A 230,686-nucleotide genomic window follows, 5' to 3' on the forward strand; every position below is an offset into this window, starting at 1 on the left:
GAGTTTAGTTTAAAGAATACAACAACAGGTTCTAAATCAGGTCAAATCTGGATTATATCTATTGATATAACTTATGGTGGAACTGGCTCAGTTACACCAGGTGAAGATACAGTAGCACCTGTAATTAGCGGTGCTAAAGATATCACTTATGTAATCGGTTCAACAGCTCCAAACTACTTAGCTGGTGTGTCAGCAACGGATGATGTAGATGGTGTTGTTCAAGTAGCAGTTGATGCAAGTGATGTTAATTTAGAAGTTGCTGGTACATATGATGTTATCTACACAGCTACTGACTTAAAAGGTAATGTCGCTGAAGTTGTTGTTCAAATTACAGTAACCGATGGTGAAGAGCCAGTAGTTGGTGAAACTTATACATTTAGATTAACCCCAGAAAAGAATGTGACACCAAAAGGCACAAGTTACGTTGATGTTCTCTATTTAGAAAGCCATGGTCAATGGGACGGAAAAACCAATAAAGCTTCATCAACAACTTTTGGTACAAATGGTTCTACTAACGCATTAGAGTTTATTGCTAATGAAGGATATTACGTTTATTCTGTTCAAGTTCTAATGGGTTCTGCAAGTGGTAGTGACAGAACTTTAACTGCCATCAATCTAAAAAATACAAGTCAAACTAAAATTGTAGTAAGTGGAGTTTCAACATCATCTTCCCCTAAAGATAGTGGAATTGTGATATTAGGTTTTGAAAGTAATTCAGTGAAGTTCCAATCCAGTGGAGCGTTAACTTATTACTGGATAGAAGTTGTAGTTAAATCAAACCCCCAGTAACAAACCCTACTGAAGATAACGAATCGCCAATAATTACATTAGAACCGGGCGTAAGTCCGGTTCGACTCTCAGTAGGGGATTCATGGACATTACCTACTGCAACTGCAGTAGATAATGTTGATGGTGACATTTCATTTATAGATGTAGATACTACACTTATCAATCAATTCTATAATAGTACTACAAGTCAATATATATTCACGTCAACCGATACCTATGAAGTGGAATTCACTGCAGCAGATGAATCCGGAAATATAGCTACCAAAGTTATAACAATTATTGTGAGTGATGGTGTAGATGGTTATACAGGATATTATGAGTCTATTAATGGACTTAGTGGGCAAGCACTAGAAGATGAATTGTATACTGTCCTAAATAATACAGGACAATATACTACAACAACATATGGTGCGGCTAGATATCATCTAGAACAAACCGATGCATGGATAGGACGTAATACAGACTACTTATATTTAATTTATACAGATACTTTAAAGGGATCTGTAAGTAGTGGATATCCTGATGAAGGATATGCACTAGCAACATGGGATTATGGAGCAACTTGGAACAGAGAACACGTTTGGGCTAAATCTTTATTTGGTACAGGTAGTTATGATCCAGGAAATTCAACAAGAGGTATTGATGCAGACTTACATAACTTAAGAGCTGCCGACACAACCGTAAACTCTACAAGAAGTAACAACTTATTTATTAACCAAGTATATAATGCAGGTGGTTTTGGTAACTACAACTCAAAATGGTATCCAGGTGATCACCATAGAGGGGATGTTGCTAGAATCTTATTCTACATGGATATTAGATGGGGTAGTTTAACCAACTTATCTAAGATAGGTGATTTAGCAACACTGCTCCAGTGGCATGAACTAGATCCAGTAGATGATTTTGAAATCAATAGAAATAATCTAATATATGGATTCCAAAATAATAGAAATCCTTTTATTGATCATCCAGAACTTGTCGATAAAATTTGGGCATAATAAGTTAATAATCAATTATTAAAAGCAGCAATCACATATGAATGTGTATTGCTGCTTTTAATGAGTTTATGTAATCAAAATAGAATCATAGATAAGTTCATAGCGTTTTTATTAAACATAACTAGATTTATGTAGAGCTCAATACAGATAACCATTATATTAATCAACTTAAATATGTTACAATATGATGTTAGGTGTATAAAAATATATAGAGATAGATTAAATCTTTGTATAATAAAAATAGGGGATTTACAAAATGAAAAAAAATAATGATACTCATAGGTTTGTGCTTTCTATTCATATTAGTAGGTTGTACTACAAATAATAATCGTGACATAAGTTATAGTTATGTGTTTATTGGTGAAGATGAACGGACTTTCCAAACAACACTTACAACAAAGAATGAATTAAATTCAATTAAACAAAAAATCAATGTGATAGAAAAAAATTTAAAAGAGATCACACTGGATGAACCCGATTATAATCAATCAACAGTAAGTTCGTTTAGTTTTAGTTATAATGAGTATCGTGGTGGGAGATACTATTATTACACATTTACCTTACACTATAAGATTGTTGATTCAAAACTATAGTACACTATTCATAAAAATAAACAAGAGATGAGAGTTCGTGTACATAGTAAAGTACTCATGGAATATATATACTCAAGTAAAGAAGAAGGTACTTTAGTTAACTATACATTTGGCTTGTATTATAATGAAACTCCAAATGGTTTACAAACTCAAAAATATATACTAAAAATAAGTGAATCTGATGATAACTTGGTATATAAATTTGGTGGTTTTACTTCAACAAATAGTAATTATTAATAAGATTAAAAACAAGGATGGAATGATATGATGAAAAAACTTAGCTTAGTCTTAAGTGTTGTAATGATTCTTATATTAATTGGGTGTGTAGAAAATAAACCAACTACAAGATTGGAAACACCGACAAACCTAAAATTTGAAATTGCAACTTTAACCTTTGATGAAGTAGAGCATGCTACAAGTTACATTATTATTGCAGAAGGACTTAATGCAATTGTAAATACGAATAGCTACACCTTCCTACATGAAGGTGTATATAAGGTTCGTGTTGTTGCAAGAGCTAAAGGCTACCTTGATTCACTGTACTCCACGGAACTTGAGGTGGTTGTAAGTTTTACAGATCAAAAACCATACATGATATCAAGTAAAGATATAACAACAAACTTTAAGGATGACATAAAACTTTCCTTTGCTAGTTTAGGTTATACATTTAAAAGCCTTAATGGATATGCTATTACTTCAAGGGACTATACATATGTAAATGATGTACTCACAATCAAGGCTAGTTTTCTAAAAATAGCATTTGAAAAAGAAAGTGAAAGAACATCTTTAATATTTTCATATACATTTGAAAAAGATGATCAAACACACTTAGGTTTTATTACAATTAAAAACTAAAATACATCTTAAATTCCTATCAGATTTGATAGGAATTTTATTATATTGATGATGTAGATGCAGGTACTGAAATTGAACAAATCATTCAAGATAAAGCAAAAGCAATTCAAACAATGTATGACCTACAGTTTGAGACAAATGGTACAGGCGGATATTTAACCATTCAAGAGGTTTCTACAATTGTTATTAAACAACTTTACTATGATGTATGGGATGGTAACTTACCTACTGTAGTTACAGATGGATCAGGTATTATTATTCAACCATAATTAAATATACGTAACCATAATAACCCAATCACATTCATGTGATTGGGTTATTTCTATATATAGATAACTACTCATTACCATACATTTTATAAAATGTATCGGGAAATTATTTTCCGATATTGCATTAAAAAGTGGTCTACTATAAACTTTGTAGACCACTTAAATAACTTTATCTAAAATCAGTTGTTAAATACACTTTAACGTTGTTTACGTCTTTAATGAATACTTTGTCGTTATCTTGATTTAATGTGATATTAGCGTTATTTAAACGTTCTATTAAGGCATTATATTTATCTTTTGGTACATATAATGTGTAAGACTTCAAACCAATCGCGTTATCTGGGTTGTTTGGTATATTTTGACCATTCCATATATTAAAACCAATATGGTGGTGATAACCTAAATCACTTACGAATGCTGCTTGTGGACCATACTCCATAGTGTTTTGAAATCCTAATATATCAATGAAGAAAGTTCTTGCTGCTTTCATGTTGGCTACATGTAAATGGATGTGTCCCATGATGGTTTCATCAGGAATTTTAGTGAATGGTGTTTGTACTGCTTTATCAACTAAGTCTTGATAGTCCATTGGACTGTTTACAACATCATCAAATCTTGGCCATTCATTTTCCGGTTTATCTGCATAAATCTCAATACCATTACCATCTGGATCATCTAAGTAAAGTGCTTCACTAATACCATGATCAGCACCACCGGTTACAGGTGTTTTAGTTTCAATCATATGCTTAATGAATTGTCCTAAGTGTGCTCTTGAAGGAAGTAGTATCGCGAAGTGATATAGACCCGTTGTACGTTGTTTTGGTGTTGCTAGCGGATTATAGGTTAATGTAATTAAATGCGTATTTGTGTATGTACCTAATTTATAGTTGTTATCAATTTTTTCTAGTAGTTTAAACCCAAAGACTTCTTGGTAAAACTTTAGTGATGTTTCAATGTTTGAAACCATTAAAGTAACATCTGTTACTTGCATAAATTGATTAGAGTGAAAATTTTTCATAATATAACCTCCTAAAGTATTTCTTATGTTACGAGTTCATTATAACAGTCATAGTATCTTTTAGGAAGTAGGCACTTCTTGGTAACTATGTTACTTTACAACAATATCCCAAAATAAAATCCATTCAAGCAAATGACTTGAATGGATTGGTTACTTATTATTTTTTATAAAATGTCATCCCGATACCATAATCATGGATAAGGGTATCTGGACTATATTTAAGTAGTTTAAATATGACGTAGAAATCTCCTATACAACCGGATGTATGCATGGCTAACAATATATAGAAGCCTAAGGAATGTGTTGGAAATGAATAAATGGATGCAACAAGAAGCGGTGTAATAAGTATAAAAGGTGCTATGCCTGTTAGTATATAATGGTTTTTGTAAAAATAGATACCTTCTACGGATGCAGATGCTGCCCATCCGTGGAATTTATAACTAATCTTTTCTTTAGTACCTAGTTTAAAGAAGATACCATGTATAAGTTCATGTACGAAAATCATTATTAAAGCCATACTAACATACATCAGTATGCTTAACACTTCAAGTTTGACAGGTGATAAATCTGGATTAAGTTCAAGGTATATGATGTATGCTAATACGAAGGGTAGTATAAGTAAAACAGAAGCCACATTTAAGAAAACAAATATCTTTTTATTTCTTAGATTGATATTTAAGACTTCTTTGTATCCATCTGGTAAAGTATTATAACTTCTAATCTGCTTCATTGTAAGAACCTCTCTAGTAAGACCTATATTCGACTTTATTATAGCAGTATATTTTCTAAAAGTGTTGAAAGATTGTAAGATGATATGTTGCAAAAATTTCACAACTTTTTTAGTGTGTGTGAAAATGCGGAGACATCAAACTTTTCTTGTTGACATACACACTCAATAATGATAGAATATTCACGCGTGTAAACACACCATAGTGGGAGAAATATTCGTACCACATACTTATTACAAAAGAAGGAGGTCGTGTTATGGCAGAAAAGAAAAAAGTAGTCAAACAAGTTAAGTTGCAAATTCCTGGCGGTAAAGCAACTCCAGCTCCACCCGTTGGTCCAGCACTCGGGCAAGCTCAAGTTAACATTCCGCAATTTGTTAAACAATTTAACGATATGACTCAAAATATGGTTGGTTATATTGTACCAGTTGTAATCTCTGTTTATGATGACAGAACATTCTCAATTGAAACAAAAACTCCACCTGCTTCTGACTTACTAAAGAAAGCAGCAAATATCAAAGCTGGAGCAAGTAATCCAAAGAAAGATAAAGTTGCTACAATCACTAGAGCACAGTTAGAAGAAGTTGCAAAAATGAAAATGCCGGATTTAAACGCATACGATGTGAAAGCAGCATCTAAGATCATCGAAGGTACTGCAAAACAAATGGGCATTATAGTTTCAGAATAATTTAGAACTTTAAAGTTTCTAAATTGTGGGAGGATATCCCGTTATACCACATTTAGGAGGAATTTCATGAAAAGAGGAAAGAAATACTTAGAAGCAGTTAAGTTATACGATAAATCAGTTGCTTATACTGGTTTAGAAGCTGTAGAACTTGCTAAAAAAACATCTGTTGCTAAGTTTGATGCAACCGTCGAAGTCGCATTCCGCTTAAACGTTGACCCTAGAAAAGCTGACCAAAACCTTAGAGGAGCTATTAGCTTACCTCATGGTACTGGTAAGTCAGTTAGAGTTGTCGTTATTGCAAAACCAGAAAAAGCTAAAGAAGCTTTAGCAGCTGGCGCAATGGAAGCAGGCGATGTAGAGTTAATCGATAAGATTGGTAAAGGTTGGTTTGATTTCGACGTTATGGTAGCAACACCAGATATGATGGCTCAATTAGGTAAATTAGGTAGAGTATTAGGTCCTAAAGGATTAATGCCAAACCCTAAAACCGGAACTGTTACATTAGACGTTGCTAAAGCTGTAGAAGAAATTAAAGCAGGGAAAATCGAATATCGTACAGATAAAGTAGGTAACATCCATGCACCAATCGGTAAAGTATCATTTGATTCAAATAAACTACATGAAAACATGTTAGCTATTTACAATCAATTAGTACGTATTAAACCAGCTACGGTTAAAGGTACATATATCAAAAAAATCGCTCTTTCAACAACTATGGGCCCTGGCATCATGGTTGAAGAAGGCAATATCAAAAAGTAAGACAAACAATAAATTAAATATTTACCAAAGACAGTAGCTGTGGTATCCACTTAATTTGCTACCGAGGAAAAATAAACCTGGAACTTATTTTCTCTCTTTATATGTCTTTATATATTAAGAGGGATTTTATTTATTAAAAATGAAATCCAAAATCAAAACCTTACAAAAGGAGGCACTCATGAAGAAACAACTTCAACGTAAAGTCGATCAAGTGGCAACATTAACTGATAAATTCAAAATGGCTAAAACAATTGTTATGTTTGAATACAAAGGATTATCTGTTGCAAATTTAACATCACTAAGATCAGAATTACATAAAGAAAACATCGATTTAAAAGTTTACAAAAACAATATCACAAGACGTGCCGCAATCAATGCAGGATTCGATGCTTTAGAACCATCATTAACAGGTCCTTTAGCAGTTGCAATATCATATGATGATGTTGTAGCTCCAGCTAAGATCATTAATGAATTCGCAAAGAAAAACAAAACGGTTGTGATAACATCTGGTGTTATTGAAGCTAAAGTAGCTGACCAAGTAGCAATTATGGCACTTGCAAACCTACCATCAAGAGAAACTTTATTAACACAACTAGCGGCTGGTCTATTAATGCCAGTAAAAGAAATAGCTATTGGATTAAATATGCTATTAGAAACTAAAGAATAATTTAAGGAGAAATTACACATGGCTAAATTAACAAAACAAGCTTTCGTAGAAGCTTTAAAAGAAATGTCTTTATTAGAAATTAAAGAACTAGTAGACGGATTAAAAGAAGAATTTGGTATTGACCCATCAGCAGTAGCAGTAGCAGCAGGTCCTGCAGCAGCAGCTGAAGTTGAAGAAAAAACTGAATTCAACGTAGTATTAAAATCATTCGGTGACAAGAAAATCGAAGTTATTAAAGTAACTCGTGAAGTAACTGGATTAGGTCTAGTTGAAGCTAAGAAATTAGTTGAAACTGCTGACGCTGTAATTAAAGAAAACGCTAAGAAAGACGAAGCAGAAGCTCTTAAAGCTAAATTTGAAGCAGCTGGCGCAGTCGTTGAAATTGTTTAATTTAATTTAAATGATTGTTTAAAAACCTGAGGTTACTCGGGTTTTTTCACTTCTTTTTTATAGGTGAATTTATGTCGCATTACTTTAAAAATGATCCCAATTTAATCAGTGAAGAAACTACGTATCAAGTCGAAATGTTTGATCAAAAATTTACATTTTTATCAGATAAAGGTGTTTTTAGTAAAGGCCACTTAGATACTGGTTCATACGCACTTATAACCAATTTAGATATACCTACTCATGCAACAAGCCTACTGGATGTGGGTTCAGGCATTGGTGTGATAGGTATTATCTTAAAAAAAGTACATCCGACCTTGGATGTTACTCAAATAGATATTAATACACGTGCACTAGAACTTAATATTAAAAACAATAAACTCAACCAAGTTGAAACAAACGTGTATGAGTCAAATTTATTCAGTCATGTAGACAAAACATTTGATTGTATCGTATCTAACCCACCAATTCGAACGGGTAAAGCTACAATATACAACTTATATAAAGATGCCTATAAACATTTAAATACATCTGGACAATTGTGGATAGTCGTTAGAAAAGATCAAGGTGCTAAATCTACTATAGATTATTTATCAACAATTTATGAAGAAGTAGAACTTGTCAAACGACATAAGGGTTTTTATGTGATATGCGCACAAAAGAGATGAAAACCACCATTTATATTGACACTATTGTATACAATGTGGTAAAATTATAAAATGCATAGAAATGGGGTTTTTATATATTTATATATATAAATGAAGCCCAACACAAGAATTTTAAATAACGATAGGAGTGTGGATTCATGAGTTATAAAACCGTAAAATACGGAAAAAAAGCAGAACGACGTGATTATTCAAAAATGTTACATCAGGTTGAACTGCCGAATCTTATCGAGATACAGACTAAATCCTTTGAGGAGTTTGTAGAAACTGGTATTGATGAACTGTTAAAAGACATTTCACCAATTGAAGGACACAATGGTGACTTGAAACTCTACTTTGAGGAGAGTTCATTATCCGAACCAAAGTATTCTACTATTGAAACCAAAATTCGTGATCTAAACTATTCTAGACAATTATCTGCTAGAGTTAAATTAGAAAACGCAATTACAGGTGAAGTAAGAGAATCCACCGTATTAATGACAGACCTTCCTATGATGACACCATCAGGGACTTTTATCATTAATGGCGCTGAACGTGTAGTTGTATCCCAAATTGTACGTTCATCAGGTGTTTATTATACATCTGAATTGGATAAAAAAATAAACCAAATTAAGTACTCTGCACAAGTTATCCCAACACGTGGTGCTTGGATAGAGTTTGAACAAGGTTCTAAAGAGATTTTATATGCTAAACTTGACCGTTCTAAGAAAGTACCATTAACAACTTTCATTAGAGCATTAGGGTTTACTACTAAAAAAGATATTGAAGAAGCTTTTGGTCGCTCAAGCTTAATTACCAACACTTTTGAAAAAGATGAAACCAAATCACCAAATGAAGCGGTTATTGATCTTTACTCAAAACTACGTCAAGGTGAAAAAGTTCCAGCTGATGCAGCACGCGAATTCATTAGAATGCGCTTATTTGATGCTAGACGTTATGATCTAGCTAAAGTAGGACGTTATAAATTCAATAAGAAACTAGACGTATTAGCAAGAGCAGAAGGTACATACTTAGCAAATGATATCATCTTAGATGGTGAAGTATTAGTTGCTAAAGATACACACCTTACAAAAGAAGTCATTCAATTATTAGACCAAAACCGTGACGCTTTTAGAAAACAATTAATTACTAAAGAAAATAACTTACAAAACGAAACCGCTGATGAAATATTAGCAACTACTTTACCAGAAGGTGGTAACACACTTTATGCTAAAGAAAATGTTGTTAACTTAAAAACTGGTGAAATTTTAGTTAAGAAAAATGAAGCGATTACTGAAGAAGTTTTAACAAACTTAAGAAAAAATAGACATTCAATTGATGAAAAAGTAATCAAGTACTTCTTAACAGAAGATGTTTACAAAAAAGAATCATTACGCCAAGGCGTTATTTCTGAAATTCTTGATGTATATGTATATGATGATGCAGGCGATAAATCAAACGTTATCCGCATTATCGGTAGTGACCAAAGAGAAGATAGAATCTTTGTAGCAGTATCTGATATTGTTGCAAGTATTTCATACTTCCTAAATCTATATGAAGGTTTAGGGAATGTAGATGATATCGACCACTTAGGTAACAGACGTCTAAGATTAATTGGAGAACTATTAAAAAACCAATTTAGAATTGGTTTAGCAAGAGCTGAAAAGAACATCAAAGATAAGATGTCTACAACAAACTTTAATGATGCAACTCCTGCAAATGTTATTAACATGACACCACTTGTAGGTGCTATTAAAACATTCTTTGGTTCATCACAATTATCACAATTCATGGACCAAATTAATCCACTAGCTGAGTTAACTCAAAAACGTAGAGTATCTGCGTTAGGTACTGGTGGTATTGCAAGAGATAGAGCTGGGGTTGAAGTACGTGACGTGCATAACTCTCACTACGGTAGACTTTGTCCAATTGAAACACCTGAAGGTCCTTCAATTGGTTTAATCTCATCACTTGCTACATACGCTAAAGTCGATGAATACGGCTTTATTAAAACTCCTTTCTTAAAAGTTGTACAAAACGGAAATGAAACATCAGTAACTAAAGAAGTTATTTACTTAACTGCTGACGAAGAATCAGATCACGTGATTGCATCTGCTGCTACACCAATGGATGAACATGGTTTATTCATTGAAAATAGAGTTATTGCAAGACGTAATGGTGAAACTGGTATTTATGATGCTAATGAAATCACTGCAATGGACGTTAGTCCAAAACAGGTTGTATCTGTTGCGACATCATCTATTCCATTCCTAGAACACGATGATGCTTCTCGTGCACTTATGGGTGCGAACATGCAACGTCAAGCAGTACCTTTATTACAACCTACATCTCCAATTGTTGGTACAGGTGTTGAATACCGTGCAGCTAAAGACTCTGGTGCTGTAGTCATTGCTAAAAACTCAGGTTATGTAACCTATGTCGATGGTAAGAAGATTATCATTACACCAGAACCTACGGATACAATTAAGTCTGGATCTAAAACACTTTATAAAGTGGGTGGAGAATTTGATTACGGTATCGCTAAGAAATTATACGAAACCAAATCAGTCCAAAATGATCAATATGATTTAATTCAATTCTTTAGATCGAATCAAGATACATTAATCTTACAAAAACCAATCGTTATGCAAGGTGAATATGTTGATGCAGGCGATGTCATTGCTGATGGTCCTTCAACTGAAAAAGGTGAATTAGCATTAGGACGTAACGTAACCGTGGCATTCATGACATGGGAAGGTTATAATTATGAAGATGCTGTCATCATGAGTGAAGACCTAGTCAAACATGACGTATATACATCGATTCACATTGACGAATATGAAATTGAAACAAGAGATTTAAAACAAGCTAACGGTAAAGAAGAAATCACAAGAGAAATTCCTAACGTTGGTCAAGAAGCGATTAAATTCTTAGATGAGCGCGGTATTATCGTACCAGGTTCAGAAGTTAAAGAAGGCGACATCTTAGTTGGTAAAATCACACCTAAAGGTGTATTTGAACCAACGCCATCAGAAAAACTAATTCACGCTGTTATTGGTGATAAAGCTAAAGAATATAGAGATTCATCTCTACGCGTACCTCATGGTGGCGGTGGAGTGGTTCAATCTGTTCAATACTTCAGCAAGAAAAATGGCGATCAATTACCAACTGGTGTAAATGAGCAAATTAGAGTATATGTGGCTAAAAAGCGTAAAATCACTGAAGGTGATAAAATGGCTGGACGTCACGGTAATAAAGGTGTTATTTCTAAAATTTTACCAAGAGAAGATATGCCATATTTAGCAGATGGAACATATGTTGATATCATGTTAAACCCACTAGGGGTTCCATCACGTATGAACATTGGACAAATCTTAGAGATTCACTTAGGAATTTCTGCTCAAAAATTAGGTATTAAAGTTGCATCTCCAGTATTCGATGGTGTGACTAACGATGAGTTAGGCGCAATCATGGAAGAAGCTGGTATTGCACCAGATGGTAAGACTACATTATATGATGGTCGTACCGGAGAACCTTATAACAACCGTATTTCAGTTGGTGTAATGTACATGATCAAACTATCGCATATGGTTGATGATAAACTACATGCTAGAAACGTTGGACCTTATACATTAGTTACACAACAACCAATGGGTGGTAAAGCTCAAAATGGTGGACAACGTTTCGGGGAGATGGAAGTTTGGGCACTTTATGCATATGGTGCTGCACATACACTTCAAGAAATGTTAACAATTAAATCAGATGATATGATTGGACGTAATAAAGTGTATTATGCAATTACACACGGACAAGAAATACCAAAAGCTAGTATTCCTGAATCCTTTAGAGTATTAACAAGAGAACTTCAAGCCCTAGGCTTATATGTAGAACTTATTGATGCAAACAAGGGAGAAAATGAGGCGATCAAGTCTTTAGTAGACAACTCGTCCAAAGGTTTTAACAAAGGGAGGTTTTAATCATGGCTAAGAACGAAGTATTATCCTTACCTGTAGATTCTTTAAAATTAAGTCAAACTGCATTAGATAGATTAAAACTATCTGGTATTAGTCGTTTAGAAGATTTCAATACATTTAACTTAAAAGAACTTCAAATGTTATTGGGTGATTCTTTTAATGAAGTCCTTCCAACATTAATTTATTACAAATTACCAAGAGATGTAAGAGATTTATCATTATCAGATGAAGTTGTTTCCGTACTTGAAACAGCAGGTATTAAAGATTTAGAAGCATTAACAAAATATGACAAATCAACACTTTATCACGTGTTTAAAGACGATGAGTTCTTATTAAAAGAAATCAACGATTTATTTGAACTATATCGCGAAGAAAAATTATCAACTGAGAATGTATCAACAGAAGTTTTTGAGGAAGTTTTAATTCCTCAAGAAGTATCTGTTGAAGACAGAGTCAACAAGATAATTCAACCAATTCGTAAAACATATGGTTCTAAAGCATTTACACACTTTAAGGTAAGACTTGCTAGTCCTGATGAAATTAGAAACTGGTCTTATGGTGAAGTTATTAACCATGAAACCATTAACTATAGAACATCAAAACCTGAACCGGGTGGACTATTTGATGAAAGAATTTTTGGACCTACAAGAGATTATCAATGTGCTTGTGGTAAAAAACAAACTGTAAACAAAGGACAAATTTGTCCGAAATGTGGTATCGAAATTACTGAGTCAAAAGTACGTCGTGAACGTATGGGACATATTAACTTAGAAGCACCTGTTGTGCATACATGGTACTTAAAAAACTCTCCTTCAAGATTAGCAATCCTATTAGGTATTAAAGCTAAACAATTAGAAGAAGTTGTTTACCATGCAAGTTATATTGTTACTGACCCAGGTCAAAATACACCACTTGCTAAAAAACAAATCTTATCTGAACAAGACTATTCTTTACTAGTTGAAGAATATGGTTCAAGATTTACAGCACTTACTGGTGCTGAAGCGGTTAAAAAATTACTTCAAGATCTAGATTTAGATAAAGAAGTTAAGAGTTTAAGAAGACGCTTAAAAACAAGTTCTAAACAAAAACGTGATCGTATTATTAAACGTTTAGATGTAGTTGAAGCATTTAACCAGTCAGACAATAAACCTGAATGGATGGTTATGGATGTTATTCCAGTCATTCCACCAGATTTACGCCCAATGGTTCCACTAGATGGTGGTAGATTTGCAACAACCGACCTTAACGACTTATATAGAAGAATCTTAAATAGAAACAACCGTCTAAAGAAACAAAAAGAACAAATGGCTCCTCGTTTAATTACTAAGAACGAAAAACGTATGTTACAAGAAGCAGTAGATGCATTATTTGATAACGCAAAACGCGGTAAGAAGGCTGCTGTTGAACGTAACCGCCACTTAAAATCATTATCTGATTTACTACGTGGTAAACAAGGACGTTTCCGTCAAAACTTATTAGGTAAACGTGTGGACTACTCTGGACGTTCAGTTATTATTGTTGGTCCAGACTTAGAAATGTACCAATGTGGTATTCCACGTGAAATGGCAATCACTTTATTTAAACCATTTATTTTACGTGAATTACAATTAACACATGGTGCAGAAAAGAAAAATGCGAACGCTAAATACGAAAGACGCGATGATGATACATGGCGTGCTTTAGAAAAAGTTGTACGTGAGCACCCAGTATTACTTAACCGTGCGCCAACGCTACATAGACTTGGTATTCAAGCATTCGAAGTGAAGTTAATTGATGGTAAAGCGATTCGTCTACACCCGCTTGTAACGCCTGCGTTTAACGCGGACTTTGACGGGGACCAAATGGCAGTTCACTTACCACTATCACCAGAAGCTCAAGCAGAAGCAAGATTGTTAATGCTTGCATCTAATAACATCTTAAACCCTAGAGATGGTAAACCAGTTGTTACACCATCTCAAGATATGGTTTTAGGTAACTACTACCTAACTATTGAAGAGTCTAAAGATCGTGATTTTGGTGATGATCTACAAAGAGCTAAAAAACACCAAGAAATGCACCGCCATGAAGGTAAGTTCTTCTCATCTATTGATGAAGTTAAAATTGCTTATCAGAATAAAGATATTTCATTACATACAAGAATTATCATTAAACCAGAAACAGTTAAAGACACATTCACAGAAGAACAAAAGAACATGTATTTAGTTACTACATTAGGTAAAATTATCTTTAACGAAATCTTACCTGAAACATTCCCTTATGTAAATGAACCTACAATGTCTAACTTAAGTGAAAAGACACCGGACATTTACTTCATTAAAAAGGGTGTGAATCCAAAGGATGCACTAAAACATATTCCTACACCTGAGCCATTTAAGAAGAGATTCTTATCTATGGTTATTGCACAAGTATTTAAATTATTCCACATTTCTGAAACATCAAGAATGTTAGATAAATTAAAAGACTTAGGATTTAAATATTCAACTGTTGCTGGTATTACTATTTCTTATGCAGACATCAACGTATACTCTAAGAAAAAAGAAATGGTTGAAGCAACCGAAGCAGAAATTAATGAAATTGAAGAATGGTTCGAAGATGGATTACTAACAGATTCAGAACGTCGTAAACTTGTTATTGATAAATGGACAAATGTTAAAAACGATATTCAATCTGGTATTATGCAAGAATTCGACAAAGATAATAATATCTTTATGATGAGTGACTCCGGTGCACGTGGTAACGTATCTAACTTTACACAGTTAGTCGGTATGAGAGGACTCATGAGTAACCCTAAGGGTGAAACGATTGAAGTTCCTGTTCAATCATCATTTAGAGAAGGTCTAACCGTATCTGAATTCTTTATCTCCACCCACGGTGCGAGAAAAGGTTCTACCGATACCGCGCTTAAGACCGCAGAATCTGGTTACTTAACACGTCGTTTAGTTGACGTATCACAAGACGTTATTATTGTTGAGGATGATTGTGGTTCAAGCCACGGTGTTTATGTAGAAGCAATCAAAGATGAGTCAGGTAAAGAAATCGTTCCATTATACGATAGAATTTATGGCCGCTTTGCTGCTCATGACATAATAAATCCAAAAACTGGTGAAGTATTTGTGAAACGTAATGAACTGATTACTGAAGAAATTGGTTTAGCAATCGTTAAATCAGGTATGCAAAAAGTTGAAATTAGAAGTATTATGACATGTACATCAAGTCATGGTATTTGTGCGAAAGACTACGGTATTAACTTAGCTACAAACCAATTTGTTGAAGTTGGTGAAGCTATTGGGGTTGTTGCTGCTCAATCAATTGGTGAGCCTGGTACACAGTTAACCATGCGTACATTCCATACAGGTGGGGTTGCTGCTGGTGCCGATATTACTCAAGGTTTACCGCGTATTCAAGAGTTATTTGAAGCGCGTAATCCAAAAGGTAAAGCAACCATCTCAGAAGTTGAAGGTAAAGTTAAAGATATCTCACGTCGTGGTGGTTCAATTAGTATTACAATTAATGATGCTCAAGGTACTGAATACAAATACACGCTTGATCCAAACATTGAAGCTTTAGTTAAAAAAGGTCAAGAAGTTGTTGCAGGTCAAAAATTATCTAGTGGATCTATTAATCCAAAAGAATTACTACGTGTAACAGATGTTAAAACAGCATCTAACTACATTTTAGAAGAAGTTCAAAAAGTTTACCGCGCTCAAGGGGTTGAAATTTCAGATAAACACGTTGAAGTTATTATTCGTCAAATGTTACGTCGTATCATGGTTATTATTGAAGGTGATACAAACATCTTACCGGGTACAGAGGTATCTATTGATGAGTTCAAACGTGAAAATAAAGAAGTACTTAAAAACCGTGGTCGCTTAGCTGTTGGTCGCCCAATACTATTAGGTATTACTAGAGCATCTCTAAGAAGTGACTCCTTCTTATCTGCTGCATCCTTCCAAGAAACTACAAGAATCTTAACAGATGCTGCAATTAGAAGTAAGAAAGATGAATTACATGGATTAAAAGAAAACGTCATTATCGGTGGATTAATCCCAGCTGGTACAGGTATACTGCAAGAAAAATTCTTCCATTATGATCAACCAGAAGATAAAAAACCAGTATATGATGATTTCGAATAATATTTAAGTAAAAAACATTTTTAAAAGAGACTATTTAATAAAAATAGTCTCTTTTTATATCAAAATGCTAATAATTTCAATATTTTATACTTTCAAAGTATAATTAAGGTGTAATCTAATATATTAGTCAAGGCTGTAAAGACTCAAGGGGAGAAAGTTTTTACAGTCATAAAAATCATAAAGAGGGGTACTAAAAGGTACCCCTTTTTATCTTATAGGTTATAATAGAGCTATAAACTAAGTAGGAGGTAGACATATGATGTTCAAACAAGAACCCGGACGATTTTATTTAAATGATGAATCGGGTAAAATGATTGCAGAAATCACTTATAAATATATCGGTGAAAATATTGCAGCAACGCATACATTTGTTGATCCAGTATTAAGAGGACAAGGTATTGCACAAAAGTTAGTCGATGAAGTTGTAAGACTTTCTAGAAGTGAAGGGAAGAAAATAGATCCTGTTTGTCCATATATAGAAAATCTTTTCGAAAAGGATATGCAGTATAGTGATGTGTATTTAAAGCGTTAGATTATAGTGATTGACAGTTTTAAATGTAAGGTATGTTAAAATAATTGTTGTGTGATAAATAATTACATAGATTAGGGAGAAATCTATGCAAACTGTAAATATAGCTTTATTTGTTTGTCCAAAATAATAAAGTAAGATATGATCACTTAACTGGCATATTTAATAGAAGGCATATGGATTATTATTTAGATGATAAACTAATACGTGCAAAACGCGGTAAACTATTTTCAGCTATTTTATTTGATTTAGACGATTTTAAAGATATCAATGATAAATTTAAACTAAGTATCAGTCATGGTCATTATGTATATCAAACAAATTTGGACTTAACACGAGATCAATTCATTGATGTTGTAGATAGAAATATGTATGATAATAAAATAAACAAAAAGAAATCGAGTATATGATACAAAATACGATATTAAACCAATTAAATGAAAAGGGATTTGTTGTATCTAAAATAAGAGGGGTAAGTATGTGGCCCTTCTTTAATCAAAAAAACACACAAGTCTACATCAAGCGCACGCCTAATTATAAAAAAAATGATTGTATATTATTTTTAAGATTCAATGGCCAACTCATACTACACCGTATTTTAAAGGTAAAGGATGTCTACTTTTTAGTATCAGGTGATAATGAATCTGTCGTAGAAAAAGTTTATTTAGAACAGATAAAAGGATGTGTTTTTGAATATTATAAACACGGTAAGACAAAAACACTTACAGGTTTTAGATACCATGTATACCTTATATTTATGAAACTTTGTCGCCCACTTAGAGTCTTAAGAGACTTTATTAAAAAGTTCATTAAGAAATTAATTGGTAGAAAATAGCGCATTGATTACTTCATAAAAGGCAAATAGACCACAAAAATCGTGGTCTTTTTAATGTAAATATTGTGAAAACGTATTCATTATAGTTTCATTTGAATTAATTTTAAATTCATATAAAATAGAGCTATAAAACCAATTCAAATAACACAAGGAGAATTTAATATGGAAAAAGACACACTTATCTTAAACGAGGTAGATCTTTTAGTCACGTCCGCTTTAGAGGCGCTTGACGAATACATGGATTATACCCAAGAAAAGATTGATGAGATTGTAGCCAAGGTTTCTGTTGAGGCAATTGATGCACATGGTAGTTTAGCTAAGCTCGCTGTAGAGGAAACTAAACGAGGGGTATTTGAAGATAAAGCAACCAAGAATTTATTTTCAGTGGAATATGTCATCAATCATATGAGACACCTAAAAACTGTCGGGATTATATCAGAAAATACAGTAACAGGTATTACAGAAGTAGCGGATCCTGTTGGGGTAATTTGTGCAATTACACCAGTAACAAACCCAACATCGACTACAATATTTAAGTCGCTTATTGCACTTAAAACTAGAAATCCAATCGTCTTTGCGTTCCATCCAAATGCGCAAAATTCATCAAAGGAAGCAGCTAGAATTATTAAAGAAGCAGCGATTAAATCAGGTGCTCCAAAGAATTGTATTTCATGGATTGAACATCCTAGTTTAGAAAATACAAACAAGCTTATGAACCACCCAGGGGTAGCAACAATCTTAGCAACTGGTGGTAACGCAATGGTTAAGGCAGCTTACTCATGTGGTAAACCAGCTCTTGGTGTAGGTGCAGGTAACGTACCAGCATATATTGAAAAAACTGCAAACATTAAAACTGCAATCAATGATATTGTCATGTCTAAGTCATTTGATAATGGTATGGTGTGTGCATCTGAACAAGCAGCTATCATTGATAAAGAAATCTATAAAGAAGCTTTAGCAGAATTCAAAAAGTTACATACTTTTTTATGTAACAAAGAACAAAAACAAATGCTGGAAACATTTATGTTCCCAGATGGTGTAAAGCTTAATCCTTATGTTGTAGGTAAGGGTGCACATCACATTGCAGAACTTGCAGGATTTGAAGTTCCTTTAAATACGAATATTTTACTAGTAGAATGTAAGAGTGTTGGTAAAGAAGAACCACTTACAAGAGAAAAACTCTCACCAGTATTAGCAATCCTTAAATCAAATGATGAAGTGCATGGTGTAGCACTGGCAAAAAGTATGGTAGAACTTGATGGTTTAGGGCACTCTGCAGTGATTCACACTCAAAATGATGAACTTAAAAAAACCTTTGGTTTAGCGCTTAAAGCGATACGTATTATAGTGAATTCACCAGCTACTTTTGGTGGCATAGGTAATATATATAACAGATTTATACCATCACTTACACTAGGGTGTGGTTCCTATGGTAAAAACTCTGTTTCTGATAATGTAAGTGCAGTGCACTTACTTAATATCAAACGTATCGGTGAAAGGAAAAATAATATGCAATGGTTTAAGGTGCCATCTAAAATTTACTTTGAAAAAGATTCTATTGAATACTTAAGACAAATGAGAGATGTTAATAAGGTTGTTATCGTTACAGATAGAGTTATGGTTGACTTGGGTTATGTTAAAAAAGTAACAGATCAACTAAGTTCAAGACGTAATCATGTTGTATATCAACTATTTACAGATGTTGAAGCAGATCCATCGATTGAAACAGTTCATAAAGGATATGAACTGATGAAATCCTTCCAACCAGATACGATTATTGCTATTGGTGGAGGTTCACCAATGGATGCTGCAAAAGCTATGTGGTTATTCTATGAAAACCCTGAAGTAGACTTTAATGACTTAAAACAAAAATTCATGGATATTAGAAAACGTGCATTTAGATATCCTGATTTAGGTAGAAAATCTAAATTAGTATGTATTCCAACAACATCAGGTACTGGTAGTGAAGTGACTCCTTTTGCAGTTATCACTGATAATAAAGAGTCTAAAAAATACCCATTAGCAGATTACTCACTAACACCAACTGTAGCAATTATTGACCCTGCACTCACCCTTACTCAACCAAAAACTGTTACTGCAGATACTGGTATGGATGTATTAACGCATGCAGTAGAAGCTTACGTATCAGTACTTGCTAATGACTATACAGACTCACTTGCAATTCAAGCGGTTAAAATGGTGTTTAAATATTTAAAACGTGCATTTGATAATGGATTGGACTTTGAAGCAAGAGAGAAGATGCATAATGCATCTACCATGGCAGGTATGGCTTTTGGTAATGCATTCTTAGGTATATCTCACTCTATGGCACATAAGGTTGGTGGAAGATATCATATACCTCATGGTAGAATTAATGCAATCTTATTACCACATGTGGTCTTATATAATGGTACAGTTCCAGCTAAACTATCTACTTGGCCAAAATATACTCATTATGTAGCAGATGAAAAGTACATGGAACTTGCTAGAGCAATCGGACTTGACCCTAAATCTAAAGAAGAAGGCGTTAAGATGTTTGCTAAAGCATGTCATGACTTAGCAGTATCTTTAGGAATTAACATGAATTTTGCTAGTCAAAGCGTAGAAGAAAAAGACTTCTTAGAACATAGTGAATCATTAGCATATCTAGCATATGAAGATCAATGTTCAACAGCAAACCCTAGACTACCTTTAGTTGCGGATATGAAAGTCATCTTAGAAAATGCATTCTATGGAAAATTAGATATTTAATCAAAACAATACTAGTAAAAAGATATAAATGTGATATATTCAACATTTGTATCTTTTTTTCATAATAACAGACAAAAATATTTTGAAATGTAAGCGATTTATTATAAAATAACGTGTAATGAAAAACAGATAAGGAGTACTGGATGAAGAAAATATATACCCTATTCATATTGATATCAACACTACTTTTAAGTGGTTGTATCATATCAAAGGATGATGAACCAAAAAGCTATGAAGTAGGTCTTGATATACTATATGAACTAAATGATGAAGTAAGAGGTTTAGATATCATTGTTGATTTAAACATGGCATTTGATGTGAGTGAAGTGACTGACTTTTATATCACACTATCATACATGGTAAATGCTACAACTGAAGATTTAGACTATAAACTACAATTACCAAGTGCTACAAAAATCAACTTTTTTGAAGTCACTGGTAATCAAGCAGTTCTAACCTTAGAAGAAGTTATATTTGATTACAAAGGTGATTATATAAGTGCATATGCAACCGTTCAATTCAAAAAAGGTGTAACAAATTATATGTATGAATTGAAAAGTATTAAAACTACAAACCTTTATGAACTCGCTTTAGTATCAGAAGGTACATTTGCAACAGAAATTTTAGAATCACTAAAACCAAATACTGAGTTTCCTGAACTAGAAATTAGTTTAGCAGCGTCTTTAAACAATGAATTTAGAGGTTTTGATTTAAACGCTGTTGTATCATCTAATGACACATTAGAAAGTTTAGAAGTGACCTATGGGTTTATATATATACTTAATAGTGCTGAAACCATCTATTTAAACACACCTGGCGTTACAAACATTAGCATGGAAGAAGTGGCAACACTTGATTTATTAACGAACTTTAATACAAAGTTTAAAAATACTACATTAGATTATGTATTAGATAGAGTTTATGCAAGATCCTTTATTACAGTAACTAAAGAAGATGAAGCATATACATACTATTCAGAAATCATTAACTTTACTTTATATGAATTAGCACTTGAATCTACTGGTGCATTTGCTGAAGAAATCATTACCGAAGTAGAATATCAAGAACCAGATCAAACTGTATTAACACTTATAAGTGTAAGTGCAAATACTTCAAACTATACGATTACTCTAGTAAGTGATCATACAACTGCAACTATTTCAACTGATTATTTAAAAGTTACTGTTGTGGTTACACTAGACCCTGGATATAGTTTTTCTAATAGTGTTATCTTTAAGTTCAACAATAAGGTAGTAAGCGCATTAAATTACACAATAGTTAATGACAAATTAACTTACACATTTAATGATCCAAACTGGTCAGGTATCTACTAATGAACATATTAAATATAAAAAAAATTGTAGGCGTATTTGTTATGCTATCTTTAACATTTATGGTATTTGCATCTGCTCCAAAGCTTGCTGCAAATACACCGGTTATACAAAATAATACAAAACAAGAATTTCGTGCAGCATGGGCATCTCATCTCATTGGTAGTATGCCAGCATACACGTCAGAAGCACAGTTTAAAGCACGTGCAACAGAAATTCTTGATATACTTGAGTACTATAACTTTAACGCCATTATTATGCATTTACGTACGCATAATAATGCATACTATGTATCTGAGTTAAGTCCCAAAGCGGCAGCATTTGCAAGTGTTAATTTTAATACGTTTGACCCAATGCTTTGGTTTATCGAAGAAACACAAAAGCGTGGTATGGAATTTCATGGATGGTTAAACCCATACCGCTTAGGTACGAATTATGTGGGCACAATGCCTACAGAAAACCCTGCAAGTAATCCGGCAAACATTTTAAGTTATAATGGTGCATCTATTCTAAACCCCGGTTTACCACATGTAAGAGATTTTGTTTCTGACACTATTGTTGAAATATTAGAAAGATATCCGGTTGATGCGATTCATTTTGATGATTACTTCTATATTAATTTAGGAGCAAATGGTGCTACAAGTGGAGCAAATACTATTTTAAATGAACCAGACCAACAAACGTTTATAACTTATGGTAGTGGCTATAATACAGCTAGTGCAACATCCAAAGCAGACTGGCGAAGACAACAGGTAAACCTGATGGTTGAGTCTGTTTCAAACACTATTAAAAACTTTAATCAAGCAAACAACACCCATGTACAATTTGGTATATCACCAACGGGTATTTATAAGAATGGTAATGGTGTTGTCACATATAACGGTAATATTCCTATAACTTCAGGTTCTGATACCGGTGGTCAAACACACTATTCAAGTTATCTATTTGCAGACTCAGTTAAATGGGCTACGGAAGGTTGGATAGACTACTTACTGCCTCAAAGTTATTGGGCAAATTCACATCCTGTCGCAAGTTATAACAAAATTATGACTTGGTGGAATGATGTCTTTAAGTATTTAGATGTTAACCTATATTCTGGTATTGGTATTTATATGGCAGATGGAACTGGTAATACTTACGGCTGGCAAACTAATAACAATGAAATGAAAAATCAATTAGAGTTCATTAAGGGTCTAGAAAATGTTCAAGGTTCTAGTTTATATAGTTACAACTATGTAGATAGTGCTTATAAGGGTAGTAGTGCAAAATCAGCCACTCAAATGCAAAATGCTAAAAGTACTTGGTCAGACATCGCAGTCTTACCGGAGTTAAAAAGTATGGCACAGATAATACCAGGAAAGGTCACCAATTTAAAACATTTAAATGGTACCCTATCCTTTAATAAAGTAGCAGATGCCAAACAATACTATGTGTACCGTTCAAAAACGGCATTAAACTTTACGAATGCTGAAATTGTTGAAGTCATTCGTTCAAGCGATAACATAATTAATTACCAAACAGGTGATTTAGATAATGAATATACCTATGCAGTACGTGCATTATCATACTCTAATACACTAGGTGAAGCAGTTACGATATTAAATCCGGCAAACGATACAAAATTAAATGTTGTTGAAGGTGCATCGATTCGAACCGCAATAAACGAAACGAATCAATCACTTAGATTCTATGCTCAGTTTGACGAAGCACTTGGTCAAACTGAACAAGGATTTTATATTGTAGAAGGTGATGTATCGTTAACAGAACTGAAATCACGAGTTAACGTAGAAACAACCAATCAGTTTTCCATAAATGGACAAAGTGTTGTTAAAATACCGGTAAGTAATGTGGATAATACGGGTACATTTACAACCATTATTAACAACATAATGCCTGCTGATTTTAGTAAATTATATACAGTTTTCGGATACTATAAAAAAGGTGGTGTCATTACACTATCTAATAATAAAACTACAAGATCTGTATTAGAAGTAGCTTATAAAATGACCTATGATGGAAAAGCTGCACCACACATTATAAATTACACAAATCAATTAAAAATATTTGGTATGGATACATTTGGTCAATTAAAAGTTACTGATAAATTTGAGACAAATCATTTTGAACTGTCAAAAATTTTCTTAAATGACTGGAATACTAAATTCAGTTTGAGTTTAACTCAAATTGATTTAGAATCATTTTATAATAGTGCAGTCTATGGTAAGGTATCTAGTAATAATAGTCTAAGTGGTAGTAGAATTTATGAGTTCTTTAAAGATCAAACACTTAACTTAAAATGGGGCTGGTTACTAGATTATATTGAGTCGGTGGATACAAAAATTTGGCCATCTAGACAAGTGGTAGCACTCAAAGGAAATGGTACAAATCCAGAGTACTCAAATATCTATGAAGGTAGACACTTTATTACCTCACTAATTGGATTCTTTAATGGTACCTATGCATATGATGGGTATCCAACAAATGATTTTACAAATATATCTATGTATGATAATTTAGCAAATTTTGTTGACAGCATACTGGCAAAACCTAATGGATATCAATACTATGATGTAGGTAACGAAGTGAAACTACCAGTTCAAACGGACCCTGATTTTAGTCACTATCTCATTAATGATCAAATATATCATGAAGGTGATACATTAATCATTGGAGATAATCTCGTTATTAAACTCATATTTAATTAACATTTTTATATCACCCATCCTGGAAGTTTTATCTAGGATGGGTGATTTTTATTAAGAGAAATCAATGATGTCTAAGGTAAATAATGTAAAAAAATAACAAATTAAACATTAATAAGTTGACAATTATCTATCAAAAATATATAATATAACAGGTGTGAATATTTTATCGAAATTACACTTAACATCTCGGCTTCACAAAGCCAAAATAACAATTATGAAACACATGGACATGTGTTTTAGGAAAGGAAATTAGAATATGCCTACCATATCTCAATTAGTTACAACTTCTCGTCAAGATAAGAATTACAAATCTAAATCTCCAGCATTACATTATGGTTTTAACAGCCTTAAAAAAGAAGATTCAGAATATAATTCGCCTCAAAAACGTGGTGTTTGTACTCGTGTTACTACAATGACACCTAAGAAACCTAACTCTGCATTACGTAAATATGCTCGTGTTAGATTATCAAACGGTACAGAAGTAACAGCTTATATCCCAGGTGTCGGTCACTCATTACAAGAACACTCCGTTGTACTTGTTCGTGGGGGACGTGTAAAAGACTTACCAGGTGTACGTTATCATATCGTACGTGGTGCTTTAGACGCGACTGGTGTTGCAAACCGCATGCAGGGTAGATCCAAATACGGTGCTAAGCGTCCAAAAGCCGCTAAGAAAAAGTAATTCATAAATAAATTACAAACAATAAAACTCACATTAAAAATCTAGTAAAGGAAGAAGGTGAACAATATGCCACGTAAAGGACATATCGTAAAACGTGATGTATTACCAGATCCGATTTACAACTCCAAATTAATTACAAGAATCGTAAACACAATTATGGAAGACGGTAAAAAAGGAACTGCGCAAGGTATTTTATACGGTGCACTAAACCGTATTAAGGACCAAACAGGTCGTGAAGCTATTGATGTATTCAATGAAGCTTTAAACAATATCTCACCAATCTTAGAAGTTAGAGCACGCCGTATTGGGGGTCAAAACTATCAAGTACCAGTTGAGGTTAGACCTGAAAGACGTCAAGCACTTGCATTAAGATGGTTAGTTCAATATGCTAAGAAACGCAACGAGAAAACAATGGAAGAAAGATTAGCAAAAGAAATTTTAGACGCTTCTCAGGGCACAGGTGCCGCTGTTAAGAAACGTGAAGAAGTACACAAGATGGCTGAGGCGAATAAAGCATTCGCTCACTATCGCTGGTAAGAAGGGAAGATAAAACTATGCCACGTCAATATTCATTAAAAATGACTCGTAATATCGGCATCATGGCACACATTGATGCTGGTAAGACGACTACAACTGAGCGTATTTTATACCATACCGGTAAAATCCATAAAACAGGTGAGACACACGATGGTGCATCTCAAATGGACTGGATGGCTCAAGAACAAGAGCGCGGTATTACAATTACCTCTGCAGCTACAACCTCTGTGTGGAGAGATCACAGAGTAAACATTATCGATACCCCGGGTCACGTTGACTTCACAGTTGAAGTGTCACGTTCATTACGTGTATTAGATGGTGCTGTAACTGTCATTGATGCTCAAGCGGGTGTTGAACCTCAAACAGAAACTGTTTGGCGTCAAGCAACCGAATATAAAGTACCAAGAATTGTTTATGTAAACAAAATGGATAAAATTGGTGCTGATTTCAATAACGCTATTAAAACGTTACATAGACGTTTAGGTGTTAAAGCAAACGCTATTCAATTACCTATTGGTACTGAATTAGACTTCAGCGGAATTATCGACTTAGTTACTATGACTGCAGTTGAATATTCTGGTGATTCACTAGAAACAACAAAAGAAATTCCAATTCCTGCACATTTAGAAGAACAAGCAATCGATATGAGAAATGAACTTATCGAAGCTGTTGCAGAATTTGATGATGAATTAATGGTTACATACCTTGAAGGTGAAGAAGTTACGGTAGAATTACTAAAACGCGCAATCAGAAAAGGTGTACTAGCTGTTGAATTCTTCCCGGTTGTTGCTGGATCAAGTTTTAAAAATAAGGGTGTTAAAAAAGTATTAGATGCAGTTATCGATTACTTACCTTCACCACTTGATATTCCACCAGTAGTTGGTCATACATCAGAAGGCGTTGAAGTATTACGTAACGCAGATGATGAAGAACCATTTACAGCTTTAGCATTCAAAGTCATGACTGACCCATTTGTTGGTAAGTTAACATTCTTTAGAGTTTACTCAGGTAAAATCAAGAGTGGTTCATACGTACAAAACACAACAAAAGGTGAACGCGAAAGATTTGGTCGTATCTTACAAATGCACGCAAATACACGTCAAGAAATTGATGAAGTATATGCAGGTGATATCGCAGCTGCAGTAGGTTTAAAAGTTACTACTACAGGTAATACATTAGCATCGCAAAATGATGATATTATCTTAGAAAGTATGAACTTCCCTGAACCAGTTATTGAAGTTGCTGTTGAACCAAAAACTAAGAATGACCAAGATAAAATGGGTCAAGCTTTAGCAAAACTTGCTGAAGAAGATCCAACATTCAAAACATATACAAATACTGAAACTGGCCAAACAATTATCGCTGGTATGGGTGAGTTACACTTAGATATCTTAGTAGACCGCATGAAACGTGAATTCAAAGTTGAAGCAAACGTTACAGAACCTCAAGTATCTTACCGTGAAACATTAACTGTACCAAATGAAATTGAAGCTAAGTTCATCCGTCAATCAGGTGGTCGTGGACAATACGGACACGTTGTAATTGACTTTGAACCAAACCCAGGTAAAGGATTTGAATTCGTTGACAAAATTGTTGGTGGGGTTATTCCAAGAGAATATATTCCATCCGTACAAAAAGGTTTAGAAGAAGCTTTAGGTGGCGGTATCCTTGCAGGTTTCCCTGTTGTTGATATTAAAGCTACATTAAAATTCGGTTCATACCATGATGTCGACTCCTCTGAAATGGCATATAAGATTGCTGCAAGTATGGCATTAAAAGATGCTAAAAATAAAGCAAACGCTGTTATTTTAGAACCAATTATGGACGTTGAAGTTGTTACTCCAAATGATTATGTAGGTAATGTTATTGGTGATATCACAAGCCGTCGTGGACGCTTGGAAAGCCAAGAAGGTAGAGGAAATGCAATTTCTATTCGTGCCTTCGTACCACTATCAGAAATGTTTGGTTATGCAACATCTCTAAGATCTAACACTCAAGGTAGAGCAACATTCATAATGCAATTCGATCACTTCGACAAAGTACCTAAGAGTATTCAAGAAGAAATCATTAAAAAACGTGGTTCAAACTAATCCACTTCACAAAAAATTAGTAATATGATAAAATATCTAATGATAGGCTATTATATTAATTAAAAATTATAGGAGGCTTTTGCGTTATGGCAAAACAAAAATTCGAAAGAACAAAACCACACGTTAACGTTGGAACAATCGGACACGTTGACCATGGTAAAACTACATTAACTGCTGCAATTACATCAGTACTTGCAGGAAAAGGGTTAGCTACAAAAAGAGATTATAACCAAATTGATGGTGCACCAGAAGAAAAAGCTCGTGGTATAACTATTAACGCATCTCACGTTGAGTATGAAACTGCAACAAGACACTACGCTCACGTAGACTGCCCAGGTCACGCTGACTATGTTAAAAACATGATTACAGGTGCTGCTCAAATGGACGGTGCTATCTTAGTTGTTTCTGCAGCGGATGGTCCAATGCCACAAACTCGTGAACATATTCTTTTATCACGCCAAGTTGGGGTACCTAAATTAGTAGTATTCTTAAACAAAGCTGACTTAGTTGATGACGAAGAGTTATTAGACTTAGTTGAAATGGAAGTTAGAGAATTATTATCAGAATATGATTTCCCAGGAGATGATATTCCAGTAATCAAAGGATCTGCTTTAGGTGCTATTGAAGGTAAACCAGAATGGGTTGCTAAAGTTGAAGAATTAATGGATGCAGTTGATGCATACATCGATAATCCAGTACGTGCTACAGACAAACCATTTATGATGCCAGTTGAAGACGTATTCACAATTACAGGTCGTGGTACAGTTGCTACAGGACGTGTTGATCGTGGTATCGTTAAAGTTGGTGACCAAGTTGAAATCGTTGGTATTACTGATACTAAAACTACAACTGTTACAGGGGTAGAAATGTTTAGAAAATTATTAGACCAAGCTGAAGCTGGAGACAACATCGGTGCTTTATTAAGAGGTGTTGATCGTGAAGGTGTAGAACGTGGTCAAGTATTATCAAAACCAGGTACAGTTAAACCTCATGCTAAATTCACTGCTCAAATTTACGTATTAAGTAAAGAAGAAGGTGGACGCCATACAGCGTTCTTCTCAAACTATCGTCCTCAATTCTACTTCAGAACTACAGACATCACAGGTATCATCACTTTAGGTGAAGGTACTGAAATGGTTATGCCAGGTGATAACGCTGAAGTTACAGTAGAACTAATTCACCCAATCGCGCTTGAAGAAGGTACAAAATTCTCAATCCGCGAAGGTGGTAGAACAGTTGCTTCTGGTACAGTAGTTAAAATTCTTGCTGACTAATTAAAGTTATTAACTTATGGAACCTATCCTATTGGATAGGTTCTTTTTTTATTTAATATATGTAATTCTTACGTGAATCTTGCCACAAAACCCCACCTAAAATACTATCTATGATATAATTTATTAGGAAGAAATAAAAGGATTATTATATGATAGATACCCATGCACACATCAATACAAAAGAATTTGATAATAGATTAGATGAAGTTTTAATGAATGCCAAATTAAATGGTGTGGATAAAATAATAGTTGTAGGTATGGATACATACCATAACTTACGCGCTATCGAGCTTGTTTCTAAATTTGATAACCTTTATGCAAGTGTTGGTATACACCCGACAAGTTTAGGTGGAGATGTAAAAGATTTACTCCCGCTGTTTAAGCATAAAAGAGTTGTTGCTGTTGGTGAAACGGGTATTGATCTTTATTGGGATAAGTCAAATTTAGACCAACAAATAAAATACTTTACAGATCAGATTGAATTAGCAATTCATCTTAATCTACCAATTATTGTTCACACAAGAGCTTCATTTAAGGAAGCTTATGAATGTCTATTACCGTATAAAGGTAAGATTAAAGGTGTATTTCATTCCTTTTCATCTAATTTAGAGGATGCAAAAAAAGCGATTGAACTTGGCTTTTTAATAGGTATCTCTGGTGTTGTAACCTTTAAAAAGGCTACTGAACTTCACGAAATTGTAGAAAAAATAGATATATCTCATTTGATTTTAGAAACAGATTCACCTTATTTGGCACCTGTACCTTTCAGAGGTAAGACAAATGAACCGGGTTACACCAAATATGTATTAGAAGCTGTATCAATAATAAAAAACATGGATATCCATGAAGTAGATAAAATTACCACTCAAAATGCAATCAAGTTATTCCAATTGGAGGAAACACTATGAAAAAAGTATTGAATATCTTATTACTCTTAGTATTTGTTATTACCTTGAGTAGTTGTGCAGCACTTGAAGAATATGCAGATAATATTAGACCAACAACTTACGCGCCAGCTTTAACAGAATCTGAAGCGGGATTTATCGAGATGTTACCAGAATTAAAATTTGCTGGTATTGCAGTATCAAATACTGCAATATTTCAAGATGAGTCACAAACTAGAAAAGGTTCTGGCGTGATTATTAAAAAAGAAACTGGTGGGTTAAATACTGTATACTATGCACTTACTACACAATGGGTAGTTGAAAACTCACTAACAGTGACAATCTTCACTGAAAATGGAACAAGTATTTCAGCTCAAGTGTTAAACTCAAAATTAAGTTATGAAGTTGATGAAGATATTGCTTTAATTAGATTTTCATCATCAGAAGATTTACATGTTGTAGAACTTAAAAGAATTGATGAGGCTGTATTGCTAGATAATTTAACTATTTTCTCTATAGCAACACCCATTTCAACTGCTTACCTAAACTTTGTAACAAACCCTGCACTTATAATGGGGGTATATGATAACCGTATTGTACATGGTACCAATTTAAACCCAGGAACACTTGGTTCACCTCTTTATTTAAAATCAACTGGAGAACTCATCGGTATTAATGTAAAGTACTCATTTACCGCGGGTGGTCGTCCTGAAGTTTTAATTAATGAAGCAATTCATATTAATAGAGTTATAGATCTTGTTGAAGGGTACTTATAATTATATGAAAAAAGTATACGCATTTAGTTTAGTGCTATTACTACTTTTATTAACGAGTTGCCTACCAAGTGAAATAGAACATCCGATAAGGGATGTTCCTACAGAAGAAGAATTTCAAGCGTTAGTAGAAGATTTAAGTAATAGCACAGTCAATTTATTTGGCTATTATATGACATTTGAGGTGTCTTTAGGTTCAGGGTTAATCTTTGACAGAGAACCTTCAAATGATGATATGTATTACTATTATGTTTTAACTAACAATCATGTAGTCGATACGATGACTTACATGAAAGTTAAAACCAATCAAGGTAACATTGAAATTGGTGACATCTATGCCTTTCCTTTATCAGAAACTGATAATGATGACATCGCAGTCGTTCGTTTCGAATCTAGTTTTGATTATCCATTAATTGATATTAAGCCACTAAACACTGAAACGAATACACACATTCAACTATCCATTGGGCAATCTGTATTTGGAATAGGTACACCGGTATCTAAAGACAATTTTAATCTAGCAACTAACATGGGTATTATTTCTGAACTTAACAGTTACTACATTAGCCATACAGCAAATATTAATCCAGGTAACTCTGGTGGTCCACTATTTAGTTATGATGGTACATTTATTGGCGTAAATACGCAACGCGTTGAAATTATTGAAGGTGAAACAATTTATTTAATTGGTGATGCTATCCACGTTAATAAAGTGGCTGAAATTGTTCAAAAAAGACTAAATAGTGTGACACCTAAATTAGGTATTATCATCCGTCCATATGATGATTTTGTAAGTATGGAATATGAACAATATTTTGGTGATAAAGCAGCTGACTTCGATCCTTATGATTATGTACCTAAAAATTCTAGTGGTGTCGTGATTATTGAAGTCAATAGTACAAGAGCAAGTTCAGGAATTTTAGAAAGATTTGATTTAGTACAAAAACTAAATGGTGTTGAGATTAAATCTAATGAGGATTTAATTGCTGCAATCGGCACACTTCAAGTAGGTAATTCTTATATATTTGAAGTTGTTAGATTTAATGAAGATTTACAAATATTTGAAAACCTTGAAATGGAGGTAGTTATCAAATGAAGCTCGTACATAACTATTTAACAAAAACAAATCAAACCATAAGCTTTGCAGAATCTATGACTGGAGGACGCTTAAGCTACGAATTAGTAAAGTACCAAGGTGCATCAAAAATCTTTAAAGAAGGTTTCGTTTTATATAGTGATGAAGCTAAGGTTAGAACCTTAAAAATTGACCAAAAAGATATTGATGAATATGGTGTAGTTTCACATGAAATTGCATCCTTAATGGCTACCCAATTACAAAAGATAACAGGTGCAGATTTTGCTGTATCAGTGACTGGTTATGCAAGTGGAAAAGATAATAACATGGCTTATGTAGGCGTTTTACACAAAGGATTACTTTATGTAGATGATATTGTCTTCTACCCAGAAGATAGCCGTGAGCAAAACATTAAAACAACAGTTAGAAAAGCTGTGAAAATGTTACATGAAATTATCAAAAAGTAAGGTTGCTATTTCATTTATTTAGTGATATAATTAGAAAGCATGTAAAAATGCAAAAATATGATCCTTGTCAGAGATGACCAAGAAGTCCAAAAGGAGGAAAAAAAACGATGAGAAAGTACGAATTTATGTACATTGCTAATCCACAATTAGACCCGGAAAAATTAAAAGGTCTTGTTGCTAACCTATCAAACGTAATCACATCAAACGGTGGTTCTGTTTTATCTTTAAAAGAAATTGGGTTAAAAGATTTAGCATACGAAATCAACAAACATAGAAAAGGTTACTATGTTTGGATGTTGGTAGAAGCATCGCCAGAAGCGATTGCTGAATACAAACGTGTCGTTAATATTACTGAATCAGTGATTCGTAATATTGAAGTTAAAGAAGGCGAATAATTATGATTAATCGTGTCGTATTAGTTGGCCGAATAACAAAAGATGTAGACCATAGAGTGACCACCTCAGGTGCAAGCGTTGTGAGTTTTACATTAGCTGTGAATCGTAATTTCACTTCTGCAAGTGGTGAAAGAGAAGCGGACTTCATTAACTGTGTTACATGGAGAGCATCTGCAGATTTCATGAAAAATTATGTTAAAAAAGGTAACTTACTAGCTGTTGATGGTCGCATGCAAACAAGGAATTATCAAGATAATGATGGCCGCACAGTATACATTACAGAAGTTGTAGCAGACAGCGTACAACTATTAGAGTCTAGAAGTTCTAATCAAGGCGATAACTCTGGACAATATAGAAATAAATATGAGGAAAATCAATCAAATGATGCTCAAGATGAACTGTATGAAAGTACAAAAAACTTGATTGCTGATGATGATTTACCATTTTAAGAAAGGAATTTAACAATGCAAGACAGAAAATTTCGTGCTGGTGGATTTAGAAAACGTAAAAAAGTTTGTTTCTTTACACAAAATAAATTTACCCATATTGACTTTAAAGATACAGAATTGCTAAAAAGATTTATCACTGAACGTGGTAAGATCTTACCAAGACGTGTGACTGGTACTTCAGCAAAATGGCAAAGACCACTAGCTGTAGCTATCAAACGTGCTCGTCATATGGCATTATTACCATTCGTTAAAGAATAATAAAAAATAAAATTTAAAATTCAAAACAGAAACTAAATAAAGTTTCTGTTTTTTTTAACCGTAAATTAAAGTGTAAACAATCAAACATTCACCGCATAATCACTAAATTATGATATAATTTATTAAAGAAAGGGGCTTATATGAATGCGTAAATTAATCAATGGAATTTTAATCACCCTATGGGTATTGGCTTTTGCAATGTTTACCTTAGTAACCTTTACAGTTATGTTGGATCAAATTCCTAACATCAAATTCATATCTTATATTACATTTATACTTTTAACATTCTTAGTAGTGATCGTTTTAATATTTACCATCGTTAATAATTATAAACAGTATATAAAAAATCTACAAAATAGACTTGCAAGGTGGAGCAAATTATCACCACGTGTAAATCAAGTAGGTGATGATGCCTTTCATGAATTACCGATTGGTATTTTAGTACTGGATGAAAGTTTAAAAGAGATAAAATGGGTTAACCAGTATGCTAAAGTGATTTTTGAAGGTAGATTAATTGACCGACCTGTTGCAGAAATATCTGCATCTTTAGCAGATTATTTATTAAGTGATAATAAACAACCTATAACTATCTCGGTCAAAGACCAAAAGTATGAAGTACTATATAAAGATTCTTTCCAAGTTATCTACCTATTTAATGTCACATCAAGAGAAAATATAAAATTAGAGTTCATTAAGAACCTACCAGCAATTGGGATATTAAACCTAGATAACTTTGAAGATAATATGACAAACTTTGATATCTCTGAACAAACGAGCATCAAAGGTGAATATTTATCAGCAATAGCTGATTGGGTAGATGAGTATAATGGTTATTTAAAACCATACGGTGATAACCGAATGGTGATGCTCATTAAACGTAAAAGATTAGAAGATATGATGGCTAAAAAGTTTGATATCTTAGAACATATACGTGATATATCAACAAATTATGGTATTAGAGTAACCTTGTCAATTGGTGTTGCATCTTGGGATTTAGAATATGATGAATTATCAGATTATGCACAAAACGCCATTGAACTCGCTGAAAAGCGTGGTGGAGACCAAGCCGTTGTAAATATTCAAAATCAAAAGATAGCGTATTTCGGTGCGAAGTTAGAATCAATTGCTAGATCAAGTAGAACCAATGCTAGATTAGCAGCACAAATGTTGGGCGATACCTTAAGTAAAGCAGACCAAATCTATATTATGGGTCATGTTCAAACAGACCTGGACTCCTTTGGTGCAATGATTGGTGCACTTAAAATGGCACTTACAACACCGGATATAGCTGCATATTTAATTGTAGATATGGAAAAGTTAGATCCAACCGTTACCGATGTTTACAATTACTTACTATCAATGAACCACCCAGTAACCAAACATATTATTTCAACTCAAGAAGCATTAGAACGTAAAACTAAAGATACTCTGCTTATGATTCTAGATACTCAAAATCCACAAATAGTTCATAGTAAGGAATTGCTGGATTTAAAATTAAAAACTGCTGTCATTGACCACCACCGTGGTAATGAAACATCCATTCAAGGTGATTTTTCATTTATTGATCCAGGTGCCTCATCTACAGTAGAACTTATGATGGAGTTATTTAGTTTCTTCCCTATTGAAATACAATTAGATGCCCCTGAGGCTAGTGTCATGTATGGTGGTATCATCTTAGATACAAATACCTTCACGTACCGAACCAATGCTAGAACGTTTGATGTTGCATCTAAGTTAAAAGATTATGGTGCGGATACGATGATGGTTAAAACATGGCTTAGAAGTGATTTAAATAGAATTATTAAACAAAACGAATTACTTGGTAAGGTGGAAATTTTCTTAGATAGATTTGCTATTGTGAAAACGGAAGATGTGTTTAATGATCGTACGTTTATTGCACAACTTTCAGAATCCTTATTAGAAATTAAAAATATAGATGCCTCATTTACTATTGTTAATTTCTCAGATGGTACTGTTGGTATTTCAGCTCGAAGTTTTGGTGCAATTAATGTGCAGTTACTGATGGAAGAAATGGGCGGTGGTGGACATTTAAGTTCTGCAGCAACCCAAATAAAAGATGTAAGTGTGAATGATGCTTACCTACAATTAAAACATATATTAGAATTAGAATATGGAGGAGACAATACACCTATGAAAGTTATATTATTAGATGATGTTAAAGGTAAAGGAAAAAAAGATCAAGTGATTGAATTAGCAGGTGGCTATGCAAATTACTTAATTTCAAATAAACTTGCTGTTTTTGCTAACGAAGAAAACATCAAAAAACTAGAAGATAAAAAAGAAAAAGAACGTGAAGATGCTGCAAAATATTTAGAGTTAATGAAGAAGGTTGCTTCTGAAATTGAAGGTAAATCTATTACATTATCTATTAATGTTGGTGCGGATGGTAAACGCTTTGGTTCGATTACAACAAAGCAAATCGTTGAAGCATTCCATGAAAAACATGGTGTAATGATTGATAAAAAGCGTTTAGAATTAGCAAATGATATTGGGTCTGTTGGTATTTATCCAGTAACTGTAAGTTTAGATAAAGGTGTAAAAGCAACATTTGAAGTAAATATAATTGAAAGAAGAGATTAGTTATGGCCAATAAAATTCCTAACGCAGTAGATGCTGAAAAATCAGTATTAGGGGCTATTCTTTTAGATAGTCAAACTGCACCGAATATCTTTGATGAAATCTCTGAAAGTGATTTTTACTTAAATGCACATGCACTTATCTTTCAAGCAATGAAGGATTTGTATAATGATCGTAAATCAATTGACTACACATCATTAAAATCAATCTTAGAGCATAAATCTCAATTAGAAACTGTCGGTGGATTATCCTATATTCTTGATTTATCAGAATATACTGTATCCATTGACCATATTGATACCTATATTGAAATTGTCAAAGACTTATCCTTAAAAAGAGATGTAATTAGAATTACACAAGAGCTTGCTACTCAAGGTCTTACATCGGATATTAACTCTGCTGAATACTTAGATAAAGTTGAAGGTGCAATCTTAAGTTTATCTCAAAGAAGAAAAGTTGGAGCATTTAAAAATATCGAAGAAATTGTTGGCGATGTCACTGAAAAATTACATCACCTACAAAATCAAAAAGGTGATGTAACAGGTTTAAAAACTGGTTATGCTACATTAGACAAGTATACAAATGGTCTTCAACCAGAAGAACTTATTATCTTAGCTGCTAGACCGGCTGTTGGTAAATCCGCGTTTGCGATGAACCTGGCTTTAAATGCTGCTAAGTATAATAAAGGTGGTAAAGCAGGTGTTGCAATTTTCTCACTGGAAATGAGTAACGAACAATTAGTAACCCGTATGATAGCAAGTATGTCTCATATAGAAAATTCTAAATTAAGAACAGGGTTTTTAACACCGCAAGAATGGCGTAACTATGAGAATATGACAGGTATTTTAAATGACTACAATATCTATTTTGATGATTCATCTTCATCAAATATTAACGATATTAGAGCGAAATGCCGCCGTCTTGCTCAAGAAGGTAAATTAGATTTTGTTGTAATTGACTACCTACAATTAATTCATGCTGATGGCAATAACAGACAAGAAGAAGTTTCTAAAATCTCTAGAGCCTTAAAACAAATGGCTAAAGAATTACGTATTCCAGTACTTGCATTAAGTCAGCTTTCTCGTGATGTTGAAAAATCAACAGATAAGCGTCCAACACTTGCGCACTTAAGAGAATCTGGTTCGATCGAGCAGGATGCCGATATTGTTATGTTTATTCATAGAGAAGAATACTATGCAGCTTCAAGTGATGGTGCTCAAACTGGACAAACAGAAATCTTGGTCCGTAAAAACCGTCAAGGTCGTATTGGTGAAATTAACTTTATCTTCTCACCACAATACTCAAGATTTGATGAACAATCAAATATTGAAGAAGCCTAATCATTATAAAACTATAAAAAAAACCTGAAAATTTAAATTTTTCAGGTTTTTTGTTTAAATCAAGGCTATTTATTGAATGCAGAAAACATCCAAATATGTTTTTCAAATGATGCAACAGCACCAATTAACATATCTGCTGTTTGTTCATCTTCTTGTGATTGACTTTCCTTAGTTAATGCTTTAAATTCAGTAACTAATTGTTTTAAGTCATTAATCAGTTCATCCACCATTAATTTAGAATCTAATGTTTCTGTTTCTTTAAGTGTTGTTAGGTTTAGATAAGCACTTAAAGTGGATGCCGGTTTACCACCGATAATAATTAATCTTTCAGCAAACGCGTCATATAATTCATTGACCTCATCGTAAAGTGATTCAAACTTTTCGTGTAAAGTGAAGAATCCATTCCCTTCAATAAACCAGTGAAAATGATGTAGCTTTGTGAAAAGTGTTGCAAGATTGGCTACCTGTTGATTCAATCCATTGTGTAATTGATTGTTCATAAAATATACCTCCTTTGTATGACTATATCATATCAAAAATAGGGTGTTTTGTGGTAGAATATACGAGCATGTGGCAGAAAGTTGAGGCGTTTATGGTAAAAAATAGTTATTTCAATATATTTATTTCGTTTTTTAAAATCGGACTATTTACCTTTGGTGGTGGATATGCAATGATGCGTGTTATGGAACGAGAATTTGTAGAAAACAAAAAGTGGATGGATTCAAAATCCATGTTAGATTTACTGGCAATATCACAATCTACACCTGGACCGTTTGCAATTAATAGTGCAACCTATATTGGTTACCAACAAAAAAAGGTTGGGGGATCAGTTGCAGCAACTTTAGGTGTTGTATTACCTTCCTTTATGATCATTATATTAATTAGTATATTTTTAGAAGCGTTTAGTCAAAACATTCATATTCAAAATGTTTTAAAAGGTATTAATGCAGGTGTTGCTGTCTTAATATTTAACGCATGGTTTTCTTTATCAAAAAACTTAGGTGTTACTGTGATTAATGTCATACTTATGGCGATAGGTTTTTTAGTATCCTTATTTATACCTAGTTTTTCTGTTGTATACTTAATTATCATTACTGCAATATTTGCAATCATTTATGGACTATTCATGAATCGAGGAAAAGTAGATGCTAATTGAGTTAATACAGTTATTCTTAATATTCTTTAAAATAGGTTTATTTACATTTGGTGGTGGTTATGCAATGATACCACTTATCCGTAATGAAGTTGTCGGTGCAGGCTATCTATCGATTGTTCAAGTAGATCAATTTATTGGTATTGCAGAATCAACACCTGGACCATTTGCGATAAATATTGCAACCTTTGTAGGCTATAACTCATTTGGGGTTTGGGGTTCAATTCTGGCAACTTTAGGTGTTGTTTTACCAAGTTTTATCATAATTATATTAATTGCTATATTTAGTGCTAAAATATTAAAGTCTAAACCTGTTAGATATGCATTAAGTTGGATTAATCCACTTACATTAGGTCTTATCCTATCTGCTGGGGTATCCGTTGTAATTAATGCAATATTTGGTAACATGGAAGGTTTAGTAGCGTTTAATACTGACTATATTGCTTTAGCGATATTTGGTATCGTATTACTTGCTTCACTTGTTTTTAAAAAAATAAATCCAATTATGCTCATTATATTATCTGGTATACTGGGGTTTATTGGTTATACTATTTTCTAAGGAGAAAATTATGTTTGAAAGATTAGAAGTCATGAGAAAAACGTATTATGCGTTACAAGAAAAATTAGCATCAGGTATTAGTGATGTTAAAGAAATAACAAAACTCATGAAAGAACTTAAAGGTTTAGAAGATGCTGTTGTAGCTTATGAAAGATATTTAAGTTTAAAAGAACAATTAAAAGATTTAGAAGAACTACTTGAGTTAGAAACTGAAAGTAGTGTTTTAGAAATGGCAAAAGCTGAAGAAAAATCACTAGAAAGTGAAATTGAAAACTTAGAAGAAAGTTTACGTATTTTACTCTTACCTAAAGATCCAGATGATGACAAAAACGTCATCATTGAAATTAAGGGTGCAGCTGGTGGAGATGAAGGTAACATATTTGCCGGTGACTTATTTAAAATGTATTCTAAATACGCAGAAAATATGGGCTGGAAAGTAACACTTGTAAATACAACACCAGGTTCTAGTGGTGGTTTTGCAGGTATTGAATTCATCATTTCAGGTGAGAATGCATTTAGTTATTTAAAACATGAATCGGGTGTACACCGTGTTCAACGTGTACCCGAGACTGAAAGCCAGGGACGTATTCATACCTCAACTGCAGTAGTACTCGCATTGCCTGAACAAGAAGAGATTGAATATGACATCAAATGGGAAGATATCCGTTTTGATACATATAACTCATCCGGTGCTGGAGGGCAATCCGTTAACACGACCTACTCAGCAGTTCGTTTAACGCATATTCCAACCAATGTTGTTGTAACATCACAAGAAGAACGTAGTCAACACGCCAATAAAGATAGAGCTTATAAACTATTAGTAACCCGTATTTATGACAAAATCCAACAAGAGCAACTAGAAAAAGAAGGCGAAAGTAGAAAAGCTTTAATCGGTCGTGGTAACCGTAGTGAAAAGATTAGAACATATAACTACCCACAAAACCGAGTAACAGATCATCGTATTGGCTTAACCATTAATAGACTAGATGCAATTATGGAAGGTCGCATTGATTTAATTATCGAACCACTCATAAACGAAATCCAAAAAGAAGCATTAGAAGGACAATCAAAGTGACACTTCAAGACTTAGTAAAAACCTATGAAAAAAAGGTTATCAGTTTAGGTAAAGAACCACACGCAATGCGTTGGTTAATTACCGAATTATCAGGTTATTCACCAACCGAGTTTTATTTAAAAATGAACGCTAAGGTAAGTGAAGAACTTATTCATAAAATCGAAGACGGTTTTAAACGTTACGCAATAGAAGGTACGCCTGTACAACACATTGTAGGTTACTCCTACTTTTATGGTTACAAATTTAAAGTCAGTGATCAAGTATTAATTCCAAGAAGAGAAACAGAACAATTAGTGGAAGAAACACTACTTATCTATGACACTTATTTTGAAGACCAAAAAATTGATGTACTGGATTTAGGTACAGGTAGTGGAGCGATTGCGATTACATTATCTATTGAAGAACCTAATATGCAAGTAGATGCATCAGATATCTCTGTGACCGCACTTATGGTTGCAAGAGAAAACCAATTAAACTTAAGTAGTAAAGTGAATTTTATTGCATCGGATTGGTTTAGTACTATCGATAAAAAATATGATATAATCGTCGCAAATCCACCTTATATTCCAAATGATGAAGCCGTGGAAGAGGTTGTAACAAAAGAACCTAGTTTAGCACTTTACGGCGGTGTAGATGGACTTGAACCTTACGAGATCATTTTAAAAAATGCTAAAAATTATTTAAAAGAAAAAGCACTCATTGCTTTTGAACATAGTATGTATCAAAGTGAAAACTTAAAGGCATTAATCTTAAAATATTTTAAAGATGCTAACGTAAGACAATTAAAAGACTTACAAGGTAAAGATCGTATGACATTTGTTGGATTAGGTGGTGTATTTAATGACTAAGTTACTTATTTTCCCAACGGATACTGTTTATGGATTAGGCACACCTTATTTAGATAAGGAAGGCTTAAAACAAATTTATGAAATTAAAGGTAGAGACTTTAATAAACCAATCGCGATATTAATCTCTAACTTAGATCAAGTAAAAGAAATCGCTAAGGTCAGTGATAATGCATTCAAAGTAGCATCAAAATTTTGGCCAGGCGGGTTAACACTTATCTTTGAAAGTAGCGATGCTTACTATAAAAAAAGTGGTGAAAAAACAATTGGACTTAGAATGCCAAATCATAAGTTGGCTTTAAAATTAATTGATGAATTAGGTCCACTAAAAACAACCTCTGTAAACTACTCTAATCAAGCACCATTAAATGAATATGATGCAATCATGAAGGTATTTGGTGATAAAGTAGACAAGGTTTACCCAAATGAAGAAGTTTTAAGTGAAGTGTCATCCACAGTCATAGACTTTACACACGATTTACCATCACTTATTAGACAAGGTGACATCACACTCGATGTAATAATGAAAGTTCTTGAAAAATAGAACTTTTTTCATGAAAATTTTTCATTATATGATAAAATGATAAAGGCTTATAAAAGGAAGTATAAAATATGGAAATTAGAAACGTTGCCATCATCGCTCACGTCGATCATGGGAAAACTACATTAGTAGACAAACTACTACAACAATCAAGTGAATATCGTGAAAACTCACATATGCAAGAACGTGCAATGGATAACATTGATATTGAACGTGAAAGAGGTATTACAATTCTTGCAAAAGCTACCTCAATTGAATACGGTGATTATCGTATTAACATTATGGATACCCCAGGGCACGCCGATTTTGGTGGTGAAGTTGAACGTATTATGAAACTTGTTGATGGTGTATTACTATTAGTAGACGCTAAAGACGGTGTCATGCCACAAACAAAATTCGTTTTAAGAAAAGCTTTAGAAGAAAAGTTAAAACCGATTGTTGTTATCAATAAAATTGACAGACCATTTGCAGACCCTAAAAAGACTGTAAACCAAGTGTTTGACTTATTTATTGACTTAGGGGCAACTGATGATCAATTGGAATTTCCAATTATTTATGCTTCTGGTTTATTAGGGTTATCAAGTTTTGATGTTGAATTTGATTCAGCTAAAAACATGAAACCATTATTAGATACCATTGTAAACCATGTATCTAAACCTAATGTTAAACTTGATGGACCATTATTATTCCAACCAGCATTAATTGACTATAATGACTATGTTGGTCGTATGGGTATTGGTAAAGTATTCCAAGGCACTTTAAAAGTAAACTCATTTGTATCTTGTCTACGTCCTAGTGGAAAAGTAGATAATTTTAGAATTCAAAAACTATATCGTTATAGTGGTTTAACAAAAGTTGAAACTGCAGAAGCGCATGCTGGTGATATTGTTGCGATTGCTGGTTTAAGTGATATCTTTGTTGGAGACACCATTACTGAAGTAGGTGAAACTACAAGATTACCTTTATTACATATTGATGAACCAACTGTTCAGATGACTTTCTTAACAAATAGTTCACCTTTTGCAGGGCAAGAAGGTAAGTTTGTTACAGCAAGTAAGATTGATGAAAGATTAACTAGAGAAGTTCAAAAAGACGTATCCTTAAAAGTAGAAAAAGAACAAGGTTCTGAAAGTTGGTTAGTTTCAGGACGTGGAGAATTACACTTAGGTATTTTAATTGAAACAATGCGTAGAGAAGGCTTTGAATTTGCAGTATCTAGGCCTAAAGTTATTATTAAAAATATCGATGGTGTACTATGTGAACCATATGAAGAAGTTCAAGTGGATACGCCAAATGAATTTGTCGGTAGCGTGATGGAATTACTTGGTAACCGTAAAGGTGAAGTTATTAAAATGGATCAAGGTGTTAATGAAACAAGACTTGTTTATAACATGTCTTCACGTGGATTAATTGGCCTTATGACACAATTTTTAACTGCAACTAAAGGTTATGGTGTACTAGCACATAGTTTCTTGGAATATAAGAAAATGTTGAATGATAATATAGGTAGTCGCCAAAACGGAGCACTTGTCTCACTTAAAGATGGCCAAACAACAGCTTATGCTATTGGACACTTAGAAGATAGAGGACAATTCTTTGTCGAACCAAGAGTCAACGTTTACGAAGGTATGATTGTTGGTATGAATAATAAAGATAATGACTTAGTCATCAACGTTGTTGAAGAAAAGAAATTAACAAATATGCGTACATCTGGTAAAGATAATACAGTTGTCTTAAAAAGACCAATCGAAATGAGTTTAGAAGCATGTATGGACTTCATCAATGATGATGAATTAATTGAAATTACTCCAAAAACTATTCGTATTAGAAAAAAATATTTAAAAGCAAATGAACGTAAAAAAGCGAACTACAGTCAAAATCAATAATTGATATGAATATCAACCAATTAAACGATATTATTATGTTATAATAAATAAAAATGAGGATGGTGACATATGAAAATAGGCATTGGCGCAGATCATGCGGGTTTTAATAGAAAAACTGAAATCATTGAGTACTTAACTAAAAAAGGTTACGATGTTGTTGATTTCGGAGCACACTCAGTTGACCGAGTAGATTACCCTGATTATGCAAAAACAGTTTCAGAAGCTGTTGTAAAAAAGGAAGTTGAAGTTGGTTTATTAGTATGTGGTACTGGTATTGGTATGAGTATTGCAGCAAATAAAGTCAAAGGCATTAGAGCAGCTCACGTCTTTGATGAATTAACTGCTAGGCTTGCAAGAGAGCATAATCATGCAAATGTGATTGCTTTTGGCGGCAGAAATCAAACGACATCAGAATCTAAAATTATTGTTGATGCATATTTAAATGCAACAGAAGAAGTCCGTCATCAACATCGCGTAGATAAGATTGCAGCAATCGAAAATGGTGAGTAAACCATGGGAAAACTTGTTGTATTAAATCATCCATTAATTGATCATAAAATGGCACTTATAAGAGATAAAAACACCAGTACTAAAACATTTAGAGAAACTGTTGGTGAAATTGGTGCATTAATCACTTATGAAATTACAAAAGATCTAGAAACTGTTGAAATTGAAGTAGAAACTCCAATTCAAAAAACAATTTGTAGACAATTAAAAAAACAACTTGTTATTGTCCCAATCTTAAGAGCAGGACTTGGCATGGTTAATGGTATTCATGATATGGTACCAAGTGCAAAAATAGGTCATATCGGGTTATATAGAGATGAAAAATCTCTAGAACCGGTTTCTTATTATGCAAAATTCCCAACAGATATTTTAGATGGTGTAGTTTTAGTAGTTGACCCAATGCTTGCAACGGGGGGATCAGCTACAGCAGCAATCACTGAACTTAAAAATCGTGGTGCTAAAGATGTTAGATTTGTTGGTCTAGTCGGGTGTCCTGAAGGTGTTAAACGTCTTCAAATGGATCATCCAGATGTTCCAATATATTTAGCAGCATTAGATGAAAAACTTAATGAGGTTGGCTACATTGTACCAGGACTTGGAGATGCAGGAGACCGCCTCTTCGGTACTAAATAATGAACCCATATGTGACTTATATTGTATTTTGGTCTGTATTTGTAGTAGGTTTCTTCATAAGTTTTAGAATCCTACAGGCAATAGAAATAGAAAAATATTTCAAAAAGTATAGACTCTTTGAAATCAATGCGGCATATTTAATTCTTTCATTATTAACAAGTTACTTTTTAGCTAAAATGCTATTAGACATTATCGAATTATTTCCAAGGAACTAAAATATCTTTAGTTCCTTTTTCTTTTACTAATTTAAATATATGACGATGCTCTTCAATTAAATATAGATCATCAGTAAAAGAAAGTTCATATATGACATCACCTAAAAAATCTTTATGTGTAATAAAATCTTTAAAAAGGTGATCTATTAAACCAATTTGATCATATTTAAATGTGACTTCAAAATTCGTTGTAGTTATCTTTTTTAAGATAGGTGTATCAATTAATGCTTGTGAAATGGATTTTGCATATGCTCTAATTAAACCACCAGCACCAAGTTTTATACCGCCAAAATAACGCACTACAACAGCAAAACAATTATGTAGATTGTTTTTATTTAAAACCTCTAGCATCGGCACACCTGCTGTACCAGATGGTTCACCATCATCATTTGACCCTTGAGAGTTTTCAAAGACATATGCAGTACAATAATGTGTTGCTTTAGGATAAGCCTTTTTAATGCTTTTTAGTATTTCAGGCATATCCAAAATACTATCTATTGGTGTAAGGATAGCTATAAATTCTGACTTATCAATTATAATTTTATGATCAATTTGTTTTTCTAAATAATACATATAATCACCTTATATAAAAGTATATCATAAAAACATATAAGTTTTTCACACATTTATTGATACCTCCCTTTTTATAATGTGCTATTTTTGATATAATGTTTAAGGTATATAAAATAATTGGTAGGTTACAAAAAATATGAGTTTAAAATCAGCGAAAAATTTAATCAGAGATTTAAAGAAACAAGGCTATCAAGCTTACCTTGTTGGAGGCGTAGTCAGAGACTTTCTAATGAAAGCCAAGTTTAGCGATATCGATATAACTACCAGTGCCAAACCATTTGAAGTTATGAAGCATTTTAAAGCAGTACCTACAGGTATCAAATATGGTACGATAACTATCATGTATGACAATGTTTCTTTTGAAGTAACAACATTTAGAACAGATGGTCCTACATCAGACTTTAGACATCCAGATTCTGTCATTTATTCGGATAACGTTAATGATGACGTGATGCGTCGTGATTTTACGATGAATGGTATTCTAATGGATGAGTATCAAAATATCTATGACTACGTAGGTGGTCAAAGAGATATTGAACATAAAATTATCCGCGCAATTGGTGATCCTAACGAACGCTTTAAAGAAGATGCACTACGTATGTTAAGAGCATTCTATTTCCAATCTAAATTAGGCTTTGAAATAGAACCTGTAACCAAACAAGCAATTCAAGATAACACACATTTAATTAAAGAGTTAGCTATGGAACGCATTCATGCTGAGCTCATTAAAATACTTAGGGGTAAACACCTAAAAATGGCTTTAAACACTATGATTGAAACAGGTATACATAAAGTGCTACCCGGATTAGAAAAAGGGATTATACATACCGCTAAGTTAGAAGAAATGCCTTTTATTGATACATTCTTTGCTTTATCTTTTACTTTAAATAATGGATTTATTCCGGCTAAATGGACATTTTCAAATAGACACCGTCATAAATATCAAAAGGCGAGTGAACTTGCATTAATGCATCCTACAACAATTCCAGATACTGCTCTGTATCACTATGGATTAGAGATTTCTTTACTTGCTAATAAGGTAAACTTCAATTTAGGTAAACAAAGTTATCAAAATCAATCACTTCAAGATAGATTTAATAACTTACCACTTAAAAGCGAGTTAGACCTTGCACTGACGAGTCAAGAAATTATGGATATTGTAAATAAAAAAGCAGGTGCTTGGTTAGGTAAATTAAAGGCACATATGATCGATCTTATTCTAGAAAAGAAGTTATCTAACAATAAAGAAGCACTAACAAATTTTGTTAGCACATATGAGGTATAAGAGATGGAAATAATTATTGGTAAAGTAGAATCTATTAATAAAGGTGATAACTATTGTAATGCATCTTTATCCTTAGAAGATAAAAAAAATTTTAATGTAAAACTTAATATGGAAGATGATCAGTTGCTTGCTATTGGTAAAGTGTTTGTCTTTGAAGTAGAAGCTTTTTATAAAGAAGAAGTTAAACAATATAAGTCACTTAAGATAACACCCTTAGATGTTTCAGATTTACCGAAACAAGATAAGAACAGACTATATTCCTTATTCTATGATTATGCACCAATACCATTAAAAGATATTCGTGTAGGTATTGAATCATTCTTAAATAGAATAGAAAATAAGATTCTAAAAGATGTAACAACACTAGTATATGAAAAACATGAAGGTCAATACTACCTGCATCCAGCTGCTACTAAATTTCATCATGCCTATGTTGGTGGTTTAGCATATCATACATTTACAATGTTAAAATTAGTCGATGCGATGTTAAGTGTATATGACTATCTAGATAAAGACCTTCTTTATGCAGCAACGATACTACATGATATTTCTAAGATTGATGAAATGACTGGTGTTGATGGAGAGTATACTACAGAAGGTTTACTCATTGGTCACTTAGTCATGGCGAGTATTGAGGTTGAAAAAGCAGCAACAATTTTAGGAGTAGAAGATAGCGAAGAAGTACTTTTATTAAAACACTTAATCGTTTCACATCATGGACAACTAAACTTTGGTTCTCCTAAGAAACCTCAAACCGGTGAAGCATTACTTCTTTGGTATATTGATTCAATTGATTCTAAATTCACAGAGTTAAAAACAGCATTAGAAGGTACTAAAGCTGGTGAGTTTACTCAAAGTGTTGCGGTACTTGATAAAATGCGTTTCTACAAATCAAAATTAAAAAAATAATAAATTGTCCTTAGGTTTTATGCCTAGGGATTTTTTTATGCAGATATATAAAGAAAAATGCGACTATTTCTAGTCGCATTTAAACTTTTAATTTATGAATTAAGCACCTTGTAATACGTTGAAGAAATCACCGTATGAAGCTGCGTATGATGCGTTGTATGCACGATCATAGATTGTTGAACCATTACCATTGATACCATCAAAGTATGCATAACCGAAGAATTGGTTGAAGTTAGCATCTCTTAATACTTGTAATCTTGCATTTAAGTCTGCATTAGTTAATACGATATCGCCTTCAAAGATGTATTGGAAAGCAATTTCTAATTGAGCAAATGAAGAAGTATACTTAGTATTTGAGAAGATTGGTCCGAAATACTTAGATATTGTTGTTTGTAATGAAGTTGGTAATGTTGTAATACCAGTTTCTTCTTTAGCTTCTTCAATATAGATATATAATTGTTCCCAAGTGATTTCGTTACCATCGTTGTTGTAACCAACAACTTTTGTACCTGATACGTAAGGATTTTCTAATTTTGAAGTGTAATCTAATTTTTTAGATTCTGCAACTGCTTCTAACAATGCTGATTGTTGGTGTACAAATGATTTAGCAATAACTAAATGCCATCCAAAAGCTGTACGGACTGCTGCATTACCATCTGATTCTATCTTAGTATCTGAATCAATGTTAGATGGAGCATACATTGGAAGAAGTGCATTTGCACGGTTAACTTTTTCTTCTTGTGTAGGCTCAACACCATTATCAAGTGCATTTACTTGATCTTTAATGTATTGTGCCATGTTGATTGCATAAGCGTAGAAGTCTGCATCTAAACCGTTTTGTGAACCTGGGAAGTTAGTCTCATTTGAGATAGTTCCTAAGTCTTGGTAAACAAGTTTGATACCAGCTTTTCTAAATGGAACCCAAACGTCTTCACGGTTGAATGAGTTGATGTATTCATCAATTTCTTCTTGCGTAGCATCTGGACCTGGGTATTCAACAGTGGTTAATGTATAACGTGTTGAATTGTTGTATGATTGAACAACGTTTTGTAAACCTTGTGTAATAGATGGTGCTAATTTAGCACGTTTGTTTACTTGAACAATTAATTGTTGGATTAATAATTCTAATTCATCACGTTTAGCTTGATCTAATTCATTTGGATTGTCTGGTTGTCCATCACGGTCTAAGTCGATTTGGAATAATAAGTGTGAAGCATCAATTGCAACGTCATTAGCTTGTAATGTATTTGCAAGTGTTGCTAACTTAGTATAAATATTGTTGTCAACTGTATCGTGATCAAAGTGAACTGTTAAGTCTTCTTGGAATAACTTTCTTAACTCTTGTTGTACATAGATTTTATCTAATGCATCTTCAGTAGCACTTCTACCATCTTGTGCCCAAGCACCAAAACCTAGAAGTAAGAAGCTTTCAATACCCATAGTTGCTGGGAAACCAGCTGATTCGTATTGGTTTGCTAAGAATGGATTTACATATTGAGTTTCAAATTGTTTTCTGAAGTCTTTCATATCATCAGCTGTAATTTCATCTTCATAAGCATCTCTTAATTTTTCAATGAAAATAATGTCTAATGCTGTTGATAGACCTAATGTTTCTTCTACATAAGCGAAGAAGTCATTTACAGTTAATACTGTACCGTTTACATCTAATAATGTGTTGTTATCTTTATAACCTTTTGAACCTTTATATTCATTTTGATTAGCGTATAATTCACGAATAATTGGATCGTAGATGTTGATTTTAACATCTTCGTATTTTTCAGTTACTTTAGAAGTTACGTAAGTAGTAGTTAATCTTTGTTCAATTAATTTAGCATATGCTTCGTTTTTGTAAGCTTGAGCTTGTTCATTATCTAAGAATTTAACGTCTTCAGCATCTGTTTCATCTAAGATATCTTTATCTTCATCACGGTTGTCATCTAATAAGAATAATAGATATTGACCACCAGCTATTGATTGTACTTGACGTGAGTATGGTTTAGCGTAAGGTACATCATCTGCATCACGGCCATTACCACCATCATATAATACGTTTGAATCCATGTTGTACACTGTATTTCTTAAATCTGCTGCTGAAGCAAATCTTGGGTCAGTATATTCCATTGTGAATTCAGCGATTAAGTCATTCATTGAAATAGTGTTTGATGCTAAGTCAGTTGCATAAGTTGTATTATATAATTCGTCATGGATTTCTAAGAATACTTGTAATACTTGGTTATTACCTTGAGCATCATCTAATAATAAAGCTGCATCAGTAGTAGAATTGATTACATATTTGCTGTAGTATGTAGCAAAATCAGTATTTCTGTAGTCAACAGTCTTTAAGTTATCTGGATCTTGTTTAAGATCATTTACTAAGATGTCTAATGCTTTTTTATGATAACCATCTGCACTCCATTCAGGGTGAGATTCACCATCTTGTAAAATATCAATTAAATTTTGTTCAGCGATGTTTGGAATTCTATACCATTCACCGCGTGAGTTTGATTTAATAGAGTGTTTACGTAAAGCTGTTTCATACTCTAATACAGATTCGAATTTAACAATAACTACTGAAGTGTCATAACGACCAGCAATATTGTTCTTGTAGTAAGTAACTGCATGTGCTTCGGAAATGTAAGCTGCTGAGTCTTCATCGTTGATATCGCCTGTTTCAGCGCCGACTGTATCCCCTAATAAGCCATTTGCATAAACTTTCTTTTGAACTGGTAACTTGTATTGATCAATTAAAGCATCAATTATCCCTTGGTAAGCTGGATAAGCTGCTTTGTTTACATAACCAAAAACAAATGGAGCATCTTTATCAAAGTCAACTGCTTGACCTCTCGCGATCACATCTGCTACAACATCATCTAAGAAGTTGATTAAATCGTTTTTATCAACACCCGGATTAGTAATAATAAATGAGTCCACAAATGATAAGATTCTTTGTGCAAGCATACTATCTGGAAGATCATTTAGTTGCTCTGGTGTGATTGCTGCAGATGAGAAGAGTGCTGTATTGATTTCTTGTTCAAATGCTTTAACCTCGAAAACTGATAGATTTGCTTTGTCAATTTCTACATCAGCAAAAACTACCTCATCAATATAAGTGTTTAATCTATTAATTGAAGATGTTCTTAATTGATCGTATAATTGTTTTTCTGTTACAGTGTTACCGCCTATTGTTACGTAGGCATTATCTCCCAATGAACCATATGGAACCTTATTTGTTGGTCCACATGCCACCAAGATGAGCGCAGAAACTGCTACCATTAAAAAAATAGCGATTTTCCTAGCTGAGAATATTGTTTTTAATTTATTCATAAATGCGATTCACTCCTTAATTGTGTTGAAAAAATTACAGCACATATAATATAGCATTTTTTAGCAGTTATTGCAACCACTTTTTACCTGTTTTAACTTTTATATCGTGCTAAAAAATGCTCAAAACTATGCTACAATAGTTATAGGTGAAAAATTATGGAAGTATTTGTATTAGCCTCGGGCTCTAAAGGAAATATAACATATGTTAAAAACGAGGTTGTATCGTTCTTTATTGATGTAGGTATTAGTTATAAAAAGATAGTTCAAAAAATGAAAGCATACGGTGAAGATGTAAGCGCTGTACACACACTCTTTTTAACGCATGAACACTCAGATCACATATTTGGGTTACTCAGTATGCTTAAAGCTGGTCATTTAAAAGAGGTATATTTAACTCAAGGAACACTAGACTCTTTAAGTAGTGAAGTGAGAAATTTACTACCTAAAATAGTGATTATAAGAGCTGATGAATCCTTCGAATTTAGACAGTTTAAAGTACTGCCAATTTTACTATCTCATGATGCAAAAGAACCGGTTGGTTTTAGGTTTGATTGGAGAGAAAAAAGCTTTGTTTGCTTAACCGATACAGGGTATGTAGATCAGTCATATCATGAGGTCTTAAAAGATGCAGATCTTTATCTTTTAGAGTCTAATTTCGACCCTAAAAAACTACTTGGGTCAAGAAGACCTTTCGCATTAAAACAACGCATTTTAGGCGTCCAAGGACACCTATCTAATGAAGAGGCTGCAGTCTTAATGAATAAACTCATTAAAAATAAGAAGTCCAAATGGGTTGTGGCACATATTAGTGAAGAATGTAATGATGCCTTTGATATTGAAAAAGCAATTGTAGATCACATAGAAGACTTATTAAAGATTGATGTGATCTATGCATCTCAAGAATCATTACCGGGTATTAAACTATGAAAGTAAAAATCATTAGTGTTGGTAAAGTTAAAGATAAGGGTTTAAATGAATTAATCAATTACTACGCAAAACAAATAAAAACCATTGAAATGATCGAGATAACAGATGAAGCAAGTATTACTGGTATGGAAAAAGAAGGACAAAAAATATTATCTAAAATTGCTAAAGATAGTTATGTGATATCACTAGCAATTGAAGGAAAGATGTTAGATAGTGTTGGGTTTGCTGAAACCATCGACCATGTAACAACGAACTTTGGTCCCTCAATTACTTTCATCATAGGTGGTTCATTCGGTTTAAGTAATAACGTTAAGGAAAACTCGAATCTGCTATTATCTTTTTCGAAAATGACTTTCCCACACCAGTTAATGAAACTATTTTTAGTAGAACAAATTTTTAGAGCACAAGCTATTTTAAACAATCACCCGTATCATAAATAAAGGTGATTGTTTTTATTTGGTCAGATTTAAATGATTAACCAAGACTTTTAGTTTGATTGCTGGTAAAATTAACATAGGTATAAAATAAAAACTATATAGGAAAGGATATATATTATAAATAAAATCAGTTCATTTATAATATTGAGAAGATAAGTATGAGTAAACAAATTAAAATATCTAAGGAACAACGTAAAAAAGGTTTCTTAAGTGGGTTTAAGAATTTTATCATGCGTGGAAACGTTATTGATATGGCAGTGGGTGTGATTGTAGGTGGGGCATTTGGTAAAATAGTTACAAGTCTTGTCAATGACATCATATTACCGCCAATTGGTGTTTTATTAGGTGGGGTTGAGTTTAGAGACTTACAAGCACTGATTCATCAAAAACCAGTTTTAGATGATAACGGTGCACAAGTTGTAATTGATGGTATTGCACAGTTTAATAATGTGTATATTCGTTATGGCAACTTAATTCAAATCATTTTAGAATTCTTAATTATTGCGTTTTCTATTTATATAATCTTATATATCTTTATAAAACGTAAAGAACAAGAACAGAAATTTATTGCTGAAGAAAAAGCAAGACTAGAAAAACTAGAAGCCGAAAAAAATCCTCCAAAACCAGCACCAAAACCAGAAGATATTCAATTGTTAATTGAAATTAGGGATTTATTAAAGAAAAATGAAAAGTAAATTCAAGGTAATCGTCTGCTCTAACTCTGCAATAGATTATTTAGAGTACGATAAGCAAATTGATATATTTAGAAGTATGATTCACTTTGGAGATGAATCATTTAATGATTTTATTGATTTAGATGCTAAAACATTTTATGATCGCATTAAAAAAGAACCTGATAATTTACCTAAAACAAGTTATGTAGCTCCAGGCTATATGCTAAATACATTTGAAAAACTTTATGAAGATGGGTTTACAGATGTACTAGTTATTGTTATAGCCAAACCACTTTCAGGACTTCATGATGCCATTGTTCAACTGTCAAAGGAAACAAAAATCAAGGTTCACGTGTATGATTCAAAAACACTAGCATACCCTGAAAGTTATATGGCAATGACTGCACAAAAGATGTTTAACTTAGGCGCTAACCTTAAAGAGGTTTTAGGTGTCTTGGATTATATTAGAGACCATAATAAAATGTATTTTGCAGTAGATACATTACTGTATTTAGTAAAAAACGGTAGGTTATCTAAGTTAAGTGGTACGCTAGGATCTATTTTAAAAATCAAGCCAGTATTAACACTTTCTAAAGAAGGTAAAGTCGAAACTTTAGAAAAAATTAGAACTTCTAAAAAGGCACTAGAGCGTATTGTTGAACTGTATTTAGAAGATACTAAAGATAAAGATGTTATCACCTTTATATCACATGCACATCATGATGAAGGTGTGAAGTTGATTTCTGATATGGTGCATCAAATCTATCCAAATAGAGAGATTGTTACTAGTTATTTAACTCCAGTTGTGGGTGCACATTGTGGTCCTAAAGCAATTTCTATTGGATATATTATTAAACAATAAAAAAATTTTTGTTGTAAAGTTTTTGGAAGTATGATAATATACTATCAACATAAGAAAGTTGGTCACATTATGTTTATAAATCAAGCTTATTACTACTTTTATCAAATGTAAAAGGACTTGCAGCAAAGCGCATTCCTTTTTAAGTTATTAAAAGAAGTTAAGGAATGTGACCCCAGCATAAACAATTAATGATTATGACTCCTTAAGGGCTACAAACCTTTAAGGAGTTTTTTGTTTCAAAAAATAGAAAGAGAGATAAAAAGATGATTGTTCAAATGAAAAAAGGTGCAACTAAACAAGAAGTTAATCACTTGCAAAAATATTTAATCAATAAAGGTTTTGGTATTAAAGATGCTTCAAGTGATGAAGTGACACTATTTGGTGTTTTAGGAGATGTGAAATCTTTAGATGCTGCACAATTACGTGTATTTTCAGGTGTTGAGAATGTGACAAGAATTTCTAGTCCATTTAAGTTGGCTTCTAAAGCATTTAAAAAAGAACCAACCATTATCACCTTAAAAAATGGCGTTGTTATTGGTGGTGATGATTTTGTTGTTATGAGTGGCCCATGTAGTGTGGAAAGTGAAGAACAATTAAGAATTATTGCTAAAGCAGTTAAAGAAAGTGGTTCTAATGTTTTAAGAGGTGGTGTATTTAAACCACGTACTTCACCATATGCTTTCCAAGGATTAGGTATTGAAGGATTAAAAATGATGCGTAGAGTTGCGGATGAATTTGGTATGGCTATTATTACTGAACTTATGGGTACAGAGCACCTAGATGAATTCGTAAAATATGTAGATATCATTCAGTTAGGTGCAAGAAATATGCAAAACTTTGACCTACTTAAAGCTGTTGGTAAAACCAATATTCCAGTGCTTCTAAAAAGAGGTTTAAGTGCGACGATTGAAGAGTGGCTCATGAGTGCAGAATACATTATGGCATCCGGTAATGATCAAGTTATCTTGTGTGAAAGAGGCATTAGAACCTTTGAAAAATACACGAGAAATACACTGGATATTTCTGCTGTATTAGCAGTTAGAGAATTATCACACCTACCTGTAATTGTAGATCCGTCACATGCTGCAGGTAAATGGGAAATGATTGAATCTTTATCACTCGCATCACTTGCTGTTGAAGCAGATGGAATTATTGTTGAAGTACACCATGATCCAGAAAATGCACTATCTGATGGTGCACAAAGTTTAAAACCACAAAAGTTTGAACATATGATGGAACGTCTTGAAAAAGCTTCTACTGTATTTTCAAAACAATTGAAACGATGAAGATATTTATTGTTGGACTTGGTCTTATGGGAGCAAGTTACGCTCAAAAATTAACAAGTGTCGGACACGATGTTTTTGGTTTTGATAAAGATAATAACACCAACTTAAAAGCGCTTAATGAAGGTGTTATAAAGGGTTACGATTTAAAGGATATGAAGCATAGTGAACTTGTCATACTTGCTTTATATCCAAATCAGATATTTGAATTTATCAAAACAAATATATCTTATTTTGATACACAACTTATAACGGATATCAGTGGTACTAAAACTAAACTTCTAGATGAGGTGTTAAAATTACTACCTAAATCGATCAACTATGTCTCCCATCACCCGATGGCTGGTAGAGAAAAGTCGGGTTATGATCATAAAGATATAACTATGTTTAAAAATGCTAATTTTTTAATTATCGACTCACACCATTCAAAACCACATCACATTGAAACAATTAAAAAACTAGGATTAGATTTAGGTTTTAAAAGACAAATTGTTTTATCTGCTTATGAACACGATGAACTCATTGCACATACATCTCAGTTAACGCATTTAATTGCGGTATCGTTAATGCTTATGAATAAAAATGAACACACAAAAGATGCTACTGGGGATTCATTTAGAGATTTAACAAGAATTGCAAATATTAATGAAATCTTATGGACAGAACTCTTTTTAGATAATAAGGACGCACTTACCCAAAAGATAGATGAATTTGTAGATGTTTTAGGTCAGCTTAAACATGATATATTGACTTCAAATGAAGTGGTATTGAAAGAAAAACTTAAAGAATCTAAGAAAAGGAGAATTAGTTTTGATGAGACAAACACTCGATAATTATGAAGTAGTAGTTAAACAAAATTTAATGAATGATTTGGGTGGGGAGATAACTAGTGTATACCCTTATAAAGATATTTTTGTCATCACGGATCATAATGTATTTAAACTGTATGAAAACTTATTAACAGCTAAGTTAAATATGTTTAATTTAAAGTTTGTAAGTGTTGAACCAGGTGAACAGTCAAAATCTATAACTACCTATCAAGAAGTTGTTCAAAAATTACTTAAATTGGGTATGAGAAAAAATCATTTACTCATTGCCTTAGGTGGTGGTGTTGTAGGAGATTTAGCTGGATTTGTTGCAGCCACCTTATTTAGAGGTACACCATTTATTCAAATACCTACAACGTTACTTGCGATGGTAGATTCATCTATTGGCGGTAAAACTGGTTTAGATTTAAATGAAGGTAAAAATTTAATTGGTGCATATAAAAATCCACTTAAAGTTTTAATTGATCCTGCATTTTTAGATACATTACCTAAAGTAGAGTATAAAAATGGATTAGCAGAAGTATTAAAACATGGACTCATTGGTGATCCTAAATTATATGAATATTTAAAATTGAATGATAAATTAACGCTTAATGAAATCAAACGTGCAATTCAAGTAAAGCTCAATATTGTTAAGAAAGATCCTTTTGAACAAAACGAACGTATGTTCTTAAATTTTGGGCACACCTTTGGACATGCAATCGAGCGTCATTATGATTTTGCAATCAAACACGGTGTAGCAATTAGCTATGGTATGTTGATCAGTTTAGAATTAGGTATTAAAGCAAAGATTACACCAGCAAACTTATTTGATGACGTTAAAAATATTTTATTAAGATTAGAACTTGTTAAAGAACCTCTACTTGATAAAAAGTTATTTATAGAATACATAGGTTTTGATAAGAAAAACTTAGCGGATGGTTTACGTTTTGTTTATATCAAAAACATTGGTGAACCAATCATTAATAAAGGGGTTGAAATTTAAAGTGCTAGAAATTATTCCAACCAATTTATCAGGTGAAGTAAAGATTGTTTCTTCTAAATCTTTATCACACAGATATGTACTTGCAGCAGCACTTGCACATGGACAATCAAAGATTGATAATATTTTAGACTCTGATGATTTAATCGCCACACAAAGCGCTTTAAAAAGCTTAGGTGCAAGCATTAATCAGGGATTGATTACAGGTGGTAAGGTTCAAAGAGTACATGATACTATTGATTGTTTTGAGTCTGGTTCTACATTAAGATTTTTAATACCTGTAGCAATGCTTCAAGATAAACCTGTGACATTTACGGGTAAAAATCAATTACCATTTCGTACTCAAGAAATGTATGAAAACCTTTTTAAAGAAACTTATCAATTTGAGCATCCAACAGATAAGTGGTTACCGCTTACTGTAAGTGGTCCACTTAAAGGTGGCACATATCACTTAAGAGGTGATGTAAGTAGTCAGTTTATTACAGGCTTACTTTATGCTTTACCACTTGCACCAAATGATTCTGAAATTATTTTAACTTCACACTTAGAATCTGTTGGTTATGTCGATATGACTTTAGATGTATTAGACAAATTTGGTATTAAGATTATTAAAACTTCAAACGGTTATAAGATACCTGGGAACCAACACTATAATCCAGGTAACTATCGTGTAGAAGGTGATTTTAGTGGTGCAGCATTTTTTGTTGCAGCAGGATTACTTGCTGGACCAATCCACTTAACGAATTTAAATCACCATAGTTTACAAGGTGATAAGGAAATTATTGATCTTGCAATTAAGATGGGTGGAGATATTACGCCTACGAGTGAAGGTTATCTGGTTAAACCATCTAGATTAAAGGGTATTTCTATTGATGTTGGACAAATTCCTGATTTAGGTCCGATTCTTATGGTACTTGGTGCGCTTGCTGAAGGTACCACAATTATTCATAACGCATCTAGATTACGTATCAAAGAATCTGATAGATTAAATGCTATGGTAACAAATCTTCAAGCACTTGGTGCAAACATTAAAGAAATTGGAGATACTGTAGAAATTAAAGGGGTAAGTCGACTTATAGGCGGCACATTAGTTTCAAGTTATAAAGATCATAGGATAGCAATGTCAATGGCGATTGCCTCCATAATGTGTGAACAACCAATTACACTTGATGATGAGACCGTAGTATCTAAAAGTTATCCAAATTTCTTTGAAAGTTTTAAAGCATTAGGAGGTCAAGTGAAATGAGTTTAGAACCTTTAAGAAATGAAATTGATAAAGTAGATAAAGAACTTGTCAAATTATTAGAGCGCCGTTTTGAGTTAGTGAAAGAAATTGGCGACTATAAGAAGTTACATAACCTACCTGTACTTGATCTTGCAAGAGAACAACAAGTACTCCAAAAGAAAAAGAAACAACTCACCAATAAAGACTTATGGCCGCACTTTGAAAAGTTGTTTCAACATATTATGAATATCTCAAAAGAATTAGAAAAATGAAAGTATTTGGTTTAATTGGCCATCCCTTAGGGCACTCCAAGTCGCCTAAACTACATAAAATCATTGGTAGTTATTTTAGTAGACAACTAGCGTATCGATTATTTGATATAGATCATATCGATGAAGTAAAACCATTGATTGAAGGGTTAAAAAACGGCACATATCATGGCTTTAATGTAACAATTCCATATAAGGAAGCAGTGCTTCCCTTTTTGGATCTTATGACACCAAAAGCTCAAAAAATAGGTGCGGTAAACACCATCTATTTTAAAGATAATCAAGTCATTGGTGATAATACAGATTATGATGGTTTTTTATATTTAATGGAACAGCAACTTGCTATAAAAAAAATCATAAAACCTATTATATTAGGTAGTGGTGGTGCAGCAAAATCAAGTTATACAGTGTTAAAAGATCTTGGATTTGATACGGTTGTGGTATCAAGAAATCCAAAGGATAACCAGCACTTTAATCAAATTATAAGTTATGATAAACTACTAAGTTATTCATATGATTTGGTAGTAAATACAACACCGATCGGGATGCACCCAAATATTAACCAATCACCACTTGATGAAAGTCTAGTGCGCGATAAATTTGTTATAGATCTCATATATAATCCACTTGAGACTACATTAATGAAATATGCTAAACATAGCATTGGTGGACTTGATATGCTGATTGTTCAAGCATTTAAAGCTCAAAATATATGGTTTGGTGAAGAAAAAGAATTAAAAGATGATATATTAAATCATATCAAGGAGGACTTATATGAATAGTTTTGGCACTTTATTTAAAGTAACTTTATATGGTGAATCACATCAAGATGCTATAGGAATCGTCATTGATGGTGTAAAACCCGGTCTTAAAATTAACTGGGAGGATGTAGAACTTGATCTAGCTAAAAGAAGACCAGGTGCTGTAGGCACAACACCAAGAGTTGAAAAAGATAAACTAGAAGTTACATCTGGTATGTTTAATGAATATACTACAGGTTCTCCACTACATATAATGATTAGAAATGAAAATGTCATTTCTAAAGATTATAGTCATCTAAAAAGTCAACCAAGACCAGGGCATGCAGACTTTGTTGCTGGTATTAAATATCAAGGGTTTCATGACTACCGAGGTGGTGGTCGCTTTTCTGGTCGACTAACAGCACCACTAGTGGTTGCAGGTAGTATTGCAAAACAAATGTTACCATTTGAGTTTAGTCATGAACTGATTCAAGTTGGATCTCTTACAGATATGTCACAACTCGATGCATATTTACGGGAAGTACACAACCAAGGAGAATCTGTTGGTGGTATCGTTGAAGTCCGAGTAAAAAATATGGTGGTCGGACTAGGTGAACCTATGTTTGAAAAGTTAGATGCTAAAATTGGTCAAATGATGTTTTCTATACCTGCTGTTAAAGGTGTTGAAATTGGTACAGGGTTTAGTGGTGCAAACCTTTATGGTTCTCTGTTTAATGATGTCTATGAAGATGAAACTGGAAAGACTTTAACGAATCATTCTGGTGGTGTATCTGGTGGTATTTCTAATGGTAATGATTTAATCGTAAAGGTTTTTGTTAAGCCAACTAGCAGTATTGGTAAAGTACAATCTTCATTCAATTTAGAAAGCAAACAAAAACAGACTTTTGAAATTGGTGGTAGACATGATACTGCAATTGTAAGACGTGTAGGTATTGTATTAGAAAATGCACTAGCTATTTGTTTAGCAGATTTATATTTATGGAGTAAAATATACAAATGATGTTTTATAAACAAGTGTTACACACAACAATTAAATTAGTCGTTGTAGCAATCATATCCGCAACCATTGCCTATTTTGTAGGTATTAAAGACTACATACTTGTTGGTACAATAGGTATTTTATCTGTCTCACTTACGAAAAAGGACACCATCAGAGATAACATCAATAGATATCTAGATGTATTATTAGGTTTAGCACTATCTGCATGTACCTTCTTTATATTTGGTTTTAATTTATATGCGCTGATTGTATTTTTAATACTATTTATATTTGCATCATATGCCTTTAAAATAAACATTGGGTTAATTCCTGCACTTGTTTTAGCTAAACATTTATTTGATGCACAAAATATCGAATGGCTATTTATTTTTGAACGTGTTGTAATTATTACAATTAGTGTTGGTACAGCACTCATTATGAATATGCTATATCCTGAGTTTCATAATAAACGTATGATTTATTATGTTACTGAAGTTGATCAAAAATTAAAAGACCATCTGTTTATGTTAAGTATATATCTAGTTAAAAAAGAAGGCAGAAAAGATTTCTTAAAACATTACGATTTGTTAAATGATGAGATCAGCAAAATGATCATGCTTGCTGAAGCGAGTGATAAAGATAAGTTATTTGATAATGATCATAGATATCTTGCATATCTTTATATGCGACGTAATCAGTTAAACTATATTAACAATATGTATCAAAGTGTTAAAAGAATGCACATTTCACATCCGTATGAAAATATCATCTCAGACTATATTAGAGAACTTATTGCAGATATTGGTGTAGATGATAAAGCCACTAAACAATTAAATAAACTAGATAACATGAAAAAGGTGTTCAAAGAAGAATCTCTACCTCAAACAAGAGTTGAATTTGAAACGCGTGCATTACTATTTCATATGTTGGAAGATTTAGAAGAACTACTACATGTTAAGGTGAAATTTCATGAACGTTACCCTAACTTCATGTTAACACTTTAAAATAAATAAGGATAACTCATCAAATTTGATAGGTTATCCTTATTTATTATGATAGGTTCTTTAAAAAATCTTTTGCGTTTGCTACTGTAACTTCTTTACTATTGACTAAGTGGTTTACAACTTCATTAATATTTGAAGGTTGTGCACCAGCTTCAAGTGCAACGTTTCTAGCATGTAATCTCATATGACCTTTATTAATACCGTCTGTGGTAAGTGCATAAAGTGCTGCAAAGTTTTGAGCAAGCCCAAGACACGCTGCAACTTTCATAAGCTCCATAGCATTTTTAACACCCAGTATTTTATGTGATAACTTTACTTTAGGTAAGATGCCCATAGAACCACCAACAGTACCAAGTGCTAAGGGTATCTTTATTTCACCAACTAAAAAATCATCTTGGACATACCACTTGGTCAGTGGAATGTATTTACCACTAATTGAAGCATAGGCATGCGCACCTGCTTCAATTGAGCGGGTATCATTGCCTGTTGCAAGCATTAGGGCACTAATACCATTCATAATACCTTTATTGTGTGTTGCTGCTCGGTATGGGTCAATATGTGCATATGTAGAGGCTGCTGCAATATCTTTATGAATGACATCTGAGTTCTTTAAGTGTTTTGGATCAATTTTCACAGATGCAGATACTAAAGCATCCACAGCTAGGTTCGATAGAATACTCATTAAAACTTCAGTTTTATAATCAATGGTTACAAAATGACTTATGGCTTCTAAAATGGTATTGATGGTGTTTGCACCCATTGCATCCAGTGTATTGATGCTTGCATATAAACAAACAAAGCCTTGAGTTTTATCTTCCACTTTAAAGGATAATAAACCACCACCTAAATTATGAATTTGTGGGTGTGCTTTATAAGCAATATCTTTAAATGTTTCTTTATGACTATTTAAGTAATCAATAAGTGCTAATGGATCAGATACATTTTTAAATATAATTTGACCAATCATCACACGGTGTATTTCATCAATTTTAAAACCACCATTACGATAAATTATTTTAGCAGCATGAGCAGCACCAGCAATGACTGAAGGCTCTTCGGTTGCCATCGGTATATGGTAGATTAAATCATCAATTAAAAAGTCTGGAGCAACACCTAAACCCACTTCATAAGTCGTAATAAAGTTTTCAATTAAATGGTCAAAAACAACATCACTGGCTCTTTGATTTAGATTTGCATCAAATCTTTCAATGGATTCTAATGCTTCAATACGTTCTTCAATAGATTTTTTATAAAAGTTTTTTAGTAATTTATTCATAATTCACCTCTAGTCTATTTATTATATCACGCAAAATCCACAAAACCCTTCCTCTTGTGTTATAATTTCTTATACATGTTAAAAACATATTTAGGAGCAACGCATGAAAATTGGTATTCATAAAATGTCGTTTTATGTCCCAAAGTTTTACTTGGATATAAACACTCTAGCAAATGCTAGAGGTATTGACCCATTAAAATATACAAATGGCTTACTTACGCATAAAATGAGTGTAGCACCATTTAATCAAGACATCATCACACTCGCAGCAAATGCAACTTTAAACTATCTAACTAAAGAAGATATCAAAGCAATAGATTTAATACTTTTTACAACAGAAAGTGGTATAGATTATTCTAAATCAGCAGCAACCCATCTCATAAGCATTTTAGGCTTAAGAAATGATGTGAGAGCACTTGAGATGAAACAGGCTTGTTACGCGACAACTGCTGCCCTTTATTTTGCTAAAGGACATATTTTACAACATCCTGAATCTAAAGTATTAGTGATAGCTTCAGATATTGCAAAATATGGATTAAATAGTTCTGGTGAACCAACTCAAGGCGCTGGTGCAGTATCTATGATCGTGGCTAAAGACCCTAACATTATGGAGCTAGAAGATCAATACGGTATTCATTCTGAGGATATCTATGATTTTTGGAGACCAGATGGGTTTGATTATGCCCAAGTGGATGGTAAGTTTTCAAATGAAATGTATAAAAAGTTCTTCTTAAAAACCTTTGAGAACTATAAGATAAAAACAAAACATACACTCAATGATTTTGCTGCATTAACATTCCATATACCTTATCCAAAAATCGGATTAAGAAGTTTAGAGTTGGTTGCAGATAAAGCAAACAATCCAAACCTATTTGAAAACTTCTATACAAGTATTACATACAACAAAAACATTGGTAACATCTATACTGGTTCTCTATTCTTATCTATCATTGCTTTACTTGAACAAGGTAACTTAAAAGATGGTGAGCGTATTGGGATGTTTGGATATGGTTCAGGTGCTGTTGCAGAGTTTTTTACTGCAAAACTTATTAAAGGTTATAAAGCACACCTAAACAAAGAACTTCATGAGAAACAACTTTCAAATCGAAAAGAATTAGATATGGAACAATACGCTAAATATTTAACTCAAAAAGTTTCAAATGACACTGTGTTAGAAGATGATCTTGATGTCAAAGTTCAATTAAAATCTATAATCGATTATAAGAGAAATTATCAAACCAACTAATCAAAAAATACGCATATACTGGAGATGTATATGCGTATTATTATTTATATATTTAGGACATTAAATCATGTTATATTAAAAACTATTTTTTTACTGGTTTTTTAGGAGCAGGTGCTTGTTTAGCAGCTGGTTTTAGTGGAGCAGCCATGATTATTCCCCTTTCGTTGTTAATGATAAATAGCCGAATCTTTTAACTGATCTTTCCATCTCCACTTAGAAATTAAGTCAATCGATTATGTGTATTTAGAGTTAACCAAAATTACCACTTCATATATATAATACGCTTATAAAAATTAGATTACATGTAAAATAATCAAAGAAAATATGAATAACGATTCATGGTGATAAATGACTGATTTTAGATATGAAATTTACCTCTTTTTTGGATAAAATTCCTTAAATAAAATATCTTACAATGATATGAACTTAAACTATACATGTTATAATTTAGTTATGATTAGAGATCTTAGTTTAATCCCTGGTGTGGGACCTAAAAACTTAAAAATATTTAAGGGTCACAGTATTTCAAATACCTATGATCTTGTAACTAATTTACCTAAGAAATATGAAAACTTTTCTCTGGTAGATGTAGAAAATTTAAAGCACTTAGAAGAAGCTACCATCATCGGTATAATTAGTGCACCTTTTTATACTGTAAAAAAACGTGTTGTCTTAACAACGACAACACTACTTGTACAAGATAAAGTGGTTAAGTTACTTATCTTTGGTAGAGACTACATTTCAAAAGAGTTTAGTCTCAATGATAAGGTCATCGTAAAGGGTAAGTATAATATGTTTAAAAACGAGATCAATGTCACATATATCTCAAAAAAAATAGATACACCCAATATTCAACCTATATATCAAATTGAACATATAAGTGACAGAACCATTCAAAAAATGATCGAATACGTATTTTCAAATAACTTGGTAGATGTTTTTGAAACACTACCAACTAAGTTTATTGAACATGAAAAACTTATGCATAGAAAAACTGCAGTTTTAACGATGCATTTTCCTAAAAATGAAACAGACCTAGAGATTGCACAATATAGATTTAAAGTAGAAGAAGCTTTCTTTCATCTGATGAAATATCATTTAAGTATGCCACCTAAACTCAAAAGAACACCACTATCATATGATATCGGTTGGGTTAAGGAGCAAATTAGTTTATTACCCTATCAAATGACACTGGAACAACAAGAAGCCGTAAATGATTGTTTTAGAGATTTTAAAAGTGATTACTCGATGTACCGATTAATTCAAGGTGATGTTGGTACGGGTAAAACATTTGTCACATTTATCGCTGCACTGGGTGCAATATCTGCAGGATATCAAGTAGCCTTTTTAGCACCAACAGAAATTTTAGCAAGACAACATTTTGAAAACTTCAACAAACATTTTGGTCATATACCAAGTGCATTACTTACATCCTCGTTAAAGGATAAGAAAGAAACGATGAATCGTTTAAATTCAAATGACGTGAGTATCGTTTTTGGTACCCATATCCTAAGTTCAGAATCCGTTATCTTTGACAAACTTGGATTAGTTGTGATTGATGAACAACATAAATTTGGTGTTGAAACGAGAGAAAACTTAATTAAAAAAACAGTTACAGGAGATACAATTTATCTTTCTGCAACACCGATTCCAAGAAGTTTATCACTGACATATTTTGGTAGTTTAGAAGTATCTAATATTAAACAAAAGCCAGTAAATAAAACACCAATTGAATCTTACCTATTAGATGACAAAGATATCTCTAAAATTATTGCAGCACTCAAGGTTGCAGGGCAAAACAATGAACAAAGTTTTATTGTAGTGCCTGCAATTTCAGAAGGGAATAAATCCCATTCCATACACAGTGTATTTTCAATTTTAGAGCCTCACTTTAACCCGGATGACTTCTATGTCATTCATGGACAGTTAAAATATGAAGAAATTGAACTTATTATGGATAGATTTATGCAAAACCCTAAAGGTATATTGCTATCAACAACCATTATTGAAGTTGGTATCGATGTTAAAAATGCCAGTACAATCATCATTATGGGTGCAGATAACTTTGGGTTATCTCAACTACACCAATTAAGAGGACGTGTTGGTAGAGGTTCTATTCCGGGTAAATGCTATTTTGTAAGTTCGAAAAAAGATGTTGAAAGACTAAACTTTTTACTAGAAACAACCGATGGATTCTTACTTAGTCAATATGACTTAAAACTTCGTGGACCCGGTGTTTTTTCATCGATTATTCAAAGTGGTTACACAAGGTTTGAATATCTAGATTTAAATACAGATTTAAAACTTTTACAAGGTATTGTAAAAGATGTAAAGTATTATGTAGAACACATTGAAAAATATCCGTATTTGAAAAAACGAATTTTCAAATCGAACGTGATATAATCAATATAGTAATTCTTTAGAAGGGATGATTTAATTTATGATAAAACTAGCAATTGATGGTATGGGTGGCGACAACGCACCTAAAGAAATAGTAGAGGGATCTATTTTAGCTTTAAAGCAATTTGACGACATTGAACTTACCATTTTTGGTGATCTTGACCAAATGAAACCATATTTAATTGAACATCCAAGATTAAAGGTAGTTCATACACCTAAATATTTTGATATGGGTGTAAAAGATATTGGAAGACATACCTTAAGAGATGATAAAGATACATCAATGTTAATGGCGATTAATCATGTAAAAGAAGGTTTAGCGGATGGTGTGGTATCCAGTGGTCCTACACAAGCGCTTATTTTCGCATCGTTTTTTATGATTCGTCCAATGAAAGAAATGAAACGTGTAGCAATTGCACCGATGGTACCAACCGTGATTGGAAAACCTACAATCTTACTGGATGCAGGTGGAAATATTGATGCGAAAGCTGAACATCTTTTAGACTTTGCAATATTTTCAACAATTGCTTTAAAAGAAGTATATGGTGTTAAATCCCCTAAAGTTGGATTGATTAATATTGGAACAGAACCTGGTAAAGGTAGAGATATTGATAAAGAAACTTATGAGTTATTAAGTAAGCATCCACTTATTGATTTTTATGGTAATTTAGAGCCTAAAGAAATCTTAACATCTGATGCACAGATCTTACTTTCTGACGGTTTTACTGCAAACATCGTTATGAAAACCATGGAAGGTACAGCAAGTGCCTTAGGTAAAATTCTAAAAAGAGAAATTAAAGCAAGCTTCTGGGGTAAACTCGCAGCAGTTTTATTCTTGAAAAAACCATTAAAGAGATTTAAACAATCGATGTCTGCTGATGAAGTTGGTGGTGCATTAATTGCAGGACTTGATAAAGTTGTAGTTAAAGCACACGGTTCTAGCGAAGCTTACGCATTTATGAATGCGATTAGACAAGCTAAAACAATGGTTTCACATGACGTGATTGGTAAAGTAAAAAGCGTATTGAGGGGTCAAGATGAATGATTTATTGAAACAACTTAATATTGAAACTAAACATATAGATTTATACCTTCAAGCATTAACGCATACATCTTATGCACATGAAAACCAAACAGAACATAATGAACGACTAGAGTTTTTAGGTGATGCAGTGATTGAATTAATGATGAGTACATACCTATTTACTCATGATCAATCCAATCAAGGTGTTTTAACTAAAAGACGTGCTCAAGCAGTTCGTGAAGAGGCACTTGTTTTGTATGCAGAAAAAATGGATTTAGAATCCAAGATGCGTTTAGGTAATGGTGAACAAACAGCAAAACCAAGTATGATCGCAGATGCATTTGAAGCTTTTTTTGGTGCGTTATATATGGATCAAGGTTTTAATAAGACTTATGAAATATTTAACAAGGTAGTTATACCACACCTAAACTTAGTGGAGCATATTAAAGACTATAAAACTCAACTTCAAGAATTTATTCAACTTGAAAGAAAGAGTTTGTCTTATAAAACAGTTAAAGTGGGTGGACCATCACATCGCCCAACATTTAGGTCTGAAGTATTTTTAGAAAATAGTATTATGTTGGGAACAGGACAAGGTGGTTCAACTAAAGAGGCTGAACAAAATGCTGCAAAAGAAGCATTAAGTAAAGTAGTAAAGGAGCGTAGTTTATGATTAGAAAATTATATGAAGAACATTTTTTAGAAATTGATGCACTATTAACTAAAGAATGTAAGCGACTTAAATTAAGTCCTAATGAAGTGGTTGTCTTAAAAACATTATTTCAAAACTACAAAAAACGCACCTTTTCTATATTAAGTATTACAAGAAAAATTGAACTCTCAAGTAATGATGTTGGAAAGTGTGTAGATAAACTTATTAACAAAGGTTTTATATCTTTAGGATTAGAAACTAGAAATGATAAAGAAGTTGAAGTGTTTGACTTGTCCGGTACGTTTGATAAAATCACAGAACTTTATGAATCTGACATGGAAGCTATCAAACGTGAACGTTATGAAACACAAATTTCACATGCAATCGAACTTTTAGAAAAACACTTAGGTAAGGCATTATCTAGTTTAGAACTTGATATAGTACGCTCATGGTATGACGAATCTTTATATACGCATGATGCAATTATTTCTAAAATTGAAGAAATAGGACCATCTGGAAAGTTTTCACTTAAGTTTTTAGAAAGAACATTAAATAGAGAAAAATATATTGCAGAACCACTTGATGATGAAGCAGAACGTGCTATTGATGAAATATTTAAGGCTATCTAATGACTAAAAGTCAACGTATATTTTTCAGTCACTATTTAGAAGAACTTTTCCCAGATGCAAAAGCAGAATTAGATTTCACAAATAACTTTGAACTCATTGTTGCGGTTGTACTGTCTGCCCAAACAACAGACATCGCGGTCAACAAAGTCACAAAGGATTTATTTAAGAAATATCCGACTCCAAATGATCTGATGCATGCAGATGTTGAAGATGTTATGGAAACAATTAAAACAATCGGCTTATATAAAACAAAAGCAAGAAACATCATCGGTCTTGCTAAAAGATTAGTTGAAGATTATGGTGGACTTGTACCAAGTGAACGAAAAGATTTAGAATCATTACCAGGTGTTGGTAGAAAGACAGCTAATGTTGTATTATCTAACGCATTTGGTATACCAGCACTTGCAGTAGATACGCATATCTTAAGAATTTCTAAAAGGCTAGGGCTTGCAGACGAAACAGACGATGCACTCGAAGTTGAAATGAAATTAAACAATCAATTTCCTAAAGAACTGTGGCATAAACTTCATCATCAACTTATCTTTTTCGGACGATATCATTGTATTGCTAGAAAACCTAATTGTGATACGTGTAAGATGCAAGATATTTGTCCGTACTTTAAAAATGTAATTTCTAAACAATAAAAAATCTCAAATAATAAAAAAATAATCTACATTTTTCTTTTAAAAGATGTAGATTTTTATTATAGTAAACACTATAATCAAGCCAAAAAGGAAGGTTTACAATGTATATAAATTTGGGATACTTACGAGGGCAGATAAGACTACGAAACCCAGAGATAACAAACAATAATGACAACATAGGTTCTATGTTAAAACACCACCGGTTAAAACTTAATTTGACGCTTGAAGATAGTTCCGATGGTATTTGTAGTGTGAGTTATTTATCTAAAATAGAAAACAGTCTAATTAGACCAAGTGAAAAATACATACTACAACTTGAAGAAAGATATAATACTAAATTCTTTAACGTAGGCAATCAACAAAATGAGTTACTACATCAACTCATAGAAAATATATTCCATAATCAAGAGGAAGTCATAGATGAAAGATTATTTACGGAAGATAACTATCAATCTAAATTAAACAAAACAGGTTATTTGATCAGTCAAAATAAATTTTTAGAAGCTAAAATAAACCACCAAGAACTTAATCCTTATATTAAAAATTTAAATGGTATTGAACTCAAATTTTATATATTTCTAACATCTAAACTACTTAGTTTTGAAGGTAGACTAAAGGATGCTTTTTCTGTATTAAATATAGAAACAAATCATTATCAACTACTACACCTAGATATCTTAATAGCATGTGAAAGAATTTATCTTGCGACTAAAATGAATCATCATCCATATATCGTGCTTACCTATGAATCATTAATTGATCAATGTATAGAAAATGAATTTTATCATAAAGTACATGACCTAAAATATTACTATCTAACATACATGGTTCAATTCATTAATGAACAGATTCTTAATGAATTATTGGATAAATCCAAAAACCTTAAACCTTATCAAAAAGCGTTTGTAAAATCTAAATATCACTTTATCAATATGGACTATGAACTAGCTATAGAAACACTTAATAGTGAACCTCTAATCAGCTTAGAGGCACATGAATTAAAACTTCTTATTCTAAACAGAATAAACCAAACTAACGTGATGAAGGATTCACTCAATTCATTCCCTAAATTCGAGAATAAGCAACTTAAACTAATACATACATATTTAGTTCTTAAATATTCTAAAGCGCCTAATATTGAGTCATTAGTTCAATACATACTTACAGAGGTTTTAAAATCAAATGACTTACCAGATGACATCTTATATTTAAACTTTTGGTACGAAGAAGGGTTACAGTGTTTAAAGAAAGTAGGCTATTATAAAGACGCAACCAAGTTAGGTAGATTAATTTTTAGAAAAATTAAAGATTTAACGACTATTTTTGATTAATTAATTAAATAATGTGATACACTATAAATAGTTTAATAAACTAAAAAAGATGAGTGGGAGGTTTACATGGTTATAAAAAAATGTACACTATTCATTATAGGTAACAATAAGTAATTTATTTGTAGGACTTATAATGAAGGCTTATTTATTTATCAAATACCCTTCATTCAGATATAAAAGCTTTTTTTATATGTATCTTTAAGAGGGGAAACCCTCTTTTTATTATCTAAAAAACACGACGAACAAGGAGAACATCATGAAATTTAAATCCCTTATGAAACTAGCCAAAGGACACTTGTGGGGCTATATTATCTTAATTATATTAACGATATTCCATCGCTTCTCATACTCCTATGTGCCTTTATTCACTCAATATATTATTCGTACTTTAACACTTCGTTTAAGTACTGACCCATTACCACCTGATTTACAAACGGTGAATTTACCATCATTTGTAGTAAACTTCTTTGAATCTGGTGAAACGATTTTAATGATCGTGTTTTATGTTGCGATTACACTAGTTTTCTATCAAGCATTTAGATACTTGATGATGTATTTTGAATTAAGTTTACGTGGTCGTATTCAAGAAAGTATTTCTAAAAAATTACGTAATAGATTATATGATCACATTCAAAACTTAAGTTATAAATATCACAATAATGCAGATAGTGGTGACTTAATACAAAGAGTTACATCAGACGTTGAAACTACAACAGGTTTTGTTGTATTACAGTTTATGCAACTCATTGGACTATTCGCATCACTATTTAGTGGTGTATTCCAAATGTATCATATTAATACCACCATTATGTGGGTGTGTTTAGCAGTTATTCCTGTTTATGCCATCTCATCTATTTTCTACTTTACGAGAATTGAAAAAATATTTGAAAAAGTTGAACATGATGAATCAGAGATGATGACAGTCATTCAAGAAAACGTTAGTGCTTCTAAAGTTGTTAAAGCATTTGCTAATGAACCATTTGAATTAGAAAAAATGGAAAAGAAGAATAAGCAATACACCAACAGCAATATCCGTGCAAACAAAGTAGTAGCGATATATTGGGGAAGTATGGACTTTATCTCAATGGCACAATATGCACTTGTTACTGTATTAGCAATCCACTTTGTAAGAACTGGTGAAATGGATGGTGCAAGTTTTGCTGCATCATTAATGCTTATTGGCTTATTAGTATGGCCAATCCGTGGTCTGGGTCGATTAATTAATGAATTTACTAAAGCTTTTGTTGCAATTGGCCGTATCAATCATATATTTGAAGAAAAAACGGAATATGAACAAGACGGTACTTTAGAACCAGAAATTAAAGGTCATATTATCTTTAATGATGTAAGTTTTAAATTTGAAGACGATACTAACTATCTATTAAAAAATATTTCATTTGAAATTAAACCAGGTGAAACTGTTGCGATTATAGGAAAAACTGGTAGCGGTAAAACAACAGTAATTAACTTGTTAATGCGTATGTATGAATATGAAGGGTCCATCACAATCGATGGTGTTGAGTTAAGAGATATTAAAAAACAACACATGAGAAAATCAATTGGTGCAGTGCTTCAAGATCCATTCCTCTATTCTAGAACGGTATATGAAAATATATCGATTACTAACAAAACAGCAAGTAAAGATAAAATTATTACAGCAGCACAAACAGCAGCACTTCAAAATGATATTCACACCTTTAAAAACGGTTATGAAACGATGGTTGGAGAAAAAGGTACTACCCTATCTGGTGGACAAAAACAAAGAGTTGCGATTGCGCGTGTACTAGTAAGTGATAAACCAATCCTTATCTTTGATGACGCACTTTCTGCTGTAGATAACAAAACAGATATGATGATTCGTGGAGCTTTAAGTCAAAAAGAACATCAATCAACAAATATCATTATTACACACCGTATCACTACAGCCAAAGAAGCGCATAAGATTATAGTCATTAATAATGGACAAATTGAAGACATCGGTACACATAAAGAACTCGCACATAAAGATGGTCTTTATAATAAACTATGGGGTATTCAAGGTAAACTTGAACAAGAATTCCTAGACTTAATTGAGGAGGGTGCTTAAGATGCAACATCAAGAACAAGAAAACGAAATTAAAAAAGTATCACTTCCAGTTTGGGGTAGATTATTCAAAATCATATTAAAAGATAAACGTAGTTTTATCATCATGATTTCTATTGGTGTATTTGTTGCACTTTTAGATGCACTGACTGTAGTCATTCAACAATATGCACTAGATACATTTATTGAAAAAGGAGATTATACATTCTTTACTGAGTATACAATTCTAAATATCATGGTTGCAATTGGATTTGGAATTGGGATTTGGGGCTTTATCTACCAAAGTGGAAAAATTGAGGCTAATGTCAATTACCTATTAAGAAAAGAAGCATTTAGAACACTTCAAAGATTACCATTTTCATACTATGATAAAACCCCACAAGGTTGGATCATGGCACGTATGACAAGTGACTCGAAAAGGCTTGCTAATATCATTTCATGGGGTATAGTTGATGTCATTTGGTCACTACTACTCATGATATTTACGCTAACTATTCTTTATTTTTATTACTGGAGATTAGCAATTATTGTGACACTTGCAATACCAATGATGTTCTTGGTTACATTGCTTTTTAGAAAACGTGTATTAAAAAGACACCGTCAAGCAAGACACTATAACTCTGAGATTACTGCAAAGTATTCCGAAAGTTTTCATGGTGCAAAAACATCTAAATCACTTGTGATTGAAGATGAAAACCTAAACGAATTTAAGCAGACGACGCATAAAATGTATAGGGCTAGTGTTAAGGCTCAAAGTTTATCAGCGATGTATTCTTCTGTATTATTGCTTGCTTGTTATATCTTTGTAGCGATTGTAATGTATACCGGTTCAAGCTTTACCATCGAAGGTGCAATCACCATCGGGGTAGTTTACTTATTCATTAGATCAACAGTGAGTTTCTTTGATCCAATTATTAACTTATCTAACTTTATTTCCCAACTCCAACAAGCACAAGCCAGTGCAGAACGTATCTTAGAACTTATTATGACTGAATCTCAAATTAAAGACAGTGATGAAGTCGTATCTAAATACGGGGACTGGTTTAATAAGAAAAAAGAAAATTGGGAACCTCTAAATGGTCATATTGAATTTAAGAATGTTACATTCTCATACAATGAAAATGAAATCATCTTAGACAACTTTAATATAAACATTAAAGCGGGTATGAGTGTTGCATTAGTTGGACATACTGGTAGTGGTAAGACAACCATTGTAAACTTAATCTCAAGATTTTATGAACCAACTCAAGGTCAAATCTTATTAGATGGCGTAGACTATAAAGATAGAAGTATTTCATGGTTACATGAAAAATTAGGTTATGTATTACAATCACCACATTTATTTTCAACAACTATCCTAGAAAATATCCGTTATGGTAGGTTAGATGCAACAGATGAAGAAGTCATTGAAGCCTCTAAAGCAATCGGATTACATCCGTTTGTAGAAAAATTAGAAAATGGCTACCAAACACATGTAGGTGAAGGTGGTGGCTTGCTTTCTATGGGACAAAAACAACTTATCTCGTTTGCTAGAGCAATCCTTGCAGAACCAAGTATCTTAATTCTAGATGAAGCTACTTCATCGATTGATAGTGAAGCAGAATCATTAATTCAAGATGCTACTAAGAAATTATTAAATGGGCGTACCAGTTTAATCGTTGCTCATAGATTATCAACGATTGTAGACTCCGATTTAATTGTCATGTTAGATCAAGGTAAGATTACCGAACAAGGTACTCACCATGAACTGTTATTAAAACAAGGTGCTTATTACGATCTTTATAGAAATCAATTCTTAGAAGAAAAATCAAAAGTTTATGAAGCTGAAATGAATAAACTATAAAATAAAAGTTAAAAGACAGTATGTTTTCTACTATATAATAGGAGGTAAAAAACATGTTGTCTTTTTTTAATCTACTTATGAATATTGCTGTTCTTTGGACCAATGAAGTGATTGTTATACCAATTGGAGAATCACTTGATAAGTATAAGAGCTTTCCCGAGGCTACCTTATATATAAATGATGAAGTGGTAGAAGATAAATTAATGTTTTATGAATATGAAATCAACTATACAAGCTTTAATGTCATTAGAACACATGTAGTAGGTAGTTATACGGTTTGGTACCGAGCTCATTTTCCTACCTTAGGTTTTGAAAGCGAGGTAGCTGTTACATTTATTGTCAAAGATACTATTTTACCAACGATAACGGGTCCGAAGGATTTTTATGTGGATGTAGGAACAAAATCAATAGATTATAAAACACTTATTAGCTATACAGATAACTATACTGTGGATAAGGATTTAATTTTAAATATCTATGCTGGTCAAGTGAACTTAAATCAATTAGGTAGTTATCAGGTGACATACAGTGTAAAGGATAAAGCATTTAATGAATCAATTTGGGTAACAACCATCCATGTAGTAGATAACGTAAAACCCGTTATCAAGCAAAAAGGAAGTATCACAATTTTAATCGGAGATGTCTTAAATTTAGATAAGTTTTTTACCTTTAGTGATAATTATGATACTGCACTTGAAGTAAGTTATGATGATAAATTCATTCATTATGAAAAGCCTGGAAGTTATCCTTTATCAGTTACATTAAAAGATCAATCGGGTAATGAAGTCACTGTCAATGTTCAAGTTGAAGTGGTAGATACAACAAGTCCGGTTATCATTTTAAAAACGAACAATATAAAGGTGAATTACTTAACTGACCTCACTACAGATTACTTAAGATCCTTTATCATAGATGTTAAGGATAATGTGGATATTTTAAACATAGAAGATGTCTTAATAACAAGTTATATTGATACACATATACTTGGTAAATATGAAGTGATATATTCCATAAGAGATTCTAATAACTTAATAGGAAAAGCTAATCTCGTTGTTGAGGTCATAGACGCTGAAGCACCTAAAGTAAGTATGAAAGAAGATATTTATGTTGATGTTCATAGTTTAGAGCCTTATATTTATGACTACTTAATCATTGAAGATAACTACAACAAACTAGAAGATTTAACAATCACTAAAACAGGAAGTATTTCAATGTCAAAGGTGGGTGCTTACAGGGTCATTGTAAAAGTAGTTGATCAAGCAAAAAATGCGGCCGAGTATCCAGTAATTGTACACGTTATTGACCAACAACAACCTACTTTAAAAGTTCCTAGTGAAATTGTAATAACAAACTTTTTAAGACCAAATTATATCGGTATGATAGAAGTAAAAGATAATTATGATAAGGATTTAGTAATTATCATCGAAGACGGTGATATTAATTATAATGAACTTGGTGAACACCAAATCATAATACGTGCTATTGATAGTTCTTTAAACGAAACAAAAGAATACATACATATTAAAATCATTGATTTAAGCTATCCTGAAATCATTCTAAAAACACATCAAGTATATCTTGCTTATGGTGTAGATAGTGTTGATTATCTATCCTATGTAGAAAGTGTGTTTGACAGTTATGACAAAGATTTATCTATCTTTGATATAAGATATAAATCTACTTTGGATTTTAATAAAGTGGGCTTATATCAAGTAATCTATGAGTTATTAGATAAATCGAATAATATTGGTACACAACTACTTTATATCTATTTAACTGATTTTGAAAAACCAGTGATTGAAGCAACACATATCACCATCAAAAAAGGTGCATACTTTAACTATAAAGAATATGTAACTGCTTATGATAACTATGATGGTGATATTTCATATCTTGTTAAAATGAATCCCCAATTTGTACCCATCCAACAAGTTGGATATTATGAAATACTATTTTATGTACATGATTCATCTGGAAATTACTCAGAAATTAAAGTCTTACTCACAATTGAAGCGGCAAATGATGTAATGGATTACATATATTATATCGTTGGTGGTGTAATTATTTTAGGCAGTATCATAATTTATTACATATACATCAAAAAACATGAAAAAATCTAGTATATTTAGTATAATATGAACTAGTATAATAATGAATGTAGAAAGTGTGTATGATATGGCAATTTTAGTTGTATACTGGACCGGAACAGGGAATACAGAAGTCATGGCTAAGAATATCTATGACGGTATTATCGCTGCAGGGGTTGAAGCAGATTTAAAACAAATTGATGATTGTTTAGCAGATGATATTTTAAATTACGAAAAAGTGGCAATTGGTTGTCCATCCATGGGTATTGAAGAGTTAGAACCAGAAGAATTCTTACCATGGTATGAAGAAGTAGAACCTATCTTAGGTGATATGCCACTACTCTTATTTGGTTCTTATGGTTGGGGTGAAGGTGAGTGGATGGATTACTGGGAAGACCGAGTTCATGATCTTGGCTTAAACCTTTTTGAAAAAGGTATAAAAATTGCATCCATGCCATCAAGAAAAGAATCAGAAGAGATTAAAGAGATTGCTAAAAGATTTGCTCTAAGCTAAAAGGATTTTAATCCTTTTTTGCTTTTTTAGGTATAATAGTAATATGAGGTGTGACTAATTTGATTGGATCGCTATATACGCAAAGTTCATATTCTATTTTAAAGTCTACGCTCCATTTGGAGACTATTTTTAAGCATGCAAAACATGAAAACCTAGACTTTGTAGCAATTACTGATGATAATAATTTACATGCTTTATATAAATCTTTAGTCTTAAGTAAGAAATATGAAATACCTTTAATTTTAGGATTTCAAAAAACATTTAAAGTATTGGGCTATGATTTAGATTTACTCATCTATGCACATAATGATGAAGCATTAAAATCACTTATTGAATTAAACTCATTAACAGCTAGAACGCCGGATATACCTTTTGAATCCTGTGTTCATTTATTAAACAAATTGATCGTTGTTTTACCAAGTACTCAAAATTTTATCTACCAACATTATGAGATGAGTGAACGTGTCTATGAAGTTGTTTTTTCATTAAATAAAACACTAAGAAACTTCTATTTGGGACTGGGTAATGCAACAGAGTTTGAAGTTGATAAGATTACACCTATTTTTAAGAAAATCGCCTTAAAAGAAGATTTAATGTGTTTACCTACATATCAACAAAGTTATGAGGATGAAGAAAATAAAACTACATATGACATTGTAAATACAATTAAAGATAGTCAGTTTAAATCATTAAATGTTTCAATGCACTTATTAAGTAAAAATGAATTAGTTAAACAATATGAACAAGAAAAGAATATATTTAAAAATGTAGACACTGTCTTTGGTAATGTAAGCTACACATATTTAGATAAGACCCAAAGCTTACCAGTTTTTCCAACAAAGGATAAAGTTGAAAGTCATATTTATTTATATGCACTTGCACATAAAGGACTAGAAAAAAGGTTGGAAAATAGTGGTGTTAGAAAATCAACCGATTATATTCAAAGATTAAATGAAGAATTAGAAGTCATACACCAAATGGGTTATGATGATTACTTCTTAATCGTCTATGATTTTGTAAGATTTGCTAAAACAAACGATATTTTAGTTGGTCCTGGACGTGGTAGTGCGGCAGGTAGTTTGGTTGCATACTGTTTAGGTATTACAGAAGTAGATCCAATACAATATGATTTATTATTTGAGCGTTTCCTAAACATCGATAGAAAATCAATGCCAGATATCGATTTAGATTTTCCGGATGTTAAAAGAGATTTAGTGATTGACTATGTTAAAGAAAAATACGGAATAAACCATGTGGTTACAATGACTACCTTTACAAATTTAACAACCAAGACATCGATGCGTGATATTGCTCGGCAAATGAATTTAAGTCAAGAACGTATTAATGCAATTATAGCAAGTCATACGAAAGGCATTTTAGATGAAAGTGATAGAGAAGCTCAAAAATTAGTTAAAGTAGCATCTACAATTGAAGGTATACCTCGTCAAACAGGAACGCATCCGGCAGGTATCATTTTATCTAAACAAGATTTAACTACTTTAGTACCATTAATGAACGGTCCTAAAGATATATATCAATCTCAATTAGAGGCAAGTGATCTAGAGTCACTTGGATTCTTAAAAATAGACTTTTTGGGATTGAAGAATCTAACTATGATTGAAGATATATTAAAACTAGAACAAAATAAACTAAAATTAATAGATATACCTTTAGATGATAAGAAAACATTTGAATTACTATCTAATGCGGATGTAGAAGGTGTCTTTCAACTAGAATCTCAAGGTATGAGAAATGTAATTAGAAAGTTAAGACCATCTCACTTTGAAGATATTGTTGCATTACTGGCATTATTTAGGCCAGGGCCGATGCAGTTTATAGATGATTATATTAAAAGGCGACACGGTGCCCCATACGAGAAGTTAGATAGTGATATTGATGAAATATTAAAGCCTACATATGGTATTATCGTTTATCAAGAACAAATCATGAAAATCTTTCAAGTGTATGCTGGCTATAAACTAAGCGAAGCAGATATTATAAGACGTGCAATTTCTAAAAAGAATAGAGATATCATTGATAAAGAAAAAGCGCGTTTTATAGAGAAATCTGTCATGCTAAATCGTGATGCTAAGACGGCTGAAAGAATCTATAACCACATAGAAAAATTTGCTGATTACGGATTTAATAGAAGTCACAGTGTGGCATATGCATTTATCGCGTATTATATGGCATATTTAAAAACACACTATTATGCATCCTTTATTTCAGTTCTTATGAGTCAAAATACATCAAATACTGCCTACTTAAAAGAACTTGTACTTGATGCTCAAAATAAAGGTTTGGTTGTTTATCCACCAAACATTAATCTATCAAAACTAGACTTTATACCTTATAAATCTGGTATCCTAGCACCACTTACGATGATTAAAGGGATTGGTTTAACGATTGCTAAAAAAATAGTTGAACTTCAACCATTTGATTCGTATGATCACATTAAAGAAAAAGTGTATAAAGTATTAAATGAAAAAACCATTGAAATCTTAATTCATGCAAATGCCCTAGATGTTTTTGGACTTAACCATAAAGAACTATTAGATCAAAATAATTTAAGTCAAACAGGTTTTGAACAGTTTTTAGATGATTATAAGAAAAGTAAGTTAGAAGAACTGCCCTTTAATACACTAAAAGAAAAAGAGATTGAAGTCTTAGGATTTAATTTAAAATATTTAAAGGATGAAGTACTCATCCGTTTAAATGAAATACACAAATTAAAGCCATTATCATTAAAAGAACAGTCAATTCGCACCATTGGTATGATAGAAAGTGTTAAAATAATAACAACCAAAAAAGGTGATGAAATGGCATTTGTTACCTTTAGTAATGGTATAAGTTTAGATTTAACTGTATTTCCAAATCAATATAATTTATACAAAGAACTACTAAGTGATACCTATGTTTATATTGAAGCAACAAAAGATCAAAACCAAGCAGTAGAAAATAAATATATTATTAATAAAATAAAGAAAGTAAAGGTGTAGAACATGCCAAACAAAATATTATTAGAAAAATATGCAAGACTTGCAGTAGTTACAGGTGCAAACGTACAACCTGGACAAGTAGTTGTCTTACGTACATCAACAGAAGCTGTTGAATTAACAAGAGAAGTAGCAAAACAAGCATACATTGCTGGTGCTAAAAAAGTCCATATCATTTGGGGTGATGAAATTGTTTCTAAACACTCATATGATTATGCAACAACAGAAAATTTAAAAGAAATGCCACAATGGTCTATTGATCAATACAAATATTATGTAGATCAAAATGCAGCATTTATTTCTATTGTTTCACCGATTCCTAATGCATTAGCTGGTGTTGATAGCAAGAAAATGCAAGAAGTTATGATTGAATCTTCTAAAATGCTTAAGTTCTTCCGAGAACATACGATGGGTAATAAATCACAATGGACAATTGTTGCAGCATCCAACCCAAGTTGGGCTAAAAAATTATTCCCTAATTTACAAGTTGAAAATGGTATTGAAAAATTATGGGATGCAATCTTTAGTGCTTGTAGAGTGAGAATTGATAATGATCCAGTACAAGATTGGGTTAAACATAACGAATACTTAAGAAGAAACAATAAAATATTAAATGATTCAAACTTTAAATCTCTACATTTTACAAACAGTTTAGGTACAGACCTTGTTGTTGAACTTATTGAAGATCATGTGTGGGCTGGTGGTAGTGAAAAAGCTGGTAACGGTGTAGTATTTAACCCAAATATCCCAACTGAAGAATCATTTACAATGCCATACAAATTTGGTACTCAAGGTAAAGTAGTAGCAACTAAACCATTAAACAATTCAGGTGTAATTATTGAAGATTTCTGGTTAGAATTTAAAGATGGTAAAGTCGTTGATTTTGATGCTCGTGTAGAAAAAGATGCACTAAAGAATATCTTAGACTTTGATGCAAACTCAAGATATATTGGTGAAATTGCTCTTATTTCACATAATTCACCAATCTCAAATATGGATATTTTATTCTTAAACACTTTATTTGATGAAAACGCAAGTTGCCATATGGCACTAGGTCGTGCATATCCAATGAACATTAAAAATGGTAACCAAACATCAATTGAAGAACTAGAAAAGAAGGGTTACAATAACTCTATGACACATGTTGACTTCATGTTTGGTTCTAAAGACTTAAAAATTGTAGGTACAAAACAGGACGGCACTAAAGTTGTAGTCTTTGAAGATGGCAATTTTGTTATTTAACACATAAAGCAAAGTCTTAAAGCACATAGTTTGAATATATTTCGAATTCGTAATATCATAGATACATGAAAATAGATTATGAAGGAGATACAAAAATTATGAGTTTGAAAATAGGTATTATTATTGCTTCTGTTAGAGAAGGAAGAAACGGAAAAGTTGTCGCTGATTGGGTTTTAGAAAACGGACAAAAAAGAAATGACAAAGATGTTACGTATGAATTAGTAGATTTAAAATCATTTGATTTACCACTATTAGGTGCTACACCAACTGAAAGTCAAGGAATCGCTTTAAAGAACTGGAGCGAAACAATGGCATCATATGACGGTTACATCTTAGTAACACCAGAATACAACCACGTTGTACCAGGTGCATTAGTGAATGCATTTAACTTCTTAAATGCTGAAGTTAACAACAAAGCATTAGCATTCGTAGGTTATGGTTTCTTAGGGGCTGCTCGTGGTATTGTAAGCTTTAGAGCACACTTAGCATACCAACAAGTTGCTATGACACAACAACAAATCAACATTTCATTTGTATCAGACTTTAAAAATGCAATGACACCTGATCAAGAATTTGCACCAGGCTCATGGCATACTCCGGAACTAGAAGCGTTATTTACACAATTACTAGGCTGGTCAAAAGCATTAAAAGCTTTACGCAACGGCGAAATTAAATAATTTATATATTAAAAACGAATCCTAAAAATTTCAAGGATTCGTTTTTTTTATAGATGAAGTGCAAGTTTAATTATTTTTTCTATAAGTATAAGATCGAGTGGTTTAGATAATGGAAACTGGATTGTGCCTTTAGATACTTTATAGGATTGTAATTCCTCTTTAGAGCGTTTAATCACATCCGATATTGGTCCATAGATACCGACATGATTAGTAAATCCTCCAATATAGCAGGTATATCTATTTAGTTTATAAGCTAATAATCCGTAAGCTGAGTACTCTTGAATATTTGGATTTAAACTCAAAATAAGTGCACGCATTGTTTCGACATAGTCTAGAGATTTACCGCTAAGACTATTTAAATAACTTTCTACAGATTCAAAATTTGCCACAAAAACCACCTCTTTTACTGACATATTACCATATTTTTTAAAAGTATATAAAAAAACTCCTTTGGATTAAAAAGGAGTTTATAGGTATTATGTAGTAAATACAATACAACTTGGTTCTGGAATATTTATAGTTTTAAGAAATTTAAGTGCGCCTGTTTCTTGATTGCGTTCAAAGATAGCAACATTATTTGAATGCATATTACCTACCATTAAATGAGATTCATCTAATGAGATATTAAAATCTCTTGGATGTTTTCCGTTGGTATTATAAATACGTTTTTGACGTAATGAACCGTCTTCTAAAACTTCAAAGTGCGTGATAGCATCAAATCCTCTATTAGAAACATATAAGTGTTTACCATTTTCTGTAATACGAATAGCAGCACCACTAATACCTTGGAAATTTTTATCTAAGGTTTTATATTTTTTAACAAAATCTAATTTCTCATTAAATGCATAGATTTCACGAGAGTGTTCTGTTAAACAATAAACAAACCCTTTATCGGATACGACTAAGTGTCTTGGTCCTACACCTTTATGAAGCGTTAAATCTTTTTTAGGTACCAACTTTAGGTCACTACCAATTGTATAGGTAAAAATCGTATCTAAACCTAGATCACAAACAAATAATGTTTGGCTAGCACTGTCATAATAAGCTTGATGTGCATGAGAACCAGTTGGATAAATAATTGATTGGATCTTTTTGGTTAATGTACCATCAAATTTATAAGTAGAGATTTGGCCAGAATGATAGTTTGCTGTAAAGATCATTTCCAATGTAGGTTCATAAAACAAATGACAAGGACTACTATATTCAGTGTGATCTTCATATATTAGTGTATCGCCTTGATAAATCTCAATCCCACCATGTGCGATTGTAAATAAATAACCATCTTGAATTGTAAAATAGGTAGGGTTGAATAATTTTTGATGTAAAGAAACTTTGCCCTCATCGACTAGATATATACCCTCTGAAGTGTTTCTTGTATAAGTTCCAACTAAAAATTTCATAATCATCCTCAACTTTCAACAACTATTATATCACGTATTACATAGTGGATAAACACTAGAAATTCTTAATATTTTAATTAATACTTTGAAGTTAAAACTTTTTCGATATCAAAACACTAGACAATAGATATTTTGTGATATAATGAACTGTACAAATTAGGAAAACTGTAGGAGGTTTTTAATATGGATATTTTTGATAAAGTCAAAGGACTTATCGTTGATGAACTTGCAGTAGATGCATCTTTAGTAAATCCTGATGCTAGATTAGTAGAAGATTTAGGCGCAGATTCAATCGATGCTGTAGAGTTAATCATGACTGTAGAAGACGCATTCTCAATTGAAATTTCAGACGAAGTTCTACAAAATATCAAAACTGTGAATGATTTGGTTTCATATATCAAAGACAATCAATAGTAAAAATCATCTCCTCTATAGAGGGGATTTTTTTTACATTGAAAAAAGACCTAGAATTGTATATAATAGAGTGAATGAGTGAGGTTAAGAATATGCATAAATATGAACACAGAAAAATAGAAGAAAAATGGCAAAAACATTGGTTAGACAATAAGTTGTTTAAAACTAAAAACGATAGATTTCATGAGAAATACTATGTTTTAGATATGTTTCCATACCCTTCAGCCTCAGGACTACATGTAGGGCACATCGAAGGATATACAGCAACAGATATCATGTCACGTTTTAAACGTATGCAAGGATATAATGTGTTACATCCAATGGGGTGGGATGCATATGGGTTACCTTCTGAACAATATGCCCTTGCAACCGGAAAAGATCCGAAATCTTTCACATACCAAAATATTAGTAATTTCAAAAGACAAATTATTGAAATGGGTAAAGGTGTAGATTGGGATAAAGAACTAGCTACAACAGACCCTGAGTATTTTAAATGGACTCAGTGGATTTTTAAACGTCTTTATGAAAAGGGGTTAGCGGTCTTAAAAGATGTTGAAGTCAATTGGTGTGAAGGTTTAGGTACAGTACTTGCTAATGATGAAATAGAAATCATTAATGGACAAATGGTATCTGAACGCGGACACTATCCAGTTATTAAAAAGCCGATGCGCCAATGGGTATTAAGAATTACTGAATATGCAGATCGATTACTTGATGATCTTGCTTTAGTAGATTGGCCTGAAAATTTAAAAGAAATGCAACGCAACTGGATTGGAAAATCTAGTGGCGCCGTAATTGAATTTCAAGTGGCATCGACAGATTACAAATTTGAAATATTTACGACAAGACCAGATACCATTTACGGTGTAACTTACTGTGTACTTTCACCAGAACATCCGCTTGTAGAAAAAATCGTGACTAAAGATGAAGAAAAAGATGTTTTAAAATACATTGAACAAACGAAAATGAAGTCTGATTTAGATCGTATTGCAGATAAAACTAAAACAGGTGTTTTTACTGGTGCATTTGCAAAACACCCTCTAACAAACCAATTGATTCCGATTTGGATTGGTGACTATGTACTACCTCAATATGGTATGGGTGCAGTTATGGCAGTTCCTGCACATGATGACAGAGACTATGATTTTGCGATGCAATATGGTTTAAATATTATAGAAGTTATTAAGGGTGGTAGTGAAGGTGCGTATACTGGAGATGGTATTCATCATCACTCCGGTATCATTGATGGATTGTATAATGATGAGGCTATTGAAAAAATAACTAAACATTTAGAAGATCGTAAAAAAGGGTATAAACACCATACTTATAAATTAAGAGATTGGGTTTTTAGTCGTCAAAGATATTGGGGCGAACCATTCCCTGTAATTTATGATGAAGATGGACAAATTCATTTAGTACCAGATGACGAATTACCACTGGAATTACCTTATCTTGAATTTATTAAACCAAGTGGAACTGGTGAATCACCACTGGCTAACGCACATGATTGGTTATATGTTGATATTAACGGTAAAAAAGGTAGACGTGATACAAACACTATGCCGCAACTTGCAGGCTCAAGTTGGTATTACATTGGTTATATTCTTAAATCTAATTTAGGTTATATTCCATTAGATTCTAAAGAAGCTAAAGCAGTACTTGATCAGTTCTTACCAGTTGATCTTTATGTTGGTGGAACAGAACATGCAGTAGGTCACTTACTTTATGCAAGATTCTGGCATAAATTCTTCTATGATCTAGGATTTGTAAGTTCCAAAGAACCGTTCATGAAACTTGTAAACCAAGGTATGATTTTAGGTGCTGACCACTCTAAGATGAGTAAATCAAAGGGAAATAGTGTCTCACCTGATGACTTTATTCAAAGTCATGGTGCAGATTCTTTAAGATTATTTGAGATGTTCATGGGGCCTTTAGAAGCTGAAAAACCATGGAGTAATGAGGGATTAGATGGTGCTAAGCGTTTCTTAGACCGTGTTTGGAGAATGTTTGATTTTGAAATTATACAACAACCAGTAGAGTCACTACAAACCGTTTATCACCAAACTGTAAAAAAAGTTACAGAAGATTATGAAAAGTTAGCATTTAATACGGCAATCTCTCAAATGATGATTTTTGTAAATGAAGTCTATAAGACCAAAGTGATTGGTGCTGCTCAAGCAAGAGGGTTCTTAAAATTATTAAATCCAATTGCACCTCACTTAACAGAAGAAATTAACGAGACCGTGTTAAAACATCATGAAGATTTAGTTTATTCTGAATGGCCAACTTATGATGAATCATTCTTAATTGAAACAGAAGTTGAAGTAGCTATCCAAGTAAATGGAAAACTACGTGGTAGACTTCAAGTGAAAAAAGATATGGTGGAAGAAGATCTTAAAAAACTAGCGCTTGAACACGAGAATGTCATCAAGCACGTTGAAGGATTAACAATTGTTAAAGTCATTGTTATACCAAATAAGATTGTAAATATCGTTGTAAGATAAAAAACCAAGTGTGCTTCTATTTAAAATCATATTAAGTGATATAAATAGAAGCACTTTTTATTATATGAAATATAAAAAAATAAATGTTTATAAAGTATAATAGATTTAAAACGTAGAGTAAGGGGATTTGTATGGCAAAATTTATCTTAATTAGACACGCAGAACCAAGATATGATGAAGTAGACGAAAGAGGCTACTTTGGTATGGGTCACGAACTAGGCAGGTTAACTGAAAATGGTGAACAACAAGCCGAATTTAGAGGAAGTGATACCTCTTTATTAGGTGCAGATATCATTATTTCATCACCCTATACAAGAGCACTTCAAACAGCAGCCACCATCTCAAGATTAACAAATATTAAGTTAAGGGTAGAAAATGATTTACATGAGTGGATGCCCGATATGACACATACTTATAAAATTGATGATTTTAGAAAACTTTATCAAGAATACCGTGATTCAAAAGGTATTAGAAATGAATCTACAATATATAATTGGGAAACATATGAACACTTAAAGACTAGGTTATTTAGTGTTTTAGATAAGTATAAACATTTAGATAAAGTCATAGTAGTATGTCATGGACTTATTATGTCAGCCGCAGGTGAATTTGAGCAATTATTTGATTTTGTAGAAAAATTAGAAATTGATTATAAATAATAAAATTAAAAACAGAGACGATTTATCGTCTCTATTATTTATAGTGTATGTATTTAGTATGTATAAAAATAAATTAAGGGTGCATCTTTTTTAGTGATATGAGGAAGTCTTATGACTTCATACTTAATATCTTGTTTATCTAAAAAAGATTGTAGCGCAACTTGTTCAATAATGCCTTCAGTATGTCCTGGGTAAGCAACAATTAAGACAAATCCTTGATGCTTTTCATGTAAGGATTTTAAAGTGTTTACAGTAGATATGTGGTGCGTTGTAATACTTTTATCACCTTTAGGTAGGTAACCTAAATTAAAGATGACACCATCATAGTTTGAGATTAGTTTTGTTATATGCTCATGTGATGTATGGTGGAATGTGATATTGTCTAAATCTTTCGTGAGTTCTCTAGTATTATCTAGTGCCTCTTGTTGAATATCAAAGGCATGTACATGTTCTATTCTAGAAGCTAAAAACAAAGTATCATGACCATTACCACAGGTAGCATCAACAATCGTCATATGTGGTTGAATATGTTTTAATAAGATATTGTGTGCAAGATCAATTACGTTTGCTTTCTTCATAGTAAGCTCCTTGAAATAGCCCTAATTTTCTTAATCTCTTATCAATTTCATTAGCAACAACAAACTTCTTTTTTGTCCAAAGTGGAGCGATTAACATTTCTTCTGGTGCATCACCAGTGACACGGTGAACAATGATATCTGGTCTTAACCAAAGAAGTTGGTCAGTTGTAATATCAACATACTCTTCAAGTGTTAATAATTCCCATGGATTTTGAAGGTAATCATAACCCATCTTTGTTTTTTCCATTAAGTGAAGCATATGGATTTTAATCCCTTGAATCGGTAGCGTGTTTAAGTGTTTAACTGTTTCTAACATCATATTTTTGTCTTCTGTTGGAAGACCATTAATGATATGTACAACCACTTCAATACCACGTTTATGTAACCTTAAAACCGCATCATCAAAGGTTTTTAGGTCGTGAGCACGATTGATTAAATCACTGGTGGACTGATGTATAGTTTGAAGCCCTAGTTCAACTTGAACAGGCATTCTAGTGTTTAGTTCCTCTAAGTAGTCTAAAACATCTTCAGGTAATGAATCAGGTCTAGTACCTAATGATATCATCACAATCTTAGGATCAAGTGTAATAGCTTCTTCATATATTTCTTTTAATCTAGGCAGTGGTGCATGGGTGTTAGTGTTTGCTTGAAAGTAAGCAATATATAAGCCGTCTTTCCATTTTTTATGCATCTGTTGTTTGATGTTTTCAAATTGTACTTTTAAAGAATCTCTTTTATCTCCGGCAAAGTCACCTGATCCCATCCAAGAACAAAAGGTGCATCCGCCGGATGCAACTGTTCCATCAATGTTTGGGCAAGTAAAGCCTGCGTTTAAAGCAACTTTAAACACTTTTTGATTATAAGTTTTTCTGTAATAATTATTTAATGTATTGTAATGTTTTTCTTTTGTTAGTAAGTTCATAGTTTCACCAATATTAATTTTATCATAACTGTCCTATTATGTTATAATAATTTAAGAAGGAAGTATAATAATATGTACCAAAGATTTAAAAGAGCTCTGTTAATACCAAGTGAATTATACATATACCTAAAAGACTCATGGCTAAATGTTTGGGTTTACTTTTTTTTAATGCTCATGCTTACTGCACTACCTTTTATGATGATAACCTGGGCAAACACGGGATTTAGTGATCGTAATAAAATAGAAATTAAAGAGCAATTTGTTGAAAATTTAAGTGGAACACACAAAATAGTAGCTGGTGAACTTATCGTTGAACAAGAATTTTTAAATAGTGATAAATACATTAATCTAGATATCTATACGATTGGTATTGTAAATACACCAACAAGTCCAGAATACCAAGGTATTCGCATCATTTTAATTAAAGATGGAGTGAAGTTATATACGTTTGGTGTACTAGCTAAAACATATAGTTATGATGAGTTAGGTCTTAGTGATTTTGATTTCTCAGATTATTCTTTAACAAACATTGATAAATTCATCAGAGGTATAAATCGCATAGCCATAGAGTATAGTGCGCCAACAAAAGTGTTTAGTAGTTTTGTTACACTCTTGTCATCAGCTATAGAACTTATATTCTTTGTAATTATTTCGGCTACTTTTTCTAGAACACTCATTCCATTTAAATTTAAATTTAAAATAGCTGTTTATGTGTTAACACCATATGTGGTGATGAGTTTGTTTGCATTATTTTTAGGTAGTGGATTATTTATATTTTTAGGCATCATTTTAATGATGATTTATATGCGTATAGCTTTTTTAAAGCTTAAAATGATATAGGAGTGAAATCATGTCAACCAAGTTTGATCTATTCTTACAACAAGCCCAATTAAATACACACCCATTATCTACTGCATATTTAAATTCAGTAACTGTAAAGGTACGAGAAAAATCCTTAATATTTGATATAACATTTGATGAATTGATGTTACCAAGTGAAATGAGTTTATTTACAAACCAACTACAAACATTATTTTTAAAAAAAGATGTAGTTTCACATGTAGACTATCAGTTTACATTTAAACAAGCAGATTTATCAGCACACTATAAAACTTATTATGAAGCTTTAATCCACAAAGCTTCTGAAATTTTTCAACCAGTCCTTATCTTTAAAAATTACACAGTGGAATTTGAAAACAACGTCTATACAATTCTAATTGAAAAAGATAGTAGAGGGTTAAAAAAATATTTACCAGACTTAAAGAAATACTTTAAAAAACATGGGTTAGATGTTGATTTTACACTTAAAGTCAATGAGGATTTAATCCCTGTTGCTGAACAAGTAAGACAAACCATTGAATCTCAAAAAGAGAGTATGGAGCGTTTAGTTAAAACATCTGATGCTGTTATTCTAGATAAAAAAACAACATTTAATAGAAAATCTAGTCCATCTGCTGTATCTATTAGTGAAATCCCTAAGAGTGCCTATGAACTTGATAAATACCAAAATGAAAAAGGCGATGTAAACTTTTTAATTGAAGGTGAAGTGTTTAAATCTGAGGTTAGAGAGCTTAAAAATACAAACCTTTTAACCATGTCTATTTTTGACAAGGATGATGCAATTACAGTTAAAAGATTTATAAGAGCACCTAAAGATGTTGCTTTAGCCAAAGAGGTTAAAGTCGGGGATATTATTCAAGTATCTGGCCGTGCAGAATATGACACTTTCCAAAAAGAAGTCACTATTATGGCAACAGCCTTTTATCAAATAGAGCGTCCTAAAAAGTTTGAACGTATCGATAAAGCAAAAGAAAAGCGTGTTGAGTTTCACATCCATACCAAAGCATCACCTATGGATGCAGTCACCTCAATTACTGATTATGTGGAAACCCTAGAAAGTTGGGGACATAAAGCTTTTGCTATTACAGATAGAAATGGGTTATATGCCTACCCTGAACTACATAAAGCAATTAAAGGTAAAAAGATAAAACCAATATTTGGAGTCCAACTAGACTATGTCGATGATGAAGCTTTTTGGGTTGCCAAAGACTATCATGAAGATATTCTACTTAAAGAAGCAGTCTATACCGTTTTTGACATTGAAACTACAGGTTTTTCATTTACAAGAGATAAAATTATAGAAATTGCTGCATATAAAGTCAGAGGTGGATTTATTGCAGAGCGTTTTGAAGTTTTAATTAACCCTGAAGAGCAGTTAAGTGAAACAACAAAACGTATTACAAATATTACAGATGAAATGGTTGAAAATGAAAAAACCATTGAAGAAGTATTACCTACCTTCTTAGAGTTTATTAAGGGAACTGTTTTAGTTGCTCATAATGCATCTTTTGATATCGGATTTATTTATGAAAAATCTAGATTACTTGGCTTAGAGCATGAACCGTTTGCTGTCATTGACACTTTAAACATTGCAAGATACTTCTATAACAACACAAATAAAGAAAAGAATCATGCAAGATTCTATGTGAATGATGCTGGAAATATTCCTGATCTAAAAAGATTTAATTTAAAAGCTTTAACGAAGTTCTTTAAAGTCAATCTAGAAGCACATCACCGTGCTATCTATGATGCCTATGCAACTGCAGAAGTGTTTTTAAACATGTTACAAGATTTCTATAAAGAAGAAATTTATAGTTATTTTGAATTACAAGCATCCCTTGATATGAATGAAGTATGGCGTCATCCAATTCCTAAATACGCTACAGTACTTGCTCAAACTCAAGAAGGCTACAAAAATCTCTTTAAATTGGTATCCGATGCCCTAACAACGCACTTTGACGGTGGACCAAGGTTATTAAAATCTGTCTTTCTAAAATATAGAGAAGGTTTATTAATTGGTAGTGGTACCGAGCGTAGTGAAGTGTTTGAAGCTGCACTTAATTTAAATGATGAACAATTAAAAGAAGCAATCTCATTTTATGACTATATTGAGGTACAACCATTAAATGCATACCTCCATCTAGAAAATGAAATTGGTGCACTTGGTAGAGAAGTGATTCAAGCAGCAATAAAAAAGATTATTACGTATGCAAAAGAGCAAAACAAAATAGTAATAGCATCTTCTAATGCGCACTATTTAAATCCGGAAGATAAGAAATATAGAGAAATATATATTCAAACAAAATCTGTTGGTGGTGGTTTACACCCACTTGCAAATTATGAAAAATCACCAGACCAACATCTATTAACAACCACTGAAATGTTGGAAGCATTCTCATTTTTAGATCAACAAACAGCTTATGAGATTGTAGTTACAAATACAAACAAGTTAAGTGATATGTTTGATAATGTACGAGCTTTTCCTAAAGAATTATACTCTATTAAAGATCACGCATTTAAAGATACATTAGGTATTCCATCGATTAAAGAACATGTTGAAGAGATGGTTATGAATGAAGCAAAAAGATTATATGGTGATCCAATACATCCATATGTGTTAGGTAGAGTTAAAAGAGAATTAACCAATATTATTGATAACCAATTCGCACCAATTTACTTTATTTCTCATTTATTAGTTAAAAAATCATTAGATGATGGCTACTTAGTAGGTTCTAGAGGATCTGTTGGATCTTCACTTGTAGCAACCTTAATGAATATTACAGAAGTAAACCCTTTAAGACCACACTATCGTTGTAAGAAGGGTGAATATGCAGTATTTAAACTGACAGATGAAGAAATCTATGAACAAGGTGTTGATGCTAGAGATGAACCATTCATCGAAGTATTAAAACATGTTAAATCAGGTTATGACCTACCAGATATGAATTGTCCTATTTGTGGGGAACCCATGCATAAAGATGGTCATGATATCCCGTTTGAAACCTTCTTAGGTTTTGATGGGGATAAAATTCCTGATATTGACTTAAACTTTAGTGGAGATTACCAGTCTAAAGCACATGACTATGTTAGAGAACTATTAGGTGAAGAATATACCTTTAGAGCAGGAACCATTCAAACGGTTGCTGAGCGTAACGCATTTGGTTATGTTAAAGGTTATTTAGAATACCTAGGTAAAGATGCAAGAAGTGCGTATATTGAGCGTCTAGCTAAAGGTATTGAAGGTGTGAAACGTTCGACGGGTCAGCACCCAGGTGGGATTGTTGTTGTACCAAAGGATAAATCCATTTATGATGTAACACCAATTCAATATCCAGCAGATGATGTCAATAGTGCATGGAAAACAACACATTTTGATTATCATGCCTTTGAAGATAACTTACTAAAACTAGATATTCTAGGTCACGATGATCCAACCATGATTAAGTTTTTAATGGACTATGTTAAAGAGCATCCTGAGGATTTCCCTTTTGATAATGCACAAGACATTCCGCTAGATGATCCAAATGTCTACCGCTTATTCCAAAATACCTCTGTAATTGGATTAAAAGATAAAGATGATGTTTATGGTGACATTGCAAGTTATGCAATCCCGGAATTCGGTACACCGTTTACAAGACAGATGTTACAACAGACAAGACCTTCAACATTTGCAGGGTTGGTTAAAATATCTGGTCTATCGCACGGTACAGACGTTTGGTTAAAAAACTCTCAAGAACTTGTATTAGGTTCTACCCAATTTGGTAAAATTTCATTTGATGACATCATTGGTTGTCGTGATGATATTATGGTGGAGTTATCTAATCGTGGTATGAAAGAGGCTAAAGCATTTGAAATTATGGAGTTTGTTAGAAAGGGTAGACCTTCATCAAACCCTAAAAAATGGGCTGAATATGAAAGTGAGATGAAAGCAAGTAAGATACCTGATTGGTATATATGGAGTGCATCTCAAATTAAGTATATGTTCCCTAAAGCGCATGCGACTGCATATGTTATTATGGCAATGCGTATTGCATGGTTTAAGGTCTATAGTCCACTGTTATTCTATTCAAGTTTCTTTAGTAAACGCGCTGTACAATTTGAACATGATATTATGGTTGCAGGTACAAATGCAATTAGAAATAGAATTAATACATTAAGAAATGATAATAATATAACTGCGAAAGACCAAGATGTTATTGTGACACTTCTAGTCGCACTTGAAATGACTAAACGTGGATTTAAATTTTTACCTGTCAATATTAAAAAATCACATGCTAAAGAGTTTGTGATGGAAAACAATGGATTACGTATGCCTTTTTCAAGTATTGATGGCCTTGGATTACAAGCGGCAATCAATATTGTTGAAAATAGAGAAGAAAAACCTTATAATTCAAAAGAAGATGCAAGAGTACGTGGAAAATTAAACAAGACAGTATTTGAAAGATTAGATTTAGCTGGCGCATTTGATGACTTAGCAGATGTAAGTAGTGAACTTGATCATGGGTTATTTGCTCATAAATACTAATTGTATAAAATTACACATATTAAAGACTTATTTAATTAAAATGTTAAAATAAAGTTATAATAATCTTGAAAATGATGAAGAGGTGAAACGAATATGCGTAGTTCAAATCCAGTATTTACAAGCTTGGAAAAACAAGCATTTACAGATAACGTAGAAGTTGCAACTAAATCAGGTATTACATTAAAAACGATTACTCTTGTAGTCATATCCTTAATCACAGGTTTTGCATCCATCTTCTTAGCACAAGTGATGCCTGAAGGTTTACTATTTGGTATTTTAATTGGTTCAGGAATCTTTGCATTCATATCAGTATTACTTGCAATGTTTGTACCTAAACTTGCTGCATCTATGAGTATTTTATATGCAGTACTACAAGGTTTTACATACGGACTTTTAACTTGGGTATTAGAAATGTACTTCCCAGGTGTTGCATCGATTGCACTCCTTGGCACAGCACTTGTATTTGGGGTGATGTTCACACTATATAATACAGGGTTATTAAGAGGGTCTAACCTTTTAAGATCAGTTGTATTTGGTGCATTATTAACTGTATTAGTTGGATCTTTAATCGTCGGTATTGTAGGTTTAGTGAATCCTGAATATATTAATGGATTCTTCTCATACGAAGTTACAATAGCAATCAGTTTAATCTTAATCGTTATGGGTGCATTAATGTTAACTCTAGACTTTGATCGTGCTGAAAGTGTTGTAAGAATGGGACTTCCAAAACACTATGAATGGACCGTTGCTTTAGGTTTTATGGTAACATTAATATGGATATACTATAATATCCTAAGATTAGCAGTTACAGTTATGGGTAGAAATAATAATTAAAACGTTGATATAACAGTAGTAAAGTATATTTAATTCTTAACCAGCGATAAAGTGGGATAGTGGAAGCCACTTAAGAAATATATATTTGAATTCAGTTATGGAGTGAAGGGGTAAAATCCTTTCCGTAGATCTTACGTTACAAGAAATTAAGTGCCAAGATTTTTCTTGGAACTAAGGTGGTACCGCGATTGATCGTCCTTAGCGTATATTTATACGTCTAAGGACTTTTATTTTAAATATGATAAGGAGAAATATGGAAAATGAAGGAAAAAATAGATTCGATTGTTACATCATTAAATGATAAAATCCATCCGGATTTAACATTAAATGATTTAGAAGCATTAAGAGTTGAGTATCTAGGGAAAAACGGTATTTTAACATCTCAGATGTCTTTAATAAGAACATTACCAAATGAAGAAAAACCAAAGTTTGGTCAATGGATCAATGATGCAAAGCTTTCGATTGAACATGTAATTACAGAACAAAAAAATATATTACTTACAAAAGCAATGAATGAACAACTAAAAAAAGAAACACTTGATGTTACAATGCCAGGGTTAAACTTTAAAAAAGGTAGTTTACATCCATTAACCTTAGTAACTCAGGATTTAGAAGATTACTTTATTGGTTTAGGCTATAAGGTGGCTGAAGGTCCAGAACTAGAGTTAGATAAATATAACTTTGAAATGATGAATCTAGCAAGTGATCACCCTGCTAGAGAAATGCATGATTCTTTTTATGTGACTCAAAATACATTATTAAGAACACACACATCACCAATCCAAGCACGTTATATGGAAAAATCAAAGGGTCAGCCGATTGCGATTATTGCACCAGGTAAAACCTATAGAAGAGATCCAGATGATCGTACACACTCACACCAATTTATGCAATGTGAAGGTTTAGTAATCGATAAGAATGTTACATTTGCACACCTTAAAGAAACACTACTAGGTATGGCACGTCATATCTTTGGTGAAGAAAGAACGATTCGTTTAAGACCATCATATTTTCCGTTTACTGAACCATCTGTAGAAGTCGATGTATCCTATGTGGATAGTGATGGTAAAACAGAATGGATTGAAGTGTTAGGTGCTGGTATGGTACACCCGAATGTGTTAACTATGGGTGGATATGATCCTAAAGTATACCGTGGGTTTGCTTTTGGGATTGGACTTGAACGTATTGCCATCTTAAAATATAAGATTGATGATATCCGTCAATTCTATACGAATGACTTACGCTTCTTAAATCAATTTAAAGGAGTCTTATAATGTTTATTTTAGATAATATATTAAAACAATTTATTGAAGTACCGAATGATTTATATGAAAAGACAAATCAACAAATCATCGAAGTCGATGATTATTTAGCATTAAACTCATCTACTAAACTTGTAGTAGGTTATGTTGAAACATGTGTTAAACACCCAAATGCCGATACTTTAAGCAAAACTACAGTTAATATTGGTAGTAAAGTTTTAGACATCGTTTGTGGGGCACCAAACGTGCGCAGCGGGCAATATGTTATTGTTGCTCAAGTAGGATCTGTACTACCTGGTAATTTTGAAATTAAAGCTGCAGTGGTTCGTGGTGAAACATCAAATGGTATGATTTGTTCATTAAAAGAACTAGGATTTGATGAAAAACATGTACCTGCTCAGTATAAAGATGGCATTTATAATTTTAGCCATAAAGTAACACCTGGTGAGGATGCACTTAAAGCACTTGGTTTAGATGGTATGAAACTACTTTTAGGGTTAACACCAAATCGAGGGGATTTACTATCTCACCTAGGGTTTGCTTATGATTTAGCGTCAATGACTAATAAAAAGGTCCATATTCCAAAACCAACATTTAAAGAAGTAGCACATAAAAATGATGTCCAAGTAGTACTAGATACTAATAACTGTTTAACGTATGATTTAAGAGTTATGGATGTTGTGGTTAAAGAAAGTCCATGGTGGTTAAAAAACGCTCTAATTCAAAGCGATATTCGTCCGATTAATAACGTAGTAGATATTACTAACTATATCTTAATTACTTATGGTACACCACTACATGCATTTGATGCAAACAAAGTAAATTCAAATACAGTTTTAGTACGTCAAGCACATGAAGGTGAAGAAGTTGTTACACTAGATGAAGTTACACGTGTATTAGAACCGTCAGACATCGTAATTACAGATGGTAATAATGCAATCGCACTTGGTGGTGTGATGGGTTTATTAGAATCTGGTATTGATGAAAGTACAACTAAAATTATGCTTGAAGCAGCTCAATTTAGTCCAAGTGTGATTGCTAAAACATCTAAACGCTTAGATTTAAGAAGTGATTCATCACTACGTTTTGAGCGTGGAATTGACCAGAAAAGAGTACGTATTGGTTTAGAAGCAGCTACTCAACTCCTTGTTGAGTTAGCAGATGCTAAAGTTTATCAAGGTATTTCATCAAAAACAAATGTAATAGAAGAAAACCCATGGATTGAATTATCACTAGAACATGTAAATGGTTTATTAGGAACAACACTAAATGACACTGAATTACATAAGATACTTGCACAGTTAAACTATCAAACAAAATTAGACAACAACACATTACTTATTCAAGCACCAGGGTATAGAAAAGATATCTTAATTGAAGCAGATGTTATCGAAGAAGTCTTACGTGTTTATGGTTATCACCATATTGAAGGTAAAAAACTTCAACCAAATTTATTAGGTGAACTATCCTACAGTCAAAAAATGAATAGAGCACTTAAACATACATTAGTAGGTTTAGGCTTAAATGAAGTGATTAACTACAGTTTAGTATCAGAATCAGATATTGAGTCATTCCCCAAAGTCGGTGAATCAGTAAGTATTTTAATGCCGTTAAGTGATGATCGTAAGATTTTACGTCAATCATTAATACCAGGTTTATTAAAAAACTTAAACTATCATCTATCAAGACAAATGTCACATATTACGCTATTTGAAATGGGTCACGTCTTTGCAAAAGATGTTGAAAAAAATCACTTAGCAGTGTTAATCAATGGTAATTTACTAGATTCTAACTACTTAAAACGTGATATTAAATCAGATTTCTATACATTAAAAGGTATCTTAGAACAAATCGGTGTGACATTAAATGTCTCATTTGATGTTAAACAATCCTCCCGTGTAACTGCCCTACACCCTGGTATCCAAGGCGATATTTATGTAGGAGATTTATTTGTTGGGGTCATTGGTAAAACACATCCATTAACTGATGAAGCTTATGATATTAAAGATACTTATGTATTAGAATTAGATTTATCTAAACTCATTACAACAAAATCACCAATGATTTTTGAAAGTATTTCTAAATACCCATCGATTCAAAGAGACATCTCGTTTGTCGTATCTAAAGACTATCCAATTAGCGATATTTTAGGTATTATTAAACAAACAGCTAGAAAACTATTAACCAATATTGAAGTGTTTGATGTCTATAGTGGATCAAATATTGAAGAAGGATTCCACTCACTAGCAATTTCAATGACATTCAATAACAAAGAAAAAACACTAGAAAAATTAGATGTTGAAAAAGCACTCAAATCCATTCAAAACAGATTAGAATTCAATTTTAAAGCAGTATTTAGAGCATAACTTGATTTCTATTTCACCATATGAAAATTTATCAAAATCTTGTATAATAACAAGTGAGGAATAATATTATGCTAATTTATGATTTAACATACGAAGAATTAGAAGAATTCATCGTAGAAAACGGCTATAAGAAATTTAGAGCCGATCAAATTTGGAACTGGCTCTATAAACAAAAAATAGAGGCGTTTAGTGAAATGAATAACATCCCAGAGGACATCATTAAATTATTGAATGATAATTTTACCTTTGCAGGACTTGAGACGGTCATTAAAAATACAAGTGCAGATGGTACAATTAAGTTTTTATTTGACTTAAAAGATGCGAATCTAATTGAAACGGTATTAATGAATCACAACTATGGCATGAGTGCCTGTGTGACCACTCAAGTAGGATGTAACATTGGATGTAGTTTTTGTGCATCTGGTGTATTAAAGAAGAAAAGAGACTTAACAGCAGGAGAAATTGTTGCACAAATTATTCGTGCAGAAAAAGAATCAGGTGTGAGAGTGTCTAGTATTGTTATTATGGGTATTGGTGAACCATTTGATAACTATAAGAACTTTGTTAAATTTATTAGCATTGTAAATCATCCTAAAGGACTAGCCATTGGTGCAAGACATATTACAGTGTCTACATCAGGTTTAGTACCTAAGATTAAAGAATTTGCTCATTTAGGTATTCAAGTAAACTTAGCAGTGTCGCTACATGCACCGAATAATGAGATTAGATCTAAATTAATGAAAATTAATGATAGATTCAAAGTAGAAGAAGTCGTAGATGCAATCAAATACTACATTCATGTAACAAATAGAAGAGTTACCATTGAATATATTATGATTCAAGATTTAAATGATAGTGTAGAAACTGCAGTAGAATTAGCTAAACTCTTAAAGGGTATGAATGTCTATGTGAACTTAATTCCATATAACACCGTTAAAGAAGCTGATTATCAACGATCAAGTCTTGAAAATCGTTTAGCATTCCATAAGACATTAAAAGAACATAAAATCACAGCGATTTTAAGAAAAGAACAAGGTCATGACATTAATGCTGCTTGTGGCCAATTAAGAAGTCAAAATCTATAAGGAGATACTAATATTTTTGAGTAAAGCACGCGTAATTAAATTAATCGGAGGCTTATATAGCTTTAAAGACCTAAAGACACAAGCAGTGTATGAAGGTTATGCAAAGGGTAAGTTTAGAAAGGTAAGAGTCGATAAAAACTCAAGCTTTAATAAAAACATCACGAAAAGCACTAAAAAAGATGTCAAAGACATCGTTTTAAGTCCTAAGGTTGGTGATATTATCTATTATAGTTTTGAATCTGATCAGTACATGATTACTGAAGTGCTTGAAAGAAAAAATGAACTTATTAGACCGGATGTTGCAAATATTGATCAAGTATTATTGGTATTTTCAGCCATAAGACCTGATTTTAGTTTTAATTTACTAGATAAATTTTTAGTGATACTAAAACATCATGAATTAACACCGGTTATTGTTGTATCTAAAGTTGATTTAATGACGGATGAAAATTTAAAATCTCTAAAAGAAGATTTAAAATTTTATGAACCATTTTATGATATTCATTATGTCAATAGTAAGGCACGTATTGGTGTAGATTCATTAGATGGTATATTCGAAGACAAAATCACAATTCTAGCAGGTCAAACAGGTGCAGGTAAGTCAACGCTTTTAAATGCATTAAGACCTGAACTAGAATTAAAAACTCAAGAAATATCGGATGCACTTGGTCGTGGTAAGCATACAACTAGACATTCTGAACTCTATGAGTTTGGTGGTGGTTATATTTGTGATACGCCAGGATTTAGTAAAGTAGACTTTGAATTTCATGATTATACGACACTAAAAGACTACTTTGTAGACTTTTCTAAATATAGTGATCAGTGTAAGTTTGGTCATAGTTGTTTACATATTAACGAACCAAATTGCATGGTTAAAGAAAAGATTAAGTCTAAAGAAATACTGCAATCTAGGTATGATAGTTACTTGAATTTCGTAGAAATATTAAAAAATAGAAAAGAAAAGTATTAGGAGGGGACAAAATGAAAGTTGCACCGTCGATATTGACAGCAAATTTTATACGCTTGGAAGACGAACTTAAATCAATAGAGGAAGGCTCGGATTATATTCATGTGGACGTTATGGATGGCCACTTTGTACCAAACATTAGTTTTGGACCAGCGATAGTTTCACAAATTGGTGAACTCACTAAACTACCAATGGATATTCATCTTATGGTAGAACACCCATTAGATTGGATTGATAAAGTAATCTTTCCAACTACAGAATTTATTACAATCCATGCGGAATGTAATAGATTTAAAGAAAGTATTCGTAGAATTCTTTATTTAGGTAAAAAAGCAGGTTTAGCTATTAAACCAAGCACAGACGTAGACTTTATCAAACCTTATTTAAGTCAACTAGACCTCGTATTAGTCATGGGTGTTGAGCCTGGATATGGTGGACAATTATTTATCCAAAATCAATTAAGAAAAATTGAAGAACTTGCACAACTTAAAGAAGAAAATGGATATCACTACGAAATTCAAGTAGATGGTGGTATTAACGTTTCTACAGCAAAGCAAGTCAAAGATGCAGGAGCAACCATTGTTGTTGCAGGTACATTCATCTTTAATTACGAAGATCGTAAGGAAAGAATTGAATCACTTAAATAGTCATGAACGTCTATTTGATTGTACACCCTGTACCAAATAACTTAAATCAAATCATTAAAAAGCCCGCTTATGTGATCGCAGTCGATCAAGGGCTTTTTGATGCTTATAAACAGGGTGTTTTTGTTGATTTAGCGATTGGAGACTTTGATTCCTTAAGTGATATCAGCCTACTCGATAAAGTTCTTTATAAACGCTTAAATCCCGTTAAAGATATAACAGATACTGAAGCAGCGCTACAATATGCATTAAGTTTAAATCCGGCGCATACCTATATATTAGGTGGTATTGGTGGATCTAGACTAGAACATAGTTATGCAAATCTTTTATTGTTATTTGATTATGATAATGTAAGTATTATGACAAGTGAATCCGTCGTTGTTAAATTTAATGTAGGCATGCATAAAACTAAATTTAACGGTTATATTAATATCTTCAGTCAAAATCAGGCAGTCATCTCATTAACGGGTTTTAAATATGAATTAGATACTTATAAGTTAAAGATGTTTGATAGATTAGGTATCTCTAATGAATTAAAAGATACTGAAGGCACTATCAAAGTGCACAGTGGATCTATTCTTGTAGTATATACGAAAAAAGAGCAATAAAAAAAGGCATCTAGATGCCTTAGTTTATCTACAATATGTGGTTTGAATTAAACGCGCTCTAACTCTAATTTCTTTAAAGCTTTCGCTGAAATTTTAACTCTTTTGACATTTCCATTTTCATCTTTGATACGGACAGTCTGTAAGTTAGCCTTCCATGTACGACGGCTTGCGTTTAACGCATGACTGCGTTTATTACCAAATGATGTAGTTTTACCAGTTACATAGCACTTTGCCATAGTATCACTCCTTTTATTGCCTTATTAAGTTTAACATATTAAATTATAAAAAGCAATAAAAAACTTGATAAAATAAATAATGAAAATTTTAATACTATTTACACATTTAACGTAAAAATCTTAAACTTATAAATTATGATATAATATATAGGTAAATCGTATGTATTAGATTATGATTGCTTTTTAAAAAAAGTATGATATACTAAGTAACGTTCAAGACTGGTTTCTTACCATCTAGAAGAAAATAAAAACTTAATTAATCATTCATCGAAACATTTTGGTGAATCGGAGGAAAATTATGTCTAATAAAAAAATTAGCGGTGACCTGTTTAAAAAAATGGTTACTAATGGTGCAATCCACTTAAAAAATAATCACAAAGAAGTAGACCACCTTAATGTGTTTCCGGTACCAGATGGTGACACGGGAACAAATATGCAAATGACTATGATGGCGGGTGTTAAAGAAGTCTCCCAAGATCAGTCAAATTCTATCGTTGATGTATCAAAAATATTATCTAGAGGATTATTAATGGGAGCTAGAGGTAACTCTGGTGTTATCCTGTCACAATTCTTTAGAGGACTCTATTCTGAAATCTCTAAAATCAATAATGGCTCACTAACAATTAAAGAATTTATTCAAGCACTTGTTGGTGGCTACCAAATGGCATATCGTGCTGTTATGGATCCTGTTGAAGGAACCATTTTAACTGTGGTTAGAGAATCAGCTGAAAGAGTTTTAAAAGATCAAAAGAAATATACATCAATCGAAGACGTTTTAAAGGCTTACTTAATGCAAGCTAAAGAAACACTTATTAAAACACCTGAATTACTTCCTGTATTAAAAGAAGCTGGTGTAGTTGATAGCGGTGGTGCTGGCTTTATTAAGATTATTGAAGGTATGTTAATGGCGCTTGAAGGAGAAGTTCTAAGTGAGTTAGATGCTATTCAAGGTATGCCTCAAGCAAACCTTGATTATGTGGGTGCACATAACCTAGGTGAAGTGGATATCAAGTTTGGCTATTGTACAGAGTTTATCGTTCAATTATTTGATTGGGAAAACTTTGATATTAACAGTGTTAGAAATCCATTAGAACAAATGGGTGATTCATTAGTTGTAGTTACTGATGAAGATTTACTAAAAGTTCACGTTCATACAAACCAACCAGGTGTTGCATTAACACTTGCTCAAAAATTTGGTGAACTAAAAACAATTAAAGTAGATAACATGCGTACACAACATGGTAACATTACAGGTCAAGACCACTCAGATCATGATCATGCACAAGCCGTACCTGAACTAGCACCGGTGAAAAAACCAAGATCTAAATATGGTTTAATTGCTGTTGGTCAAGGTGAAGGTGTAAAAGCTGCATTTAAAGAATTGGGTGTTGATTTTATTATTGATGGTGGTCAAACAATGAACCCACCTACAGAAGATTTCATCAAAGCAATCGAAGCAGTTAATGCTGATAATGTCATTATTCTACCTAATAACTCAAATATTATATTAACAGCTGAACAAGCTGCAAGTTTAACTGAAAACCAAAATGTATCTGTATTAAAAACTAAAACTGTTGCTCAAGGTTACTCAGCAATGATCTCATTTGACCCAACTGCAACCATCGAAGAAAACACTGATGTGATGATGGATGTTGTGAATGAAATGAAATCAGGTGAAGTGACTTATGCAGTTAGAGACACTGAAATGCATGGTGTTCAAGTTAAAAATGGAGATTACATCGGTATTTCTAAATCTAAAATCATCGTATCTTGTAAAGATAGATATGAAGCAGTAACAAGTTTATTAGAATCAATGATCACTGAAGATTCAGAAATAGCAACACTGTTCATCGGTAACGGCGTTAGCGAAGATGAAGTTGAAAAGGTAGTTAAGTTTGTTGCATCCATTAATGATGACTGTGAAGTTGAAACTATTAATGGTAAACAAGATGTATACTCATACATCATTGCAGTAGAATAATTATTAATCTATTAATTAAATATAATGGAAGCAATTTAAACCAAAGTGAAAACTTTAAAGTTGCTTCCATTATTTTTATCATGATATTGATTTTCTTATCTTAAAATGATAATATTTATAGGGTATGCTCGGGTGGTGAAACGGTATACACGCTACCTTGAGGTGGTAGTGGGAGAAATCCTGTGAGGGTTCAAATCCCTTCCCGAGCACCATAAGATTATAGATGGGTCTAATACATTTATTGTATTGACCTTTTTTATTAGGTTTTGGGTAAAAATAATGTAATGTTGATATAATGATACATAGGAGTGAACGAATGAGACAAATTTAATATAGTGACTTAAGGGACTATGATGATTTAGATAATAAGTATCTCAGGGTTGCTTGCAGGGCTATCATTATTAAAGATAATAAACTTGCTATGATAAAAGGTAAAAAATTTAATGAACTTAAATTCCCTGGTGGTGGGTTAGAACAAGATGAAACACATTTGGAGTGTCTCATGCGTGAAGTAGTTGAAGAAACTGGTTTAATCATAGATGTTCTTACACAAAACCCCTTTGGACTAGTTACTGAAATTAGAAAATCCACAATTGAAGTGGACACTATTTTTCAAATGAATTCTTATTACTACACAGTAAGTCTGGATGATACGAAGTTAGGCAAGACGAATTTAGATCCATATGAAATAGAACATGGCTATGAACTTATCTGGGTTGACATTCATGATGCAATTACTACAAATAAGTTAGCACTTAGCCAAAGTATTGTGGATGCTACATGGATAAAAAGAGAACTCAAAGTTATGGAACTACTAAAGGTGGAAGCTTTACTTTACTAAAAATTATATAAAAGGAATTTAAAATGAGTTTAAAACTTATCAAACTAGATGAAACATACAAAAAGGAATTAGGTCAAATGATTGATGAATGGACATATGATCAAAAAGTGAATAAAACCAATCATTCACCTTGGTCCATTTTTAAAAATGATTATAAAGATTTTAATCATTATTTAAACAACTTGGAAGTATTGAATCCGGAAAACGAACGCGTCCCAGATTCTGTATTTTTTTTACTAGATACAAAAAGGTCTAGATTACTAGGTGGAGTCAATATTAGACATTACCTAAATGATAGTTTAACAAAAGTTGGTGGTCATATAGGCTTAGGTATCAGACCAAGTGAAAGAAATAAAGGATTTGCTACTCAACTGATTGCACTATCACTCATTGAATGTAAAAAGCTTGGAATTAAGCATGTTTTAATTACTTGCGATAAAGAAAATATAGGTTCTGCAAAAGCAATCATCTCAAATGGTGGCGTACTGGAAAACGAAGTAATGGATGAAAAGGGTAAAATGATTCAAAGATATTGGATTAAAATTACTTAAATATTATCAGGATTAAAAATTATAAGTATGACTACTTATATTTAAGGATTTTTCCTAAATATATTAGTATGGTAAAATGGTTTAATAAGTTATGTATTTTAAAGGGGGTTCACATGTCAAAGTTAAAGGTTAAAATCATAGATTCGCACACACTTATGCTTGAAGAAAACGGTCAAGCTGGAGACACGATAGACTTAAAATCACTTCATTCTGTAGATGAATCTTTCATCATGGAACGTATTAAATCTCAACAAGATGAAACTTATAATCGCTTACTACAGGGTGTTATAAAAGAAAACCAGTCACAAATTCAATTAAAACTAAACGAACAGTTAAGAAACTTTGAATTAGAAAAAAACAAACTCATACAGGACAAACTTAACCTAGAAGGTAGATTGTCTTCACAAGTTGAGTTAAGCAAAAAGAACGAACAAATTCTTACAAATACTTTAAAATCAGAATTTGAATTAGAACGTCAAAGACTAAATAATGAAATTCAAACAATTGAACTTAAAATTAAACAAAATTTAGAAAACACTTACAAAGAACAGATAAATCAAAAAGCTTCTTTAATACAGTCTCTACAAGCTGAAAAAGAAAAAATGATTATTGAACATCAGTTGCAACTGAACCAAAAACTTGCAAAATTAAATGATGATATTTCAATAAAAGAAAAAGAAATTGAAGCATTAAAGAGAGAAAGAAGTTCAAGGAATATTAAAACCATCGGTGAGAATTTAGAAATTTGGTGTGATGAGCAGTTCAAAAATGTTTCACTTTATGGATTTAAAACCTCTACATTTACTAAAGATAATTTAGTCATCAAAACGGAAGGTGACTCTAAAGGTACAAAAGGTGACTACATCTTTAAGGTATTTAATAATGAATCCCACGACATCCTTTTAACTAGTGCTATGATAGAAATGAAGAGTGAAGCATTAGAATCTGAAAATAAAAAGAAAAACTCTGATCATTATAAGAAATTAGATGATGATAGAAATAAGAAAAATCTAGAGTATGCAATATTAGTGAGTGAACTAGAATATAATTATGAATCGGACGCTCCTATATTTTCAGTACCAGGTTATGAAAAAATGTATGTTGTTAGACCTCATTTTTTCATCACGTTGTTAGGTATTTTAGAATCTATTGGTATGAAATATGCCGATATTATAACAAATAAAGAAATCCAAAAAATAGAGTTCCAAGAATCTGAGAAAATTCTTCAGGATTTTGAAAAGTTCAAAGAAGATATTATTGGTAACTCCATTAGACATATAACAACACAACTAGAGAACATAAAGACTAAAACAAACACGATTATTTCTAGTGTAGAAGCTATACAGGAAAGTGTTCGTATTATTTTAGATTCCCACTTAAATGCAGTTAGAAATAAAATAGAGGGTTACTCTATTAGACGTGTTGTCAAACATATCGAAAAAATTCAAGATTAATCATTTAAAACAGCCTAGTTTATTTAAATTGGGCTGTTTTCTTTATATATTCACCTATTCAAATTTTTTTTCATACTAAATTAAGTAAAATAAAATTGAAAGCGTTTTAATTACACAAAAAGAGAGGGATTTAGATGAAGAAAATGTTATTAATGATATTACTTTCATTTACATTGGTACTTGTAGCATGTACTGGTAATGACGAAGATGATAAGGAAGATGAGCCAACAGTTCAAGAAATTTTTGAACATAAATTTGAGTTTTTAGAAGCGAATAACTATGATCTAGAAATTAAAATTAGAGATCATCAAACACTATTGGATACAGTTGTTCAAATGTCTTTTGATGGCACTAAAATCAGATATGTAGATGCAGATTACATTGCATATTACGATAACTCTGGTGCTAAGTCAAAGATGTATGTGAAACAAGGTGATGAATATGTTGTAAGTGAATCAAATTTCAAATCTTCAAGTTTATTATTTTACGGTTTTGAATTTGACCAGTTTGATGCCAACGGGGATACAATGTATATTTTGAAGTCTGATCAATATAATACATTAGATACATTTATTGGATTAAATGACGAAGTGACAAGTATTTCAAGTCTTCAATTTAGAGTGGATGAAAATCATTTAACACAAGTAATATTTGATATCACAGTGGGTGATACTATTTATTTAGTGACATTGACTGTCTCAAATATTGGACAAGTTTCACTTGTCTTACCGGCATAAGTAGGGGGCTAACTATATGAAAAAATTATTAATCACAATATTTGTATCTATCATGCTTATTTTATCTTTTACACCCAATACTCAAGCTCAAGAACTTTTCAGATTTGAGCATGAACTTAGTGAAAGAAGATATGTAGATGGTATTGAACATATTAAACGTGTAGGAACAATGATTTATGGTGAAGAGATTACATCTCAACATTACAACTATTTAGGTGTTAACGTTAAAACAACTGACTATAATATCATAGCAAGTGATAACTACAGACCTTATGAATGGGGTATGTCTAATTTAGCTGGACATATTGAAATTGCTAAAGCAAGATTTCCTCATCTAGACTTTGTTGGTGGTGTCAATGGTGACTTTTATGATATCGAGAATACAGGCCGTGCATCGAATACCCATATTGTAAATTTTGAAGTTATACACCGTGGACCAACTGGTGGACGTAGTGCAGTAGGTTTTACAGATGAAGGTGATATGGTCTATGGTACACCATCATTTTTAGGACAACACTTAAATATATTAAATGAATATAAAGAACTTAAAATGAGATTAAAGATTGATCGAATCAATCAATTACCTCAAAATGATTTAGAAATTGCTATTTTCCACCAAAACTACGCATCTGAAATTCCTGCAGATTATCATAAAGTAATTGTTAAAGCTAGTGATTTAAAATCAGATGCAAGTGGTAACATTAACTACTCTAAGGGCGTATTAGATTCAAAAACAACAGATGCTCACACAATGGAAGAAAAGACTTTTGTTTTAGTGGGTAAAGCATTTCAAGATGATAACTTAATTACGAGTTCAGATACTGTTTTAGTTCAAGAACTATTAGGTAACGGCTTTGAAAATGTTAGAAACGCTATCGGAACAGGTCAATTACTTGTCAAAGATGGTGCTGTACAACATGCAGCATTTAAGAGTTTACCAAGTAATAATATGGCACACTTTAGACACCCTAGAACAGCAATCGGCCAAAAAGCAGATGGTACAGTATTCTTTATCGTAGTTGATGGACGTGATGCTTTATCAGGTAAATATGGTGTTAAGTATAGTGAATTAGGTGAACTTATGAAAATGCATGGTGCAGTTACTGCCTTCAACTTAGATGGTGGTGGTTCATCAACTATGTTACTAAGAAATAGTGAAACAGGTGAGTACGAGGGATTAAATACGTACTCTGATGGTCATATGCGTTCAATTTCTAATGGATTACTATTTGCAAGAGGAGACCTTGAACCTGTGTTTGTAGATATACCTTACCCAGATACAAGAACTCCATTTGAAGCACCAACTGGTTTATTTGTTGATTCTGAAGGTGTATTCCACTTTACTGGTAACAGTGAACATATGGAATATGTACTAAAAATTAATGGCAGAGAACAATATTTAACAAAAGAAACTATTTCTTTACTACTGGCACCTGGACAACATGAAATTCAAGTTCGTGTTAAAGGTAATGCTGAATATTCAACTTCTCCATTTAGTGAATCTTACACATACAACGTACATAAAAATGATGTAAAAATCATCCTTGATCTCATTAGAAACATCGCTCAAGGTAATTAATAATAGTCGTTAAAAACATATGGATATTTAAATTGATGTATGTTACACTTATGAAATAAACTATACAAAAATGTATCTTTAAACATATATGATGAATGAAACCGTTAAACCTCACATAACCACATTTTAAATGTCATTTACAAGAAAAAGTCAATGTGTAATTAATAAAACGGTTTCACTCATGTTATAATATATAAGAGGAAGATAAATGAGGTGTAGTGATAAATGAGTGTAATGTTAAACATGCTGAAAAATAAAGAAGCACTAAGTATGGCGGAACGCATTGTTCTTGACTATTTAATTGAGAATAAGACGTCACTTAAAGATTTTAGCGTGGAAAAAATTGCAGAGGCTGCTTACACATCTCCAGCATCCGTTGTAAGAATGTGCAAAAAGTTAGGCTATAATGGTTTTAAAGATTTTAAAATCGATTTTATTCTTGCAAACTCTAAAGTAGAGATTCCTGAGACAAGTGAATACACGGATGTTATTTTAATAAAAGATCAAAATAATGGAAAAAAAGCGATTGAGAATAATATTCGAGCACTTGAAGAAACTATTAATCTATATGATGAAAAAACCTATACTAAAGCGGCATCCTTAATCATGAATGCTAGAAAGATATTAATCTTTGGTAAAGGATCAAGTTTCTTAGTATGTAAAGACTTAGAAATGAAATTAAGACGTATTAATAAATTTTGTGTGGCACAAGGCGAATCACATGACCAATTAGTGGATGCATCCTTTATTAATAATAAAGACGTTGTAATTTTCATATCAAACTCTGGTAAAACTAAAGAAATTATTTCCTCAGCATTACTAGCTAAAGAAAATAAAACACCAATTATTAGTATTACAAGAATTGGTTCAAGCATCCTTGCAGATATATCAGATATAGTGTTATATACTTCAGCACTAGAATCAGAATTTAGAAGTGCTGCGATGACTTCGCGTATATCTCAAATGTCCGTGGTTGATGCACTTTATGCAAAATGTGCATACACAGATATTGATCGTTCGATTCAAGCACTTGAGACAACTTATAGAACGATTAAAAAATTTAAAAGATAATTCAAATGAGAGCACCTATAAAATAGGTGCTCTTTTTTTGAAAACATTTTTCTAAGTGTGAAAGAATTAGACGAAATTAAGCGCTTACAAAAATATGGTAAGACTTTACTATATAATGAAAGCGTAACCAAAATACGAGGTGGCATATGAACCAATCGAAACTTGCTTGCGGTATTATGAGTGGTACATCATTAGATGGTATAGATGTTGCAATAGCAACAATTTCAGGTACTGGTCTTAATACAAAAATTGAACTCATCGTAGCAGAAACCTTTCCATATCCCAAAGATATATTAGAAAGAGTTAAACTTGCTATTGATAATGAACTAAGGGTAAGAGACGTATCGAGTCTCAATTTTGAACTTGGTAGACTTTATGCAGATTGCGTCATTAAGTTATGTAAAGATAATAAGCTAAATCCTTCAAGTTTGAGTTTTATTGCATCGCATGGACAAACTGTGTACCACCAAGGTGCTACACAAGATGGAAGTAATCCAAACACACTTCAACTAGGTAGTGGATCTGTGATTGCAGGGTTAACCCAGACGACAGTCGTTTCAGATTTTAGGGTAGCAGATATGATTGCAGGTGGACAAGGGGCACCCCTTGTACCTTTTGTAGACTATATATTACTATCAAATAAAGATAAAACACGTATCATCCAAAACATTGGGGGAATATCTAATATTACGGTATTACCTAAGACTCAATATGAAAAAGATGTCTATGCCTTTGATACAGGTCCGGGTAATATGATGATAAATTATGCAATGGAGTATTTCTTTAATAAGCCATATGATGCATCAGGTGAAACTGCTAATAAAGGTCACCTTATCAAAGCACTATATGATGAAATACTTCAACACCCATTCTTAAAGCTACAACCACCTAAATCATGTGGTAGAGAAGAATTTGGTGTTGGTTTTACAAAAGAGTTAATTAAAAAATATCATAACCATACACCGGAAGATATTATACATACACTCACGATAGCAACCGCAGACACAATGGTGGATGCTATAGAAAAAATCGTTTTAAATAAACATGAAGTAGATGAACTTATCATCTCTGGTGGTGGCGTTCATAATACATTTTTGATGCAACATTTAAAGAAAAAACTACACCCAATAAACGTCTTATCCACAGATGATATTGGATTATCAAGTGATTTTAAAGAGGCTCTAGCATTTATTGTTTTAGCCAATCAAACAATGTATCAAGAACCATCCAATCTACCTACAGCAACTGGTGCAAAAAAAGCTGTCGTACTTGGAAATGTTTCTTACTACAGATAAAAAAAGGGGCTAATCATGAATAAAAAATTAAAATTAGTAATTATTGGTGCAGGATCAAGTTACACACCAGAATTATTTAAACACATCATATTAAATTATCAAGATTTAAAAGTAACAGAGCTTGCACTAGTTGATTTAGAAGATAATCAAACGAGATTAAATATTATGACTGAATTTGCATACAGAATGTTTAAAAAGCATAACATTTCAATAGATATTTCTCAAACAATAAATAGAAGAGAAGCACTGGTTGATGCAGACTTTATACTTATTCAAATTAGAGTGGGTCGCATGGAAGCAAGATATTTCGACGAAACTATTCCTGCACAATTTGAAATGTTAGGACATGAATCGATTGGTATTGGTGGCATGTTTAACGCGTTAAGAACTATTCCAGTGATTTATAAAATCATTGAAGATGTTAAAGAGCTGGCACCGAAGGCGTGGGTTATTAATATTAGTAATCCTACAGGAATCATTAGTGAAGCTGTATTTAGATTTGCTGAATTTGATCGCTATATGGGTTTATCAAGTAGCCCAAATCAAGCAACCAAAAGTATCATTGAAAGATTAGGTGCAAAACCTTCTGAAGTAGTGCCTTATTTTGCAGGTTTAAGTGAATTATCATTTATCTCTAAAATATATCATAAGAGTAAGGACAAACTACCTAAACTTTTAGAAGAAGACTTTTGTCCGTCTAAAAGATTTATGGCACAAGAAAATATAAAACAACTTAAATTATATCCCCATCCAAATTTAAGAGTGTTTTATCAATATGATATAGCAGTACCTGAGTTTTTAGAACAAATTAGAAATAACAACATTCGTACGAATGAAGTCATTCAAATAGATGAAGTATTATTTAAACAATACAGTGACCCCTCAGTAGATGAAGTACCTAAAGATATTGAAAAAAGACTTGGTCATGATTATGCACAAACAGCGATTCAAATCATTGATTCTATGGTGAATAATAAAAAGAACTATCATGTGATTAATACAGTAAATCGTGGTCATATCCAAGGACTACCTAATGAAACATCTATAGAAATCACTTCACGTATTACAAATAAAGGACCAATTCCTGTCCATATTGGTGAACTGCCACTTCAAATACGTGGTATCGTTCAACATTTAAAAGCTTATGAAGAATTACTATGTGATGCGATTTATGAAAAGAACTTAGATAAAGCACTACTTGCATATCAAGTGCATCCTTTATCTAAATCATTTATTACTACCAAACATGCATTTGATGCATTATATGAAAAACATAAAAATTTACTAACATACTATGGAGCGTACAACATATGAAACTAAACTATTTTGGAACTGATAAATCACTTAATTACTTTAATACAGATAAACAAGTAGTTATACCTGAAAAATTTAACTTAAAACCATTTAGAGCATTTTGGATTTCTAATGTGTTAAACATTGATTTACCCAATATGAAAGATCCATCTTATAAAGATAAAGTCATAGAAATGCTAGACACAGCTAAAGCATATAACATGACAGCAATCTTTTTTCAGGTACGTACAACAAATGATGCTTTCTATAAATCTAAGTTAAATCCATATTCTAGATTCTTAACTGGAAAAGAAGGAGAAGTTCCTTCATTTGATGTACTAGAGTTTGTTATTAAGGAAGCTAAAAAAAGAAATTTAGAAGTCCATGCTTGGTGTAATCCATACCGCGTCAGTATGAAAACTGAAATGACTAAAGCTGAATATTTAAATACGTTAGATGATTTAAATTTTGCTAAAAAACATCCAGAGTTTGTTGTAACTGACAAAAATGGTCAACTGATCTTAAACCCAGCAAAAGAAGAGGTGAAAACATTTATTATTGATTCTATGCTAGAAATTGCAGATAACTATGATGTACATGGAATTCACTTTGATGATTACTTCTATCCATATGCAGGTTTAAGCGATAGTGATAATGATACCTATGATTTTGAACAAAGAATAGATAAATCATTAACACTAGGCGATTTTAGAAGAAATCAAATTACAGATGTTGTAAGAAACTTAAATAAAACATTAAAAGAAAAACACCCTAACTTAAGATTTGGTGTATCGCCATTTGGTATATGGAAAACTAAAAAAAATGATGCATTAGGTTCGAATGTAGATCCACAATGTAGTCAATCTTATGATAATCAATATGCAGATAGTTACTTATGGATTAAAGAAGGAATAATCGACTACATCGTACCACAACTTTACTGGGATTTTGAGCACAAATTAGCACCATTTGCGGATTTAGCTTTATGGTGGGCTGATGTATGTAAGGGTTCGAATGTAGATTTATATATAGGACATGGTCCATACCGCTATGGTGAAAAGGGTGGCTATGAAAATCCTTATGAAGTCGTGAATCAACTTAAATTTACAAATCAATTTGAAAATGTAGTTGGTAATGTATTCTTTACATATAAGACATTTATCGATGAAACAAAACAACAACAAGGTATGCATCTTGTTAAAAAATTACTGAATGGAAGTGAGGATGTTTAATGAAGAAAGTAATTTTACTATTATTAACGCTCGTATTAACGTTAACTTTAATACCAACAAATGAAACACATGCTTATCCAGAACCTGAGGTTTTAACTTCACCCGGTGAATTTAGAGCAACTTGGATATCTCATTTAATTGGAAGCATGTCAGATTATACATCAGAACAAAACTTTAAAAATGAAGTTAATTCAATTTTAAATAATATGGAAGCAAACAATTTAAATGTTGCTATCGTACATTTTATAACACATAATAATGCACTTTATAAATCTGAAATCAACCCAGTTGCAAGTTGGTTTGCAAATGTTAACTTTGATGTATTTGATCCGATGGCATATTTCATCGAAGAAGCACACAAAAGAGGGATTGAATTTCATGCTTGGGTGAACCCATATCGCGTGACTGCAAAATCATCAGATTTAATGCAGAATAAATCTGGTAGTATACCCGCTCAAAATCCACAAACTAATCCAGCGAATCTCTTATCAAATAACACAGGTGATGGCAATATTTTAAACCCTGCATTACCAGTAGTACGTGAACATGTTGTAAATACGATATTAGAAATCATTGAAAACTATAATGTGGATGCCATCCACTTTGATGATTACTTCTATATGGAAATGAATAATGGTAGTATCTTAAATGACCCGGACCAAGCATTATTTTTATCTGATCCGCTAGGTCAACCAAATACAGCTGTTGGTAAAGCAAATTGGCGCCGTGCGCAAATTAATACATTCATTGAACAGGCATCTAACGCGATTAAAACTTTTAACCAAGCAAACGATCGTTATGTTCAATTTGGTATTTCTCCAACCGGTATTTATAGAAATGGTGATGGTGTTGTTACCTATGATCAAGACGGAAAACCTATTACAAATGGTTCAAACACACAAGGTCAAGAACACTATGCATCATATCTATTTGCAGATACCCTTCACTGGATAAGTGAAGGATGGTTAGATTATATTCTTCCTCAAAGTTATTGGTCAATAGATCATGATTTAGGTGGTTTTAATAATGTAATGAGTTGGTGGAACAAGGTGGTTAGGTTTTTACCTGTTAATTTATACTCTGGAATAGGTGTTTACATGCAAACAAATGGTTGGTTAAGTAATGTAAATGAGTTTTCTGATCAATTAGACATATTAATAAATTTAGAAAATGTGAATGGCTTTAGTGTTTACTCTTATAATTATTTAAAAGATGCATTTAATGGTTCAACAAATATGACTTCTCAACAAATCAATAAGGCTTATCAAAATCACTTGACTAATTTTGCTGTCTTACCAGAAATTAAAAGTATGTACCCTGTAAGATTACCTCAGGTTTCAAATGTTGTACATAATCCTACAAATGGGTTATTAACATTTGATGCACAAACTGATGCAAAATTCTACTATATCTATAAATCAAGTAATCCATTAAACTATGTGGATGCTGAGATTATCGATATCATCCCAAATGATGGTAATACTACAATCACTTGGGATTCTAATGATACAACCACTTCAAATAACTATGGTGTACGTTCCATTTCTTATACCAATCACTTAAGTCCTACATTTGAAAGTAGTATTGAAGCACCAACACATACCTTTACAGGTACATTTGATGGTGTTAGATTTACATCACAAGTAGAACTAGAATTTAGTAGTGAACATGATATTTACTATAGTTTAGATGGTAACACTTGGGAAAGTTATACAACACCGATTCATATTATTACAAACGGTCTAAATACAATCTACTATAAAGCAGTTGATAGTTTAGGCAATGAATCCAACGTAAAACTGCTTAATTTCTATACAGAAATTAAAAATGAAGTGCTACCAACAATTACAATTAATGGTACAGCATCTGGAACAAGTTATCTAGTAGGTACAAAAATTGAAATAGATTCACCAAATCATGATATTTGGGTCAAAATAAACCACGGTAGTCCGGGTACCTGGGTACCTTATGAAGGACCTATCACATTAACATCAACAGGTAACTATGCAGTGTTAGCTAAGACTATTGATAAAGGTGGCATTGAATCTGCTGAAGTTCAACAAAACCTACGTATTGTCTCAAGTTACACTACACCAACACTCGAAATTGCAGGTGATGGAGTTGATTCAAATTATGACTGGTTAGAAATTACTATTAACTTCGATCAAAATGCACCTGAACCAAGATATCGAATGAATGGAGGAGCTTGGATACAATATGTAGAGCCTATCTTATTTGAACAAGTTGGTCACTATACAATAGAATATCGTAATGGACCATTAGAGCCTATTTATAGTAAAACATTTAATATTGTAGAAGGTCCAGGAGAAGTTACTGTAGACATTCAAGGTAACTTAGTGGAAGGTACATATATTGGACCTGTCACAGTTACTTTAACGCCTAATCAATCAACAGATAAAATTGAATATCGACTTTATAATGGACAAAATTGGACTACATGGTCTAATTACACATCACCAATTACAATTTCAACAACAGCAAATCATAGAGTAGCTTATAGAGTAACATCTTTAGCAGGTATTGTATCTGATGATGTAGAAATAAGAATACCAGTATCCATTCCAATTACAGAAGACAATCCATTCGTCATTAGAAATGGACAAAATGTCTATTACTATCAAACAAATACACCAGTAGCACTACCAACAACATATACAGAAAAAGATAAAGAAATCCGTGCTGTTTGGGTTGCTACTGTAGCTAATATCGATATAACACAGTATGATAATGAAGAAAACTATAAGAACCAAATTATAAGTATACTAGAACGTATGAAAGAACTTAAGTTTAATACAATGTTCTTCCAAACAAGACCGATGAATGATTCATTTTATCCATCTGAATATGCACCAATGTCAAGATTCTTATCTGGCACAGAAGGTGTAGGTGTGGGTTGGGACGTCTTAGAATTCTTAATTGAGGAAGCACATGCACGTGGTATTGAAGTACATGCATGGATGAATCCTTACCGCGTAGCAAGTGGTTCTACAGCATCTATTGAAGATCAATTAGCACTACTACATGATTCAAACTTTGCTAAACAAAATCCAACTTATGTCGTACAAGATCAAGGTGGTGCACTTATTTTAAACCCAGGGATACCTGAGGTTAGACAGTATTTATACAATATCGTTGATGAATTAATGGAAAATTATGCAATAGATGGTGTTCACTTTGATGATTACTTCTATAGTTATAGTGGAACAGAAGACGGTCAAGATGCGGATGCATTCTTAAACTACAATCCAAACAATTTATCACGTGATGACTGGCGACGTGAAAATGTTAACATGTTTGTGAAAAATATCTTTGAACGTGTTGAGGCACATAATGAAGATAATGATATGCATGTGAAGTTTGGTATTTCTCCATTTGGAATTTGGAGAAATAAAACACAAGATCCACTAGGATCAAATTCACAAGGTTTATCTAGCTATTCAGCTCAATATGCAGACTCCAGAAAATGGGTTAAAGAAGGCTGGTTACATTATATTATTCCTCAATTATACTGGCAATTTGATCACTCAACAGCACGTTTTGCTGACTTAGTGGACTGGTGGGTTGATACAGTAAAAGATACAGGGGTCGACTTAATTATTGGACAAGGTTTCTATAGATATGCAGAAAGTTCAAATAATTGGACAAATGAATCTGAGTTCTTAGAACAATTAAGATATATGTCACAATATGATGAGATTATTGGAAGTTCTATATTCTCTTATAAAACATTAAACTCTAACCATGCGCTTGTTCAGGCTGCACTTACTAGATTAGAAGACCATTATTGGACTAAAAATGTAGAACATACATGGGAAACACATATGAATGATGAAGACCCAGCTCCAGAACCTACACCAGCAAACTTTGATATAGCTATATTTATATCAGCGGTTTCAACTTTTGTAGTACTGTTAGGTGTTGTAATATTCATTGTTGTAAAGAAGAAAAGATAATGGAAAGAATTAAATCATTTTTACAAAAAGGTGTGGATGAATCACGTTTTCCGGGCGCGCATTACGCACTTATTACGAAGGATAATTTAATCACTGATTTTGTTGGGTATAAACAAATATACCCAACAAAAGAGGTTTTAAGTGGGGATGAAATATATGATGTTGCATCCCTTACTAAAGTTATTTCAACCACAACACTTATCTTAAAGTTAGTAGATGATAAATTACTATCTTTAGATACAAAATTACATACAATCTTGGATAGATATAAACATCCACATACAACCATTAAAGAATTACTTATCCATGCTTCAGGATTACCTGCTGATGTATCTAAAATTAGAACAGTAAAAACTAAAGAAGCAGTGATGGATATTATTTTTAGTATGGATTTAATTTATGAACCAAATACTAAAGTTGTATACTCTGATGTTGGTTTTATCTTGCTTGGTAAAGTGATAGAAAAAATGTATGAAATGCCAATTAATGAAGCCGCACAAAAATATATCTTCAATCCATTAGGTATGCTAGATTCAGGGTATAGACCAGAGGCTTCACGAGTAGCACCAACAGAAAATCATGACGATGATTTTTCAAAAGGACTACTTAAAGGTAAAGTGCATGATGAAAAATCCTATTTATTAGAAGGACTAGCTGGTCATGCGGGATTATTTTCTACAGTGTATGATATCGGTTTATTTATTCAAAGTATCATAAATAATAGATTTGTACTAAGTAAAGAAATGACAGATAAAATATTCTTACCACAGATTACCGATGACTCTTTAGGTTATAAAGTAACTAGAACACTAGGTTACTTAAAACCCTATGAAGATAGTTTTGCAGGATCAAAACACAATTTTGAACATACCATAGGGCACACCGGTTTTACTGGGTGTCATATGTTTATTGATAAGCAAAATGAAATAGGATTTGTATTATTATCCAATGCTGTTCATCCAAAGCGTAGTTTAAATAGAATTATAGGTTTACGCAATGATTTAGGAAATATAATTTATGAAACGAAAGTAATTAGAAAAACGATTAAAAGGTGAAAATAATATTCAAAAAGTAAAAATATGGAAGCGTTGTCTTTACAAATACACGTATTAGTTGACAGCGCTTTCATAATGTAATAAAATTGAGTTGTATATTAAATATAAAAAAAAAGAAAAAGGGAGTAAAAAAAAGATGAAAAAAATTACAACATTATTATTGTTGTTGATTGCTGCACTAGTTGTCGTAATGCCAACATTTGCAGATGAGGATCCTGTATTAACTGATTTGTATCCTTATAAAGATCCAAATAGTATGACGGATAATCAACCGATGTTACCTGGCTCAATTAGAGTTGGTACTTCAAATTGGACTATGGAATTTCTTGGACATAGATATCATTTTGTGCGTAGTGCAGTACGATACGCACATATGTGGACTGATGCTAATGCTGATGGTAAATTTGCACCAACAGAATTTCCAACACTAAGTTGGAATGCATTTGCAGCTATGAATATTAATGATGGAACAGAATCAGTAGAAATCACAACTACTAATGATAGAACTGATACAACTTCAGTCGTTCATCGTCTATATTCCTATTTTAATGAAGATAATGAATTAGTAATGTTTGAAGACCATATCTTCCAATATTATATTCATAATGAGGGAACAGATTTTACTGATAATGCTGATTGGAGACTAGCTACTGTAGCTGAAACTGATGCATTTAAAGCTGCTGCAGATCCGTTAGTGGATACGCCAAATACAAGATATGCACATGTTAGAATCTTAAGAGATTCTGATGATGCAGATGGATATGTATTGGAACCTCTAACTTATCTTAAGTGGGTTAATCCAGATTTATCCGCAAAGCCAGTTGAACAACAATCATTATTACTTGATTACAATCCAATTAATGTAGTTATTCCTGCAGGTTGGAAGGTAGTATCTTTTGGTACGAATGATCGTGGAACGATTAATGCAGATACTACTGCTTGGATACAAACATTTGTAAGTACATTCGAATTAGAAGAAGTTCCAGTAATGAAAGCTGTTTACAATAATCCAGGGATTTCATTTAATAATTTAGCAGCTCATGATGATGACCTTACATCTGAAGGAATTCAAATAATTGTTGATCATCAATCTACAGGCTTTAACTTACCAAGTAACGTTAATGTTACAAGAGTGAAGATGTTTGATGAAACAGGTGAAATAATTAATTCAACCGAAAAACTATCTTATAAAGTTCATGTATATGATGCTGTTGATTATAATTCAGCTGAAGAAGAACACGTTCCAACAATTTTAGAGACTATTTCATTTGATTATGATGCTGAAGAAGATAAGTATACTCAAGACAAGGCATTGTCTGCTGTTGATTCTTCTGTTTTCGGAGCTGGATATATTGCGGTTTATACTGTAGATCATCCTGAAGACGGACTAACAGAAGTTGAAGTTGAGATTGCTGTTGGTGTGTTACCTCCTAAATTTGAAAATGTTAAGACTCGTTACGTTGACGAAAACGTCTTTGTAGATTTATTAGGTGAAGTTACAGCAAACGATGGTTATGGAAATGATAAGACAGATGATATTAAAATTGCTGCTCCAACTGGATTTAATATTTATAATCCAAAAGCTGGAGAATATACAATTAACTTAGAATTCACTCACACTGTTGAAGTTGCAGGAGATATAATTCCTGACACTGTTACACTTGCTGACGAAACTGTCATTACTGGTACTAGAAAAAATGTTAATTATCCTTCATACGGTCTAGAAACCACGATTTATACAGAACCATTCCTTTATACAAACACCGCATTCCAAGGTTGGATTGTAGTTGAATTTGATAAAGATGGTAAGATGATACAATCTGTTGCAAGAAATACATGGGAAGCATGGGGTGAATCCGGATCAATCTCTGGTATGTCTGATGCTGGTATTAAAGCTTGGTTAGAAGGTATTGACTTCTCAGAAGGCGGATTTGTTGTATTCTTCGGACAAACTGCAGATAGACCTAAAGCTCAATTATTAAGATTTGGAGATCAAGTAACATTTGTAGAAGGTTATCAAGAACCATCAACTTATGTTGATATTATTACTAAAACATCATACAAATTAGTTGTTGATGATAAAACAGCTCCTGAAGCAATCGTCGTTAATAATAACTTAACTATCGAAGCTGATGCATTCGCATCTGCTGAAGCAGCTATCTTATCAAACATCGTTGGTGTTGATAACTTCGATACAAGAACACAATTAAGTCTATTCGTATTAAATAACGGTGGTTTATCATTAACAAGTGGTAAATTATCAGTTGGTACTTATACAGTAACTGTTGGCGTTGAAGACCGCGCTGGTAACGCAAGCGAAGTTTCATACACATTAACTGTAAAAGCAGCTAAACCAACTCAAGAAGATGTAGAAGCACAAATTCCTCAAGACACTATCACACCTGATCAAGTAGAAGAAGCTATTCAAGATGCTTTAGATTCTTATGACGGGGTAAGCGTATTAACTGCAGTTCTTATGTCATTAGGTGCAGCATTAGTATCATTTGGTGGTGCAGCATTACTATTCTTCTTAAAGAAAAAATAAGACTTTAGTTTAATTCGAAAAGCCCAATAATAAATTGGGCTTTTTGTTTCATTGTGTGACAATATGTAAGCGTTTGAAAAAGTTTTTAATAATATGAAAATAAGTAGAAAAAATAGATAAAAAAAATCAAATCATACTATTTACATAGTATAATTTAAGTGAAGTTTAATTACAAAAAATACAAAGGAGCTTAAATATGAAAAAAATATTTAGCGTATTATTACTGTTAGTCGCAATGTTTGCTTTAGTAGCGTGTGACAATACAGAAGGTAATGGTAACGATAAAAATTCAGCTACAATAACAGGTGCAGCGGATGTTACAATCAACGTAGGTGATGAGTTTGATCCGATGAGCAATGTTAAAGCTGAAGATACAGTAGATGGAAACATTACTACACGTATCGAAGTAAGTGGTACAGTACTTACAAACACAGCAGGAACTTATACTTTAACTTATACAGTAGAAGGTTCTGATGGTAAAGTAACCACAGTAAAAAGAGTTGTAACTGTAGTACAAAATCATACTACACCTCCAACAGAAATCGTAATTATGCATGGTGCACCTTATGAGGTTGACCCATTCGATGCGGCTTTCTCTGGTAGAGAACAACAAGCAAGACAAACTAAACAAAGAGAAGTTGAATCAAGACTAAATGTTAAAGTAGTATACAAGGCATACCCTGCGGCAGCTGCTTGGGGACCAGACCGCATTACTGCAATTATTCAAGCATCAGTAGCGGGAGCTCCATTAGCAGATATCTTATGGACAACTTCTGACTGGACTGCTCAATTAGCTAACGCAAATGCAATTGTTCCTGTTGACAAATATTTAGCATCAACTGGTACAAACATTACAACAGAGGCGAAACAACTAGGAACATTCAAGAGTCAGTTCTATGCATTCTCAGCAAATAAACCTACTGTGGATGTTGGTCTATACTTCAATATTGAATTAGTTGATGACCTAGGTATTGAAAACCCAGCTGAGTTATATAATAACGGTGAATGGACTTGGTCTAAATTTGAACAATGGGCAGATGCTGCTAAAGCTGCGCTTCCAAGTTTAGGCGATGACTATAAAGTTCTAGGTGGTGTACGTGCTGTATATGCTGAAAATATGATTCCATTAAATGGTGGTTCATTAATTAACGCATTATCTGGTCGTGTTGCATTCCATCAAACACCAGCATTAGAAACATATAGTTTCTTACATGGTTTATATAATAAAGGACTATTTGAAGGTACAGGTACTTATGATGTTGGATCTCCATTATGGCAAGCAGGTAAAGTTGTTATTCATCCAGGTAGTTTCTGGTTCTTAAATGCAGAAAACAGATGGAAGAACTTATCATTTGACTTAGGATTTGTTCCTTATCCATCAAGTGATACATACACTGGTGATTATGTTTCTCCAATCGGTGGTGTTGCAGTATACACATTATCAAGTGGATTAACTCCTGCTAAGGAAGCATTAGCATTCCAAGTATGGAACGAGATTCAAATGTGGAAGACAGACACTGAACTATCAGATGAATTCTACGCAACATTAGTACAAAGATTCAATGATGAAAATTCAATTGATGCTTACCTAAGCATTTATGACAAAGTAACATTAGACTTAACTGGTGCACTAGGCATCGGAAAATTCGCGGCAAATGGTTGGTATGGTGCAGCAAACCTTGCAACCTCTAATGGCGACGCTAGAGGTGAAATGGACAAAATCAGACCTGCTTACGAAGACGCACTTGCATCATATTTAGGACAATAACAAAAGAAACGATCTTGGTATAACCTTCCTTATGTTTTAAAACTGCATAAGGAAGGTGGTACCATTTTCATTGAGGTGAGGCATTTGAAAAAAATACATATTATATTGTTAGTGTTATTAATTGCGTTTATAACGTTCTTAGTTACGGATACACTAAAGATAGCTTTTGACACGGATCATTTAAAATATAACGTCAGCTTAGATGTTGAATCTACTAGAGATTCAGATAATGATTCATATGTTAAAAACTACAAAAATTACATTGCATCAAATCCAGCAACTTATCCAAAAGATAAAACTATCCTTGTTTCAGCAAAGGATTTTACGCATATTGAAGGTAATTATGAAATCATCAATAACTTTAATGGTGTTGCGGAATCAGTATTAACTGATGAGGTTGGATCTATTAGTTTACCTGTAGAGATTGAAGAAGCAGGGTTTTATACTATTAGAGTTAATTACTACGCATATGAAGGGAAAAGTTCAGCGATTGAAAGACGCGTTTTTATTAATGGAATAGTTCCATTTGATGCTGCAGATAACGTATTATTCCAACGTTACTATGGCAATGCTGATGTTGTTTATCAAGATTACGCGGGTAATGATATTAGACCAAGTCAAGTTGAAAAACCAATTTGGACATCAAAATTAATTGGTGACCCACTTGGTTATATAACAGAACCATTTAATTTTTATTTAAATTCTGGTACAAATGTTATTAAGTTTGAAAGTTTAAGAGAACCACTTTTAATTGAATCTATTGTAATAGAATCAGTAAAATCTTTACCAACTTACGAAGAAGTTAAAGCTCATTATGAAGCTAATAACTATGAAGTTGCTAAAGAAGAACTTCAATTTGTTCAAGCAGAAGATGCTGTTCGTACGACATCCCCAACACTATATCCTTTAAATGATCGTACATCATCAAGAACAATGCCATCCGATCCTACTTTAATCAAATTAAACACCATTGGTGGTACAAACTGGGATAAAGCAGGAGATCAAATCACATGGAAATTTGAAGTACCTAAGACAGGTCTTTACGAAATTTCTATGCGTTTAAAACAAAGACTAGCTAATGGTATGGTTGTCTTTAGAGATATTTATATTGATGGTGAAATTCCGTTCGCTGAAATGGAAGGTTTTGCATTCAAATTCTCTAATGACTGGAGAATCCAAACATTAGGAACAGATGAAGAATCATTCTTATTTTATTTAGAAGAAGGAACTCATGAGTTGACAATGGAAGTTTCATTAGGTATTTATGGTCAACTAATTTCAGACTTACAAGACGTTATTGATAATTTAAATAAAATCTATCGTGAAATATTAATTTACACAGGACCAAGTCCTGACCCATTTAGAGATTATGAATTAGCAAACCGTATACCTAATTTAGTTTCTAGATTTACAAGTGAATTAGAACACGCCAAATATATTAGAGAAACATTAATCAATGTATCCGGTAATCGTAGTGAAAAAACAGGTATCTTAGATACTGTTATTCTTCAATTACAAGATTTTATTAAACGCCCTCGTGGTATTCAAAATAGTTTATCAACTTACGTTTCAAACATTTCTTCATTAGGTACATTGGTTATTTTATTATCCAGTCAACCGCTAGAAATTGATTACTTTACACTACATGAACCAGGTGCTAAAATGCCACAATCTACACCAAGTTTCTTTGAAAATACTTGGTTTGGATTTAGATCATTCTTAGCTACATTTACAACAGACTTTGCGGCTGTAGGTCGTAGAGATACTGGTGAAGTAAACGAAACTATTGAAGTTTGGTTATCAATTGGTCAAGACCAAGCAAACATTTTAAGAAAATTAATAGATGAAACTTTTGCACCACAAAATCAAATTCAGGTGGATTTAAAATTAGTTTCAGGTGCATCATTATTACCTGCTACATTATCCGGTAGAGGGCCTGATGTGGCTATTGGTCAAGCAGACTCAACACCTGTTAACTACGCTATGCGTAATGCAGTTTATGATTTAACTCAATTTGAAGATTTCGATGAAATCGCTCAAAGATTTATGCCAAGTGCATTAGTTCCATATGAATTTGATGGTAGCTATTATGCATTACCAGAACAACAAATATTCTTAATGATGTTCTATAGAACAGATATTTTTGAAGAACTAGGTTTAACACCTCCAAATACTTGGAGAGAAGTTGTAGAGATGATTCCTTCTTTACAAAAACATAACCTCGAATTCTATTTACCAGTTCCATTAACTCAAGGTGCTGCAATCATCTTGCCACCAAACCCGATTTTCTCAACTATGTTCTACCAAAATGATGGTGAGTTCTACATTGATGGTGATAGACAAGCGGGCTTTAATGAAGGAAATGGACCTAAGGTTTTTGAACAATGGTCATCATTCTATACAAACTATTCATTCCCTGTAGAGGCGAACTTCAATAACCGTTTTAGAAGTGGTCAAATGCCAATCGGTATTTCTTACTACAATACATATAACGTATTAAGTGTTTTTGCGCCTGAGATCCGTGGTAAATGGAACTTTGTTGCTGTACCTGGTACAGAGTATCTTGATGAACTTGGTCAAACTCAAATTAGACGTGAAACTGTAGCAACAGGTACGGGTGGTATCATCTTAAATCAATCCAATAAAAAAGAAGAGTCATGGGAATTCCTAAAATGGTGGACATCTACTGAAACTCAAATGCGTTTTGGTCGTGAACTAGAAGGTATTTTAGGGGCAGCAGCTAGATATCCAACTGCAAACGTTGAAGCTATGGAACAATTACCATGGACAATCGATGAATTAGCAAAACTAAAAGAACAATGGGCATGGGTACGTGGTATTCCTGAGGTTCCAGGTGGATATATGACTGGTCGTCATTTAGACAATGCATTTAGACTTGTATTAAATGAAGCAGCGAACCCACGTGAAACAATTTATGATTACGTACAAATGATTAATGAAGAATTAGCGAAGAAACGCCGCGAATTCGGATTAGATTAAGAAAGAGGGTCTATATGCAAGCAACAATTAAACGAGATTTTAAAACTAGATCCAAACAAATGTGGAAAGAGATGAAAGAAGCCAAACATTTATATGTTTTAATGGCACCTTTTATCATTCTATTCTTCACTTTCACAATCATTCCGGTTGTTATGTCACTTGGTATTAGTTTTACACAGTTCAACATGTTAGAAGCACCACGTTTTGTGGGCTTTGATAACTACATTAAATTATTATTAGATGATGAAATATTCATCATCGCTATTAGAAATACATTAGTATTGGCGGTTGTTACCGGTCCAGTATCCTATTTATTAGCATTCGTATTTGCTTGGTTAATTAACGAGCTTAAACCGAAATTACGTGCATTTATGACATTGGTCTTCTATGCACCATCAATTAGTGGTAATGCATTCTTAATTTGGTTACTTATCTTTTCTGGTGATGTTCATGGTTATGCCAATGCACTCTTGATGCAATTTGGTATTATCAATAATCCAATACTATGGTTAAGAGATCCAGATTATATGCTATTTGTTATTATCCTAGTTCAATTATGGTTAAGTTTAGGTGTATCCTTCCTTGCCTTCATTGCTGGGTTACAAAGTGTTGACAAAACACTTTATGAAGCAGGTAGTATTGATGGAATTAAAAACAGATGGCAAGAATTATGGTTCATTACGATTCCAAGTATGAAACCACAATTACTATTTGGTGCCGTAATGCAAATTACCACATCCCTTGCGATTGCTGAAGTATCCATGCAACTTGTTGGGTTCCCATCTGTACAGTATGAAGGACATACAATTGTTACGCACTTAATTGACTACGGGTCCATTCGCTTTGACTTAGGTTATGCCTCAGCTATTGCGACTATCCTATTTATTATCATGATTAGTGCTAACTTAATTGTCCAAAAATTCTTAAGAAAGTTGGGTGAATAATTATGCAAATCGTAAAAGATTTCATGATGAAGAGAAAAATCAAGAAGAAAAAAAGACTCAACCGTTCTTTAGGTGGAGACATTGCATTATTTATCTTACTTGCATTGTTTGGTGTTTTCTCAGCTTATCCATTAATTATGACTGCATCCAATGCATTCAAACCATTAGATGAGTTATTCGTTTTCCCACCAACATTATTACCAAGAAACTTAACATTTAATAACTTTAGAGATTTATCAGAGTTAATTGGAAACTCTTGGATTCCATTCTCAAGATATTTCTTTAATACAATATTTGTAACATTAGTCGGTACAGCAGGACACGTACTTATCGCAAGTATGTGTGCTTACCCACTGGCTAAATACAAATTCCCGGGATCAAAATTCATATTCATGTTGGTAGTATACTCACTGATGTTCGCACCTCAAGTGACTGCTACACCAAACTATATTATCGTATCTTGGGTTGGTTTAATTGATACACCATGGGCTATTATTTTCCCTGCAATCGCTTCATCATTAGGTTTATACTTAATGAAGCAATTTATGGAACAAGTTCCAATGGAATTAATTGAATCAGCTAAAATCGATGGTGCAAGTGAATATCGTATCTTTTTCCAAATTGTTATGCCACTGGTAAAACCAGCTTGGTTAACATTAATTATTTTACTCTTCCAAAGACTATGGACTACTGATGGTGGTGCATTTATCTTCAGTGAAGAATTGAAACCTCTATCATTTGCATTACGTCAAATTGCACAAGGATCTATTGAACGTGCAGGTACAGTTGCAGCAGTAGGGTTTATTATGATGATTGTTCCAGTTGTGTTCTTTATATTCTCACAATCTAAGATTGTGGAAACATTTAGTACATCTGGGCTGAAATAGGAGGATTATATGAAATTATTTACACTCATATCTCTTTTATTTACATTGCCATTAAACTTTTCAATTATAAGATATAACTTCTCGTATTATGGTGATGTAATCCATTCAGCACCAGGCTTAAGCTATGCACAAACATTTAGCGAAAAAACACTTGAAATTGATATGGTTACCCCAGAAGATCTTGTGGTATATGAAGATGAAATATTTATAATCTCTAGCGGTTCTAATGCCTTAATCCTTGTAAATGATAATTTTGAATTAAACCAATCATTAAAATCATTTGAAATAAGTGCAGAATATAGAGATGTCTTATTTGACACAACAGAAGGTTTATTAGAGGCACATACAACGCTTAGATCTGATGTAGTAGCTCAACTTAACATTGCAAAAGCAAACACAAATGAAAGTATGGCATCTCTAATATTCTTAGAAGCTGAAGCTAAAAATTTATTTATAGCAGATATGGATGCTCTACATGCAACACTTACCACAAAAGTTACATCAAGTATTAATCCATCAATTATTGTTGGGACAATTACAGAAGCTAACACAGAATTCAAAAAAATTGTTGATCTAGCAATTGCTGCAGATGAAGCAGCTAGAATTGAAAAAGTACTAGAACGTGGTGAAGACGATGTTGTAGTCGAATATCAAAATGCAGCTTTAGTTGAAAAACAAGAAGTACTTAGCGTATTAGAAGCTCAAACATTAAATGCTCCAATGGGACTTGATGTTCAGCATACTGGTATCTATATTGCAGATACTGGAAACAATCGTATTGTTAAATTAAATCACAACTTTGAAGTCGTAAATTTATTTACTGAAGTTGATGATGTGACATTTGAAACGGTTGACTTTATTCCGGTAAAGATTACTACAGACTCAACAGGTAGAATGTATGTTGTAGCTAGAGAAATTTACGAAGGTATTTTAGAACTGGATACTGATGGATCATTTAACAGATACACAGGGGTCAACCCAATCACTTTATCACCAATTGATATCTTTAACCGCTTTTGGATGAGTGATGCTCAAATTGATAAATTACCTAAGTTCTTACCAACAAGTTATACAAACGTTACAATGAACTCAGAAAACTTCATTTATGCAACCTCTTTACCATCAACAAACAACTCAGACAACATGATTCAATTAATTAACCCTAAAGGTGTTGATGTACTTATCCGTAATGGATATCATGTACCAAAGGGCGATATTCAATTTGTTGAAGGTATGAATAACTACGTTATCGATGGTCCTTCAAGACTTGTAGATATTGCAGTATACCAAGATGGTATCTATACAGTATTAGATGCTAAACGTTCAAGATTATTTACTTATGACTCAGAAGGTAACCTATTATATGTTAATGGTGAAGCTGGTCAACAATTAGACAAGTTCTCAAATGGTGTAGCACTTGCGTACTTTGGTGATAACCTATTAGTTTTAGATAAAGAACTTAGAACAGTTATTGTCTATGAACACACAGAATTTGGATCTAAAGTAAATCAGGCAATTCATCACCATGAAAATGGAGAATTTGAATTAGCTGCTAAGCTTTGGGAAGAAGTCTTAGTGTTAAATACAAACTATGAAGTAGCATATAACGGTATCGGTAAATATCACTTAAGAAATGGTGATTATGAAAAAGCTATGGAATACTTCCAATATGGCTATGACAAATATTACTATTCAAGAGCTTATAAATCATATCGTAATGAATTAATCAAATCAAACTTTGGTTATATCATGCTTGTAGTGTTACTAGTTCCAGCATCGCTGATCGCATTAAAACAAATTAAAAAAAGAAAGGGTAGACTAAAATAATGAATAAAATTAAAAATATTTTAACTGATTACCTATCCTTTCCTAAATATTTAATGATGCATCCCTTTGATGGGTTTGATGAATTTAAAACAGAAAAGAAGGGTAAATTAAGTGTTGCTATCGTATTTATTGCATTATTTGCATTATTACGTATCTTAACTTATCAGTATGAAAGTTTCTTAATAAATGAACGTAATCCAATGTTAATTAACAATCTACAAGAAATCTTTGTAGTAGGATTATTAATCATTTTATTTGTAACTGCAAACTGGTCAGTAACAACGCTTATGGAAGGTAAAGGTAAATTTAAAGAAATTCTTATGGTAACAGGTTATGCATTATTCCCTATTATCATTATTGGATATCCGGCCTTACTTATTTCAAACTTCTTAACATTAGATGAAATGGCATTTTATACACTTGCAGTAGGTATTGCATACTTTTTAACTGGTTGGATGTTATTTATGGGTATTTTAAATATCCATCAATATGGCCTATTAAAGACAATTATGGCATTTCTTGCAACTGTTGTATCTATGATGGTGATGATGTTCTTAGGATTATTATTCTTCGACGTTATTCAACAAATCATCTCATTCATTTCTGCAATCATTGAAGAATTGGGGTTACGAAGATGATATTTATTAAAAAACATTATATTAAATTAATTATTGGTTTCTTAGTACTGGCTTTAATAGCATTTGTTGCTATTGGTTTACCACTTTCTAAAACAACTTATGCACATCAAACAACTCAAAGTTTTGATAAAGAAGGATTTGTACAAGCAACTAAAGATTCAGATTCAAATAAACTTGTTTCTGAAAATGCAAACTACCAATTGTTTTTAGATGAAACAACTTCATACTTTAAAGTAATTGATAAAGCATCAGGCTATGTTTGGGAATCAAACCCAAGTGTAGAAGATGACAGACTAGGTACAACACCTGCAGCTAAAAACAGACAAAAGGCTACATTAGAATATAACTATTATAATGAAGCTGGATCTGTTACAACCTCTAACAACTATGCATTAAGTATTTCTCACCCACAAGGTGTGAAAAATGAGGCTGGTGAACGTACTTACCAAATTCGTTATGTAGAAAATGGTTTCCAAGTATTATATGTTATTGGTAATATTGATATCACTAACTTATATTTCCCTAGATATATTTCTAGAGAATTAATGGAATCATTAGATCCGGATATTCGTGCAGAATTAGAATTATTTGCCTACGGCCAATTTGATGCTGAACTAGATGCATTCTTTATTCAATCATATTCTACTGAATTAGCACGTGGTGTTAAAACTAGACTTTATAGAATTTTTTATGAAACATTAGGTTACACACTTGAAGATATTCAAGAAATGAATTTTGAATATGGCATCACAGAGGAAGCTGAACAAACTGAATTTGAGATTGCTGTTGAAGTTACCTTAGAGTCACACGGTATTAATGCTAAGATCATTAGAGATTCTATCGTTGAAAGAAATGGTAGACTATCTGAAATTTCATTATATCCATTATTTGGTACAGCACATATGACAGTCAATGATGAGGACTCACAAGGTTATTTATTCATCCCAGATGGTAGTGGCGCTATTATGGAATTTAATAATGGTAAAACAAACCAAGCAGCTTATAGAAAACGTCTTTATGGTATGGACTTATCTCAAATGCCAATGAAGATGGCTGAACAACAACAAAAAATTAGTTTACCAGTCTTTGGTATGGTTAAAGAAGAAAACGGATTTGCAGCAATCATCACAGAAGGTGATGCAATGGCTTATGTGAATGCTGACGTCTCAGATCGTAGAGACTCCTACAACCGTATTTATGCTTCATTCCAAATTAGAGAAGCTGAACAAGTTATCTTAGGATCAGGATTCAACCAATATGGTATTACATTACTTACAAAAGAAATTGTAAAAACTGATTTTGAAGTTCAATTCCATTTTATTAAAGGTTTAGAAAATAACTATGCAGGGATTGCTAAAGTATATCGTGATTACTTAATTGAAAATTACGGTTTAACTAAAACTGATAATACAAATAACATTCAATTAACTGCAGAATTTTTAGGTGCATTTGATAAAAAAGATTTCTTCTTAGGTATTCCTTACACTTCATTAGATAGTCTAACTACATTCAAACAAGCACTTGAAATTATTGATGAATTAGAAACACGTGGTATTAGTGAAATCAATGTGAACTATATTGGTGCTGCAAATGGTGGTTTAGTCAATCAGTTTTATGATAGAAATACGATTCCTTCAGTATTAGGTGGTAAAGATGAGTTTATTAAATTCAATGATGAACTCACAGAACGTGGTATTGATCTATACCAAAATGTGAACTTTGTATCTACTAAAGCATACAGAGGTATCTTCGATGAATCCATGTACAATACAAAGAGAATTCGTGGTTCACAATCACTGTTATATGGATATCATTACCCATCACTCTTACCAAGTTCAGAACTACCAACTGGTAAAAACTTAGACCAGTTCTTATTAAATCCCCTTTACTATGAAGCGTTATATAACAAATTTAGCAAAGAAGCAATCACTAATGGTTTAAGCTTAGGTTTAATTGGTTCACAAATCGTATCAAATCATGACTTCCATAATACAATTTACAAACAAGACGCGTTAATTATTCAAAAGAACTTATTAGAAACAATTAATGAAGATATGATGATCTCAAATCCATTAGGATTTGCTATTCCATATGCTACAAGATTTGATAGTCTACCTACAGAAACTACTTTATATGGTTTAATTGACTACCCAGTACCTTTTACTCAATTAGTATTAAGTGGGTATAAGGATTATACTGCAGACTCAATGAACTTATCAAGTAACCGTAGTCCTAGATTCCAATTCTTAAAAGCATTAGAAACAGGATCAAATATTAAGTATACATTATCTTATGACAGTTCTCAAAAACTACTCAACACAGACCATAACCAATATATGTCAACACACTATATTAACTGGTTAGATACAATTGAAGCTCAAGTTGAGGAATTAAATTCAATTAATATTGCAAGCGGTTCTTTAATTGCACACGAAAAACTAGCAAACTTTAATAACGTATACAAAGTAGGTTATTCAAACAACTTAGAAATGATCATTAACTACAACCTATTTAGTATTACAGTAGAGGGTGTAACAATTCCAGCAATGGATTACCATATTACGAGAGGAGCAGCCTAATGCAAGATACAGTACATTCTAACCAAGTTAATCCAAAAGGTAAAAAGAAGTTTGAAATGACTTACAACCGTCAAAAACTATTTTGGGCTGTAGTCTTCTTATTACCTTGGTTTATTGGTTTATTATTACTATTCATAGTGCCATTTTTCCAATCACTAAACTATAGTTTTTATAAGCTAACGCCTCAAGTAGGCTCCATTCTCTTTGAGTATGTAGGTTTTGGTAACTATTTATTTGCTTTTAATGAGCACGTAAGTACTGCAACATCAACAAGCTTTAGTGTTGAAATGGTCAACACAATGTCTGATGTGGCATTCAACATTCCTGTCTTATTAATTTTCAGTTTATTTATGGCTGTATTATTAAACATGAAGTTTAAAGGTCGTGCGATTGTTCGTGCAATCTTCTTCGTACCAGTTATTCTAAACTCAGTTGCAGTAGCTTCCGCTTTAGGTGGTGGATCAATTATGACTGAAATCCTAGAACAACAAGGTATTGGTCAAATATTTGACTTACAATTTTTCCTAATTCAATCTGGCTTACCAGAATTCATGGTAAATTCAGTGGTAGGTTTAATTGATCGTATTTACGATATTTTATCCTTAAGTGGTGTACCAATCTTACTGTTTTTAGCAAGTATTCAATCCATTCCTGGTCATTTATATGAAGCAGCGAAAATTGAAGGTGCTACAGGTTATGAGACTTTCTGGTTAATTACATTACCAAACGTGAGTCCTCACATCTTAACAGTTATTGTTTATGCGCTTGTGGATACATTCTTAACATCACCAGTGTCAGGTATTATTCAACATGAATTAAATACACAAAACTGGGGTGTAAGTTCAGCGATGGCATGGATTTATGTACTATTTATATTAGGTACGCTCCTAGTTGTCTTCATATTAGCTAAAATGTTTAAGATAGGAGGATCTCATTATGAATAGTAAAATTACTGCGAATCTAGGCATGGGTCAACTTTCACTAGTTGAAGCAGCAAAAGAACGAGGTAAAAGTATAAGACGCGTTCGTAGATTCCAAAGTATCCTTATATCTGTTTTAAGAGCATTATTATTAGGTGGTTTATGTTTCATTATTCTATATCCTGTAATTCAACAAGTATTACTAGGTCTTAGAGCACCTATGGATGCAAATGACCCTTCTGTTGTCTGGGTTCCAAAAAACTGGAGTGTTCAAAACTTCAGACTTGCAGCGATTGTATTAGATTATTGGGACGCCTTATTAAATACATTTAAATTAAGTGCAATCTCAATGGTGTTACAAGTTGCATCTACAGCACTTGCAGGTTATGCATTTTCAAGATTGAAATTTAAAGGTAGCGAAATATTATTTATATTTGTTATCTTAACTATTGTTATCCCGCCACAAGCATTATCACTTTCTCAATATCTATATTTTAGAGAATTAGGGTTAGTTGGTAGTGAAAACTCCATTTATTTAATGAGTGGTTTAGGTCAAGGGATCCGTAGTGGTATCTTCATTTATATCTTTAGAAGTTTCTTTAAAGGCTTACCAAAAGAATTAGAAGAAGCAGCACAAGTAGACGGTGCATCAGTATTTAGAATATTCTGGAACGTTATGTTACCAAACGCACGCGGTGCAATGATTACAGTTGGATTATTCGCGTTCGTATGGCAATGGAATGATACTTATTATGCAAGTATCTTCAATATCTCAACAGAAGCTTTCCCTATTCTAACAATGCGTTTAGTAAACGCTGCTGAAAACGTTTATGCAGCCTTATTCTATACAGGCGGATTAAGTTTAATTGGTCAAGACGTTTGGTCTAACCCAATGTTCTTAGCAACCATTTCAAACGTTGCAGCCTTACTCATGATGTTACCATTATTAGTTATGTACTTATTTGTACAAAAACAATTCGTTGAATCGATAGAAAGAACAGGTATTGTCGGCTAATGAAAAAAGATAAAAAACAATATGATAAAACACTCTATCAAAAATTAAATATATTTGCAGATTGGGTTATTCGTTTGGTCGTGATCAATATCTTAATTATTGTTACTAGTTTACCTATTATTACCTTATATCCAGCATTACTTGCTGGATATAAGATGTTTCATAAATTCTTAAATAAAGAAGAAGTGCCAATATTTAAATCATACTTCAAGTTCTTCACAGAAAATATTGCACAAAAATTAAAAATAGGTTTAATCTTAGCAGCAGCTATATTTGTTGGAGTGATTAATATCACAATCTACAATGACTTCTTAGAAGCTAATCCTTCACCATTCAACTTAGTTGGACAATATGTGATGGTTGTTATGGTGTTAAGTGTCATCTTTGTTACCATGTATACTTTCCCATTAATGATTACATATCCAAACACTAATGTATGGTTAATGATTAAATTTTCATTCTTCCTAAGTGGTAAATTTATTGTAAGAACAGGTTTAGCAATTGTTACACTATTTATCCCAATTGTATTACTCGTACATCCATTACTTACATTAATCTTAGTATTTGTTGGGATGTCTACCATGGTATTACTATATGCACTTATCTTTAGCAAAGTTGTAACATATGTCGAAGGATTGGATGGAGAAAATGTTTAAATTAGGTATAGATCGTATTGATGAATTTCTACATTTATTTGAAAATAAACGTGTGGGTTTAATTACAAATCCAACAGGGGTTAACTCTAAACTAGAGTTAACTGCGGATATATTAAATCGTAAGGTGAATTTAACGACACTCTTTGGTCCTGAACACGGTATTCGTGGGGATGCAGAAGCTGGTGTTAAAGTTGAAAGTTATTTTGATAAAAAATTAAATATTGAAGTACACTCACTTTATGGACAAAATAGAAGACCGAATCAAGAAATGTTAAAAGATGTTGATGTATTAGTCTTTGATATGCAAGATGTAGGTGCTAGATTTTATACATACATCTACACGATGAGTCATGCGATGCAAGCTGCAAAGGAAAACAATATTCCATTTGTAGTATTTGACAGACCTAACCCAGTAGGTCACAAGTTAGAAGGTAATATACTAGATCTAACTTACCGCTCTTTTGTCGGATATTATCCGATACTACAAAGATACGGTATGACTATTGGAGAATTAGCTTTATACTTTAATACCGAGCAAGGTATTGGCTGTGATTTAACAGTAGTACCTATGCAAGGCTATTCATATGATAAAGATTATACAGAATATGATATACCTTGGTTAGCACCAAGTCCAAATATTCCAACACTTGATAGTGCCCATATTTATTTAGCAACATGCGTATTTGAAGGCACAAATGTGAGTGAAGGTCGTGGCACTACAAGGCCATTTAGTATGATTGGTGCACCATTTATCGATGCAGATGATTTGGCTTCTAAGGTAGCCAAATTAAATACACCAGGTATCTTAGTTAGACCTGTTCATTTTATTCCAAATATGAGTAAACATGAAGGTGTAAATTGTTCTGGTATTGAAATATTTTTAAGAGATAAAAACAAATTTGAACCTGTTAAATTTGGTTATAAACTACTAGATATCATTCGTAAAGATTATAAAGAGTTTGAATTTAGAGTGCCTTGGAGTGAAGGCGGTAAGCAAATGATTGATTTATTAACTGGTGATAATAAGTTAAAAACAAGTGTTGATTTAGACCTCATTTTTGATGGGTTTAATCAGGATGAAAAAACTTTTGAGCAATCAATTAGGAGGTTCAAATTATATGAAAAAATTTGACATTAATAAATTAACAACCCAAGAAAAAATTGGACAATTAATCGTTGCAGGCTTCCATGGTACAACTGTTGGACCAGAAATTGAAAATTTAATTAGAGAATACAAAGTAGGGAATATCCTATTATTTTCTAGAAATATTGAGTCTGCAGCACAACTATTTAAATTAAACCAAGATCTACAAAAAATCGCGATGGAAACATTTGGTATTCCTTTATACATTACTATCGACCAAGAAGGTGGTATGGTCACACGAATTTTTGAAGATGGTACATTCTTCCCTGGTGCGATGACAATTGCAGCAACAAACAATGTTGAGTACGCTTATAAAATAGGTGACTTAATGGGTAAAGAATTAATCGATCTTGGTATCAATATGGATTTAGCACCTGTTCTTGATGTGAATAACAATCCAAAAAACCCAGTCATTGGTGTAAGAAGCTTTTCAGATGATCCAGATAAAGTAGCTTTATTTGGTAATGCAAATATAAGAGGTTTACAAAACCACGTAGTTGCAACTGCTAAACACTTCCCAGGACATGGCGATACACATGTGGATTCACACTTAGCATTACCAAAAGTTGAAAAAGCATTAAATGAATTAGAAAAATTTGAATTCAAACCATTTAAAGCGGCAATCAATGATGGACTACATGCAATTATGTCAGCACACATTAACTTTACTCACCTAACTGAAGATGGATTACCAGTTACATTATCTAAACGTGCATTAACAGGGTTACTACGTGAAGAAATGGGCTTTGAAGGTTTAATTATCACAGATGGTATTGAAATGAAAGCTATCCATGATAATTATGGCACCATCGAAGCTACATTAAAAACAGTAAATGCTGGTGCAAACTTAGTATGTATTTGTCACGACCTACCATACCAAATTGGTGCATCTGATCGCTTTAATAAAGCATTAGAAACAGGTGAGTTAGTTATGGATACATTAAATGAGCGTGTAGAACGTATCTTAAAATACAAAGAAAAATTGAATGTAGACTTAACACGTACTTATGAAGATGTTAAAGAAAATGTAGAATCTAAAGCATCTAAAGCTTTTGCTAGACAAGTTGTAGAAGAGGCAGTTACCTTAATTAAAGGTGAAACTTTCAAACAATATGGTAAAACTTTAGTCATTTCTACAAATCCTCAAGCAACATCAATTGCTGATGAAGATTCACATAACTCTAAATTAGGACGTCGTATTAGAGAAGTATTTTCAAACTTTGAAGTCATTGAAACTAAAGTTAGACCAACTGAAGTTGAAATTGCAGACATTGTTTTAAAAGCAAGCGGATTTGATCAAATCGTTTATACATCATATAACGGTAATGTGTATCAAACACAAATTCAGTTAATTGATGCTTTAAGCGCATTAAATAAGGATTTACATGTCTTAGCACTTAGAAATCCATATGATTTATATTACACAAAAAATATTAAAAACTATGTTGCCTTTTATGAGTACACACCAAACTCAATTGAAGCAGTTGTTAAATACTTAAAAGGTCAATTAATACCACAAGGAGTTTCACCGATACGTTATGAATAAAATCATTAGCATTGACGGTGGAGGCACTAAAACCCTGGGTGTGTTGTATAACACATCTGGTGAAGAACTTAAACGTACAACTAAAGGCTCAAGTAACTTTGCTGTAAGTATTGATGATGCATATCAATCACTTAAAGGCGTCATTGATGAACTGATATCAAAGGACGTAACAAGCATACAAATTGGTCTTTCAGGGTTTAGTATGATACCGAATCTAGATAACTTAATCAAGACATTAGAAGACTTATATCATACGCATGTGTATATCTATCCCGATGCATACTTAGGACTTTATTCAGCGTATGATCCTTTATTGCCACTTATTTATGTAGTAGGTGGAACTGGTAGTATTTTATATAGTTTAGTAGATAATGAATTTAATAGATACGGCGGATATGGTCACCTATTTGGTGACCCTGGCTCCGCTTACGGATTTGTAATGGATGTTTTTCTGGACTGTCTTAAAAAATTAGATAATCATAGAAAATTAAACAAAGTACAAACTGGGTTATTAAAACATTTAAATCTAACAACGAATCAGGAACTGATTGGTTATGCACATAAAGTTAAAAAGCAAGAAATTGCTGGACTAGCAAGATTTATTACAAACTATACACATACTTATGTTGATCAAAAGATCAAAAAACAAGCAATGATTATTGCTAAAAGTATTGAACAAGTTGCAAAGACACAAGGTATTCAAAATAATTTCCTACTTGCACTTAGAGGTGGATTCTTAGAGTCAGCACCGAAATTGAAAGATGAAGTATTGAATTATTTAAATAAAAAAGAAATTAAGTATATATTAAATAGGGATATTAAAGAAGCAGTTTATGGCGGCTATATGCTCTCTAAGTTATCCAAAGGAAAGGAATTTTAAAATGGTTGATATTAAATCCATTACAACTGAACAACGTAATAAATTAACTAAAAATTTAGATGTTAGTTCAACAACAGAAATACTAAAAATGTTTAATAATGAGGACAAAAATGTACCTTTAGCTGTAGAAAAAGTGCTTGACAAGATTGCTTTAACAGTAGATGAAGTTACTAAACGACTTGCAGAAGGCGGTAGACTATTTTACATTGGTGCAGGAACGTCCGGCAGATTAGGTGTTTTAGATGCCTCTGAATGTGTTCCAACCTTTGGTGTTTCTGAAAACTTGGTCATCGGTATTATTGCAGGTGGCGATAGAGCCTTAAGAATCGCTGTAGAAGGCGCTGAAGATGATGAAGTGGCTGGTGTTAATGACCTTAAAGCATACAACTTTAATGAAAAGGACTTCGTTGTTGGTTTAACTGCAAGTGGTCGTACGCCATACGTTATGGCAGCTATGAAATATGCACGCAGTATTGGTGCTAAGGCAGCGGGCATTACAACATCTCATAACGCACCATTATCTCAAGTAGTAGATTTTCCAATTGAGGCAGTAACAGGTGCTGAACCGTTAACAGGTTCTACACGTATGAAATCAGGTACTGCTCAGAAACTAATTTTAAATATGATATCCACTGCAACCATGGTTAAACTAGGTAAAGTCTATGAAAATTTAATGATTGATATTCAAATGAGTAATGATAAATTAGTTTCACGTGCAGTCGGTATTGTAGTTGAAGTTACAGGCGTTGATCATGATATTGCAAAAGTATACATTGATAAATTTAAATCTGTAAAACACGCAATATTCGCAATCATCTCAAAATTAGATGATATTGAAGAAATTAACGAAGTATTAAATAAATACAATGGTAATATTAGAGAAGCATTAAAACATTCTATATCATTTGGAGGATAAATTTATGAAAGATATGTTGGTTCATTTATATAATTTAGACTTTGCGGACAAAATGCCTGCAAAAGACGTTAGAATCGTACGCGTACTATCACCAAACAGTGATAAAGTTATCGCATTTGTAGAGGCTCACTTTTCAAAGGGTTGGGCTGCTGAGGTTAAAGCAGCTGTATACAGAAGTCAACCAACATGTTTTGTTGCATTACATGAAAACAAAATCGTAGGTTTTGCTGCTTATGATGCAACAGCTAAAGGTTATTTTGGTCCAATTGGTGTAGACCAAACCTTAAGAGGAAAAAATATAGGAAAGGCATTAATCTTACACACATTAGAAGCAATGTATCATGATGGCTATGGCTATGCTATTATTGGTGGTGCTGGTGATAATGTATTAGAATTTTACAGAAAAACTGTTCAAGCTTATGATATTGAAAAACCAGGTAATGTGTACGATAGATTGATCAGAGGTTAACGAATTGAAAATAAACGTATTTGAGACAAAAGAAGAATTATATAGAGCAGTAGCTGATTTTTATATAAAGGCAATTAACGAAAAACCAAATATGGTTTTAGGTTTAGCAACAGGTACAACACCGATTCCTTTATACCAAAATCTAATCAAAGCATATCAAGATAAATTAGTATCATTCAAAGATATTACAACATTTAACTTAGATGAATACATTGGTTTACCTAAAACACATAAAGAATCATACTTTAGTTTTATGAGAAATCAATTATTTAATCATGTGGACATTAATTTAGATAATACACATATTCCAAGTGGTGTATTAGAGCCTAATGAAGCAATAAAAGAGTTTCAAACTGCTTTAGATGATCATCAAGTAGACATCCAATTATTAGGCTTAGGATCTAATGGTCATATCGGTTTTAATGAACCAGGTACATCATTTGATTCTACAACGCATAAAACACAACTTGCTTTATCTACAATCCAAGATAACTCAAGAATGTTTGACTCTATTGATGAAGTTCCAACAGAATCTATCACAATGGGTATTAAAGATATTATGCGTGCATCTAAAATCGTTATGATAGCAACAGGTGCTCAAAAAGCTGATGCTGTTTACAAAATGATTAAAGGGCAAGTAGATGAAAGTCTACCGGCATCAATTTTACAAAAACATGATGATGTAGTTATCTTCCTAGATAAAGACGCAGCATCGTTATTAAAATAGAAAGCAGGTAAGAAATTATGGCATTAAATAATAAATTAAAGTTAGACCCAACATACGAACCAGCAATTATTTACTTTAATGAATTTAAAGAAGAAGTAAAAAAATCAAATAACTTTGAACCATTAACTGTAGTGGTTGAACGTATGGATGGTTTTAATGAAAGTTATACAGCAAACATCTTTAAAGATCCTAGTAAATTAGACAAAAATATCTTCTTTGCTGACCGTTTAGTTAAAACACTACTTTGGTTATATGGTGGTTACAAGGTAACTATCGTTGGTAATAAAGATGTATATGAGTCTATTAAAAAGACTTATCTAGAAGGCGATAGATTATTTGATTCTAAGTTTATGAGCCGTATCTATGGAAAACCATTTGAAGTCGTTCATGCAGTCGAAGTACCTAAACTTGTAAAAGGTGACAGTCCAATTGGAAAACACTTAAAAGGTAATAGAATTGGATTTGACGCTGGTGGATCTGATATGAAAGTTTCTGCGGTCGTTGATGGTGTTCCAGTATTTAGTACGGAAGTTGTATGGTTTCCAAAGTTAAATAGTGATCCAAACTATCATAAAGAAAACATTCGTAAAGTAATTCAATTAGCAGTTGAACAACTTCCAAGTGTTGATGCCTTAGGGGTATCAAGTGCTGGTGTTTATATCCACAACGAAGCTAGAGTAGCAAGTTTATTTATAGAAGTACCTGATGAATTATTTGAAGAACATATTACAAACATCTATAAAGATATCGCAAAAGAATTAAATGTACCTTTAGAAGTAGCAAACGATGGTGATGTGACAGCCTTAGCAGGATCTATGAGTTTAGGTAAAAACAAACTATTAGGTATTGCTATGGGTACAAGTGAAGCAGTTGGTTACATTAATGCAGAAGGTAACGTTACTGGTTGGTTAAATGAATTAGCCTTTGTACCAGTAGACTTCCAAAAAAATGGTCCGATTGATGAATGGAGTCTAGACATGGGTACTGGTAATAAGTACTTTAGTCAAGACGCAGTCATTCGCTTGGCTGAAACTTCAGGTATTACATTCCCAGAAGATATGCCTTTAGCTGAACGTCTAAAAGTTGTTCAAAATTTAGATGAGAACAGTGAAACTTATCAAGAAATATATAAGACAATTGGTACATACTTAGGTTATACCTTAGCATATTATGAAGAATTTTATGATATTGAAGAAGTCTTATTATTAGGTCGTGTAACATCTGGTCTAGGTGGTCAAATCATCGTCGATGTAGCGACAAAAACATTAAAAGAAAACTTCGAACATTTAAGTAAAAAGATTAATATCTCACTTCCAGATGAAAAAGCACGTCGTGTTGGACAATCTGTGGCAGCTGCAAGCTTAGTGAAACTATAAGAAGGTAAAAAAATGGAAAAATATAACAATACAACCGAATTTTATGTACCTGATAACAAACCTCTAGAAGAAGCTATCAAACGTACAACTCATATGGCAATTTTAGCGCACCATGACGATATTGAAATTGGTGCAATCGATGGTGTGTTACAAACATTTCAGAAACCAGACAAATGGTTCTTTGGTGTGGTTGTAACTGATGGTTCAGGATCTTCACGTGGGGGAAATTATTCACACTACACGAATGAAGAAATGATGGTCGTTCGTAACCTTGAACAAAAAAAGGCTGCGTACTTAGGTGAGTATGGTCTACAAGCATTCATTAATTCACCTTCAAAACAAACAAAAGATCCACAAGATACAATTGTTGTAGAAGAAATTAGAAAAATGATTTTAGACGCTCAACCAGAAGTGTTATATACACATAACCTAGCTGATAAACATGACACACACATTGGTGTTGTAACTAAGACAATTAAAGCATTACGTTTATTACCAAAAGATAAACGTCCTAAAAAACTTTATGCAGTTGAGGTATGGCGTGATCTTGACTGGTTAAATGACGATGAAAAAGTTAAATTTAACGTTGGTGGAAGACCAAACCTTACAAATAGCTTAGTTGAAGTGTTTGATTCACAAATTGATGGTGCAAAACGTTACGACTTAGCTGCAATTGGTCGCCGTTTAGCGAATGCAACATTTGCTACAGCACATGCACTTGACCAATCTGATCAAGTTGTTAATGGTATGGATTTAACACCATTAATCGAAGATGACTCCATTGATATGGTGACATTCATCCTAGATGCTATTGACCGTTTCAGATTAGATGTTGAACAAAAAATAAGAAAAATTTTATAATAAAATATGCACTTTAGATAATCTAGAGTGCATATTTTTTTATTCCAGTCAAAAAAGTACTTGATTCAGTATGATTTCGTGTTATAATAGTCTTCCTGTACTGACAACAAAAGCGCTTAGATGTTATAATACATTTAAGTAGGTGAGACTTATATGAAATTAAAAAAAGCAAAAAAAATCCAAATACATGGATATAAACATGATGGTAGTTTACACCGAGTGTGGACAAATTCATTTGTTGTTGATGATAATGAGTCATATTTAGTTACAGGAAATCAAAGAACAAAAGTGATTGAGTCTAGTGGTCGTAGTTGGTATACCAAAGAACCGGCACTTTGTTATTTCTTTGAAAACGAATGGTTTAACATTATAGCAATGTTTAAAAAAGACGGTATACATTATTATTGTAATGTATCAAGTCCTTATGTATATGATTCAGAAGCGATTAAATACATAGATTATGATCTAGACATCAGAGTATATCCAAATGGTCGTATCGTGGTTTTAGATCGTAAAGAATTTGAAACAAACAGTAAAAAATTAAACTATTCAGAAGATATTATTAAAATCGCTAATCACGCGATTAGTGAACTTAAATCTTGGATTAAAGAAAAGCATCCACCATTTGATGATGTGACTGTAAACTTGAATTTAGAAACGTTTAAGAAGATTTTAAACTATCACAAAGAGTTAAAAGAAATAAAAAATATTGAAAGGAAAAGGAAAAGGGATAAATGACTGAAAAAACTTATGAAGAAATAAAGTATGACCTTATTATTAAGCGTCTACAAGAACGTGGTGTGGAGGTAGTTGATATTGCTAAAATCACACTAGATTTACAAAAACCATACTTAAAAGATATGACACTTGAAATTTGTATGGACCATGTTAATCGTGTATTAATCAAAAGAGAAGTTCAAAATGCTGTATTAACAGGTATTGAGCTAGATGTTTTAGCAGAAAAAGGATTACTTTCAGAACCACTTTCAACAATACTCATGGAAGACTACGGTCTATATGGTGTTGATGAAATCTTAGCATTATCTATCGTCAACGTTTATGGATCCATTGGATTAACAAACTTTGGTTATGTAGATAAACTTAAACTAGGTATCATCAAAGAACTAGATACTAAACAAGAAGGTGTGGTACGTTGTAACACATTCTTAGATGATCTAGTTGGTGGTGTTGCAGCTGCTGCAGCTGGTAGTATTGCACATAAATATGCAGATACTACAAAAGTATTAGAAGCATACAAAAAAGCGATTTAATAGATTCATAAAAAAACTACTTTTTAACGAGAGTAGTTTTTTTATGAATCACTAGTTTATTTTATAATCTAGTGATATGATGAGGTTAAAGGAGAATTTTACATGACTATAAAAGAACTACAAACAATCATAGATACATCTAAATATATTGTCTTTTTTGGTGGTGCTGGAGTTTCCACGGAATCTGGTATTAAAGATTTTAGAAGTAAAGACGGCTTATATAGCCAAAAATTTAAAAACTACCGACCAGAAGATATCTTAAGTAGAAGTTTCTTCTTTAACCACACCAAAGATTTTTATGAGTATTTTAAACTTCATTTTTTAAATGATGACATCAAACCCAATAAAGCACATATATGGCTCAAAGATGCTGAAAGCATTGGTAAAGTTAAGTGCGTTATCACTCAAAACATTGATGGACTCCATCAAATGGCAGGTTCAAAAAATGTAGTAGAACTCCACGGATCAGTTCACAGATATTACACAGTAAAAAAGAAACAACCTATTGATGGGTTAACCTACATTTTAAATACTGAAGATATACCAGTAGATAGTGAAGGCGATCTTATAAAGCCGGATGTCGTTCTTTATGAAGAGCCGCTCAATTCTGATGTAGTAAGAAAAGTGATAGAAGAAATATCAAAGGCAGATACTTTAATTGTTGCAGGTACATCACTAACAGTTTATCCAGCAGCAAGTTTTATCGAATACTTTAAGGGGAAACACTTAATTGTGATAAATAAAGAATATATGCAGTTTAAACACTTTATTGAAGGTCGAGTTGGTGAAATCTTAAGTCAAATTAAGTTATAAGAAAATAAAAAAAGTTCTCAAGCATTTACTTGAGAACTTGTTTATTATTTACTGGAGCCGGTGAGCAGGATCGAACTGCCGTCTAAGCCTTGGCAAGGCCTTGTAATAACCATTATACGACACCGACATGTTGCTTTATTATGATATCAAATGCATCCATACTTGTCAAGCATTATTTTAAAAAAGATTTACTTTTTTCCTAACTTATTCATTTGTAAGAATTATACCACAAATCTTTGGTAAAAAGAAACCCATAAGTTGATGTTATAATATGTATTAGGGTGAACACAATGAAAAAAAGACGACGAAAAACATGGATTTATTTTTTACTTGGAATTGTAGTAAGTTTTTTTTATTTTTTATTAATTTATGAAAACTTTTTTACACATTTAAATAGGGGTTTAAATACAGTACCCTTTTATGTGCACATAATATATATGTTCATAGCTTTATTCTTTGCAATCTTTGCACATGAGATGGGGCACCTCATCTCATTTATAAAACAAGGCATAAAACCCAAGGCTTTATATGCTCTTGGTATAGCGTTTGTAAATGATAATGGACTAAAGATTAGATTCGTTCCTAAGTTTCTTCTAATGATTGGTGGTATCGTTATACCTGATCACTTAAGTATTCAATCAAAGGATGAAGAAGAAGCCATGGTTCATAAATTTAAAAGAGTCTTACTTGCAGGACCTAAGGCATCCATTATATATGGTGTCCTCATAGTATTAATCTGGATACTTTGTTTATTTACGAATATATATTGGTTAAATGGATTTTTATTCACCGTGATGGTTGTAACTTCAATCATGACAGTGCTTGCTGTATTATCCTCTAAAGTATCTAGAGCAGGTATGTATGGAGACTTTGCAGCCAAAAAAGCATTTGATAAGGATAAACTGTTTAGATTAACCTATTTGATCCAGTTAACAACCCTAATTAAGCACGATAAGGAAAGTATGGCATACTTTTGGCCAAGCATCGTAGAGATGCTTGAAAGACAGCATCAGGCGCACTCACAACTATATACGAACCTTCTGGGTCAATATATCTATGAGGTTGTATTTCATGGGCAAATTGCATGTTTAAGTATTGAAAAGAAGATGAACAGTTTAATTAGAAATATACCTAAAACCGAAGACGGACTTATTCTATACTTAAATATTATCTATTACTACGAAGCATTAAATGATAGAACTAAAGTCATCAGGTTACTTAATAACTTAAATACAGCGAAGTTTAAGGTAAGTGATAAGGTGTTAACTTATTACTTAAGACTTACAAATCACTTATTAGGATTTAAAGATGAAACGATATTTTTAAGTCATCCTAAAAATGTACATACAAGTTCTTACCAATGGGTATATAAACCACTAAACATTCAAGAAGAATTAAAAGGTATTGTAAAATGAAAGATTATACGAAGATAAATCAAAAGATGTTTGACAAATGGGTAGAAGCAGGTTGGCAGTGGGGTATACCTATTACTAAAGAAGTATATGATAAAGCTAAACAAGGTATCTATGAAATATACCTTACACCCACAAAGAAAGTACCAACTGACTGGTTAAAAGATATTCAGGGGAAACATGTATTAGGTCTTGCTAGTGGAGGTGGCCAACAAATGCCAATTCTACAAGCCTTAGGTGCTAAGGTTACCTGCCTAGATATTTCAGAAAAACAGTTAGAAACTGAAAAGAAATTATCTAAAAAATTTGGATATGACATTAATTTAGTTCAAGCTGATATGACAAACCCACTTCCCTTTCAAGATGAAACGTTTGATCTAATATTTTATCCAGTATCTAATGTATATATAGAAAAAGTAGAACCAGTCTTTTTAGAATGCTACCGCATATTAAAAAAAGGTGGTGTCTTACTCTCTGGATTAGATAACGGGTTTAATTTTGCTTTTGATGATGAAGACGGGAAAATCTTATTTGATCTTCCATTTAATCCGCTTAAAGACATTGAACAATATGAGTATATGGTGAAGCATGATTACGGAATTCAGTTTAGTCATACCATGGAAGAACAAATTGGTGGTCAATTAAAAGCTGGATTTAGATTAGTAGATATATATGAAGATACGAATCTATCTGGTTATCTAAAAGAAAATAACATACCTAGTTTTTATGCAACAAAGAGCATAAAATAAAAAAAAAAAGCCTTGATGGCTTATTTATATACTTATTTTAAATGGTGCCCAATGCAAGAATCGGACTTGCGATTCATCCTTACCATGGATGCGTGATACCACTTCACCAATTGGGCAAATTTAACATGCAAAATGATTATATCAAACAAAGATGTAAAAATAAAGTCTTTTGTGTAAACTTTACTTAATGTATGGGATTTTAAACTAAAAGGCCTTGTAGTGCTAAAATAATGAAATTAATGATATTTATTCATTTCAAATAAATTTAATTATGTTTTTAGGTTGTGTTATCAAAAATTAAAGTGTATAATGTTTCTAGGTTTGAGAAAACCAAGAGATCTAAAGAAGGAGTATTGCATTTAATGAAAGGTACTGTTAAATGGTTCGATGCAGGTAAAGGCTACGGCTTTATCACTGCAGACAACGGTAAAGATGTATTTGTTCACTATTCAGCTATTCAAACTGATGGTTACAAATCCCTAGCTGAAGGCGACCAAGTAGAATTCGAAATTAAGTCAGGCGATCGTGGAGATCAAGCGGCTAACGTTTCTAAAATATAATTCGCTTAGGTAAATGTAAGAGGTTTAGAAATAAACCTCTTTTTTTTATGTTTATTTTTGGTATAATCAATTGTAAGGGGCGATGCGAGAATGAAGTTAGATCTATTAGAAGTGGACAAAGTCCACTTTAACGAATTAAGGGAACACGCAGATGAACAATCCTATAAAGATTTAATTCAAAATTTTATCTATCAGTTTACCTATGATTCCATCACGATTGAAGGTAAAAATGCTCTAACCAAGCTGGATGTAGAAAATTTATTAAACAAAAAGATTATCGTTACCCAATTACCAGAGCGTGAACAAAAAGAAGCTTTAAACTATCAAAATGCTTTTGAGCATGTCATGAAATTGGTATCCTCTAGAAAAGTGTTGACAGAAGATATATTAAAAGACTTACATGAAATGTTAGTCAGTGGTATATTCTTAGGTGGCCAATACCGTAAGGTAAACATTCAAATCAAACATAGTATGCATCAACCACCTGATTATGTAAAGGTCTATGACCGTATGGCTAAATTCTTTTATGATTTGAAACATTTTAAAGGAACTACACTTCAAAGAGCATGTTTTGCACATGCACAAATCTTTAAAGTATATCCGTTCTTAGAAGGTAATGGACGTTTAGCTAGATTAGTGTTAAATTATATTCTATTATATGATGGTTATATGCCTGTATCGATTCCAGTTTCTGAAAAAGAAAACTACCTAAATCATATAGATATATTTAAAGAAGAGAAGGATTTATCACCGTTTGTGGGATTTATTGAGAAACTCTTATTAGAAGCATATGAAACCTATATAGAACAACTAGAAAACTAAAATCCTCTAGAAGGATTTTTGTTTTATGTGATATAATTTTTAGTAGGTGAAAAGTTATGAAATTAAAAATTGGACAATTAAATGAACTACAAGTTGTAAGAAAAACAGATATCGCGTATTTATTAAAATCAAGTGATGGTGAAGAGGTTTTCTTACATCAAAATGAATCAGATCACAGAAAATTAGAGCCCGGACAATTTGTCGATGCCTTTTTATATTTTGACGCTAAAGGGCGTTTAGCTGCAACGCTTCATGAACCCTATGTAACAGCGGGCAACCCCGGTGTTTTAAAAGTGGTAGATGTTAAGCCTGGTTTGGGTGTATTCTTAGATTTAGGTATTTCAAAAGACGTCCTATTATCAAAAGATGACTTACCAGTTGATGAAAGTTTATGGCCACAAGTAGATGATCAAGTATATGTGGATTTACGTGTTAAGGCAAGATTAACTGCACGACCGATTCCTTATAATGAAATTCGTTTAATCACTGGAAACTTAAATGTAGGTGATGAAGTTTCAGGTTTTGTTCAAGTCATTGGTAATATTGGGTATTTTATATTAACTGATGAATTTAATTTAGTATTAGTTAAAAAGTCAAACGTTAGAAAAGCATACCGTTTAGGTGAAATCTTAAAGGTAAAAATTACTTATGAAACACCAAGTGGTTATGAAGGTAGTTTAATTGATTTTAAAGAAGTTGTTCGTGTAGATGATTCTAAACTCATTATGGGTGTTTTAGAAAAAGAAGGCGGTAGAATGCCGTATGATGCAACAACAGATAGTGAAACCATTCAAAAGGTTTTTGGACTAAGTAGAAAATCATTTAAACGTGCGTTAGGTTTATTATATAAAGAAAGAAAAGTAAAATTCGAAGGAAATGAAACAATTTTGGTGAAATCAAATGAGTAAAAATAAAAAATTAGTTGAAAGTATTACATCAAGAGATGTAGACTTTAGTCAATGGTATACAGACCTTTGTCTAAAAGCAGAGTTAATGGATTATTCTAATACACAAGGGTTTATTATCTATAGACCTTTAGGATATGGTATTTGGGAAAATATCCAAAACTACCTAAATAATGAATTTAGAAAAACAGGGCATCAAAACGTATATATGCCCATGTTAATTCCAGAAAGTTTATTCCAAAAAGAAAAGGATCACGTTTCAGGTTTTGCACCTGAAACAGCGATGGTTACAACAACAGGGGTTGAAAATTTAAGCGAGCGCTTAATTATTCGCCCTACATCTGAAGTATTATTTGGTACACATTATAGTAAAATTGTTAAATCTTATAGAGATTTACCGAAACTGTATAACCAATGGTGTTCTGTTGTTCGCTGGGAGAAGACTACACGCCCATTTTTACGCGGTAAAGAGTTTTTATGGCAAGAAGGCCACACAGTTCATGCAACTGCCCAAGAGGCTAAAAAAGAGACACATCAAATGCTAGAAGTGTATGACAAATTAGGTAAAGAGTTACTAGCTATACCATTTGTTACTGGACGTAAAACAGATAAAGAAAAATTTGCTGGTGCACTTGAAACTTATGCGATTGAAGCATTAATGCATGATGGCCAAGCACTACAGTCTGGTACATCACACTATTTTGGTAATGAGTTTGCTCATGCCTTTGATATTAAATTCTTAAATGATAAGAATGAATTAGAATATGCATATCAAACTTCTTGGGGTGTATCTACAAGACTTATTGGCGCTATCATTATGGTGCATGGTGATGACAATGGATTAGTATTACCTCCATATGTTGCACCAACTCAAGTAGTTATTGTACCAATTAGACCAAATGAAGAAGTTTTAAGTGCGGTTAAACAAATTGAAAATGAGCTGTCAGATAAATTTAGAGTATTTGTCGATGATTCTGATAAATCACCTGGATGGAAATTTAGTGAACACGAAATGAAAGGTGTACCACTACGTATTGAAATCGGTCCAAGAGATTTAGAAAACGGTCAAGTTGTTGTAACATTTAGACATAACTATGAAAAACATACAGTAGCACTTAATGATTTACATAAGTTTGTTGAAGATGGTTTAAAAACAATGCATGAAGCAATGTATCAAAAAGCATTAGAAGCTACAACAAGTAGAACTTATGAAGCGAAAAGCTATGACGAATTTAAAGCATTCTTAAAACAAGGCGGATATATTAAAATGTCAACTTGTGGCGAAGAAGCTGAAATCCAAATTAAGGAAGAAACAGGTGCTACAGCACGTGTGATCCTAGATGAACCACTACTTACAGAAAATTGTCCAGTAACTGGTAAAAAAGCTACTCAAACAATTCTTTTTGCAAGAGCATACTAATAACTATAAAAAGAAGCAGAAATATCAAATTAGATATTTCTGCTTTTATTTTGTTTAACGCATGAATTGTACAAACTCAGACAACTGAGAAGCCCAAAGTGTTTCATTATGGATGCCGCCTTCATAAACCTTATAAAATATAGTTTTTACCAGTGGTTTGATATGTTTATAAATCTTTTTAGATACGTTTGTGTAATCTCTGTTTGCTTTATGATCGTTTTTACCAGATTCATTTGATCCGACTGTAATGAAATACTTTTGATGAATATCTGGTTTTAAAGTATCCAGTAAATTGTCTAGGGCAGCTGGATTCCAGGAAGCTGAGGTTGATAGACAACCGATACCTCCAAATATATTAGGATATTTTAATCCACAATATAAACTAATTAATCCCCCTAAAGAAGAACCCATGATGTATGTATCCTCTTTATCTTTTTTGGTTTTGAATTTAACATCAATCCAAGGCTTTAATTCTTCAACGATGAATCTTGCATACTCTTGGCCAAATACAGGTACTCTAAATTCATCAGAATAGGTTTTATAAATGGTTGAATTATCAAAGGGTGCATATTCATCCATGCGATACTTTGTGTTATCGATACCTACGATAATATGTGGTTCAATTAAACCAGCTTTAGTAAATCTTTCATACTGTGTATGTGCATCCCAAATTTCCCCGTAAGAAGATGCTTCTTTAAAAAATAAATTTTGTCCATCATGCATGTAGAGCACTTTAAAGGGACCCTTATGATTATCAGGTATATAAACAGATATATTTCTTTTTTGGTTTAAGATCTTGGATGTAACTTTAAACGTTTTTATCATTTTTCTTTCCCCTTTTCTTTGGTACTGGATCGTATTTAGGCTTAAAAAGCGGATTACATGTAATAATCCTTTTGCTGGTAAGTAAACTTGCATAAATGAAATTATGTGTCTCATAAGCCTCTATTGCATAGTGGCTACAAGTTGGTGTGTGTCTACATTTATGAGATTTTACTGGTGATAAAGTTTTTTGGTACCAACGAATGGCTTTTATAGCATATTTTTTCATATCGTATTTATTATACTATAAAAAGGGTCTTTTAAAAAATTCACATATATTTTATTTACATTAAATATTGATAAAAAAATAAGGTGTGATATAATAAAAGTACAATGTAAACGCATACATATATAAGGAGGTATTTATGAAAGAATACAAAACAAAGAACCTCAGAAACATTGCGCTATTAGGGCATTTGGGTAGTGGTAAGACTTCACTAACTGAAAGCCTCTTAAATGTAACTGGCGTAACTAACGTAAAAGGTGAGGTGGAACGTAAAAACACCAAATCCGATTTTCTTGTGGAGGAACAAACACGTATTGCCTCCATGCAAACATCTTTAATACCGATCGAAGCACATGACTGCAAACTTAACTTTCTAGACGTACCAGGTAATGATGAGCTCATTAGCGAATTATACCATGCCCTAGAAGTAGTTAAGGGTGCAGTCATTTTAATTGATGCGACCAAAGGGGTTGAAGTTGGCACGGAACGTGTTTGGAATGAAATTAGACGTAGACGTATACCAGCAGTATTATTTATCAATAAAATGGATAAAGATAATATTGACTATGAAGCATTATTAGAAGATATACGTACGAAACTTGGTAAACGTGCCGTACCTTTTACATATCCTATAGGACGTAAAGAAGATTTTGAAGGCTTTGTAAACGTTGTTGAGATGAAGGCTCGTATCTATAACGGTAATACTTGCGAAGATGCAGAAATTTGGGATGAAAAGAAACCTAAAGTGGAACAACTTCGTGAGATGATTATGGAATCAGTAGCTGAAACATCCGAAGAATTATTAGAAAAATACTTTGGTGGTGAAGAAATCACTAATGAAGAAATCACACATGCTTTAAATCACGCGATTATTAATGGTGAGTTAACACCAGTCTTAGTAGGTTCTGTACTTAAAAATATTGGTGTAAATACCTTACTTAAAATGTTAACTGACTTCTTACCTTCTCCTGATATGTTAAGAGAATTAGAAGCTACTAAAGTTGGAAGTGATGAAAAACTTCAAATTAAAACATTGGATGAAGAACCATTTTCAGGATTTGTCTTTAAAACAATGATTGACCCATTTGTTGGAACGATTTCATTTATTAAAGTAAATTCAGGTATCTTAAAAGTTGGGGATGAAGTATATCACGCACAAAGTGATTCAACCATTAAGATTAATACCTTAATGACACTGATTGGTAAAGATCAAATACCAATGGATTTAGCACATGCGGGTGATATCGTAGTTACAACTAAATTAGAAGCATTAAAGACTGGTCATACAATCACAGATCCTAAACGCAAAATTGTATTTGATACAGTGAAACTTCCTACACCGGTTATTTATCAGGCAATTGAACCAGATAATGAAAAAGATGAAGACAAGATTTCAATGGCTTTAACAAAACTAAATATTGAAGATCCTTCATTTGATATCCAAAGAAATAAAGAAACTGGTCAATTACTCATTGGTGGTTATGGTATTAGTCATATTAAATACATTACAGACCGTATGAAGAATCTATATAAGGTGAGTGTTTCATTCGAAGACCAAAAGATAGTATATAGAGAAACGATTAAGAAAAAAGGTGTTGGCGAAGGTAAACATAAGAAACAATCCGGTGGTGCAGGTCAATTTGGTCATGTTTGGATACGTTTTGAACCAACAGATAAGCTTTTCGAGTTTTCTGAAGAAGTATTTGGTGGTGCAGTGCCTAGATCATACTTCCCGGCCGTTGAAAAAGGATTAATTCGTGCTTTTGAAAAAGGTCCTTTGGCAGGATTTCCTGTAATACATGTGAAAGCAACCCTTTATGATGGAAGTTATCACTCAGTAGATAGTAATGAAATATCGTTTGTTATGGCAGCTGATCTTGCATTTAAGGCTGCATTACCTGAAATTCAACCAACGATATTAGAACCAATTTTACACCTAACAATCACAGTTAAAGAATCTTATGTGGGTGATGTTATGGGGGATATGAATAAACGTCGTGGTCGTATCCTAGGTATGGACCAAGCAGATGGTTATACTGTAATTAATGCATATGTTCCAGAAGCGGAAGTCACTACTTACGCCATAGATTTAAAAGCAATGACTCAAGGTTCAGGACAGTTTGAAAGACGTTTTGATCGTTACGAAGAAGTACCACAACAATTCCAATCCAAGATTATTGAACAATATAAAAAGTAAAAACATATCATTTTAACTACTATAGTATGGAGGAGTTAGTCCATGCAGTGTAAAATATGTAGAAATGATATAAAGGTTCAAAGAACTTTTAGAAATTTACTTAAATTTGAATTACCTGGTGTATGTATTCATTGTTTTAAACAACAGATGAATTACTTTCCGTACTTTGTCATACCAATTCAAAATGGCTTATTGCATATATTTGAATTACTTATAACTGATACAAAGCACCCAAATGATTATATTAATTACTTTAGACCATACTACCGTGCATATTTCAATTTAAATATGACGGTAGATGCGGTCTACATAGAAACACTTACATTAAATATCATAGAATTATTCGATCACATGGAAATAGGACATCTCATTATTTTTACAAACAACTTTAAGGAGGATAAAGGTTATGAGATATGAGATCATAGGTAAAAATGGATTCGTTGCTACTGAGGCTATTAAAGCGTATGTAGTTAAGAAGTTGGACAAAATTGTCAATATGTTTGATGTTAGAGTGATAGACACAGTGCGTGTAGTATTACGCGTCTATAAAGAGTACTCTAAAGTTGAAGTTACAATCCCTGCACCATATATTATTTTAAGAAGTGAAGTTAGAGATGCTGATATGTATGCAGCTATTGACAAGAGTGTAGATAAATTAACTGCACAAATTAGAAGACATAAATCTAAAATTAGACATCATTTTGAAAGACGTGGACAAGAGGTGTTTTCTACAGAATTTAATCTAGAAGCAATGGATAAAGAAGTTAAAGCACGTCAATTAGTCAAATCAAAGAAGGTTTCTATTAAACCGATGACTGTTGAAGATGCAATTGCACAAATGGAATTAAGTGGACATGATTTCTTTATTTTCTTAGATGAAAAAACCAATAATCCTCAAATCGTTTATGCTAGAGAAGATGGCGACTATGCAGTTATAGAAGCTACACCTGAAATATATAAGTAAATTACGTGAATCAAAAGGGGTTAGCATTTACTAACCCCTTTTTGTTATAAAGTAAAATTATTTTATAAGTTATGATACAATGTAAACATGTGAAAGGATTTACATGGAAAGATTAAAATATGGTATAAAAAACTCTCGTATATGGCATTTATGTAGTCAAGACATTGAAGTAAATAAATCAATGACACTAGATAACTGGACCAGATATAGAGCAGAATATAGAGAAATATATTATTTAAACGATAACATCAAGTTCTTAGAAGTTGATCATTTTAACCATGTTTTTAAATTTTTCGATGCAAATATCAGAAAGCATAATATAGAAGACTTTAGACGTTATTTTAAGGACTTTCAAAAATATAAGGAAATATTGAAATAAAAAAAACCAAGAAAATAAATTTCTTGGGTAAGTAGATTAAATATGGAAGGCGTAGCCTAAAACTTGAAATACTAAACATAAATCAAATCCATAAAAATTATAAATCTTTGAAATGAATAAAACTTATAAATCGAATAAACATTTGATACTTAAAGGTATAACGTTTTTAAGAACTTGTGATTCAAAAATACTAACTACGCCTTCAACTGTATTATATTACAAGATAAATCATTTGTAAAGGAAAGCGCTAACATTTTTATGTTAAAATGAATTTTATGTGGATAATGAAAAAAGATATCACAAATTGTGATATCTTTTTATGTATTAAGCCTTATTGAATAATGCTTCAACAGCTTCCCAGTTAACAACATTGAAGAATGCTGCAACATAGTCAGGACGTCTGTTTTGATAATTTAGGTAATATGCATGTTCCCATACATCTAATCCTAATAATGGAGTACCTTCAGCAAGTGGTGTATCTTGGTTTGGTGTAGAAGTAACTACTAACTTATCACCGTTTTTGATCAACCAAGCCCAACCAGAACCAAATCTAGTTTTAGCAGCATTTGAGAATGTTTCTTGGAATGCTTCAAATGAACCAAATGATTGAGTGATTGCATCCATAAGTTTACCTGCAGGTTTTTTACCATCATTTTTCTTTAATAATGGCCAGAAGAATGCGTGGTTGAAGTGTCCACCACCATTGTTTCTAACTGCACCTTGAATATCGACAGGTACTTTGTTTAAATCTGTAAGTAATACCATTAAATCATCCATTGTGTGAACATGTAATTCTGGATGTTTTTCTAATGCAGCATTCAAGTTTGTAATATAAGCTTGATGATGCTTTCCGTGGTGAATCTCCATAGTTTTTGCATCGATAAATGGTTCTAGTGCATCGTATGCGTATGGTAATTTGTCTAATGTAAATGCCATAAAATGTAACGCCTCCTAATTTATTTTACAAATATATCTTACTCTATATAGTGCAATTTATCAACTTTTAAGCATTCTGTAAAAGATTGTCGACAATTGTTTGATCAATATCGATATAGATTGTCTTTTCATTTTTAATCTTTACAAAAGATGCAGGTTTACCACCAATTTTACTTACATATCTAAATAGTGTGTAGTTTACTGGTATCGAACTAGAAGCCTTTTGAGATGAGAAGTATGCTGCTAACATTGCAGATGTTCTTAGTACTTTTTCAGTAAGTTCAGGCGTTCTAACAAGTATATGAGAACCTGGAGCATCTTTTACGTGAAACCAATAGTCATTTGATAAACCTATTTGATTCACTAGGTGTGCATTTTGATGTGCGTTTTTACCGATAAAATAAGTAGTATCATCAACTTTTAGGGTTAATACTTTTACTTTATGTTTTGTAGGTTTATTCTTTTTATTTTTTTGTTTCATAAACCCGTATGGGTCTAGTATCTCTTTAAAATCAGATAATGTCTCATTATCTGTAAGTTCTAGTTCTACAAGGTAGTTTTCAAATATTTCTTTTTCACTTAATACTTTATGCAATTCTGGTTCTAAAAAATCAATCGCACGTTTACCTTTTTGGTAGTTGTTATAAAACTTTTGTGCATTTGAAGTTAGACTTATTTGATCATCTAAGACAATATCCTCAATAAATGGTAGTTTGTCTCTTAGATTATGACCACTAGCATAAATTAAGTCACCTTTTGTTTTATCTTCAAGCATTTGATGTGCTTGATCAAGTTGTTTGGTTAATTGAATATGTTTCTTTTCTAATTTTTTTAACTGATTTGAGATAAAACTTCTATAAATAGATTTTTCGTCCTTTTGAAGCATGATTCTAGAATCTAAAGCTTCACTTAATCTATTAAATGATTTTGTATTAGAATCAAAAATATTAAAAAAGTAGGATTTATTATTTTCCATAGATAAAGTAGGTTCAACTTCAATTTCAAAAGGATGTTTACCAGTTAATTGTAAATAATTAGCTAAACGTTGTGATATACCTAAATATTTGTTTGTAATATCTTTAGGTGTAGATAAAGGATCAAAGACATAATCTTTAGCATCAAGTTTATCACTTAAGAAGTATCCAAAAGTCGCATTTGGAATTAAATGTCTACCCTCTAAAACAAACATTTTCTTATATAAATCAATAATTTTTCCTTGTTCAATTAAATATAAATTTGCGTGTCTACCCATCGCTTCAAAAATCAGTTTACGTTCAACTGGACCATATATAAAATCATACACGGTAAAGTTAAATTCAATCACTCTATCTGACTGGTATTGAGTGATGTTTTTTAATATGCCACCTTCTAAGTATTTCTTGAGTTGATTCAAAAAATTAGAAGTATCTTTTTTTGAAGGTGGTTGTGTAGTTAAATAAGTACTTGTAAAACTTGCATTCAAGTTAATCACTAAATGATGTCTTTGTTTTTGAGCATAAAGACTAAAAACAAACATTAGACCGTTTAACCAAACGGATTCTACACGTGTATTTTCTACAGATTGATTCAGTTCTTTGATTAAATAATGTGTGTAAACACCATCTAAAGCCATAATTTCTTACCTCAATAATACTATATCATGAAAATGTCTGAAACTATTTACATAAACCAAACTTTCGTATATAATAAATTAAACGAAGAGTTAGGAGAGTCGCATGAAACTAAATGATCGTGGATTACTCATCGTCATATCCGGACCATCTGGAGTTGGAAAAGGTACAGTGCGTAAAGCGCTTTTTGACATGAAGAACCATAACCTAGAATATTCTGTATCAGTTACAACAAGAGCACCAAGAGTCGGCGAGGTCGATGGCAAAGACTATTATTTTGTAAGTCGTGCATCCTTCGAAGAGATGATTCGTCAAGACAGATTTTTAGAGTATGCAGAGTTTGTAGGTAGCTATTATGGCACACCAAAAGACAAAGTTGAAGAAATGCTTGATAAGGGTAAAGAAGTTGTATTAGAAATTGAAGTAGATGGTGCACTTCAAGTACGTGAACGCATGAAAGAAGCTGTCTTTATATTCTTAGTACCACCAAGCAAAAAAGCTTTATATGAGCGATTAAGTCAACGTGGAACGGATACACCTGAAATTGTAAATAAGAGATTTCAAAAAGCTGAAAGTGAATTTAAATTAGCATATAAATATGATTATATCGTAGTAAATGATGATGTAAATAATGCTGCAGATCGTATTATGGCAATCATTCGTGCAGAACATGCACGTACTCAAAGAACGATTCAAAAATATCAACAGTTAATGGAGGAATAACATGAAAAAAAGAAAACATGGTTTAAACTACCCAACAATTGACGTACTATTAGAAAAGATTGATTCTAAGTATAAATTAGTATATGCAGCAAGTAAAGTTGCTCATATCATTGAAAGAGAAAATTTGGATGTTAAAGATTCCAAATCAGTCACAAGTGTAGGCAAAGCGTTAGAAGAAATTGCAAATGGTAAAGTAACTGTTACGTTCATTGACTAATGAGCATAACAGTTTTTTTATTAAAATATGTTAAAAGATTATAGAATGTTCGTGATTTATCAATAAGTGAACACAATTTTAGTATAATATAAACAAGGTGATTTTTTTGAAAGAAAAACTATCAATATTACCAACTGAACCAGGTTGTTACATGATGCTTGATCAATCAGGTGAAGTCATTTATGTTGGTAAAGCTAAAAATTTAAAAAATAGAGTAAGTTCATATTTTAGAGGCGCTCACAATGCTAAAACAGAGAAACTAATTTCAGAGATTAGTGATTTTAATTATATCGTCACAAACTCCGAACAAGAATCGCTTATTTTAGAATACAATTTAATCAAAAAATATGCACCACTTTATAATATTCGCTTAATTGATGATAAAAGTTACCCGTATCTTGAAATTACAAACGAAAAAGATCCCATGCTTGTCGTATCAAGATATATTGAAGTTGATAAGACTAAAACTTTATTTGGACCTTATCCAAACTCAAAATCAGCAAGAGAAACACTAAAACTACTACAACGCCTATATCCATTAAGACGTTGTAATCCAGTAGATAGTAAACCGTGTTTATATTATCATATGGGTTTATGTTTAGGCCCTTGTGCACACGAAAAGGTGGACTATAAACCAAATATTGAACGTATTACTAGGTTTTTAAAAGGTGACACTAAAGAAGTCTTAAATGAACTTGAAGATCGTATGAAACAAGCATCAGAAGATTTAGAGTTTGAGCGTGCAGTAGAATACCGTGATATGATTTTAGCTGTAAAAGATACAACTGAAAAACAAATTATGACTCTGAATGATTATAAAGATAGAGACTTCATAAGTTTTGCATATAACGAAGATGATATGGCGATTCAAATTTTAATGATGCGTCAAGGACGTATATTAGATACACATAAAAATGTGATATCTTATATGACAGATCCTTATGAAACATTTTTAACATATATTAAAAATTATTATGATAAGTTTTTATTACCCGATGAATTAGTGTTTGATCAACAAATCTCTTTAAAAGAACTACAAATGTACTTTAAAAATAAAGTGGTTGTACCTAAAATTGGAGATAAGAAAAAACTAGTTGATTTAGCACATAAGAATGCATTAGAAGATTTAACACATTACTATAAACTATACCGAGCAAAAGAAGAAAAGTTAGGTGAACAAATAGAAGCATTAGAACAAATATTTGATAAAAAAATATCATATATTGAAGTGTTTGATAATGCGCACCTTTTTGGAACAGCACCTATTTCTGGTATGATAGTTTGGAAAGATTATCATTTTGAACGCAAGATGTATCGTAAGTTTCACTTAAAAACTACGACCAATGATGACTACCAAGCCATGAAGGAAGTACTTTACCGCAGATATCAAAGACTGTTAGTTGAAAAACAAAAACTACCTGATTTAATTTGTGTGGATGGTGGTAAGGGGCAAGTTTCTGCAGCTTACGAAGTGATACAATTATTTAATTTAGATATACCTATTTTAGGTTTGAAAAAAGATAAGTATCACATGCTAGAGGGCTATGTTATCCAAAATGAGGTTACTATTTTGGATAAAAAATCACCACTCTATCAGTTTTTAGGACAACTCTCAGAAGAAGTCCATAGATTTACAATCACTTTCCATCAAAAGACTAAAAACAGGAAAGACTATACATCCGTTTTAGATAACATACCTGGACTTGGTCCAACACGTAAGAAAAAATTACTTGCAAGTTTTAAATCTATTGATGACATTAAAAATGCATCAACGGAAGATTTAAGAAGTATTGGATTACCTGATAAGGTAATCAAAAGCATTAAGGAAGGTATTTCATGAGAACTTTTATACACAGTACAGATACAAAACAAAAATTATTTTACGCGGTTGTAAATAATAAAAAGGAAACCTTTTATTTACCCAATCGATTAGCTAAAGTATTTTTAACCATTTTAAAAAAAGGTATATTAGTAGATTTTGAAGTGACTAGTCCCGTCATCAAGTTAGTGAATAATCATAAGGTAAGTGTTTATCCGGTATCTCATTTTAACTTGATTATGCAATTAAAACCAAACCGTGTATTGTATGATTTAAAACAATTAAGACTAGACATGAAGCGTGTATTAAAAAAATACCAATACTTTTTATTTTTAGATTTAGAAATGTCTATGCCAGGATATAAAAAAGGACCACATATCCCTGAAATTATTCAAGTTGGTTATGTATTAGCGGATAAGGCAGGTAACGTTATTAAAGATAATGGTTATTTTGTAAGAGCTGTTCAAGAAGACGCAATTAATAAAAGAACCATTAAGTTTCTTGATTTAGATGAAAATAAATATTACGGTAAAGCACTGGATTATGATTTATTCTATATGGATTTAGAGGCTTTAATTAAAACATATAAGCCACAAATTGTAACATGGGGTAAAAATGATGTGCAAGCCCTAAATATTAGTTATGATCTTCATAAAGTAAAACCACTAACAAGTGATAAACAGTTTATTGACCTTTTAAAACTACATAAAGATTACTTTAACTTACCTAATGATATTGGACTATTCCAAGCCTATAAAAAATACTATAAGCCAGAAGAAGAACTGGTTCAAGATCATGATGCTAGATTAGATGCAATTATTACAAAAGATGTATTTGATGCATTCATGAATTTAATAAATACAAGTAAATAAGAATAATGATTTCAAAATTGAAAGATTTTTTATAGTATTAAACGCAATAAGTAATATAATTAACTAAAAAAAAGTAGACTATTGAATTTTAGTCTACTTTTTATATTTTAGGTTCTATATATTCATAATAATTGGTAAAATCATTGGTTTTCTTAAAGTGATATCATATATTTTATCACTTAATTGATCAATAATCATTTGTTTTAAGTTGAGTTCATTATAACTCTTCTTTGGTAATTCTCTTAAAGTAATATGTTTAACCATGCTAGCTAAACTTGAAGTTAATTCTTCATTACCCTTCATATAAATGAAACCACGTGAGATTACAGTTGGCTCATTGATTAATGTTTTAGTTTCTAAGTCGATAGATAAGATTACTGAGAATAAACCTTCTTCAGATAATATCTTTCGTTCTCTTAAGACATTAGAACCGATATTACCAATACCTGTACCATCAATATAAATATCTCCGGCTTGGACTTTACCTGCATAACGAATGCTTTCTTTATTAAGTGCTGCAACATCACCGTTATCCATAATTAATATATTATTTGGATCAACACCACACTCAACTGCTAATTGTTTATGACGTTTGAGCATTCGATGCTCACCGTGCATTGGAATAAAGTGTTTTGGTTTTACGAGTGTTAGCATAAGTTTTAAGTCTGGTCCACTACCATGACCTGAGGTATGTGTATCTGTAATAGGTCCGTGGGTAATGACGTTTACATCATTTCTAAATAAGAGGTTAATTGTTTTATTAATTGGATCTTGGTTACCAGGAATTGGAGAAGAAGAGAAAATTACAGTGTCACCCTTAACAGTTTTAATCTGTCTGTGAGATCCGTTAGCAATTCTTGATAAAGCTGCTAAAGGTTCACCTTGAGAACCTGTAACCAATATACATGTTTCTTCTAAGGTATATTTCTTTAATTCCTCAGGTCCGACAATCGTACCTTTTTTAGGTTTAATATAACCAGATTGTTGTCCAGCTTCAATGGTTCTTTCCATGGAACGCCCAAATACCGCGATTTTACGACCAGTTAATTCAGCAGCTTCTATGATTTGTTGGATTCTATAAAGGTTTGATGCGAAGGTTGCGATAATAATTCTACCAGGGATTCTAGTAAAGAGTTCATTAATAGAACGTCCTACTTTAGATTCAGATTGAATTAAACCGTCTTGTTCAGCATTTGTAGAGTCTGATACTAAAAGAAGCGTACCTTCTTGGCCTAAATTCGCTAACTTTTCATATTCTGCATGTGGTCCTACTGGTGTGTAGTCTATTTTAAAATCCCCTGTATGGAATAATGGTCCTTCAGGCGTTCTAAAGACAATTCCAAACATATCTGGAATAGAGTGGTTTAATCTAATAAAGGATACAACCACATCTTTAAAGTTATAGGTATAGTATGATTTATATTCTTCAATTTTAGGTGCACGTAAATCTTTATGTTCACCTAATTTATATTCAATTAAATCAACAGCAATACCAGAAGCATAGATTCTTGGAATCTTTACTTGACGTAATAAATAAGGTATACCACCAATATGATCCTCATGACCATGCGTTATGAATAAACCTACAATACGGTCCTCATTTTCTTTTAAATAAGTATAATCTGGAATCACATAATCAATACCTAGTAGATCATCATCGGGAAAAAGGATCCCTGCGTCCACTACAAAAATTTGATTATTTATTTCATATACATAGGTATTTTTACCTACTTCACCTAATCCACCTAGCGCAAAAACTCCGATTTCGCCGGTTTTCAACAACGTGTTTTTTGACATCTATTTAACCTCGTAACGTAAAATTATCTTAATTACATTATACACTATAATTTCAAAATTATAAAACTTTTGTTTCATGATAAAATAGTTAGTGTAAAGTTTGAGGTACTTATGAAGAAATTATTTGTATTTGATTTAGATAATACACTACGATCAACCAATTTAAGAAAAATCTTACCAAATACTAAAAAGCTGATTCAAGAAATAGCTGTAAATCCGGATTATATACTTGCACTAGCAACCGGTAGAGGATTAGCAAAATTAGATGTCCTAGAAGATATGGACGCATTTTTTAAATATAAGATCTTAGTCAATGGTGCCATTACTTTAGAAGATAACCACATCTTAAATGAAAACCACATTAAAAAAGAAGTCGTTAAAGACATTATGGATGCAGCTAATCAAAGAAAGATTGCACTAGGCTTGGTTGGTATGCATGATGAGGTCGTCACCTTTATAGATAAAGAAGTGAAAAAAGCATTTGATAATTTTAATGATAAAAAACCAAAAGCACAACCCACATTTTATCTAGAGCAACATGTATATCAAATGTGGGTCTTTCATAAAGATGAAAAGATGCTTGAAAAAGAAATTAGGCAACACCAAGATTTAGAAATATATCATTGGCATGATGGTGGCTTTGATATCGTACCTAAAGGTATTTCTAAAGCATCAGCACTTAAAGAACTTATGAAGAAATATCCGGATTACCAAGTGATTGCAGTAGGCGATGGACATAACGATCTAGATATGATACGATTAGCTGATGTCGGTATCATCATGGAAAATTCACGTTGGATTAAAGATGCACAAGGCAGTTTTCAATATATAGCACCTCATGTAGATCATGATGCGCTCTATGATTTTTTAAAAACAAAACACATCATATAAGGAGTTAACAACATGTATAAAACATATGTATTAGAAAATGATTATTTAAAAGTAGAAGCAATTGATTATGCTGCAAGCATCTATCAAATATATCTAAAAGACAATGGTCGTCTTAAACCATTACTTGCAACACCTAAAACAAAAGATTTATTTATTGAAAATACACTCAATTATGGACGTACTGTAGGTCGTACAGCAGGTAGATTATACCCTACTGAAGATACACTTAAATATGTAGACTTTAAAGGTGAACCAAGCTACATGCATGGTGGTCCAAATAGATTTGGTACAAAGACTTTTAATGTTAGAAAACATACAAGTGATTCTATAGAATTTGAATTAAATGTCAAAGACATGTCAGATGGTTACCCAGGTAACTTAAATGTTTTAATAACTTATAGAATATTCCAAGGTAGTTTGGTTGTTTGGCATCAAGCTAAATCTGATAAAGACACTTTACTTAACTTAACTTTCCACCCATATTTTAATTTAGAGCAGTCAAATCATATAAGAAATCATGAATTAAAAATTGAATCTTCAACATACCTTTCCCAAAATGAACATAAGATCTTTGCTTATGAAAATGATGTGGAAGGCACACACAGAGATTTTAGAACCTTTAAACCTTTAATCATCAATGAACAAAATGCACTAGATGATATTTATTTACTACCTAAAGATAGATATACTGCAACCTTAAGAACCAAAGATATCCAAATGCAAGTATATACAAACTATCCGGCACTTGTTGTTTATACTCAAAATAAAGTCAATAACACTGATTTAGTCAATGCTAAAAAAGATGAACTTTATACAGGTGTAGCGATTGAATGTCAAAAGAGTCAAAAAGATTTAAATGTGCTTAAACATGATCGTGTATATGATCACTATATCATGTATAGTTTTAATAAAATTTAAACTTATAAAGACCAGTTGATGACTGGTCTTTATGTTTAAGAGTCACATATAATACCTTATGATAACCATGTTATAATAATAAGTAATATCAATAAAAAGTAGGTAATCACTATGTTATTTGATGCACATGCAGATATTTTGACAGATATCTATGAACAACTAAAAATAGGTAATAAAGACCCATTTACAACAAGACATTTAAATCACTACAAGCGTAGTGGTATCACACACAGTATTTTTGTGAATTGGACCGATCCAGATAAAAGTACTAGAACAGATTTTTATGACTGTTTTGATGTAGCTACAAACTATATAAAGGAAAAATCGAACCTTTTTAAAATATGCTATAACACGAAAGATGTAAAAGAAGCAGTAAGTTTAAATAAATTTGGTGTATTTTTAGGTGTAGAGGGTATCAAGTATTTAGATAAACCTGAAGATATAGAACTACTTTACAAAAAGGGTGTTCGTCATGCATCATTAACTTGGAATGAAGTAAATGATTATGCAACAGGTTTATCAAGTGTAGAAACAGGACTTACACCTAAAGGAAAAGAAGTTATTGAAAAAATGATGGAACTAGGTATGTTAATTGACCTAAGCCATGCCAATGAAAAAACATTTAAAGATGTTTTTGATTTAGCAACTAAACCTATTGTTGTAACACACGGTAATGCAAAAGCGCTTTGTAATCATAAAAGAAACTACACAGATGAACAACTTCAAATGATTAAAGATAAAAATGGAGTGATCGGTGTATGTGCTGTAGCTAATTTCATATCATCAGAAAAGACAAATCAAAATGTTTCCTATTTAGCTAAACATATTGACTACATTGTAAAACTTATAGGTATTGATCATGTAGGTATTGGGCTTGATGTATGTTACTACTTATATGAAGATGTTACAAGTACACATGTAGAAGGGCTTCAAACAATAGGAGACACTAAAAATTTACTTAATGAACTCATCAAATTAGGCTATTCTAAAGAGGATATTGACAAGATATCCTATAAAAACTTTCATAGAGTTTTAGATGAAGTATTAAAATAGGACACCTGATTAGAAAGAAAGGAAGTTATACTCTAACTATGATTATTGTTTTGAGTATATAAATACAACATGCCAAAACTTATAGGTATTACACCAAGACTTCTAACAGAGTCTGGTGTAGAAAAACAATTTATAAACACTAGATACATTAAACATCTTACTCAAAGGGGCTTTAATACGATTCAAATTAATTTGGATAACCCAAATAATGATGCGATCTTTGAGATGTGTGATGGATTTTTAATTACCGGTGGTACTGATGTAGACCCTATACATTTTAATGAAGTAAATGAAGGATTATCTAAAAATGTAGATATGAGACTAGATTTAATGGATAAACAGATTACAGAATATGCTATTAAATCAAAAAAACCACTATTAGGTATTTGTCGTGGTCTCCAAACAATTAATGTATTTTCAGGTGGATCATTATATCAAGACTTACAGGACTTAAATAATACTCACAATAGTATCAAGGAAAACCATGAAGTAATGATTAAAAATCATCCTTTATTTGGTTTTGAAGGATTAATCAAGGTAAACAGCTATCATCATCAAGCTATTAAAGATGTAGCAGATTCATTTGATGTTATAGGTAGAGATATAGATGGAACCATTGAAATGATTGTACACAAAACATTACCGATATTTGCAGTACAGTGGCATCCTGAAATTGATATTGAATTACCTTTTTCTAAATTATTATTTGATACTTTTGAAAAATTGGTAAAAAAATCATAAAGCATGTGTAAATCATCAAATGGATATTGTTTTACATAATAGATTAACTAAGGTATAAGACATAACTTGATTTTATAACTACACTACAGCCTTTCAGATTTCATATGTTTTAATCTATAAAACCTATGTCCAAACCTAAAGTTTTAGTTATATTGAATAATATGATAACTTTGGGACTCATTTAATGAAAGATTTACGTGATATTAGAACCGAAATTCAAGTTCTCTTGATTGATTTACAGTGGATGTTAAAGTTATTATTGGAAGTCTTGCGTTTAGTAGAATGCCAACATTAGAATCCATACATATGTCTGATCAAATAGAATATGTAGGTGAATATATATTTGATCAATCAAATGCGGTAACTATCTATATAAAGGGTCAAAATCTTATTGGTTACGATCCTAAATGGAATGATAACCGTAATCAACTAGAGCACGAAAGAAATATAATATATCAATCATAAATAAAAGACCACTTGATTTTGTTAAATTTGATTTAACAAGTCACTCAAGTGGTCTTTTTATTATTTAAGTTTTGATAATTTCTTTATAACCATATCTATAATTTGTTCAGGGATATATAAAGATATATCCGCATCATGATATACAAGTTCTTTAATACTGGAACTAGAGACAAAATGATTTCTAGAAGAAGGGAATAATACGACTGTTTCTACATTTGGATTTAAATTCTTATTAAACTGGTATAACATATACTCGTTTTCATAATCGGCAATATTTCTAAGTCCTCTAAAGAGTACCTTAATACTATGTTTATCAGCATATCTTACGACCAAATCAGATGTATAGCTAATTAATATGTTGGGAATGTGAGCAGTAGATTTTTTTATCATCTCTACACGTTCTTCAGCTGTAAAAGAAAACTTCTTTTTAGGGTTATCTGCAATAACGATGTGTAACACATCTACCAGTTCAGATGCACGCTCAATAACATCTAAATGCCCTAGTGTAAGTGGGTCAAATGAACCTGGATATAGTCCTTTTTTCATAATGGTGTTTTTAGACATTTAACTCGAATTTATTTGAGTAAATATCTTGTCCTTTCAATTTCTTTTCCTATATAGATATTTTTTGCAGTATATCTATTAATATTTTAACACATTTGTGTTTTTATCTTGTTATTTAGTTGTATAAATGCTATAATTTTTTATAGAAGATGAGTGGGGCTGTATTAGTTCTCACTTCTTTTTTGAAGAGGTAATGTATATGAATATTAATGTAATTAAAGAAAAAGTAAAATCCATACTAGATCCAAAAGATATCATAATTTATGATATATTTGAAGAAAAAATGGGTAAGGAAAAAATTCTTACGATTTTACTTGATGCAACACTTGATCATGAGCATTTAGAAAAAGTGCATATGGAAGTTCTAGATTATATAAATGATGATTTAGATGATGACTATTATTTACAAATGTCAACTGTTGGTATTGAAAAAGAACTAAGGAATTTAGAAGAAGTTCAAAGACATGTTGGCGGGTATGTATATTTAGAAAGTGATGCATACACAGGTAATGCTACTTTAAATGATGTGATTGATAATGAATTACACATTAGTTTTTTCATTAAAGGTCGTCCAAAAAAACTACAAATTAAATATGAAAACATAAGATTTATCCGCCAAGCGGTTAAATTTTAAAAGGAGAGAATAAAAAATGATCAGTAAAGCATTTTTCCAAAATATAGAAGAAGTCGCTGAAGATAACGACTTAAATAAAGAACAAGTATTCCATGCTTTTGAGCAAGGATTAATTGCTGCATGTAAAAAGCAATTAGGTGTACAAACATGCCGTGTAGAATTTAAAGAAGAAAAACATGAATTATTAATCTATGGTCAATATTATGTTTTACCTGAAGGTGAACTTAATTTAGAACTAGATAAAAAGTATACTTTCTTAAAATTAGAAGATGCTAAAGCATTAAAGAAATCAGCTAAAGCAGGTGAGGTTTTAGAAGTTAAAATTGAACCAAGTGAATTTAGCTATAATGCAAGCCGTGACTTAAAACATAGATTCAATGAAGTTTTAAATCAAATTAAGAAAGAAAATATCTATCAAGGATTAAAAGATCTTCAATATGAAATGGTAACAGCTAGAGTCTTAGAAGAAGAAAAAGACTTCTACCGTATTGAAATCAACAAGGATGTTATTACAATGCTACCTAAAAAGGAAGCATTACCTACAGATAAATTCCATGTAGGTGATCGTGTTAAAGTTTATGTTACAGATGTAGAAATGAAGACTAAAGGTCCTAAAATTTATGTTTCTCGTACACATGTGGCTTTAGTTACTCGTTTACTTGAAGAATATGTACCAGAAATCAAAGATGGTACGATTGAAGTTTTAGGTATTGCACGTGATCCAGGTGATCGTTCTAAAGTAGGTTTAAAATCTAATAACGAGAACGTTGACGTTATCGGAGCTACAGTTGGTGAAGGTGGCGTACGTATTAAAGAAATCTCTAAATTCCTATCTGGAGAAAAAATTGATTTATTCAGATGGAGTGATAATGAACAAGAACTGATTGGTAACTCTTTACAACCGGCACCGGTTGTAGCGGTTACGAGAGTAAATCCTAAAGAAAAGAGTGCGTTAGCAATCGTTCCTGATGCTCAATTATCTTTAGCAATTGGTAAACTTGGTCAAAACGTTAAGTTAGCAGTTCAAGCAAGTGGTTGGTCTATTGATATTAAATCTGAGACTACAGCAGCTGAAGAAGGCATTATTTACTAAGAGGGTTTAAAATGAAAACAGTTAAAAAGATTCCAATGCGTACATGTGTCGTTACAAAGACTGTTCATCCTAAAAAAGATTTGGTACGCATTGTAGCAAATAAAGAAGGACTTGTCTTTGTTGATACTAAGGGCAAAGCTAATGGTCGTGGTGCTTATATTCATTTAAGTGCAGAAAATATTGAACTCGCTAAAAAGAGTAAAGCGCTCGACAGAAAATTAGAAGTTACAATTCCTGATAGCGTATATGAAGAATTGGCTAAACTATTATGAATAAAGGTGCTTTAGGACTTGCATACGCTGCAAGAAAAGTGGTTATCGGTCAAGAAGAAGTTGTTAAGGCACTTCAAAAAAAACAACTACATTTAGTATTACTTGCAACCGATGCAAGTGATAATACAACTAAAAAGATAAAAGACAAAACAAATACTTATCAAATTCAATTAATACATACACATACCTCACTAGATATTTCTAGTGCAATAGGTAAGAAAAATATTAAAGTCATAGGAATAAAGGATAAAGGGTTTAGTATGATGCTTAAATAGAAAGGTTGATGCAATATGGCAAAACAAAGAAGTAATAATAGAAATAACAATAACACTAGGAGACCAAGTAAAAATAATTTTGGAAAGTCTACTTATTCAAACACTCAAAAACCAGCACCTAAAAAAGCGATAACAGAGTTAATTTTCAAATCTGAAATGACGGTTTCAGATGTGGCAGAAGCACTTGACATCTCAAACGCAGTTTTAATTAAAAAACTAATGGGTTTAGGGATGATGACTTCTGTAAACCAAGTTTTAGAACGTGATGTTGTAGAACTTATAGCTATGGATATGGGCATTGAAGTTAAAGATGAAGTAATCACAGATTTAACAAGATATGATGAAATGGAAATTATTGACGATCCAAAAAACCTTGTTAAAAGAAGTCCAATTATTACGATTATGGGTCACGTAGACCATGGTAAAACAACACTTTTAGATTCTATTAGAAAATCTAGAGTGGTCACAGGAGAAGCTGGTGGAATCACACAACACATCGGTGCTTATCAAGTTGAACATGGTGGTGAAAAAATTACATTTATCGATACCCCAGGTCACGCGGCATTTACTGAAATGCGTGCACGTGGAGCTAAAGTAACTGATATTGTTGTTTTAGTTGTGGCTGCTGATGATGGTGTTAAACCACAAACAATTGAAGCGTTACAACATGCCAAGGCATCAGGCGTTCCTATTATCGTAGCAATCAATAAAATTGATAAACCAACAGCAAATCCAGATAACGTTATGAGTGCTTTATCAGCACATGATTTAACGCCTGAAGCATGGGGTGGTACAACACCATATGTTGAAGTATCTGCATTAAAACGCTTAGGAATTGACAATTTATTAGATATTATCTTAGTATTAGCAGAAGTTGAAGACTTAAAAGCAAATCCAAAACGTGATGCAATGGGTACAGTTATTGAAGCTTACCTAGATAAAGGTAGAGGTCCGGTTGCTACAGTTATCGTAGAAAATGGTACATTACATATTGGTGATATCATCGTTATTGGGAATACGTTCGGTCGTATACGTACAATGAATGATGATCTTAAAAAACGTTATGATGAAGCACTTCCAGGTACACCGGTTGAAATTACAGGTTTAGACCAAGTACCTCAAGCTGGTGATATCTTCATGGTATTTAAAGATGAAAGAGTGGCACGCCAAACAGCGGAAGCACGTTCTTCAAAACTAAAAGAAACATATATTAAACAACAAAAAGCGAGTTCACTTGAATCCATGTTTGGTGCACAAGATGATGGCGAAAAAGTATTAAACTTAGTACTTAAATGTGACGTTCAAGGTAGTATTGAAGCATTAAGAGGTATGCTTGATAAAATTGATGTTGATGGCTTTAAAGCCAACATCGTGCGTAGTGGTGTAGGTGGAATATCTGAAACAGATGTTCAACTAGCATCTGCATCTGGTGCAGTCGTCATTGGTTTTAACGTTCGTCCTACAGCTGCAGTAAAATCTCTAGCAGAATCTATGAATGTTGAAATCAGATTATATAATGTCGTATACCGTATTACTGAAGACATCGAAAAGGCTCTAAAAGGTATGTTAGAACCAGTCTTTGAAGATGTTGTAACTGGTACCGCAGAAGTACGTCAATTATTTAAAATTTCTAAAATTGGAACAATCGCTGGTAGTTATGTTACAAACGGCGTCATTCATAGAGATTCTAAAGTTACAGTCATTAGAGAAGGTGTTGTCATCTATAACGGTGTACTATCTAGTTTAAAACGTGGTAAAGATGATGTTAAAGAAGTACGTCAAGGATTTGAATTCGGCTTTAGCGTTGAAAACTACAACGATTTAAAAGAAGGTGACGTGATTGAAGCGTCTATTGAAAGAGAAGTGGAGGTAGATTAATTATGAGTATTAACGTCGATCGATTAGCTTCAAGAATTTTAAGAGAATTAGTTCATATAGTGAATGATGTGATTAAAAACACTCAAATTGGTTATATTACACTTACAGAAACTAAAGTCACTAAAGATAAAAGTTACTGTTATGTTTACTACACCATCATTGATGATAGTGTAGAAGCCAAAAAGAAAGTTCAAGATCTTTTAGATGCAGGTAAAAAAGAAATTCGTATGAAGTTAGCATCTAAAGTTAACGACATTCGAAAAATTCCTGATTTAGTCTTTAAATATGATGAAGCATTAGCGTATGGTAATCATATTGATAAATTACTTTCGGATATCAATAAAAATTAATAATGAAAAATGCGAGTACTTTAAATTAAGTACTCGCATTTTTATTATAGGACAGGATGATTTAATTTATAAGTTTCTGTAACCACTTTAGTCTCACCATCAAATAAGATGTCTAAACCAGATGATTCTAGATCATCTGTTATAAGGCTCAAATCAGATTTATCAATTAAGACTTTAATCATCATTTTCTTACCTTCATCTAGATTTTACAAAAACCTAGTTTAAAGTAGCAAGGTTTATCTTATAAGTTACATGAATTTATAAATAACTTACAGTAGAACACTTTAGATTTATTTTACCACTCAGCTGTATAAACGTAGATAAACAGTGTTAAAAACACTTAAAAACTGTAAAAATGCGCATATAAATGATATAATTTATTATGGTAGGTGACTAGATGATTGCTCGTGTTATTGTGGATATAAAACATCAAAGTGTGAATCAAACATTTGATTATTTAGTTCATGAAAAAGATCAACTTCATATTCAAAAAGGTATGCGTGTAATTGTACCTTTTACAGATAATAATATATTACGTTTAGGTTTTGTCTATGATATTATAAGTGCATCTGATTTAGCACATAAGTATGTTCATGAAATATTAGACATTGAACCTATTTTTAATGATGAATTATTTTTAATGATGGATAAACTGATAGAAGACCCAAATGCGCTCATTGCAGAAGCCTTTGAAACCGTGATACCTAAACAGTTATTAATTCATTATGAGAAAAAGGCTATTTTGTTAGAACCTAAACAACTACCGGATGATTTAGTACCGTTTTTCAAACAAGGTGTTTGGACTTTGCTTAAAAAAGATGAAGTTTATTATAACCGTTTAAAAACATTAGAACAAAAAGGTATAGTTGAATTAAAAACTGTATTAAAGACAAGAAATAAGAAACCTTTAATAACCTATGTAAGAATCGATAACAGAAACTATCATGGTACACCAAAACAACACGAAGTACTAGATATTTTAAGTGCGCACTCACAAATGAAAAAAGCAGATCTCGTAGCAAACTCTAGTGCATCGATTGTAAATACGTTAATCAAAAAAGCTGTTATTGAAGTATTTTATGAATCAGATAAGTTAGAAGTAGCTAATTTTAACAAAACAACTGAACTACCTGTGATTAATGAAGATTTGAAAGACCAAATCAAAGATATGATGGATGCAAAACATCAAGTTTATGTGAGTCAGTATCAAGATACCAAATTAGACCCTTTCTTTTTCCATTTGATTCATGAAGTGATTTCACAGGGTAAGCAAGTGCTTATCATGGTGCCTGAAAACTTTATGATTGATTCTGTTAAGTCATCACTTGAAAAAGTCTTTAGGGAAGAACTTATTATTGGTTTAAATCGTGGTCAAACAGATAAACAAATGATGTTAAAGTACAGTGCAATTTTAGATAATGAAACTAAAATTGTCGTCGGTGCACGTTCATCTGTATTTACAAGTTTTAGTGATCTAGGTTTAATCATCATAACGGATAGTAATAATCACAGTTACCGTGCACATGAAGGCATTTATTATCATGCATTAGAGATTGCTGAAATAAGAGCTAGATATCATGGTATACCACTTTATTTAAGTGCGAGTTCAATATCCTTAGACAATTATATAAAGATACAACAAAAAACACATGAGTTACTAAACCTACAAGAAGAAGTCTATAAATCCATTGAACTTATAGACATGAAAGAAGAACTAAAAAAAGGAAATACCAAGTTAGTTAGTCTAAGTTTAAATGATGCCATATTAAATACATTAGATCAAAATAAAAAAGTATTATTAATATTAAACCAAAAAGGGTATGCACCCTTTGTAATGTGTAGGACATGTTCGCATGTACCGGTAGATCCAGAAACTGGAATCCCTTTAAGATTTGATGAAAAACAAAATATTTTAAAATCTAATTTGACAAAATATCAACTTGAGTTTACTAAAACATGCCCTGTATGTGGTAAACATACAGTGAAGTCTGTAGGTAGTGGTATTGATCAACTTATAACCTACTTACATAAAGCATATCCTTCAAAAGAGATATTAAAAGTTGATAGTGAGGCGATTAGTAATAAGACCTATCATGATAAAATTGAAGATCTTAGTCAAATCGATATCATTGTAGGTACACAGATGGCACTGAAATCTAATTTAGAAGATAAAATAGATTTAGTGGGTATTTTGATGATTGATCAGTGGTTAAAATTACCCAAATTTGATGCCTATGAAGCAACTTATGAACTACTTAGTCAAGCAAAATTTATCACTAAAGATAAACTGATTATTCAAAGTTATGATCCAACTCATTTTGTTTTAAAAAGCATTATAGGTGATGGAAGTACATATTATAAAGAAGAACTAAGTCGTAGAAGAATTTCTAAATTACCACCATATTATCAAGTGCTACAACTACGCATTGAAGGTATGAGTTATTTAAAGACTTTTCAATATGCACTCTCATTAAAGACTTCATTAGAAAAAATGGGACTCACTGTTTTAGGTCCAACCTCATCTGTATTACTTAAACATTTAGAAAATTATAGAGTATTATTAACGATTAAATACCAAGGTAGTTTAAAAGCGTTTAATCACCTATTAAAATCAAACAAAGACATAAAAATATATATGAACCATGACGTATCATGGTATTAAAGGAGTAAATTATGATTGTATTTATGGGTACCCCAGAGTTTTCAGTACCAATTCTAGAAATGTTGATTGAAGAACAATATCCGGTTGGGCTAGTTGTTACACAACCAGATAGATTTGTTGGTAGAAAAAAGATATTAACACCATCACCAGTTAAGTCACTTGCTTTAGCACATAATATCGAGGTTTTTCAACCCGAAAAATTACGTCAGGATTATCAACATATCATTGATTTAAAGCCAAGCTTAATCATTACAGCAAGCTATGGTCAAATACTTCCTAAAGCCCTTTTAGAAGCAATTCCTGCAATTAACATTCATGGTTCATTATTACCTAAATACCGTGGTGGTGCACCAATTCAATATGCATTATTTAATGGTGATGATAAAACAGGTATTACCTTAATGGAAATGGTATATAAAATGGATGCCGGTGCCATGATTAAAAAGGTAGAAGTAGAAATTGATCCTCTGGATGATTACGGCACTTTATCTAATAAGTTATCACTAGCAGGTAGAGATCTATTAAAAGAAAATCTGATGAGTGTTTTAAATAAAACATATCAAAGTACACCACAAAATGAGGATGAAGTTACGTTTGCATTTACACTTAAATACAGTGATGAAGCACTTGATTTTAACAAGTCGGCATTATGGAATCATAACCGTATTAGAGGCTTAAGTCCTAACGTTGGAGCGCATTTTAACATCAAAAACACTACGGTTAAGGTGTTTAAATCAGCAATAAGTGATATAATAGACATTCAAAGAGGTGAAATTCGTATAGAAAATAAAAGAATATTTATTGGTACGAGTGATAGAGCCATAGAATTAATAGAATTACAACAATCAGGTAAAAAACAAATGAAGGTTAAAGATTATTTGAATGGGCAAAGCCTATTTATTAACGGAGGAAAAATAGATGAGTAAACCGAAACTCTTATATAACCGAGATGAGATGTTAAAAATTAACATCGACACCTTGAAAAATAGATGCGATGTATCTGTTTTGGATATTGCAAAGATTGCACAGCAACAACAATCTAAATATTATCCTGGTATTGATATTAACTTATGTGTGGAATCTGTAGAAAAAATATTAACTTTTAGAGATGTTTTCCACCACATTCAATTTGCTGCAGAAGTCGATAGACTTGCTGAAGAAAAAATGTTTAAAGGACCAATTCAAGATATTTTATTCTATGATCTTGGACTATTTGGTATTGATGAAACCATTGGTTTAGATGTTGCTAGAAACTATGGTGCAATTGGACAAACAAACTTTGGTGATATTGATGTCAACAAACATGGTATCGTAAAAAGATTAAATGATGCTGGTAAAACCGAAGGTGTTGTGCATACAATGATGGATGATATTGTAGGCGCTATTGCTGCGGCTGCATCTACTCGTGTTGCTCAAGTGATGAATGAAGATATCGCACTTGAAAATCCAAGTTACCAAAAAATTAGCTTATTTGATTTGAAAAAAAGGAAAAGATAATTTATGGGCTTAAAGAACCAAAAGCATAGGTTAAAGGGCTTTGGAAAAAAGCTGTTTTCTAAATATTTTGGTTTTGAAACTGGAATTGATATTGCTAATGACGTAGCTGTTTTATATAGAAGAAATGTAGTGATTAAAAACATCGTATTTATATCAAACTTGCTATATTCTTTAGTGTTTTTCATTCTAGGCTTTAGTGTTGCCAATCCGACAACCGATTGGATTTTTGCTATTGCTGCTCTACCAATTACCTATACAGTAGGTAGACTACAATCTAAGCTTATCGACTTAGACCACAACGATTTAACAAAACAACAGATTGCTATGTATGTATCTAGTTTTTGGATTTTTATATCTGCAGTGATGGTTTATATACGTGTTTATGCAGTCGGACAAAATGCGCCGTTTGAAACTGCAAGTTACGTATTAATATTTTATGCGTTAGTTCAAATATCGCTTTACCAAGACAAAAGGTTACTATCAAACTCATTTGTTTCATTAGTTGGGTTTGTTACATTAATACATATATCCATTACTTATAATTTCTTTAATTTAGGCCTTACTTGGCAAGAGTTCTTATCAACGATATTTACTGATCCAGTACTAGCTATTCAAGTAGCTGACTTAGCCTTAAGAACAGTTATATTTATATTATTTTATTTAATCAATTATATTATTGTTTCTATTGGACAATCCATCCAGGAAGAAAGAAAAAAGGAATTGAACAAACGCCGTGAAGTACAAATGGACTTCACGCATATCGTTAGATCATTATTTAACGTTGTATTTCAATCTGCAAGTACCATATTAAATGAAAGACATGCCTATAATGTGGCATCTGTTGCATCAAAAATAGCTACATTTTATCACTTGGATGAACAAGACAAAATTGAGTTAGAAAAATACGCACTGATTCATTTAAGATTTGATGAAATCAAGGATTTAATGATAGAAACAGATAGCTATAATGAACATACCTATGAAGTATTAAAAGAAAAGACAGATTTAGGTGCAAAAATTGGTAAAAGAATTCAACTTGCTCAAAAATCTAATGATATTATTAGAGCACATTATGAAGGAAGTGCTGATGAAGCATTTGCTCAACAAATGAATAAAATCCAATTTGAGATACCAAATCAAATTATCTTACTGGCGGATTGTTATGTTTCTTTAAGAAGTTTATCGACATACTATCATCCAAACAGCCACCCACAAACGATGGACTTATTTAAGAAACAATTAACACCATATTTTGATTATTCATTAAGGGAAACATTCTTTAAATACAACACAGAAATTGATCAACTTTATCATGATTTATAAAACATATTTTACATAATTATGTATCTTAGTTTACAAAATATCTAATAAAGGTTATCATATTAACAATTCAATAAAAACTTATTCAGAGCAGGTGAGGTGATCAGTCCTTTGACCCTGCAGCAACCTATTTAATTTAGGTGCTCAACTGACAGGGGGCTAACCCACCAATAAGGAGATTACATCACTTCCTTCTTGGGAAGTGTTTTTATTAAGTAAAGGAAGAAAGAGGTAAATATTATGAGTTACATATTTTCAAGCGAAAGTGTCTCTAAAGGACATCCGGATAAAGTAGCGGATTTTATAGCAGATTCAGTATTAGATTTAGTATTAACAAATGACCCTAAAGCACGTTGTGCGATTGAGGTTGCTTTAGCACATACAACGGTTTATATTTTTGGTGAGGTATCAACAAGTTATATATTAACAGATGAGATTATTATTGAAACTGCAAAAAAAGCAATCGATTTTTGTGGTTATAATGATGAAAAATTCATCTTTGATGCAAAATCAGCAACCTATCATGTTAACATTCATAAACAAAGTGCAGATATCGCACTAGGGGTTGATGAAACAGATAATAAAGAACAAGGTGCAGGGGATCAAGGTATTATGTTTGGTTATGCTAAAGATGATACGAAAGAACTTTTACCTTTACCAATTTTTCTCGCACATGAATTAACTAAACGTTTAGCTTTTGTTAGAGAAGAAGGTATTGTATCAGGACTTGGACCAGATGGTAAATCTCAAGTATCTGTTTTATATAATGAAAACCACGAACCACTGGAAGTTACAGCGATTGTATTATCTACTCAACATGAAGCTTCAAAGACACTTGAAAGTGTTAAAGACGACATGATGGAACATGTTATCTTAGAAGTCATTCCAAAACATTTAATTACAGATAACACTAAATACTATATTAATCCAACCGGTAGATTTGTCATTGGTGGACCAGTAGGAGATAGTGGTTTAACAGGTCGTAAACTTATTGTAGACACTTACGGTGGATACTCACGCCACGGTGGTGGTGCATTTAGTGGTAAAGATGCATCTAAAGTAGACAGATCAGCATCTTATATGGCAAGATACTTAGCAAAACAAGTCGTAGGAAGTGGTATTGCAAAAACTTGCGAAATCCAATTGGCTTATGCAATTGGTGTTGCAGAGCCAGTAAGTTTATATGTAAACACTTTTGGCACATCCAAAGTAAGTAATGAAGTGATTGCTGAAACAATTTCTAAAAACTTTGATTTAAGACCTAAAGCAATTATTAATTATCTTGGACTTACGAACCCAATCTTCAAACAAACCACTCATAATGGCCATTTTGGTAAGTTAGATTCTAATTTAAGTTGGGAAAAATTAGATAAAATTGATATTTTCGAACAATTAGTATAAAATACACATATTCACTAACCGTAAAAAGCTTGAGAGGGTGACAGTAAGATGGACAATTTAATATGGCTTTACATTGTAGCAGGTACGATAGTACTGATTCTAGTAATTATATGGGTTTGGTATCTAATCGATTCTAATAATTTTAAAAAGAATAAAGATAATATTGAAGATTTAATGGTTGACATAGATGAAATAATCATGAATAAACATCACCTGTTAAATTTTATGATAGAACAAACTAAAAGAAGTTTAACAATTGAAGCTAAAATACTAAATGAAATGCTTGAAATATCAGTCATTTCAAATACAGATAGTGTTGAACAAAAACAAGATATATCATTTCAATTAACTCAATCTATGCACATGTTATATGAAATGATTACAGATCATGAAGATTTAAAAACATCAAAAGAGATTAAAGAAAAACTGGACGAATGGATTATCCTAGAAGAAAGTTTACAAAGCACTAGAAAATTATATAATAAAAATGTTTCTAATTTTAATCACAAAATAGTAGCATTTCCTTCAAACATTATAGCAAAGATGAAAAAGTATAAAAGAAAAGATTTCTTTGAAGCAGACATCTTGCTGACTAAAGAAGAAGTAGACAGTTTATAAAGCATACCAAAGAGGGTACTAAAAAGTACCCTTTTATTTTTTATATATACATATTTGAATAAAAATAATACAAATAAAATGAATTAATAGTAAATATTGAATTTAGTATAAAAAAACACGATATTTATGTAAAAGTCATTTGAAATAGTTGGGATTATTTGGAGAAATCATATTAAATATGGTATCATTTAGTGATGTCATCTATAGATGATTGATAAGTAAACAATGATAATGTTTGATTTGGGTATTATGCCAAATCATTTTAGATTAAATAAAGATTAATTAATTACACATAAACTTAAACAAGTAAAGGAAGTGATGTTATGTTTGGACTATTTGATTCAACCAAAAAAGCAGTAAAAAAATATAACAAAGTAGCTCATAAAATAATGGCTCTAGAAGATACAATGAAAGCGATGAGTGACGAAGCATTAAAAAATCAAACTAAAATTTTTAAAGATCGCATTAAAAACGGAGAAACTTTAGACGATATTTTAGTTGAGGCATTTGCAACAGTTAGAGAAGCTTCAAAACGTGTAACTGGGCTTACACCATATTTTGTACAATTAGTAGGTGGTATGGCCATTCACGATGGTAATATTGCAGAAATGAGAACTGGTGAAGGTAAAACCTTAACCGCTGTTTTACCTGCATATTTAAATGCCTTAAATGGTAATGGTGTGCATATTGTTACAGTCAACGAATACTTAGCTAAGCGTGAAGCAGAAGGTGAGATTGGTGATCTATTTAGATTCTTAGGATTAACTGTAGGCTTAAATATTAGAGACTTAGATAGAGATGGCAAAAAGGCAGCATATGCTTGTGATATTATGTACTCTACGAACTCAGAGTTAGGCTTTGACTACTTAAGAGATCACATGGTCTTATATCATAAAGATATGGTTGCACAAAGAGGCTACCCATACGCAATTATTGATGAGGTTGACTCGATTTTAATTGATGAGGCTAGAACACCTTTGATTATTTCAGGTCCAGCTAAACAAACTCAAAACTTATACCAACAATCTGATCGTTTTGTAAAATCTTTAAGTGATCATGAATATGAACTCGATGTAGAGGCAAATACTGTCGAGTTAACACCTGAAGGTATTGCTAAGGCAGAAAGCTTATTTAATATTGAAAACTTATACGACTTAAGTCATGTATCTTTATTACATCACATCAACAATGCTTTAAAAGCGAATTTCACCATGTTTATAGACAAAGAATATATGGTTGTAGAAGGTGAAGTTTTAATTATTGACCAATTTACAGGTCGTGTACTAAAGGGTAGACAATTTAGTGAAGGTCTACACCAAGCACTTGAAGCCAAAGAAAACGTTGAAATTAAAAAAGAAACTGTTACAGTAGCTACAATTACGTACCAAAACTTCTTTAGAATGTATAAAAAATTATCTGGTATGACGGGTACTGCAAAAACAGAAGAAGATGAATTTGTAGAAATTTATAACATGAGTGTTATTGAAATTCCTACAAATAAACCAGTCATTAGAGAAGATGCTAAAGATTACTTCTTTGTAACAGCAGAAGAAAAATATCAAGCATTAATTGAAGAGATCAAACGTAGACACGAAATTGGGCAACCCATATTAATTGGTACAATTGCAGTTGAAACATCAGAATTTTTAAGTATGGAATTACGCAAACATCGTATTAACCATGAAGTATTAAACGCTAAAAACCATGAAAGAGAAGCTGAAATTGTTGCTAAAGCTGGTCAAAAAGGTGGGGTTACAATCGCGACCAACATGGCTGGACGTGGTACCGACATTAAACTTGGTGAAGGTGTAGTGGAACTTGGTGGTTTAGCAGTATTAGGTTCTGAAAAACACGATGCTAGACGTATTGATAATCAGTTAAGAGGTCGTTCTGGACGTCAAGGGGATCCTGGTTTTTCAAGATTCTACTTATCTGCAGAAGATGAACTCATGGTACGTCGTGGAGGAGACCGTTTTAGAACAATTATTGAAACACTTCAACGTGCCCAAGCAACCGGTGAACCAGTAACTTCTAAGATGATTACATCTTTAATTACTGGTGCACAAAAACGTAGTGAAGGTGTCAACTCAGAAATTAGAAAAAATGTCTTAAGATATGACGATGTTTTAAGAGTGCAAAGAGAAATTATTTATGCTGAACGTACTTCTATTTTAACTAAAGAAACTGTTGAAGCAGAAGTCATTAAGTTTATTGAAACAATTGTTGAAGCTGAAATCGATGAGTTTATTATTCCTCACGGAAGAAATAAATTTGAAATTAAAGATGAAGCAATTGTTCACCATTTTGAAAGTTTCTTAATACCTAAAGGTATGGTTAAAATTGAAGATGTAAATGAAATGGATGAAGTAGAAATTGTCAACCATTATAAAGATCTTGCGATTAAATTATTAGTAAGCAAAAAAGAAGTTGTACCTCAAGAAGTGTACAATGAGTTTTTAAAAGTAATCATGTTACGTGTAATTGATACTTATTGGATGCGTCATATTGATGCAATGAGTGAGTTACGACAAGGTGTTAGACTACAATCATACGGTCAACAAAATCCGTTAATTATTTACCAAAAAGAAGGAAAACGTATGTTTGATGAAATGCGCTACAATATTTCAAAAGATATTGCTAGATATGCTGCACTGGGTCGTATTGAATTAAATGTTAGCCGTGAAGCGGTTGTTAAAAATACAAGCACAAACCAAGGTGAAGATGCTTCTAAACAAAAACGTAAACAACCTAAGCGTGCTCACAGAAGTCAATTACCGTGGAATAGAAGGTAGTTATGGAAAAGTACGAAGTAAATAAGACACTAGAACTTTTTGAAACAAAAATTAAAGATTTAGAAAATGCTTTAGATTTAGATGCTATTAATAACAGATTAAAAGAAATCGAACCCATCATGGCAAATCCTAATTTTTGGAATGATTCAAATCAAGCAAAAAAGATTAGCCAAGAATTAAATCAACTTACAGAGAAAAAACAAACTATTACATCGATTCAAAATCAATATGAAGATGCACTGATGTGGCTTGAAGAAGCCAAAGAAGGTACTGAGAGTTGGGATGTTTTAGAAGATGAAATTGATTCACTTCAAAAGAAGATTTCCGAGTTTGAAATTGAAGTATTACTCAATGGAGAATATGATCATAACAATGCAATCTTAGAACTTCATCCAGGTGCTGGTGGAACAGAATCCATGGACTGGTGTGGTATTTTAATGCGAATGTATGAACGCTTTGCTGGCTATAAAGGGTATAAGGTAGAAATACTAAACTACTTAGCGGGTGAAGAAGCGGGTGTCAAATCTGTTACATTACGAATTTCTGGTCCGTATGCTTATGGTAATTTAAAGTCTGAACGTGGTGTTCACAGATTAGTTCGTATCTCACCATTTGACTCCAATAAAAGAAGACATACATCCTTTGTTTCATGTGATGTAGCACCTGAAATTGATGAAACAAGTGAAGTTGAATTAAAAGATGATGACATTCGTATGGATACATTCCAATCCTCTGGTGCAGGGGGTCAATCCGTTAATACGACTTACTCCGCTGTAAGATTAACGCATATACCATCAGGTATTGTCGTTAATATTCAAAATGAACGTAGTCAGATCAAGAATAAAGAAGCAGCGATGCAAATTTTAAAATCTAAACTGATACAAAAAGAACTAGAAGAAAAACAAGCGAAGTTAAATGCCCTTAAGGGTGAAAAATCAGATATTGGTTGGGGTAGTCAAATTAGATCTTATGTATTCCAACCATATCAAATGGTCAAAGATCACAGAACAAATTATGAAGTCGGTAATATTCAGTCTGTCATGGATGGAGATATTGACGGTTTCATTAATGCTTATTTGAAGAGTAAAGCCTATGAATAAAGAAATGATTAAATCATATACACTCATTACTCTAGGTGTGTTTTTACTACACTTGGCATTTTACTTTTTTATGCAACCAATGGGTTTGATCACAGGTGGTATGATGGGAATTAGTTTAATGCTTGAACCATTAATTCCATTTTCTACAGGTATTACCTATCTCATGTTAAATATTGTAGCACTTACAATTGGCGGTATTTTATTTGGTAAAGATTTCTTTTTAAAGACTGTATTTGCAAGTATTTTGTCACCTGTTTTAGTGACATTATTTGAAGTTTTAAAGATAGAAGATACACTTATACTAAATCAAATTGATCTACACTATCAACTCTTAGTAGCAAGTATTGCTAGTGGGGTATTAGCTGGTGTGGGTCTTGGTCTAGTCTTAAGATATAATGCAACCACAGGTGGTATGGATATCTTTCAAAAGATTATCAATAAATATTTAAAAGTACCATTTTCTGTGGCAGTTTATCTAACAGATGGTTTAATTATTTTACTTGGTGCATTTATAAGTCTACAAAATGGGTTATTTGCTATTTTAGCTATGTTATTAACAGCATATATGTTAGAAAAAACAGCGATATTTGGAAGAAACGCCTTTGCACTGATGATTATTACCAAAAAACATGATGAGATTAAAGATGCAATTTATGAACGTATAGACCGAGGTGTAACAAGATTAAAAGCTGTCGGTGGCTACTCTGGTATTGAAAAAGAATTAGTACTTACTACGATGAATCGCCAACAACTCTATATTGCTAAAGAGTTTATTACACAAATAGATCCAAACGCATTTACACTCATTATCTCAACAAAAGAAGTATTAGGTGAAGGTTTTCACCGTGACGATCTCACATGATAGTCAAAGAGGTTAGAAAACTTAAAACCAATTACCAAGTTGAATTTCAAAATGGTTATAAGTTAACAATTGATGAAGATACGTTAGTCCAATATAGATTAAGACCAGGTATTGAAGTAGAATCTGTTGAAGTCTTACAAAAAGCAATGGAAAAACATAAACTACTCAATAAGGCGATCAAATTTGCTTCCTATGGTAAGTCTGAAAATCAAGTGATTAAGTACCTAAATGAACAAGGTATGCATAATACGTATGATGCCATTATGATCCTTAAAAAAATGCGTATCATTGATGACTATAAAATGATTCGAGGACTTCAAAATAAGGGGTACTCTTATCTACAGTTAGAAGAAAAGTTAAAGTTTTATCAATTTGAACAAAAAGACATCGACTACGCTTTAGAAAATTATAATGAAAAAATTCCTTTATATAAGCAGTTTAAGTTAGCACTTAAAAAGTATGAAAAGGAAACTGATTATAAAAAGAAACAACAAAAAATCTATCGTTATTTAATGTCTAAAGGCTTTAATGAAGATAGTGTGATGTCAGTGATGAATATCAGCTAAAAAAATGAGCACATTTAATATGTGCTCATTTATATTTTATAGATTAAAGTATTGTTCTAAGAAGTGGCCAACACCGGCATTATCATTGTCTGTATCTAGGATTTTATCTGCAACAGCTTTTAACTCTGTTGTACCATTTGGCATTGCAAGACCAAGTGCTACACCTTGAATCATTTCAATATCATTTAGACCATCACCAAATGCTATAGTGTTTTTCTTATCAATTCCAAAATGATCTGCTACCCACAAAATAGCTGATAATTTAGAGGAACCAGTCTTATAGATTTCATACACTGCATGTTTAGAATCACTACCCCATAATCTAAAACCGACTTCATCCTTTAAATCATTATTTATATAAGATTCAAAGTTTTGCATAAATGCATTTTCAACTAAGTAAATCATACCGGTTGGTGTATGTTGTAGTTGGTCAAATTCTGCGTGGATAATTTTAGCATTTTGACTACCCATAAAAATGTTATGTAATCTATCTAAATACTTATAAGCGTAGACATGATCACCATAAGAGTAAAATGCAGATACAAGATGTTGTTTAGTATATAAAAATAATTTATGTGCAACCTCAACTGTGATACCATCGGTTACAATTTGAAATTTAGGATTTTTAGGTTCTCTAATGTTACCACCATTATCAGTAATTACAGGTGTTGATAAATCAAGTTCATTGTAGATATCAATAGTTGCGTGAAATGGTCTACCTGTTGCGAGTACCACCATATGACCTTTGTCTAAGAGTTTATGTATCACTTCTTTATTCTTTAAAGGTATTTTTGAAGCATTATTTAATAATGTGCCGTCTAAATCTATAGCAATTAAGTGTCTTTCCATTATGAAACCTCCATCATTTGTTAAAGTCCATTATCGCATATAATAATGCTTCTTACAAGTTTATAAGCCCAATTATGGCATAAATATAGTATAATTTATGTAAAGGATGGTATAAATAACTTATGATTTGGGACTTAGGTTTTATTGAAGTAAATATTGGCTGGCTTATAACCTTTTTTTCAGGGGTGTTATTTGGTGTTATTTTACTATCTTTATGGTATCTTGTTGCGGTTCTTGCTTCATTAAATAAAGGTTTAAGAGGGGCTAAAGTGCAAGAAGAAGACATTGATGAAAAAGAGATTCAATGGCTTATTGAAGATGCACATAAAACGTTTAAAGATAAAAAGTTAAGAACAGCATCAGGTTATGGACCACATTTAATGAATGTAGCTCTAGAATTAAGTGCAGATATTGCTACTAAGTTTTATCCTAAAAGTAAGTATCCTTATTTAGAACTATCACTGGATGAATCATTAGTACTACTTAAGTATGTATCAGATCGTTTTAATGAGTTATTAGAAAAACCAATCTTAAAGATGTTTAAAGGTATTACCTTAAGAAGATTATTTACCTTAAGTGAAGCTAAAACAAAAATAGATAATAATCTCCTTGTTAAAGCAACCAACAAGTTAAAAGTCAACGAGATTATTAAACAGTCTATGATGGTATTAAATGTTGTAAACCCAGTGTATTGGTTTAGAAGATTAGTATTAAATAATGTAACACATGTCATTATGATTAAATTAGGTTTAGTAGTGATCTCACTAACTGGTGAGGAAACTTACAAAATATACTCTAAGAAAGTATTTAATCAAGATAAAACATTGGATTCAGGCATTGAAGAGTTATATAAGGACATTGAAGCAGATTTAAAGGGGGAAGAGAATCTTGAAGCGTAAAAATAAACAAAAAGATGTGTATCAAGAAGTTTTTACAATACCTCAGATACCTAAAATAGATGGTATTCGTAAACAACATAAATATGTTAAGGAAAGATTTATCTCACCGCTTTTTGGTAGTGACGTTAAAGATGAAATTCATGTACCGTTCGTTGTTAGAGTCATTGGTGATAAAGTAAAGAAATATGACGCCTTTAGAACTGTACCTAAAATGGATGATCAAGTCAATATTCAAAAAACCGGTAATAAGTACTATGAATTCAAAGATGGTATTATTTCTAAAGAAACAAGAAAACAAATTTTTGGTATAGATTCTTATAAAAATAAAAATCAAGAGGCACCTGTAAAGGAAGATCAAGCCTTTGAACCTAAAGTTGAAGAAGAGATACTACCAATTAAAATGAATCACGTGGAAACAACAGAAAATACACTACCACCTTGGATGCGTGGTAAACATATTGAGACAACACCGGAAATTGGTGGTCTTGATGTGGATACATTTAAACGTCCAAGTAAAGAGATTCAAATCAAAGCTAATTTTGGTGAAGAAATTAGCGAGGATTACCCAGAGCAAACAACGCCTAAATATATTGAACCTAAGAAAACGGAAGTTAGACAAGCATTTAAAGCACACACACCGACAAGTAATTATCAACTACCGCCATTAACACTGCTTAAAAAAGTAGAAAGAAGTGCAGATGACAAACCTGAATGGTTAGTGGAACAAGTTGAACGTATTAATCAAACCTTAATTGATCACGCTGTTGAAGGTGAAGTAGCTCAATCTAAAAAAGGACCGACAGTTACAAGACACGAGATTTCTCTAGAACCAGGTGTTCCTGTAAAACGTATTACGAGTCTTCAGGACAACTTGATGATGAATTTAGCTGCTAAAACGCTACGTATTGAAGCACCAATTCCAGGTAAACCATTTGTTGGTATTGAAGTTCCAAATAAGATTGCTGATATTGTATCATTTGGTAATGTTGTAGATACAGATGAATTTTTAGAAGATCATAAACATCCACTTAAAGTAGCTTTAGGGGAGGATATCGATGGTACAAACATTTATGTAGATATCGCTAAAATGCCACACGGTTTAATTGCTGGTGGTACTGGATCTGGTAAGTCTGTTTGTGTGAACTCTATATTAATTTCTTTATTATTAAAGAACAGACCAGAAGACTTAAAACTAATTTTAATTGACCCTAAAATGGTAGAACTTACACCATATAACGATCTACCTCATTTAATCACGCCTGTTATTACAGATCCCAAAATGGCTGCAACAGCACTAAACTGGGTCGTTGATGAAATGGAAGATCGCTATAAGAAATTTGCAGGTACAAGATCAAGAGATATTGGTAGTTTTAATGAGAATGTTAAAAAGGGATTTATTGATGAACAAAAAATGCCTTTGATTTTAATCGTCATTGATGAGTTAGCGGACCTTATGATGGTTGCTGCACATGATGTTGAAAATGCCATTCAACGTATCACTCAAAAAGCACGTGCAGCAGGTATTCACTTACTTGTAGCAACTCAAAGACCAACGGTCGATGTCATTAGAGGTACTATAAAGTCAAATATTCCTACACGTATTGCATTTAGAGTAGCAAGTTTTACAGACTCTACAACCATTTTAGATGGTGCAGGTGCTGAGCAATTACTTGGTAGAGGGGATATGCTTTTAAAAGAGGCGGAAAGACCTGTAAGATTACAAGGTGCTTATATTTCAAATAACGAAATTGATGCTGTCATTGATTTTATTAGACAACAAACAACACCACAATATATCTTAAAACATGAAGATTTAAGACATATTGTGCAAGCAAAAGATACCATTGATGATGAACTATTCGCACAAGTTGCAGAATATGTAGTAAGTGAAAATAGTTGTTCTATCAATGGCATTCAAAAAGAATATAATATTGGTTTTAACCGTGCTCAAAAAATAGCTACCTTATTAGAACAATATGGTATTGTTTCACCTGCACAAGGAACCAAAGCGCGTGAAGTCTTAATTGATATGTTAAGCTTACGAGAAATTTTAGAAAAGTTGGGATTATAATGAAACAAGTTCAATGGTTTCCAGGACATATGTTCAAGTCCTTGAGAGAAATCAAGGAAAAAATTAAACTCATGGATATGGTATTTTTGCTCGTAGATGCAAGATTACCATTTAGTAGTATGAATCCAGAGATTCTTAAAATTGTTGGTGACAAACCAACACTTTTATTGTTCAACAAAATCGATTTAGCTGATAGAAAAACTGTAGATAAATGGGTAGAATTTTATGAAGCCCAAGGTTTTTATACCTTACTCATTAATAGTAATGATGGCTTCAATGTAAATAAAATTTATAGTAGAAGTAAAGAAATCTTAGAAGAAAAGATTTTAAGATCTAAAAATAAAGGTATGAAGTTTGACCGTGTACGTGGAATGATTTTAGGTATACCAAATGTTGGTAAATCTACCTTGATCAATAAGTTAGTATCTAAAAAGGCAACAAACGTTGGAAATAAACCAGGTGTGACTAAATCCCAACAATGGATTAAAATCAACCCACACTTCGAACTCCTTGATACACCAGGTGTATTATGGCCAAAATTTGAAGATGAAACTGTAGGGTTTGCACTTGCAATAACTGGTGCGATTAAAGATGATACACTGCCAATGAACCAAGTAGTAATCTATGCAATTAACTACTTAAAAGAATATTATCCAATACGTTTAAAAGAACGCTATGGTATTGAAAATGTCCAGGATTTAAATGAAGTTGAAATACTTGATCATATTGGTAAAGTAAGAGGCGCTATTGTTAAAGGTGGCGAAACTGATTATGAAAGAGTATACACTATATTATTAACGGATATAAGAAATAGAAATTTAGGAGCACTGAGCTTTGACCATAGACAATCTAGCATTTGAAAAAGAACTTTATGATAAAGGCTACACCTATATTTGTGGTGTGGATGAAGCAGGACGTGGTCCACTAGCTGGTCCAGTTGTTGCTGCAGCTGTTATTTTTGAAAAGGGCTTTTATCATAAAGATATTAATGATTCTAAAACTTTATCAGCTAAAAAGCGTGAAACTTTATATGAACTAATTACAACACATGCACTTGCAATTGGTGTAAGCATTGTAAGTCATGAAGTGATTGATAAGATAAATATATTAGAAGCAGCAAGGCATGCCATGGAAGATGCTGTGTCAAAACTAAGTATTAAACCAGAATATGCATTAACTGATCATATGGATATAAAGGATACACCCTATACTTCAATTAAACATGGCGATCAATTATCTTTGTCGATTGCTGCGGCAAGTATTATTGCTAAGGTAACCAGAGATAAATTGATGGTGGATTATGATAGAGTATACCCACAATATGGATTTAAAGACCATAAAGGTTATGGTACAAAAAAACATTTAGAGGCACTAAATTTATACGGTGTATCACCAATTCACCGTAAAACTTTTGCGCCCGTGGCTAAGTTATTAAAACAATAATCATGTGAAATCATGGTTTTGTTTTTCTATTTGGACTAAAAAATGTTAAAAAACCCTTCTATATAATATATTTATATAGAATAAAATATAAGAAAATCGAATACTTGACATCAAGAATTTTAATTATATAATTGATAAGGTATAAAACTAAAGAATTGAGGCAATCTATGTCAGACAAAGTAATTATTGTAGAATCACCTGCAAAATCAAAAACTATCTCAAGTTATTTCAACAATGAAGTAACTGTTTTATCATCGGTAGGTCACATTAGAGACCTGGCAACCTCTGGTAAGGGTGGTTTAGGTGTAGATGTAGATAACAATTTTGAACCTACCTATAAAATTATTAGTGGAAAAGGTAAATTAATAACGGACTTAAAGAAAAAAACAAAAGGTAAAGAAGTTTTAATCGCAACCGACCCGGACCGCGAAGGAGAAGCTATAGCTTGGCATATTGCTGATGAGTTAGGGCTAGATTTAAATGAACATAACCGTATTGTTTTTAAAGAAATCACAAAACCTGCAGTTATGGAAGCAATCAATCATAAACGTCAAATTGATTTAGGATTAGTGAACTCTCAAGAAAGTAGACGTATTTTAGACAGAATCATTGGTTTTAAACTTTCTGCATTTTTAAGAGATAAAATTAAATCCAGATCAGCTGGTCGTGTTCAAAGTGTGGCTTTAAAACTCATTGTTGATTTGGAACGTGAAATTGAAAAGTTTGTGCCTGAAACATATTTCACCATGCATGCACATTTTAATGACCATGTGGCAGATTATGTTATTCCAAAAGATACACGTATTGGATTAGAAGAAGCTACTAAAATTGTTGAAACATCAACAAATCCATTTATAGTAAGTGATATAACTCAAAAAGAAACAAAAAGAAATGCCAAACCACCTTATATGACATCCACCTTACTTCAAGATGGCGTGAACAGTCTTTATATGAGTTCTAGCCGCGTGATGTCAGTTGCATCTGAACTTTACCAAGGTATTGAAATCAATGGCCAAATTATCGGTTTAATCACTTATATGAGAACAGACTCTAATCGATTATCTAAAGAGTTTGTAAATCCTGCCAAAGAATTCATCGAAACGAACTATGGTAAAGAATATGTTGGTTTTTATAAGACAAATAATAAAGACTCTAGTCAGGATGCCCACGAAGCAATCAGACCTACAGATATTCATTTAACACCAGAATCAGTTGAACAATACTTATCAAAAGATCAATTTAAACTCTACAAGAGGATTTATGAACGTGCTGTGGGTTCACTTATGGCACCAGCAGTATTTAACAATACTAAAATTACGCTAGATTCAAATGGCAATATTTATACAATGGATGGAAGTATTCAAGTATTTGATGGTCATTTAAAAGTAACAGGTGACAAATCAAAAGATAAATTCTTACCTGAATATAAAATTGGTGATAAACTAAATGCTGATTTAGTTGAAAAGATTGAAAAACAAACCCAACCACCTGCTCGTTTTAATGAAGCATCACTTATTAAAGCGCTAGAAGCAAATGGTATTGGTAGACCATCTACATACGCAAGCATTATTAAAACAATTAAAGCAAGAGATTATGTCGTTGTAGATGAAAAGCGTTTCATGCCAACCGATCAAGGAAAACTTACAGTAGATACACTGAATCAATACTTCAATAAAATCATGAAAATCGATTACACATCGAACATGGAATCTGAACTGGATTTAATTGCTGATGGCAAAGTTGATCATATTCAATTATTGAAAGAATTTTACAATAAATTTATGCCAATTTTAGAAACTGCTCAACAAAATATGGAAAAAATAAAACCGGTAGTGACTGATAAAATATGTCCACTGTGCGGTGGAAACCTTGTTATTAGAAAATCTAGATACGGTGAATTCTATGGTTGCAGCAATTTTCCAAAGTGTAAACACATTGAACAAATGTCGGAATAAATGTGTTATTAAATACATAAATACGCATTAAACTTTACATAGAAAAAAAATAAGAATATAATGAAAATGCATCCAAACTATTGGGTGCTACTTATCCCCTATTAGTGTACTTAGTACACAAATCCCCTTTAATGATCCCCTGGCCTTTAGTCAGGGGATCGCTTTTTTTATTTTTACTATCTTTCTACAGTTGAGACTTATTATGCTCACTAAAAACTATTTTCATTAAAAAAGATTATCTTAAAAAGTCTATCGCTATCGGTAGACTTTTATCTTGTTAAGTTATGATTCATGTGTAAAACATACATACACTTACCTGAATTTTTATGTGTTCTATGCTAAAATAAACATAGTATACATTTCATAAAAATAGTATAAGGAGGATGAAGTATGTTAGAAGCAATCTATCTAACGAAAGCATATGATAACTTACTTGTTTTAGATGGTGCATCATTCAAAGTTGAAAAAAATCAAATTGTTGGTTTACTAGGGCCAAATGGTAGTGGTAAAACAACAATTATTAAACTCATCAATGATCTCATTAAACCCACGAGTGGTCATATCATATTTAAGGGACATAAATTAAAAATAGAAGATAAATCAAATATTGCGTATTTACCAGAGCGTAGTGCGCTTAATATGAGTCAAACTGTTTTAGATGTTATAAAGATGTATAAAGACTTCTTTAGTGATTTTAATCAAGAACATGCCAAGCACATATTAAAATTGTTTGAAGTACCTGTAACTAAAAGATTATCTCAATTATCAAAAGGTCAACGAGGTAAGGTACAACTTGCACTTACACTCGGTAGAAAAGTAGATTTATATATACTAGATGAACCGCTAGACGGTATGGATCCAGCATCCAGAGACTTAATCATGAAGATTGTCTTAAAATATAAAAAAGAAGATTCCACGGTTTTAATCTCTACACACCAAATTACTGATATAGAATCTTATTTAGATTACGTTATTTTATTGAAAAACGGAAAAATAATTGAGGCAGATATTGCAAAAAATTTAGAATCCAAACACAATCTGAGTTTATCAGCTTACTTTAAGGAGGTCTACAAATATGATGAAGAAATTATTTAAGTGGGACCTTATACATTATTTTAATCAGCTTAAATGGGTGTTTTTAGGTACTTTATTTGTCACAGCTTTAGCAGCTATATTTAAAACCTTTAGTGATACAAATATCATTTGGGGATCGTTATATAATACAGCATTTATTATGAGTATCGCAGGTATCATCATTGGTTTAGTGTATAGTTTCTTTGCTATATTTCAAAGATACTACAATACTATTTTAAAAGATGAAGCATACTTTACGCATACATTACCCATTTCAAAGGGTAAGATATTACTTTCTAAAGTACTATCAGGTTTTTCATTATTTTTAATTGCAATATTGGTTGCAGCAGCACTACTTATTTGGATTGATGTGATCAATCTAAAAGAATTATTTAGTCTACAGAGTATTGATCAAGGTCTGTTTTGGATGACAATACTAAGTATTTCATCGATGGTAATTATGTTCTTTGTTTTCATTGTAGTTATTTATGCAGCATTAACCTTTGGATTTAGTTATAATAAACGCGAATGGTTATATGTATTTGTTTATTTCATTTTATATTATATGGCAAATCAATTCTTAAGTTTAATTAATTTTGGAATTAATCTTTTAATCAATCCAAATTTACTTAATGTAGAAAATACAGAAGTATTTTCTGCATTAAGTGGTATATTGATTATTCAATTAATATGTTCAATTGGATTAGGTGTCCTAAACTTCTATATTGCAAGAATACTGATGATTAAAAAACTTAACTTAAAAAATGGTTAGTATTTAAAAACTTCATCTAAAAACCAATTGATGCAATTAAAAATAAATAGGATATTTAGTAAAAGGTAATAATATGTTTTTATTACCTTTTTTTCTTTTCGGTTATAACATCCTTTGACTTGAAGCTTGTATAAAATTTATAATGTATTTATAGAATGAAGAGGCAAAAAATATGAAGATACTTACAAATTTACATGATAAGAATAAATTAAATGATTTATTAAACGTAGCTGATGGAATTGTTTTGGGTGATGCTAAATATGCTAAAACACTTACAAGTGACTTTGGTAAGGATACTATAAACCTTATTGAAAAGATATTTGAAGCAAAAAAAGAAGTTTTTATTTTATTAAACAGAGTATTTACGGATAAAGAACTAGATTCTGTAAAAACGTATATCCAAGGTTTACCAGTTGATAAAATTACAGGGTTTATTGGTGCAGACTTAGGTTTAATTGAAACTTTTAAAAATTTAAACATAGAACATAAATTTATCTATAATCCTGAAACCTTACTGACGAATGATGAGGATTTTAATGATTTATCATCTGAAGGTATCATGGGGACATTTGTTTCTAAAGAAATCACTTTAGAAGATATTTTAGAAATTGCTCAATTAAAAAAATACAAGATGTTTTATTTTGGACATGGTCACATGTCCATGTTTTACTCAAAAAGACCGATGCTAAAAACATTTAATGATCATAGAGGTTTTGATAATTACTTGCATGATGATAAAAGACTAACACTTACAGAAGAGCGTAGACTTAACGAAGCATACCCTCTATTAGAAGATAATGCAGGTACACACGTATTTCGTGGTACGGTCTTTAATAGTTTCAAAGTGATTGAATCATTAAAGAAGGTTATTGATTATTTTGTTATAGATACTTTATTTATGGATGATGATTATGCAATTAAATTAATCCCAATGTACAAAAACAACGAGATTGACTTACAACTTATCACGGATTATAAACAAACACTACATGATGGATTCTTATTTGATGAGTCTACAATTAAGGGAGAGAAAAATGACTGAACTACTCGCTCCGGCTGGAGATTTAGATAAACTAAAGATTGCTATTATTTATGGTGCAGATGCTGTATTTATTGGAGGTAAACAATTTAGTTTACGTGCAAATGCATCTAACTTTACGAAAGAAGACCTTATTGAAGGTTGTAAGTTTGCACATGATCGTGGTAAAAAAGTGTATGTTACAACAAATGTGATTCCACATCAGAAAGATAAAGAAGGCTTAATTGAATATTTAAAAACACTAGAAGAAGCTAAAGTAGATGCAATTATTGCTGCTAGCCCATTAATTATAAATACAGCTTTGAAGCATACAAACTTAGAAGTACATATTTCTACTCAACAATCAGCAATAAACATCCCAACCGTCAATTATTGGTACAATAAAGGTGCTACAAGAGTTGTTTTAGGACGTGATATTGATTTAAATGATATTGAACACATTACTAAGAATGTAGACGCTGAAATTGAAGTGTTTATCCATGGTGGTATGTGTGCAGGTTATAGTGGGCGTTGTTCACTTTCAAATCATTTGACTAATAGAGATGCAAACCGTGGTGGGTGTGCACACACATGTCGCTGGTTTTTTGAACTACAAAAAGATGGAAAAAAAGAAGCAGATATTCCCTTTAGTATGGGTTCAAAAGACTTAAGTGCAGTCAAAGAGATTACTAGACTTATGGATATCGGTGTTCAATCATTGAAAATTGAAGGCCGCATGAAATCACTTCATTATATTGCAACTGTCGTAAATACATATCGTCGTATTATCGATGAATATACAAATACTGGTGAAATTAAAAACTACGAAGTCTATGAAGAAATGCTTAAAAATGCTGAAAATAGAGAAACGTCTCATGGTTTCTTTTATGGACTCCCAACTAAAGATCAGCAACTCTATGAAAAACGTAGTGAGCGTGTGATGCAAAATTTTGTTGGGTTAATTCTTGATTATAATGAAGAAACTAAGTATGCAATGGTTGAAACTAAAAATGTTTTTGTTTTAGAGGAGTTAGAAGTGTTTTCTCCTAAACATGAATCTAAGAGTTTCATAAACACTTCAATGATTAATTCAAATCAAGAAGTGATTACAAGAGCAGCACGTGCAAAAGAAAAAATACAAGTCTATGTTCCTTTTAAAGTTGAACCATTTGATATGTTAAGAGCTAAAAGAACCTAAAACAAGTCAAGGCGAAAATGATAAAAATATTGACCTTCTATCCTATAATAGACTTATAAGGATAGGAGGTATTTTTATGAAAACAATGAAAAACAAACATATAACAGTTTTAGGTGAACCATTACAGGTAGGTGATAAAGCACTTGACTTTATTAGTGTTGATAATAATTTAAATGAGGTATCATTTTTTGCTAATTTTAAAAGAGAGTTTACACTCATAAGTGTGGTACCTAGTTTAGATACATCCGTATGTGATATTCAAACACGTACAATTAATGAAAGATTAGCGAGTTATAAAAATCTAGATTTTATTACAATTTCTAATGACTTACCATTTGCTCAAAAAAGATGGTGTGGCTCAAATGGTTTAGATATAACTACTTTAAGTGACCATAAATTATTAGATTTTGGGATGAAGTATGGTGTCCTCATTAAAGAACTAAGATTACTTGCAAGATCTATTTTCGTTTTAGACCATCAAAGAAAAGTAGTTTATGTGGAATATTTAGATGAAATGAGCAATCATCCAAATTATGATAAACTATTCAAATTTTTAGATACTGTACTATAATAAAAAAAACAAGGGCAAGAAGATAACCATAATCTGTCAAAGAGCCTTTATAAAAATATGTAATTATGATAAAATACTATAGATAAATAAAGGAAGTGACCAAGGATGGGTTTTTTCTCACGTCTGTTTAAAAAGAAACCAAAAAATGATAAATATCAAATGGGTCTACATAAAAGTAGAAGTTCATTTGATAACTTAAAGAAATTATTAGATGAGTCTGATACGATTAATGATGATTTATTTGATGCGATAGAAGATTTACTAATCTCTGCCGATATTGGTGTAGATACTGTTTTACATTTTACAAATGAACTTCGAAATGAAGTTATAAACAAACAATTTGAAAATCCAAGTGACTTAAGTGAAACCATTGTTGATAAATTATTTGAAATATATTTAAAAGATGAATTTGTAGATACAACATTAAGTTTTACAGAAGGCGAAGTCAATGTCTTTTTATTTGTAGGGGTTAATGGTGTTGGTAAGACAACAACAATTGGTAAACTCGCAAAACAATATAAAGATCAAGGTAAAAAAGTCTTAATGGTTGCAGGTGATACCTTTAGAGCTGGTGCAATTGAACAACTTTATGAGTGGAGTAAGCGTGCCAAGGTAGATTTTTACCAAAAAGATGCGGGATCTGACCCTTCAAGTGTCATATTTGAAGCACTAGAAAAAGCTAAAAAAGAAACATATGACCTTGTACTAGTCGATACTGCTGGTAGACTTCAAAATAAAGTGAACTTAATGAATGAGTTATCAAAAATGAAACGTGTCATTGAAAAAGCTCTACCAAGTCAACCTGCTGAAACATTACTGGTTATTGATGCAACTACTGGTCAAAATGGTATGAATCAAGCAAAAGTATTTAATGAGGCAACAGATTTAACTGGGATTGTATTAACAAAGTTAGATGGTACTGCAAAAGGTGGTATTGTACTTGCGATTAGACACTTATATAATTTACCGATTAAATATGTAGGTCTTGGTGAAAAAATTGATGATTTAGTGCCGTTTGATATAGAGGATTATATTTATAACTTATTTAAAGGATTTTTCTAATGGAAAACTTAGAGAAAACGGAACATTTAAATACACTCTATAGTTTTTATAGTGAACTATTAACTGATAAACAACAAGCTTACTATACAAACTATTACCATATGGATTTAACTTTACAAGAAATTGCAGATATTTTTGATGTGTCTCGCAATGCAGTACACACACAATTAAAAAGTGTAGAACAAATTTTATATAATTTTGAAGCAAAATTAAAACTTGTTGAGACAAGCCAAAAAAGATCTAAACTATTAGATCAATTGGAAGCAACAAAAGATTTAAAATATATTGATGAGTTAAGAAAGTTGGATGAATAATGTCAAACTCGCTATCTGATCGCCTACAAATGTTTGTACGCCGTGCAACCGGTCGTGGGCGTTTAACTGAAAAAGATGTTGAAGAAATGATGCGTGAAGTACGTCTATCTTTATTAGAGGCAGACGTCAATTTTAAAATTGTTAAAGAATTTACTAATAATGTTAAAGAACAAGCCCTTGGTGAAAAGATCTTAAACGGACTCAATCCTGGTCAACAAGTAGTAAAAATTGTCCATGATGAATTAAAACGTGTCATGGGTGAAGAGTCTGTGGGACTAAGTTATGCAAACACAGGCTTATCTACATTTATGACCATTGGTCTACAAGGTAGTGGTAAAACAACTGCTATTGGTAAAATGGGACTTTATATTCGCAAAAAAGATAAAAAGAAAGTCATGCTTGTTGCTGCTGACGTTTACCGTCCTGCAGCTATTGATCAACTTGTTACAATCGGTAAAGGGCTAGGCATTCATGTCTATGAAGAAGGTATTAAAGACGCTAGAGTTATTGTTAAAAACGGTTTAAAGTATGCCAAAGATAACAATTATGATGTAGTGATTGTCGATACTGCAGGTCGCTTAACGATTGATGAAGACATGATGCAAGAATTAAAAGATGTTAAAGAAATCCTCAAACCTAATGAAGTACTTCTAACAGTAGATGCGATGATGGGTCAAGAAGCTGCAAATGTTGCTAAATCATTCCATGATCAAATTGGTGCAACCGGAGTCATCTTAACTAAAATGGATGGCGATACGCGTGGAGGTGCTGCCTTATCTATTAGAGAAATATCTCAAATACCTATCAAATTCGCATCCAGCGGAGAAAAGATGGATAGCCTAGAAGCATTCCATCCAGAACGTATGGCTTCTCGTATTCTTGGTATGGGTGATATGTTAACCTTAATTGAAGAAGTGACATCAAACATCGATGAAGATGAAGCAAAATCCATGATGGAAAAGATGATGAGTGATTCATATAATTACTTAGATCTTCAAAAACAATTTAAAATGATTAAACGTATGGGTTCTATTTCAAAAATCATAGGGTTCATTCCAGGACTTGGAAAAATGAAAGAAGCATTAAGTCAAGTAGATGACAAGCAATTTGATAGAATTAATGTCATCATCCAAAGTATGACAGAAGATGAAAGAAAATATCCTGAACTTATCGATAAATCCTCTAAGCGTCGTCAACGAATTGCTAAGGGTGCGGGTGTTGAAGTTTCAGATGTCAACCGCTTAAGAGACTCACTCGTACAACAAAAACAAATGATGAAACAAATGTCTAATATGGACGAAAAACAAATGGAGCGTTTAAGCAAGAACCCAAGCAGTTTCCAACCTAGCCAAACCAAGGTTAAAAAAGGAAAAGGTAAGGGTAAAGGCGGCTTTAGATTTTAAATATAAAAGGTAGTTTCCTTTAGGATTCTACCTTTCATAATATAGGGATAAGTTTCCCACATTTTTTGTGGAAAACTTATCTAGATAACTATGTTAAAATACAGTTATAGAAGGGGTACAATATGAAAAAAATTACACTTGTAGACGGTAACTCGATACTTTTTAGAGCATATTATGCGACTGCATATCCAGGAGCTAAGGTCTTACAAACATCCACAGGTATTTATACAAATGCCGTTTTTGCATTTAGTGGTATGATCGATAAAATTATTGAGATATCTAATTCACATATGCTTATAGCATTTGATACTGGAGAACCGACACACAGACATAAATCATATGATGATTATAAAGCAGGTAGAAAAGAAATGCCTGAGGAATTAGGTAGTCAAATACCTTTAATCCACGAACTTATTAAGTATCTTGGTATTAAAGATTATTCTATGGCTGGATATGAAGCAGATGATATTATTGGTACCCTTGCTAAAATGGCTGAAAAAGCTGGTTATAAAGTCGATGTCTTTTCATCTGATTATGACCTTTTACAATTAGTTACAGAACATATTACTGTGCACATGTTAAAAAAAGGTATGCGTGTTGTAGAAACCTACACACCTGAAACTTTAAAAGAAACTTATGGTTTTTCTCATGAGTTATTTATTGATTTTAAAGCATTAGTTGGTGATAAATCTGATAATATTCCAGGTGTTCCAGGCGTTGGAGAAGTCACTGCTAAAAAATTAATTGCTGAATATGGTACGTTAGAAAATATTTTAAATAACGCAGAACACATTAAAGGTAAACTTGGAGAAAACATTCGTACAAACAAAGAACAAGCAGTTTTTTCAAAAGAACTTTCAACAATTCTAACGGATATGCCACTACCTTTTGAGCTTGAAGATACAAAAGTTGGTGAAGTGGATGAAGAAGGCTTAATTAACTTTTATAAACGTCTTGAGTTAAAGCAATTAGTGATATCTTATAATAAGAAAAATCCAGAAGTTGCAGCAACTACTGCCGAAACTTCTGAGTTTCAATATAAAGCAATTGATTCTGAAAATGCATTAAAATCTCTACTCAACCAAGATCTTGCAATTTACTTTGAATTTTCTGATTTCAATTACCACAAAGCTGAACTTTGGGGTGTTGGTTTAAGTAATGGAAAAATCAATTACTTTGTAGATAGTGAAACGTTTTTAAATAGTGCCTCATTTAAAGCTTATTTAGAAAGTAATAAATATAAAAAGTATACTTATCACTATAAAGGTACAAAAGTATTTTTAAAGAAGATTGGTACCGAGTTTAATCATGTAACTTATGATTTACTTTTAGCCGCTTACTTAATTCAGTCCAGTATTGGTAAACAAGACTTTACCTTTATTGCTCAACAATTTCAAATCACGGATATTCAATATGATGAAGAAGTTTATGGTAAAGGAGCTAAAAAAGCTCTACCTTTAATTCCTTCAGATTATGAAGGTCACATAGCTAAAAAGGCGTATATCATCCATAAACTGATGCAACAAACGCTTGATGTATTAGCTGAACGTAACCAATTAAGTTTACTAAATGATGTGGAACTACCTTTATCAGATGTCCTTGCAGATATGGAATATCAAGGTTTAACGGTTGACCTAAAAGAACTAGAGAATCAAACTAAAGATATGTCTTTACGTATTGATAAATTAAGAACTGAAATTCTTTCTTTAGCAGGTGTTGACTTTAATGTCGATAGTCCTAAACAATTAGGTGATGTCTTATTTGATACCTTAGGTCTACCAAATGGTAAGAAAACTAAAACAGGATACTCTACTGGTATTGAAGTTTTAAACAACTTAATTGATCACCATCCAATTATTAACTTGATTATTGAATACAGACAACTAACTAAACTATATTCAACCTATTTAATCGGAATTAAAGAATCCGTATTTGAAGATAACCGTGTACACACCATTTATAATCAAGCACTAACCTTAACTGGTCGCTTATCAAGTTTAGAACCGAACTTACAAAATATACCTATTCGTACAGAAGAAGGTAGACAAATAAGAAAATTATTTATTCCTGAACCTGATAGTTATTTTGTAGGTGCTGACTACTCTCAAATTGAATTACGTGTACTAGCAGCTATGGCAGATGTTAAAAATTTAAAACAAGCATTTGAAGAAGATCAAGATATTCATACCGTAACAGCTCAAAAGGTATTCCACGTAGATACAGTGGATAGTGAACAAAGAAGACGTGCTAAAGCAGTTAACTTCGGTATTATTTATGGTATTGGACCATGGAGTTTATCTGAGGATATTGGTGTAACAGTCAAAGAAGCAGAAAACTTTATTAGTCGTTATTTGGAAGTATATCCTGAAATTAAAGATTACATGACCAATATCGTTGAGTTTGCTAAAACACATGGCTATGTTGAAACACTTTTAAATCGTCGCCGTTATATACCAGAACTATCCTCAAAAGTATTTAACTTAAGAGAGTTTGGTAAACGTACGAGTTTAAATGCACCGATTCAAGGTACAGCAGCAGACATTATTAAACTCGCAATGATTGATTTACACAACTATTTAAAAAATAATAACAAGAAATCAAAACTTATCCTACAAGTACATGACGAACTCATCGTTGAGGTTGTTAAAGAAGAGTTGGATGAGATGAAAGTAGTCATACCAAACATCATGGAAAAAGCCTTTAATTTAGGCGTTAGACTGAAAACATCATGTGATGTTGGAACCAACTGGTATGAATTAAAATAAAGGAGAAGTACTATGCCTGAACTACCTGAGGTAGAAACCATTCGTAGAAATTTAAATACAGTATTAGAAGGTGAAGTCATACGTGATGTTTTAGTATACTATCGACCTATTGTTTCAAATGATGATACATTTGAAACTAAATTAAAAGGTCAACGTATACATAAAGTAGAACGTGAAGCGAAGTATTTAAAGTTTATTTTAGATGACTATCTTTTAGTATCTCATTTACGTATGGAAGGCAAATACTTTATGGATGCGCCTTTAAATAAGCATATACATGTGGTGTTTAGTCTATCAAGCGGTCACACCCTAAGTTATGAAGATACACGTAAATTTGGGCGTTTTGAACTGGTAGACATCAAAGATAAAGACACTTATTTAAAAGATATTAAAGGGCTTGCAAAGGACCCGGACACTCTAGATTTAGACACCTTTTATAGTAGTTTTAATCGAAGAAGTAAAACCATTAAAGAAATATTACTTGATCAATCAATTATTGGTGGTATTGGCAATATTTATGCAAACGAAATACTTTACTTATCTAGAATACATCCAGCTAAAAAAGGTTTTCTAATTACTAAAGATGAAGCAATAACCTTGTTAGAAAACTCAAACATTGTACTAAATAAAGCAATTCAAATGGGTGGAACAACAATTGATACCTTTGAATCCTTAGGGCATAAGGGTGAGTTTCAACAGGAGTTAAATGTTCACGGAAAAACTGGAGAACTTTGTAAAGTTTGTGGCACAAAAATTGTTAAGTTTCAGTTAAAAGGACGTGGAACATATGTTTGTCCAAGATGCCAACCATCTTATGTGGTTGCAATAACTGGTGGTATCGCAACAGGTAAATCAACTGTAACAACCTATTTAAGAAAAAAAGGATTTGTAGTCATAGATTCTGATGAAATTGTAGGGAGACTTTATCAAGATAGTGATGTACTTAAAGTCATAGCTAAAACATTTAAAATGGAAACACCAATTGATAAAGCAAAACTTGCAAACATCATTTTCCATGATAAAAAACAAAGAAAAAAACTAGAAAACATATTACATCCACTTGTCTTTGAAGAAATTAGTAAGCAAAAAAAGTTAAATCATGAGCATATCTTATTTTTAGATATACCATTATTATTTGAATCTAATTACACAGAGTTTGATGAATCCATTTTAATAGATACAACCGAAGCACTTCAATTAAAAAGATTAATGTTACGTAACAAATATACTCAAGAAGAAGCGCTTGTTCGAATCAAGGCGCAGCTACCTTTAGCTAAAAAGCGCAAACTAGCAACCCACATTATAAAAAATAATGGATCTATAGATGCGTTATATGAAAAAATAGATAAATTATTAGAAAGGTATGTATAAAGTGAAAGCAAAATCAACATTTAATATAATTAGTCAGTCAGCACTTTCAAGTGATGAATGGAAAGTTTTAGGTATCTTATACCAACCAATCATAGGTGTTTTATCGTTTTCTTTATATCATACTTTTTATCACTTACTGAATACTAAAAATTATCAATCTGAAACGTTTACCCATCAATTTTTACTTGATGTTTTAAATGTTAAAATAGATCAAGTAAAAGAGGCAAGAGATAAATTAGAGGCGATTAATTTGCTTAACACCTTTGTTCAAGGTGAACATACGATTTATCAATTAAAATCACCACTATCGCCAAGAGGATTTATTCAAGATACGATATTAGGACAGTTTTTATTAACTGAAATGGGTAAAAAATTATATGATCAAGTAACAAACCTATTTAAAGTAGAAAAAATAGAGTTAACTGGATATACAGAAGTAACTAGAAACTTCGATGATGTCTTTAACTTTATTGATTCTAACCATTTTTATGATTCTGATGTTTATTTAGGTAAGAAGAGTAACTTAGGTGCACGCATTAAAGATCAAATTAATTATGAGGCATTTGTTGAAAAATTACCGGATAGAGTTAAAAAACCTATTTTAATGTCTCGTCAAACAGTAGATACTATTCAAAAATTAGTGTTTGTATATCAATTTTCACTAGATGAAATTGTAGACATCTACATTAAAACAGTATCACCAAATGGTGATATTGATTTAGGTAACCTAAGTTTTAAAGCTCAAACTTATTACCAAGATAAGAAAAAAGTATTACCGGTTGTAAGTGAAACGAAACAATTAAATGGTAAGGAATCTTCAATCAATTACCTAAAAACTGTTTCTCCGATGCAAATTCTTGAAAAGTATGCAAAAGACGATTATCAATTAATGTATACCGATACAGTGATGTCTTTAATTGAAAGAAATCAAGTTGAAATTGGTATTATTAATACATTACTACTTCATATACTTAAATTCAAAGATGGACACTTACCACATATTACATATCTTGAAAAGGTATTAGAAACCTGGCTTAAAAAAGGTATACGTACAACAGAAGATGCATATCATCAAGTTCTAGATAAATCTAGTTATGAAAATAAAACAGCAAACTATACAGCAAAAACTAAACCTAAGGCTAAAAATCCTGAATGGGTTGATCAATACTTAGATGAACTTAATGCTGAATTTGAGGATAAATAATATGAAACTAGATTTTATGAGAGAAGCCATCTTAAATGATGATGAAACAAAACATTTAAAACTTAATGACGAAGAAGTCATTATTGTCTACCAATATCTACTTCAACGTGACCAAAATGATTCTATAAGTTTTAAACCTAAATTAAAGTTTAAACCCTATCTTCAAATTGTATATGAACCGACAAAAGAAAAGCGTCAACAAGACTTAACGCGTATCATCAAAAGAAATTTAGAAACCTTCGAATCAGATATCTATATTGCTGATGCAATTTTAGAGGATTTCATTATTAGTGATGACTATCAAAAAGAAGCTGTTGATTATGCAAGACAAACCATTTTAAATAAGGATAAGTTTATGAAGGGACTCTATCTATATGGTCCAAATGGTACTGGTAAAAGTTTTTTATTAAGTGGTTTAGCAAATGAGCTCACCAAACAAAACATCGATGTAATCTACGCATTTGTTCCAGATTTAATAAGAACATTAAAGGGTGCAATTTCAACCAATCAACTTGAAAAGCGTATCAACATCTTAAAGCGTACAAAGGTACTTATTTTAGATGATTTGGGTGGTGAAAACATGTCTGCATGGTTTAGAGATGAAATATTACTACCTGTCATTCATTACCGATTAAATGCTAATTTAATGGTGCATATTTCAAGTAATGTGACCTTCAAGGAACTTGCAGAAGGTATGATGCTAAATAAAGATAATGATAGTATCAGGGTTATGCGTATTATCAAAAGAATTAGTGATTTGACAAAACCTTTCAAATTAATGAAAAGATTCAAAATAGATTGATTTTTTAACATTTAAGTGTAAAATACTAATAAAGCAATGAATTAGGACAAGATTTAAGTCATAAACAAAAAAGCGATGTAAGAATGGTGAGAGCTTACAAACCCACTTAAATTACCACCTAATGAGCTGGCCTAAACCAATAGGACCCGTTTTTCTAGCGTTAATAGAATTTATGAAGTTGCATACATTTAATGTATGAATTAAGGTGGTACCGCGGATTTTTAAATTCGTCCTTACATTGTTTTATTGTAGGGACTTTTATTTTTATAAACAAAGGAGAACGACATGATTAAAATAACATTTCCTGATGGCAACATCAAATCATTTCCAAAAGGTATTACAGTATTAGAGGTTGCAGAAGATATCTCGATATCTTTAGCAAAAAAAATCGTTGCAGCTAAATTTAATGAGGATTTAGTTGAACTATCACGTAAATTAGAACATGATGGTAAATTACAATTACTTACTCCAAAAGATGAACTATCATTTCATGTATTAAATCACTCGGCCGCACACTTAATGGCTCAAGCAATTAGAAAACTATATCCAAATGCACTATTTGGTGTAGGGCCAGCGATTGAAGAAGGCTATTATTATGATGTTGATTTTAAAGATAGTGTTTTTACAGATGCAGATTTAGAAAAAGTAGAGAAAATGATGAAGAAATTAAGTGAAGAAAATCACTTAATTGAACGTATCGAAGTCTCTTATGATGAGGCTAGAGATATATTTAAACATGATCCATATAAACTAGAATTAATTGAATTTTATAAAGATGACCAATTAAGTGTTTATAGACAAGGGGATTTTATCGATTTATGTCGTGGTGGACATGTACCTTCTACAAAATATATCAAACACTTTAAACTCTTAAGTATTGCAGGTGCTTACTGGAGAGGGGATGCTAAAAATAAACAATTAGTGCGTGTGTATGGTATTGCTTATTTTGAAAAAGCAGAACTAGATAAACATCTAGTGATGCTTGAAGAAAGAAAATTAAGAGATCACAGAAAAATCGGTAAAGATTTAGATATTTTTATGACTAGCCAAGAAGTCGGTTCAGGACTACCATTTTGGTTACCAAAAGGTGCAACTATTCGCCGCATCATCGAACGCTATATCACTGATAAAGAGTTAGAATTAGGCTATCTACATGTTTATACACCAATTATGGCGAATGTTGAATTTTATAAACAAAGTGGACACTGGGATCATTATCATGAAAACATGTATCCTCCAATGGATTTAGGTGATGGAGAAATGTTAGTACTACGTCCAATGAACTGTCCACACCACATGATGATTTATAAAAAAGATATTCACTCATATAGAGAATTACCAATACGTTTTGCAGAACTAGGTATGATGCACCGTTATGAAAAATCAGGTGCATTAAGTGGTTTACAACGTGTTAGAGAAATGACTTTAAATGATGCTCATATCTTCGTAAGACCTGATCAAATTAAAGAAGAATTTATGCGTGTTGTGCATTTAATTATTGAAGTATACAAAGACTTTAAGATTACTGACTACAGTTTTAGACTTAGCTACAGAGATCCGGAAAATAAAGAAAAGTACTTTGATGATGATCAGATGTGGCAACGTGCAGAATCAGAACTTAAACATGTAATGGATGAAATGAAACTTCCATATAAAGAAGCAATTGGTGAAGCAGCATTTTATGGACCAAAATTAGACATTCAAGTACGTACTGCAATGGGTATGGAAGAAACTTTATCCACAGTACAACTAGACTTCTTATTACCAGAACGCTTTGACTTAACTTATGTTGGTGAAGATGGTAAAAATAACCATCGTCCAGTGGTTATACACCGTGGTGTAGTATCTACAATGGAACGTTTTGTAGCATACTTAATTGAAGAATATAAAGGTAGCTTCCCATTATGGTTAGCACCAGTTCAATTAAAACTGATTCCTGTAAATTTAGACTTACATAAAGATTATGTTATGAATTTACATGAACAATTAAAAAAATTAGGATTTAGAGTAGAATCTGACTTTAGAAATGAAAAATTAGGCTATAAGATCCGTGAAGCTCAAACATTAAAAATACCATATCAATTAGTAGTAGGTGACAATGAGATGAATACACATTCCATTACCTATAGACCATATGGAAGTGAAAAGCAAATCAATATATCAGTTGATGGCTTCATTAAATTATTAAATGAGCGTTTAATTAATAAAGACTAATGCAATAACATGGAACCTTAACTTTTATGAGGTTCCATGTTTTCTTTTAAAGTGCGATGTAACTTAAAGTTATAATTTCATTGGATGTATAAAGGATAATATGGTAAGATACTGTAAATTAATCAAATGTGTCACTTGCTATACAAAGTTTTTTACATAACTAGATAAATTAATAGGGTAAAGAAGCGCATATTAGATGATTATTATAGAGGGGAATAAAAATATGAAAAAGATTCTATTTATTATACTCATGATACTTTCAGTCACATTAAGTGCTTGTACAAAAGAAAATAAGAACTATAAAATTGTAGGTCATTATGATAAATACGTGACAATTATTTCTGATTCATTCAGGATGGATGATTATACATCCTATTTAGAATTTATTAGTAATGAAGAAGCTTATCATGTCAAAGCTTTTAAAGATTTATATATTTATGATGAGGCATTTTTTGAGGAAAACACTTTATTATATATTGCTTTTGAAAGATATGATTTTGGTTTTGATGTTAAGTTAAATAGTGTAAATCTCATTGATAATGAGATTATCTTTAATTTTTCATATAAGGGACCAGATGCTACGACTGTTATTAGGATGGAGATGTATCTTGTAGAAATAAAAAAATCTTATTTAGAAGATTATCAAATAAGGCTATATGTAGAAAGACAAGATTCTAATTTTGACAGATCAGTTATAATGACAGACGAAATCATACCGAAAATACAATCAAAATAAAAAAAGTTTTGAATCACACACACCTATAAAAATAGGTGTGTGTTTTTATCATAAAGATGTCCTTAATCTAATTAAATGATTACTAAAAAAGTGGTAAACATGTTATGATATTAGTAGTATATTTTCAATTTTTAAATGAAAAGGAGTTTATCGATGCTTGAAGTAAAAAATGTCACTTTAAAATACGGTGATTTTACAGCCGTAGATGATTTATCTTTTGAAGTAGAAAAAGGTGAAATCTTTGGTTTACTCGGTACCAATGGTGCGGGTAAAACAACAACTTTTAGAACTATAATGGGCTTACTTTACCCATCTAGTGGTTATGTTAGATATGAAGGGGATTTTGTCTCCTATGAAACTGTAGATAAAATTGGTTACATGATTGAGGAGCGAAGTTTATTAACTAAACTTACTGTAAAAGACCTAATTCTATATTTCGGTCAACTTAAAAATGTACCAGTTAAAACCATATTAGAACGATTAGATTATTGGTTAAAACGTTTTAATATTGTAGATTATAAAATGAAGAAAATTAAAGAGTTATCTAAGGGTAATCAACAAAAAATTCAGTTTATATCAGCACTAATTAATGAACCATCATTATTAGTACTAGATGAACCTTTTAGTGGTCTAGATGTTATAAATATTGAATTATTTGTTGAAGTTATTAGAGAGTACCAACAAAAAGGTTGTACCATTATCTTTTCATCACATCAAATTGATCATGTAGAGAGTTTTTGTGAGCGCTTAGTCGTCTTAGAAAAGGGGAAATCAGTGATTTCAGGATTAATTAAAGATGTTAAAAATGACTTTAAAAAGCATAATATTAAAGTCATAGCAGATGGATTAGAAGCTGAAAAAGTACTTGGAATACCTGGTGTTTTTGGATGTACAAAAGACTCCAAAGAATGGACCATTAAAATTGAATCAGAAGATGTTGCACCAAGTGTATTTGATTATATTAAGACGCTAGATAATTTAAGAAAATATGATGTTGAACAAGCAAGTTTATCTGAGATATTTATTGCGAAAGTAGGTAAAAAGTATGAAGAAGCTTAAGTATTTAATTAAATATGGATTAAAGAAAAGACTTTTTACAAAAGCATTTTATATTTCTACAGCAGTGATTGGTGTTTTAATTGTAGGTATTACATTACTACCTACAATTATTAGTAGTTTTGCTGATGAACCAGGTGGAGAGATTATCGATAATAGAATAACTATTGTAGATACAACCGGATATAACTTTGATGATGCAATTCAAACATTCATAGATATATCCTTATTAAACTTATTTGATAACCAAATTGAATACCTTTTATCAAATGATATTCCTGATGCAACATATTATGATGATGCACTACCAAATTCTGGTTTGATCTATATCTATTTAGAGGGTGGACTCGTTCAAGTACAAGTATATAATTCAGGTTTAAATGGTTATGTAACATCTATACTTCAAAGTTTCTTACCAAATTTACAAAGACTAAAATATGAAATTGATAATCCGGGTTCTACTGGAATGATTAATGATGTTACTGTAGATTATGTAAAAGATCCAAATGCTGAAGATACAGAATTACAATCCATTATGTCAGCTTTATCTACAGCAGTGATTATTCCAATCTTTATTTTAATTACTATTGCACTACAATTTATTGGTACTGAGATTATGGAAGAAAAATCTACTAAGGCAATTGAGATTATTATTGCATCTGTACCACCTAGAACACACTTTTTTGCTAAGATATTATCAATCATGATATTCTTAATAGTTCAATTATTAACTTATGTTGTCTTTGGATTAGTAGGCTTTGGCTTAAACGAACTTATCGCAAGTAACAGTACCTCAGTTGGTGGAAGTTGGTCTAGTATTGTTGGTATTCTAGGACCAGTTATTTTACCTACATTACTTGTAACTTTAGTATGTGCTGTATTAGGCGCACTTATCTATGCAATCATAGGTGGATTCTTCGCATCCTTATCAGTTAACCAAGAAGATTACCAAGCAATTCAAACACCTGTTATGATGATCTTAATGATTTCATATATGGGTGGTATATTTGCAGGTGCGTCACAACTATCAGGATTACTCTTATTCTTTGGATATTTCCCATTTAGTGCACCACTTGTTTTACCGGTTGCATTTGCTGCTGGACAATTAGGTTGGTTAGAAGTAGTTATTAGTTTTGCTATTATGATAGTAACTGCAGTAGGGTTACTTGCAGTATTTACACCACTTTACCGTGCAAGTATTCTATCTTATGATCAATCCTCATTATTTAAACGTATTAAAAACACTTACCGTACATCTAAGGTATTAAAAGACAATCAAAAATTATATGAAGGTAAAAAGTAATTGAGCAAATTAGAACAATTAAAAATTGAATTAAATAAATTAATAGATCCATCATTGAATAAAACATTTGAAGAAGTTGGAAGTATTTTAAGCATTAAAGTGGATGAAGAAGATGTTATAGATTTAGAAGTCCAGCTTAAAAATAGACGAAAAGATGAAACCAATATCAAACTTGAAATTGCAAGACTTGCAAAAATCAAGTTTGGTTATCCAGGCATTAGAATCATTTTTACTGATTCTAACTATAAATTAGAGGATGAGAAATCTATCACTTACCTTGGTATTATTTCAGGTAAGGGTGGTGTTGGTAAATCTAGTGTTACAGCAAACCTTGCTGTAGCACTCAAAAGATTAGGCTATAAAGTAGGTGTGATTGATACGGATGTTTATGGTTCTTCCATACCAAGTATTTTTAATCTACCTATTGAACCACTAGATACTTCAGAAGATGATGAACTTATACCTGCAAGAACTCTAGATGACATACAAGTCATTAGTCCTGAATTTTTTATGCCGCTAGACCAACCACTTATGTGGCGTGGTCCAATGTTGGGTAAACTTATAACACATTTTTTCAATAATGTATTATGGGATGAAGATACTCAAATCGTTTTAATTGATTTACCACCTGGCACAGGTGATATACAGCTTGATGTACAAACATTTGTACCAGATGCTAAAATGTTACTTGTTACGACACCGCATCCAAATGCTAGCCATGTAGCCTTGAAAGCTGGTTTAGGTGCTTATGAAATAGGGCATAAAATCATTGGTGTGGTTGAAAACATGAGTTATTATTATAATGAAGCAAATCAAAAAAATGAGTATTTATTTGGTCAAGGTGGTGGAGAAATAACAGCTTCTAAACTGCAAAGTGAACTTTTAATTCAAATACCCATAAATCAACCAGTAGATACATCAAGTTACATCTATAGTCTTAATGATATGAATGGTAAGTTGTATTTTGCACTTGCAAAAAAGGTTTTAGAAAAATTATAAGAAAGTTGGGATAATTTGGCCAAGCTTAGAAAGTTTTATGACCTAGATAATGCAGCTAAAATTTTTCCTGTAGTAGCCAATGAATCACGTAGCTACGTATTTAGGATCTCTGTCATATTCAAAGAACCCATAAAAGTAGATATATTACAACAAGCACTTAATCGTACAACTAAGCGTTTTAAACATCTAAACGTTCGTATTAGAAAAGGATTATTCTGGTATTATTTTGAAGAAAATTTGAAAGAACCCTTACTATATGAAGAAGATGGTATGATTAATCAATTTCTAGTGTTTAAGGGTAATAATGACTTTTTATTTAGAACACAGTATTTTAAAGAAAGACTAAGTGTTGAGTTTTTCCATGCATTAACTGACGGGAAAGGTGCTTTAGAGTTTGTAAACTCACTAGCTTATGAATACTTAACCTTAGATGGTAAACAAATTGATCCTGAAGGTTTAGTTATACGTGCAGATGCAGCAGCAACTTATCAAGAAGTTGCTGATGAATTTCAAAAGTTATATCACAATAAAAAAATACCTAAAGTAAAAGAAGTTAAAGCACATCGTATTAAGGGTACATTTTACCCAAAAAACTATAATGCTGTAATGAATGCGTATGTCTCATTATCTAAGGTTAAAGAAGTTGCAAAATCTTTTGATGTAACTATGAACGAACTAATGATTGGAATGATTATTCTAGCACTTAAACGATCTGGTAAGATACAAAGTTATAAACATTTAGCACGTATCTTTATACCTGTAAACATGCGTCAATACTATCCATCTGTGACTTTAAGAAACTTTGCTAGTTATGTACGTATTAATTATGATCTTAATCAAGATGAAAATGAGTTAGAACAAATTTTATCTTTTGTGAAACTAGAGATGAAAAATCAATTGAACCTAGAGGATATGGTAAATTCTATTATTCAAAATGTACGTTATGAACAAAACAAACTACTAAGGATGACACCTTTAAGTATAAAGATTGTTGCAATGCGTAGCGTTTACGGTAAAATTGGTAATAAACTGAATACATTTGACACTTCAAATTTAGGTTTAATTAAATTACCTAAAGAAATGAGTGCGCATATCTCTCACTATAGTTTTATGATTGTACCAAATTTGGATACACCAAAAGCTATGTCTTTTGTATCATTTAAGGATACAATGACTATCTCATGTATCTCTAAAATTGTAGAACGTGATTTTGAAATTGAATTCTTTAAAATATTAAAATCACTAGATATTGAATCCCAAATTGAAGCCAATGGTTGGGAGGTCATTTAATGCAATACTGTCAACATTGTCACGCATATTATTATAAGAAGGAAACAACTTGTACAATTTGCGGTAGACCCTTAATTGAAAAAAACTATGAGAGTAAAGTCATTACTCAAGGATACCCAACAATTAAACTTAAGTCTAATAAGGCTAAGTTTGTATCTAAGATATTTGGTGTCATCTCTATTGCGGTTGTTATCATCCTTGCAATGATAAACTTTGCTACATATAATTCTAATCCTACACCTTGGAGTTTAATTGCAATAGGACCGATTGTCTATGCATGGATACTTTTATCACAAATCGTTGTATCTAAACATAATTATCCAACGAAGGTTAATAGACAAGTTGTTCTTATGAGTTTAATACTTATACTAATAGATGTGATTACAGAATATAAAGCTTGGAGTCTAACCTATGTTATACCAGCATTGCTTGTAACAACTACTATCATTTTACCAATTGTAGTTGCAAGTAAACCAAAAACATATTACTTACATGTAAGAAGTTTATTCTTTCTAATCATCTTGAATTTTGTAGTAGGTATTATTGGATTTACAACACCATTTATGGAACCAGGCGTTACTTGGACTAGTTTATCAGTCATAGCAGTTGGTATCTTATTAGTTTCTGCAATGTTTACCTTTGCTAGAAAAGATACATGGACTGAACTTATCAAAATATTTAGAATTTAAATAAAAGTAAAATACACCCCTTCTATCTACTATAAGTTAGAAGGGGTGTTATGTATGAAACCAAGAGAAAAGTTGATTAAACATGGTGTACGTGCGTTACTAGACTATGAACTTATAGCTATTTTACTTAGAACAGGAAATACAAAGGAAGATGTTTTATTACTGGCTAAAAAAGTTTTGTCTCAAATTGATAATTTAGAAGATATGTTACATATCACGGTAGAAGATTTGCTTACCATTTATGGTATTAGTGATGCGAAGGCTACCACAATTATTGCTGCAGTAGAACTTGGAAGAAGATTAAGTGATAGGAAAAAACCAGTACGTAAAATGATAACTGAGTCGAGTGAGGTGTATCATTTACTTAAAGAGGATATGTCTTACCTAAGAAAAGAACACTTAATCGTTTTATGTTTAGATATCAAAGGTAATCTACTGAAAAATGAGACAATCTATATGGGAACAACTTCATCTATTCAAGTGTCTGTAAAAGATTTGTTTAAGTCTGCTGTAAGAATTGGTGCATTTGGCATTATTGTTGTCCATAATCATCCAAGCGGTGATTCCGCACCTAGTCAAGCAGATGATAAACTAACAAAACTTATCAAAAATGCTGGTGAAGTTTTATCCATTGAACTCATTGATCATATTATCATAGGTAGAAATGAGTTTTATTCATATCGTAGACAAAGAAGAGAAGAAATTTGATATAATAAATAAAAAAGGTAAAAACTATATGAAGAAAAACTCTAATAAAAAATTTTGGTATTTTGTAGGTATAGGTACACTACTTATTATACTTATGATGATTATTTCATCCATCATGCAAGTAGGAGAACACTTAAAAAGTGTACATGAGTATGCACCTTACGTATTTTATGGACTTTCTTTTTTATTGGTGTATTTTTTAATTATTAGACCTGTTTTAATTATCTTATTTTCACCCTCTTTTTCAATAGGTACAACATTAGACAAAAATCCTAAGAGAGAACATAAAGTCTATAAAAAAGTAGCCAAACGTATTTTAGAACAAGAAGACTTACCTGAAGGCATGAAAAAGAATTTAGAAGATTCGATGCACGATCCTTATGAGTTAAGAGATGCTCTAAATAATGTATACAATAAACATTTAAAGAAAAAACTAAATAAAGTCATACGTCAACATGCAAAGACAGTCATGGTATCCACTGCAATCTCACAAAATGGACGATTAGATTTTATTACAGTGGTTGTAGTCAATATTAAAATGATTAAAGAAATTGTTGTATTATGTGGGTTTAGACCAAGTTATAGAAATCTAGCAAAACTGGTTATCAATGTATTTGTTACAGCACTTATTGCAGAAGGTTTAGAAAATATTAATCTAAATGATATTCTCCCAACATCTACAATGAAGATGCTTGGTGAAATACCGTTAATTAGACCGATTATGTCTAGTGTGATAGAAGGGGTGTCTAATGCGCTACTAACACTTAGAATAGGCATTGTAACCAGAAAATACCTATTTGATGACGCACCGGATCTTACAAAAGAAAAGATTAGATATGGTGCTTTAATTGAAGCTGCTAAACACTTGCCTATTGTAATTGCTGATGGATTATTCTTATTTCCAAAGACAATTATGAAAATGTTTAAATCTAAAGAACCTAAGCTAGAAGCACTTGATGGTGGAGCAAATCCCACGGATTAACTAAGTTTTGAAATTAAGTCTTAGAAGGTATAAAAAAACCTTGACAAAAGTGTCAATTTATAATAAAATAACAGTTGCGTTGTACCACATAGAAAAGGTTATAAATGTCATTGGACTACCTTCATAGTGAGTCTTCAAATAAAATAAAAGGAGGAAACACACATGTTTGCAATTATCCAAACAGGCGGTAAACAAGTTAAAGTAACAGAAGGACAAGAAATCTACGTTGAAAAACTAGATGTCGAAGCTGGTGATACTTTTGAATTTACTGAAGTATTAGCAACATCAGACAAAATTGGTCATCCATATGTAGAAGGTGCTAAAGTTGTTGCTGAAGTTATTAAACAAGGTAGACAAAGAAAGATTATTGTTTTCAAATATAAAAGACGTAAAAATTATAGAAGAAAACAAGGACATAGACAAGCTTACACTAAGTTAGTTGTCAAATCAATTCAAGGCTAATGATTAAATATCATTTCAAAAAAGATCATGGTTTCATTAAAGGACTGGATGTTAAAGGGCACGCGCTCTTTGGTGAATACGGTACAGACATTGTATGCAGTGCAGTATCAACAGCTTTAATCGTTACTGTGAATGCTATTGAAACGTTAGGGTATAAAGAAAATTTTTATGCCAAAGTAGAAGAAGGAAACTTTGAATTACAGATCAATCAAACAAATGATGTAATTGAAGGTTTACTTATCAATTTAGAATACACATTAAATGAGCTTGCAGCTCAATATAAAACTTACATTAAAAACCATAAGGAGGGATAACATGTTAAAGATTAATATTCAGTTATTCGCATCTAAAAAAGGGGTAGGGTCATCAAGAAACGGACGTGACTCTAGATCTCAAAGATTAGGATTAAAATTATCTGATGGACAATTCGCTTCAGCTGGTTCAATTATTTATCGCCAAAGAGGAACTAAAATTCATCCAGGCAATAACGTTGGACGTGGCGGAGATGATACTTTATTCGCTAAAGTAACAGGAACTGTTAAATACGAACGTAAAGGTAAAAACCGTACGCAAGTATCAGTTTACGAAGCTTAATATTAAAAGGGTAATTGATTATTACCCTTTTTTGTTGTAAAATTTTAGATACGAAGGAAGTGAAATAAATGAGCGCATTTGTAGATGCAGTAACAGTAGAAGTAAAAGCAGGACGCGGTGGTAACGGTAAAGTTGCATTCCGTAGAGAAGCACACGTGGAGTTTGGTGGACCCGCTGGTGGTAATGGTGGCCGTGGTGGTCATATTTACTTTATTGGTGATGAAGGTAAAAATACGTTAATAGATTTAAAATACAACAGACATATCAAAGCTGCTAATGGTGTCCATGGTGGCCCTAAAGGGATGCACGGTGCACACGCAGAAGATACATATGTTCGTGTACCATTAGGTACGATTTGTTATGATGATAAAGATAATTTAATAGGTGAAGTCTTAGAACATGGCCAAACTTTATTAGTTGCTGAAGGTGGTAAAGGTGGGCGTGGTAATATGGCGTTTGCATCCAATAAAAATAAAGCACCTGATTTTGCAGAACAAGGAGATTTAGGCCAAACATTCTTAGCAAAAGTAGAACTTCAAGTCTTAGCGGATGTTGGTTTATTAGGTTATCCTAATGTTGGTAAATCGACATTAATTACAAGAATCTCAAATGCAAAAGCGAAAGTAGCAGACTATCAATTTACAACACTATCCCCACAACTTGGTATGGTTCATGTTGAAGATGATGCGTTTGTTGTTGCAGACTTACCTGGATTAATTGAGTTTGCACACCTTGGAGTTGGGTTAGGTTTACAATTTTTAAAACACGTTGAACGTTGTAGAATTTTATTACATATTGTATCTATGGATTCATTAGATCCAGTAGATGACTATAATAAGATTAACAATGAACTTGTTTTATATGATGAGAAACTCAAAGATAGAACTCAAATAGTTGTAGCAAACAAGATGGACGTTGAAGGCGCACAAGAAAAATTTGAAAGCTTTAAAAAAGTTTTAAAAGATGTTAAAGTTATTCCTATTTCAGCACTAATGAATGATGGTATACAAGCGCTTAAATACGAAATTTCGTCTACATTAAGAAATATTCCTAAATTTGCTCCAAAAGATACTACAAAACACTATACACTAAATGCAGAAGATGCAGTAGACTTCATCATTACTAAAGGTGATGACGGTGTCTTTGAATTAACAGGTGATAAATTATTTGTTTTATTTAATAGAACAGACTTTAATAATGAATCAGCTGTGAAGCGTTTTGCAAGACAGTTACGTGGTTTAGGAATTGAAGATGCACTTAGAGAACAAGGTGTAGTTCATGGGGATATCGTACGTATCTTCTCTTATGAATTTGAATATTTAGAATAATCTAGTACGAATCCGAGCCCTATTAAGAGCTCGGATTTTTATTTTAATGACACTAAATACCTAAGGTTACCCACTAAGGACTTTATAATTGAATTATTATTTCATTTGACTATACATGTTTATTTGTATATACTTGTTTAAACATTAAATATATACTAAGCAACAACAAAGATCTATCATACAGTAATCATAAAGCTAAAGTAAAGTATTAGACGAATATCGTAGGAGGTTTATAGACATGAAAAAAATATTATTTATTATGTTAAGTGTGGTAGCAATCTTACTTTTTTCAGGATGTTCATCTATAGGTATTACAGATGTACAACCCGTTAGTTTAGAAGTTAAAAATCCAACTAAAGTAGTGTATGGTACAAATAGAACAAATTATGATGAGCAAAATCAAATCTATAAAGACCCTATTGAATATGAAATACCTGAAGATAGTGTTAAAGGTGTGGTAAAGAAATTATTATCATTAACCTATAAAAAATATGAAGGCAACATCGATGCATCGCCAATAAATGATTATATTCTAATGTATAATGCGGATAATAATTTTATTACTATCCAAATTGGATCTCTTAATGAAGATGGTATGCATTATGAACTTGTAGGTATAGATGCATTTATAGACTATCTCATGAAGGTGGTTACACCCAAAGGTGGAAAGTTTTACACGATACAAGAAGCATATGATCAAGGACTTTTGACACTAGAAAATTTAAAGTTATTGCACAAATATCATGAACGGGTACAAATACAACTTGAACTAGATTCAATTTTTGAAGGGGCTATAAAGAAAACAAGATTAGCAGAGTTGATAAATGATTTCCCGAATGCCACTTTAGAAAACATTAATATAGATAAATATTATGGCAAATATGAAACTGCTTATGCTGTTAAAATATCAGTTATGTTTTACATTTATGGTGGCATCGTAAGTGAAACTATTGAAGGGTTAGAATTCGTATTCAATGGACCTTCTACACTCATCTGGTGTGATACCAAGTAGAAATGGTAGATAGAAACTAACAACACAACAAACGATATATTGCATCAATCAATAATCTTAAACAGATCTAAGAAGATTAATAAAATGTCATGATTGTAGAAAAAATAATTGATACGTATAATTACATTATTATAATAATTACAGTGTTAAAGGGGATTTAAAAACATGAAAAAAACAATATTAGCTTTATTAATGGTACTAGTTATAACATTAAGTGCATGTACAAAAGAAAATAAGAACTACAAAATAGTGGGTCATTATGATAAATATATGACGATCATGTCGGATTCATTTAGAATGGATAATTATGATACTTACCTTCAATTTATTAGTAATGAAAATGATTACCATGTCAAAGCTTTTAAAGATTTATATATTTATGATGAGGCATTTTTTGAAGAAAACAGTTTAGTATATATTGCTTTTGAAAGAAATAATTCTGGTTATGACGTTAAGTTAAATAGTGTCAACATAAAAGATAATGAAGTTGTCTTTAACTTCTCATATAAAGGACCAGATGTTTTAAATGTAATAATGATGGAGATGTATCTTGTAGAAATTAAAAAATCTTATCTAGAAGATTATCCAATAAGGCTATATGTAGAAAAAAATGATGTTGAATTTGATAGAACAAGGATTATAACTGATGAAATAATATCCACTAATTGATAGAAATATAGTATTTCAGTATAAAATGTTTTTGATATAATAGATTGCTAATAGTGACGACTTATAACTTTAATTGACTTATTAAAGTAGAGATGATAAAATTAGCCAAATCAAGTAAGATAACCTTTACTAAATTATGAGTAACACAGGAATACATATTTGATTAAAATATAAAAGGGGAAAAGTAAATATGAAAAAAATATTATTTCTTGTACTCATGATACTTGCAGTCACATTAAGTGCTTGTACAAATGAAAATAAGAACTATAAAATTGTAGGTCATTCTGATAAATATATGGGAGATAGTTATGATTCCTTAAGAATGGATGACTATGAATCATATGTGAAATTTACTAGTGATAAAGACGATAATCGTATTAAAGCATTTGAAGATTTATATATTTATGATGAGGCATTCTTTGAAGAAAATACCTTATTATATATTGCCTATAAAAGACACGATTCTGGTTTTGATGTTAAGTTAAATAGTGTAAATTTCATTGATGATGAGCTCGTCTTTAACTTTTCATATAAAGGTCCTGATTTTTTGAGTGTTATTATGATGGAGATGTATCTTATAGAAATAAAAAAATCATATCTAGAAGATTATCCAATAAGGCTCCTTGTAATAAAAAATCACTCTGAGTTTGATAGGTCATTAGTGATAACCAATGAAATCATACCGAAAATACAATCAAAATAAAAAGCCCCTTTAAATAATATGGAGGTTTAGTCCATATAGGCCTGTAAAAAATATGGAGGTACCTCCTTTTATTTGAGGTATATAAAATATATATAAGAAACAATCCAAGTCATTTATTAGGACTTGGATTTGTTTTTAGAGAGCCTATTTACTTATAGTTTAAGTGTGCGCTGTTTAAATTGATAACTTGCTTTTGCATCTTTTAGATCTTTTTGTAGTATTTTTCTTTCATGTATCTCAACTTTAGATGTGAAAGCTATTAGTTTAGATTCATTATCTTTGATACTTAAATCTTTTTTAGTTTGAGCAGATTTTAACTCATCTGCATAGGACTGAATCTTTTTAAGTAGTAGACTGTGCTTTTTTTGAATGGATTGCTCATAGTTAGCAATTTTTTCTTTATTTAGTTCTATGAGTTTTACTTCAGTTTGAGTAAATCTCATGGATAACTGACCATTCTTAAGTTTTGTACTTTCCTCAAGTGCTTTTAGATTCTTAGTCTTTTGCATCATGGCTTCATTATGCTTTAGGATGTTTTTATCATGTAATAATTTAATCTTTTGAATTTGTTTATCAAAGTCACTATGCATTTGAAGGATAACAGATTTTAAATTATCATCAATTAATAATATTTCTTTATTAAGATTAGACTCTGTTGACATAATTTTAGATTCAGTAAGCGACATTAATTTTTGTTGATTGATTAAGTCTTGCTCTTGACTCTTAAATTGAACAGTATTGATATTTTGAATAATTGTATCTTTTTCATCACTTAATAGTTGTAAATGATGTTTGAATTCACTCGATAAATGTTTTAATTTTATTTCAAACTCAAGTTGTTGTTTATCTAATTTTTTTAGTAAATGTTTTTGTTCATTAAGAAAGTCTTTTTTAGAAATGTTTTGCTGAGCCATCAGTTTATTATAAAGACTTACGCTACCCTTTAGTAAGGATTGATAAATTGCATTAGACGTCTTTTCAAAGTACTCTTCAATACGACTATATCCTTTTTGATATTCTTTAATGATATTATCAGTTAAATAAAGCGGTTGATCAAGTTTGCTTGTAATCACAAGTACTTTTTCCTCATAAACTTTAAATAATTGAGTTATTTGCTTTATGCCATGGATATAGAATAACTTTTGTTTTAAGTATGATTTGGTATCAGTTTGATTTTTAGATAGTGTGATACTACGTTTTTTATCAAGTTCACCAAGTAAACGATTCTTTCGCTTTAGTAATAAATCAATTTGGTTGTTATATTTAATGATTGATTTATCTAGTGTAGAAATTTCTGATTCTATGACGTTGAATTGTTTTGTTAGATCTTTTTTAGTAGATAAAGAGTCCTTTGGATGATCTGAAGTTTCTATTTCATTTAATTCGAATTGAATTCTGTCAACATTTGAGGATAAGACTAATATTCTATCTTCAATATCACTAATGACTTGATTATTAGAAGTGATGTCTAAATCAATAGATTTAATTTTGGCCATGTATTCAGATTCAAGTAGGTCATAATCAGTTTTTAGTTTTAATGCACTTAAATCATTGATTTTGACTTCTTGAAACGTATTTAAGTCAAGTAAGAATTGATCTTTTGCTTGTTCTTGAATACTATTTAAATGTTTAAATACATCAAGGTATAAATGAATATATTGTTTAACATCCTCAGGGTGTGCAGGGATTTCATAAATGGATATTAACGATAACATGAAATGATGATGAATATTATATATTAAGTAAATTTGATTGAATAAGTAGTGTATTCTAGAGTGAATAACTTCTAAATCTTTAGTAAGCATTTCATTGGTCATATCTACAGATTCTAAACGTTCTAAGAAGTGAATGTTTGTCTCTTCAATAGTACGTTTATGTTTTAAGATACTTTGTTCTATAACTCTTTTATCTGTTATATAGTTGTGATAACTATGTTCAGATTTCATTAAATGCTGTATATCATTTTCATACAATGATTTTTGTTTTAAGTAAATCAGTTCTTCACTAGATACTTGTTTTTGATATGTATATTCAGTATAGTCTTTTTTGAGTTGTTGGTTTGCTAGTTGTTGCTCTCTAATAACATTTTCTTTATCGATAGAAAGTTGTAATGACATATTAGAAACACTTAAATCATGTTCTTTAGTTAACTTTAGTACTTCAAGTTCATGTTCCTTAGTGAGTTTAAATACAGTAAAATTATGCGTTAGACTATCTTCTTGATGTTGATAGAAGTTCAGATGGTAATTCGTGTCGTTTGACAAAAGATTAACATCCTTTTCAGAAATAGCATTTGCTACACTTAACTTTAAATCAAGCGGTGCGATTTGGGATAAGTGCGTAATATCTGTCTTTTCTAACTCAAAGTCATGGGTTGATTTTAAGGTTTTAAGTTGTAATTGAAGTGATTTAAGTTGATATTGATAGTTTTGTTCATTTATGTAGTTTTCTAATTTTTGATCAATGATTAGTTTTTTTCCCGTAACACGCCAATTAGACTTATCTTCTAAGTATTTTAGTTCTAAGTCTTGTAGTTTTTGATAATGTGCTTTTAATAGTGCCTGAGACTCTTTTTCAGTTCGAATTATTTGTCTATTGAGCTCATTATCTTGTTGACGTAAATGTCTTTTAACATCTTTTTTTAGAGCTTTAATAGCATCTTCATTCAGTGTTTCTTTTAAGTCTTCTTTTAATTTTTGATTAAGGTCTAATCTAGCGTTTGCAACCACATCCCTAAAAGAACTCAGTTTAGAGTTGATAAGAGATAATGCATCACTATAAGCGATGGTTAACTCATCTTTTTTAGTATTAAAATTGGTTGTGATTACTTCGATTTGATTTTTATGTGCTTCAAGTTTTTCTTTATAAGGTTGTTCAACTTGAAGTTTTTGTGCTTCATAGTCTAATTTTAACTTATCTAAGGCATCTTCAATAGGAAGTCTATTTGCTTCATCACTTTGTTTAAGTTCTTTTAGATGATGTTCTTTTTCCTTTTTTAAAGTTTCAAGTGATTTATTAAATTCGATAGATGCAGCATGATAATCATTTTTAATCGAAAGATATTTTTTATCAGATTGTTCTCTATAAAAGTTTTTTATATGACTAACTTTACTTTTTTCTTTCTCGTAGTTTTTAGTTGCATCCTCAATTTCTAAAAGAAGTAGTGCTTGATTTGTTTCGAAATGTTCTATAATTTTTTCAAATTCTTTTCTATAATTAGACTCTAATAATGTTATAGACTGAGCACTTTGCTTTTTTATGTCTACCATAACTTTAGAGATATCTGAAATTTCTTTAGAGCGAATGGATTGCGCCTTAGATTTACTTTCGTTAAATGCATGCTCAATATTTAATATAAGTGATTTTATACGTTCAACTTCTGTTTTAGTGTTATTTAAAATAGATTGATATTCTTCCTTATAATTCATCTCTAACTGTGATACTTGATGATCAATCTGGTTTGAAAAGTCATGAAGATTTAGTTCTAGGGTTTTAATTTTTTCGTTAAAACGTACCGTAATTCCTTGGTGCGATTCATTTGTAGATTGTTCGGCCTTTTTATGTGCTTTATCAAATGTTAAAAACTCTCCTTTAATTTCAGAGAGTAATGATTTAAGCTGCGTCAATATAGATTTATAATTCTTATCTTTTTTAGCGAGTTCATCTAAAGCTAAATTAGATTCTTTTACAAATTCAAACAAGCATTTTCACCTACCTAACTTATTATATCATAATAAGCATCTCTATTTTCTATTTTAAAGCCATTTTAGTGGCTGAGAGTTTAATTGGTTTTATCAAAAATAAACCGCAGATTAGGACTTACTAGTATGTTGTTATGAATTTATATCTAATGCTATAAAACAATGTAAAAAAGGCACATATTGGTCTAAAAAGTCCATAAAAATGTTATAATTAAATTTGAAGATAATAAAGTTAGGTGAAATCTATGTATCGATACATTAAAGGTATAGTAACACAAATTAATCCACAACATATTGTTGTTGAAAATAATGGTGTGGGCTATTTAGTCTTAAGTCCAGTACCATATCAATATAAAATTGGTGAAGAAACAACAGTAGTAACTTATTTACATGTAAGAGAGGATATTTTTCAACTTTATGGATTTAAAGATGAAGAAACTTTAAATCTATTTTTAAAACTTATAAGTGTATCTGGTATTGGTCCCAAATCTGCAATGAGTATTGTAGCATTTGATGATACAAATAAAATTATTGCTGCGATCGAAACATCTGATGCAAAATATTTAACTAAGTTTCCTGGTATTGGGATGAAGAGTGCTCAACAAATCATTTTAGACTTAAAAGGTAAACTGGTAAACGATGAACTAGATATGCAACTTTTAAGTGATAATTCTAAGGATGTAGCTGCTGCATTAGAAGCATTAGGCTATAATAAAAAAGAGATTGCAAAATCATTAAAGCATGTTAATTTTGATCAAGACTTAAATAAAGCACTAAAAGAAGCACTTGCAATATTATTAAAGTAGGTATGAGGCATGAGTGAAGAAAAATCAGTATTAAGAGATTTAAATTTAAAAAATGATGATGAATTGATGCTTCGTCCTCAAACCTTAAATCAATATATAGGGCAAGATGATATTAAAGAAATGTTATCTATTTATATTCAGGCAGCATTAAAACGTGAGGAGAGTTTGGATCATGTTTTACTTTATGGTGCACCTGGTTTAGGCAAGACAACACTGGCTCAAATTATCGCTAATGAGTTAGGTGTAAATATTAAAATAACAAGTGGTCCAGCAATAGAAAAAACAGGTGACTTGGTAGCACTTCTTTCCTCTTTAAGTCCGGGAGATGTGTTATTTATTGATGAAATTCACCGTATACCTCGATTTGTTGAAGAAGTACTTTATTCTGCTATGGAAGATTATACGCTTGATATTGTTCTAGATAAGGAAAGAGATTCTAGAAGTATTCGAATTGAATTACCGCCTTTTACATTAATTGGTGCAACCACTAGATTTGGTGATTTATCACACCCGTTAAGGGAACGTTTTGGTGCTGTATTTAGATTAAGCTATTACAAGTTAGAAGAAATCAAACAAATTGTAAGAAGAACTTCTAAAGTATATCAAAATGAAATTGATGAAAAAGCAGTAGATGAACTATCCAAGCGTAGTAGAGGTACACCTAGAATAGCAAACCGTCTATATAGACGCGTAAGAGATTTTGCTGAAATTATGACAGATGCCGTGATAACACTAGATATTACTGAGTTAGCATTAACCAAATTAGGTATTGATCATAAGGGTCTAGATGCATCTGACTATTTATATTTAAGAGGCATTGTAGAGCGATTTAATGGTGGTCCAGTTGGACTGGAATCACTCGCCTCAACAATCGGTGAAGAACCAGGTACAATTGAAGATGTATATGAACCTTACCTGTTACAGGAAGGATATATTAAACGTACACCAAGAGGAAGAGTAGCAACAGAACTTGCATACAATCTTTTAGGTGTGAAATACTATAAAGGATTATTAGACAATTGAAATTAGAATTATTTGATTACGATTTACCCAAATCACATATAGCGCAACATCCCAAGGATAAAAGAGATCACTCTAAATTATTGGTTGTTGATAGAGAAAAACAAACAACAAAAGATTGTTTGTTTTATGATATATTAGATGAGTTAAACAGCAATGATGTACTTGTTATGAATAACACAAAAGTTATCCCTGCAAGATTAATTGGTGAAAAGATCGAGACACTTGCAGTCATTGAAGTTTTATTACTTAAAGAGTTAGAAAAAAACACATGGGAAGCCTTAACAAAACCAGCTAAAAAAATAAAGATTGGTACCATAGTAAGTTTTGGTGATGGTGCACTTAAAATGGAGTGTATTGGCATTAAAGATGAAGGTATTCGCATCTTTAAAGCTATCTATGAAGGTATATTTTTAGAAGTTTTAGATAGTCTAGGTACTATGCCACTACCACCTTACATTACAGAAAAATTAGAAGATAAATCAAGGTATCAAACGGTATACGCTAAATATGCAGGATCTGCTGCTGCACCTACTGCAGGACTTCATTTTACCGAAGAACTGTTAGAAAAGATTAAAGCCAAAGGTGTAGAAGTATTAGAAATTACATTGCATGTAGGGTTAGGTACATTTAGACCTGTTCAAGTAGATGATGTATTAGAACATCAAATGCATTACGAAAGTTATGAGATAAACCAAGATACTGCCCGATTATTAAATCAGTATAAAAAAGAAGGCAAAAGAATTATCGCAGTTGGAACAACAACTGTAAGAACATTAGAATCTAACTACAATGATGGATTCCATGCAGGTAATTATTCAACCAATATCTTTATTTATCCTGGATATCAATTTAAGGTCATTGGTGCGATTATTACGAATTTCCATTTACCAAAATCAACGCTCATCATGTTGATTTCAGCATTTTATAATAGAGAAAAAGTGCTTGAAGTCTATAAAGAAGCAGTGAAAAAAAACTACCGCTTTTTCTCATTTGGCGATAGTATGTTTATTAAATAAAATATAAAGTTATCGAGACTAGACCAACTGTCAAAGCATAAAGTGAAAACCATACTAAATTTTTAACAGTAACATATTTATGCATAATTTTAATCGTTAATAACGAGAAAATAAAACTAAATATAAAAGCAAGACTAAATCCTGGTATATCAATTTTTCCAGGATTTTTTATTGCATCATATAATCCTAGACCTGAAACAGGTATACTTATAAGTAAATAACATAAAAATGAAAAACGCATTACTTTTTTGATTTCAATCTTTTGACTCAAACCGCCTACTAAGGTAATACCCGATCTACTAATACCAGGGAATACAGCAAACATTTGAATTAAACCAATCACACCAGCATTTTTAAATGTAATATCATTTGAAAACTTTTTGTTTCTTAAAAGGAAAACTAAGAATAATAAGAGTGATGTTATGATAAGTGAAATACCTATGCTTAATAAATTTGTAGGTAGATAGTCTTTAATGAGTAATCCTGCAATCCCAATAGGGACAATGGCGATAATAAGTTTAACTGCATAATTAAAGTTTTCTTGAACTATTATTTCATTTCTTTTTTCTTTATTAAAAACAAAATTTAACGAATCAACTACTAACTCTTTAACATCTTTAAAATAATAGATTAGTAAAGCTAGAAATGAGCCCATATTGGTTATCATTAAAAATAGAGTAAGCGTAGTGTTTATATCTTCTCCACCTAGAAAAATATTAGAAAATAATACTAAGTGACCAGAACTTGACACTGGAAATATTTCAGTAACTCCTTGAATAATGCCTAAAACTATATATTTAATTAACTCTATAAACTGCTCCATCCTATCAAAACCCTTCTAAACGTTATAATAAAGTTATTATAACATATCAAGTTCATTAAAAGATTGAAATTTTTGTGAAAAAAACATATAATAAGTATTAAGGAATGTGATAGTATGACAACTGAACAAATAATAACATTAAGCATATCATTAATAGTGATTGTATTAGGTGTAACTTACCTATATATATATCACAGAAAAAATCAAAAAAGTTCTAAAGGAACTATGGTTATAGATGTGCAAAGACTCTTAGAGGCACTTGGTGGTACGGAAAATATTAATGGCACATTTTTAGATCATAAAAGATTAAAAATCCAGCTTAATAATCCTAAACTTGTTTCACAGGCACTTTTAAAGACTTTAGATATATCCGGATTTTTAACTGGAAAAGAGTTAAAATTGTTAATTAAGGATAATCCAATAGAGGTAAAAAATAATTTAGATAAGTTAAGAAATGAGGTAAGACAATGAAACAAAAATTTGTTATCGTTTCAGAGTATGGGCTACACGCTAGACCGGCTACTCGTTTAGTAAATCAAGCAATGGGGTTTCAAAGTGAAATCACTTTAACTGCCTTTAACCGTACAGTGAACTTAAAAAGTATCATGGGCGTTATGAGTCTGGGAATCTATAATGGTGAAATTGTAGAGATAAAAGCTGAAGGTGAAGATGCAAAAGAAGCTATCGCTGGCATTACTGATTTCATGATATCTGAAGGATTAGGACAAATTAGTAAATGATTAAGAAGGTACTCCAAGGTATGCTTATTGGTGTTGGAGCGATTTTACCTGGAGTAAGCGGTGGTATGATTGCTGCCGCTTTTAATATATATTCTAAGTTGATCGAAGCACTCGATAAAGTAACTAAAACGCCAATAAGGGCGGTCCTTTCAATATGGGAATACATTTTGGGCATCTTACTGGGTGTTTTAGTAGGATTTTTAGTAATAGCATATGTCTTTTACTTAATACCAATACCAAGCACATTATTATTTATTGGATTAATCTTAGGTGGTATACCTGAGATTTATAAATTAGCAGAAGAAAAGACCAGAAAATTTAAACCAATTATTATGTTTTCACTAACCTTTATTTTGATGATAAGTTTTACGATATTTGCACCATACCTTACTCAAACAGATACCTCTAACACAAACTTTATACTTTGGATTGTTGTTGGTATACTATTAGCAGTTAGTTTAATTGTTCCTGGCTTAAGTGGTACGATGCTCATGTTAATTATTGGTTATTATGGACCACTTATATTACTTGGTAAAACACTTATAGAAGCTGTGTTAACTATCAATGTCGAGTTATTCTTAAGTCATATATCTTCTTTAGTATTTGTGATAATAGGTATTATACTTGCATTTATTTTACTTGGTAAAGTATTTAATTATGTATTAAAGAAAGCACCAAAACTCTTTTATCAATTAGTATTAGGTATTATTGTGGCTTCACCAATTAATATTATATTTAGTTTAAATGACGATTTAAGTCAAAGTGAAATACCAGTATACATATTTGATTTTAGTAATCAATGGTATATGTGGCTGATCGGTTTATTATGTATACCAGTAGGTATATATTTGGCCAGACTCTTTAGTAAGGAAGAAAAATATGAGACAAAAGAAGATTAAAGATGCAACGATTGAAAATCTAGAAAAGTTAGGTGTTTTACTCGCACCTACACCACTTAAAGTAGATGCTTCAAAAAAAATCACATTAGAAATTGGTAGTGGTAAAGGGCGTTTTATAACATCACTAGCTAATGACTTTCCAGATGAAGTATTTATCGCCGTAGAACGTGATCAAAATGTGTGTTACCGTTTAGCACAGAAAAAAAGTGTTTTAGAGTTAAATAACTTGATTGTTAT

209 protein-coding genes, 3 tRNA genes, 2 pseudogenes, 1 riboswitch and 2 other annotated features (1 of these 217 cut by a window edge) are annotated in these 230,686 nt (G+C 32.0%); of the genes and pseudogenes, 191 read left to right on the forward strand and 23 right to left on the reverse strand.

All coding sequences use genetic code 11. The features are described from left to right. From IY230_RS02195 to IY230_RS02220, 6 genes and pseudogenes are all read left to right on the forward strand, one after another. A pseudogene (locus IY230_RS02195) lies at positions 1 to 789 on the forward strand (hypothetical protein); the annotation flags it as partial. 221 nt (positions 790 to 1,010) lie between these two features. Continuing rightward, positions 1,011 to 1,787, forward strand: coding sequence for an endonuclease I family protein (locus IY230_RS02200; RefSeq protein WP_196369711.1), 777 nt, complete (start codon positions 1,011 to 1,013; stop codon positions 1,785 to 1,787). A 350-nt stretch (positions 1,788 to 2,137) separates the two neighbouring features. Further along, positions 2,138 to 2,380: a hypothetical protein gene (locus tag IY230_RS02205; protein WP_196369712.1), complete on the forward strand. Its 243-nt coding sequence runs from the start codon at positions 2,138 to 2,140 to the stop codon at positions 2,378 to 2,380. Between the two features lie 57 nt (positions 2,381 to 2,437). Continuing rightward, complete coding sequence (locus IY230_RS02210; RefSeq protein ID WP_196369713.1) at positions 2,438 to 2,617, forward strand: hypothetical protein; 180 nt, start codon at positions 2,438 to 2,440, stop codon at positions 2,615 to 2,617. Between the two features lie 27 nt (positions 2,618 to 2,644). Next, positions 2,645 to 3,235, forward strand: coding sequence for a hypothetical protein (locus IY230_RS02215; protein WP_196369714.1), 591 nt, complete (start codon positions 2,645 to 2,647; stop codon positions 3,233 to 3,235). A gap of 113 nt (positions 3,236 to 3,348) precedes the next feature. After that, a complete protein-coding gene (locus tag IY230_RS02220; protein ID WP_196369715.1) occupies positions 3,349 to 3,504 on the forward strand; it encodes a hypothetical protein in 156 nt (51 codons plus the stop codon). 169 nt (positions 3,505 to 3,673) lie between these two features. Here the strand turns inward: IY230_RS02220 and IY230_RS02225 are convergent, their stop codons facing one another. Together IY230_RS02225 and IY230_RS02230 are read right to left on the reverse strand one after the other, a co-directional pair. Next, positions 3,674 to 4,522 carry a VOC family protein gene (locus tag IY230_RS02225; RefSeq protein ID WP_196369716.1) on the reverse strand — a complete coding sequence of 283 codons (849 nt, stop codon included), beginning with the start codon at positions 4,520 to 4,522 and terminating at the stop codon, positions 3,674 to 3,676. Between the two features lie 157 nt (positions 4,523 to 4,679). Beyond that, positions 4,680 to 5,252, reverse strand: a complete 573-nt coding sequence (locus tag IY230_RS02230; protein WP_196369717.1) for a DUF3267 domain-containing protein — start codon at positions 5,250 to 5,252, stop codon at positions 4,680 to 4,682. Positions 5,253 to 5,506: 254 nt separating this feature from the next. Between IY230_RS02230 and rplK the strand changes: the two genes are divergently transcribed. From rplK to dnaB, 26 genes are all read left to right on the forward strand, one after another. Continuing rightward, positions 5,507 to 5,938, forward strand: coding sequence for a 50S ribosomal protein L11 (gene rplK / locus IY230_RS02235; RefSeq protein ID WP_012242123.1), 432 nt, complete (start codon positions 5,507 to 5,509; stop codon positions 5,936 to 5,938). Between the two features lie 66 nt (positions 5,939 to 6,004). Next, on the forward strand, positions 6,005 to 6,697 hold the full coding sequence (gene rplA, locus IY230_RS02240) for a 50S ribosomal protein L1 (RefSeq protein ID WP_196369718.1): 693 nt from the start codon (positions 6,005 to 6,007) through the stop codon (positions 6,695 to 6,697). A gap of 6 nt (positions 6,698 to 6,703) precedes the next feature. After that, positions 6,704 to 6,836 (forward strand) — a sequence feature (ribosomal protein L10 leader region). A 39-nt stretch (positions 6,837 to 6,875) separates the two neighbouring features. Then, positions 6,876 to 7,364, forward strand: coding sequence for a 50S ribosomal protein L10 (gene rplJ / locus IY230_RS02245; protein WP_012242125.1), 489 nt, complete (start codon positions 6,876 to 6,878; stop codon positions 7,362 to 7,364). A gap of 18 nt (positions 7,365 to 7,382) precedes the next feature. Then, complete coding sequence (gene rplL, locus IY230_RS02250) at positions 7,383 to 7,754, forward strand: 50S ribosomal protein L7/L12 (RefSeq protein WP_012242126.1); 372 nt, start codon at positions 7,383 to 7,385, stop codon at positions 7,752 to 7,754. A gap of 71 nt (positions 7,755 to 7,825) precedes the next feature. Continuing rightward, positions 7,826 to 8,419: a class I SAM-dependent methyltransferase gene (locus IY230_RS02255; protein WP_196369719.1), complete on the forward strand. Its 594-nt coding sequence runs from the start codon at positions 7,826 to 7,828 to the stop codon at positions 8,417 to 8,419. Between the two features lie 137 nt (positions 8,420 to 8,556). Further along, positions 8,557 to 12,372, forward strand: a complete 3,816-nt coding sequence (gene rpoB / locus IY230_RS02260) for a DNA-directed RNA polymerase subunit beta (protein ID WP_196369720.1) — start codon at positions 8,557 to 8,559, stop codon at positions 12,370 to 12,372. A 2-nt stretch (positions 12,373 to 12,374) separates the two neighbouring features. After that, on the forward strand, positions 12,375 to 16,502 hold the full coding sequence (gene rpoC, locus IY230_RS02265) for a DNA-directed RNA polymerase subunit beta' (RefSeq protein WP_196369721.1): 4,128 nt from the start codon (positions 12,375 to 12,377) through the stop codon (positions 16,500 to 16,502). A gap of 256 nt (positions 16,503 to 16,758) precedes the next feature. After that, positions 16,759 to 17,034, forward strand: a complete 276-nt coding sequence (locus tag IY230_RS02270) for a GNAT family N-acetyltransferase (RefSeq protein WP_196369722.1) — start codon at positions 16,759 to 16,761, stop codon at positions 17,032 to 17,034. A 110-nt stretch (positions 17,035 to 17,144) separates the two neighbouring features. Continuing rightward, positions 17,145 to 17,441, forward strand: a complete 297-nt coding sequence (locus IY230_RS02275) for a GGDEF domain-containing protein (RefSeq protein ID WP_269059428.1) — start codon at positions 17,145 to 17,147, stop codon at positions 17,439 to 17,441. Continuing rightward, positions 17,438 to 17,866, forward strand: a complete 429-nt coding sequence (locus IY230_RS02280) for a S24/S26 family peptidase (protein ID WP_196369724.1) — start codon at positions 17,438 to 17,440, stop codon at positions 17,864 to 17,866. Before IY230_RS02275 ends, IY230_RS02280 begins: the two co-directional genes overlap by 4 nt. Before the next feature lie 162 nt (positions 17,867 to 18,028). After that, positions 18,029 to 20,617: a bifunctional acetaldehyde-CoA/alcohol dehydrogenase gene (gene adhE / locus IY230_RS02285; RefSeq protein ID WP_196369725.1), complete on the forward strand. Its 2,589-nt coding sequence runs from the start codon at positions 18,029 to 18,031 to the stop codon at positions 20,615 to 20,617. A gap of 143 nt (positions 20,618 to 20,760) precedes the next feature. Then, positions 20,761 to 21,951: a hypothetical protein gene (locus tag IY230_RS02290; RefSeq protein WP_196369726.1), complete on the forward strand. Its 1,191-nt coding sequence runs from the start codon at positions 20,761 to 20,763 to the stop codon at positions 21,949 to 21,951. Then, positions 21,951 to 24,653, forward strand: a complete 2,703-nt coding sequence (locus IY230_RS02295) for a glycoside hydrolase family 10 protein (RefSeq protein WP_196369727.1) — start codon at positions 21,951 to 21,953, stop codon at positions 24,651 to 24,653. Before IY230_RS02290 ends, IY230_RS02295 begins: the two co-directional genes overlap by 1 nt. Before the next feature lie 256 nt (positions 24,654 to 24,909). Then, positions 24,910 to 25,335 carry a 30S ribosomal protein S12 gene (rpsL, locus tag IY230_RS02300; protein ID WP_012242142.1) on the forward strand — a complete coding sequence of 142 codons (426 nt, stop codon included), beginning with the start codon at positions 24,910 to 24,912 and terminating at the stop codon, positions 25,333 to 25,335. A 66-nt stretch (positions 25,336 to 25,401) separates the two neighbouring features. Beyond that, positions 25,402 to 25,872: a 30S ribosomal protein S7 gene (rpsG, locus tag IY230_RS02305; RefSeq protein WP_012242143.1), complete on the forward strand. Its 471-nt coding sequence runs from the start codon at positions 25,402 to 25,404 to the stop codon at positions 25,870 to 25,872. Positions 25,873 to 25,889: 17 nt separating this feature from the next. After that, positions 25,890 to 27,962 (forward strand): elongation factor G, encoded by a 2,073-nt coding sequence (fusA, locus tag IY230_RS02310; RefSeq protein ID WP_196369728.1) that lies wholly within the window; start codon positions 25,890 to 25,892, stop codon positions 27,960 to 27,962. Positions 27,963 to 28,048: 86 nt separating this feature from the next. After that, a complete protein-coding gene (gene tuf, locus IY230_RS02315) occupies positions 28,049 to 29,236 on the forward strand; it encodes an elongation factor Tu (protein ID WP_196369729.1) in 1,188 nt (395 codons plus the stop codon). Positions 29,237 to 29,385: 149 nt separating this feature from the next. Then, positions 29,386 to 30,144 carry a TatD family hydrolase gene (locus tag IY230_RS02320; RefSeq protein ID WP_196369730.1) on the forward strand — a complete coding sequence of 253 codons (759 nt, stop codon included), beginning with the start codon at positions 29,386 to 29,388 and terminating at the stop codon, positions 30,142 to 30,144. Next, entirely contained in the window at positions 30,141 to 30,896 is a 756-nt protein-coding gene (locus IY230_RS02325; protein ID WP_196369731.1) for a S1 family peptidase, read from the forward strand. The genes IY230_RS02320 and IY230_RS02325 overlap by 4 nt, the downstream gene beginning before the upstream one ends. Before the next feature lie 4 nt (positions 30,897 to 30,900). After that, positions 30,901 to 31,989, forward strand: coding sequence for a S1C family serine protease (locus IY230_RS02330; protein ID WP_196369732.1), 1,089 nt, complete (start codon positions 30,901 to 30,903; stop codon positions 31,987 to 31,989). After that, on the forward strand, positions 31,986 to 32,435 hold the full coding sequence (locus IY230_RS02335; protein WP_196369733.1) for a CinA family protein: 450 nt from the start codon (positions 31,986 to 31,988) through the stop codon (positions 32,433 to 32,435). The genes IY230_RS02330 and IY230_RS02335 overlap by 4 nt, the downstream gene beginning before the upstream one ends. A 107-nt stretch (positions 32,436 to 32,542) precedes the next feature. After that, positions 32,543 to 32,830: a 30S ribosomal protein S6 gene (gene rpsF, locus IY230_RS02340; RefSeq protein ID WP_196369734.1), complete on the forward strand. Its 288-nt coding sequence runs from the start codon at positions 32,543 to 32,545 to the stop codon at positions 32,828 to 32,830. Positions 32,831 to 32,832: 2 nt separating this feature from the next. Beyond that, on the forward strand, positions 32,833 to 33,279 hold the full coding sequence (gene ssb, locus IY230_RS02345) for a single-stranded DNA-binding protein (protein ID WP_196369735.1): 447 nt from the start codon (positions 32,833 to 32,835) through the stop codon (positions 33,277 to 33,279). Between the two features lie 15 nt (positions 33,280 to 33,294). Next, entirely contained in the window at positions 33,295 to 33,537 is a 243-nt protein-coding gene (gene rpsR / locus IY230_RS02350) for a 30S ribosomal protein S18 (RefSeq protein ID WP_196369736.1), read from the forward strand. Positions 33,538 to 33,681: 144 nt separating this feature from the next. Next, positions 33,682 to 36,138 carry a 50S ribosomal protein L9 gene (rplI, locus tag IY230_RS02355; RefSeq protein WP_196369737.1) on the forward strand — a complete coding sequence of 819 codons (2,457 nt, stop codon included), beginning with the start codon at positions 33,682 to 33,684 and terminating at the stop codon, positions 36,136 to 36,138. A gap of 2 nt (positions 36,139 to 36,140) precedes the next feature. Beyond that, positions 36,141 to 37,475, forward strand: a complete 1,335-nt coding sequence (gene dnaB, locus IY230_RS02360) for a replicative DNA helicase (protein ID WP_196369738.1) — start codon at positions 36,141 to 36,143, stop codon at positions 37,473 to 37,475. A 65-nt stretch (positions 37,476 to 37,540) separates the two neighbouring features. Here the strand turns inward: dnaB and IY230_RS02365 are convergent, their stop codons facing one another. Continuing rightward, the gene (locus IY230_RS02365; protein WP_196369739.1) at positions 37,541 to 37,975 is read right to left on the reverse strand and encodes a Dps family protein; all 435 of its coding nucleotides are present in this window, start codon (positions 37,973 to 37,975) and stop codon (positions 37,541 to 37,543) included. A 92-nt stretch (positions 37,976 to 38,067) separates the two neighbouring features. Here IY230_RS02365 and IY230_RS02370 point away from each other — a divergent pair, with 92 nt between their 5' ends. The 9 genes from IY230_RS02370 (at position 38,068) to IY230_RS06745 (ending at position 44,889) form a co-directional block, all read left to right on the forward strand. Further along, positions 38,068 to 38,631 (forward strand): chromate transporter, encoded by a 564-nt coding sequence (locus tag IY230_RS02370; RefSeq protein WP_196369740.1) that lies wholly within the window; start codon positions 38,068 to 38,070, stop codon positions 38,629 to 38,631. Then, the gene (locus IY230_RS02375; RefSeq protein WP_196369741.1) at positions 38,621 to 39,187 is read left to right on the forward strand and encodes a chromate transporter; all 567 of its coding nucleotides are present in this window, start codon (positions 38,621 to 38,623) and stop codon (positions 39,185 to 39,187) included. The genes IY230_RS02370 and IY230_RS02375 overlap by 11 nt, the downstream gene beginning before the upstream one ends. A gap of 10 nt (positions 39,188 to 39,197) precedes the next feature. Beyond that, complete coding sequence (prfA, locus tag IY230_RS02380; protein WP_196369742.1) at positions 39,198 to 40,262, forward strand: peptide chain release factor 1; 1,065 nt, start codon at positions 39,198 to 39,200, stop codon at positions 40,260 to 40,262. Beyond that, the gene (prmC, locus tag IY230_RS02385) at positions 40,259 to 41,110 is read left to right on the forward strand and encodes a peptide chain release factor N(5)-glutamine methyltransferase (protein WP_196369743.1); all 852 of its coding nucleotides are present in this window, start codon (positions 40,259 to 40,261) and stop codon (positions 41,108 to 41,110) included. The genes prfA and prmC overlap by 4 nt, the downstream gene beginning before the upstream one ends. Continuing rightward, positions 41,103 to 41,651 (forward strand): L-threonylcarbamoyladenylate synthase, encoded by a 549-nt coding sequence (locus IY230_RS02390; protein ID WP_196369744.1) that lies wholly within the window; start codon positions 41,103 to 41,105, stop codon positions 41,649 to 41,651. Before prmC ends, IY230_RS02390 begins: the two co-directional genes overlap by 8 nt. Positions 41,652 to 41,719: 68 nt before the next feature. Continuing rightward, positions 41,720 to 43,534 (forward strand): translational GTPase TypA, encoded by a 1,815-nt coding sequence (typA, locus tag IY230_RS02395; protein WP_196369745.1) that lies wholly within the window; start codon positions 41,720 to 41,722, stop codon positions 43,532 to 43,534. A gap of 69 nt (positions 43,535 to 43,603) precedes the next feature. Then, a complete protein-coding gene (gene rpiB, locus IY230_RS02400) occupies positions 43,604 to 44,044 on the forward strand; it encodes a ribose 5-phosphate isomerase B (RefSeq protein ID WP_196369746.1) in 441 nt (146 codons plus the stop codon). A 3-nt stretch (positions 44,045 to 44,047) separates the two neighbouring features. Then, on the forward strand, positions 44,048 to 44,674 hold the full coding sequence (gene upp / locus IY230_RS02405) for a uracil phosphoribosyltransferase (protein ID WP_012242163.1): 627 nt from the start codon (positions 44,048 to 44,050) through the stop codon (positions 44,672 to 44,674). Next, positions 44,674 to 44,889 (forward strand): DUF1146 family protein, encoded by a 216-nt coding sequence (locus IY230_RS06745; RefSeq protein ID WP_196369747.1) that lies wholly within the window; start codon positions 44,674 to 44,676, stop codon positions 44,887 to 44,889. Before upp ends, IY230_RS06745 begins: the two co-directional genes overlap by 1 nt. On the opposite strand, the gene IY230_RS02415 is transcribed toward IY230_RS06745, so the two are convergent. Then, complete coding sequence (locus IY230_RS02415) at positions 44,872 to 45,462, reverse strand: IMPACT family protein (protein ID WP_196369748.1); 591 nt, start codon at positions 45,460 to 45,462, stop codon at positions 44,872 to 44,874. The genes IY230_RS06745 and IY230_RS02415 overlap by 18 nt on opposite strands. Positions 45,463 to 45,598: 136 nt before the next feature. Here IY230_RS02415 and IY230_RS02420 point away from each other — a divergent pair, with 136 nt between their 5' ends. Both IY230_RS02420 and IY230_RS02425 read left to right on the forward strand, forming a co-directional pair. Then, complete coding sequence (locus IY230_RS02420; RefSeq protein WP_196369749.1) at positions 45,599 to 46,747, forward strand: CCA tRNA nucleotidyltransferase; 1,149 nt, start codon at positions 45,599 to 45,601, stop codon at positions 46,745 to 46,747. A 3-nt stretch (positions 46,748 to 46,750) separates the two neighbouring features. Beyond that, on the forward strand, positions 46,751 to 47,656 hold the full coding sequence (locus tag IY230_RS02425) for an HD domain-containing protein (protein ID WP_196369750.1): 906 nt from the start codon (positions 46,751 to 46,753) through the stop codon (positions 47,654 to 47,656). Between the two features lie 99 nt (positions 47,657 to 47,755). On the opposite strand, the gene IY230_RS02430 is transcribed toward IY230_RS02425, so the two are convergent. Then, complete coding sequence (locus IY230_RS02430; protein WP_196369751.1) at positions 47,756 to 50,980, reverse strand: hypothetical protein; 3,225 nt, start codon at positions 50,978 to 50,980, stop codon at positions 47,756 to 47,758. Positions 50,981 to 51,136: 156 nt separating this feature from the next. On the opposite strand from IY230_RS02430, the gene IY230_RS02435 reads away from it, so the two are divergent. From IY230_RS02435 to IY230_RS02490, 12 genes are all read left to right on the forward strand, one after another. Then, a complete protein-coding gene (locus IY230_RS02435) occupies positions 51,137 to 51,907 on the forward strand; it encodes an MBL fold metallo-hydrolase (RefSeq protein WP_196369752.1) in 771 nt (256 codons plus the stop codon). Beyond that, positions 51,904 to 52,347, forward strand: coding sequence for a 23S rRNA (pseudouridine(1915)-N(3))-methyltransferase RlmH (locus IY230_RS02440; protein WP_196369753.1), 444 nt, complete (start codon positions 51,904 to 51,906; stop codon positions 52,345 to 52,347). The genes IY230_RS02435 and IY230_RS02440 overlap by 4 nt, the downstream gene beginning before the upstream one ends. 155 nt (positions 52,348 to 52,502) lie before the next feature. Further along, complete coding sequence (mscL, locus tag IY230_RS02445; RefSeq protein WP_196369754.1) at positions 52,503 to 53,039, forward strand: large conductance mechanosensitive channel protein MscL; 537 nt, start codon at positions 52,503 to 52,505, stop codon at positions 53,037 to 53,039. Next, positions 53,029 to 53,880, forward strand: a complete 852-nt coding sequence (locus IY230_RS02450; protein ID WP_196369755.1) for a DegV family protein — start codon at positions 53,029 to 53,031, stop codon at positions 53,878 to 53,880. Before mscL ends, IY230_RS02450 begins: the two co-directional genes overlap by 11 nt. A 263-nt stretch (positions 53,881 to 54,143) precedes the next feature. Next, positions 54,144 to 55,166 carry a 3-deoxy-7-phosphoheptulonate synthase gene (gene aroF, locus IY230_RS02455; protein WP_196369756.1) on the forward strand — a complete coding sequence of 341 codons (1,023 nt, stop codon included), beginning with the start codon at positions 54,144 to 54,146 and terminating at the stop codon, positions 55,164 to 55,166. Next, positions 55,163 to 55,996 carry a prephenate dehydrogenase gene (locus IY230_RS02460; protein WP_196369757.1) on the forward strand — a complete coding sequence of 278 codons (834 nt, stop codon included), beginning with the start codon at positions 55,163 to 55,165 and terminating at the stop codon, positions 55,994 to 55,996. Before aroF ends, IY230_RS02460 begins: the two co-directional genes overlap by 4 nt. Continuing rightward, on the forward strand, positions 55,977 to 56,975 hold the full coding sequence (gene aroB, locus IY230_RS02465; protein ID WP_196369758.1) for a 3-dehydroquinate synthase: 999 nt from the start codon (positions 55,977 to 55,979) through the stop codon (positions 56,973 to 56,975). The genes IY230_RS02460 and aroB overlap by 20 nt, the downstream gene beginning before the upstream one ends. 1 nt (position 56,976) lies before the next feature. Further along, positions 56,977 to 58,218: a 3-phosphoshikimate 1-carboxyvinyltransferase gene (gene aroA / locus IY230_RS02470; RefSeq protein WP_308705616.1), complete on the forward strand. Its 1,242-nt coding sequence runs from the start codon at positions 56,977 to 56,979 to the stop codon at positions 58,216 to 58,218. Beyond that, a complete protein-coding gene (locus IY230_RS02475; protein ID WP_196369760.1) occupies positions 58,215 to 58,469 on the forward strand; it encodes a chorismate mutase in 255 nt (84 codons plus the stop codon). The genes aroA and IY230_RS02475 overlap by 4 nt, the downstream gene beginning before the upstream one ends. Next, entirely contained in the window at positions 58,466 to 59,248 is a 783-nt protein-coding gene (locus tag IY230_RS02480) for a shikimate dehydrogenase family protein (protein WP_196369761.1), read from the forward strand. The genes IY230_RS02475 and IY230_RS02480 overlap by 4 nt, the downstream gene beginning before the upstream one ends. Continuing rightward, complete coding sequence (locus IY230_RS02485; RefSeq protein WP_196369762.1) at positions 59,241 to 60,227, forward strand: chorismate synthase; 987 nt, start codon at positions 59,241 to 59,243, stop codon at positions 60,225 to 60,227. Before IY230_RS02480 ends, IY230_RS02485 begins: the two co-directional genes overlap by 8 nt. Next, positions 60,224 to 61,210 carry an aromatic acid exporter family protein gene (locus tag IY230_RS02490; RefSeq protein ID WP_196369763.1) on the forward strand — a complete coding sequence of 329 codons (987 nt, stop codon included), beginning with the start codon at positions 60,224 to 60,226 and terminating at the stop codon, positions 61,208 to 61,210. Before IY230_RS02485 ends, IY230_RS02490 begins: the two co-directional genes overlap by 4 nt. 46 nt (positions 61,211 to 61,256) lie before the next feature. Here the strand turns inward: IY230_RS02490 and IY230_RS02495 are convergent, their stop codons facing one another. Next, entirely contained in the window at positions 61,257 to 62,486 is a 1,230-nt protein-coding gene (locus tag IY230_RS02495; RefSeq protein WP_196369764.1) for a hydroxymethylglutaryl-CoA reductase, degradative, read from the reverse strand. Between the two features lie 103 nt (positions 62,487 to 62,589). Between IY230_RS02495 and IY230_RS02500 the strand changes: the two genes are divergently transcribed. The 14 genes from IY230_RS02500 (at position 62,590) to IY230_RS02565 (ending at position 81,854) form a co-directional block, all read left to right on the forward strand. Continuing rightward, positions 62,590 to 63,732, forward strand: coding sequence for a hydroxymethylglutaryl-CoA synthase (locus IY230_RS02500; protein WP_196369765.1), 1,143 nt, complete (start codon positions 62,590 to 62,592; stop codon positions 63,730 to 63,732). Between the two features lie 453 nt (positions 63,733 to 64,185). Continuing rightward, positions 64,186 to 66,135 (forward strand): ATP-dependent DNA helicase RecG, encoded by a 1,950-nt coding sequence (locus IY230_RS02505; RefSeq protein ID WP_196369766.1) that lies wholly within the window; start codon positions 64,186 to 64,188, stop codon positions 66,133 to 66,135. A 37-nt stretch (positions 66,136 to 66,172) separates the two neighbouring features. Beyond that, positions 66,173 to 67,177: a phosphate acyltransferase PlsX gene (gene plsX / locus IY230_RS02510; RefSeq protein WP_196369767.1), complete on the forward strand. Its 1,005-nt coding sequence runs from the start codon at positions 66,173 to 66,175 to the stop codon at positions 67,175 to 67,177. Further along, the gene (gene rnc / locus IY230_RS02515) at positions 67,170 to 67,829 is read left to right on the forward strand and encodes a ribonuclease III (RefSeq protein WP_196369768.1); all 660 of its coding nucleotides are present in this window, start codon (positions 67,170 to 67,172) and stop codon (positions 67,827 to 67,829) included. Before plsX ends, rnc begins: the two co-directional genes overlap by 8 nt. Then, positions 67,826 to 68,437: a hypothetical protein gene (locus IY230_RS02520; protein ID WP_196369769.1), complete on the forward strand. Its 612-nt coding sequence runs from the start codon at positions 67,826 to 67,828 to the stop codon at positions 68,435 to 68,437. The genes rnc and IY230_RS02520 overlap by 4 nt, the downstream gene beginning before the upstream one ends. Continuing rightward, complete coding sequence (gene nth / locus IY230_RS02525) at positions 68,437 to 69,081, forward strand: endonuclease III (protein WP_196369770.1); 645 nt, start codon at positions 68,437 to 68,439, stop codon at positions 69,079 to 69,081. Before IY230_RS02520 ends, nth begins: the two co-directional genes overlap by 1 nt. Positions 69,082 to 69,182: 101 nt before the next feature. Beyond that, a complete protein-coding gene (locus IY230_RS02530) occupies positions 69,183 to 70,412 on the forward strand; it encodes a helix-turn-helix domain-containing protein (protein ID WP_196369771.1) in 1,230 nt (409 codons plus the stop codon). A 256-nt stretch (positions 70,413 to 70,668) separates the two neighbouring features. After that, on the forward strand, positions 70,669 to 72,498 hold the full coding sequence (locus IY230_RS02535) for an ABC transporter ATP-binding protein (protein WP_196369772.1): 1,830 nt from the start codon (positions 70,669 to 70,671) through the stop codon (positions 72,496 to 72,498). Between the two features lies 1 nt (position 72,499). Further along, positions 72,500 to 74,338, forward strand: coding sequence for an ABC transporter ATP-binding protein (locus IY230_RS02540; RefSeq protein WP_196369773.1), 1,839 nt, complete (start codon positions 72,500 to 72,502; stop codon positions 74,336 to 74,338). Between the two features lie 53 nt (positions 74,339 to 74,391). Further along, entirely contained in the window at positions 74,392 to 76,458 is a 2,067-nt protein-coding gene (locus IY230_RS02545) for a hypothetical protein (protein WP_196369774.1), read from the forward strand. A gap of 55 nt (positions 76,459 to 76,513) precedes the next feature. After that, entirely contained in the window at positions 76,514 to 76,939 is a 426-nt protein-coding gene (locus IY230_RS02550) for a flavodoxin (protein WP_196369775.1), read from the forward strand. A 59-nt stretch (positions 76,940 to 76,998) separates the two neighbouring features. Continuing rightward, positions 76,999 to 79,938, forward strand: a complete 2,940-nt coding sequence (dnaE, locus tag IY230_RS02555; RefSeq protein WP_196369776.1) for a DNA polymerase III subunit alpha — start codon at positions 76,999 to 77,001, stop codon at positions 79,936 to 79,938. A 3-nt stretch (positions 79,939 to 79,941) separates the two neighbouring features. After that, on the forward strand, positions 79,942 to 81,177 hold the full coding sequence (locus IY230_RS02560) for an aminopeptidase (protein ID WP_196369777.1): 1,236 nt from the start codon (positions 79,942 to 79,944) through the stop codon (positions 81,175 to 81,177). A 98-nt stretch (positions 81,178 to 81,275) separates the two neighbouring features. Next, positions 81,276 to 81,854, forward strand: a complete 579-nt coding sequence (locus IY230_RS02565; RefSeq protein ID WP_196369778.1) for an NADPH-dependent FMN reductase — start codon at positions 81,276 to 81,278, stop codon at positions 81,852 to 81,854. A 47-nt stretch (positions 81,855 to 81,901) separates the two neighbouring features. Here the strand turns inward: IY230_RS02565 and IY230_RS02570 are convergent, their stop codons facing one another. Next, complete coding sequence (locus IY230_RS02570; protein WP_196369779.1) at positions 81,902 to 82,243, reverse strand: iron chaperone; 342 nt, start codon at positions 82,241 to 82,243, stop codon at positions 81,902 to 81,904. Between the two features lie 87 nt (positions 82,244 to 82,330). Beyond that, complete coding sequence (locus IY230_RS02575; RefSeq protein ID WP_196369780.1) at positions 82,331 to 83,254, reverse strand: lactonase family protein; 924 nt, start codon at positions 83,252 to 83,254, stop codon at positions 82,331 to 82,333. A 183-nt stretch (positions 83,255 to 83,437) separates the two neighbouring features. Between IY230_RS02575 and acpP the strand changes: the two genes are divergently transcribed. The 3 genes from acpP to IY230_RS02590 all read left to right on the forward strand — a co-directional run bounded on the left by acpP (position 83,438) and on the right by IY230_RS02590 (position 86,831). Next, on the forward strand, positions 83,438 to 83,668 hold the full coding sequence (gene acpP / locus IY230_RS02580; protein WP_012242198.1) for an acyl carrier protein: 231 nt from the start codon (positions 83,438 to 83,440) through the stop codon (positions 83,666 to 83,668). 92 nt (positions 83,669 to 83,760) lie between these two features. Then, complete coding sequence (gene leuS / locus IY230_RS02585; protein ID WP_196369781.1) at positions 83,761 to 86,172, forward strand: leucine--tRNA ligase; 2,412 nt, start codon at positions 83,761 to 83,763, stop codon at positions 86,170 to 86,172. A gap of 131 nt (positions 86,173 to 86,303) precedes the next feature. Further along, positions 86,304 to 86,831 carry a histidine phosphatase family protein gene (locus IY230_RS02590; RefSeq protein WP_196369782.1) on the forward strand — a complete coding sequence of 176 codons (528 nt, stop codon included), beginning with the start codon at positions 86,304 to 86,306 and terminating at the stop codon, positions 86,829 to 86,831. Positions 86,832 to 86,884: 53 nt separating this feature from the next. On the opposite strand, the gene IY230_RS02595 is transcribed toward IY230_RS02590, so the two are convergent. Beyond that, positions 86,885 to 87,409, reverse strand: coding sequence for a class I SAM-dependent methyltransferase (locus tag IY230_RS02595; RefSeq protein ID WP_196369783.1), 525 nt, complete (start codon positions 87,407 to 87,409; stop codon positions 86,885 to 86,887). Then, entirely contained in the window at positions 87,387 to 88,343 is a 957-nt protein-coding gene (locus IY230_RS02600) for a TIGR01212 family radical SAM protein (RefSeq protein ID WP_374978442.1), read from the reverse strand. The genes IY230_RS02595 and IY230_RS02600 overlap by 23 nt, the downstream gene beginning before the upstream one ends. A gap of 60 nt (positions 88,344 to 88,403) precedes the next feature. Here IY230_RS02600 and IY230_RS02605 point away from each other — a divergent pair, with 60 nt between their 5' ends. The 9 genes from IY230_RS02605 to IY230_RS02645 all read left to right on the forward strand — a co-directional run bounded on the left by IY230_RS02605 (position 88,404) and on the right by IY230_RS02645 (position 101,462). Then, positions 88,404 to 89,171 carry a DUF1189 family protein gene (locus IY230_RS02605; protein ID WP_196369785.1) on the forward strand — a complete coding sequence of 256 codons (768 nt, stop codon included), beginning with the start codon at positions 88,404 to 88,406 and terminating at the stop codon, positions 89,169 to 89,171. A gap of 10 nt (positions 89,172 to 89,181) precedes the next feature. After that, complete coding sequence (locus tag IY230_RS02610) at positions 89,182 to 93,696, forward strand: PolC-type DNA polymerase III (protein ID WP_196369786.1); 4,515 nt, start codon at positions 89,182 to 89,184, stop codon at positions 93,694 to 93,696. Positions 93,697 to 93,789: 93 nt separating this feature from the next. Beyond that, positions 93,790 to 94,530, forward strand: coding sequence for a Bax inhibitor-1/YccA family protein (locus tag IY230_RS02615; RefSeq protein ID WP_196369787.1), 741 nt, complete (start codon positions 93,790 to 93,792; stop codon positions 94,528 to 94,530). Beyond that, positions 94,526 to 94,733, forward strand: a binding site (T-box leader). Its footprint overlaps the gene before it by 5 nt. A gap of 57 nt (positions 94,734 to 94,790) precedes the next feature. Continuing rightward, entirely contained in the window at positions 94,791 to 95,804 is a 1,014-nt protein-coding gene (gene pheS / locus IY230_RS02620) for a phenylalanine--tRNA ligase subunit alpha (protein ID WP_196369788.1), read from the forward strand. Continuing rightward, positions 95,804 to 98,158, forward strand: coding sequence for a phenylalanine--tRNA ligase subunit beta (pheT, locus tag IY230_RS02625; protein WP_196369789.1), 2,355 nt, complete (start codon positions 95,804 to 95,806; stop codon positions 98,156 to 98,158). The genes pheS and pheT overlap by 1 nt, the downstream gene beginning before the upstream one ends. 68 nt (positions 98,159 to 98,226) lie before the next feature. Then, a complete protein-coding gene (rlmN, locus tag IY230_RS02630) occupies positions 98,227 to 99,243 on the forward strand; it encodes a 23S rRNA (adenine(2503)-C(2))-methyltransferase RlmN (RefSeq protein ID WP_196369790.1) in 1,017 nt (338 codons plus the stop codon). A 16-nt stretch (positions 99,244 to 99,259) separates the two neighbouring features. Continuing rightward, a complete protein-coding gene (gene rsgA, locus IY230_RS02635) occupies positions 99,260 to 100,213 on the forward strand; it encodes a ribosome small subunit-dependent GTPase A (RefSeq protein WP_230852580.1) in 954 nt (317 codons plus the stop codon). An 11-nt stretch (positions 100,214 to 100,224) separates the two neighbouring features. Beyond that, positions 100,225 to 100,857 carry a ribulose-phosphate 3-epimerase gene (gene rpe, locus IY230_RS02640; RefSeq protein WP_196369791.1) on the forward strand — a complete coding sequence of 211 codons (633 nt, stop codon included), beginning with the start codon at positions 100,225 to 100,227 and terminating at the stop codon, positions 100,855 to 100,857. A 14-nt stretch (positions 100,858 to 100,871) separates the two neighbouring features. Beyond that, a complete protein-coding gene (locus IY230_RS02645) occupies positions 100,872 to 101,462 on the forward strand; it encodes a thiamine diphosphokinase (protein ID WP_230852581.1) in 591 nt (196 codons plus the stop codon). Positions 101,463 to 101,509: 47 nt separating this feature from the next. On the opposite strand, the gene rpmB is transcribed toward IY230_RS02645, so the two are convergent. Beyond that, entirely contained in the window at positions 101,510 to 101,698 is a 189-nt protein-coding gene (gene rpmB, locus IY230_RS02650) for a 50S ribosomal protein L28 (RefSeq protein ID WP_012242212.1), read from the reverse strand. Between the two features lie 298 nt (positions 101,699 to 101,996). Here rpmB and IY230_RS02655 point away from each other — a divergent pair, with 298 nt between their 5' ends. The 35 genes and pseudogenes from IY230_RS02655 (at position 101,997) to IY230_RS02825 (ending at position 145,543) form a co-directional block, all read left to right on the forward strand. Further along, positions 101,997 to 103,679, forward strand: coding sequence for a DAK2 domain-containing protein (locus IY230_RS02655; protein WP_196369793.1), 1,683 nt, complete (start codon positions 101,997 to 101,999; stop codon positions 103,677 to 103,679). 126 nt (positions 103,680 to 103,805) lie between these two features. After that, a tRNA-Leu gene (locus tag IY230_RS02660) sits at positions 103,806 to 103,891 on the forward strand. 179 nt (positions 103,892 to 104,070) lie between these two features. Continuing rightward, positions 104,071 to 104,520: pseudogene (locus IY230_RS02665) on the forward strand (NUDIX hydrolase); the annotation flags it as partial. Positions 104,521 to 104,543: 23 nt separating this feature from the next. Next, positions 104,544 to 105,071 carry a GNAT family N-acetyltransferase gene (locus tag IY230_RS02670; RefSeq protein ID WP_196369794.1) on the forward strand — a complete coding sequence of 176 codons (528 nt, stop codon included), beginning with the start codon at positions 104,544 to 104,546 and terminating at the stop codon, positions 105,069 to 105,071. Positions 105,072 to 105,184: 113 nt separating this feature from the next. Then, complete coding sequence (locus IY230_RS02675; protein WP_196369795.1) at positions 105,185 to 106,525, forward strand: DUF2130 domain-containing protein; 1,341 nt, start codon at positions 105,185 to 105,187, stop codon at positions 106,523 to 106,525. 134 nt (positions 106,526 to 106,659) lie between these two features. Then, a complete protein-coding gene (locus IY230_RS02680) occupies positions 106,660 to 107,262 on the forward strand; it encodes a hypothetical protein (RefSeq protein ID WP_196369796.1) in 603 nt (200 codons plus the stop codon). Positions 107,263 to 107,278: 16 nt separating this feature from the next. Continuing rightward, positions 107,279 to 108,841 carry a phosphodiester glycosidase family protein gene (locus tag IY230_RS02685; protein WP_196369797.1) on the forward strand — a complete coding sequence of 521 codons (1,563 nt, stop codon included), beginning with the start codon at positions 107,279 to 107,281 and terminating at the stop codon, positions 108,839 to 108,841. Positions 108,842 to 109,066: 225 nt separating this feature from the next. Beyond that, positions 109,067 to 109,912, forward strand: a complete 846-nt coding sequence (locus IY230_RS02690; protein ID WP_196369798.1) for a MurR/RpiR family transcriptional regulator — start codon at positions 109,067 to 109,069, stop codon at positions 109,910 to 109,912. A gap of 146 nt (positions 109,913 to 110,058) precedes the next feature. Next, positions 110,059 to 111,207 (forward strand): anhydro-N-acetylmuramic acid kinase AnmK, encoded by a 1,149-nt coding sequence (anmK, locus tag IY230_RS02695; RefSeq protein ID WP_196369799.1) that lies wholly within the window; start codon positions 110,059 to 110,061, stop codon positions 111,205 to 111,207. Positions 111,208 to 111,222: 15 nt separating this feature from the next. Next, complete coding sequence (locus IY230_RS02700; RefSeq protein WP_196369800.1) at positions 111,223 to 112,521, forward strand: 6-phospho-beta-glucosidase; 1,299 nt, start codon at positions 111,223 to 111,225, stop codon at positions 112,519 to 112,521. Then, positions 112,518 to 113,732, forward strand: a complete 1,215-nt coding sequence (locus IY230_RS02705) for a glycoside hydrolase family 10 protein (RefSeq protein WP_196369801.1) — start codon at positions 112,518 to 112,520, stop codon at positions 113,730 to 113,732. The genes IY230_RS02700 and IY230_RS02705 overlap by 4 nt, the downstream gene beginning before the upstream one ends. Then, complete coding sequence (locus IY230_RS02710) at positions 113,732 to 117,706, forward strand: family 10 glycosylhydrolase (RefSeq protein WP_196369802.1); 3,975 nt, start codon at positions 113,732 to 113,734, stop codon at positions 117,704 to 117,706. Before IY230_RS02705 ends, IY230_RS02710 begins: the two co-directional genes overlap by 1 nt. After that, on the forward strand, positions 117,706 to 118,761 hold the full coding sequence (locus IY230_RS02715; protein ID WP_196369803.1) for a serine hydrolase domain-containing protein: 1,056 nt from the start codon (positions 117,706 to 117,708) through the stop codon (positions 118,759 to 118,761). The genes IY230_RS02710 and IY230_RS02715 overlap by 1 nt, the downstream gene beginning before the upstream one ends. Before the next feature lie 136 nt (positions 118,762 to 118,897). Then, positions 118,898 to 121,306, forward strand: a complete 2,409-nt coding sequence (locus tag IY230_RS02720; protein WP_196369804.1) for a hypothetical protein — start codon at positions 118,898 to 118,900, stop codon at positions 121,304 to 121,306. Positions 121,307 to 121,502: 196 nt separating this feature from the next. Next, on the forward strand, positions 121,503 to 123,074 hold the full coding sequence (locus IY230_RS02725) for an immunoglobulin-like domain-containing protein (RefSeq protein WP_196369805.1): 1,572 nt from the start codon (positions 121,503 to 121,505) through the stop codon (positions 123,072 to 123,074). Between the two features lie 75 nt (positions 123,075 to 123,149). Continuing rightward, entirely contained in the window at positions 123,150 to 126,074 is a 2,925-nt protein-coding gene (locus tag IY230_RS02730; RefSeq protein ID WP_196369806.1) for an extracellular solute-binding protein, read from the forward strand. Between the two features lie 14 nt (positions 126,075 to 126,088). Continuing rightward, positions 126,089 to 127,018, forward strand: coding sequence for a carbohydrate ABC transporter permease (locus tag IY230_RS02735; protein ID WP_196369807.1), 930 nt, complete (start codon positions 126,089 to 126,091; stop codon positions 127,016 to 127,018). 2 nt (positions 127,019 to 127,020) lie between these two features. Then, entirely contained in the window at positions 127,021 to 127,905 is an 885-nt protein-coding gene (locus tag IY230_RS02740) for a carbohydrate ABC transporter permease (RefSeq protein WP_230852583.1), read from the forward strand. Positions 127,906 to 127,914: 9 nt separating this feature from the next. Continuing rightward, positions 127,915 to 129,732 (forward strand): hypothetical protein, encoded by a 1,818-nt coding sequence (locus tag IY230_RS02745; protein WP_196369808.1) that lies wholly within the window; start codon positions 127,915 to 127,917, stop codon positions 129,730 to 129,732. Then, positions 129,732 to 130,370 carry a YIP1 family protein gene (locus IY230_RS02750; RefSeq protein ID WP_196369809.1) on the forward strand — a complete coding sequence of 213 codons (639 nt, stop codon included), beginning with the start codon at positions 129,732 to 129,734 and terminating at the stop codon, positions 130,368 to 130,370. The genes IY230_RS02745 and IY230_RS02750 overlap by 1 nt, the downstream gene beginning before the upstream one ends. Further along, a complete protein-coding gene (locus tag IY230_RS02755; RefSeq protein WP_196369810.1) occupies positions 130,367 to 132,949 on the forward strand; it encodes a DUF5696 domain-containing protein in 2,583 nt (860 codons plus the stop codon). Before IY230_RS02750 ends, IY230_RS02755 begins: the two co-directional genes overlap by 4 nt. Further along, a complete protein-coding gene (locus IY230_RS02760; protein WP_196369811.1) occupies positions 132,949 to 133,893 on the forward strand; it encodes a carbohydrate ABC transporter permease in 945 nt (314 codons plus the stop codon). The genes IY230_RS02755 and IY230_RS02760 overlap by 1 nt, the downstream gene beginning before the upstream one ends. Further along, on the forward strand, positions 133,886 to 134,884 hold the full coding sequence (locus IY230_RS02765) for a carbohydrate ABC transporter permease (protein WP_196369812.1): 999 nt from the start codon (positions 133,886 to 133,888) through the stop codon (positions 134,882 to 134,884). The genes IY230_RS02760 and IY230_RS02765 overlap by 8 nt, the downstream gene beginning before the upstream one ends. After that, positions 134,884 to 135,540, forward strand: a complete 657-nt coding sequence (locus IY230_RS02770; protein ID WP_196369813.1) for a DUF624 domain-containing protein — start codon at positions 134,884 to 134,886, stop codon at positions 135,538 to 135,540. Before IY230_RS02765 ends, IY230_RS02770 begins: the two co-directional genes overlap by 1 nt. Beyond that, positions 135,533 to 136,672, forward strand: coding sequence for an exo-beta-N-acetylmuramidase NamZ family protein (locus IY230_RS02775; RefSeq protein WP_196369814.1), 1,140 nt, complete (start codon positions 135,533 to 135,535; stop codon positions 136,670 to 136,672). Before IY230_RS02770 ends, IY230_RS02775 begins: the two co-directional genes overlap by 8 nt. After that, positions 136,659 to 138,230 (forward strand): beta-N-acetylhexosaminidase, encoded by a 1,572-nt coding sequence (gene nagZ / locus IY230_RS02780; protein WP_196369815.1) that lies wholly within the window; start codon positions 136,659 to 136,661, stop codon positions 138,228 to 138,230. Before IY230_RS02775 ends, nagZ begins: the two co-directional genes overlap by 14 nt. Continuing rightward, entirely contained in the window at positions 138,223 to 139,110 is an 888-nt protein-coding gene (locus IY230_RS02785) for a BadF/BadG/BcrA/BcrD ATPase family protein (RefSeq protein WP_196369816.1), read from the forward strand. The genes nagZ and IY230_RS02785 overlap by 8 nt, the downstream gene beginning before the upstream one ends. A 1-nt stretch (position 139,111) precedes the next feature. Beyond that, positions 139,112 to 140,026, forward strand: coding sequence for an N-acetylmuramic acid 6-phosphate etherase (gene murQ, locus IY230_RS02790; protein WP_196369817.1), 915 nt, complete (start codon positions 139,112 to 139,114; stop codon positions 140,024 to 140,026). A 4-nt stretch (positions 140,027 to 140,030) separates the two neighbouring features. Continuing rightward, positions 140,031 to 140,495, forward strand: coding sequence for a GNAT family N-acetyltransferase (locus IY230_RS02795; RefSeq protein WP_196369818.1), 465 nt, complete (start codon positions 140,031 to 140,033; stop codon positions 140,493 to 140,495). A 4-nt stretch (positions 140,496 to 140,499) separates the two neighbouring features. Next, positions 140,500 to 141,222, forward strand: a complete 723-nt coding sequence (gene nagB / locus IY230_RS02800) for a glucosamine-6-phosphate deaminase (protein ID WP_196369819.1) — start codon at positions 140,500 to 140,502, stop codon at positions 141,220 to 141,222. Between the two features lie 17 nt (positions 141,223 to 141,239). Continuing rightward, on the forward strand, positions 141,240 to 142,598 hold the full coding sequence (locus IY230_RS02805; protein ID WP_196369820.1) for an ROK family protein: 1,359 nt from the start codon (positions 141,240 to 141,242) through the stop codon (positions 142,596 to 142,598). 12 nt (positions 142,599 to 142,610) lie between these two features. After that, positions 142,611 to 143,459 carry a PIG-L deacetylase family protein gene (locus IY230_RS02810; protein WP_196369821.1) on the forward strand — a complete coding sequence of 283 codons (849 nt, stop codon included), beginning with the start codon at positions 142,611 to 142,613 and terminating at the stop codon, positions 143,457 to 143,459. A gap of 153 nt (positions 143,460 to 143,612) precedes the next feature. Then, entirely contained in the window at positions 143,613 to 144,197 is a 585-nt protein-coding gene (locus tag IY230_RS02815) for a DUF402 domain-containing protein (protein ID WP_196369822.1), read from the forward strand. Further along, positions 144,194 to 144,730: a phosphatidylglycerophosphatase A family protein gene (locus IY230_RS02820; protein ID WP_196369823.1), complete on the forward strand. Its 537-nt coding sequence runs from the start codon at positions 144,194 to 144,196 to the stop codon at positions 144,728 to 144,730. The genes IY230_RS02815 and IY230_RS02820 overlap by 4 nt, the downstream gene beginning before the upstream one ends. 102 nt (positions 144,731 to 144,832) lie before the next feature. Next, complete coding sequence (locus IY230_RS02825; protein WP_196369824.1) at positions 144,833 to 145,543, forward strand: NAD-dependent protein deacylase; 711 nt, start codon at positions 144,833 to 144,835, stop codon at positions 145,541 to 145,543. Between the two features lie 52 nt (positions 145,544 to 145,595). Here the strand turns inward: IY230_RS02825 and IY230_RS02830 are convergent. Beyond that, a tRNA-Gly gene (locus tag IY230_RS02830) sits at positions 145,596 to 145,670 on the reverse strand. 310 nt (positions 145,671 to 145,980) lie between these two features. On the opposite strand from IY230_RS02830, the gene IY230_RS02835 reads away from it, so the two are divergent. Further along, positions 145,981 to 146,958: a M50 family metallopeptidase gene (locus tag IY230_RS02835; protein ID WP_196369825.1), complete on the forward strand. Its 978-nt coding sequence runs from the start codon at positions 145,981 to 145,983 to the stop codon at positions 146,956 to 146,958. Further along, positions 146,955 to 147,704, forward strand: a complete 750-nt coding sequence (locus tag IY230_RS02840) for a class I SAM-dependent methyltransferase (protein WP_196369826.1) — start codon at positions 146,955 to 146,957, stop codon at positions 147,702 to 147,704. Before IY230_RS02835 ends, IY230_RS02840 begins: the two co-directional genes overlap by 4 nt. A gap of 42 nt (positions 147,705 to 147,746) precedes the next feature. On the opposite strand, the gene IY230_RS02845 is transcribed toward IY230_RS02840, so the two are convergent. Further along, positions 147,747 to 147,820: transfer RNA gene (locus IY230_RS02845), tRNA-Thr, on the reverse strand. A gap of 246 nt (positions 147,821 to 148,066) precedes the next feature. Here IY230_RS02845 and IY230_RS02850 point away from each other — a divergent pair. From IY230_RS02850 to proS, 4 genes are all read left to right on the forward strand, one after another. Next, a complete protein-coding gene (locus IY230_RS02850; protein WP_012242247.1) occupies positions 148,067 to 148,264 on the forward strand; it encodes a cold shock domain-containing protein in 198 nt (65 codons plus the stop codon). A 90-nt stretch (positions 148,265 to 148,354) separates the two neighbouring features. Continuing rightward, complete coding sequence (locus IY230_RS02855) at positions 148,355 to 149,086, forward strand: Fic family protein (protein ID WP_196369827.1); 732 nt, start codon at positions 148,355 to 148,357, stop codon at positions 149,084 to 149,086. A 56-nt stretch (positions 149,087 to 149,142) separates the two neighbouring features. Further along, complete coding sequence (locus IY230_RS02860) at positions 149,143 to 149,994, forward strand: S1-like domain-containing RNA-binding protein (protein ID WP_196369828.1); 852 nt, start codon at positions 149,143 to 149,145, stop codon at positions 149,992 to 149,994. Next, positions 149,987 to 151,411: a proline--tRNA ligase gene (gene proS, locus IY230_RS02865; RefSeq protein ID WP_196369829.1), complete on the forward strand. Its 1,425-nt coding sequence runs from the start codon at positions 149,987 to 149,989 to the stop codon at positions 151,409 to 151,411. Before IY230_RS02860 ends, proS begins: the two co-directional genes overlap by 8 nt. A gap of 54 nt (positions 151,412 to 151,465) precedes the next feature. Here the strand turns inward: proS and IY230_RS02870 are convergent, their stop codons facing one another. Further along, complete coding sequence (locus IY230_RS02870; protein ID WP_196369830.1) at positions 151,466 to 152,236, reverse strand: alpha/beta hydrolase; 771 nt, start codon at positions 152,234 to 152,236, stop codon at positions 151,466 to 151,468. Continuing rightward, positions 152,220 to 152,462, reverse strand: coding sequence for a membrane protein insertion efficiency factor YidD (gene yidD / locus IY230_RS06750; protein WP_196369831.1), 243 nt, complete (start codon positions 152,460 to 152,462; stop codon positions 152,220 to 152,222). Before yidD ends, IY230_RS02870 begins: the two co-directional genes overlap by 17 nt. 136 nt (positions 152,463 to 152,598) lie before the next feature. Here yidD and IY230_RS02880 point away from each other — a divergent pair, with 136 nt between their 5' ends. From IY230_RS02880 to IY230_RS02895, 4 genes are all read left to right on the forward strand, one after another. Next, a complete protein-coding gene (locus IY230_RS02880; RefSeq protein WP_196369832.1) occupies positions 152,599 to 154,656 on the forward strand; it encodes an elongation factor G in 2,058 nt (685 codons plus the stop codon). Positions 154,657 to 154,698: 42 nt separating this feature from the next. Continuing rightward, on the forward strand, positions 154,699 to 155,073 hold the full coding sequence (locus IY230_RS02885; RefSeq protein WP_196369833.1) for a hypothetical protein: 375 nt from the start codon (positions 154,699 to 154,701) through the stop codon (positions 155,071 to 155,073). Continuing rightward, the gene (gene hpf, locus IY230_RS02890; protein ID WP_196369834.1) at positions 155,063 to 155,620 is read left to right on the forward strand and encodes a ribosome hibernation-promoting factor, HPF/YfiA family; all 558 of its coding nucleotides are present in this window, start codon (positions 155,063 to 155,065) and stop codon (positions 155,618 to 155,620) included. Before IY230_RS02885 ends, hpf begins: the two co-directional genes overlap by 11 nt. A 103-nt stretch (positions 155,621 to 155,723) precedes the next feature. Continuing rightward, positions 155,724 to 155,999 (forward strand): hypothetical protein, encoded by a 276-nt coding sequence (locus tag IY230_RS02895; protein ID WP_196369835.1) that lies wholly within the window; start codon positions 155,724 to 155,726, stop codon positions 155,997 to 155,999. A 324-nt stretch (positions 156,000 to 156,323) separates the two neighbouring features. Here the strand turns inward: IY230_RS02895 and IY230_RS02900 are convergent, their stop codons facing one another. Beyond that, positions 156,324 to 156,935: a superoxide dismutase gene (locus IY230_RS02900; protein WP_196369836.1), complete on the reverse strand. Its 612-nt coding sequence runs from the start codon at positions 156,933 to 156,935 to the stop codon at positions 156,324 to 156,326. Between the two features lie 67 nt (positions 156,936 to 157,002). Continuing rightward, positions 157,003 to 158,547, reverse strand: coding sequence for an Rqc2 family fibronectin-binding protein (locus IY230_RS02905; RefSeq protein ID WP_196369837.1), 1,545 nt, complete (start codon positions 158,545 to 158,547; stop codon positions 157,003 to 157,005). 103 nt (positions 158,548 to 158,650) lie between these two features. Here IY230_RS02905 and gmk point away from each other — a divergent pair, with 103 nt between their 5' ends. The 4 genes from gmk (at position 158,651) to IY230_RS02925 (ending at position 162,176) form a co-directional block, all read left to right on the forward strand. Then, positions 158,651 to 159,268 carry a guanylate kinase gene (gene gmk / locus IY230_RS02910; RefSeq protein ID WP_196369838.1) on the forward strand — a complete coding sequence of 206 codons (618 nt, stop codon included), beginning with the start codon at positions 158,651 to 158,653 and terminating at the stop codon, positions 159,266 to 159,268. A gap of 1 nt (position 159,269) precedes the next feature. Continuing rightward, a complete protein-coding gene (gene rpoZ / locus IY230_RS02915; protein ID WP_012242258.1) occupies positions 159,270 to 159,485 on the forward strand; it encodes a DNA-directed RNA polymerase subunit omega in 216 nt (71 codons plus the stop codon). Positions 159,486 to 159,591: 106 nt separating this feature from the next. After that, a complete protein-coding gene (uvrC, locus tag IY230_RS02920) occupies positions 159,592 to 161,325 on the forward strand; it encodes an excinuclease ABC subunit UvrC (RefSeq protein ID WP_196369839.1) in 1,734 nt (577 codons plus the stop codon). Beyond that, on the forward strand, positions 161,322 to 162,176 hold the full coding sequence (locus IY230_RS02925) for a hypothetical protein (protein WP_196369840.1): 855 nt from the start codon (positions 161,322 to 161,324) through the stop codon (positions 162,174 to 162,176). The genes uvrC and IY230_RS02925 overlap by 4 nt, the downstream gene beginning before the upstream one ends. 114 nt (positions 162,177 to 162,290) lie before the next feature. Here the strand turns inward: IY230_RS02925 and IY230_RS02930 are convergent, their stop codons facing one another. Further along, positions 162,291 to 163,973 (reverse strand): ribonuclease J, encoded by a 1,683-nt coding sequence (locus IY230_RS02930; RefSeq protein ID WP_012242262.1) that lies wholly within the window; start codon positions 163,971 to 163,973, stop codon positions 162,291 to 162,293. 111 nt (positions 163,974 to 164,084) lie between these two features. Here IY230_RS02930 and IY230_RS02935 point away from each other — a divergent pair, with 111 nt between their 5' ends. The 5 genes from IY230_RS02935 (at position 164,085) to IY230_RS02955 (ending at position 168,041) form a co-directional block, all read left to right on the forward strand. Next, positions 164,085 to 164,864, forward strand: coding sequence for an HAD family hydrolase (locus IY230_RS02935; protein WP_196369841.1), 780 nt, complete (start codon positions 164,085 to 164,087; stop codon positions 164,862 to 164,864). 12 nt (positions 164,865 to 164,876) lie between these two features. Further along, the gene (locus tag IY230_RS02940; protein WP_196369842.1) at positions 164,877 to 165,782 is read left to right on the forward strand and encodes an aldose epimerase family protein; all 906 of its coding nucleotides are present in this window, start codon (positions 164,877 to 164,879) and stop codon (positions 165,780 to 165,782) included. A 111-nt stretch (positions 165,783 to 165,893) separates the two neighbouring features. Next, positions 165,894 to 166,835 (forward strand): dipeptidase, encoded by a 942-nt coding sequence (locus tag IY230_RS02945; RefSeq protein ID WP_196369843.1) that lies wholly within the window; start codon positions 165,894 to 165,896, stop codon positions 166,833 to 166,835. A 69-nt stretch (positions 166,836 to 166,904) separates the two neighbouring features. Further along, the gene (locus IY230_RS02950) at positions 166,905 to 167,576 is read left to right on the forward strand and encodes a gamma-glutamyl-gamma-aminobutyrate hydrolase family protein (protein ID WP_196369844.1); all 672 of its coding nucleotides are present in this window, start codon (positions 166,905 to 166,907) and stop codon (positions 167,574 to 167,576) included. Between the two features lie 240 nt (positions 167,577 to 167,816). Next, positions 167,817 to 168,041: a hypothetical protein gene (locus tag IY230_RS02955; protein ID WP_196369845.1), complete on the forward strand. Its 225-nt coding sequence runs from the start codon at positions 167,817 to 167,819 to the stop codon at positions 168,039 to 168,041. A 60-nt stretch (positions 168,042 to 168,101) separates the two neighbouring features. Here IY230_RS02955 and coaD read toward each other — a convergent pair whose 3' ends face one another. Next, positions 168,102 to 168,587: a pantetheine-phosphate adenylyltransferase gene (coaD, locus tag IY230_RS02960; protein ID WP_041634602.1), complete on the reverse strand. Its 486-nt coding sequence runs from the start codon at positions 168,585 to 168,587 to the stop codon at positions 168,102 to 168,104. Positions 168,588 to 168,804: 217 nt separating this feature from the next. Here coaD and IY230_RS02965 point away from each other — a divergent pair, with 217 nt between their 5' ends. From IY230_RS02965 to rbfA, 6 genes are read left to right on the forward strand one after another with little or no spacing between them, the layout of a single operon-like run. Beyond that, positions 168,805 to 169,239 carry a ribosome maturation factor RimP gene (locus IY230_RS02965; RefSeq protein WP_196369846.1) on the forward strand — a complete coding sequence of 145 codons (435 nt, stop codon included), beginning with the start codon at positions 168,805 to 168,807 and terminating at the stop codon, positions 169,237 to 169,239. 16 nt (positions 169,240 to 169,255) lie between these two features. After that, positions 169,256 to 170,332 (forward strand): transcription termination factor NusA, encoded by a 1,077-nt coding sequence (gene nusA / locus IY230_RS02970; RefSeq protein WP_196369847.1) that lies wholly within the window; start codon positions 169,256 to 169,258, stop codon positions 170,330 to 170,332. Between the two features lie 11 nt (positions 170,333 to 170,343). Then, positions 170,344 to 170,604 carry an RNase P modulator RnpM gene (rnpM, locus tag IY230_RS02975; RefSeq protein ID WP_196369848.1) on the forward strand — a complete coding sequence of 87 codons (261 nt, stop codon included), beginning with the start codon at positions 170,344 to 170,346 and terminating at the stop codon, positions 170,602 to 170,604. After that, positions 170,601 to 170,879 carry a L7Ae/L30e/S12e/Gadd45 family ribosomal protein gene (locus tag IY230_RS02980; RefSeq protein WP_012242272.1) on the forward strand — a complete coding sequence of 93 codons (279 nt, stop codon included), beginning with the start codon at positions 170,601 to 170,603 and terminating at the stop codon, positions 170,877 to 170,879. The genes rnpM and IY230_RS02980 overlap by 4 nt, the downstream gene beginning before the upstream one ends. Before the next feature lie 15 nt (positions 170,880 to 170,894). After that, positions 170,895 to 172,757, forward strand: a complete 1,863-nt coding sequence (gene infB, locus IY230_RS02985; RefSeq protein ID WP_196369849.1) for a translation initiation factor IF-2 — start codon at positions 170,895 to 170,897, stop codon at positions 172,755 to 172,757. 2 nt (positions 172,758 to 172,759) lie between these two features. Then, positions 172,760 to 173,107, forward strand: coding sequence for a 30S ribosome-binding factor RbfA (gene rbfA / locus IY230_RS02990; RefSeq protein ID WP_196369850.1), 348 nt, complete (start codon positions 172,760 to 172,762; stop codon positions 173,105 to 173,107). A 44-nt stretch (positions 173,108 to 173,151) separates the two neighbouring features. On the opposite strand, the gene IY230_RS02995 is transcribed toward rbfA, so the two are convergent. Then, positions 173,152 to 173,292 (reverse strand): hypothetical protein, encoded by a 141-nt coding sequence (locus tag IY230_RS02995; protein WP_196369851.1) that lies wholly within the window; start codon positions 173,290 to 173,292, stop codon positions 173,152 to 173,154. Between the two features lie 212 nt (positions 173,293 to 173,504). On the opposite strand from IY230_RS02995, the gene priA reads away from it, so the two are divergent. The 10 genes from priA (at position 173,505) to IY230_RS03045 (ending at position 185,925) form a co-directional block, all read left to right on the forward strand. Then, positions 173,505 to 175,769, forward strand: a complete 2,265-nt coding sequence (priA, locus tag IY230_RS03000; protein WP_196369852.1) for a replication restart helicase PriA — start codon at positions 173,505 to 173,507, stop codon at positions 175,767 to 175,769. Between the two features lie 11 nt (positions 175,770 to 175,780). Then, positions 175,781 to 176,695: a methionyl-tRNA formyltransferase gene (gene fmt, locus IY230_RS03005; RefSeq protein WP_196369853.1), complete on the forward strand. Its 915-nt coding sequence runs from the start codon at positions 175,781 to 175,783 to the stop codon at positions 176,693 to 176,695. Next, positions 176,688 to 177,266 carry a phosphatidylglycerophosphatase A family protein gene (locus IY230_RS03010; RefSeq protein WP_196369854.1) on the forward strand — a complete coding sequence of 193 codons (579 nt, stop codon included), beginning with the start codon at positions 176,688 to 176,690 and terminating at the stop codon, positions 177,264 to 177,266. Before fmt ends, IY230_RS03010 begins: the two co-directional genes overlap by 8 nt. 3 nt (positions 177,267 to 177,269) lie before the next feature. After that, positions 177,270 to 178,589 (forward strand): hypothetical protein, encoded by a 1,320-nt coding sequence (locus IY230_RS03015; RefSeq protein ID WP_196369855.1) that lies wholly within the window; start codon positions 177,270 to 177,272, stop codon positions 178,587 to 178,589. Between the two features lie 75 nt (positions 178,590 to 178,664). Continuing rightward, positions 178,665 to 178,763, forward strand: a riboswitch (SAM riboswitch). A 63-nt stretch (positions 178,764 to 178,826) separates the two neighbouring features. Next, positions 178,827 to 179,987, forward strand: coding sequence for a methionine adenosyltransferase (metK, locus tag IY230_RS03020; protein WP_196369856.1), 1,161 nt, complete (start codon positions 178,827 to 178,829; stop codon positions 179,985 to 179,987). Positions 179,988 to 180,035: 48 nt separating this feature from the next. Beyond that, a complete protein-coding gene (locus IY230_RS03025; RefSeq protein WP_196369857.1) occupies positions 180,036 to 180,605 on the forward strand; it encodes a LemA family protein in 570 nt (189 codons plus the stop codon). Between the two features lie 323 nt (positions 180,606 to 180,928). Then, positions 180,929 to 183,397, forward strand: a complete 2,469-nt coding sequence (gene secA / locus IY230_RS03030; RefSeq protein ID WP_196369858.1) for a preprotein translocase subunit SecA — start codon at positions 180,929 to 180,931, stop codon at positions 183,395 to 183,397. Between the two features lie 2 nt (positions 183,398 to 183,399). Further along, the gene (prfB, locus tag IY230_RS03035) at positions 183,400 to 184,497 is read left to right on the forward strand and encodes a peptide chain release factor 2 (protein ID WP_196369859.1); all 1,098 of its coding nucleotides are present in this window, start codon (positions 183,400 to 183,402) and stop codon (positions 184,495 to 184,497) included. Next, positions 184,490 to 185,359: a YitT family protein gene (locus tag IY230_RS03040; protein ID WP_196369860.1), complete on the forward strand. Its 870-nt coding sequence runs from the start codon at positions 184,490 to 184,492 to the stop codon at positions 185,357 to 185,359. The genes prfB and IY230_RS03040 overlap by 8 nt, the downstream gene beginning before the upstream one ends. Then, complete coding sequence (locus tag IY230_RS03045) at positions 185,356 to 185,925, forward strand: RecX family transcriptional regulator (RefSeq protein WP_196369861.1); 570 nt, start codon at positions 185,356 to 185,358, stop codon at positions 185,923 to 185,925. Before IY230_RS03040 ends, IY230_RS03045 begins: the two co-directional genes overlap by 4 nt. A gap of 36 nt (positions 185,926 to 185,961) precedes the next feature. On the opposite strand, the gene IY230_RS03050 is transcribed toward IY230_RS03045, so the two are convergent. Then, positions 185,962 to 186,774 carry an HAD family hydrolase gene (locus IY230_RS03050; RefSeq protein WP_196369862.1) on the reverse strand — a complete coding sequence of 271 codons (813 nt, stop codon included), beginning with the start codon at positions 186,772 to 186,774 and terminating at the stop codon, positions 185,962 to 185,964. Positions 186,775 to 186,896: 122 nt separating this feature from the next. Here IY230_RS03050 and IY230_RS03055 point away from each other — a divergent pair, with 122 nt between their 5' ends. The 33 genes from IY230_RS03055 to IY230_RS03215 all read left to right on the forward strand — a co-directional run bounded on the left by IY230_RS03055 (position 186,897) and on the right by IY230_RS03215 (position 221,441). Next, a complete protein-coding gene (locus IY230_RS03055) occupies positions 186,897 to 187,673 on the forward strand; it encodes a hypothetical protein (protein WP_196369863.1) in 777 nt (258 codons plus the stop codon). Beyond that, positions 187,663 to 189,744 (forward strand): DNA translocase FtsK, encoded by a 2,082-nt coding sequence (locus tag IY230_RS03060; RefSeq protein ID WP_196369864.1) that lies wholly within the window; start codon positions 187,663 to 187,665, stop codon positions 189,742 to 189,744. Before IY230_RS03055 ends, IY230_RS03060 begins: the two co-directional genes overlap by 11 nt. Next, positions 189,744 to 190,604 (forward strand): ribosome biogenesis GTPase YlqF, encoded by an 861-nt coding sequence (gene ylqF / locus IY230_RS03065; RefSeq protein ID WP_196369865.1) that lies wholly within the window; start codon positions 189,744 to 189,746, stop codon positions 190,602 to 190,604. The genes IY230_RS03060 and ylqF overlap by 1 nt, the downstream gene beginning before the upstream one ends. Further along, positions 190,579 to 191,187, forward strand: a complete 609-nt coding sequence (locus IY230_RS03070; RefSeq protein ID WP_196369866.1) for a ribonuclease HII — start codon at positions 190,579 to 190,581, stop codon at positions 191,185 to 191,187. The genes ylqF and IY230_RS03070 overlap by 26 nt, the downstream gene beginning before the upstream one ends. Before the next feature lie 167 nt (positions 191,188 to 191,354). Next, a complete protein-coding gene (gene topA, locus IY230_RS03075; protein ID WP_196369867.1) occupies positions 191,355 to 193,142 on the forward strand; it encodes a type I DNA topoisomerase in 1,788 nt (595 codons plus the stop codon). Between the two features lie 390 nt (positions 193,143 to 193,532). After that, positions 193,533 to 194,237, forward strand: a complete 705-nt coding sequence (locus tag IY230_RS03080) for an ABC transporter ATP-binding protein (protein WP_196369868.1) — start codon at positions 193,533 to 193,535, stop codon at positions 194,235 to 194,237. Further along, complete coding sequence (locus tag IY230_RS03085) at positions 194,218 to 194,988, forward strand: hypothetical protein (protein ID WP_196369869.1); 771 nt, start codon at positions 194,218 to 194,220, stop codon at positions 194,986 to 194,988. Before IY230_RS03080 ends, IY230_RS03085 begins: the two co-directional genes overlap by 20 nt. A 172-nt stretch (positions 194,989 to 195,160) precedes the next feature. Further along, a complete protein-coding gene (locus IY230_RS03090) occupies positions 195,161 to 196,030 on the forward strand; it encodes a peptidase U32 family protein (RefSeq protein ID WP_196369870.1) in 870 nt (289 codons plus the stop codon). After that, positions 196,023 to 197,204: a peptidase U32 family protein gene (locus IY230_RS03095; protein ID WP_230852584.1), complete on the forward strand. Its 1,182-nt coding sequence runs from the start codon at positions 196,023 to 196,025 to the stop codon at positions 197,202 to 197,204. Before IY230_RS03090 ends, IY230_RS03095 begins: the two co-directional genes overlap by 8 nt. A gap of 76 nt (positions 197,205 to 197,280) precedes the next feature. After that, complete coding sequence (gene tpx / locus IY230_RS03100) at positions 197,281 to 197,775, forward strand: thiol peroxidase (RefSeq protein ID WP_196369872.1); 495 nt, start codon at positions 197,281 to 197,283, stop codon at positions 197,773 to 197,775. 105 nt (positions 197,776 to 197,880) lie between these two features. Beyond that, the gene (gene ftsY / locus IY230_RS03105; protein ID WP_012242300.1) at positions 197,881 to 198,837 is read left to right on the forward strand and encodes a signal recognition particle-docking protein FtsY; all 957 of its coding nucleotides are present in this window, start codon (positions 197,881 to 197,883) and stop codon (positions 198,835 to 198,837) included. Next, a complete protein-coding gene (gene ylxM / locus IY230_RS03110; protein ID WP_196369873.1) occupies positions 198,837 to 199,151 on the forward strand; it encodes a YlxM family DNA-binding protein in 315 nt (104 codons plus the stop codon). The genes ftsY and ylxM overlap by 1 nt, the downstream gene beginning before the upstream one ends. After that, entirely contained in the window at positions 199,148 to 200,554 is a 1,407-nt protein-coding gene (ffh, locus tag IY230_RS03115; RefSeq protein ID WP_374978443.1) for a signal recognition particle protein, read from the forward strand. The genes ylxM and ffh overlap by 4 nt, the downstream gene beginning before the upstream one ends. Before the next feature lie 122 nt (positions 200,555 to 200,676). Beyond that, positions 200,677 to 203,319 carry a DNA polymerase I gene (gene polA, locus IY230_RS03120; protein WP_196369875.1) on the forward strand — a complete coding sequence of 881 codons (2,643 nt, stop codon included), beginning with the start codon at positions 200,677 to 200,679 and terminating at the stop codon, positions 203,317 to 203,319. 12 nt (positions 203,320 to 203,331) lie between these two features. Continuing rightward, positions 203,332 to 204,690, forward strand: coding sequence for a DNA-formamidopyrimidine glycosylase (gene mutM, locus IY230_RS03125; protein ID WP_196369876.1), 1,359 nt, complete (start codon positions 203,332 to 203,334; stop codon positions 204,688 to 204,690). Between the two features lies 1 nt (position 204,691). After that, complete coding sequence (locus tag IY230_RS06705) at positions 204,692 to 205,894, forward strand: DnaD domain protein (RefSeq protein ID WP_196369877.1); 1,203 nt, start codon at positions 204,692 to 204,694, stop codon at positions 205,892 to 205,894. Position 205,895: 1 nt separating this feature from the next. Next, positions 205,896 to 206,696 carry an ATP-binding protein gene (locus IY230_RS03135; RefSeq protein WP_196369878.1) on the forward strand — a complete coding sequence of 267 codons (801 nt, stop codon included), beginning with the start codon at positions 205,896 to 205,898 and terminating at the stop codon, positions 206,694 to 206,696. Positions 206,697 to 206,981: 285 nt separating this feature from the next. After that, complete coding sequence (thrS, locus tag IY230_RS03140) at positions 206,982 to 208,910, forward strand: threonine--tRNA ligase (RefSeq protein WP_196369879.1); 1,929 nt, start codon at positions 206,982 to 206,984, stop codon at positions 208,908 to 208,910. A 223-nt stretch (positions 208,911 to 209,133) separates the two neighbouring features. After that, a complete protein-coding gene (locus tag IY230_RS03145; RefSeq protein ID WP_196369880.1) occupies positions 209,134 to 209,646 on the forward strand; it encodes a hypothetical protein in 513 nt (170 codons plus the stop codon). A gap of 153 nt (positions 209,647 to 209,799) precedes the next feature. Next, positions 209,800 to 210,705 carry an ABC transporter ATP-binding protein gene (locus IY230_RS03150; protein ID WP_196369881.1) on the forward strand — a complete coding sequence of 302 codons (906 nt, stop codon included), beginning with the start codon at positions 209,800 to 209,802 and terminating at the stop codon, positions 210,703 to 210,705. Next, positions 210,692 to 212,005, forward strand: coding sequence for an ABC transporter permease (locus IY230_RS03155; protein WP_196369882.1), 1,314 nt, complete (start codon positions 210,692 to 210,694; stop codon positions 212,003 to 212,005). The genes IY230_RS03150 and IY230_RS03155 overlap by 14 nt, the downstream gene beginning before the upstream one ends. Next, entirely contained in the window at positions 212,006 to 213,004 is a 999-nt protein-coding gene (locus tag IY230_RS03160) for a P-loop NTPase (RefSeq protein WP_196369883.1), read from the forward strand. A 15-nt stretch (positions 213,005 to 213,019) separates the two neighbouring features. Next, the gene (locus tag IY230_RS03165; protein WP_196369884.1) at positions 213,020 to 214,294 is read left to right on the forward strand and encodes a hypothetical protein; all 1,275 of its coding nucleotides are present in this window, start codon (positions 213,020 to 213,022) and stop codon (positions 214,292 to 214,294) included. Continuing rightward, positions 214,294 to 214,983, forward strand: coding sequence for a DUF6320 domain-containing protein (locus tag IY230_RS03170; protein WP_196369885.1), 690 nt, complete (start codon positions 214,294 to 214,296; stop codon positions 214,981 to 214,983). Before IY230_RS03165 ends, IY230_RS03170 begins: the two co-directional genes overlap by 1 nt. Positions 214,984 to 215,037: 54 nt before the next feature. Continuing rightward, the gene (gene radC, locus IY230_RS03175; RefSeq protein WP_196369886.1) at positions 215,038 to 215,691 is read left to right on the forward strand and encodes a RadC family protein; all 654 of its coding nucleotides are present in this window, start codon (positions 215,038 to 215,040) and stop codon (positions 215,689 to 215,691) included. A gap of 28 nt (positions 215,692 to 215,719) precedes the next feature. Then, complete coding sequence (locus IY230_RS03180) at positions 215,720 to 216,673, forward strand: DUF697 domain-containing protein (RefSeq protein WP_196369887.1); 954 nt, start codon at positions 215,720 to 215,722, stop codon at positions 216,671 to 216,673. Between the two features lie 162 nt (positions 216,674 to 216,835). Beyond that, a complete protein-coding gene (gene rplU, locus IY230_RS03185; protein WP_012242315.1) occupies positions 216,836 to 217,135 on the forward strand; it encodes a 50S ribosomal protein L21 in 300 nt (99 codons plus the stop codon). Further along, positions 217,135 to 217,449: a ribosomal-processing cysteine protease Prp gene (locus IY230_RS03190; protein ID WP_012242316.1), complete on the forward strand. Its 315-nt coding sequence runs from the start codon at positions 217,135 to 217,137 to the stop codon at positions 217,447 to 217,449. The genes rplU and IY230_RS03190 overlap by 1 nt, the downstream gene beginning before the upstream one ends. A gap of 1 nt (position 217,450) precedes the next feature. Beyond that, complete coding sequence (gene rpmA / locus IY230_RS03195) at positions 217,451 to 217,729, forward strand: 50S ribosomal protein L27 (protein ID WP_196369888.1); 279 nt, start codon at positions 217,451 to 217,453, stop codon at positions 217,727 to 217,729. Positions 217,730 to 217,797: 68 nt separating this feature from the next. Further along, positions 217,798 to 219,057 (forward strand): GTPase ObgE, encoded by a 1,260-nt coding sequence (gene obgE / locus IY230_RS03200; protein WP_196369889.1) that lies wholly within the window; start codon positions 217,798 to 217,800, stop codon positions 219,055 to 219,057. A 238-nt stretch (positions 219,058 to 219,295) separates the two neighbouring features. Next, on the forward strand, positions 219,296 to 220,069 hold the full coding sequence (locus tag IY230_RS03205) for a hypothetical protein (protein WP_196369890.1): 774 nt from the start codon (positions 219,296 to 219,298) through the stop codon (positions 220,067 to 220,069). A gap of 165 nt (positions 220,070 to 220,234) precedes the next feature. Next, on the forward strand, positions 220,235 to 220,738 hold the full coding sequence (locus IY230_RS03210) for a hypothetical protein (RefSeq protein ID WP_196369891.1): 504 nt from the start codon (positions 220,235 to 220,237) through the stop codon (positions 220,736 to 220,738). 190 nt (positions 220,739 to 220,928) lie between these two features. Continuing rightward, positions 220,929 to 221,441: a hypothetical protein gene (locus IY230_RS03215; protein WP_196369892.1), complete on the forward strand. Its 513-nt coding sequence runs from the start codon at positions 220,929 to 220,931 to the stop codon at positions 221,439 to 221,441. Between the two features lie 152 nt (positions 221,442 to 221,593). Here the strand turns inward: IY230_RS03215 and IY230_RS03220 are convergent, their stop codons facing one another. Continuing rightward, positions 221,594 to 225,142 carry a hypothetical protein gene (locus tag IY230_RS03220; RefSeq protein ID WP_196369893.1) on the reverse strand — a complete coding sequence of 1,183 codons (3,549 nt, stop codon included), beginning with the start codon at positions 225,140 to 225,142 and terminating at the stop codon, positions 221,594 to 221,596. Positions 225,143 to 225,387: 245 nt separating this feature from the next. Here IY230_RS03220 and ruvA point away from each other — a divergent pair, with 245 nt between their 5' ends. The 3 genes from ruvA to queA are packed head-to-tail and all read left to right on the forward strand — an operon-like array spanning position 225,388 to position 227,987. After that, a complete protein-coding gene (gene ruvA / locus IY230_RS03225) occupies positions 225,388 to 225,948 on the forward strand; it encodes a Holliday junction branch migration protein RuvA (protein WP_012242322.1) in 561 nt (186 codons plus the stop codon). Between the two features lie 9 nt (positions 225,949 to 225,957). Then, complete coding sequence (gene ruvB, locus IY230_RS03230) at positions 225,958 to 226,971, forward strand: Holliday junction branch migration DNA helicase RuvB (RefSeq protein WP_196369894.1); 1,014 nt, start codon at positions 225,958 to 225,960, stop codon at positions 226,969 to 226,971. Next, positions 226,968 to 227,987, forward strand: a complete 1,020-nt coding sequence (gene queA, locus IY230_RS03235) for a tRNA preQ1(34) S-adenosylmethionine ribosyltransferase-isomerase QueA (RefSeq protein ID WP_196369895.1) — start codon at positions 226,968 to 226,970, stop codon at positions 227,985 to 227,987. Before ruvB ends, queA begins: the two co-directional genes overlap by 4 nt. Here queA and IY230_RS03240 read toward each other — a convergent pair. Next, positions 227,980 to 228,810: an undecaprenyl-diphosphate phosphatase gene (locus IY230_RS03240; protein WP_196369896.1), complete on the reverse strand. Its 831-nt coding sequence runs from the start codon at positions 228,808 to 228,810 to the stop codon at positions 227,980 to 227,982. The two genes, queA and IY230_RS03240, sit on opposite strands and share 8 nt — an antisense overlap. A gap of 114 nt (positions 228,811 to 228,924) precedes the next feature. On the opposite strand from IY230_RS03240, the gene IY230_RS03245 reads away from it, so the two are divergent. The 4 genes in view from IY230_RS03245 to trmB are tightly spaced (each overlapping or abutting the next) and all read left to right on the forward strand, a layout consistent with a single transcriptional unit that may run on beyond the window. Further along, a complete protein-coding gene (locus IY230_RS03245) occupies positions 228,925 to 229,281 on the forward strand; it encodes a hypothetical protein (protein WP_196369897.1) in 357 nt (118 codons plus the stop codon). Next, positions 229,278 to 229,550: a phosphocarrier protein HPr gene (locus IY230_RS03250; RefSeq protein WP_012242327.1), complete on the forward strand. Its 273-nt coding sequence runs from the start codon at positions 229,278 to 229,280 to the stop codon at positions 229,548 to 229,550. The genes IY230_RS03245 and IY230_RS03250 overlap by 4 nt, the downstream gene beginning before the upstream one ends. Continuing rightward, positions 229,547 to 230,449, forward strand: coding sequence for an undecaprenyl phosphate translocase family protein (locus IY230_RS03255; RefSeq protein WP_196369898.1), 903 nt, complete (start codon positions 229,547 to 229,549; stop codon positions 230,447 to 230,449). The genes IY230_RS03250 and IY230_RS03255 overlap by 4 nt, the downstream gene beginning before the upstream one ends. Continuing rightward, on the forward strand, positions 230,430 to 230,686 hold the start of the coding sequence (gene trmB / locus IY230_RS03260) for a tRNA (guanosine(46)-N7)-methyltransferase TrmB (protein ID WP_196369899.1). It continues 352 nt past the right edge of the window; 257 of the gene's 609 nt are visible here — the first part of the coding sequence; it begins with the start codon at positions 230,430 to 230,432; the stop codon falls past the right edge of the window. The genes IY230_RS03255 and trmB overlap by 20 nt, the downstream gene beginning before the upstream one ends.

It is taken from the genome of Acholeplasma laidlawii (assembly GCF_015709225.1).
GTDB classification, from domain to species: domain Bacteria; phylum Bacillota_I; class Bacilli_A; order Acholeplasmatales; family Acholeplasmataceae; genus Acholeplasma; species Acholeplasma laidlawii_A.

Excerpts from the sequence above, each read along its gene's own strand:
- IY230_RS02210 (WP_196369713.1), top strand. The coding sequence starts at position 2,438 with ATGGAATATATATACTCAAGTAAAGAAGAAGGTACTTTAGTTAACTAT.
- IY230_RS02215 (WP_196369714.1), top strand. The coding sequence starts at position 2,645 with ATGATGAAAAAACTTAGCTTAGTCTTAAGTGTTGTAATGATTCTTATA.
- IY230_RS02220 (WP_196369715.1), top strand. The coding sequence starts at position 3,349 with ATGTATGACCTACAGTTTGAGACAAATGGTACAGGCGGATATTTAACC.
- IY230_RS02225 (WP_196369716.1), bottom strand. The coding sequence starts at position 4,522 with ATGAAAAATTTTCACTCTAATCAATTTATGCAAGTAACAGATGTTACT.
- IY230_RS02230 (WP_196369717.1), bottom strand. The coding sequence starts at position 5,252 with ATGAAGCAGATTAGAAGTTATAATACTTTACCAGATGGATACAAAGAA.
- rplK (WP_012242123.1), top strand. The coding sequence starts at position 5,507 with ATGGCAGAAAAGAAAAAAGTAGTCAAACAAGTTAAGTTGCAAATTCCT.
- rplA (WP_196369718.1), top strand. The coding sequence starts at position 6,005 with ATGAAAAGAGGAAAGAAATACTTAGAAGCAGTTAAGTTATACGATAAA.
- rplJ (WP_012242125.1), top strand. The coding sequence starts at position 6,876 with ATGAAGAAACAACTTCAACGTAAAGTCGATCAAGTGGCAACATTAACT.
- rplL (WP_012242126.1), top strand. The coding sequence starts at position 7,383 with ATGGCTAAATTAACAAAACAAGCTTTCGTAGAAGCTTTAAAAGAAATG.
- IY230_RS02255 (WP_196369719.1), top strand. The coding sequence starts at position 7,826 with ATGTCGCATTACTTTAAAAATGATCCCAATTTAATCAGTGAAGAAACT.
- rpoB (WP_196369720.1), top strand. The coding sequence starts at position 8,557 with ATGAGTTATAAAACCGTAAAATACGGAAAAAAAGCAGAACGACGTGAT.
- rpoC (WP_196369721.1), top strand. The coding sequence starts at position 12,375 with ATGGCTAAGAACGAAGTATTATCCTTACCTGTAGATTCTTTAAAATTA.
- IY230_RS02270 (WP_196369722.1), top strand. The coding sequence starts at position 16,759 with ATGATGTTCAAACAAGAACCCGGACGATTTTATTTAAATGATGAATCG.
- IY230_RS02280 (WP_196369724.1), top strand. The coding sequence starts at position 17,438 with ATGATACAAAATACGATATTAAACCAATTAAATGAAAAGGGATTTGTT.
- adhE (WP_196369725.1), top strand. The coding sequence starts at position 18,029 with ATGGAAAAAGACACACTTATCTTAAACGAGGTAGATCTTTTAGTCACG.
- IY230_RS02290 (WP_196369726.1), top strand. The coding sequence starts at position 20,761 with ATGAAGAAAATATATACCCTATTCATATTGATATCAACACTACTTTTA.
- IY230_RS02295 (WP_196369727.1), top strand. The coding sequence starts at position 21,951 with ATGAACATATTAAATATAAAAAAAATTGTAGGCGTATTTGTTATGCTA.
- rpsL (WP_012242142.1), top strand. The coding sequence starts at position 24,910 with ATGCCTACCATATCTCAATTAGTTACAACTTCTCGTCAAGATAAGAAT.
- rpsG (WP_012242143.1), top strand. The coding sequence starts at position 25,402 with ATGCCACGTAAAGGACATATCGTAAAACGTGATGTATTACCAGATCCG.
- fusA (WP_196369728.1), top strand. The coding sequence starts at position 25,890 with ATGCCACGTCAATATTCATTAAAAATGACTCGTAATATCGGCATCATG.
- tuf (WP_196369729.1), top strand. The coding sequence starts at position 28,049 with ATGGCAAAACAAAAATTCGAAAGAACAAAACCACACGTTAACGTTGGA.
- IY230_RS02320 (WP_196369730.1), top strand. The coding sequence starts at position 29,386 with ATGATAGATACCCATGCACACATCAATACAAAAGAATTTGATAATAGA.
- IY230_RS02325 (WP_196369731.1), top strand. The coding sequence starts at position 30,141 with ATGAAAAAAGTATTGAATATCTTATTACTCTTAGTATTTGTTATTACC.
- IY230_RS02330 (WP_196369732.1), top strand. The coding sequence starts at position 30,901 with ATGAAAAAAGTATACGCATTTAGTTTAGTGCTATTACTACTTTTATTA.
- IY230_RS02335 (WP_196369733.1), top strand. The coding sequence starts at position 31,986 with ATGAAGCTCGTACATAACTATTTAACAAAAACAAATCAAACCATAAGC.
- rpsF (WP_196369734.1), top strand. The coding sequence starts at position 32,543 with ATGAGAAAGTACGAATTTATGTACATTGCTAATCCACAATTAGACCCG.
- ssb (WP_196369735.1), top strand. The coding sequence starts at position 32,833 with ATGATTAATCGTGTCGTATTAGTTGGCCGAATAACAAAAGATGTAGAC.
- rpsR (WP_196369736.1), top strand. The coding sequence starts at position 33,295 with ATGCAAGACAGAAAATTTCGTGCTGGTGGATTTAGAAAACGTAAAAAA.
- rplI (WP_196369737.1), top strand. The coding sequence starts at position 33,682 with ATGCGTAAATTAATCAATGGAATTTTAATCACCCTATGGGTATTGGCT.
- dnaB (WP_196369738.1), top strand. The coding sequence starts at position 36,141 with ATGGCCAATAAAATTCCTAACGCAGTAGATGCTGAAAAATCAGTATTA.
- IY230_RS02365 (WP_196369739.1), bottom strand. The coding sequence starts at position 37,975 with ATGAACAATCAATTACACAATGGATTGAATCAACAGGTAGCCAATCTT.
- IY230_RS02370 (WP_196369740.1), top strand. The coding sequence starts at position 38,068 with ATGGTAAAAAATAGTTATTTCAATATATTTATTTCGTTTTTTAAAATC.
- IY230_RS02375 (WP_196369741.1), top strand. The coding sequence starts at position 38,621 with ATGCTAATTGAGTTAATACAGTTATTCTTAATATTCTTTAAAATAGGT.
- prfA (WP_196369742.1), top strand. The coding sequence starts at position 39,198 with ATGTTTGAAAGATTAGAAGTCATGAGAAAAACGTATTATGCGTTACAA.
- IY230_RS02390 (WP_196369744.1), top strand. The coding sequence starts at position 41,103 with ATGACTAAGTTACTTATTTTCCCAACGGATACTGTTTATGGATTAGGC.
- typA (WP_196369745.1), top strand. The coding sequence starts at position 41,720 with ATGGAAATTAGAAACGTTGCCATCATCGCTCACGTCGATCATGGGAAA.
- rpiB (WP_196369746.1), top strand. The coding sequence starts at position 43,604 with ATGAAAATAGGCATTGGCGCAGATCATGCGGGTTTTAATAGAAAAACT.
- upp (WP_012242163.1), top strand. The coding sequence starts at position 44,048 with ATGGGAAAACTTGTTGTATTAAATCATCCATTAATTGATCATAAAATG.
- IY230_RS06745 (WP_196369747.1), top strand. The coding sequence starts at position 44,674 with ATGAACCCATATGTGACTTATATTGTATTTTGGTCTGTATTTGTAGTA.
- IY230_RS02415 (WP_196369748.1), bottom strand. The coding sequence starts at position 45,462 with ATGTATTATTTAGAAAAACAAATTGATCATAAAATTATAATTGATAAG.
- IY230_RS02420 (WP_196369749.1), top strand. The coding sequence starts at position 45,599 with ATGAGTTTAAAATCAGCGAAAAATTTAATCAGAGATTTAAAGAAACAA.
- IY230_RS02425 (WP_196369750.1), top strand. The coding sequence starts at position 46,751 with ATGGAAATAATTATTGGTAAAGTAGAATCTATTAATAAAGGTGATAAC.
- IY230_RS02430 (WP_196369751.1), bottom strand. The coding sequence starts at position 50,980 with ATGAATAAATTAAAAACAATATTCTCAGCTAGGAAAATCGCTATTTTT.
- IY230_RS02435 (WP_196369752.1), top strand. The coding sequence starts at position 51,137 with ATGGAAGTATTTGTATTAGCCTCGGGCTCTAAAGGAAATATAACATAT.
- IY230_RS02440 (WP_196369753.1), top strand. The coding sequence starts at position 51,904 with ATGAAAGTAAAAATCATTAGTGTTGGTAAAGTTAAAGATAAGGGTTTA.
- mscL (WP_196369754.1), top strand. The coding sequence starts at position 52,503 with ATGAGTAAACAAATTAAAATATCTAAGGAACAACGTAAAAAAGGTTTC.
- IY230_RS02450 (WP_196369755.1), top strand. The coding sequence starts at position 53,029 with ATGAAAAGTAAATTCAAGGTAATCGTCTGCTCTAACTCTGCAATAGAT.
- aroF (WP_196369756.1), top strand. The coding sequence starts at position 54,144 with ATGATTGTTCAAATGAAAAAAGGTGCAACTAAACAAGAAGTTAATCAC.
- IY230_RS02460 (WP_196369757.1), top strand. The coding sequence starts at position 55,163 with ATGAAGATATTTATTGTTGGACTTGGTCTTATGGGAGCAAGTTACGCT.
- aroB (WP_196369758.1), top strand. The coding sequence starts at position 55,977 with ATGAGACAAACACTCGATAATTATGAAGTAGTAGTTAAACAAAATTTA.
- IY230_RS02475 (WP_196369760.1), top strand. The coding sequence starts at position 58,215 with ATGAGTTTAGAACCTTTAAGAAATGAAATTGATAAAGTAGATAAAGAA.
- IY230_RS02480 (WP_196369761.1), top strand. The coding sequence starts at position 58,466 with ATGAAAGTATTTGGTTTAATTGGCCATCCCTTAGGGCACTCCAAGTCG.
- IY230_RS02485 (WP_196369762.1), top strand. The coding sequence starts at position 59,241 with ATGAATAGTTTTGGCACTTTATTTAAAGTAACTTTATATGGTGAATCA.
- IY230_RS02490 (WP_196369763.1), top strand. The coding sequence starts at position 60,224 with ATGATGTTTTATAAACAAGTGTTACACACAACAATTAAATTAGTCGTT.
- IY230_RS02495 (WP_196369764.1), bottom strand. The coding sequence starts at position 62,486 with ATGAATAAATTACTAAAAAACTTTTATAAAAAATCTATTGAAGAACGT.
- IY230_RS02500 (WP_196369765.1), top strand. The coding sequence starts at position 62,590 with ATGAAAATTGGTATTCATAAAATGTCGTTTTATGTCCCAAAGTTTTAC.
- IY230_RS02505 (WP_196369766.1), top strand. The coding sequence starts at position 64,186 with ATGATTAGAGATCTTAGTTTAATCCCTGGTGTGGGACCTAAAAACTTA.
- plsX (WP_196369767.1), top strand. The coding sequence starts at position 66,173 with ATGATAAAACTAGCAATTGATGGTATGGGTGGCGACAACGCACCTAAA.
- rnc (WP_196369768.1), top strand. The coding sequence starts at position 67,170 with ATGAATGATTTATTGAAACAACTTAATATTGAAACTAAACATATAGAT.
- IY230_RS02520 (WP_196369769.1), top strand. The coding sequence starts at position 67,826 with ATGATTAGAAAATTATATGAAGAACATTTTTTAGAAATTGATGCACTA.
- nth (WP_196369770.1), top strand. The coding sequence starts at position 68,437 with ATGACTAAAAGTCAACGTATATTTTTCAGTCACTATTTAGAAGAACTT.
- IY230_RS02530 (WP_196369771.1), top strand. The coding sequence starts at position 69,183 with ATGTATATAAATTTGGGATACTTACGAGGGCAGATAAGACTACGAAAC.
- IY230_RS02535 (WP_196369772.1), top strand. The coding sequence starts at position 70,669 with ATGAAATTTAAATCCCTTATGAAACTAGCCAAAGGACACTTGTGGGGC.
- IY230_RS02540 (WP_196369773.1), top strand. The coding sequence starts at position 72,500 with ATGCAACATCAAGAACAAGAAAACGAAATTAAAAAAGTATCACTTCCA.
- IY230_RS02545 (WP_196369774.1), top strand. The coding sequence starts at position 74,392 with ATGTTGTCTTTTTTTAATCTACTTATGAATATTGCTGTTCTTTGGACC.
- IY230_RS02550 (WP_196369775.1), top strand. The coding sequence starts at position 76,514 with ATGGCAATTTTAGTTGTATACTGGACCGGAACAGGGAATACAGAAGTC.
- IY230_RS02560 (WP_196369777.1), top strand. The coding sequence starts at position 79,942 with ATGCCAAACAAAATATTATTAGAAAAATATGCAAGACTTGCAGTAGTT.
- IY230_RS02565 (WP_196369778.1), top strand. The coding sequence starts at position 81,276 with ATGAGTTTGAAAATAGGTATTATTATTGCTTCTGTTAGAGAAGGAAGA.
- IY230_RS02575 (WP_196369780.1), bottom strand. The coding sequence starts at position 83,254 with ATGAAATTTTTAGTTGGAACTTATACAAGAAACACTTCAGAGGGTATA.
- acpP (WP_012242198.1), top strand. The coding sequence starts at position 83,438 with ATGGATATTTTTGATAAAGTCAAAGGACTTATCGTTGATGAACTTGCA.
- leuS (WP_196369781.1), top strand. The coding sequence starts at position 83,761 with ATGCATAAATATGAACACAGAAAAATAGAAGAAAAATGGCAAAAACAT.
- IY230_RS02590 (WP_196369782.1), top strand. The coding sequence starts at position 86,304 with ATGGCAAAATTTATCTTAATTAGACACGCAGAACCAAGATATGATGAA.
- IY230_RS02595 (WP_196369783.1), bottom strand. The coding sequence starts at position 87,409 with ATGAAGAAAGCAAACGTAATTGATCTTGCACACAATATCTTATTAAAA.
- IY230_RS02605 (WP_196369785.1), top strand. The coding sequence starts at position 88,404 with ATGTACCAAAGATTTAAAAGAGCTCTGTTAATACCAAGTGAATTATAC.
- IY230_RS02610 (WP_196369786.1), top strand. The coding sequence starts at position 89,182 with ATGTCAACCAAGTTTGATCTATTCTTACAACAAGCCCAATTAAATACA.
- IY230_RS02615 (WP_196369787.1), top strand. The coding sequence starts at position 93,790 with ATGCGTAGTTCAAATCCAGTATTTACAAGCTTGGAAAAACAAGCATTT.
- pheS (WP_196369788.1), top strand. The coding sequence starts at position 94,791 with ATGAAGGAAAAAATAGATTCGATTGTTACATCATTAAATGATAAAATC.
- pheT (WP_196369789.1), top strand. The coding sequence starts at position 95,804 with ATGTTTATTTTAGATAATATATTAAAACAATTTATTGAAGTACCGAAT.
- rlmN (WP_196369790.1), top strand. The coding sequence starts at position 98,227 with ATGCTAATTTATGATTTAACATACGAAGAATTAGAAGAATTCATCGTA.
- rpe (WP_196369791.1), top strand. The coding sequence starts at position 100,225 with ATGAAAGTTGCACCGTCGATATTGACAGCAAATTTTATACGCTTGGAA.
- rpmB (WP_012242212.1), bottom strand. The coding sequence starts at position 101,698 with ATGGCAAAGTGCTATGTAACTGGTAAAACTACATCATTTGGTAATAAA.
- IY230_RS02655 (WP_196369793.1), top strand. The coding sequence starts at position 101,997 with ATGTCTAATAAAAAAATTAGCGGTGACCTGTTTAAAAAAATGGTTACT.
- IY230_RS02670 (WP_196369794.1), top strand. The coding sequence starts at position 104,544 with ATGAGTTTAAAACTTATCAAACTAGATGAAACATACAAAAAGGAATTA.
- IY230_RS02675 (WP_196369795.1), top strand. The coding sequence starts at position 105,185 with ATGTCAAAGTTAAAGGTTAAAATCATAGATTCGCACACACTTATGCTT.
- IY230_RS02680 (WP_196369796.1), top strand. The coding sequence starts at position 106,660 with ATGAAGAAAATGTTATTAATGATATTACTTTCATTTACATTGGTACTT.
- IY230_RS02685 (WP_196369797.1), top strand. The coding sequence starts at position 107,279 with ATGAAAAAATTATTAATCACAATATTTGTATCTATCATGCTTATTTTA.
- IY230_RS02690 (WP_196369798.1), top strand. The coding sequence starts at position 109,067 with ATGAGTGTAATGTTAAACATGCTGAAAAATAAAGAAGCACTAAGTATG.
- anmK (WP_196369799.1), top strand. The coding sequence starts at position 110,059 with ATGAACCAATCGAAACTTGCTTGCGGTATTATGAGTGGTACATCATTA.
- IY230_RS02700 (WP_196369800.1), top strand. The coding sequence starts at position 111,223 with ATGAATAAAAAATTAAAATTAGTAATTATTGGTGCAGGATCAAGTTAC.
- IY230_RS02705 (WP_196369801.1), top strand. The coding sequence starts at position 112,518 with ATGAAACTAAACTATTTTGGAACTGATAAATCACTTAATTACTTTAAT.
- IY230_RS02710 (WP_196369802.1), top strand. The coding sequence starts at position 113,732 with ATGAAGAAAGTAATTTTACTATTATTAACGCTCGTATTAACGTTAACT.
- IY230_RS02715 (WP_196369803.1), top strand. The coding sequence starts at position 117,706 with ATGGAAAGAATTAAATCATTTTTACAAAAAGGTGTGGATGAATCACGT.
- IY230_RS02720 (WP_196369804.1), top strand. The coding sequence starts at position 118,898 with ATGAAAAAAATTACAACATTATTATTGTTGTTGATTGCTGCACTAGTT.
- IY230_RS02725 (WP_196369805.1), top strand. The coding sequence starts at position 121,503 with ATGAAAAAAATATTTAGCGTATTATTACTGTTAGTCGCAATGTTTGCT.
- IY230_RS02735 (WP_196369807.1), top strand. The coding sequence starts at position 126,089 with ATGCAAGCAACAATTAAACGAGATTTTAAAACTAGATCCAAACAAATG.
- IY230_RS02740 (WP_230852583.1), top strand. The coding sequence starts at position 127,021 with ATGCAAATCGTAAAAGATTTCATGATGAAGAGAAAAATCAAGAAGAAA.
- IY230_RS02745 (WP_196369808.1), top strand. The coding sequence starts at position 127,915 with ATGAAATTATTTACACTCATATCTCTTTTATTTACATTGCCATTAAAC.
- IY230_RS02750 (WP_196369809.1), top strand. The coding sequence starts at position 129,732 with ATGAATAAAATTAAAAATATTTTAACTGATTACCTATCCTTTCCTAAA.
- IY230_RS02755 (WP_196369810.1), top strand. The coding sequence starts at position 130,367 with ATGATATTTATTAAAAAACATTATATTAAATTAATTATTGGTTTCTTA.
- IY230_RS02760 (WP_196369811.1), top strand. The coding sequence starts at position 132,949 with ATGCAAGATACAGTACATTCTAACCAAGTTAATCCAAAAGGTAAAAAG.
- IY230_RS02765 (WP_196369812.1), top strand. The coding sequence starts at position 133,886 with ATGAATAGTAAAATTACTGCGAATCTAGGCATGGGTCAACTTTCACTA.
- IY230_RS02770 (WP_196369813.1), top strand. The coding sequence starts at position 134,884 with ATGAAAAAAGATAAAAAACAATATGATAAAACACTCTATCAAAAATTA.
- IY230_RS02775 (WP_196369814.1), top strand. The coding sequence starts at position 135,533 with ATGTTTAAATTAGGTATAGATCGTATTGATGAATTTCTACATTTATTT.
- nagZ (WP_196369815.1), top strand. The coding sequence starts at position 136,659 with ATGAAAAAATTTGACATTAATAAATTAACAACCCAAGAAAAAATTGGA.
- IY230_RS02785 (WP_196369816.1), top strand. The coding sequence starts at position 138,223 with ATGAATAAAATCATTAGCATTGACGGTGGAGGCACTAAAACCCTGGGT.
- murQ (WP_196369817.1), top strand. The coding sequence starts at position 139,112 with ATGGTTGATATTAAATCCATTACAACTGAACAACGTAATAAATTAACT.
- IY230_RS02795 (WP_196369818.1), top strand. The coding sequence starts at position 140,031 with ATGAAAGATATGTTGGTTCATTTATATAATTTAGACTTTGCGGACAAA.
- IY230_RS02805 (WP_196369820.1), top strand. The coding sequence starts at position 141,240 with ATGGCATTAAATAATAAATTAAAGTTAGACCCAACATACGAACCAGCA.
- IY230_RS02810 (WP_196369821.1), top strand. The coding sequence starts at position 142,611 with ATGGAAAAATATAACAATACAACCGAATTTTATGTACCTGATAACAAA.
- IY230_RS02815 (WP_196369822.1), top strand. The coding sequence starts at position 143,613 with ATGAAATTAAAAAAAGCAAAAAAAATCCAAATACATGGATATAAACAT.
- IY230_RS02820 (WP_196369823.1), top strand. The coding sequence starts at position 144,194 with ATGACTGAAAAAACTTATGAAGAAATAAAGTATGACCTTATTATTAAG.
- IY230_RS02825 (WP_196369824.1), top strand. The coding sequence starts at position 144,833 with ATGACTATAAAAGAACTACAAACAATCATAGATACATCTAAATATATT.
- IY230_RS02835 (WP_196369825.1), top strand. The coding sequence starts at position 145,981 with ATGTTCATAGCTTTATTCTTTGCAATCTTTGCACATGAGATGGGGCAC.
- IY230_RS02840 (WP_196369826.1), top strand. The coding sequence starts at position 146,955 with ATGAAAGATTATACGAAGATAAATCAAAAGATGTTTGACAAATGGGTA.
- IY230_RS02850 (WP_012242247.1), top strand. The coding sequence starts at position 148,067 with ATGAAAGGTACTGTTAAATGGTTCGATGCAGGTAAAGGCTACGGCTTT.
- IY230_RS02855 (WP_196369827.1), top strand. The coding sequence starts at position 148,355 with ATGAAGTTAGATCTATTAGAAGTGGACAAAGTCCACTTTAACGAATTA.
- IY230_RS02860 (WP_196369828.1), top strand. The coding sequence starts at position 149,143 with ATGAAATTAAAAATTGGACAATTAAATGAACTACAAGTTGTAAGAAAA.
- proS (WP_196369829.1), top strand. The coding sequence starts at position 149,987 with ATGAGTAAAAATAAAAAATTAGTTGAAAGTATTACATCAAGAGATGTA.
- IY230_RS02870 (WP_196369830.1), bottom strand. The coding sequence starts at position 152,236 with ATGATAAAAACGTTTAAAGTTACATCCAAGATCTTAAACCAAAAAAGA.
- yidD (WP_196369831.1), bottom strand. The coding sequence starts at position 152,462 with ATGAAAAAATATGCTATAAAAGCCATTCGTTGGTACCAAAAAACTTTA.
- IY230_RS02880 (WP_196369832.1), top strand. The coding sequence starts at position 152,599 with ATGAAAGAATACAAAACAAAGAACCTCAGAAACATTGCGCTATTAGGG.
- IY230_RS02885 (WP_196369833.1), top strand. The coding sequence starts at position 154,699 with ATGCAGTGTAAAATATGTAGAAATGATATAAAGGTTCAAAGAACTTTT.
- hpf (WP_196369834.1), top strand. The coding sequence starts at position 155,063 with ATGAGATATGAGATCATAGGTAAAAATGGATTCGTTGCTACTGAGGCT.
- IY230_RS02895 (WP_196369835.1), top strand. The coding sequence starts at position 155,724 with ATGGAAAGATTAAAATATGGTATAAAAAACTCTCGTATATGGCATTTA.
- IY230_RS02900 (WP_196369836.1), bottom strand. The coding sequence starts at position 156,935 with ATGGCATTTACATTAGACAAATTACCATACGCATACGATGCACTAGAA.
- IY230_RS02905 (WP_196369837.1), bottom strand. The coding sequence starts at position 158,547 with ATGGCTTTAGATGGTGTTTACACACATTATTTAATCAAAGAACTGAAT.
- gmk (WP_196369838.1), top strand. The coding sequence starts at position 158,651 with ATGAAACTAAATGATCGTGGATTACTCATCGTCATATCCGGACCATCT.
- rpoZ (WP_012242258.1), top strand. The coding sequence starts at position 159,270 with ATGAAAAAAAGAAAACATGGTTTAAACTACCCAACAATTGACGTACTA.
- IY230_RS02925 (WP_196369840.1), top strand. The coding sequence starts at position 161,322 with ATGAGAACTTTTATACACAGTACAGATACAAAACAAAAATTATTTTAC.
- IY230_RS02930 (WP_012242262.1), bottom strand. The coding sequence starts at position 163,973 with ATGTCAAAAAACACGTTGTTGAAAACCGGCGAAATCGGAGTTTTTGCG.
- IY230_RS02935 (WP_196369841.1), top strand. The coding sequence starts at position 164,085 with ATGAAGAAATTATTTGTATTTGATTTAGATAATACACTACGATCAACC.
- IY230_RS02940 (WP_196369842.1), top strand. The coding sequence starts at position 164,877 with ATGTATAAAACATATGTATTAGAAAATGATTATTTAAAAGTAGAAGCA.
- IY230_RS02945 (WP_196369843.1), top strand. The coding sequence starts at position 165,894 with ATGTTATTTGATGCACATGCAGATATTTTGACAGATATCTATGAACAA.
- IY230_RS02950 (WP_196369844.1), top strand. The coding sequence starts at position 166,905 with ATGCCAAAACTTATAGGTATTACACCAAGACTTCTAACAGAGTCTGGT.
- coaD (WP_041634602.1), bottom strand. The coding sequence starts at position 168,587 with ATGAAAAAAGGACTATATCCAGGTTCATTTGACCCACTTACACTAGGG.
- IY230_RS02965 (WP_196369846.1), top strand. The coding sequence starts at position 168,805 with ATGAATATTAATGTAATTAAAGAAAAAGTAAAATCCATACTAGATCCA.
- nusA (WP_196369847.1), top strand. The coding sequence starts at position 169,256 with ATGATCAGTAAAGCATTTTTCCAAAATATAGAAGAAGTCGCTGAAGAT.
- rnpM (WP_196369848.1), top strand. The coding sequence starts at position 170,344 with ATGAAAACAGTTAAAAAGATTCCAATGCGTACATGTGTCGTTACAAAG.
- IY230_RS02980 (WP_012242272.1), top strand. The coding sequence starts at position 170,601 with ATGAATAAAGGTGCTTTAGGACTTGCATACGCTGCAAGAAAAGTGGTT.
- infB (WP_196369849.1), top strand. The coding sequence starts at position 170,895 with ATGGCAAAACAAAGAAGTAATAATAGAAATAACAATAACACTAGGAGA.
- rbfA (WP_196369850.1), top strand. The coding sequence starts at position 172,760 with ATGAGTATTAACGTCGATCGATTAGCTTCAAGAATTTTAAGAGAATTA.
- IY230_RS02995 (WP_196369851.1), bottom strand. The coding sequence starts at position 173,292 with ATGATGATTAAAGTCTTAATTGATAAATCTGATTTGAGCCTTATAACA.
- priA (WP_196369852.1), top strand. The coding sequence starts at position 173,505 with ATGATTGCTCGTGTTATTGTGGATATAAAACATCAAAGTGTGAATCAA.
- fmt (WP_196369853.1), top strand. The coding sequence starts at position 175,781 with ATGATTGTATTTATGGGTACCCCAGAGTTTTCAGTACCAATTCTAGAA.
- IY230_RS03010 (WP_196369854.1), top strand. The coding sequence starts at position 176,688 with ATGAGTAAACCGAAACTCTTATATAACCGAGATGAGATGTTAAAAATT.
- IY230_RS03015 (WP_196369855.1), top strand. The coding sequence starts at position 177,270 with ATGGGCTTAAAGAACCAAAAGCATAGGTTAAAGGGCTTTGGAAAAAAG.
- metK (WP_196369856.1), top strand. The coding sequence starts at position 178,827 with ATGAGTTACATATTTTCAAGCGAAAGTGTCTCTAAAGGACATCCGGAT.
- IY230_RS03025 (WP_196369857.1), top strand. The coding sequence starts at position 180,036 with ATGGACAATTTAATATGGCTTTACATTGTAGCAGGTACGATAGTACTG.
- secA (WP_196369858.1), top strand. The coding sequence starts at position 180,929 with ATGTTTGGACTATTTGATTCAACCAAAAAAGCAGTAAAAAAATATAAC.
- prfB (WP_196369859.1), top strand. The coding sequence starts at position 183,400 with ATGGAAAAGTACGAAGTAAATAAGACACTAGAACTTTTTGAAACAAAA.
- IY230_RS03040 (WP_196369860.1), top strand. The coding sequence starts at position 184,490 with ATGAATAAAGAAATGATTAAATCATATACACTCATTACTCTAGGTGTG.
- IY230_RS03045 (WP_196369861.1), top strand. The coding sequence starts at position 185,356 with ATGATAGTCAAAGAGGTTAGAAAACTTAAAACCAATTACCAAGTTGAA.
- IY230_RS03050 (WP_196369862.1), bottom strand. The coding sequence starts at position 186,774 with ATGGAAAGACACTTAATTGCTATAGATTTAGACGGCACATTATTAAAT.
- IY230_RS03055 (WP_196369863.1), top strand. The coding sequence starts at position 186,897 with ATGATTTGGGACTTAGGTTTTATTGAAGTAAATATTGGCTGGCTTATA.
- ylqF (WP_196369865.1), top strand. The coding sequence starts at position 189,744 with ATGAAACAAGTTCAATGGTTTCCAGGACATATGTTCAAGTCCTTGAGA.
- topA (WP_196369867.1), top strand. The coding sequence starts at position 191,355 with ATGTCAGACAAAGTAATTATTGTAGAATCACCTGCAAAATCAAAAACT.
- IY230_RS03080 (WP_196369868.1), top strand. The coding sequence starts at position 193,533 with ATGTTAGAAGCAATCTATCTAACGAAAGCATATGATAACTTACTTGTT.
- IY230_RS03085 (WP_196369869.1), top strand. The coding sequence starts at position 194,218 with ATGATGAAGAAATTATTTAAGTGGGACCTTATACATTATTTTAATCAG.
- IY230_RS03090 (WP_196369870.1), top strand. The coding sequence starts at position 195,161 with ATGAAGATACTTACAAATTTACATGATAAGAATAAATTAAATGATTTA.
- IY230_RS03095 (WP_230852584.1), top strand. The coding sequence starts at position 196,023 with ATGACTGAACTACTCGCTCCGGCTGGAGATTTAGATAAACTAAAGATT.
- tpx (WP_196369872.1), top strand. The coding sequence starts at position 197,281 with ATGAAAACAATGAAAAACAAACATATAACAGTTTTAGGTGAACCATTA.
- ftsY (WP_012242300.1), top strand. The coding sequence starts at position 197,881 with ATGGGTTTTTTCTCACGTCTGTTTAAAAAGAAACCAAAAAATGATAAA.
- ylxM (WP_196369873.1), top strand. The coding sequence starts at position 198,837 with ATGGAAAACTTAGAGAAAACGGAACATTTAAATACACTCTATAGTTTT.
- polA (WP_196369875.1), top strand. The coding sequence starts at position 200,677 with ATGAAAAAAATTACACTTGTAGACGGTAACTCGATACTTTTTAGAGCA.
- mutM (WP_196369876.1), top strand. The coding sequence starts at position 203,332 with ATGCCTGAACTACCTGAGGTAGAAACCATTCGTAGAAATTTAAATACA.
- IY230_RS03135 (WP_196369878.1), top strand. The coding sequence starts at position 205,896 with ATGAAACTAGATTTTATGAGAGAAGCCATCTTAAATGATGATGAAACA.
- thrS (WP_196369879.1), top strand. The coding sequence starts at position 206,982 with ATGATTAAAATAACATTTCCTGATGGCAACATCAAATCATTTCCAAAA.
- IY230_RS03145 (WP_196369880.1), top strand. The coding sequence starts at position 209,134 with ATGAAAAAGATTCTATTTATTATACTCATGATACTTTCAGTCACATTA.
- IY230_RS03150 (WP_196369881.1), top strand. The coding sequence starts at position 209,800 with ATGCTTGAAGTAAAAAATGTCACTTTAAAATACGGTGATTTTACAGCC.
- IY230_RS03155 (WP_196369882.1), top strand. The coding sequence starts at position 210,692 with ATGAAGAAGCTTAAGTATTTAATTAAATATGGATTAAAGAAAAGACTT.
- IY230_RS03170 (WP_196369885.1), top strand. The coding sequence starts at position 214,294 with ATGCAATACTGTCAACATTGTCACGCATATTATTATAAGAAGGAAACA.
- radC (WP_196369886.1), top strand. The coding sequence starts at position 215,038 with ATGAAACCAAGAGAAAAGTTGATTAAACATGGTGTACGTGCGTTACTA.
- IY230_RS03180 (WP_196369887.1), top strand. The coding sequence starts at position 215,720 with ATGAAGAAAAACTCTAATAAAAAATTTTGGTATTTTGTAGGTATAGGT.
- rplU (WP_012242315.1), top strand. The coding sequence starts at position 216,836 with ATGTTTGCAATTATCCAAACAGGCGGTAAACAAGTTAAAGTAACAGAA.
- IY230_RS03190 (WP_012242316.1), top strand. The coding sequence starts at position 217,135 with ATGATTAAATATCATTTCAAAAAAGATCATGGTTTCATTAAAGGACTG.
- rpmA (WP_196369888.1), top strand. The coding sequence starts at position 217,451 with ATGTTAAAGATTAATATTCAGTTATTCGCATCTAAAAAAGGGGTAGGG.
- obgE (WP_196369889.1), top strand. The coding sequence starts at position 217,798 with ATGAGCGCATTTGTAGATGCAGTAACAGTAGAAGTAAAAGCAGGACGC.
- IY230_RS03205 (WP_196369890.1), top strand. The coding sequence starts at position 219,296 with ATGAAAAAAATATTATTTATTATGTTAAGTGTGGTAGCAATCTTACTT.
- IY230_RS03210 (WP_196369891.1), top strand. The coding sequence starts at position 220,235 with ATGAAAAAAACAATATTAGCTTTATTAATGGTACTAGTTATAACATTA.
- IY230_RS03215 (WP_196369892.1), top strand. The coding sequence starts at position 220,929 with ATGAAAAAAATATTATTTCTTGTACTCATGATACTTGCAGTCACATTA.
- ruvA (WP_012242322.1), top strand. The coding sequence starts at position 225,388 with ATGTATCGATACATTAAAGGTATAGTAACACAAATTAATCCACAACAT.
- ruvB (WP_196369894.1), top strand. The coding sequence starts at position 225,958 with ATGAGTGAAGAAAAATCAGTATTAAGAGATTTAAATTTAAAAAATGAT.
- IY230_RS03240 (WP_196369896.1), bottom strand. The coding sequence starts at position 228,810 with ATGGAGCAGTTTATAGAGTTAATTAAATATATAGTTTTAGGCATTATT.
- IY230_RS03245 (WP_196369897.1), top strand. The coding sequence starts at position 228,925 with ATGACAACTGAACAAATAATAACATTAAGCATATCATTAATAGTGATT.
- IY230_RS03250 (WP_012242327.1), top strand. The coding sequence starts at position 229,278 with ATGAAACAAAAATTTGTTATCGTTTCAGAGTATGGGCTACACGCTAGA.
- IY230_RS03255 (WP_196369898.1), top strand. The coding sequence starts at position 229,547 with ATGATTAAGAAGGTACTCCAAGGTATGCTTATTGGTGTTGGAGCGATT.